This window comes from Streptomyces sp. NPDC097981 (assembly GCF_040302565.1).
Lineage (GTDB): Bacteria > Actinomycetota > Actinomycetes > Streptomycetales > Streptomycetaceae > Streptomyces.
Genome location: NZ_JBEORW010000011.1, coordinates 1 through 204,027 on the forward strand (window position 1 = coordinate 1; position 204,027 = coordinate 204,027).

Consider the following 204,027-nt stretch of genomic DNA (forward strand, 5'->3'; position numbering starts at 1 on the left):
GTGGGTGGCGGGGCGGGTCGACGAGGCGTTGCAGAAGTACCGTTCGGAACACGGCATCGGCGGGGTGTGGGAGACCCGGGAGCGTGTCGTCGTCGGCGGCGGGCCGGGTCTACGGCAACGGGATCGGCGGAGTCTTGCTCGGGCCCGGGCTCTTCGACGGGTCCGGGCTCTTGCTGGGGTCCGGACTCTTCGACGGGCTCTTGCTCGGGTCCGGGCTCTTCGACGGATCCGGGCTCTTGCTGGTGTCCGGGCTCTTCGACGCGCCCGGGCTGGAGGAGCTCGCCGAGGTCGACGGGGAGACGCTGCGGGTCGGGGCCTGCGTGGGGCCCATGTCCGCCTCGGAGAGGTCGAACTCGGCGGTGTTTACGCCCTGCATGACGGCCAGGGTGTACGCGTGCCAGATCTGCGCCGGGAAGCTGGAGCCGCCCGCACGGCCCTTGCCTGCGGTACCGGTCAGGGTGACCTGCTTGTGGCTGGCCGGATCCTCTCCGAACATCGCGACGACGGTGACCAGTTCCGGGGTGTACCCGGTGAACCAGGCCGCCACGTTGGACTCGGTGGTGCCGGTCTTGCCCGCCGCTTGGTAGGCATCGCTCTTCACGGCGTTGCCCGAGCCGTCCTCGACCACGCCGGTGAGCACCTTGGTGACAGTATCGGCGGTCTTCCGGCTGATGACCTGGCTGCCGATCGAGCTGCCGGGCTTGTACTCGGCGTCCTTGTGCTCCGCGTTCTTGACGATCGTCGGCGTTACCTTCTTGCCGTGGTTGTCGAAGGTGGCGTAGACGCCCGCCATCTCCACCGTGTTGGCGCTCATGGTGCCGAGGGACATGGCAGGCTTGTCCTCGGGCCAGCCGTCGCGGTCCTTCATCCCGAGGGCGATGGCCTGCTTCTTCACTCTGGCCGGCTTGGCATCGACGATCATCTGGGCGTAGACGGAGTTCACGGAGGAATTGGTGGCCGCCTGGACGGTGAGCATCGGGTCGCCGTAGCTGTGATCGTCCTGGTTCTGCGGGGCGAACGGAACCGAGCTGCCCACGACGGGGCGCCTGCTGGTGCCGTCGTAGAGCGTGTTCGGGGTGATCTTACGGCCGTCCTGGGTGGTTGAGCCGGTCTCCAGGGCGGTGGCCAGCACGATCGGCTTGAAGGTCGAGCCCGGCTGGAAGTCCTTGCGCAGCGCGTTGCTCTCGTACTTGTCGTTCAAGCCGGTGCCGCCGTACATCGCCACGATCGCGCCGGTCTTGGGGTCCACTGAGGTGGCGCCGGCCTGGACGCTCTGGTCCTGGGGCCTTTCCTGGACGTTCTTGCGGTCGAGCTGGGACTCCAGCTTGTCCTGGACCGCCTTCTCCAGGGCGACCTGCTTCTTCTTGTCGATGTTGAGCGTGAACGTCCAGCCGCCGGCCGCGATCTGGTCGTCCTTGATGCCGTGCGCGTTCAGTTCGGCATTGGCGGCCTCGATCAGGTAGCCCTTCTGCCCGTCCATGCCCGGGGCGGGCTTGGGCTTGATGGGCTCCTGGAACTGGATCGTTTTGCGCTTGGCGGGGTCCAGCTTGCCCATCTCGACCATGTTGTCGAGAACGGCATTGAAGCGGACCATCACCAGGTGCTTGCCGTTGGGGCCCGCGGTCGCCCAGTCGTACTGGCTCGGGGCCTGGATGACAGCGGCGAGGTAGGCGCCCTGCGCAAGCGTCAGCTTGTCGGCATCCACGCCGTAGAAGGCCTGGGCCGCGGCCTGTATGCCGTAGGCGTTGCGGCCGTAGAAGTTGGTGTTCAGATAACCGGCGAGGATCTCCGGCTTCTCCATGCGCTGGTCGACCTTGATGGCGATCACCAGCTCCCGGAGCTTGCGGGTCGCCGACTGGTCCTGGGTCAGGTAGTAGTTCTTGACGTACTGCTGGGTGATGGTGGAACCACCGGCCGTGCCCTTGCCGCGGATCGTGTTGAAGAGGCCGCGGGCCACGCCCATGACATCGACACCGCGGTCCTCGTAGAAGGACTTGTTCTCGATCGCGATGAATGCGGTCTGGACCTCCTCGGGGATCTTGTCGATCGCCACGATCTCGCGATTCTTCTTGCCCGTGCGGGCCATGATCGAACCGTCGGCGTACTCGTAGGTGTTGCTCTGGAGTACCGCGTCGTCACGGGGGTCCGGCGGGTCCACCAGGAAGTACAGGACGACCGCGCCGCCCATCATGAGCAGGATCAACCCGAAGAAGGCGCCGAGAATCTTCTTCCATGTGAAGAAGCGACGTATGCCGGTCCGCTTGCCGGTCTGCCCCTTCCCGGTGGCGCTCCCGCGCGGCGCACGCCGCGCACTGCGCTGCTGCGCCTTTCGCGCTTCTGCTCGGCCCATCGCTCCCGCTCCGCTCGGTTTCCCCCCCGACGTCAGCTCAGAAAGCTAACACCGCAGGTTGTGACAAAGGTTGGCCAACCAAGGCCAATACCGGTCAATTCGGACGTGAGAATCAGCACCCACATCAAGGGAACCGACGCGCGGCAAGCCCGTAGGGTTGCGGTGGCCTCAAAAAGTGATATCAGTTTGCTAGGCGGCCCGACCGGCCGCGACCAACCGAATCGGGGCAGACGATGACGAAGCCGGCAGCAATAGCCACAGACGTACGGGAGTTCACGGCGACCAGCGTGGGCGGCGGACTGGCCCTGCTGCTGGGGCTGTTGGGGGTGCTGGCCGGTGCGGGACTGATCGCCTTCGGCGCAGCCGCGAACGGCGGCGCGGCCCATGCGGCCCTGATCGTGCCCGGTATCCTGCTGATCCTCGCCTCGGTCGTCGCGATGAGCGGGCTGAACACGGTGGCTCCGGGCGAGGCTCGCGTCGTCCAGCTGTTCGGCCGGTACCGGGGGACGATCCGTACGGACGGCCTCCGCTGGGTCAACCCGCTGACTTCGCGGCAGAGCATCTCCACCCGGGTCCGCAACCACGAGACGGCCGTCCTGAAGGTGAACGACGCGTACGGCAACCCGATCGAGCTGGCGGCCGTCGTGGTGTGGCGGGTGGAGGACACCGCGCGGGCCACGTTCGAGGTGGAGGACTTCACCGAGTTCGTGGAGACGCAGACCGAGGCGGCGGTCCGGCACATCGCGATCGAGTACCCGTACGACTCGCACGAGGAGGGCGGGCTGTCGCTGCGCGGCAACGCCGAGGAGATCACGGAGAAGCTCGCGCTCGAACTGCACGCGCGGGTGGAGGCCGCCGGCGTCCACATCATCGAATCCCGGTTCACGCATCTCGCGTACGCTCCGGAGATCGCCTCCGCGATGCTCCAGCGCCAGCAGGCGGGGGCGGTCGTGGCGGCCCGAAAGCAGATCGTCGAAGGCGCAGTCGGCATGGTCGAACTGGCCCTGACCCGCCTGGCCGAGGAGGACATCGTGGACCTGGACCCGGAGCGCAAGGCCGCCATGGTCTCGAACCTGATGGTCGTCCTCTGCGGCGACCGGGCCGCCCAGCCGGTCGTCAACACGGGCACGCTCTACCAGTGAGCCCCGCCGTCGAGCCGCAGGACCCGCAACCGGGCCAGGGCCGGGAGCGGGCCGCGCGGGCGGGGCGCCAGGCCCGCAAGCAGGTGCTGCTGCGGCTCGACCCGCAGGTGTACGACGCCCTCGCGCGCTGGGCGGGCGAGGAACTGCGCAGCGCCAACGCGCAGATCGAGTTCCTGCTGCGGCGGGCCCTGTCCGAGGCGGGCCGCCTGCCGGGCGGCGCCGCCCCGATCCCACCACGTGGGCGCCCTCCAAAACCGTCCGGCTAACCGGAAATCCCCTCGAAAGCAAAACAATTATCAACGAGTCGCGAAGCCTCCGATGGCGGGACGCCCTCAACCAGCCATAAAGCGCAATACCAGCCAAACAAGTTGACACTCAGCTACATGGGGGCCACAGTTGATGACTATCGTAAATAAATACGAAAGTCATCACGGGGGAATCGCGTTGTCTGTCTCAAAAACGCTGGCTGGATTCATTGCCATCGCCACCACGACTACGGCCGCCATAGGGCTGGCCGCCCCGCAGGCTGTCGCAGCGGGGTCCACGATCTGTGGACCTGGGTACACCATGACGTACTCCGCACGACTTCCTGATGCGGCTAGCCGTTATGGAACCGTCTTCACGTACCAGAAGACCGATTCCGAGGGGCATGTGGACACCTGCGCCATCTTCGACAATAACCGCGACGGCGCAATGTACATGAAACTGAAGCTCTGCCCCGATCAGACTTCACGCCCTTGCTCCATAGATGAGGGTAAATTCACACAGTATGCAGGTCCCGTGCGCGTCATAAATGCAGGCGTCTGCCCTACACTTACGGCGATCATGAAGTTCGACTCAGGCGCGACGGCAATCGACCGGGTTTTCATGGTCCCTCCCTGCGACTGATCGTGCTCCGTGAATATGCCGGGCGCTTGGGGTGATCAAAGGTTCACCGCCTCCCCGGCTGCTCACACTGCAGGTATCACCCGGCGCAGCCCGGGACCGATTCTTCGGCGGCGACGACCCGGGCTTTTACCTGAGTCGCCGCCGGAATTTTCCAGAGGCCGAACGATGACGATCGGCGCATGCGCAAGAAACCTCGTCATCGGCTTCCAAGCTTCATTCCGCTCGGGATCTGACCAATCCCGCCTTCCTGTTAAGCCGCTCAAATCGCCAGACCCGAACGCGTCGGCACCCAATCGAAATCCGGGACGCCCTGTTGGGGATAACCGGCTGTGGCCGGAACAGGGCTGATCTGTCGCCGTCGGCGCAAGAGGCCCTGCGGCTGCGGGCGGCGGCCGCGTTGGTGGCGGGGCGGGACCGTGAGGACCTGGCGGCGGTCTTCGGGGTCGCTGAAGGCGGTCGACACGTGGTGGCCAAAGTGGCAGGCCGGCGGGCAGGAAGCGCTGGTCATGCGGCCTCGCGGCAAACCGGTCGGGGTGCATCAGCTGCTCGGGGAAGCGGAGCGGCCGCTGTGCGGCAGGCGGTCCTCGATCACCGGCCCTGCGACGTGGGGCTGAGCGGGCAGTTGTGGACGCGGCGGCTGGTGGGCGAGCTGATCGCGAGGCTGTACTGGCTGCGGCTGACCGAACCGGGGGTGGGCAAGTACCTGAAGCGGTGGGGGCTGTCCTTCCCAGCGTCCGGACAAGCGGGCCGTGGAGCAGGACCCGGAGGCTGTGCGCCGCCGACACGAGACCTGGCCGGCGATCTGGGCGAAGGCGAAGAAGGACGGCAGCGAGGTCCTGTTCGCCGACCAGGTCGGCATCCGCTCCGACCAGGTCAACGGCCGCACTGAGGAGAGAAGGGGAAGACTCCCGTCGTGCGGCGGACTGGCAATCGGTTCTCGGTGGACGCGATGTCGGCGATCAGTACCACGGGCCGGATGTACTTCACGGTCAACTTCGCCGAGAGCTTCACCGCCGAGGTGATGTGCCGCTTCCTGGACCGGCTCGCCGGCCACTTCGACCGCAAGGTCCATCTCGTGGTCGACGGGCACTCCGACCACCGCTCCAAGAAGTCCGCGACTGGCTCGCTGCCCACCCCGACGACGTCGAGCTGCACTTCCTGCCCCGGTACTCGCCCGAGCTGAACCCTGACGAGCTGGTCAAACTGACCTCAAGCACAGCCTGCCCAAGCAGCACCGGGCCCGTAACCAGGCCGAACTCGCCGCCGAGACCCGTCGCTTCTTCCGCAGACGCCAGCGTCAGCCGCACATCGTCCGCGGCTGCTTCGGCGACCGCATGTCCGCTACGTCCTGGACGAGAACCCCATGAGTTTCTGATCAATAGCTGTTCATGAAGTGACGAGATCCGCTTCACACATCGCGCTCCCTTCCTCGGAACGTAGCCGCCCAGTTGCGTGAGCTGACGCGCCGCAGCGCCCGCGAAGGTACGAGATCGCCGGCCCTGTCCGGTGCCACCGCAGGCTCCTTCGCAGGCGTGCCGAGCGGACCGCCGACGATCCCATCACCGGCGGGGTTCACCACCTACCGCGACGACCTGACCAGCGCCGCCACCGCTCCGGAGCGGGCGCACCCACCGGAGACAGCCGGAGCCGTCGTCCGCGCGCTTCTCCACGCCACCGGCTGACTCCTACCAAGATCCCGCCCGCCGTCGGGTTCTTCCGACCTGGGTGGGCGAGCCGTTCCTGTGCCCCAACAGGGCTCAGGAAACCCTCCAAGGAAAACTAGGGAAACTCTCTCTTGAGATTCAGAACACGAACACGCTCATTCCTGGTCGCCGTTGTGGCCTGCGCTGCCCTGACCGGCGGACTGCTCCAGGCCACACCCGCCTTCGCCGCGCCGAAACGGAACCCCGGCTCCACCGCACCACCGGCATCTCCTGGCCAGGTCGAGGATCCGGGCAGGAAGCTCGGCAACGATTGGAAGACCAGTCCCGACCGCGCGGTGACCGCCGCCGCCGACGTCGACGGCCTGCGTATCCTCGTCGCCGACAGCAGCGAGGCGTACGCGTGGAAGACCGTAGCCACCCTGGCCGAACCGGCCCTGCCCGCGGACTCGTGGATCGGCAACCAGTGCGTGATGGACCGCGAGCACGCCGCCGTCGTCTACGCGCCCCGAAGCTTCACGAACAAGCCGGACCTGATGCAGGGCGGTGCGTTCACCGCCATCGTCAACCTGGCGACGGGGCAGGTGACGAAGCTGCCGTTTACCGCGTCGCTGGCCTACTTCGACCCGTCCTGCAACACGACGACACACACGGCGGCGTTCACCGCCTTCCGGAACATGAACGACCCCGAGAGCACGCGGACGCGCGTGGTCACCGTGGACACCGCCGGGAAGACCACGAGCACGGCCGCGGCGAAGGGAGAAATCACCAGCGCGGTCCCGGTGAAGGACGGCACGGTCGCCGCACTCGGCAACCACCTGGTCCACCTCGACGGCTCCGGCACGGTGAAGAACCTCGCCGACGCGGACAGCGTCCCGTTCGACATCCGGCCCGCCGCCGACGGGAAAATCGCCTTCGTCGACCGCAAGGACGAATCCACGGTGAACGCCAAACTGTTCACTGGTCACGGCAAGCCGGGCGCCATCGCCTCGGGCAAGCTCGGCGACCTCGACCTCATGCAGGGCGAGGCGGGCAGGGTGTTCCTCACCGGCCACCCCACAAATACCCCCGCCACGGCGGCAACCGGGGTCACCCACGTCAACGCCCCGGCCGACACCGACGTGTCCTCCCACGGTCAGCTGGCCGTCGAGCCGGTCCTGACCGCCGGCATCCGTGCCGGCCTGGACCGCGTCAAGAACGCGGGCAAGGACTTCACCAAGACCGAAGAACCCGCTCCGCAGGCTGCTGCGACCGCCGCCGGTGACGAGCTGGTGACAGTCACCAGCACCGCTACCGTCACCGGGACGAAGCTCACGCAGAGCGTGCAGCAGGAAGCCGCCGACGGCTCGGGGACCAAGGCGTCTCCGTCCCTCGGTGCGGCCGCCGCGACGCAGACCCAGCTGATGCGCAGTGGCGAGGCCACAGCCGCGGTGTCGAACGATCCGACGGACGGCGACCGTTGGTGCTCCGTCTCCCGCAACGACGTCAAGGTACAGGCGTTGCAGCCGACGTCGAATCAGGTCGAATGGGCCGTCGACATGGCCGTGCGCGGCAACCTGCGCTCCAACTACATCCGGCAGGGCGGCTACCGCAACCAGGCCGGCCTGGCAGTCGTCGACCCGCAGGGCCTGTTCCCTCCGCCGGCGTTGAACGGCGGGGGCAAGATCCCCGCCAACGTGCTCCTTGGCATCATGGCCCAGGAGTCGAACCTGTGGCAGGCCGAGTCGGGTTCGATCCCCGGCCAGATGGGCAGCCCGCTGGCCGCCGTGGATGGCTACTACGGCCACAAGGCCGACCCCAACGACCCGGCTGCCTACTGGAAGATCAACTGGGACAAGTCCGACTGCGGCTACGGCGTCGGCCAGGTCACCGACGGCATGCGCCTGGCGGGGCACGAGAAGGTGGACAAGGACACCGGGGCCAGGGAGACCAGCCTGTCCCCGGCCCTGCAGAAGCTCGTCGCTGTCGACTACGCGTCGAACATCGCCGCCTCCATGAAGATCCTCGCCGACAAGTGGAACGAGGTCCATACGGACGGCCAGAAGGTCACCGTCAACAACGACGACCCGTCCATGGTGGAGAACTGGTTCACCGCCGTATGGAACTATAACCTCGGCTTCAACCCGCCGTCGGAGGCATCAAAGCACGGCGGACACTGGGGCCTTGGCTGGTACAACAACCCCGCCAACCCGCTCTACAAGAAGAGCTGGGGCCACCCGTTCATGAACGCTGACGTGGACGGTGCGGAGGCGAACAAGGACGCGGCGCATCCACAGGACTGGCCGTACGAGGCAAAGGTGATGGGCTGGGCCGCCTGGTCCGTCGACACCGGCTTCTCCTACGCCACCACGGGCCGTCAGGACTGGCCCGGCGAGTCCGGGTTCTCCTCAGCCGGATTCCGGCCCGCCTGGTGGAGCACCATCGCCGACCGCGCCGCCGTCTCGCCCCCGCTCGACACCTTCTGCAACAGCAAGAACAACTGCAGCCCGAACACCCCGCCCAACTGCCCGGACGCCGAGTGCTACGCGCAGTACTGGTGGAACCAGCCCAACACGACATGGAAGGCCAACTGCGCCTCCACCTGCGGCCACGAGGCCATCAAGTACCAAACACTGGTTGCGGAGCCGGGACGAGGCTACCGTCTCAAGACCGGTACCCCGGTCTGTGCCGGCGCGCCGTCCGGATCGAAAGTGGTCGCCTCCGTCCCCGACGGCACCGAAACGTGGGGCGACTGCGGCCAGGTCTCCTCGGCGGGCAGCTTCCAGTTCGCGTTCAACCCCGGCACGGAGGGCCGCTACCAAGCGAAAGCAGACCTGCACCAGGTAGGCGCCGGCTACGGCGGACACTACTGGTACGCCCACACCCGCGACGCAGCTCACTTCGGAGGCCCTGGCGGCTACATGACCATCGACGGTACATGGACCCTCGGCCAGAGCCTCGACTGGGCGCGAGTCCTGGTCCACCTGCCCGACACCGGCGCCCAGACCCGGCAGGCCACCTACACCGTTGAGGGCTCGGACAGCACCAGCAAGCAACGGGTAGTGCTCCAGCGGGCCGGCGGATGGGTAAGCCTCGGCGTGTTCCACTTCACCGGCACTCCGCAGGTCAACCTGTCGAACACGACTGCGGACGGCAGGGCGGACGAGGACATCGCCTGGGGCGCGGTCGCCTTCCAGCCCCTCGCGGGCAAGCCGGCCAACTCCGTCACCGCGATGGGCGACTCCTACTCCTCGGGTGAAGGAGCCACCAGACCGGGCGGCGCGGACCTGTACGCGGAGACCGACCGCTTCGACAAGCTGAACGACAAGGGCATTGACAAGTGCCACCGCTCCAAGCTGGCGTGGTCGAGGCAGGCAAAGCTTCCGGGCTACTCCGACTCGATCGGAGCCATGGCCGACGGCCTTGACTCGCAAATGGACTATCACTTCATAGCGTGTTCCGGAGCACGCACCTACGACATCCTCGCCAAGGGCAAGTCCAGCGAGGTGGCACAGATCGAAGCCGGATACCTGGACCAGAACACCAGCCTGGTGACACTCAGCATCGGCGGCAACGACGCCCGCTTCAGCGACATCATCGGGAAGTGCGTCGACATCCCGATCCCGTCTCTCACCACGTGCCCGTATGCGGAGCTGGACAATGTTGATCCCGATACCGGTGGCAAGACAGGCGGTACGACGGGTGCCCTGAAGGACTGGGCGCCGAAGTGGCTGCACGACTCGGTGCGGACGCAGATCGCCAAGACACTGAACGCCATTCACGCCAGGGCGCCGTACGCGAAGGTCGTCCTCATGGGCTACCCGCGGTTGGTGGAGAAGAACCACGGCTGTCTTCCCGGTGCCTATGAGGACGGCGAAAACGACTGGGTACGCACTCTGGCCGACACTCTCGCCACCGAGATGAAGGGAGCCACTCAGGATTCCGGATCGTGGGCGGTTTTCTCCGACCCGCGGAACAACTTCGACGGCAAGGCCATTTGCGGTAGTCCTGAGAGCATTCACGGCATCGTGATGACCGGGCGGGAGCAGGCGGACAACGACGCTCCGCAGCCGTCCATGCAGTCCTTCCATCCGAAGCCTGCAGGGGCTCGTCTCTACGCGGACGCCCTGGAACAGACGCTTCAGGGAAAGTGACAGACAACTGGTTCGGGGCCTGAGTCAATGTACTCAGGCCCCGGCCATCGATTAGGGAAGAGTGTAGGCATGAACACACCACATGCAGAGCCACGGCCGGTCATACCGAGAGCGTTCGGAGTGGCTGTCTCCGGTGCGGTTCTGGCCTACGGTGCTGTGCACTTCTTCTCCTGGGTCAAGCATCACAACGACCAGGCATGCGAGAAGACAGACGGCCTCTGTTGGACCTGGTGGGACTGGGCAGCCATCCCCCTCACCCTTACGACTGCCCTGATCATCCTGATGATCGTCTACAAGCAGCTGGACATCGAGCCTCGGCTCGCAGTCGTCCTGCCGACGATCCTGCTGGCGCCGTTCCCTCTCCTCGCCGCACAGACGACCGTCGGCTGGTGGGCTGCCACCATCACAGGTGGAGCGTGGTCATGCCTTCTCGCGCTGGCCGCGTGGGGCCGCTACCGGATCCTGGGGCTCTCAGCCTCGGCTGCGCTTCTCCTCGCCTCGCTCGTCGTGCTGTACCGCTGACCACCTGAGGGGTTGCGGGGAATCAAGGTGTTGCTTCCCCGCAACCCCTTACCGGTTCCCGGTTCTCCGTCCACTTCCGGTCGGTTCGGGCCGCCTCGACCTCAAACGGGCAGTGCTCAACGCTGCACCTGCTCGCCCTGGCCATGGCCCTCCGGTCGACGCGGACCGCCACCCAGTACGCGTCGATCCGGACCAGCCTGTTCGTCGGCGCCACCCTGGTGCTGGTGCTGATCGGCGCCAGCCTGCTGGTCTCCCAACTGGAGCAGTTGCGCGAGCGCAGGAAACTGCTGTCCGCCCTGGTCGCATCGCCATCGGTCTCTCGCTCGGCGCGGTGCTGATGGGGATGAGCAACGTCCTCGGTCGCGATAATGTCGGGCATCGGCGCCGGGGTGGCCCTGGCCGTCACCCTGCTCAGCCTGCCGGCGCTGCTGCGCTCGATGCGCCCGGACGGTCTGCGTACGGAGTGACTCCGTACGCCGGAAGGCCGTTGCGTACGCTCGCTCCCGACCCGGCCGGCCTACTCGGCGGGCCACACCGGGAGCGGGCGCACGGCTTCGCGCAGTGCGCCCGCGATGGCCCGGAACTCCTGCTGGCGGGCCGTCCCCGTCCGCATGGCGAGGGCGATGCGGCGCGAGGGCGCGGGCTCGGCGAAGTACCCGGTGGACAGGTACTCGTTGCGGGCGGTCTCCAGCCGCAGCGCGGTGCGCGGCAACAGCGTGACTCCCAGCCCACCGGCGACCAGTTGTACGAGGGTGGACAGCCCGGCGGCGGTCGTGGTGACGTCCGCCCCGTCGGTCCGGCCCGCCTCGCGGCAGATGTCCAGGGCCTGGTCGCGCAGGCAGTGCCCCTCGTCGAGCAACAGCAGCTGCAGTCCCCGCAGTTCCTCGCGCGGGATGTCCCTGCGTCCGGCGAGCGGGTGCTCCCGGGGCGCGAGGAGGACGAAGTCCTCGTCGAACACGGGCAGTTCGGTGACTCCGGGGACGCCGAGCGGGACCGCGAGCAGCAGCAGGTCGAGCCGTCCGCCGGCCAGCCCCTCCAGCAGCGAGGAGGTCTGCTCCTCGTGCACCTGGAGGTCCATCCGGGGGTAGCGGCGGTGGAACAGCCCGAGCACGGTCGGCAGCAGGTAGGGGGCCACCGTGGGGATCACTCCGAGGCGCAGGATCCCGGTGAAGGGCGCCCGTACCGCCTCGGCCTCCTCCAGCAGTCCGCCCATGGCGTCGAGGACCGCCCGGGCCCGGGCGGCGATCCGCTCGCCCGCCGGGGAGAGCAGCACTTTGCGGGTGGTGCGCTCCAGCAGCTGGACGCCGAGGGCCTCCTCCAGCGCGGAAACGGCGCCGGAGAGCGCCGGCTGGCTCATTCCGATGGCCGCGGCGGCGTCCCGGAAGTGCAGGTGTTCGGCGACGGCGGCGAATGCGCGCAGCTGCGCGAGCGTCGCCTGCTTCGCTCCCCTATTACCGACAGCCACTGATAGGCACCTCCGATCACTCATCACAAGACTAGCTATTTCCGCAATCAATGCAGCTGTGTCAGCATGTGAGATCCGTCCAACCCTCTCGGAAAACCCCCAAAAGGGCTCTTTTCCATTCCGCAAGGAGAGCACGTGCTCACTGTCGGTGACAAGTTCCCCACCTACGATCTGACCGCTTGTGTCTCGCTTGAGGCCGGCAGCGAGTTCGCCCAGATCGACCACAAGACTTACGAGGGCAAGTGGCGCGTGGTGTTCTTCTGGCCGAAGGACTTCACCTTCGTCTGCCCGACCGAGATCGCCGCCTTCGGCAAGCTGAACGAGGAGTTCGCCGACCGCGATGCCCAGATCCTCGGCGTCTCCGGCGACTCCGAGTTCGTCCACCACGCCTGGCGCAAGGACCACGCCGACCTGCGTGACCTGCCCTTCCCGATGCTGGCCGACTCCAAGCACGAGCTCATGCAGGCCTGTGGCGTGCAGGGCGAGGACGGCTTCGCGCAGCGCGCCGTGTTCATCGTCGACCAGAACAACGAGATCCAGTTCACGATGGTGACCGCCGGTTCCGTGGGCCGTAACCCCAAGGAGGTCCTGCGGGTCCTCGACGCCCTGCAGACCGACGAGCTGTGCCCCTGCAACTGGAACAAGGGCGAGGGCACCCTGGACGCCGGCGCCCTGCTGGCCGGTGAGTGACGGATGTCCCTCGACTCCCTCAAGTCCGCCATACCGGACTTCGCCAAGGACCTGAAGCTGAACCTCGGCTCGGTCATCGGCAACCAGGACAAGCTCTCGCAGCAGCAGCTGTGGGGCACGGTCCTGTCCTGCGCGATCGCCGCCCGCTCCCCGCGGGTCCTGCGTGAGCTGGAGCCGGAGGCGAAGGCGGCCCTGTCGCCGGAGGCGTACACCGCCGCCAAGTCCGCCGCCGCGGTCATGGCGATGAACAACGTCTTCTACCGCACCCGCCACCTGCTCTCCGACCCGGAGTACGGCACGCTGCGGGCCGGTCTGCGGATGAACGTCATCGGCAACCCGGGCGTGGAGAAGGTCGACTTCGAGCTGTGGTCGCTCGCCGTCTCCGCGGTCAACGGCTGCGGCCAGTGTCTGGACTCGCACGAGCAGGTCCTGCGCAAGGCCGGCGTCGACCGCGAGACGATCCAGGAGGCCTTCAAGATCGCCTCGGTGATCCAGGCCGTCGCGGTCACCCTCGACGCCGAGGCCGCCCTCGCCGCCGAGTAACACCCGGTACGCGTACCAGGGCCCCCGCAGCCGTTCCCGGCCGCGGGGGCCCTGGCGTTTCACACGTGCAGGGCCGCCATCAGGGCGCGCATGTCCTCGATCATCGCCGACTTGATCGCATCCCCGTCCGGCGCGAAGCCGGGGTCGGGCCCGAACCACTGGACGTCGAGCGTGAACACCGCGCCGCCGTCGAGCACCTGGAGCCGGGGCCCGCCGCCGCCCACCGCCTCGTGGAACTCCGCCCGCGCGCCGAGCCCGGGGACCTGCTCGACCTGACCGGCGGCGCCGTCGAACATGCCCCGGGCGACAGCGGGCGCCTCGCCGAACTCCGTTCCGGGATCGGCCTTCTTGTGCAGCTCGACCAGCGCCATCACCTCGTAGGTGACCTGCCCCTCGTTGTAGTCCCCGCTGTACGTGCAGTACGACCAGTCCAGCGCGGGGCGCTCGCCGTGCCGCGGCAGGCCGTGGCCCACCTTCACCTGGGCCTTGGCGAGCGCGGCCGTGCTCCCTGCCTCGCACAGGTCTTCGGTGTGCCGGTACGCGATGCGCGGCGCACTGTCGAAACGATCCTGCGCTACCAGGACACCCGCCCAGACGGCCGAGGCCAGCACCGCCCCGCCGAACGCCCACCACCAGGGCGTACGCGGCCCCCGTACGCGCCCGCCCGGGGCGTCCGGCCCGTCCGCCGGCCCGGACTGCGGACCGGCGTCCCACTCCCCGTCGAGCTCAGGCTCGCTGATCATGTGCGGACTGCTCCAGCACGGTCGAACCGTGCGGACCCGGGCCCATCGGCGTCGCGCCGTGCAGGAGCTGTTCCCGGGAGTAGGCCCTCAGGTAGACGACCACCGTGTTGGTGACGGCGACCAGCGGGACGGCGACCACCGCTCCGCCGATGCCCGCGATCATGCCGCCCGCGGCCACCGACAGCACCACCGCGAGCGGGTGCACCCGTACCGCCCGGCCCAGGATGAAGGGCTGGAGCACGTGCCCCTCGATCTGCTGCACGGCCAGCACCACGACCAGCACCATCAGCGCGGTCCACGGCCCCTGGGTCACCAGGGCGACGACCACCGCGAGGGCGCCCGAGACCACCGCTCCGACCAGCGGGATGAAGGCGAACAGGAAGATGAAGACGGCCAGCGGCACCGCCATCGGCACCTTGAGGAAGTAGATGCCGAGACCGATGAAGATGGCGTCGATGAGTGCGACGAGCACCGTGCCGCGCACGTACGCCGTCAGCGTGCGCCAGGCGCGCGGGCCGGCGCCCGCGACCCCGGGGCGGGCGGCGGCCGGCACCAGGCCCTGCACCCAGGTCCAGATGCGCTTGCCGTCGTAGAGCAGGAACAGCGTCGAGAACATCGCGAGCAGCATCCCCGTCAGCACCTCGACGAGGACGGTCACGCCCTGGAGGCCGGCGGAGGTGATCTGCTCGGTGTTGGTGCCGATGGTCTCGCTGAGGTTCTTCGCGATGTCGTTGATCTGCTTCTCGGTCACGTGGAACGGACTGTCCAGTGCCCAGAGCTTGAGCTCGTTGATGCCGTCGCGGACCCGGGCGGAGAGGTCGTCGAGGTTCTCCATGACCTGCCAGACCACGAACCAGCCGACCAGGCCGATGACCACGAACCCGAGGATCGCCGTGACGGCGGTGGCGAGCCCGCGCGGCAGGCCGAGGCGGCGCAGCCGGACCACGAAGGGCTGGAGCAGCGCGGTGACGAGCAGGGCGGCGGCGAAGGCGAGGACGACCAGGCGGACTTCGCTGATCACCTTCATCACCACCCAGAGCATCCCGGCGAGCAGCAGGAGCCGCCAGCTGACCTCGGCGGCGACCCGCATTCCCCACGGGACGACGCTCACCGGGTCGGGGCGCCCGCGCGGGTCGGGCGGGTGCGGGTGCTCGGCGGAGGTGCCGGCTGCGGGGGCGGGCGTGGTGGCTGCCGGGGTCCCCGCACCGGCAGCAGCGCCCGCGCCGGCGACCGGGGCCGGGACGGCGCCGATGCTCTCCGCCTCGACCTCGGCACGGCGCTCGTTGAGCCGCGCCTCCATGCGGCTCAGCTTGTGCCCGAGCCGGCCGAGCCAGCCTGCCCTCTTCGTCATGTCTTTCCCTTCCCCCGCCCGTGGACACACCTCGAAAGACCGTACACGCGAGGAGCCCCGCACCGTATGACGGTGCGGGGCTCCTGCAGGTTGAGCGGCGGCTAGTACCAGCCGTTGGCCTGGTGGAAGCTCCAGGCGGCGCACGGGCTGTGGTAGCGCTCGTTCATGTAGTTGAGGCCCCACTGGATCTGGGTGGCCGGGTTGGTGCGCCAGTCGTCGGCGACCGAGGACATCTTCGAGCCGGGGAGCGCCTGGACCAGACCGTACGCGCCCGAGGACGAGTTCACGGCCTTGTAGTTCCAGGTGGACTCCTCGTTGATGATGTTCGAGAAGCACTGGAACTGCCCGGCGGGGACGATCTGCCGGGCGATGTCCTTGACCTGGGCGACCGTGTAGGAGCTCTGGACGGCGAAGTCGGAGGCGTCACGGGCCGCGGAGCGGCTGGCGATCTGCTCCTTCTCCTCGCGGTCCTTCTTCGCCTTCTCGTCGGCAGCCTTCTGCGCCTCGGCCTTCTTGGACTTGGCGTCCTCGGCGGCCTGGATGCGGGCGGCTTCCTCGGCGACGCGCTTGGCGTCGGTGTCGGCGCCCTGGGCGATGGCGTCGGCCTGCTGCGTCAGGGACGCGTCCTGGACCTGCGCCTGCTCGCCGACCGGGATGTCGGCGAGGAGGGTCGCCCCGGAAGCGGTGGTCTCGAGATCGTTCGAGGCGGGGTCGCCTGCGGCAACACCCACGACTGCGCCGACGGTGGTGACTGCGGTGGCCGAAGCCACTGCGAACCCCCGGACCGAGATCCGGCTCACACGGTGTCCTTCCAGCAGCGTCCGCAGTGACCGGGCGGGCGCAATAGTGCCCCTCGACACTGGCCTCCGTGGTACTGCGATCACTGGAGGCTCGGGCCCGTGGGCAACTCCCTTGCGGGGGCTGCCGCGTGGTGCGCGGGCGGCATACGGCGAACGGCTGTGGAGTTGTGGTGCTGCGGTTGTACCTCACGGGAGATACAGATGTGCCGTATGCGGGGCCTGACGGAAAACAGACTCTGCCGGACCCCGACACCGCAAGGCAATTCTCCGCTACGTGGGAAAGGTCACACCTCGCATGTTGCCGTTGGTTTCGACAAAGACCTGTGCAGCACGACGCCGCCCGGCTAGGCTTTCGGACCTTTGCCGGGCGGCGCCAACTCACCTTGCCGCTATGGGGGTTTTACCCCCTTCGCCGCTACAGGGACTCAAGCATCTCGGTGACCAGTGCCGCGATCGGGGAGCGCTCGGAGCGGGTGAGCGTGACGTGGGCGAAGAGCGGATGCCCCTTCAGCTTCTCGACGACGGCGACCACTCCGTCGTACCGCCCGACCCGCAGATTGTCCCGCTGGGCGACATCGTGGGTCAGAACAACCCGCGAATTGGCTCCAATCCGGGACAGAACGGTCAGAAGGACGTTGCGCTCCAGCGACTGCGCCTCGTCCACGATCACGAAGGCGTCGTGCAGCGAGCGTCCGCGGATGTGCGTGAGCGGCAGGACCTCCAGCATCCCCCGGTTCAGCACCTCCTCGATGACCTCGCGCCCGGCCACCGCAGAGAGGGTGTCGAAGACCGCCTGCGCCCAGGGGCTCATCTTCTCGGACGCGTCCCCGGGCAGGTAGCCGAGGTCCTGGCCGCCCACCGCGTACAGCGGCCGGAAGACCATCACCTTCTGATGCTGCCTCCGCTCCAGCACCGCCTCCAGGCCCGCGCACAGCGCCAGCGCCGACTTTCCGGTGCCGGCCCGGCCGCCCATGGAGATGATCCCGATCTCCGGGTCGAGCAGCAGGTCCAGGGCGATGCGCTGCTCGGCGCTGCGGCCGTGCAGCCCGAAGGCCTCGCGGTCGCCCCGTACGAGCCTCACGTTGCCGTCCGGGGTGACCCGGCCCAGGGCCTTGCCGCGCTCGGACTGGAGGACCAGCCCGGTGTGCACGGGCAGTTCGGCCGCCTCCGGTACGTACAGCCGCTCCTCGGAGTAGAGCAGGTCGACCTGTTCCCCGGACAGCGCGAGATCGCTCATGCCGGTCCAGCCGGCATCGGTGATCGCGAGCTCCGCCCGGTACTCCTCGGCGAGCAGCCCCACGGAGGAGGCCTTGATGCGCAGCGGGAGATCCTTCGAGACGACCGTGACGTCATAGCCCTCGGCCTGGAGATTGCGCGCGACCGCGAGGATCCGCGAGTCGTTGTCCCCCAGTCGGAAGCCGGCCGGCAGGACACCGGGGTCGGAGTGGTTGAGCTCGACGCGCAGGGTGCCGCCCAGATCGCCCAGCGGGATGGGAGCGTCGAGGCGACCGTAGCGAACCCGGAAGTCGTCGAGCAGGCGCAGGGCCTGACGGGCGAAGTAGCCGAGTTCGGGATGGTGCCTCTTTGCCTCCAGCTCGGTGATCACCACGATCGGGAGCACGACCTCGTGCTCGTCGAAGCGGGAGATCGCGTTGGGGTCTGCCAGCAGGACGCTGGTGTCGAGGACGTAGGTCCGCCTGTCGGGCAGGCGGCGCTTTGTGCTGGTCACCACGGAAGGACGTACCCCCTCGGAAGAGGTCGGGCCATGAAGACCGGACCGGTCATCGGCTCCCATGCCGGGGCCGATTTCCGGCCCTCCCACTTCGTCCGTGCGAACCGCACGTGCGTCCTGGTGCAAAGGGCCTCCCGGGCGGACGACCCCATGCCGTCCGCTGAGACTCGACACCCGTGGATCGGGCATCGACCTGAAAGGGATATTCCCCGATCAGGCCCGGCCATGCCATGGCATATGACGGACGCTCGGTGAATCCCTGGTGAAGGCCTTGCAGGGAGGACGGGCGGGGCCGGAGGGGCTCCCGGGGTACGGCGACGGCGCGCCGCCGGAGGTCCGGGGCGCGCCGCGCGAGGTGCCGAAAAGTGCCGGTGCCGTCAGGTGCCGTAGCGCCGGTGGCGGGCGGCGTAGTCGCGCAGCGCCCGCAGGAAGTCGACCTTGCGGAAGGCCGGCCAGAACACCTCGCAGAAGTAGTACTCGGAATGCGCGCTCTGCCACAGCATGAATCCGGACAGCCGCTGCTCGCCGCTGGTGCGGATCACCAGGTCCGGGTCGGGCTGGCCGCGTGTGTAGAGGTGCTCGGCGATGTGGTCGATGTCGAGGATCTCGGCGAGCTCCTCGAAGGAGGTGCCCTTCTCGGCGTGTTCCAGCAGCAGCGAGCGGACCGCGTCGGCGATCTCCTGGCGGCCGCCGTAGCCCACGGCGACGTTGACGAGTATCCCGTCGACGTCGTGCGTGGCCTGCTCGGCCTCCTTGAGCACGGACTGGGTCTGTGCGGGCAGGATGTCGAGGTTGCCCACGTGGTGGACGCGCCAGCGGCCGTCCGCGGCGAGGCCCCGGACCGTGTTCTCGATGATGTTGAGCAGCGGGCGGAGCTCGACCTCCGGCCGATCCAGGTTGTCCGTGGACAGCATCCACAGGGTGACGACCTCGACGTCCGTCTCGGTGCACCAGCCCAGCATCTCGGAGATCTTGTCGGCCCCGGCCTGGTGGCCTTGCTCCGTCGTACCTCCGGACGCCTTCGCCCAGCGCCGGTTCCCGTCCAGGATCACGCCGATGTGCTTGGGCGACGCGTCGTGGTCGAGGCGGCCTTCCACCCGGCGTGCGTAGAGCCTGTACACCAGGTCGCGCAGCTTCACGATCTTCCAGCCCCTCCGTGCAATGCCCCCGTGCGAAATCCGGTCCCTCCCCCGAGTCCGCCACATTACTGCGCGGCGGGATCGGGTACCCAACTCGGTCTGTCACAAGTCCGTGATAGGGAGGACAACGTGACTGATAACAATCCCTATCGGGCAGAGCCCTCGCGCTACGACTCCATGCAGTACCGGCGCACCGGCCACAGCGGCCTCAAGCTCCCCGCGATCTCCCTCGGCCTGTGGCACAACTTCGGTGACGACAAGTCCCTCGAATCCCAGCGGGCGATCCTGCGCCGGGCCTTCGACCTCGGCGTCACCCACTTCGACCTGGCGAACAACTACGGCCCGCCCCCCGGCTCGGCCGAGCTCAACTTCGGCAAGATCTTCGCGGAGGACTTCGCGCCGTACCGCGACCAGCTGATCATCTCCACCAAGGCCGGCTACCTCATGCACGAGGGCCCGTACGGCGAGTGGGGCAGCCGCAAGTACCTGATGAGCTCGCTCGACGCCTCGCTGAAGCGGATGGGCGTGGACTACGTCGACATCTTCTACTCGCACCGCTTCGACCCGGAGACCCCGCTGGAGGAGACCATGGGCGCGCTCGCGTCCGCGGTCCGGCAGGGCAAGGCGCTGTACGTGGGCGTGTCCTCGTACACCGCCGAGCAGACGGCCGAGGCGGCGCGGATCCTGCGCGACATGGGCGTCCGCCCCCTCATCCACCAGCCCTCGTACTCGATGATCAACCGCTGGACGGAGGAGGACGGGCTGCTGGACACCTTGGAGGAGGCCGGCATGGGCTGCATCTCCTTCGCGCCGCTCGCGCAGGGTCTGCTGACCGGCAAGTACCTGAAGGGGATCCCGGAGGGCTCCCGGGCCGCGCAGGGCAAGTCCCTCAACCCGGACCTGCTGTCGGACGACGTGATGCGGCGCCTGACCGGGCTGAACGAGATCGCGGCACGGCGCGGGCAGTCGCTGGCGCAGCTGGCGCTGAACTGGGTGCTCCGGGACGAGCGGATGACCTCGGCGCTGATCGGCGCTTCGAGCGTGTCCCAGCTGGAGGAAAACGTGGCGGCTCTGGCCGGCGCGCCGCTCTCGGACCAGGAGCTGAAGGAGATCGACTCCTTCGCCGTGTCCACCCCCGGCGCGAACATCTGGGCCCAGCGGGGCTGACCTGGGGGTTTACCCCTAAGGTGGTGGAAACAAAAAACGGGCCGGTCCGTGGGGGGGATACGGACCGGCCCGAGGGGGGGGTTCCACCATAACCCTTCGTAAAGCGTTATGCGTGCATCGGCGCAAGATGATTACGCTCCGAAACCGCCCAGCAGCACTCCGGTGAGGGCTCCGGCGGCCATGAAGGGGCCGAACGCAAACGCCTTCCGGGCGCCCCCGCGGCCCTGCAGCACAAGGGCCAGCCCGTACAGGGCGCCGTAGAGGAAGCCGAGGAAGGCCCCGGCCGCCCATACCCCCCAGCCGTACCACCCAAGAGGGACCCCGAGCGCGAGCGCCAGCTTGACGTCGCCGAAGCCCATTCCGGCGGGGTTGATCAGGAAGAGCACCAGGTACGCCGTCCCGAGCGCGGCCCCGCCCAGCAGTGCGAGCAGCCAGGACCCGCCGGCGCCGGGTGCGAGGGCGGCCAGGCCGAGGCCGGCGCAGACACCGGCGGCCAGCGGCAGGGTCAGTACGTCGGGCAGCCGGTGCACGGCCAGGTCCACGAGCCCCAGCAGCAGGAGCACCGGTGCCGCCGCGACGAACACCACGGATTCGGGCCGCCCTCCGCCGGCCCCCGCGAGCGCCCCGCACACCGCGACGGCGGCCGCGGCGGTCCACCCCGGGCCGGCCCCGTACCGATGCCGCCGGCCCGCCAGGCCCACCATGCCCGCCCGGCCCGCGGGACCGCCGGGTTCCGGACCCGGCGGGGCCGGCGCCGCGGGACGGCAACGGGACAGGCCCAGCCAGCCGGGGATCGGGTGGCCCTCGGGGCAGCGGTCGCGCCAGGCGGCCCCCGGTTCGACCGCCAGGCGGTACGCGGCCCGCGGCAGCAGCAGCCCCGCGGCCGCCCCGTACACCGCTGCGGCAACGATGATCACGACCAGGCCCATCCGCCGAAGGTAGGCGCAGACGACCGCACTTGCATGGGCCCGGGGGCCCAACCGCCCCTACCCTGGCGGCCATGACCGACACACGGCGGCGCTGGAGGGACGGCGGGGCCCTGCTCCGCCTCGGCCCGGACCTGGCGCCGGTCCCCCTGGAGATCGCGGCCTCCTACCGGGCCCGGACCCGCGGGCTCCTCGGGCGGGACGGCATACCCGGCGCCGCCCTGCTCCTCACTCCGGCCGGGAGCGTGCACACGTTCCGGATGCGGTTCGCGATCGACGTGGCGTACCTCGACCGCCGGCTGCGCGTCATCGCCCTGACCACCATGCCCCCCGGCCGCCTCGGGCTGCCCCGGCTCCGCTCCCGGCACGTCCTGGAGGCCGAGGCGGGGGCCATGGCCGCCTGGGGGCTGCGGGCCGGGTCACAGCTGGACATCGACCTGCCTGAGCGTCTCGACTGCGGCTAGGCCCGGCGCTGCCCCGGCGGTAGGTTGGGGCGGTTGAGCTGGGGTCTCAGGGGAGCGGCATGACGGAGAACGCGCGGATCAAGGCGCTGGAGCAGATCATGCCGGCGACGCACGGAGCCGACGAGGACGTCGACTGGCCGGCCGCCGAGGCCGTCTGGCACACCCGGTTCCCGGCCGATTTCATCGCGTTCATGGGCCGTTTCGGCGCGGGCTCCATCAACGGCGAGGCCACCGTCCTCCTCCCCCTCCCCAAGCCCGGACTCCAGTGGGACCCGGCCGAGATGGCCGAGGAGACCGCCAACGCCCGCCAGCTCTGGGAGGCGGAGGGCGGCCGCGCCGCCTTCGGCGTCGACCCCGAGTCGATCATCGCGTGGGGTGTCACCGGCGGCTCCGACATCCTCTGCTGGCTGACGACCGACCCCGATCCGGACCGCTGGCCCGTCCTGGTGGTCGGCCGGCACACCGCCGACGCCTTCGCCGTCCATCCGTACGGCATGGCCGAGTTCCTGTACCGGCTCTGCTCCGACGAGTTCGACGTGAGCCCGGTCAGCATCACCTTCTGGGACGTCGGGCACCTCAGCTTCGTGCACTGGCGCAAGGCCCAGCGCCGCTGGCAGGAGGGCCGCAACCCCGAAACGGGCGAGCCCGACCCGTACGCGGGCGAGTTCGCCGACTGACCTGATCCCCACACCCCTCGACACACCCCTCGACCCGGTTCCGCGAGGCCAATTGGCCGGAACCGGGCTTTTCGGTATGTCTACGCGCGTCCAATTTGTCGATCGCATATCGGAAAACACCAGCCGGAAAAGCCGCACTTGGAGAAATGACCACAAGTTCCGACCCAATGGAATCAATCGCCCCGGCTCGGGAGAGAATTCCGGCCAACGGGCCACGGACGGACACCCCGGCCCGGAGCAACTCATAGGCAGTAACGGGACTCAAAGAAATTCAGGGGAATACACCCGTGCAACGAAGAATCTTCGGCACGGGCGCGACCGCGGTCGTGCTCGGTCTGCTGATCCCGCTGGCCGGATGCGGTGGTTCAGACAACAGTGCAGATGACAGCGGCACGCTGCGCCTGGTCGCCGCGGAATACGGCGACAATCAGGCCACCAGTTCCAAGGCCTACTGGGACAAGGTGACGGCGGATTTCACCACCGCCAACCCCGACATCAAGGTCCAGGTCCAGCTCCTGCCGTGGGCGGACATCGACCGTGAGGTCTCGCGTATGGTCAAGGCCGGAAACGCGCCGGACATGGCCCTCATGGGCTCGTACTCGGACTTCGCGGCGCAGGGCAAGCTCTATTCAGCGGACGAACTCCTCTCGGTCGCCGCCGAGGCGAACTTCCTACAGCCGCTCGCCGAGGCCGGCTCGGTCGGCAACACCCTCTACGGCCTGCCCTGGGTGGCGAGCAGCCGGCTCCTCTTCTACAACCAGGGCCTCTTCAAGCAGGCCGGCGTCAGTGAGCCGCCCAAGAACTGGTCCGATCTGAAGGCCGACGCCAAGGCCCTCAAGGACAAGGGCGTGAAGTACCCGTACGCGCTGCCCCTGGGCCCGGAGGAGGCACACGCCGAGGCGATGATCTGGGAGCTGAGCAACGGCGGCGGCTACGCCGACAGCAGCGGCAACTACAACCTGGCCTCGGACCAGAACATCCAGACCTTCCACTGGCTCAAGGACAACCTGGTCACCCCCGGCCTGACCGGGCCGGTCCCGCCGTCCAGGCTCAACCGCGCCGACGCCTTCGCCGCCTTCGTGCGCGGCGAGGTCGGCATGCTGAACGGCTACCCGCAGCTCCTGCACGAGGCGCGCGCCAAGGGCATCGACGTCCGTACCGCGGCCATGCCGGTCTCGGACACGATCGGCTCCGGGGACAACCCGCCGACCGTGGGCGTCGCCGACTGGATGATGGCGTTCAAGCAGAACGGCAAGCGCGCGGAGATCGGCAAGTTCCTGGACTTCGTCTACCAGGACCAGAACCTGTCGGAGTTCGCGAACCGCTACCACCTGCTGCCGTCGACCGTCTCCGCCTCCCGCAACCCCTCCGGCGGCGGCCTGGACAGCAACGACCAGTTCTTCCTGACCGCGCTGCGCGGTGCCCAGCTGTACCCGGTGAACGACCCGTCCTGGGTGACGGTCAGCGACACCATCAAGCGCAACATCGGCCGCGCCGTGGAACCGAACGGCGATGCCAAGGCCGTCCTCGAAGAGATCGCCGCCAAGGCGAACGAGGCGACCAGGAAGCACTGACCGCTCGGCTCCGCCTGTTGAGCACCGATCGCCGGACATCCCGTCCGACACGCGACTTCCGTGCCTGCCGCATTCCACCCCGTGCGGCAGAATGGCTGCTACGGCTCTTGATCCAAGGCCGCGGACCAGTCGCCCGCCGAGCGCCCACAAGGCGCACAGGGCGGCCGGCCCCTCCCTCTCGCCTCTGCTTCGCAGACGCCTCCGCCCCGGTGCACGCCCCCGCCCTCCGGGTCAGGACCTGCCCTTCTCCGTCGAGAACGCCGTCCGGTACTGCTCGCAGCTTGACTCCCGGCGCAGCGTGCCCGTGAGCGTCCCGTGGCCCGTGCCCGTGACCGGCCACTCCACCGTGTACCCACCGGTGTCGCAGGCGATCCGCTCGCCGCCCGGGCCCCTGGCGCGCCCGAAGGACCGGGGCGGGTCACCGTCTTGTACGCCAACGGGGGCCCGCCGCGGGCTGGAACGAGGCCGGGCGCGCGTTCACCCGCGCTTCGAGCGGCAGCACGCGGTGGGCCCGCGGCCTTCGGGCACAGCGGCGCGGCGGGCGGCCCGGGCTGGGCGGACCCGGAGACGGGGATCGCGTACGCCTGCACGCGCCGCCGGTTCGCCTGCCCGGGCGGGTCCGCCCCGGAGAACGACCGCCTGGGACCGGCGGTGCCGGAGGCTGCTGCTCAGGCCTGACCGGTCTCGAAGCGGCTGACGCGCCCGTCGTCGGCGACGGTGAACCGCCAGGCGGTGCGCATCTCGCCCCACGTGTCGTTGCGGTAGTTGACGACGAGGGCGCGGCCGCCGTCGGACTCGGCCTCGATGTCCATGTGACCGCCGGACGAGAAGATCTCCCGCTCGGCCCACTGGGCGACGTTGCGGTCCGAGCCGTCGTCGGACATGGTCACGTCCTCGGTGAGGGCTGCGCTGAAGGCGTTCCGGTCGCCGGCGTTCACGGCGCTGACGAAGGCGCGGACGGCGGGGTCGGAGAGCTGGTTCGGCGCGATCACGGGGACCTCCTGGAGGGTCGTACGGGCTGCGTACGGGCTGCGTACGGGGCTGCGTGCGCGACCAGCGAACACCGCCGACGGCGCTGTGGCGCAGACCCTCACCCGTTCGCCACCGGACGGCGTGTCAGGAGGCGTCCGGGGCCGTGCGGACGGGGAACCCGGTGGGGCGGCCCTGGTCCTTCAGCCAGGCCAGCACCTGGTCGAGGGCCTCGACGGTCTGGGCGCGGTTGCCGCCGCCGTCGTGGAAGAGGAGGGTCGGGCCGTTGCCGATCTCGCTCTTGACCGTCTTGACTATGACGGCGGTGCCGGGCTTCCCGAAGTCCTTGCTGTCGACGTTCCACCCGAGCGGGCGCATGCCGTTCGCGGCGGCGGTGCGGCGGCTCTCGGGGGTGAAGGCGCCGCCGGGGGCGCGGTAGTACTCCACCTTGGCGCCGCCGCCCGCCGCGTCCTCGATCATCTTCTTCGCGTCCAGGATCTGCTTCTGCTGGTAGTCGGCGGGCTTCTTGTCCATGGCCGTGTTGTGGTCCACGGTGTGGTCGCAGAGCCGGTGGCCGCCCGCGGACACGCGCTTGACCAGGTCGGGGTGGGCCTTGGCCTGCGGCCCGATCATGCAGAAGGTCGCCTTCACGTCGTACTTCTCCAGTACGGCGAGGACCTTGGGGGTCCACTGGGGGTCGGGGCCGTCGTCGATGGTGATGTTGACGGCGTTGCCTCCGCTCTCGGAGGCGTGCGCTATGCCGTCGGGTATGCGCGACTGCTGCGCACTGCCTGCGCCGCCCTTCGCTCCGTCGTCCGGACCTCCGCCCGTGCCGCCAGTGCCGGCCGGGCGTGACACGTTCTCCTGCTCCTGCCGTGCGTGCCCGGGTTCGACGAGGGCCGCCACCCCCCACGCCGTCCCGGCCACCGCGGCGGCCGCGGCCACGACGGCTGCCCCGGCCCGGATGCCCTGCCCGTTCACGCGCGCCATGAATCCCATGAGCGTCCCCTCCCCATCCGACTGCGTGAGCGCCCTGCTTTCCAGGACGGCTGCCGAAGCAGAGGAGTTCCCGCCGGTTCCCGCCCAAAGTTCGGCCAATGGGGACCTTGGTCCTTGATCGCCCCGATTTGGATCCCACTTGAACCAGGACGCAACGACACCAACCTCCCAGGCATCACACGTATTCGCAGGCCCCCTGAGCCACGGTTTCGGCGCGCGAAAAAGCCCGGCCGCGGCGGGAATCCGCCGGGGCCGGGCTGGTGGACCGGGTGGGCCGGGTGGGCCGGGTGGGCCGTGCGGGTCCGGGTGGGTCCGGGTGCCTGAGGGCGTCAGTGGGAGAAGGACTCCACCGGAGCCTGCTCCGGCTTGCCCTCGCCGCCGTCGGCGGCCTTGACCGGGCCCGCGCCCCGCAGCGGGACCTCCTTGACGAACCAGGCGGCCGCGAAGCCCAGTACGGCGATGAACGCGCCGAGCAGGAACGCCGAGTGCGTACCGGCGGCAACCGCGTGCTGGTAGGCGTCGCGCACCGCTTCCGGCAGCTTCGCCAGGCTCGCCGCGTCGAGCTGGGCGGAGCCGGCGGCGTTGGCGGCCTGCGGACCGAGGCGGTCGCTCATGGTGTCGGTGACCCGGCTGGTGAACAGCGAGCCCATCAGGGCCACGCCGAACGAGCCGCCGAGCGTACGGAAGAGGGTGGCCGAGGAGGACGCGACGCCCATGTCCTTCATGTCCACGCTGTTCTGCGCGACCAGCATGGTGATCTGCATCAGGAAGCCGAGGCCGGCACCGAGGATGGCCATGTAGACGCCGGAGACCAGGCGGCTGGTGCCGGTGTCCATCTGCGCGAGCAGGAAGAGCCCCACGACCATGAGCGCACCGCCCGCGATCGGGAAGACCTTGTACTTGCCGCTGCTGGTGGTGATCCGGCCCGCGATCAGCGAGACGACCATCATCGAGAGCAGCATCGGGAGCAGCAGCAGGCCGGAGTTGGTGGCGGAGGCGCCCTGGACCGCCTGCTGGAAGAGCGGGAGGTAGAGCACGCCGCCGAACATCGCGAAGCCGACGAGGAAGCCGATGACCGACATGAGCGTGAAGTTGCGGCTGCGGAAGATGTGCAGCGGCATGACGGGCTCGGCGGCCCTGGTCTCGGCAAAGAGGAACGCGGCGATCGACACGATGCCGACGACGATCAGGCCGATGATCTCCCCGGAGCCCCAGGCGTACTCGGTGCCGCCCCAGGTCGTGACCAGCACCGTCGAGGTGATGGCGATGGTCAGCAGCGCGGCGCCCAGGTAGTCGATCTTGCCCTGGGCCCTCTTCTTGGGCAGGTGCAGGACGGCGGTGACCATGGCGAGTGCGACGGCGCCGAGCGGCAGGTTGATGTAGAAGGACCAGCGCCAGCCCATGTGGTCGGTGATGGTGCCGCCGACCAGCGGGCCGCCGATCATGGCGAGGGCCATCACGCCGGCCATCATGCCCTGGTACTTGCCGCGCTCGCGGGGCGGGATCAGGTCGCCGATGATCGCCATGACGCCGACCATCAGACCGCCGGCGCCGAGGCCCTGGATCGCGCGGAAGCCGATGAGCTGGCCCATGTCCTGGGCCATGCCGCTGAGCGCGGAGCCGATCAGGAAGATCACGATGGAGGTGAGGAAGGAGCCCTTCCGCCCGTACATGTCGCCGATCTTGCCCCAGATGGGGGTGGAGGCCGCGGTGGCCAGCGTGTACGCGGTGACCACCCAGGAGAGGTGCTCCAGACCGCCGAGCTCACCGACGATCGTCGGCATCGCGGTACCGATGATCATGTTGTCGAGCATGGCCAGGAGCATCGCGATCATGAGGGCCATGAGGACGACACGGACACTGCGCGGCTTCACCTCCTTGGTGGTCTCCGCCGCGATTGTGTTTTCAGCCATGTCCACTCCCCGTTCACCCATACGCTCCGGGCCCTTACTTGCCGCCCGGCTAGTTCACTACACTGGGGAAGGTAGACCGGTCACTAGCCGGGCGTCAAGTAAGTAATTTGGGGAGAGCCATGTCCAGCAGCAGTCCGCAGGCGCGCCGCGGCAACACGCGCCAGCGCATCCAGGACGTCGCACTGGAGCTCTTCGCCGAGCAGGGCTACGAGAAGACCTCGCTGCGTGAGATCGCAGAGCGGCTGGAGGTCACGAAGGCGGCGCTCTACTACCACTTCAAGACCAAGGAAGACATCATCATCAGCGTCTTCGAGGACCTGACGAGGCCGATCGACGAGCTGATCGAATGGGCGGAGCACCAGCCCAAGTCGCTGGAGATGAAGCGCGAGGTGCTCCGGCGCTACAGCGAGGCGATGGCGGCGGGCGCACCGCTGTACCGCTTCATGCAGGAGAACCAGGCGACGATGCGGGAGCTGAGCATCGGCGAGACGGTGAAGCGCCGGCTGTTCACCCTGGTCGAGCTGCTCCGCACGGAGGACGGACCCCTGGCGGACCAGGTCCGCTGCGTGAGCGCCCTGTTCACCCTGCACGCCGGGATGATGTTCCTCCAGCACGTGGAGGGCGACCCGGAGGAAACCCGCCAGGCGGCCCTGGAGGTCGCCACGGACCTCATCACCCAGGCCCACCAGGCGCCCGGCCGGGCCGATTGACCCGGACGGCCGGACGGATTGACCCGGAAGGCCGGACGGGCCCGGCCGACGGAGCTGCGCCACAGGGGTGGTGACGGGCCGGTGCGGGCACCCCGGCCGCCGCGCCTGTCACGCAGAGCGACATGCACCGTGACACGGTGTGATCGCCGACATCGCGCGACCCCGGGAGCCCGCCATGGCCCTCATCACCATCAACGGCGTGTCCGTGGACCCGTTGGTCCAGTCCCAGGAGCTCGAAAGAGCGTCCCTCGTCTCCGAGGACGCCTCCGCGTCCGACTACCTGCTCGTCCAGACCACGCACGTCCCCACGGCCGAGGAGAAGGGCCGGCTGGCGGATCTGGGCGTGGTGATCCACGAGTACGTACCGGAGAGCACCTATCTGTGCGGCTACCGGAGCGCCGACCTGGAGGCCGTGCGCGAACTGCCCTTCGTGGCCTGGGCGGACGTGTACCTCAAGGGCTTCAAGGTGGCCCCCTCGCTGCGGTCGACCCGGCTGCGGCCGTCCGTCGCCGTCCTGGCCGAGCCGCTCGAAGCGGCGGTGGGCCCCCGGACCCGCCTGGTCGACGTCATCCTCCACCAGGACGTCGACGCGGGGTCGGACGGCCTGCTGGAGCGGATCGCCGGGGCCGCCGGGGTTCCGGCGGCCGACGTGCAGGCCGACCACCGCAAGGTGCGCATGACGGTCGAGGAGCGGAACCTGCCCGCCCTGGCTTCGATCGACGAGGTGCAACAGGTCGAGGAGGTCCCCGAGATGGGGCTGCACAACACCCTCTCCGGGACGCTGATGCACGCCCGGGTGGCCCTCAACGGCACGACGTTCCGGGGCGAGGGCCAGATCGTGGCCGTCGCCGACACCGGATTCGACCTCGGTTCCACGACGAACGTGCACCCCGCCTTCACCGGCCGGGTCAGGAGCCTGACGGCCATCGGCCGCACGCTCCCCGACAGGACGGACGACCCCGACGGCCACGGGACCCACGTGGCGGGCTCGGTCCTCGGCGACGGAACCTCCGCGTCGATGGGGCCAGTCACCGGCACGGCGCCGGGGGCGGAGCTGGTCCTGCAGTCCCTCCTGAACGATGTCGGCGGTCTGAGCACCCCCCTCGACCTGAGCGACCTGTTCGAGGCGGCGTTCCAGCAGGGGGCGCGGATCCACACCAACTCGTGGGGCCCGGTGAAGCCGGGCCTGCCGTACGGCACGAGCGGATTCGAGGCCGACAAGATGGTGTGGGACCACAAGGACTTCGTCATCTGCTTCGCGGCGGGCAACAGCGGTCACGACCGGGACCGGGACGGCCGGATCAACCAGGCGTCCGTCAGCGCGCAGGCGGGGGCCAAGAACGTGATCACTGTCGGCGCCAGTGAGGGCAACCGCCCCGACATCCCCCTCACCTACGGCCAGCTGAACGCCGCCACCTTCCCCGCCAACCCGATCCGCGACGACCGGCAGGCGAACAACCCGGCTGGCATGGCGGCCTTCAGCAGCCGCGGCCCCTCCCAGGAGGGCCGCATCAAGCCCGATGTCGTCGGTCCCGGGACCTCGATCCTGTCCACGCACTCGCGGGCGGCCGCCCCCGAGGACTTCTTCGGCGTCTCCTCGGACCCCGACTACTTCTTCGACAGCGGCACCAGCATGGCGACCCCGCTGGTGGCGGGCTGCGTGGCAGTGCTGCGCGAGACGCTGGTGAAGAACGGGACCCCCAAGCCGAGCGCGGCGCTCCTGAAATGCATGCTGATCAACGGCGCGCAGGACCTCCCCGGCCAGTACAACCCCACAGAGGCGGGCGCTTCTCCGAACAACAGCTCCGGATTCGGCCTCGTCAACCTCGAACGCTCCGTCGTACTCCCGGGCGGCGGCGACCAGGCGGGATTCGCCGACGAGGACGAGCTGGAGCAGGGCGACGAGCGCACGTTCCACATCCCGATCCCCGCAGGGGACCGCCGCACCTTGAAGATCACCCTGGTCTGGACGGATCCGCCGGGTGCGGCCCTGCAGAACGACCTCGACCTCATCGTCCGGGCGGGCGGCCAGGAGCGCCACGGCAACATGGGCACGGACTCCGGGTTCGACCGCGTCAACAACGTAGAGCAGGTCGCCTGGAAGGACATCCCCGCCGGGGACGCCGAGGTCGTCGTCCAGGCCCACCGGATCACCCGGTTCGCGCAGCCGTACGCCGTTGCCTGGCGGGTCTCCTGACGGATGCTCACGAGATGCGTGGTGTGCGGCGTGCGGCGTGCGGTGCGACACAGACGCGCCAAAGGCGCCCTTCCGTCACCCGATACGGGGGTTTATCCCACGGATCACTACTCTCCGTAATCAGATCGGCTACTTTTGGTGATGTGCGCCGGGTGGGACAGGCCCGGCGGCGCCTGAGCCGAAGGACCGGACCATGCCCGCACAACGCCTCGCCCTCGCCGCAGCCACCGCGCTCGCCGCACTCGCCACCACCCTGGCCCCGGCCTCCGCCGCGCCCGCTCCCCCGCCGCTCGACTACACCGCCCTCGGCGACTCCTACAGCGCCGGCGCGTTCGTCCGTCCCTGGGCCGCCGGTGACGGCTGCGGCCGGTCCGCCGTCAGCTACCCGCAGCAGACCGCCCGCCGGCTCGACGTGCGGCTCACCGACGTCACCTGTTCCGCCGCCGAGGTCAGAGCCGGCGTCCTGGAGCCGCAGACCGAGCTGACCGGCCCCCCGTCCGTCCCGCCGAAAACCGGCTGGGCCCCACGACCGGCCCAGATCAAGGCCGTTACGGCCACCACCGATCTCGTCACCCTCGGCATCGGCGGCAACTCCATCGGATTCGTCGACATCGTCAGGAAATGCATCGAGCAGGGCATCGCGGCTTTCGGGATCGGCCGGCCCTGTTCCACCCACTACACCCGCGGCCCCGGCACCGCCTGGCTCGACGGCAGGTTCACCGCCCTGGAAGCGGATCTCGCGACCGCCCTCAAGGACATCCGGACCCGCGCGCCCCACGCCAAGGTGGCGGTCGTCGGCTACCCAGCCGTCGTCGCCGACAGCACCGGCTGCTCCTTCGGCGAATGGCGCCGGCTCGGCACCGTCACCAAGGGGGACATGCCGTTCCTCGACACCCTGGAGCGGCGGGTCAACACCCTCCTGCGCACCCAGGCGCAGCGGGCCGGCGCGGTATACGTGGACACGTACACCTCCAGCACCGGCCACGGGGTGTGCGCCGGCGCGGACCAGCGCTGGATGTACGGGATCAAGGACGACCTCACCGGCTCCGGCACCCAGAGCGACCCGCCCTCCGGCCTGTGCCGTCTGGTTCCCGGCGACGGGGAGGCCTGCACCGTCCTGCACCCCAACCTCCGCGGCACCACACACCAGGCCGACCTGGTCACACAGGCCCTGGCCGGACTGGGGGCGAGAAGGACATGACGGGCGCCCCCTCGTCCCGGACGCGGCCGGAGCGCCCGCCGACCGGTTCGCCGTAGCCGAGAGCGCCGGCCCGGGGAAGGGTCGCCCAGGTCCGGGTCCCGCCGCCAGGCTCCCGTGACTCGCCGAAGCCCCAGGCCCCACCGCACTCCCGGACCACCACGGCCATCAGCCGCAACGCCGAACGCCGCCGGGCCTCGCAGTGGGCGGACAGCCGGGGGTGGGAGTGGGGGGCGTGGCCGTCGTACACGGTGAGCCGGAGAGCGTCGTCCCGGTACCGGACGGAGAGGTAAAGGCTCCGCCCGGGATCCAAGTTCCAGGAAGCAGCCAGAAGTTCACCGGTCACTTGCTCGGCGGCGACCCCGATCCCATCGAGCAGGTGCGCATGCAGGACGGACCGGACGGTGCGGCGCGCGATCTGCGCGCTGTACGCCTGCCCCGGCACGGTCAGGCTGCAGGCCAGCGCATCCGGCGAGGGCGGCTCCTCCCCGGCGGGCACGGCCGGCGCCACCGGACAGACGTCGAACCGGCCTTGGGCCGACTGCATGAAGGGATTGAGCATCGCGAACTCCCTGTGGTTGCGAGTGGCTCCGCCGTGGGCGTGGTGGCCTGTCGCCGAGGCATGCGCATGCTGCGGCGATGCACTTCAACTCCCGTTGCGTGAGCGGTGCGTTACCCAATGTAGCCAGCTAGGTGGGCTATTGACCACTCGATCAAGGTGATTGGCCCACCTCTGGCCGCGAAAGGCCGCGACACGGCAGACTGCCTCCATGCCTCCACGGACCTTGCCGACCGAACGACAGAAGCGACTGGGTGCCGAGCTGCGCAGGTTGAGGCTGGCTGCCGACGTGTCCGCCGAATCCGCAGCGGGACTTCTCGGCATCGACCGCTCCAAGATCTCTGCGATCGAGCAGGGCGTCCGCACCATCAGCGAGGAACGGCTCCGGACACTGGCCTGTCACTGTGACTGTGCGGATGAGCCGTACATCAACGCCCTCGTCTCCATGGCACAGCCGCAGAAGCGCGGGTGGTGGGAGCGCTACCGGGGCTCGTTGTCGGCCGCGATGCTCGACATCGCCGAGATGGAGGCCCACGCCACCCGCATGCGGTGCACACATTCGGTTCACGTCCCGGGGCTGCTCCAGACCGGCGATCACGCTCTCGCCGTGTTCCGGTTCGTCGTGCCCGCCCTCCCGGACCAAGAGGTCGCGTTGCGCCTGGCTCACAGGCTGGAGCGCCAACAGGTACTGGAGGGCGAGTCTGCGCCCGAGTACGTAGCGGTCGTTCATGAGGCGGCGCTACGGATGCGCTTCGGCGGGCGCAAGGTGGCACGGGCACAGCTGGAACACCTGCTCCACACATCCGAACGGGACAACGTCGTCCTGCGCGTCCTGACCTTCGAGGCCGAAGGCTTCCCTGGGGCCGGCCAGACGGTCAACTACCTGGAGGGGCCGGTGCCGCCACTCGATACGGTGCAGGTCGACAGCACTCACGGCGCCGACTTCCTGCACACGGGCGCACAACTGGCCAAATACCGTGCCCAGTTGGACTGGATGGAGCGGCTCAGCCTGCCGCCCGCCCCATCACGGGACTTCATCCACCAACTGGCACGCGAACTCTGAGAGGACACGATGGCCGACATCATCTGGGAGGACGCCTTCTGCGGCGAAGGTGCAAGCTGCTACCGGATCGGGGTGGACCGGGAGGGCGGGAGCTACATCGCCGTCGCCGGGCAGGAGGCGGCGTACCTCACCGACACCGCAGACGCGCTGCGGCAGCTGATCCGGGACATCAAGGCCGGCAAAGCCGACCACCTGCTGGCGGACTGACCGCTGCCCGCGCTCCGCTGGCCGGGGTCACCCCCTACGGGTGCGCGGGCGGCAGCTCCGAGGATCGAATGAAGGCGACGAGGTCGTCGGCGTAGCGCTCGGGGTGGGTCAGGTGGGGAACGTGGCCGTCCCCCACCAGCGTCCGCACCTGCGCCCGGCCCAGTGCGGTCGCGAGCTTTCCGACGATGACCGGCAACCACGGCGGGCTCTCGCTGCCGAAGGTCAGCATCACGGGGCCCGGGTAGTCGGAGAGGCCTGCCAGGTCGATGCGCGACCAGTCCGGGTCTGCCTGCTCGTCCGCGAACGTGGGGGCGTTCGCGGCGAAGGACTCCCGGAACCGCTCCGGCAGCTGCTCCCAGCCGCCCCGCCCGACGGCCACGTCATCCACGAACCGCTGCGCGCCGAGCCGGTGCTCGTCGGCGCGCACGGCCGCGAGGACGCCGTCGAGCCGCACCTGCATGGCCGCCATCAGCGGCCGCAGTTGCGGGTCCTCCTCGCCCACGACGCCCATGAGCGGGGGCTCGTGCGCGGTCAGGCTGCGCAGCAGCTCGGGGCGGCGGGCGGCGAGCCCGAGCGCGGTCGAGGCCCCGAAGGAGTTCGCGGCCACGTGGGCCGGGGCGCCGAAGGCCTCAATGAGCGACCCGAGGTCGTCCTCGTCCTGCCGCCGGCTGCCCTGGCCGGGCAGGCTCTCGCTCCGGCCGTGGCCGCGCCGGTCGTAGACCAGCACCCGGAACGACTGCGCCAGGCGGGGGACGACGCGCTGCCAGTTCTCGTGGTCCACCCACGAGCCGTGGACCAGGACCAGGGGTTCGCCCTCGCCCGCGACCTCGTAGAAGAGGTCCACACCGTTCACGCGAGCCCGCGCCATGCCGAGTCTCCTCACCGGGGGTTCCGAGCGCCCGCGCAGACACATACCGCGGACCCGCCGACGGCACACCTGCGGATCAGGTGAGACGACGGTCCTCGGCGGCGATCGGGACGTCGTTGATGCTGGCCTCGCGGCGGCGCATCAACCCGTTGCCGTCGAACTCCCACTGCTCGTTGCCGTGGCTGCGCCACCACTGGCCGGCGGTGTCGTGCCACTCGTACTCGAAGCGGACGGAGATGCGGTTTCCGGTGTACGCCCACAGCTCCTTGCGGAGGCGGTAGTCGAGCTCGCGCTCCCACTTCTCGGCGAGGAACTCCCGGATCGCGGCACGGCCGGTGAGGAAGCGGTCGCGGTTCCGCCAGACAGAGTCCTCGGTGTAGGCGAGGGCGACGCGCTCGGGATCGCGACTGTTCCAGGCGTCCTCGGCGGCCTGGACCTTGGCCCGGGCGGATTCCTCGGTGAACGGCGGCAGGGGCGGGCGTACGGCGGGTGCGGCAGACATGGCGGTCACCTCTCAGCACGGGAGAACGATCGTTCTCATCGATACGAGACGGTACGAGAACGAACGTTCTCGGCGCAAGGGGTCCTGGGTTACGCTGCCCGCATGGACGACGAAGAAGCCCGCACCCGGCTGCTGGACGCGGCGGAGGCGCTGTTCTACGCCGAGGGCATCCAGGCCGTCGGCATGGACCGCATCCGCACGGAGTCGGGAGTGCCGCTCAAGCGGCTCTACAAGGTCTTCCCGGCCAAGGAGGCGCTGGTCACGGCCTACCTGGAACGCCGCGACCGCCGCTGGACGGCGAGCCTGCGCGGCGCGGTCGCGGATGCCGCCGATCCGGTCGGGGCGGTCTTCGACTGGCTGGCGCGGTGGTTCTCGGAGCCGGACTTCCGGGGCTGTGCGTTCCTGAACGCGTACGGGGAACTCGGCGCGGGCCCCGCCGGGGTGCTGGACGTCGTGCGCCGGCACAAGGCGGAGCTGCGGGAGCTGCTGGCGGAGCTGGCCGGCCCCGGGCGCGAGGACCTCGCGGACCAGCTGCTGATCCTGGTCGAGGGCGCGACGGTGGTGGCGGCCCTTGACCCCGGCCCGGAGCCGGCGCACCGCGCCCGCGAGGCGGCAGCCGCCGTGCTCCGCGCACCCCGCGGGGCCGGTCGCTAGTGCCGCATCAGGCAGCGTTCGCCCTCTGTGGTGCATGAGGGTGGTGGCGGGTGATGCCGGGGAGGTCTTCGTGCCGAGGGCAACCTCCCGCCGGGCGGCTGACGTTGGACAATGTTCCCATGCGCATTCGAGCCGTGCACCTGAACGAGTTGCCCGCCCTCCAGGACATTGAGAGGGCAGCTGGGCAGTGCTTCCGCGACGTCGGTATGCCGGAGATCGCCGATGACGAGCCGCTCTCGCTGAGCGAGCTCACCCGATACCAGCAGAACGGGCTGGCCTGGGTCGCCGTCGACGACGCAGACGTGCCGGTCGCCTACCTGCTCGCCGATCGTGTCGACGGCAACCTTCATGTCGAACAGGTCTCGGTACATCCGGACAGCGCGCGCCGCGGTATCGGACGGCTCCTGCTGGATCACCTGGCGCACTACGCCACCGGCGAGGGGATGCCGGCCCTGACTCTCACCACGTTCACCGACGTTCCGTGGAACGCCGCCTACTACACACGCTGCGGTTTCCAGCCCATGGACGACGGCGACGTCACTCCGGGCCTGCGAAGGATCCGGGAGAACGAAGCGGCGCATGGCCTGGACCGGTGGCCGCGTACCTGCATGCGCCGGCCGCTGCAACCGGCACAAGGCTCCGGCGTGCGGTAGCCGTGCACACTGCTCCGGGGAGTTGATGCCCGCGTTTCACGACCAGCGAAGGACAAAGGCTGCTGCGGATCCTCCGCAGGGGCACCGGGTCGGTGGCGACCTGGCGGCGACCCTCCTGCGGAGCCCGCGCCGCCGATGGCGTCGTCCGCTACGGCACTAGTTGCCGCTGCCCGTGGTGCGGGGGAAGGTGATCTCGACGCGGCGGTTCTTCTTGCGGCCTTCCTCGGTGCTGTTGTCGGCGATCGGGTAGTCCTCGCTGTAACCCCGGACGTCGTAGATGACGCCGGGGTTGGTGACGGTCTTGGCGAGCTCGGCCTGAACGGCGTCGGCGCGCTGTTTGGAGAGCTCCTGGCCGTGCTCGTAGCTGCCCTGGTCGTCGGTGAACCCGAAGACGCGGATGCGGGTGGCCTTCTGGGTGTTGATCTCCTGCCCGATGGCCTGGATGCGGGCTGCGGCCTGGGCGTTGAAGACGGCGCTGTTCTCGGGGAAGAGCACCTCGGACTGCAGCGCCATCATGACGGACTGGTTGGTCTCCTGCCGCCGCTGCTCGCCGCCGAGGTCCTCGACGACCTCGGCGATGTCGAGCACCTTGATCGGAGCCAGGGTCCCGCCCTGGGGGATCTTCAGCCCGGGCGAGTTCGAGTCGATGGGCACGGGCGCGGAGGCCGACGGTTCGGTGCCGGGGGGCACGGACGGCTTGACTCCGTCGGCGTGGGCGCTCGTCGCGCCGATGAAGTGGGCCCCGGCGATGACGAGACCGACAACGGCTGTGGACGCGGAGACGCGGTGGCGTTTATTCATGGGGTCACCCGGAGATTTTGATGGTGGCCGTGGCGAAGGTGGGGAGGGTGAAATCGACCTCGGTGGTCTTGGCGGGCGGGGCGGGAAACTGGGCGAAGAAGGGGATGGTTGCGCCCGCCTTTACGCGAGAGATTCCGGTTGTACACAGGCACCTGCCATCCGTGTCGCGCAGCACGTAGTACCGCTTCTTCCCGGCTCGGTCCACCAAGGTGGCGCCGGCCGTGGACTCTGAGCTGGCGGTCAGCTCCGTACCGCCCCAATTCGCAGTGCCCGTAAAATCCTTGTCTCCTGAGTTCTTGATCTGACCGCTGACGGTAAGGAAGCCACCGGCATCACGAGTGGCGGAGTTGATCACCATGGTGATGCCGCTCTCACCGTTCACCGTCGCGAGCACCTGGGTGGGTTCGGAGGTCTGACCACCGCTCGGGGCTGTTGTGGAAGCCATACCACTGGATGAGGGCGCGGACGATTTCTGAGGCTCGTTCGGCTTGTTGTCGTCGCCACTTCCACATCCGGCCAAGGCGAAGGTCATGACCGCCGCAACTGCTACGGCCACTCCCCCGCGGACCTTCACCGTGTGCCGCATGCTCATCTATGCCGCTTCCTTGTCTGTCGTTCGCTGTCAGTCGACCAGTCGCACGCTGAAGAGCGCCCTCGCCAATTGGGACAATGAGCCTGGTTTTGCCGGATCCAGCTTGAATGGCTTCCCGTTGCACACGAAGGTGACGCCTCCCACTCCGGGAGACGGCGCTGGGCTCGGCGTGATCGTGGGTGTGGGAACAGGGGCCGGTGCAGAGCTCAGAGAGCAGCGCGGTTCGATCACGGCCTTGGCCCTGGCTTCGCCGTGGATTTTTTCAGTTCCCGGGACAACCGAATCCCCCACACTGCGCTTCGTGGTCACCTTGACGGTGAATGCCGGGATGGCCGGTTCGCACTCCACGGTGGCATCGTTCCGGTCAGCGAACTCGGCAGCCTTTCGGCAGGCACCCTTGGCACTGAAGAGATCACCGTTGGCGAGCTTGCCCCAATCACCGGGCTTGAGATTGATCAGGTCGAGGCCCAGAAACACGTTGTCCCTGGCTTCTCCAGCCGCTGCCAGCGCCGCCGCGTCGGCAGCACCTTGTGCGTTGCTGCGGGTGGCGCCAGCCATTCCGACGGCGAAGTAGGCAAGCGCCGCGAAGAGCAGACCCGCCACCACAACGACGTAGATAGGGAAGGCCTGCCCCCGGTCACCCGCGCGCCTGCGTTGGCTCACTTGCCAGCTGAGATGGAGCCGACCTGATCCTTGATCTTGGTGGTGATGTCTTTGCCGATGCCCGTGCCGACGATCGCGCCGATGATCACTACGACCACCAGGATGATGCCCAGGTACTCGAACGCCGTCTGGCCTCGGTCGCTCGCGCCCTTGCCCTCGTACCGGTTTCGCATCCTCGCCAGGGTGTTCTGCAACATGGGGGTTCCCTCCCGGGCCGGTGCCGCTGTTGGTTTGCGGACCGTACGGGGAGTCACCGGTGATAACCAAGGGTCCCGGGGCCCAATTACGGACCCACTGCGCACTCCGTCTACCCATGGCCGGTCACCCCTGGACGGGCCGTTCCCAGCCAGCGGGCTATCGCCTCGCTGCGGCTCGTGCTCTGGAGCTTCGCGAAGATGCGGTTGATGTGGTTCTTGACCGTCTTCTCGCTGATGAAGCAGGCGGCCGCGATCTGCTGGTTGCTCATCCCGGAAGCGATCAGATCCATGACCTCCACCTCCCTCGAACTCAAGCCGAAGAGAACCGAGTTGTGCAGCCGCTCTGGAGACTGTGCCACAGTTCGTTGCGGTTGCGAAGAGGCTCGGAGTTCCGACAGCAGGGTGCTCGCCGCCGACGGCGTGAAGTGGGGGCGGCCCTCGCGGGCGTCTCGGACCGCGCGGACCAGGTCCTCGGGCGTGAACTCGCCGTGGACCAGGTAGCCGCCCGCGCCCAGGAGGAGCGCTTCCCGGACGATTTCCGACTCCTGGCTGTACGTCAGCATCAGTACGGGCGCCAGCTGTACGAGGTGCGGCAGCGCCGAGATGCCGTCCACGCCCGGCATCCGGACGTCCAGCAGGATCACGTCCGGGGTGTGGTGGCGGGTCAGGCCGATGGCTTCGCGGCCGTCGGACGCCTGGGCGACGACCGCGATGTCGCCCGTGGTGGCCAGCAGCGCGGCCAGTCCGGCCCGTACGACCGGGTTGTCGTCGGCGATCAGGACGCGGAGCGGCATCACGGGCTCTCTTCCGGGGTCAGGGCCGCGCGCGGGAGGTCCAGGCGGACGAGGGTGCCGGGGCGGCCCGACGGCCGGGCGCCGATGTGGAGGCGGGCACCGATCGCCGCCGCGCGCTCCGTCATGCCGAGCAGCCCGAAGTGGCCCGTGCGGCGCAGGGCGTCCGGCGGCAGGCCGCAGCCGTCGTCCTCGATCCGGAGCGTGAGGTCGGCCGCGTCCACGGCCGCCGTGACCGTCACGCGCGAGGCTCCGGCGTGGCGGCGGGCGTTCTCCAGGGCCTCCGCGGCGACCGCCAGCAGGTGGTGTGCCACCGGGGCGGGGAGGAGGGGGAACGGAAGGGCCCCCGGCGTGCGCAGCTCCGCGTCCGCCACCGCCGCGGCGCGGCGGAGTTCGCCCAGCAGGCAGACCCCCGGCGCCTCCGCGTCGCGCCGCAGGTCGGTCAGCAGCGCGCGGGATTCCGCCGCCGCCCGGCGGGCCGCGCCGGAGAGGAGGTCGGCCTGGCGGCGCAGGGCTGCCGGGTCGGTGGTGCGGGCGAGGGCGTCCGCCGTCAGGGCCAGGCCGTGCAGGGTCTTCGACACCGAGTCGTGCATCTCGCGGGCCAGGTGGTCCCGTTCGGCGCGTACCGCCTCGGCCACCGCCAGCCGGGCCCGCGTCTCCGTCAGGGCCTGGCTGGCCGAGCCGAAGCGGAAGAGCAGGTCCCGGAGGGAGGCTCCGGCCGCACCCGCCAGGAGGCAGAGCGCCGGCAGGGTCATCCCGCCGGCCACTCCGGCCACGGCGGCCACCAGGACCGCCTCCAGTGCCGCGTAGACCGCCGAGCCGCGCCATCCATGGACCAGCCCGGCCAGCAGCGGTGTGCAGAGCACGGCGAAGCCGAGGGGCGAGTCCGGCGTCGCCGTCACCAGCAGGAGAGCGCAGAACGCCATGTCCGGGGCCAGCAGCCACCGGTGGCGCAGCAGCAGCGGGCCGAAGCGCTCCCAGTCGCGGAAGAGCACGTACGAGAGCATGAACGTGAGCAGGATCGCCCCGCCCACCAGGTACATCGGGCCTCCGCGCGCCGTACGGCCCAACGCGAGCGGCGCGCCCAGGGCAATCATCACCATCCGGAACGCGAAGACCTGTCGGCACAGGGCCTGGAGGGCGTTCGACTGCAGGGAGAGGGAGGGTTCCCCCGCACGTGCCGCAGTCCGTTCCCGCACCGCGGCGGCCAGGGGGATGTGGAGGACCGCCATGGCTCACCCGCCCCCGAGCATCGCGCCGAAGTCGACGTCCGCGCCGTACACGAAGCCGCAGACCAGCAGGATCAGCGTGCCCGGCAGCATGAACATCGTCACCGCGAACGTGGCCTTCGGGACGGCCCGGGCCGCCCGCCGGCGGGCGTTCTGGGCGTCGGTGCGGCGCATGTCCTCGGCGATGGCGATGAGGGTGTCGACGATCGGGGAGCCGAGCTCCTCGCCCTGCTGGAGCGCGGTCACGAACTGCGCCACCTGCTCGGAGTCGTTGCGCCTGCGCAGTTCGTCGAAGGCCTGGCGGCGGCTGACGCCCATGTCCATCTGCTGCAGGGTGATGCGGATCTCGTCCGACCAGGGGCCCTCGTACTTGCCGGCGACGCGGTCCAGTGCCTGCCGGAAGCCGAGTCCGGCGCTGACGACGACGGCCAGTACGTCGAGGAAGTCGGGCAGGGTCCGCTCGATGTTGTCGCGGCGGATCCGGATCGCCGACCACAGGCCGGCCTCGATCCAGAACAGGCCGAAGGCGACCATCAGCAGGGCGGGTACGAGCTGGCCGTTGATCAGCATCGCGAAGGCGCCGAGGGCGCCCAGGAACCCGTACACCGCACGGCGTGCCGCGTACCTGTCGATGGTCAGGCCGGCCGGGTTGCCCGCCATGTCGATCTGGCGGCGCTTGCGGGCGACCCGGTTCGGGCCCATCAGGCGCAGGACGAGCGGCGCCCAGCGGATGCCGAGCCGGTCGACGGCCGAGCCGACGGCCGTGGTGCGGGTGGCGCCGACCTCCAGGGCGAGGGCCAGGTCGGAGGGGAGCCTGGTCTCGGCGCGGTAGAGGCGGATGCCGTGGAAGACGCCGAAGACCGACGCTCCCAGGAGTACGGCCAGCAGCAGGGCCATCATGTCCGTCGTCCCCTCACACGTCGATCTTCGAGAGGCGGCGGATCAGGACGAAGCCGACGGTGAAGAGCCCGATCGCCACCAGCACCGCCGTCTGGCCGATGAGCGCGCCGGTCATCCGGTCCAGCGCGCCCGGCATCATCAGGTTCACCAGCAGCAGCGAGCCGAGTCCGATCGCGGGCACCAGGTAGGCCGTCACCGTCACCTGGGACAGCTGGGTGCGGATCTCGCGCCGCGTCTCCTTGCGCTGCTCCAGCGTCACCGTCAGGTTGCGCAGGCTGCCGACGATCGCGCCGCCCGCCCGCGCGGACAGGACGAGGGTGGAGACGAGCACGACCAGTTCCCGGGAGGGCAGCCGCTGCGCGATCTCGCCGAGCGACTCCTCGATGGAGTGCCCGACGGCGAGGCGGTCGGCGACGCGCGAGAGCTCCTCGCCCGCCGGGGCCTCCAGCTCCTCCGCGGCTATGGCGATGGCCGTACGCAGGGCCAGCCCGGCCTGGGTGGCATTGGCCAGGATGCGGGCGAGCTCGGGGAGCTGGTTGATGAACCGCTCGGTACGGCGCGCCCGCTGCCAGTTGAGGAACGCGTTCGCCGCCCACAGGCCGATCAGGCCGGCCACCGGGCCGAAGAACGGGGCCAGGAAGCTCGCCGCGACCAGCCATGTGCCGGCGACGGACATCAGCATGTAGACGAAGAACTCGCCGGGCGTGAGGTCCAGGCCGGTCACGGCCAGCTTCACCTCGATCCGCTTGCCGAGCGCGGTCTTGCGCAGGCGCCGGTCCACGCCGGTGAAGCGGCGTCTGCGGCCCGCCGGCTCCGGTGCGCCGTCCGTGGCGAGGCGTTCGATGAGGGCGGCGCGCTGGGCGCGGCCGGCGGCGTACGCGTGGACGCCCGCGACGACGAGGACGCAGGCCAGCAGCGTGGCGCCGAGGGTGAGGAGGATGAGTGGGTTCACAGGGCTGTCCGGGTGATGCGGGTGGCGAGCTGGTCGTCGGACACGGCGACCCCGAAGGCCTGCGGGATCGGCTGGTTGTTCATGTAGAGGCGGTCCGCGATCCGGCGCGGCAGCGGGTAGTACTCGAAGTAGCCGTGGACCCGGCCGTCGGGGCCCATCGGCTGGGCGGCGAAGCGGCAGACGGTGATGATGCGGAAGGGCTCGCGGCCGTGCGAGTCGAGGATGGAGATCTCCGTGACGCGGCGCGAGCCGTCGCCGAAGCGGGTCAGTTGGACGACCACGTTCACCGCGCTGTTGATCTGGTCCTGGAGGGCCTCGAAGGGGACTTCCACTTCGGACATCGAGGCGAGGGTCTGGAGGCGCATCAGGGCGTCCTCGGCGCTGTTCGCGTGGACGGTGGCCAGGGAGCCGTCGTGGCCGGTGGACATCGCCTGGAGCATGTCGAGGGTCTCGCCGCCGCGGACCTCGCCGACGATGATGCGGTCGGGCCGCATGCGCAGGGAGTTGCGTACGAGGTCGCGGATGGTGATCCGGCCCTTGCCCTCCACGTTCGCGGGACGGGATTCGAGGCGGATGACGTGCGCCTGCTGGAGCTGGAGCTCCGCCGAGTCCTCGATGGTGATGATCCGCTCGCCCTCCGGGATCAGGCCGGAGAGGGCGTTGAGCAGCGTGGTCTTCCCGGTGCCGGTGGCCCCCGACACGATGACGTTCATCTTCGCCCGGACCAGACCGGACAGCAGCAGGAGCATCTGCTCGTCGAGCGAACCGAGGCCGATCATCTCGTGCAGGGTGAACGCGCGCGGGAAGCGGCGGATCGTGAGGGTGGCCCCGGTCAGGGAGAGCGGCGGGATGATGACGTTGACGCGCTCACCGCTGGGCAGACGGGCGTCGACCATCGGATTGGCCTCGTCCACACGGCGGTTGACGGTGGAGACGATCCGCTCGATGGTCTGCATCAGCTGGTCGTGCGAGGCGAAGCGCAGGGGCAGCTGCTCCACCCGGCCGGCGCGCTCGACGAAGATCTGGTCCGGGCCGTTGACCATGATCTCGGAGATCGACGCGTCTTCGAGGAGCGGTTCGAGCACACCGAGGCCGAGCGCCTCGTCCACGACGCGGCGGATCAGCTGCGCCCGCTCGACGGTGGACAGGACCGGCCCCTCGCGGCTGATGATGTGGCCGAGTACGCGCTCCAGGCGGGCCCGGCGTTCGGCGGGCGCGAGCGCCGACATCTCGGCGAGGTCGATCTCCTCCAGCAGCTTCGCCCGGTACGAGGAGACCAGCCGGCCGTCCTCGCGGGGGCTGTGCCGGTCGTCGGGGGCGTTGACCCGGGAACGCAAACTCATGGTCCGGTCACCTTCGGGTCGTCGTTGGGCATGATCGCCGTGGCGCTGGCCGGTTCGATGGAGAGGCCGGGCACGATGGACTTGATCGGGATCGAGACCTTCGCGGTGACCGCGGCGGGGCCCCGGTCCACGTCGACCTTCGCGTCGAGGCCGGAGCTGATGGCCGCCGTCCCCGCCGCGGACCCGGCGCCCGGCGTGCGGGCCTCGACCCGGGCGGCGGTGCGGGCCGCGGTCTCGGCCTGCTGGTGGACGTAGCCGACCCAGCCGAGCTGGATCCCGCACAGCGCGACGAACAGCAGGATGGGGATGAATCCGATGTACTCCAGGGCGACCTGGCCCCGGTCCTTGTCCGTGGAGCGCCATTTCCGGTGCCGGTTCATGTCACTCCTTCTCCTTCTCGTTCGACGAGCCGCCCACACCCGTGATGGGGGTGTCGATGTCGAGGCCCGGGAAGAGGACCGGGAGCTTGAGCTTCACGGTCGCCTTGTAGACGTGGCCCGCCTCGCCGCAGTCCACGTCCATGTTCCAGGCGTCCCCGACGTGCCGGCGGGCGGCGGCGGTGCACGCATCGCCCCCGTGCACCGCGCCCACCCGTGCCGCCTCGTCCGCCGCGTTGCCCGCCAGGGAGAACGCGTACCCGATCAGCACGCACTCCCACACCGCCGCCACGAGCAGCAGGATCAGCGGCACCATGCCGACGAACTCGACCGCCACCTGGCCGCGGTCTCCCCGGGCGGCGCGGACGGCGCGGACGGGTCTCCGCGCGGGCATGCGTCAGCCCTCCCGGCCGCGGCGCAGCCAGGGGCCCGCCGCGCCGCGGTCGCCGCCGCGCAGGCGTGCCACCGGGCCGGGGGCCCGTACCGCGAGGGCCGCGCCCGGGGTACCCGGGGCGGCGGCTTCCGCCTCCGCCGTGGACGGGGGTGACAGCAGGCCCAGTTCGCCGGCCAGCGTCCACAGGGCCTGCTTCACGGTGGAGCGGTTGTCGAGGTCCTGCACCCGACCCGCGTCCACGACCGCCTGGAGCTCCTTGAAGGCCGCCGGCACCGGGGTCCGGGTGGCCCGGGTCTTCGTGATCCTCTCGATGAGCGAGGGCTGGATCTCCGTGTGCTTGCTCCAGCGGTTGACCACCATCGCGGTGTCCTCCGCCTTGCGGACCTGGAGCCGCTCCCACATCCGGACCAGCCGTTTCGCCGCGCGTACGGAGACGACGTCCGGGGTGGTGACGAGGACCGCCACGTCCGCGGTCTCCACGGCCGCCGCGTTCGCGCCCGTCACTTGGGTGCCGCAGTCGATGACGACCAGCTCGTACCGGCTGCGCAGGGCGGCGACGACGTGCCGGGCGGCGCGTTCGTCGACCTCCTCGCCCCGTTCGCCGTCCGCCGGGGCCAGCAGCAGCGCCAGCCCCGTGCGGTCGTCGTACACCGCGTCCTGGAGCACCCGGGGCGAGATGTCCTGGATCCCGGCGAGGTCGGCGATGGAGCGCCGGAACTGCACGTCGAGGTACGAGCCGACGTCGCCGGCCTGGAGGTCCATGTCGACCAGGGCCGTACGCCGTCCCGAGGCGGCCGCGGCCAGGGCGAACTGCACGGCGGTGAAGGTGGTGCCGACGCCGCCCTTGGCCCCGCTGACGGTGACCACCTTGCCGCCGGGGCCGGCGAACACGTCGGCTCCCCGGCCCAGGTGGCGGCGTACGCCCACGGACCACTGGGCGGCGGCCTGGACGCGGGCGGCGAGCTCCTCGTAGGCGAGCGGCAGCCCGATCAGCCCGCGCGCGCCCGAGTCCATGGCGGCCGAGAACAGCGCCGGGCCGGCGTCCGAGGACAGCAGCACCACGCCCACCGCCGGGAAGCGGAGTGCGACCTCGCGGATGAGGTCGAGCGCGGGCACCGGGCCGATCCGCTCGTGGACGAGGACCACCTCGGGCAGTTCGTCGACGGACTCGGCAGCCAGCCGCCCCAGGGTGTCCAGCAGCGTGGTGGAGTCGGCGACCGGGGCGCCCGGCTCGGCGGCCGGGAGCTGGCTGAGGAGGGTGGAGATGGCGCGGGCGGCGTCCGGGTCGCCGGCCGCGGGGAGGATACGGGTGGTCATCCGGGCCTCACTTGTCCCCGTCGAGGGTGTACGTGCGGTCGCCCGCGCCGGGCGCGGAGTCGGTGCCGGGGGCCACCAGAGCCAGGCGTACGTGCTCCGCGAAGGACTCGGCGTACGCAACGCGCTGGGTGTCCTTGGTGTTCAGGGCGAAGGTGATCGGGACCGCCTCGGCGGGGCCCTTCTTGTCGCTGTCCTTGTCGAGGGCGGTGAGCTTGCCGACGTTCAGGACGCGGGCGTTGGCCACGATGATCACCGAGCGCGAGGGCTCGGTGTCCTTGGCCCCCTTGAAGGTGGCGATGATGTTGACCTTGGCCCCCGAGTAGATCTTGCCGGCCACGCCGGTCGCCGCGTCGATCATGATGGCGATCTCCTGCTCGCCGGGCTGGAGCTGCGGCTTGTCGACGAACATGTCCGCCTGGAGCAGTGAGCCCTTGCGCAGGGTGGTGAGCGCGATCTTGTCCTTGAGCTGCCCGAGGTCGGTGACGGCGGTGGCGGAAAGCCAGCGCTTGGGGATGGAGACTTCCTCGAACTGGCCCGGCGACAGCGGACTGTACGGCGCGATGTCGCCCTTGGCGCGGTAGGCGGCGACCTCGGCCCCGACCTTGGAATTGACGTCGCCGATGACCACGAGGACGCCGCCGAACGCCGCGAGGGCGCACAGGACCGACAGGAGCAGCAGGATGACGCCGCGGCGCTGGCGTGAGTTCATGGACCGTACTACCTCGCCGTTCTTCGATCGTTCGGGGCGGTCAGCGGATCGGTCTGGGGGGACCGGCAGAGGTGGAGCCGGAGAACGCGGACACCGTTCGGACCGCTCTCTCCACCGGGGGCGGTGCGGCCAGCGGGGCGGAGCAGAATCCACAGCGGTCGCCGATGAGTTCGAGGCCGCACCAGTGGCACTCCTCGCTCCGGACGGAGGCGACCAGCTGGTAGAGCACGGCCGGGTCCGGGATGGCGGCGGCGAACTCCACGAGCTTGGCCGTGGCCCACCAGAGTGGCGAGTCGGCCGGGAGCGGGTTCTCCATCACGCCCTGGACCCGCCAGGCAGGGGCCAGTTCGGCCGCCACCCAGTCGGAGGCGAGCTGGCCGCGCGCGAAGGTGAGGTGGGTGGCGAACCCGGGGCCGGGCGGCAGCCCGGTGCCCGCGCCGTGCACGCCGCCCCTGCCGGAGCCGCCGAGCCTGACCAGGTGCGGGGTCGGATGGGCCAGTACCGCGAACTGCGCGTTCGGCGACCACGAGCGGGCGTGGGCCTTGAGGCTGACGGGGACCCGGTCCAGTTTGGCGACCGAGCCCAGCAGGGCCCCCGCGTGGATGTAGTGGGACAGCAGCCGGGCCGCGGAGGCGATGACGCCGGGACTGAAGTCGCAGACGCTGAGCTGGCGCAGCTGACGCACCAGCAGAGCGGTGGCCAGCGGGGGCAGATCGATGCCGAGGAGCGCGATCCGGTCGGTTTCCAGAATGGCCCGTACCGTGTGCAGCCTCCGGACGGTCGCCGCCGGGAGCCAGGGCGGTACGACGGCCACGAGATGGCCGTGGCGCTCCAGCAGGGCGCTCGTCTCGGCGAGCGCGCCCGCCAGGTCGAGCTGTCCCGGCGGGTGCAGTACAACGGCCGGCGGCGTGTGCCGGTCGGGGGCCGGCAGCACCAGATCGGCGCTGGTGACGGCAATGGCGGTCGGCACGCGAATCCCCCTGTTCACCCCGTACGCCCCTTGTGTCGGCACGGCCGTCACGTACGCGCACCCCTGCGCGACCGCAAACGATCGGTGCCCTTCCCCCTTGCCCCAGCACCATATCCGCGTCGCCCCTGGCAGGGCAGGGCCTTGGTAATTCCCGTGTTGCGGCCCCGAGTCACAGGTGGCGGGAAACCCGGACAACCGGGATCGGACACCCGATCAGTTCAAGCCACATTGCAAAGAGCCTTGACACGGGGATTGGTCTGGACCAACTTGGGGCCAGCGCGTCGCCACTCGTCGACGGGGGCTTCCCCCACCCATGCCCCCAGGCGCGCTCCCACCCGCCCCACCACCTCCTTCACATCCCCTTCTCCCCCCACGGAGACCACGTGAACCGCATACGCACGCTCGCCCTCCTGGGCGCCGCAACCCTTGCCGCAGGCGGTCTGACCGCCCTCGCCACCGGCACCGCGCAGGCCGCCGACGTCAACGTCGCCCGTAACGGAGGCTTCGAGTCCGGCCTCGCCGACTGGACGTGCACCTCCGGGAGCGGCGCCGTCGTCTCCTCACCCGTGCACGCCGGGGCCGGCGCCCTCAAGGGCACCCCGTCGGGCCAGGACAACGCGCAGTGCAGTCAGACCGTCACGGTCAGGCCGAACTCGACGTACACGCTCAGCGAGCAGGTGCAGGGCTCGTACGTGTACCTCGGCGTGACCGGGACCGGCACGCAGGACGCGTCCACCTGGACCCCCGGCTCGGGCGGCGGCTGGCAGCAGCTGTCCACCACCTTCGCCACGGGCCCGAACACCACCCGGGTCACGGTGTGGACGCACGGCTGGTACGGGCAGCCCGCGTACGTCGTCGACGACTTCAGCGTCTTCGGCCCGGACGGGGGCGGCGGCACCGACCCCGGCCCGTCCGTCCCCGGCGCCCCGGCCGGCACCGCCGTTTCCGGCCAGAGCGCGAACGGGCTCACCCTTTCGTGGAACGCGGTCAGCGGGGCCACCGGCTATCACGTGTACCAGGACGGCGTCCGCGTCCGGACCGTGTCCGGCTCCCCCGCCCAGATCACCGGGCTCGCCGCGGCCACCTCGTACTCCTTCCAGGTGAGCGCGTACAACGCGGCGGGCGAGGGCCCGAAGTCGGCGGCGGTGACCGGCACGACGACCGGCGGCGGCAACCCGGACCCGAACCCGTCGGTGCCCAGGCACGCACTGACCGGCTACTGGCAGAACTTCAACAACGGGGCGACCGTCCAGAAGATCTCCGACGTCCCGTCCCCGTACGACATCATCGCCGTCTCCTTCGCCGACGCCACGACCACGCCCGGCGCCATCGCCTTCAACCTCGACTCGGCCGGTCTCGGCGGCTACACGGTCGCGCAGTTCAAGGCGGACATCGCTGCGAAGAAGGCGGCCGGCAAGTCGGTGGTCCTCTCCATCGGCGGCGAGAAGGGCACCATCTCGGTGAACGACCCGGCCTCCGCGAACAACCTGGCGAACTCGGCGTACGCGCTGATGCAGGAGTACGGCTTCAGCGGCATCGACATCGACCTGGAGAACGGCCTCGACCCGACCTACATGACGCAGGCGCTGCGCTCGCTGTCCGCCAAGGCCGGCCCCTCGCTCGTCCTCACGATGGCCCCGCAGACCATCGACATGCAGTCGCCGGCGGGCGGCTACTTCAAGACGGCGCTGAACATCAAGGACATCCTCACCGTCGTCAACATGCAGTACTACAACAGCGGCTCGATGAACGGCTGTGACGGCAAGGTCTACTCGCAGGGCTCGGTGGACTTCCTCACCGCGCTGGCCTGCATCCAGCTGGAGGGCGGGCTCGACCCCTCACAGGTGGGCATCGGCGTCCCGGCCTCGCCGAGCGGCGCGGGCAGCGGGTACGTCTCCCCGACCATCGTGAACAACGCCCTGGACTGCCTGGCCAGGGGCACGAACTGCGGATCGTTCAAGCCGTCGCGGACCTACCCGGGGCTGCGCGGCGCGATGACCTGGTCGACCAACTGGGACGCCAAGGCGGGTGGTGCTTGGTCCAACGCGGTGGGTCCCAAGGTTCACAGCCTGCCCTAGGCGGTACGTGTGGGGGTGGCATCCCGGCAGATTTGGCCGGATTGCAGCTCTTGACCCGGACATGCCACAAGCGCACGCTGTGCGCGTCCGCGCGGCTACCCCCACACTCCCCACCCAGGAGATCGCATGCGGCTTCACACACGACGCAGGGCCGCCGTCACGGCGGCCCTGCTCGCTCTCGCGCTCGGCGCACCCGCCTACGGCATGAGCGCGACGGCGGCCCCGCCGCCCACTCCCTCGACCGCCACCCAGGACGAGGCGATCGTCCAGTACGAGATCAAGGGACCGGCCACGGCGGCCGAGCGAACGGCCCTGCTCCGTACGGGTGTCTCCATCGACGAGGTCGACGCCCGCTCGGTCGTCGTCAGCGCCGACACCATGCAGGCCAAGGCCCTGCGGGCGCTCGGGTACAAGCTGACCGCGCTGCCCGGACCGCCGGACCGCTCCGAACGGGGCGTCGCGGCGAGCCCGATGGACTTCCCGTCCAAGGACTCGATGTACCACAACTACGCCGAGGCGAACGCGGAGATCGACCAGCGCGTCGCGCAGTACCCCTCGATCATGAGCAAGAAGGTGATCGGGAAGTCGTACCAGGGCCGGGACATCGTCGCGATCAAGATCAGCGACAACGTCGCGACCGACGAGAACGAGCCCGAGGTGCTCTTCACGCACCACCAGCACGCCCGCGAGCACCTGACCGTCGAGATGGCGCTCTACCTGCTCAAGGAGTTCGGCTCCAAGTACGGCACGGACACGCGGATCACCAACATGGTCAACTCCCGCGAGATCTGGATCGTGCCGGACCTCAACCCGGACGGCGGCGAGTACGACATCGCGACCGGCTCGTACCGCTCCTGGCGCAAGAACCGGCAGCCGAACGCGGGCTCCTCGTACGTCGGCACCGACGAGAACCGGAACTGGAACTACAAGTGGGGCTGCTGTGGCGGCTCCAGCAGCAGCAAGAGCTCCGAGACCTACCGCGGCGCGGCCGGCGAGTCGGCCCCCGAGGTGAAGGTCGTCTCGGACTTCGTCCGCAGCCGCGTGGTCGGCGGCAAGCAGCAGATCACCGCCGCCATCGACTTCCACACGTACAGCGAGCTGGTGCTGTGGCCGTTCGGGTGGACGTACGACGACACGGCGCCCGGAATGACGGCCGACGACCTCGCCGTCTACAAGACCATCGGCACGAGCATGGCCAACAGCAACGGCTACACCCCGGAGCAGTCGAGCGACCTGTACATCACGGACGGGACGATCGACGACTGGCTGTGGGGCAACCAGAAGATCTTCGCCTACACCTTCGAGATGTACCCGTCCGACACCGGCGGCGGGGGCGGCTTCTACCCGCCGGACGAGGTGATCGACCGCGAGACGGCACGCAACCGCGACGCCGTCCTGCAACTGCTGGAGAACGCGGACTGCATGTACCGCTCGATCGGCAAGCAGTCGCAGTACTGCGTCTGACGGCCGGCCGGCCCGGGGCGCCCTGCCACCAGGGGGGCGCCCCTTCCGCCTGCCCGGCCCGGTGTTCCGGCTAGCCGAGGACGGCGAGGGCGCGGTCACGGGGTGTCCTCCTTCTGCGGGGAGCCGGAGTACTCCCGGCCGATGGTGTCGGCGGTACGCAGGACCAGGGGCAGCAGTTCGAGCAGCCCCTCGGCGGTGACGACCACGCTCGGCGCGGAGACGGACAGCGCCGCGACGGCCCGCCCGTCCGGCCCGCGCACCGGCGCGCCGAGGCAGTTGACGGACTCCTCGTGCCCGCCCAGGTCGGTGGCCCAGCCCTGTTCCCGTACGAGGGCCAGCTCGCGCAGGAACGCCTGCGCGTCGGGTGTGGAGCGGGCCGTGTAGCGGGGGTAGTCGATGCGCTCGGCGAGGCCGCGCCGCTCCTCCTCGGGGAGGTCGGCGAGCAGCAGCTTCGCGACGGCGGCGACGGTGAGCGGGACGGGCCTGCCGATGCGGGAGTACATCCGGACGGGATGGCGGCTCTCGACCTTGTCGATGTACACGACCTCGTCGTCCTGGTGGAGGGCGAGGTGCACGGTGTGCCCGGTGATCCTGTTGAGCTCCACGAGGTGGGGGTGGGCGATGGTGCGGACGTCCAGGTTCTCCACGGCCTCCGCGGCGAGCGCGAAGAGCTGCGCCCCCAGCCGGTAGCGGCCGTCCGGCTGCCGGTGGACGAAGCCGTGCTCGTGCAGGGTGCGCAGCAGCCGCAGCGCGGTGCTCTTGTGGACGCCGAGTTCCTCGGCCACCTCACCGAGGCCCGCCGGGCCCTTCGCGAGCAGCGGCATGATCCGGAGCGCCCGCTCCACCGACTGGCTCACGCATGTCCCTTCGTCCCGCCCCGCCCGCTGCAGCTGCGCGGGGCGGCGTTGACCCGTCGTCACGCAGGATGCTAGACAGCAAGTGCCACATACCGCAACGGCCGTTGCAGTGGATGCAACGCAAGGAGGATTCCGCATGGGCAGCGACGCAGTCCGACGGCTCGCCGACGAACCGGTCGACCACCGGTTCAAGGGGCTGCCCCCCGACGCCGAGCGGTCCGCCCTCACCGTCGGGCAGCTGGCCGCCGAGAAGCGGAACCTCCACACCGGCGGGTTCACCACCCCCGTCCTCACCCTCGACGCCGACGCGCTGGAGCACAACCTCACGGCCCTCGGCGCGTACGCCGCCCGCCACGGCCTGGCCTTCGCCCCGCACGGCAAGACCTGCATGGCGCCGCAGCTCTTCCAGCGCCAGCTCGAACACGGCGCCTGGGGCATCACCGCCGCCGTCCCCCACCAGGCCCGCGTCTACCGCGCCTTCGGCATCCGGCGGATCTTCCTCGCCAACGAGCTCGTCGACCCGGCGGCGCTGCGCTGGGTGGTCGCCGAGCTCGCCGCCGACCCCGGCTTCCGCTTCGTCTGCTACGTCGATTCCGTGCGCGGCGTCCGGCTCATGGACCGGGCGCTGCAGGGGCAGTCCCGGGTCGTCGACGTGGTCGTCGAGCTCGGTGCCGGCGAGGGCGCCCGTACCGGCGCGCGGACCGACGACGACTGCCGGGCCGTCGCCGACGCCGTGGCCGAGGCCGCCACCCTGCGCCTCGTCGGCGTCGCCGGGTACGAGGCAGAGGTCCCCGGCGCCGATCCGGACTCCGTCCACGCGTACCTGCGCCGGATGACCGCCCTCGCCGTCGAGTTCGACCGGGACGGGCGGTTCGCCCCCGACCTGGAGGAGATCGTCGTCAGCGCCGGCGGCTCCGCCTGGTTCGACGCCGTCGCCGACGTGTTCGGCGAGCTCCCGGAGCTGTCCCGCCCCACCCTGCGGCTGCTGCGCTCCGGCGCGTACGTCTCCCACGACCACGGCTGGTACACCCGCCTCACCCCTTTCAACCGCGTCCCGGAGGAGGGCGGACTGCGCCCCGCCTTCCGGCTCTGGACCCAGGTCGTCTCCCGCCCCTCCCCCACGCAGGCCTTCGTCAACGCCGGCAAGCGCGACATCGCCTACGACCTGGGGCTGCCCGAGGCCGAGCTGGTCCGCGACGCCCTCACCGGCGAGGAGCGCCCGGCCACCGGCATCAGCGTGGTCAAACTGTCCGACCAGCACGCCTGGCTGGAGACCGGCTCGGCCGACGACGTGAACGTCGGCGACTGGGTGGCGCTCGGCATGTCCCACCCCTGCACGATCTTCGAGAAGTGGCCGCTGATCCCGGTCGTCGAGGCCGACGGGACGGTCACCGACTACGTCCGCACCTTCTTCTAGCCGAAGCCGGTGGACCTGGTCATCCGCGGGGCCCGCGTCGTCGACGGCACGGGCGGGCCCTCGTACACCGCCGACGTGGGTGTCCACGGGGGCCGGATCGCCGACATCGGCCGGATCCGGTCCGGCGGCCGGCACACCGTCGACGCGCACGGCCTCGCGCTGGCCCCCGGCTTCGTCGACATGCACGCCCACAGCGACCTCGCCCTGATCCGCGACCCGGACCACAGTGCCAAGGCCGCCCAGGGCGTGACCCTCGAAGTCCTCGGCCAGGACGGGCTGTCGTACGCGCCCGTCGACGACCGCACCCTCGCCGGGGTGCGGGCGGCCGTCACCGGCTGGAACGGGCCGGGCGACGACGTCGAGTTCACCTGGCGGGACGTGGCCGGCTACCTGGACCGGCTCGACCGCACCGGCATCGCCGTCAACGCCGCGTACCTCGTCCCGCAGGGCACCGTCCGCGCGTACGCACTCGGCTGGGACGGCCGCCCCGCCGGCCCCGCCGAGCTCGACCGGATGCGCGCCCTCGTCGCCGAGGGCCTCGCGCAGGGCGCGGTCGGCATGTCCTCCGGGCTCACCTACACCCCCGGCATGTACGCGTCCGGCGCCGAACTGACCGAGCTGTGCCGGGTGGTGGCCGCATACGGCGGCTACTACTGCCCGCACCACCGCTCGTACGGGCGCGGCGCGCTCGACGCGTACGCCGAGGTGATCGGGCTGGCCCGGGAGGCCGGCTGCGCGCTGCACCTCGCGCACGCCACCATGAACTTCGGCGAGAACGCGGGCCGGGCACCCGAGCTGCTCGCGCTGCTCGACCGGGCGCTCGCCGACGGGGCCGACATCACCCTCGACAGCTACCCGTACACCCCGGGCTGCACCACCCTCGTGGCGCTGCTGCCCGGTTGGGCCGGCGAAGGCGGCCCCGAGGCGGTGCTCGCGCGTCTGCGCGACGACGCCGAGGCCGAGCGGATCCGGTACGCGCTGGAGGTGACCGGGTCGGACGGCTGCCACGGCGTGCCCGTCGACTGGCCGGCGATCGAGATCTCGGGGACGGCGGATCCCGCGCTCGGGGCGTACGTCGGCACCCGCCTGCGGGACTGGGACGCCGCCCGGCGGCTGTTGCTGGCGGACCGGCTGGGGCCGACGGTCCTCCAGCACGTCGGCCACGAGGAGAACGTCCGGACGATCATGCGCCACCGGGTCCACACCGGCGGCTCCGACGGCATCCTCCAGGGTGCGAAACCGCATCCGCGGGCCTACGGCACCTTCCCGCACTACCTCGGCCACTACGTGCGCGAGCTCGGCGTGCTCTCGCTGGAGGAGTGCGTGGCCCACCTGGCCGGCCGTCCGGCGGCCCGGCTGCGCCTGCCCGACCGGGGGTTGGTGCGCACCGGCCACCGCGCCGACCTCGTCCTCTTCGATCCGGACACGGTCGCGGCCGGGTCCACGTACGAGAACCCGCGCGTACTGCCGGCCGGTATCCCGCACGTGCTGATCGACGGCCGGTTCGTGATGCGCGACGGACGCAGGACGGACGCCCTGGCCGGCCGACCGGTCCGCAGGACCCCGTACCGGGGCCGCTGATCAGGGCCGCCGACGGGGGCAACTCCGCTGCGCCGGACGGCACTTCGAGGTGTGCGGGCAGCCGTGCACGCCAGCGTTCGGGCGCGTCCGCCTACGATGGGCGGCATGTTCGCCTTTGTCCCCGCCGCGCTGTTTTTCGTCCTCTTCTGCGTGAGTGTGCGGGAGGACCGCCGGCGCTTCCGGAACGCGGTCCTCCTGGGCCTCACCCTGATGTGCGGGTCGGTCGGCCTGCTGTTCCAGATACCCCGGCTGCCGGCGCCGCTCGACGCGATCGCGGTGCTGCTGGTCCTGACCGTGCCGACGGCCGGCACGCTCGTCCTCGGCGCCTACCTGATCCGCAACGGCCTGACGATGGTCCGCAAGGAGGGCCGCAGGCCGACCAATCTGCTGTCCATGGCGGCGGGCCTCGGGATCTTCGCGCTGATCGCGCTGGTCCTCGGGGTGGCGGGCCGGGGCTCGCGGGTCGTGGACACGATGGTGGCGGGCCTGGTCATGCTCGTCGGCTACGTTTCCTTCATCTTCCTCTGCTTCCTCGCCTATGCCTTCCTCTACGGGCGGATCACGGTGCGCGGCGACGTCGACTACGTGGTGATGCTGGGCTCCGGCCTCATCTGCGGCGAGCGGGTGTCCCCGCTGCTGGCCTCCCGGCTGGAGAAGGGCCGGCAGATCCACGCCGCCCAGGTGGCCCGCGGCGGCCGGGTGCCGCTGCTGCTGGTCTCGGGCGGGCAGGGGACGGACGAGAGGCTCTCGGAGGCGCGGGCGATGGCCGGCTGGCTGATCGCGCAGGGCGTCCCGGAGGCGCAGATACGGCTGGAGGACCGGTCCCGCACGACGAAGGAGAACCTCGCGTTCAGCCGCACGATCATGGCCGGGGCGGATCCCGGCTACCGCTGCGTGGTCGTCACGAACAACTTCCACGCCTGTCGGGCCGCGATGGCGGCCCGCAGGGCCGGGGTCAACGGGCAGGTGCTGGGTTCTCCGACGGCCACGTACTTCTGGCCGAGCGCCACCCTCCGCGAGTTCGTCGCCGTGTTCTGGGAGCACCGGACGGTCAACCTGGGCATCTGCGCCGGGATCGTCGCGCTGACGGCGCTGGCGGCCGCCTCCGCGTGAGCACGCGGGTGCCGAGGTGCGTTCATGGTGGTGCCGCCGGAGGATGAGGGGACCGGGGGGCATTCCGAGGAGGTAACCGATGGACAGTGAATCGGACCAGCAGCCCAAGCGGCCGGCCAAGCTCTTCAGCGGCGGGGAACGGCCGTACGACCCCGAGGACCTCGTGATGGTGCAGGGCATGGAGCCGACTCCGGAGCGGCTCGAAAAGGCGCGCCAGCTGATCGAGAAGGAGGGGCCGCAGGTCATCGAGCGCTTCCTCCCCTAGCCCGGGCGGTGGCGCGGCACGGAAGCTGCTGGTGGCCCCGGCCGGGGACAGCACCCCGGGCCGGGGCCGCACGCCGTCGGTTCCTAGGAACCGGTGGTGGGGGCGGTTGCGGCAGGGGTGGTGGCGGCGCGCAGGTGCTGCGCGCCGGCGAGGACGTCCCACCAGACCGAGCCGAGCAGCATGGCCCCCGGGACGACGCCCGCGACCGCCGCGACGGCCGCCTGGGGGAAACCGCAGACGGCCAGCACCAGGCCCGCGGCGCCGCACGCCGACATACCGGCGCCGAGCCAGTGCAGCGACGGCATGCGCCAGATGGCCGCGAGCCCGAAGAAGTGCAGCCCGACCACGAGCGCGATCCAGCCCACCATGGCATGCGGGGTGTGCAGCACGAGGTCGACGAACAGGATCCCGGCCAGTCCGACGACCGCCTCGGCGGCCACCACGAACCGGTAGCGCCGTCCGAAGCCCGCCCTCGCCGCGGCCTTGGCCGGCCGGGACGCCGAGGCGCGGCGCAGCGCGAGGAACAGGCCCACGAACGCGAGCGCCGCGAGCACCCTCACGGGGATGCCGACGGCCGGAGGCAAGGCGGCCGCATTCACCTGCACGAAGGCGAGCCCGAATGTCGCGCCGATGAACCGGCCCGTGTTTTCCCTGGTCATGGGCGCATTTTCACCGATGTCGATCATGATGCACAACGTGCGGGGCGCCGGCCCCGCGGGGCCGGCGGGCGACCGCATCCAGAATCGGTGAAGGATCGTTAAGTCTCGCGGGGGGCCTGACTCGGAGGCACCGCCATGCAGACGATCACCATCGACTGGAACCACCCCACCGACCCGAAGCCGGGCCGCGAACGGGACCACGTACGGGACTACGTGGCGACGGGCGGACTCGACGGCCACCTCTGGCACGGGGTCCCCACGCTCCTGCTCACCACGGTCGACCGCCCCACGGGCCGGACCGCCCGGACACCGCTGATCTACGCCGAGGACGCGGGCCGCCACATCGTGCTCGCGGCCGGCTGGGGCGCCCCGGAGCACCCGGCCTGGTACCGGAGACTGACCGCCCACCCGGAGGTCCGCCTCCAGGTCGGCCCGGCCGTGTTCCAGGCCAGGGCCCGCACGGCGTGCCCGGCGGAGCGGGACGTCTACTGGCCGGCGATGACGGCCCTCTGGCCCCTCTTCGACGACTACCGGACGTCGGCGTCCCCCCGCGAGATCCCGCTGGTCGTCATCACCCCCTGACGACCCCGTGACGCCGCCTCCGCGGGCCCGCCCGAGCGCCGCGCCCCGGCCCGGTGACCACCGGCCGGCGGCCGGGCCGGGCCGGGCGCTCAGGCGACGTCGTAGACGGTCACGGCCACGTCCCGCGCGCACAGGGCCTCGGTGACCAGCGGCTCGATGCGGGACCACTTGCCGCCGGCCAGGCCGCAGCCGATACGGGGCATGTGGACCGAGGCGCCCAGTTCGAGCGCGTGCCCGGCGAGCGCCGCCAGACAGCGCTCCACCGCGTCATAGCGGATCGGCGGGCCGCCGCTGCCCGTGCGTATGCCGCGCTGGCCGACCATGTTGGCCACCCAGACGTCCGGCTTCACCCGGACCAGCTGCACCGCACCCAGGCCGAAGTCGTTGCCGCTTCGGCCCCGGTGCCAGGACCGGTACGCCTTCTCGGGCTCGGGCCAGCGCTTCGAGAGCGCCACCACGAACCCCTTGCCCCAGCCGCCGATGTCATTGCAGACATGCGCGATGATCTTCGGCCCAGCGGCCTGCGGGCTGGTCGCGTCCCCCGCGATGATCTTCAGCTGCTTCACTCCCGCCCCCTTTTCCGCCCACCCCGACACTACGGACGGCCACTGACAACCGCTCCGCCCGAGGGCTCCCGGCCGTCAGAGGTACTCGCGGGCGAACTCCACCGCCCACTCCACCGCCGCGACCGGGACACTGCCCGACAGCGGGTCGATGGCCAGCCGGGCCGCCTCCCAGCCCCGGCCGTGCTCGCGGTAGATCGCGAAGTGCGCCTCCTCGGCGTCCTCCCCGCCCCGCGATGCAACCAGGAACTCGATCGCCCGGTCGTCCCCGTCCGTTCCCGCCGTGCTGATCACCATGTCACCGACCACGAATTCCACTGCCCCGCCTCTCCCTCCGGCCCCTCGGGCAAGCCTGCGCCGTACCGCCACCGCGGCGCATGAGTGCGCGTACTCAGGCGCCGTACTCAGGCCCGCGCACAGGCCCGCACTCAGGCCCGTCCGCGCCCCGGGCGTGACGAGCGCAACACCACCGCTTCCCCGCCGCCCGACCCCACCCATTCCGCAGGCCGGAACGCCGCGCGGCCGCCGTTTCCAAGGGCGGACCGCACCGACACCCTCCCATCGCACGAAACAGGACATATCCCTCCCCCGACTCCCGCCCCGAATACTCCGGCGGACCGGCCACCGGGCCCGTAAGCTCCCGTCATGCAGGTGATCCAGTCAACGAAACTCGCCAATGTCTGCTACGAGATCCGCGGCCCCGTGCTCGAAGAGGCCATGCGACTCGAAGCGGCAGGTCATCGCATCCTCAAGCTGAACACCGGCAACCCCGCGGCCTTCGGCTTCGAGTGCCCGCCGGAGATCCTTGAGGACATGCTCCGCAACCTGGGCAACGCCCACGGGTACGGGGACGCGAAGGGGCTGCTCTCCGCGCGCCGCGCGGTCATGCAGCACTACCAGACCAAGGGCATCGAACTGGACGTCGAGGACATCTACCTCGGCAACGGCGTCTCCGAGCTGATCCAGATGTCGATGCAGGCGCTGCTCGACGACGGCGACGAGGTCCTCGTCCCGGCGCCGGACTACCCGCTGTGGACCGCCTCCGTCTCGCTGGCCGGCGGCACCGCCGTGCACTACCGCTGCGACGAGCAGGCCGACTGGATGCCGGACCTCGCCGACATCGAGCGCAAGGTCACCGACCGCACCCGCGCGATCGTGATCATCAACCCGAACAACCCGACCGGCGCCGTCTACGACGACGAGATGCTGCGCGGGCTCACGGACATCGCCCGCCGCCACAACCTGGTCGTCTGCTCCGACGAGATCTACGACCGGATCCTCTACGACGGCGCCACGCACACCAACACCGCCGCCATCGCACCCGACCTGCTGACCCTCACCTTCAACGGGCTCTCCAAGAACTACCGCGTCGCCGGCTACCGGGCCGGCTGGATGGCGGTCTGCGGCCCCAAGAAGCACGCCTCGTCGTACATCGAGGGCCTCACGATCCTGGCCAACATGCGGCTGTGCGCGAACATGCCCTCGCAGCACGCCGTCGCCACCGCCCTCGGCGGCCGGCAGTCGATCAACGACCTGATCCTCCCGGGCGGGCGGCTGCTGGAGCAGCGCGACACGGCGTACGACCTGCTGACGCAGATCCCGGGCATCACCTGCGTGAAGCCGAAGGGTGCGCTGTACCTCTTCCCGAAGCTCGACCCGGCCGTCTACAAGATCAAGGACGACCGCCAGATGGTCCTCGACCTGCTGCGGGCCGAGAAGATCATGGTCGTCCACGGCACGGGCTTCAACTGGCCCGAGCCCGACCACTTCCGGATCGTGACGCTGCCGAACACCAAGGACCTGGCCGACGCGGTGACCCGGATCGGCAAGTTCCTCGACGGATACGGCCAGCCCTAGCAGGCACGACGGCAGCAACGGCACTCGATGCCGGATCGAGCACAACTTTAGAACGGATCCAATGTAGGATGGTCTCCTGACCACGCAGGAGGCCTCCTCATGTACGAGCCGATCCGCACGAAGTCGGTCGTCCACCGTGTGGGCGGCCACCACTCCGACAGCCACTCCGACAGCCACTCCGACAGCCACTCCGGCTACCCGCAGAGCAGCCGCGGCGAAGCGCTGGACATCCAGCTCGCCGCCCACCTGGCTGCGCTGCTCGCCGTCACCGACGAGCTCGGCCTCGACGGCGCCGCCGTCCGGATCGCCGCCCAGGTGACCCGGCTCCGCGGCTCCGAGCCCGCCCGTGCACCGCGCGCCGACATCACCGGCGCCGCCGGGCTCGCCGCCCTGCACCAGCGGGCCCACGACCTCGCCGGCCGCGCACTGGTCGTCGCCGCGTCCCGCGCCGACACCACCGTCGCGATCCTCGCCGCCGAGCGCATGGACGCCCACGCCGCTGCCCTGGCCTCCCAGAACCTGGCCGGCAGCCTCTGATCGGCCCCGGTCCGGAGCCGCGGAGGCTCCGGACCGGGCGCCATGACCCCGCCGGGCCGGATCGGGCCGGGTTACGGGGTCGGGGTGAAGTCCGCGGCCGCGACACCGCACCACGGCACGGTCGCGACCGGCCACACCGGCCCGACCGCCTCGCCGCGCTCCGTCGCTCCCGGGGCCACCCCCGGGATCTTCACCAGCGCCTGGGCCGCCCGCTCGCCCGGCTCCGGATCGGCCTTCTCGCGGAACTCCACCGTGACGAGGTACGCGCCGACGCCCCCGGGGCGCCCCGCCACCTCCACCGCCGCGACCACGCGCCGGCTCCCGGCGTCGACCCGGCATCCGGTGACCCGTACGTCCTGCGCCGCGGGCCGCGGCGGCGCCGCGCCCGGCTCGCCGCTGGCCCACACGTACAGACCCAGCGGGGCGAACACCAGCAGGCCGGCCAGGACCGTCAGGCCGACCACCCAGCCCTGCCACTTCAACGCGCTCACGCCCATGGCACGATCCTCCCGGCCTGCCGCCCCGCCTGCCAGCACCGGCCGATCCACACAGCATTTCGAAGTGGGACCGCCTGGACACCCGGCGTTCATGCAACCTCGCCCGGAATGTGGGCTTCCGCGAGCACGCTGCAGCCGTGAGACGCATCCTAGGAATCGCCCTGGCGGTTCTCCTCCTCGGCGGCGTGATTGCCGTCGCGGTCCTCGGAGGAGACCCGGCCCCGCGCACGGCAACGAAGACCGTGAAAGGCGTCATCGGATCCGAGAAGTCCGAATACTTCCGTGATCCTGACGTCGTCAAAGCCCTTGCCGACAAGGGCTACACCGTGAAGACCGAAACCTCCGGCTCCTGGTCGATGGACCAGCTCGCCCTCAAGGAGTTCGACTTCGCCTTCCCCGGCAGCAGTGAGCCCGCCCCGGAGATCGAGGCCGCCGCCGGCGTCAAGGGCGCCCAGACCACCAAACCCTTCTTCTCCCCGCTCGTGGTCATCGCCCGCTCCAACGCCGCCAAGGTGCTCGCCGACAACGGCCTCGCCAAGATGACCGGCAAGAGCTCGGGGACCCTCCTCATGACCCCCTACCTCAAGGCCGCCGACGAGAAGCGCAGCTGGCAGCAGCTGTCCGGCTCCGCCGCCTTCGCCGAGCTGACCGGCACCGTGTTCATCAAGACCACCGATCCCGCGACGTCCAACTCCGGGGCGCTCTTCCTGGCCGCCACCTCGAACGTCGCCAACGGCAACAACGTGGTCTCCGACCAGGCCGGCATCGACCGCACCGCGCCCCTGATGCAGAAGCTGATCTCCGTCCAGGGCGCCCTGGAGCCGAGCACCGACGACCCCTTCCGGGCCTTCATCTCCGGCAGCGGCGAACCGCTCATCCTCGCGTACGAGTCCCAGGTGGCCGCACTGCTCCAACAGAAGCAGGCACCCGGTGACATGGTCGTGCTCTACCCGGACACCACGGTCAACTCCCCGCACACCTTCGTGCCGATCAGCGAGAACGCCAAGGAGCTCGGCTCCCTCCTCGCCACCGACCCGAAGCTGCGCGAGCTGGCGATCCGGCACGGCTTCCGGCCGCAGAACGGCGTGCCCAACTTCACCGCGGCCACGTCGGCGCACGCCGCGTACCTCAACCCCGAGCTGACCGGCATCCGCCAGGTCAGCGCACCGACCGTCAAGATCCTCATGGCGCTGGCCGCGCGCGCCAAGGGCTAGGGGGACCACCGGACATGACTCTGACACCGCCCGAGGGCAGCAGCCCGCTCGTCCTCACCGCCCCCGAGCCCGTCGCCCCCGTCAGGCGGGAACAGGCCTCGGGCCTCGTCCCGCTCCAGGACGGGGTGCGCGACGAGATGGCCCGCCGGGCCGGGGAGTACATCGGCTCCCTCGCCGGCATCGACAGCCGCTCCCCCGAGTTCGCGAGCCGCATCGGCGAGATCTCCGCACTCGGCGCCGCCGACATCCGCAGCGCCTCCCAGCAGTCCAACCGGATGCTCGACCGGGCCGTACGGTCCCTCGGCTCGGACGGGGGCGGCGACGCCCAGGCCCGGGTCGCGGGCTCCCTGGTCGAGCTGCGCCGCACCGTCGAGGACCTCGACCCGCGGGACACGCCCGCCAAGGGGGTCAAGGCGCTCCTGGCCAAGCTGCCCGGCGGCAACAGGTTCCGCGACCACGTGGCCAAGTACGCCTCGTCGCAGGCCACCCTCAACAAGATCGTGGGGGCGCTGCGCGGCGGGCAGGACGAGCTGCGCCGCGACAACGCGGCCCTGCACACCGAGAGGGCGCGCCTGTGGGAGACCATGGGCAAGCTCCAGGAGTACGTCGTGCTCACCGAGGCCCTCGACGCGGCCGTCGAGCAGCGGATCTCCGAAACCGGGTCCGCCGACCCGCAGCAGGCCGACGTGATGCGCTCCGACCTGCTCTTCCCGGTCCGGCAGAAGCACCAGGACCTGCTGACCCAGCTGGCGGTGTGCGCGCAGGGCTATCTGGCGATGGACGTGGTCCGGCGCAACAACGACGAGCTGATCAAGGGCGTCGACCGGGCCGCCACCACCACCGTCTCCGCGCTGCGGATCGCCGTGATGCTGGCCTCGGCCCTCGACAGCCAGCGCAAGGTGATCGAGCAGGTCGACTCGTTGCGTTCGACGACGGAGGAGCTGGTCCGGGGCAACGCCGGGATGCTGGCCACGCAGAGCGGGGAGATCCAGCGGATCGCCGCCGACCCGGCGGTGGGTGCGGAGACGCTGCGAACGGCGTTCGCCCAGATCTACCGGACGCTGGACACGATCGACACGTTCAAGGTGCAGGCCACCGAGAGCATGGCCGCCACCGTCGAGTCCCTGACCGGGGAGCTGCGGGCCGCGTCGGCCCACCTGGCCCGCACGCGCACCGCAGGCGTCCTGGAAGGCGAGGCCCGATGAGCGTCCTCGGCATCCGTACCGCATCGGTGCGCAGACGGCTGGCCGCGGCGGTCGCGCTGACCGCGACCCTGCTCGGGGCGTCCGCCTGCACCTCCGACGGGCCCGCGAAGCCCGCCGGGTCGAAGTACCAGGACGGCAAGCTGCGGGTGCTCGCGTCCAGCGAACTCACCGACATGGAGCCGGTGCTGAAGGCGGCGAAGGCCGCCACCGGGGTCACCGTCGAGCTCACCTGGTCCGGCTCCCTGGACGCGGCCGACCAGGTCTCCTCCGGCAAGGCCGACGGCAAGTACGACGCCATCTGGCTGTCCTCCAACGACTATCTGCGACTGCGGCCCGAAGCCGCCGGGAAGCTCAGCAGCGAGACCCCGGTGATGTCCTCGCCGGTCGCGCTCGGGATACGGCCGCAGGCGCTGGCCCGGCTCGGCTGGAAGCCGGAGGAGGTCACCTGGTCGGCGGTGCACGAGGCCGTCGCCGCCGGGAAGCTGACGTACGGGATGACCGACCCGGTGCGTTCCAACTCCGGTTTCTCCGCGCTGATCTCGGTGGCCTCCGGGCTGTCGGGCGCGCAGGCGGCCCTGACCGACGCGGACGTGAAGTCGGCCCAGCCCAAGCTGAAGGAGTTCTTCGCCGGGCAGAAGCTGACCTCGGGCTCCTCGGGCTGGCTGGCCTCGGCGTACACCAAGCGCGGGGACGTGGACGCGCTGGTGAACTACGAGTCCGTGCTGCTCTCCATGAACCGTGACGCGAAGACGGACCTGACGGTGATCCGGCCGCGCGACGGGGTGGTCACCGCCCACTACCCGCTGACCCTGCTGGCCTCGGCGCCGGCCGGGGCCCGCGAGTCGGGGCGGGCCCTGACCGACTACCTGAGCGGCGCCGACGTGCAGAAGACGATCACCGAGAGGACGCTGCGCCGGCCGGTGACGGCCGGGGTTCCGCCTGCGGCCGGGCTGAGCGCGGAGAAGAGGCGCGAGCTGCCGTTCCCTGGCACCCGGCCGGTCGCCGACGGGCTGCTGTCCTCGTACGAGAACGAGCTGCGCCGGCCCTCGCGCACGGTGTACGTGCTGGACACCTCGGGGTCGATGGCCGAGGAGGACCGCATCGGGCGCCTGCGGTCGGCACTCACCGAGCTGACGGGGACGGGCGGTTCGGGGCCCGGGCAGCGGTTCCGGGACCGCGAGGAGGTGACACTGCTGCCGTTCGGCGACAAGGTGAAGAAGGTGCTGACGCACGTGGTCGAGCAGGGAAATGCGGAGCCCGCGCTGGAGGCGATCCGGGGTGATGTGAAATCGCTCCGGCCGGACGGGGGCACGGCGGTGTACGGCAGCCTGAAAGCGGCGTACGAGCACCTGGGGAAGGGCAACGCGGACGCGTTCACCTCGATCGTGCTGATGACGGACGGGCAGAGCGACGACAAGGCGAAGGACTTCGACTCCTTCTACGCCCGGCTGCCGGACGCGCAGAAGCACACGCCGGTCTTCGCGGTGCTGTTCGGGGACTCGGACCGCAAGGAGCTCAAACACATCACCGAACTGACCGGCGGGCGGCTCTTCGACGCCACCGGCGTGGGGGTCCCCCCAGCGGTAGCTGGGGGAGGTTCACTGAACGGGGCCTTCGAGGAGATCCGTGGCTACCAATAAGGTGCTCGGCACGGGTTTTCTCCACTACCTGGAGTCGAAGAAGAACCTGGCGGGCAGCGCCTGCGGGGTGCTCGGGCTGGGCCTGACCCTCACCGGGGCCGCGGGCGCATACTGGCCGGCGGTCGTGGCCGGGCTGTACGGCGTGGGCGCACTGGCCGCCCCGCCGGAGCGGCCGGAGCCGCCCGAGCCCGAGGGGCCCACCGAGCAGCTGAACGGCGTACGGGAGCAGTTCGGCCGGCTGCGGGAGTACGTGGCCGAGGTGGAGCTGCCGGCTCCGGCCGAGGGGCGGCTCGGGGATCTGATGGAGCTGTACGCGGCGCTGCTGGAGCCGGGGTGGGTGGCCGATGTCCTGGCCGGCGAGCCGGAGTCGGTGCACGCGCTGTCGCGGGCGATCGAGCTGGACGTGCCGGAGTGCGTGGACACGTACAACCGGACCCGCTGGTGGACCCGGCTCACCCCGGGCGGGGAGTCGCCGGAACGCCATCTGGAGCGGCAGCTGTCGCTGCTGTCCGAGGAGGCGGAACGCGTGACGGCGGACCTCCGCGAAGCAGAGGCCCGCCGTCAGCAGACGCACACGACCTACCTGGAGGAGCGCGGACAACACTCCTGACAGGTATGACTTCCGGCCGGTGCTGCGGTGGGAACCGCTTGGTCGGGGGCTCCCACAGCGGTGGGCGCCGCTTGGTCGGGGGCTCCCACGTTCATTGGCCCTTCTTCAGGGCGCGGCCTGGCTCAGCCCAGGCGCTCGACGAGCGCGTGGTACTGGTCCCACAGCTCCTTGGGAGTGTGGTCGCCGTAGGTGTTCAGGTGCTCGGGGACCAGGGCGGCCTCCTCGCGCCAGACCTCCTTGTCGACGGTGAGGAGGAAGCCCAGGTCCTCGGCCGGGATGTCCAGGCCGTCGGTGTCCAGGGAGGCCACGGTCGGCAGGATGCCGATGGGGGTCTCGACGCCCTCGGCGGTGCCGTCGAGGCGCTCGACGATCCACTTCAGGACGCGGCTGTTCTCGCCGAAGCCCGGCCACACGAACTTGCCCGCGTCGTTCTTGCGGAACCAGTTCACGTAGTAGATCTTGGGGAGCTTCGCGGCGTCCGCGGACGCGCCGACCTTGATCCAGTGGGCCATGTAGTCGCCCATGTTGTAGCCGCAGAACGGCAGCATGGCGAACGGGTCCCGGCGCAGCTCGCCGACCTTGCCCTCGGCGGCGGCGGTCTTCTCGGAGGCGATGTTCGAGCCGATGAAGACGCCGTGGTTCCAGTCGAAGGACTCGGTGACCAGCGGGACGGCGGAGGCGCGGCGGCCGCCGAAGAGGATCGCCGAGATCGGGACGCCCTTGGGGTCCTCCCACTCGGGAGCGATCGTCGGGCACTGGGAGGCCGGGACGGCGAAGCGGGCGTTGGGGTGGGCGGCCGGGGTCTCGGACTCCGGGGTCCAGGCGTTGCCCTTCCAGTCGATGAGGTGGGCGGGCGCCTCCTCGGTCATGCCCTCCCACCAGACGTCGCCGCCGTCGGGCGTGAGCGCGACGTTGGTGAAGACGGTGTTCGCGTACATCGTCTTCATGGCGTTGGCGTTGGTGTGCTCGCCGGTGCCGGGCGCGACGCCGAAGAAGCCGGCCTCGGGGTTGATCGCGTACAGGCGACCGTCCGCACCGAAGCGCATCCAGGCGATGTCGTCGCCGATGGTCTCGACCGTCCAGCCGGGGATCGTGGGCTCCAGCATGGCCAGGTTCGTCTTGCCGCAGGCGCTCGGGAACGCGGCGGCGACGTACTTCGCCTCACCCTGCGGCGGGGTGAGCTTGAGGATCAGCATGTGTTCGGCGAGCCAGCCCTCGTCGCGGGCCATGACGGAGGCGATGCGCAGGGCGTAGCACTTCTTGCCGAGCAGGGCGTTGCCGCCGTAGCCCGAGCCGTACGACCAGATCTCGCGGCTCTCCGGGAAGTGCGAGATGTACTTGGTGGTGTTGCACGGCCACGGCACGTCGTCCTGGCCCTCGGCGAGCGGAGCGCCGAGGGTGTGGACGGCCTTGACGAAGAACCCGTCGGTGCCCAGCTCGTCGAGGACGGGCTTGCCCATGCGGGTCATGGTGCGCATGGCGACGGCGACGTAGGCGGAGTCGGTGATCTCGACGCCGATCGCGGAGAGCTCGGAGCCGAGGGGACCCATGCAGAAGGGGACGACGTACATCGTCCGGCCCTTCATGGAGCCGCGGAAGATGCCCTTCTCTCCCGCGAAGATCTCCTTCATCTCCGCCGGGGCCTTCCAGTGGTTGGTCGGGCCCGCGTCCTCCTCCTTCTCGGAGCAGATGAAGGTCCGGTCCTCGACGCGCGCGACGTCGGACGGGTCGGAGGCGGCGTAGTACGAGTTGGGGCGCTTGCCCTCGTCGAGCTTCTTGAACGTGCCCTTGGCGACGAGCTCCTCGCACAGGCGCTCGTACTCGGCCTCGGAGCCGTCGCACCAGACGACCCGGTCAGGGCCGGTGATCGCTGCGATCTCGTCCACCCAGGCGATCAGCTCTGCGTGCTGGGTGGGGAGGGTCGAACCGGAAGTGGGAGCCGCGTTGTCGCGCGCCACGATTGCTCCTTGTTGAGGGGTGTGTTTGGTGTTTGCCCCGTGGGGGCTGCGACCCGGATGCTTCGCGCTCCGCTCATCCGGTGCCGACCGCACTCATCTGATCATCCGGTGCATGTGCGCATATGTCCAGAGGGCCTCTCACGTGAGCATCGCCACTCCCGTCAATCTTCCGTAAAGCACACTGACGGAAACCTACGGACCCGTAGGTAGCATGGCGGCCATGACTTCTGACGCCGCCGCCGCTCCGGCCGCACCGGAGGCCAAGCCGCTGATGCGCGGCTGGCTGCACACCGGGATGTTCCCCGCCGTGATCATCGCGGGGCTGGCGCTGATGGCCTTCACCGAGTCGACCCGGGCCCGGGTCGCGTGCGGGGTGTACATCCTCACGGCCTGCCTGCTGTTCGGCGTCAGCGCGGTCTACCACCGCGGCACCTGGGGCCCGCGAGGCGAGGCCATCCTGCGGCGGCTCGACCACGCCAACATTTTTCTGATCATCGCAGGGACGTATACCCCGCTGACCGTGCTCCTGCTCCCGCCCTCCACCGGACGGACGCTTCTGTGGGCGGTCTGGATCGCGGCCGCCGCCGGAATCGCCTTCCGCGTCTTCTGGGTCGGTGCCCCGCGCTGGCTCTACACCCCGTGCTACATAGCGATGGGCTGGGCGGCGGTCTTCTTCCTGCCCGACTTCCTGCGCACGGGCGGCATCGCCGTCCTGGTCCTGGTGATCGCCGGCGGACTGCTCTACAGCGTGGGCGGCGTGATCTACGGCATGAAGCGGCCGAACCCGTCCCCCCGCTTCTTCGGTTTCCACGAGGTCTTCCACTCGCTGACGCTGGCCGCCTTCGTGGCCCACTACGTCGGCATCTCGCTCGCCGCCTACCAGCACTAGGCCGGGAACCGCGGAGCGCAGCGGAGCCCCGTCGCCGTGGGCGGCGGGGCTCCGTCGTTGCGGGCGTCAGGTGCAGGCGTAGCCGTCGCCGTCCGGGTCCAGACGCAGGGGGTCGCTGCCGTTGACCTTCATGCGCTTCGGGTACTGGTGGGAGGCCAGCCAGTCGCAGCGGGCCTTCGTCGTCTCCTTCACCTCCGCCGGGAAGTTCGTCGGGACGCACTGGCTGACCGTGCCGTAGTGGCGGTCGCAGCCGGCCACGGTCGGGGCGACGGGCACCGATTCCCGCTTCCCGGGGTTCTGCTTCGGGGCCGCCTGCGGCGCGTCCGCGAAGTCGTGGACGTGCGGAGAGGGGGCCTCCGCCGTGGCCGCCAGCGCCGACGGGCCGCCCAGGTGCACCCAGGTCGCCACCGACGGGATGCCGTTCGCGTCGACCCCGAAGAGCATGTACCAGCCCGGCGGCGCCAGGTTCGGGTTGCTGGTGACGTTCAGGTCGACGGTGGTCCCGTTCACCACCGTCATCGGCAGGTCCACGAACCGCTGGTTGGGGTCCGAGGAGTGCGTGACCGCCGCCGGACGGATCAGCTCCGCCTTGGCGATCGGCCGGTCGACGGTGATCCGCTGCGTGTCCCCGTACACCCACTGCGTGTCGATCACCGAGGTGAGCCTCGGGCGTGCGCCCTTGAACAGGTACGGCGGGGTGTAGATCGACACGTTGTTGTTGTACGTGCCGTTGCCCGGGTTGTCGCCGACCGTCATGACCCGCCCGTCGGGCAGCAGGAACGCACCCGAGTGGTAGGTCCGCGGGATCGGGTCGGCCGGCAGCCCGGCCTTGTAGGTGTTGGTCACCGGGTCGAAGAACGAGGCCTCGTACACCGGGTCGGCCCGGTCGTGCAGGCCGCCGCCGGTCTCCAGCACCTTGCCGTCCGGCAGCAGCACCGCGGACACGTACATCTTGCCCTCGGCCCCGGTCTGCGCCCGCTTGACCCCGCCCACGTCGACCAGGCCCTGCGGCAGGTCCGGACCGGCGGTGTACGCGGGGTTCGCCGCCTTCAGGTCGATGAGGTCGGTCAGCCGGTTCGCCGCCGGGTTGGACTCGTTGTTGCCGCCGCCGACCGTCAGGACCCGCTGGTCCTGCGCGGGCGGCAGCAGCACGCTCGCCGACTCGTCACGCTCGTCCTTCTTGCGCAGCCCGGGCACGTCCGTGATCGTGTTGGCGTTGTAGTCGTAGACCGACGCGCCGCTGCCCTGCGTGCCGTTGCCGAAGGTGTGGCTGCCGGAGTAGAAGAGCCTGCCGTCCTGCATGAGGATCATCGACGGGTACAGGCCCCAGTAGGACCAGGTCTGGTTGACCTCGTTCATCGGCAGCCACTTGTTCTGCGCCGCCGAGAACCTCTCCGCGGTCACGTTGCCCGTCGAGTCCTCCTTCAGGCCGCCGAAGGAGATCACGTCGCCGTTGCCGAGGACGGTTGCCGACGGGTACCAGTGCCCGCCGTTCAGGTCGTTGGTCTTCGTGTACGCCTCGGTCGCCGGGTCGAAGACGTAGCTGTCCTTCAGGCCCTGGTAGCCGATCTTCCCGTCGGCCGACGGATAGCCCTTGTTGCCGCTCATCACGAGCACCCGGCCGTCCGACAGCTGCACGTGCCCCGAGCAGAACATGTCCACCGGCGTCGGGATCGTCTTGAAGGACCCGTTCGCCGGGTCGTACACGGCCGAGGTGAACGTACCGGCGTTGAACTGGGAGATGTCGTTGCCCGAGCCCGCGATCAGCAGCACCTTGCCGTTCTTCAGCACGACGGCGTGCATCGAGCGCACCGGGTTCTTGGCCGGGATCACCTCCCACCGGCCCTTGGCGCACTCCTCCGCCGTGCCCGTGCACCCGGGCTGCGGCGGGACCGCGCCCACCTCCTCCAGCGCGTAGTCGTCAGTGGTGAGCGTGCCCACCCCGTAGACCGAGAGCCCCCACGTGATCTTGTCGGTGCCGGGCGGGACGGCGGGCGTACGGACCTCCGTGCGCGCCCATCCGGCGCTGACCGGCGGATTCTGCAGGTCGGTCCAGTACTGCCAGCCCGCGGTGGTGTCGTGGCGGAACACCGTCACCGACACGTCCGGGGTGTTCGACTTGTACCAGGCGGACAGGTCGTACTGCTTTCCCGGCACGACGGTCGGGGCGCAGGCCGTGTTCTCGGCGACGAGCGCCTTGCGGTCGCCGCTGACGCGGCGGGTGAGAGAGACCTTCATGGCCTTGGTGCCGCTGTGCGCGTCGGCGACGGTGGCGAAGGTGAAGTCGTTGTCGCCCCAGCCGGACTTCTCCCAGCAGGACGGCATGTCGTCGCCGGGTGCTCCGGCGGTCTCGAAACCGGGGTTGGTGAGCAGATTGGGCGGTCCGGCCGTGGCCTGCTGCGGCGCGGTGAGCAGCAGGCCCGCGGTCATCGCCCCGACGGCGGCCAGGGCGGTGCGGCGCCCGGCCCTCCGCCGGAAGTTCGCTGGCATGGACAAGTTCCCTTCTGTGCGGCTCAGCTCCTGGTGGGACGTGCGGTACGGGCCTTGCGCGGCAGGTAGACGAGGGCCTCGGTGGCCGCGAACCGCAGGACGAAGGTGGTGACCAGGGCGAGGGCGGTGGCGGGCAGCACCTGCATGCCGAACCTGGCGACGAACAGGGCGATCAGCGGGATGCGCAGCAGCAGGTCGGCGTTGGCCAGCAACACGAAGCGGCCGACCCGGTCCGCCCAGTGGCGGTGCCGCCGGTCGCGGAAGAGGAGCGTCTCGATGAGGAGGAAGTTCCAGAGCACCCCGGCCTGGTTGGCGGCGATCTCGGCCGGCAGGTAGTGCATTCCGGCCTGCGTGAGCAGCCACAGCGCGGCCAGGTTCGGGACGAATCCGGAGAGCCCGATCAGCCCGAAGCCGAGCATCCGGGCCAGCGGGGTCGCGGAGCGCAGCGCGGCGAGATGGGCGAGGAAGCGCATCCCCTCGCGGGCACCGGACTTGGACTCGCCGGAGTGGCGGTCCTGGAAGACGAACGGGATCTCGGCGACCTTGGCGGGGCGGCAGCGCACCGCCAGCTCCAGCAGGATCTTGTAGCCGAGCGGTTTGAGGGCGTCCGCGGTGACGGCCGAGCGGCGCAGGGCGAAGAAGCCGCTCATCGGGTCGCTGATCCCGCGCAGGGCGCGCGGGAAGAGCCCCTTGGCGAGCCCGGTCGCGCCGCGCGAGACGGCGATGCGGTAGTTCCCGGCGAGTCCGGCCCGGCTGCCGCCGGGCAGGTAGCGGGAGGCGACGACGAGGTCGGCGCCGGTGCGCTCGCCCTCGCCGACGAGCTCGGGCACGAGGTGGGGCGGGTGCTGGAGGTCGGCGTCCATGACGACGATCCAGTCGGTGCCCGGCCGCCCTTCGCCCGTGGCCCGGATGCCGTCGACGACGGCGCCGCCGAGGCCGCCGACCGGGTTCTCGCGGTGCAGGACCGAGACCGGGAAGGGCAGGTCGAGGGCGGCCTTCTCGATGACGGCGGGGGTGTCGTCCGTGGAGTCGTCCACGAACAGGACCTCGCAGGCCAGGCCGGCGGGGAGCGAGCCGGCGAGCCGGCTCAGCAACTCGCCGATGTTCCCCGCCTCGTTGAAGGTCGGGATGATGAGGGTGACGCTGCCCGCCACCACCCCCTCCGGAACGGACAGCGCCGGAATGGAAAATTCCGGATTGCTCGGGGCGTGCGGGGTCCACAGGTCCTCGCTCATGGCGGATCAGCTCCCGTCGACTCGGTCGGTCCGGCGGATCTCGATGCGGTCCTCGCCGGAGCCGAAGACGGCCACCGCGGTCGAATGCTCCAGCGCGGCCTTCACGTTGGGCAGGTCCACCGCGTCCCGGCGGACGGTGGGCGAGGAGACCACGTAGTCGATGTCCCGCCAGCCGTGCGGCAGGGTCCTGGTGACGGCGGGGTCGAGGTCGGCCTTGTAGAACCAGATGGCGCCGAGCCCGGGCTCGAAGCCTTGGTGGACGGCGTCCAGCCACAGCGCGTCGTCGACCAGGACCCGGATGTGCTCCGGGTCGGGGACCTCCCGGCCGAGCCAGGCCGCGGCCTGCCGGTACGGGGCGTTCGCGTCGGCCGTGAGCGCCGTGCGGTTGCCCTCGTACCAGCGCGGCAGGACGTACACCGCGGCGACCGCGGCAAGCACCCCGATCAGCACCCGGCGCCCGTACGTGAGGGACCGGCGTTCCCCGGGCGAACGGCGGCGGCGCAGCACGGCGTGCGTGACGCTGGCCGCGCCCCCGGCGAGGACGAGCGCAAGGAACGGCAGCGCCTGGATCACGTACATCGCCGGCAGGTAGCCGGAGGGCCGCATCGCGACGGCCGCGAGGATGGCGGCGGCGAGCGCCGGGCCGGCGAGCGCGCGGGCGGTCACCGACCAGCGGATGGTGACGAGCAGCAGGAGTGCGCCGGCCAGCCCGCCGAGCGGCAGGACGGTGTCGTAGTACAGCCAGGACCGCAGCACGCCGTTCGAGCCGGAGCCGGGGGTGAGGATGAAGCCCGAGCCCGGGCGGCTCATCTGGTAGGTGATGCCGTCGATCAGCGAGACGTGCCCGGCGCCGGGCAGCAGCTCGCTGTTGAGCAGCGCGTACAGGGGGTACGAGAGGCCGATGAGCGCGCAGGCGGTGACGGCCCCGGTGACGGCGAACTTGCGGGTGTCCCGGTGGCTGTGGCGCCACATCGTCACCAGCAGCGCCGGGAGCACCACCAGCATCGTCTCCTTGGTCAGGACGGCGGTGGCGGCCGCGAGTCCCGACCCGAAGTGGTGCCACAGGTGGCGGCTGGGGGACGCGGCCAGGCAGAAGGCCAGCAGCATCCACATCACGGCGAGGTTGTCGAGGAAGATCTCCCGCTGGAGCACGACGGAGAGCGGGGACAGTCCGAAGAGGGCCATCGCGAGTCCGGCCGCCCAGCGCGGGAGCCAGAGCCGGCGCGCGAGGACGTAGATGAGCACGGAGGACGCGGCGCTGACGCCCAGCATCGAGAACCGCATCGGCGCGACGGTCATCCAGTCGGGCACGAAGAGGGAGGGCAGGTATGTCAGGCCGGCTATCTGTATCCAGCCGAGCGGCGGATGGTCGTACCAGTACGTGTAATGGGCGAGGCCGTCGCCCTGCTGGACGGCCCATGCCTGGGCGAGGTACGTGCCCTCGTCGTCGCTCAGGGTCGGGAAGTGCGTGATGTTCCAGCCCTGGACGAGGACGATCGCGAGCAGGACGGCCCCGCAGAGCAGCAGGTCGGGGCGGGAGGAACGGAAGCGGACGAGGGGGTGGGCCGGGGCCGGCGGCCGGACCCCGAGACCGCCGCGGCTCACGGGGCCGCCCGGACCGCGCCGGGCGGGGACGCGGGGCTCGGCGGTGGCCGTGCCGGTCGCGGCGGCCGCGGCGCCGGGCTGGGGATCAGTGGCCGTGGGTACGGTGGCGGTCACTGCCGGCCGTCCTCTCGGATCGCGGTGGAGGCGCCGGCGGTGGAGGCGCCGGCGGTGGCGCTGATCGGAGCGAGGTGGGCGCCGGTGTGGCGGGTCAGCTCCCACTCGTTGCGGCCGCGCTGCTCGCGCCAGACCGCGCGGATCGCGGCGCCCGCAAGCATGACCTGGTAGAACGGGCCGCCGACGACGAGCTTGAGGTAGTGCACGAAACGGACCCGCAGACCGTACTGGCGGCCGAAGTCGTGCAGGCCGACGATCTCGAAGACGAACGTCACCATCGCCGTGATCATCGGCAGGAAGGTGATGATCGCGACGCCGACGGGCACGTCGAGGAGGACCGCGACGGCGAAGTTGACGGGGATGATCACCCCGGAGGCGGCCTGCATGAACGGCGTCATCAGCGTGTAGCGGGCCAGCCAGCGCTGGCCGCGGCCGGGCAGCTGCCGCCAGTCCTTCTTCCGGTAGACCTGGAGGAAGCCCTGGTTCCAGCGGGTGCGCTGCTTGAGCAGGCTCATCAGCGAGCCGGGCGTCTCCTCGCGCGTGACCATGTCGGAGTCGTACGCGACGACCACCTTCTTGCCGACCGAGGACAGGCGCACGCCTAGGTCGCAGTCCTCGGCCAGGCAGTCGGGGTCCCAGCCGCCGGCCGCGCGGAGCACGTCGGTGCGGACGAAGACGGTGTTGCCGCCGAGCGGGATGAACCCCTTCTCGGCGTGCAGGTGCAGCCGGGAACGGAACCAGAAGAAGTACTCCAGGCAGTTGCGCAGGCTGTACCAGCTCGAATGGAAGTTGATGAGCTGGACCCCGCCCTGGACCACGTCGGCCGCGGTGGAGCGGAAGGCGTGGTCCACGTGGGCGAGCAGCTCGGGGTGGACCTGGTCCTCGGCGTCGAAGACCCCGACGATGTCGCCCCGGCAGTGCGGGAGGGCGGTGTTGAGGGCCTTCGGTTTGTTCTTGGCCTCGTGGTGGTCGACGACGACCCGTACGCGCTCGGGCGCCCGGGCGGCGGCTGCCTCGGCGACGGCGGCGGTCTCCGGGTCGTCGTGTCCGACGATGACGATGATCTCGTAGTCCGTGTGGCTCGATTCGAGCAGCCGCTCGATCGTGTGCCGGAGGACCGCCTGTTCGTGCCGGGCGGGCAGGAGGAGCGAGAAGGACAGCCGGCCCTCGCCGTCGGGGCGGTCGAACCGGGTGGAGGCGAGCGTCTCGGGCGTGCGCCACGCGTGCATCTGCCACCACAGCGTGAAGGCGGCCATCCAGAAGAGCGCAAACGAAATCATGGATATGACGACAGAGGTGTACAAAAGTCCCCCACAGACATGCCGAAACGCCCGGCGGCGATCGGCAGACCCCCCGGGGGCCAGGACGGGCCCCCCGGCCCGCCTGCCCCCCGCTTCCCCCCTCGGGCGCACCCCCCAGTGCGCCGGTTCGCTGACTCCCCGGTGACTCCCGAAGACACGAGACTAGACAGCGAAAATGAAACTCAGGAGCCCCCGAGGATAAAAACCGTGTTTCCGAACTGCCTCATGAGCAACCGGAATTGACGGTACTCCGACTGATTCAGGGATGAACCGCACTCAACTGATCGGCAAGCTCGACCGGATCCGTCGTAGGCCGCGCGCAGACGAAATGTCGACACACATACGCCGTCGGAAGGTCGCGTACGAGTGTGCGCTCGGCCAGGAGGGGGAACTCGCCCCCGCTGCCGTCCGCCGCCCGCGGCAGACCGACCGCCACCACGGCCCCGGGAGCCGTCCCCAGCAAGGCGGTCCGGTGCAGCGCGGCCAAGGCCGGGTCCTCCGGATGGCCCACCACGGCCACCTCGCGCGGACCGTCGATCAGCGCCTCGGCGACCGCGAGTCCGTGCCCGATGAAGCGCGGGACGCGCGGCCCCAGCGCGTGCACCACGCCGAGCGCCTTCTCCGCCGCCGTGCGGTGCGCCTCCGAGCCGGTGTGCGCGGCGTACGAGAGGAGCGCGCCGGCGGCGGCCGTCCAGCCGGAGGGGGCCGCCGTGTCGGTCGGGTCCTGGGGCCGGCGGATGAGCTGCTCGGCGTCGTGCGCGGTGTCGTAGAGGGAGCCGTCCTCGGCGGTGAACCGGTCCAGGACCAGGTCGGTGAGGAACCCGGCGAACTCCAGCCAGACCCCCTCGCCGGTCACGGACGCCAGCGCGAGGAAGCCCTCGGCGACGTCGCCGTAGTCCTCCAGCACCCCGGCGTTCGCCCCGACGCGCCCGTCCTTGCTGGTCCTGGCCAGCCGGGCCCGGCCGGCCGCCGCGTCGAAGTGGACCCGGACCAGCAGGTCGGCGGCCTCGGTGGCCCGCTCGACCAGGTCCGGCCGGTCGAAGTACGCCCCGCACTCGGCGAGCGCGGCGATCGCCAGGCCGTTCCAGGCGGCGACGACCTTGTCGTCCCGGCCGGGTGCGGGCCGCTCGGCGCGCGCCGCGAGCAGCCGCTGCCGGATGCCGGCGATCACCGCGGCGTCCACGACGGGCCCGTCCTGCGGCAGCTGGAGCACGGACGTGCCGTGCTCGAACGTGCCCTCGTCCGTCACCCCGAAGTACGCGGCGGCCAGCGCCCCGTCCTCCTCGCCGAGCACCTCGGCCAGCCGGGCCGGCGTCCAGGCGTAGTACGCCCCCTCCACGTGCTCGCCGGTCAGCGGATCCTCGCTGTCCGCATCGAGCGCGGAGGCGAAACCGCCCTCGGCGGTGCGCAGTTCGCGCACCATGAAGTCGGCGGTCTCCAACGCGACGCGCCGCGCGAGGTCCGAGCCGGTCGCCCGCCACAGATGGGCGTAGACCCGGCACAGCAGCGCGTTGTCATAGAGCATCTTCTCGAAATGGGGGACGACCCACTCCCGGTCCACGGAGTACCGCGCGAACCCGCCTCCGAGCTGGTCGTAGATCCCGCCGCGGGCCATGGCCTCGCAGGTGTCGGCGGCCATCTGCAGGGCCCCCTCGGCCCCGGTGCGCGCGTGGTGGCGCAGCAGGAACTCCAGCACCATGGACGGCGGGAACTTCGGCGCCCCGCCGAATCCGCCGCGGACGGCGTCGTACTCCCGGGTCAGCCCGAGCAGCGCCTGCGCGAGCTCCTCGGGGCCGGGGGCGCCGGCCTTGCCGTAGTCCAGCCGCCGTCCGGAGAGGTCCCGTACGATCCGCTGCGCGACCTCGGCCACCTCCTCGGGCCGCCCGGCCCAGGCGGTCCGCACGCCTTCGAGGACCTGCATGAAGGAGGGCATCCCGTGTCGGGGCTCGGGCGGGAAGTAGGTCCCGAAGTAGAAGGGCTCGGCACCGGGGGTGAGGAACACGGTCATGGGCCAGCCGCCCTGCCCGGTGGCGGCCTGCACGGCCTCCATGTAGACGGCGTCGATGTCCGGGCGCTCCTCGCGGTCCACCTTGATGTTGACGAAGTGCTCGTTCATGTAGGCGGCGGCCAGCTCGTCCTCGAAGGACTCATGCGCCATGACATGGCACCAGTGGCAGCTGCTGTACCCGACGCTGAGCATCACGGGCACCCCCCGCTCCCGCGCCTCCGCGAACGCCTCCGGCGACCAGGGCCACCAGTCGACGGGGTTGTCTGCGTGCTGGAGCAGGTACGGCGAGGTCTCGTTCGCGAGGCGGTTCGGCATGGAGCCATCCTCGCGCACGAGGGCAACGGGACCTGCCTGCGCCACAGCCCGGCCACCCCGGGGCGGACCCGGATCAGGCCGTCAGCTGGTCCTCTCCCGACCAGGCCGAACGTACATATATGCACGCGAGCGGCCGAGCTTGGACCAACTCCCTCTGATCTAGCTCAAGTTCCCTCGCGCTCGCGGCAGTCCCGGCGGACACTTGGGGCTCGTTGCCGGAGTTCTCTTGAGGGGGATGCCGATGCGGGACAGCCATCGTGGTGAGGCCGAGCGGCTGTTGGAGCGGGCCGTGGACGAGGAGGCCCAGCGGGCTGCCGGGACGGGTCAACCGGTCGACAAGGCGGCGCTGCTGGCGCGCGGCCTGGAGGCGCTGGACGCGCTCGCGGCGAGCGCCTCCGACGAGTACGAGGCGTATGTACGGGCCCTGGACGAGGCGGCGGCGGGGGACGAGTCCCTCGGTGAGGCCTTCCGGCGCGGGAACACCTCGACGGCACTGCTCGTGACGGCGGTCGCCGCGGCCGCGGCCGTCGGGGCCGACCTGACGCTCGGCGTGGAGGCGGGCACGGCGCTGACCGCCGGGGCCGTCACCGCCGTCGCCGGGGCGGCGGCCACGGTCGCCAAGGTGACCGCCCTGCACCTGCCCGCCGCGAACCGCCGGGCCGGCGTGCGCGGCCGGCCGGGCGGGCCGGAGCAGTTGAGGCTCCAGTGGCTGTCGGCCCTGGAGGTCCGCGGGATCCGCCCGTTCCTGGAGCAGCAGCGCGCGGTGGCCGCGGCGCGCGTACCCCGGCAGCCGTCCCGGCCCGCCGCCCCCCAGCTGCGCGGGACCGACCGCAGCGCGGAGGCCCGGCGGCGCAGCGTGCTGGAGCAGTCCTTCGGCCATCTCCCGCAGCCCGAGGCCTCGTTCGCGGGCCGCCGGGCGGAGCTGACCCGGATCGCGCAGTGGGTGCAGGCGGCCCGGGCCAGCACGGAGACCCGCCCGGTGGTCGTGGTGCTGCACGGCGAGACGGGGGTGGGCCGCACGGCCCTGGCCCTGCGGGCGGCGGACGGGCTGCGCGACCAGTTCCGCGGGGCCTGTGTGGTGGACCTGCGGGGCGGATCGCTCAGCGGGGAGGCACCGCTGCCGATCCGGGAGGCGCTGCTGCATCTGCTGAACCGCCTGGGCGCACCGCGCGAGCAGCTGCTGTTCCGCGAGGGGTCCTCGGCAGAGCAGCAGGTACGGCGCCTCGGCGAGCTGTACCACCAGCACCTCCAGGGACTGCCGGTGACGGTGCTGCTGGACGACGCGGTGGATGCGGCGCAGGTCCGGATGCTGGTGCCGGAGCGGTCGGAGAGCCTGGTGCTGGTGACGGCGCGGGAGCCGCTGGAGCTGCCGGACCTGGCGGCCTGGGTGCACCAACTGCCGGTGGAGCGGATGGCGGAGGCGGAGGGCGCGGAGCTGGTGCGCGCCGGGGCCGGGGCGGCCGGCGGGCCCCCGTACGAGGAGGAGGCCCTGCGGGGGCTGCTCGCGCTCGGCGGAGGGCTCCCGCTGGCCCTGCGCGTTCTGGCCCCGCTCGGCGCCGCCGCGCCGCAGGACCCCGGCGGTACCGGCGATTCCGCCGGTACCGAGGCGCTGGAGGGCGCCCTAGGCCTGGCCTACGACCGCCTGCCCGAGGAGCAGCGCCGGCTGCTGCGGCGGCTCACGCTGGCCGGCCGGGCCTCGCTCGGCCCGTCGGCCGCGGCGGCGCTGATCGACGCGGGCCAGGCGGAGGCCGGGCGGCTGCTGCGCGAGCTGGCGCGGGCGGGCCTGCTGGACCACGTGCGCGGGGAGCGGTTCCGGATGCACGACGCGGTGCGTTCGTACGCGGCGGCGCGCCTCGCGGCCGACGAGGACCGGGCCGAGTCCGCGGCGGCGCACGGCCGGCTGATCCGGAACTACGCGCAGCTCGCCGACTCGGTGATCCGGATGGTCGACGGGAAGATGTCGACCCGGGCGAACCACTTCGGCGGGCACGGCTTCGCCTCCCTGGACGCGGCGCTGCGCTGGCTGGACGACGAGTCGAGCTTCATCACGGCCGCGCTGCGGCACTCGCAGGACGTGGACCAGGAGGCGGTGCTGGATCTGCTGGGTGCGCTGTGCGACTTCTGTCTGCTGCGCGGGGACCTGTACCGGCTCGGCGAGATCAACGAGCTGACGCTGGCGGTGGAGGCCGCGCGCGGGGGGCGGCCCGGCCAGGGGCGCCTGGTGCGCTCCGTGCAGTGGCGCACGGGTATCGCGGCGCGCCAGCTCGGCGAGCTGGACAAGGCCCGGACCACGCTGACCTCGGTGGTCGACCAGTACATGGAGGCGCAGCAGGAAGCGGGCGCGGGCATGGCGCTGATCTCGCTCGGGATCACCCTGCACCACCAGGGGCAGCTGCCGGAGGCCGCGGCCCGCATCCGCGAGGCGCTGGTGCTGCAGGAGCCGGACAAGCTGGCCGGCGACCGGGCGTGGGCGCTGCACGCCCTGGCGGCGGTGGAGCGGGACCGGGCGCACCTGGCGGAGGCGATGCAGCTGCTGGAGCAGTCGCTGGCCCTGCACCGGGAGAGCGAGAGCGTGCACGGCGAGGCGTGGGCGCACTTCCAGCTGGGGCAGGTGTACCTGCGGCTCGGTGACGTGGCGCGGGCGGAGGCGGAGCTGAAGCTCGCCCTCGACCTGTACGGGCGCACGCGGGACGAGCGCGGCCAGGCCTGGGCGATGACGCAGCTGGGCCGGGCCCGGGTGGTGGACGGGGATCCGGGCCCGGCGGTGGAGGGGCTGCGCGAGGCGCTGGCCCGGCACCGGGAGCAGGAGGATGCGCGCGGGGAGGCGTGGACGCTGTACTACCTCGGGCAGGCGCTGGAGGAGGGCGGCGAGCGCGACCAGGCGGTACGGGAGCTGGAGCGGGCCCGCACGATGTTCTCGCGGATGCGGGACGTGTACGGGCTGGCGCACGCCCGGCACCACTCGGGCCGGGTGACGCGCGACCAGCGGGCGGCGCAGACGGGGAACCTGAAGAACTCCGGGTTCGCGCGGCAGCTGCTGGTGGACGCGCGGGCCGACTTCCGGCGGATCGGGCTGGCGCACGGGGAGGCGTGGACCTGCCTGGAACTGGCGGTGGTGGACGCGGGCAACGGCCGGGCGTCGCAGGCGCTGGGCCTGTGCGAGGAGGCGGCCCGGCTGTTCATCTCGTACGGGGACCGGCGCGGGGAGGACTGGGCCCGCTTCCTGCGCTGCACGCTGCTGCCGTACGCGCTCCCGGGCGCGGGCGTGGAGGAGGCCCGGGCGGAGCTGGCCCGGCTGGCCGCGTCACCGCATCCGATGCGGGACGGGCGTCTGGAGGACAGCCTGGACACCTACGCGGTGGTGCTGGGGCGCGGTGTGGACCCGGCGGAGGGCTGGCAGGCGTGGCGTCTCGCGCTGGTCCCGAACCTGCACTCGCGGGAGATCATGGGGGTCCCGATGCCACCGGCCTCGCCGGCCGTATGACCGCGTGACCGCCTGAGCCGTACGGCCCGATCGCGGGCACGCGCGGCCGCCGCCCCACCCGCGCAGCGGGAGGGGCGGCGGCGCATCGCCCGCAGGACGGCTCCCTACGGAGCCCGGTCCGCGGCGGGGGCAGCGGCTGCCGCGCCCGCCTCCGGGGCCTCCTGGAAGTCGACCTTGCCCATGTGGCGGCTCATCGACTTCATCAGGCCCCACACCGCCAGGGCGAGGGCTGCGAACACGATGAAGCCCAGGATTCCGGGGGTCACCTTGTTCTTGTCGAAGGTGTCACCCGCCAGCGGAAGGAGCTCGGTCAGTGCTGCCTGCGTAGCGCTCATAGCTACGCATTCTCCCGGATGCCCGCGAAGAGGTCGGACTCGGGGAGGGAAGTGTCGACGAGCGACTTCGCGAGCTCGTACTCCTCCGTGGGCCAGACTTCCTTCTGGATCTCCATCGGGACGCGGAACCAGCCGCCGTCCGGATCGATCTGCGTGGCGTGCGCGATGAGCGCCTTGTCACGGATCTCGAAGAACTCGGCGCACGGCACGTGCGTGGTCAGCGTCCGCTCGGTGCGCGCGAACTCCTTCCAGCGCTCCAGCCACTCCCCGTACGGGGACTCCATGCCGCGCGCGAGCAGCGCCTCGTGCAGGGCGATGGTGCGCGGCTTGTTGAAGCCCTGGTTGTAGTAGAGCTTCTGCGGCTGGTACGCCGGGCCGAACTCGGCCTCCGGGTACTTCTCGGTGTCGGCGGCGCCCTCGAAGGCCACCATCGAGATCTTGTGGGTCATGATGTGGTCGGGGTGCGGGTAGCCGCCGTTCTCGTCGTACGTGGTGATGACCTGCGGCCGGAAGGCGCGGATCTTCTTCACCAGGCGGCCGGCCGCCTCGTCCACGTCCTCCAGGGCGAAGCAGCCCTCGGGCAGCGGGGGCAGCGGGTCGCCCTCCGGGAGGCCGGAGTCCACGTATCCCAGCCACTCCTGGTCGATGCCGAGGATCTGGCGCGCCTCGTCCATCTCCTTGGCGCGGACCTCGTGGATGTTCTCCTCGATGTACTTGTCGCCCTGGAGCTTGGGGTTGAGGATCGAGCCGCGCTCTCCCCCCGTGCAGGTCACCACCAGCACGGGAACCCCCTCGGACACGTACTTGGCCATGGTGGCCGCGCCCTTGCTCGACTCGTCGTCGGGGTGGGCATGGACGGCCATCAGTCGAAGCTGCTCGGTCAAGACAGGATCCTCTTTGAGTCGTCAGGGCATACGCCTCCTATAGTGACCGAATCGGGGGGTGGAAAAATTCCGGGGCTGCCCCCGGGAATCTGGAGTCCGGCCCTCCGAAAGGAACGATCAATGAGCGCGGTGCGCGAGGGGCTGCCCGAGGGCCGCTACGGACGGTCAGCGGACGAGCGTGCCGACCGGAAGCTCAAGATCGCCGGGTCGGTGCTGGGTGTCGGGCTGCTGGCCCTGGTCGGCTGGATCGGCTGGGACTACGTCGCCGGCCAGAGCGTCAGCGCCGAGGTGATCAAGTTCCAGGTGGTCTCGGACACCGAGGTGAAGGTGCACCTGGAGGTGCGCAAGGACGCCTCGGTCACCGGGGTGTGCACCCTGAGTTCCCAGAACAAGGAACACGCCGAGGTGGGCCGCGCGGACTTCACCTTCGGGCAGAAGGCCGGGCGCGTGGACGAGGTCCTGTCTCTCAAGACCACCGGCCGGGCCACGATGATCGAACTGGTGGGCTGCCAGGAGGCCGGCACCACGCCCACGGCAGACTGATCTCTTTCCTGCTCACGGGCCCGATGACACACTTCATACACATGGTGTCCTCCCCCTTTTCTTCCCGAATTGTTAGGCTCGTGGTTTCGCCCGCCGCTGGCGGCTAAGTAGTCCCCTGTACCGACGAGGAGCACCCGTGACCCAGACGAGCGAGAGCGTCACCTGGCTGACCCAGGCGGCGTACGACCAGCTGAAGGCCGAGCTGGACTACCTCTCTGGTCCCGCACGCACGGAGATCGCCACCAAGATCGCAGCCGCCCGCGAGGAGGGCGACCTGCGTGAGAACGGCGGTTACCACGCGGCCAAGGAGGAGCAGGGCAAGCAGGAGCTCCGCGTCCGCCAGCTGACGCAGCTCCTGGAGAACGCCAAGGTCGGCACCGCACCCGCCTCCGACGGCGAGGTCGCGCCCGGCACGGTCGTCACCATCGCCTTCGACGGCGACGAGGACGACACGATGTCCTTCCTGCTCGCCTCGCGCGAGTACGCGTCCGCGGACTTCGAGACCTACTCCCCGCAGTCCCCGCTGGGCACCGGCGTGATGGGCAAGAAGATCGGCGAGGACGCCGAGTACGAGCTGCCGAACGGCAAGAAGGCCACGGTCAAGATCCTCGACGTCAAGCCGTTCACCGGCTGATCACCCGAGAACGCGCAGCAGCCCCCGCCGGATTGTCCGGCGGGGGCTTCCGTGTGTCCGCGTCCGTCCGGGCCTACGCCGTCGCCGAGCGGTACTTGCGGACCGACAGGCCGCGGAACACCGTGATGATCAGTACGGACCACAGGACCGACGCGATCACCGGGTGCTGCATCGGCCAGGCCGCGGGGGCCTCGTATCCCGGCGGGAGGTTGCCGAACAGCTCGCGGCACGCCTGGACGGTGGCGCTGAAGGGGTTCCACTCCGCGATGTGCCGCAAGAAGGCCGGCATGTTGTCGGAGGGGACGAAGGCGTTCGAGATGAACGTCAGCGGGAAGAGCCAGATCAGCCCGCCCGAGGTGGCCGCTTCCGGGGTGCGCACCGACAGGCCTATCAGTGCGCCGATCCAGGAGAACGCGTACCCGAGCAGGAGCAGCAGGGTGAAACCGCTCAGCACCTCCACGGCGCTCGTGTGGGTGCGCCAGCCGACGAGCAGGGCGACCAGGGCCAGGACGACCAGCGTGAGGGTGGTCTGGACGAGGTCGGCGAGGGTGCGGCCGGTCAGGACCGCGCCGCGGGCCATGGGCAGCGAGCGGAAGCGGTCGATCAGGCCCTTGTGCATGTCGTCCGCGATGCCCGCGCCCGCGCCGGCCGTGGCGAAGGTGACGGTCTGCGCGAAGATGCCGGCCATCAGGAACTCGCGGTAGGCGGCGGGCGAGGTGTTGCCGTCGACGCTGATCGAGCCGCCGAAGACGTAGCTGAAGAGCACGACGAACATGACCGGCTGGATGACCCCGAAAATGATCATTTCGGGGATCCGGGACATCCGGATCAGGTTCCGCTGGGCGATGACCAGGGAGTCGTTGACGCCCTGCACTATGCCGCCGCGCGGGCGGGGCGCCGCGAGCTCCGGGGTCGGGGAGGTGGTGGTCACTTCGCCGCCTCCTTCGGCGCCTTGTGGGCCCGGCGGCCCTTGGCCTCGGCAGGAGCGGCCTCGCCGCCCTCCTCCTCGGCCAGGGCGGCCGCGTGGCCGGTGAGGGAGATGAACACGTCGTCGAGGGTCGGCCGGCGCAGGCCGATGTCGTCGATCTCGATGCCGCGGGCGTCCAGGTCGCGGATGACCTCGGCGAGGAGCTTGGCGCCGCCGGTGACCGGGACGGTCAGCTTGCGGGTGTGCTCCTCCACGGCGGTCTCGCCCTTGCCGAAGCCGGCGAGCACCGTGCGGGCTTCGGGTATGCGGTTGCGCTCGTGGACGACGACCTCGACGCGTTCGCCGCCGGTCCGGGCCTTGAGCTGGTCGGAGGTGCCGCGGGCGATGACCTTGCCGTGGTCGACCACGCAGATGTCGTGCGCGAGGTGGTCGGCCTCCTCCAGGTACTGGGTGGTGAGCAGCAGGGTGGTGCCGCCGGCCACGAGCTCCTGGATGACGTCCCAGAGCTGCTGGCGGTTGCGCGGGTCGAGGCCGGTGGTCGGCTCGTCCATGAACATGACGGGCGGGCGGACGACGAGTGCGGCCGCGAGGTCCAGGCGCCTGCGCATGCCGCCGGAGTACGTCTTCGCGGTGCGGTCGGCGGCGTCGGCGAGGTTGAACCGCTCCAGCAGTTCGGCGGCGCGGGCCTTCGCCGCCCTGCCGCTCATCTGGTACAGCCGGCCGACCATCTGCAGGTTCTCGCGGCCGGTCAGGTATTCGTCGACGGCGGCGAACTGGCCGGAGAGGCCGATCGCCCGGCGGACTTCGTTGGGGTGTTCGAGTACGTCGATCCCGGCGACGACGGCCTTGCCGCTGTCGGGCTTGAGGAGGGTGGTCAGGACGCGCACGGTCGTGGTCTTGCCGGCGCCGTTGGGGCCGAGCAGGCCCAGCACGGTGCCTTCGGGGACATCGAGGTCCACGCCGTCCAGTGCCCGTACCTCGCCGAAGGTCTTGACCAGGCCTTCGGCGTATATGGCGCCTGGCATAGGGGTTCTCCCACTGTGAATCAGGCCAGCAGAATCGTTACATTCCTGCGCAAATCCTTAGGGGTGCGAGGCAAGGCCCGCGCGGCCGCACGGGGGATCGCGAGAGGAACGCGGGGATCCCCCGGGGCCGCGGGATCCCCGCGCCGCCGAAGTCCTCACGCTATCGCGTTATATCGCGTACCGCCATGGGGATGCGGAGGGCGGTACGGCCGGCGCCGGTCAGCCCATGACCGTGTAACCGGCCGCGTGCAGCGCACGCGCGACCTCGGTGCAGTGCTCGGGACCCTTCGTCTCCAGGTGCAGCTCCACCTCCACCTCGGTGAGCCCCAGCCGTGGGTCGGTCCGTACGTGGCTCACGTCCAACACGTTCGCATCCACCACTGACAACACCCCCAGGAGCCCGGCCAGCGCCCCCGGCCGGTCGGCCACGCGCAGCCGCAGCGAGAGGTAGCGGCCCGCCGCCGCCATGCCGTGCCGCAGGATCCGCTGGAGGAGCAGCGGATCGATGTTCCCGCCGGACAGGACCGCCACCACGGGGCTGCCTCCGCCGTACAGTTCGGGCCGGCTCAGCAGAGCGGCCACCGGGCTGCAGCCGGCCGGCTCGACGACCAGCTTGGCGCGCTCCAGGCAGAGCAGCAGGGCGCTGGAGAGGGCGTCCTCGGAGACCGTGCGGACGCCGTCGAGGAGGTCCCCGATGATGTGGAAGGGGATGTCGCCGGGGCGGCCCACCTTGATGCCGTCGGCCATCGTGACCGGGTTCTCGATCGAGACCGGGTGCCCGACCCTCAGCGAGGGCGGGTAGGCGGCCGCACCCTCCGCCTGGACCCCGATCACCTTGACGTCCGGCCGCAGCGCCTTCACCGCGACCGCGATGCCCGCCGCGAGGCCGCCGCCGCCGATGCCGACGAGGATCGTCCGCACCTCCGGGCACTGCTCCAGGATCTCCAGGCCGACCGTGCCCTGGCCCGCGATGACGTCGCGGTGGTCGAACGGGTGGATGAACACCGCCCCGGTGCGGTCCGCGTAGTCCTGGGCCGCCGCCAGGGTCTCGTCGACGACCTGCCCGTGCATCCGCACCTCGGCCCCGTACTCCTGGGTCGCGGCCACCTTCGGCAGCGGCGCCCCGACCGGCATGAACACCGTCGCGCGGACGCCGAGGAGGGAGGAGGCCAGGGCCACGCCCTGCGCGTGGTTGCCGGCGCTGGCCGCGACCACGCCGGCAGCCCGCTGCTCGGGACGCAGGCCCGCGATGCGCACGTACGCCCCGCGCAGCTTGAAGGAGCCGGTCCGCTGGAGGTTCTCGCACTTGAAGTGGACCGGGGAGCCGGTGAGGGCGGAGAGGTACCGGCTGCCTTCCATCGGCGTGACCCGGGCGACGCCCGAGAGCATCTTCTGGGCCCCCCGGACGTCGTCGAGGATCACCTGGGGGACGGGCACGGGCACGCGGTAGTTCATGCCGCCAGTCTCGCAGCCCTCGCGGATCACGGCTCCGGGCCGCGGAACAGCACAGTCCGCACCGGGCACACGCCAGAGGCCCGAGCCTGCCCGAGGTTCGGCGAACAGCGGCCGCCGGGGGCGAAATCCCGCCATCCGGGACGGGCCGGGGGGCTTGGGCGATACCGCCCGTACCAGTTCTCGTACGAGGCGTACGGGCCGCCCCACGGCCGCGTACTCTGTCCCCCATCCTTGTCGGACCCACGTGAAGAGAGCTCACGGCCATGCCCTCCACCCCGGCCAATTCCGACCTGCCCACGGCGGGCGAGGCGCCCGCCGAAGCCGGTCTCCTCGACGCGCTCCAGCACCAGGTGGCCGTCTTCGCCCGCCGCGCCGAGCAGACCCGCCTGGGCGGGGTCGGCCAGGCCCGCAACTCGATGGACCGCGCCGCGTACCTGCTGCTCAACCGGCTCGACCTGGAAGGCCCGATGGGAGTCAAGGCGCTCGCCGGCGGCATGGGCATCGACTCCTCCACCGTCACCCGCCAGGTCGCCCCGCTCGTCGACAGCGGCCTGGTCAAGCGCACCTCGCACCCCGAGGACGGGCGGGCCGTGGTCCTCGCGCTCTCCCCGCGCGGCCTCGCCCGGCTCGAAGAGGTCCGCTCCTCGCGTCGCGAGCTGATGGCCCGGGTGACCGAGGGCTGGAGCGAGGGCGAGCGCGAGTCCTTCACCGGGCTGCTGACCCGTTTCAACGGCTCGCTGTCGGAGCTGATGGGCGCCGTCTCGGAAGCGGGCCCCGCCTCCTGAGACCGGGCGTGAGCCGGGGCCGTCCGACCTCTTGACCGGGGCGGTCCCGCTGCCCGCACTATGTGGCCTGTGGACGACCACGGGCCGGGCGCCTATGCGGAGTTCGAAGCCTTCGTCGCGGGCGCGGCGGGGCGGCTCCTGCACGTCGCCGTCCTGCTGACGGCCGAACCGGAGACCGGACCCGCCGCCGCCCGCCGGCTGCTCACGGACGCGCTGGCCCGCACGTACGCGAGCTGGCACCGGGTACGCGGCGACGACCCGTACGACCACACCCGCCAGGAGCTGTGCGCCGCCTTCGCCCGCACCGGCCGGCACCACCACGGAGGTACGGGACCCCTCGCGCGGCTCGGCCCGCTGGAACGTCTCGTGCTGGTGCTGCGCGTGTACGAGGGCGTCGCGGAGGAGGTCACGGCCGCCCAGCTGGGGCTGCCGGTCGAGCGGGTGCGGGTGCTGTGCAACCGGGCCGTGGCCGAGGTGCGCTCCCAGGAGGCCGCATGAGCGTCCCCGACCGTAAGGAAGCCCAGGTCAGACGGCTGCTGGAGGGCCCGCACCCGGTGGTCCCGGCGGGGCTGGCCGCCAGTGCCGCGGCCCGCGGGGACCGGCTGCTGCGCCGTCGGCGGGCCCTGCGCCGGGCCGGCTGGACCCTGCTGTTCGCGGCGGCGGTCGCCTTCGCGGTGTGGGCCTCGCTGGCCCACCCGTGGGAGGTCCCGCCGAGCGATGTCTCCCCGCCCCTGGAGGGCTGGTAGCCACCGCCCGGCGGCCCCTCCCCGACGGACCTAGCCGAGGGCCTGGGTCAGGTCCGCCAGCAGGTCGTCGGCGTTCTCGATGCCGACGGACAGGCGCACCAGGTCCGCCGGGACCTCCAGGGCCGAGCCGGCCACCGAGGCGTGGGTCATGCGGCCCGGGTGCTCGATGAGGGACTCGACGCCGCCCAGGGACTCGGCCAGGGTGAAGATCTTGGTGCGGGCGCAGACCGCGACGGCCTCCTCCTCGCCACCGGTGACCTGGAAGGAGATCATTCCGCCGAAGTTGCGCATCTGCTTGGCGGCGACCTCGTGGCCCGGGTGCTCGGCCAGGCCCGGGTAGAGCACCTTGTGCACCTTGGGGTGGCGGGTCAGCATCTCGGCGACCTTCGCCGCGTTCTCCGCGTGCCGGTCCATGCGGACGGCCAGCGTCTTGATGCCGCGCAGCACGATCCAGGAGTCGAAGGGGCCGGCCACGGCGCCCATCGCGTTCTGGTGGTAGGCCAGTTCCTCGCCGAGCGCAGCGTCGGCGGTGACGAGCGCGCCGCCGACCACGTCGGAGTGGCCGCCCATGTACTTGGTCAGCGAGTGCACGACCACGTCGGCGCCGAGCGCGAGCGGCTGCTGGAGGTAGGGCGAGGCGAACGTGTTGTCCACGACCAGCTTGGCGCCCGCCGACCGCGCGATGTCGGCGACGACGGCGATGTCGGTGATGCCGAGCAGCGGGTTGGAGGGGGTCTCGACCCAGATGACCTTCGTCTTCGGGGTCAGGGCCGCCTGTACGGACGCCGGGTCGGAGGTGTCGGCCACCGACCACTCGACGCCCCAGCGGGAGACGACCTTCGCGAAGAGGCGGAACGTGCCGCCGTACGCGTCGTTCGGGATGACCACGTGGTCGCCCGGGGCGAGCAGCGTACGCAGCAGGCAGTCCTCGGCGGCGAGCCCGGACGCGAAGGCGAGGCCGCGCCGGCCGCCCTCCAGCGCCGCGAGGTTCTCCTCCAGCGCGGTCCGCGTCGGGTTCGCGCTGCGGCTGTACTCGTAGCCGCCGCGCAGTCCGCCGACGCCGTCCTGCTTGTACGTGGACACCTGGTAGATCGGGGGCACGACCGCGCCGGTCAGCGGGTCCGCCGTGTTGCCCGCGTGGATCGCGCGGGTTTCGAAGCTCTGGTGCTCGTGGCTGTCGTCGCTCATGGGCAGAGCCTAAGCCCCGGCCGCCGACGCGCCCACCGCACACCCACCGCTGCGGCATTGGCCTTTGCGCGGGTGCGTCTGGTTCGCTTGGGAGCATGGAGATTCTGTGGTTCCTGATCGCGATGGGCCTGGTCGTGGCCGCCTTGAGCCCGTACATACGGCGCAGGCGGGCCGGCATTCGTCTCGTCGCCCCGGGCAGCCCTGACGCGGCCGACCCCGAGAACTACGGCTTCGCCCGCCAGGAGCAGCTCGACATCCGCGTCCCGGGCCCCGACGAGGACCTGATGGACGCCCTCGAAACCGTGCAGCGCACGGGCCGGTGGCAGGCCGCGTCCCAACTGCTGGCCGGGACCCCGAAGGAGGGCGAGCTGCGGTGGCAGCGGATCCAGGCCTTCGGCGGGGCCGCGGCCCTGGAGCTGGTCGCGGAGCCCGGGGTCGGCGCGCGCTGGCTGAAGGCGTGGCGGCTGGAGGCGGAGGAGGACCCGGGCGGCGCGCAGGTGCACGCGGAACTGCTGGTGCAGCAGGCGTGGCGGCACTCGGACGGCGTGGGCTCCACGGACCACCGGATCATCCTGGAGGAGGCCCGGGAGGCGTGCCGCAAGGCGACGCTGCTGGCACCGGGCGATCCCGTCCCGTACATCACGGAGCTGGCGGTCGCACGGGCCCTGGGGTATTCGGAGGCGGAGTTCGACGCCCTCTGGGCGAAGGTCATCGACATCGCGCCGGCGCACATGGGCGCGCACCTGGCGGCGCTGCACTACTGGTGCGAGAAGTGGCACGGCTCGCGGGAGAAGGCGGACACCTTCGCGCACGCGGCGGCGGCCCGCGCCCCGCAGGGCTCACTGCTGGCGGCGCTGCCGCTGTTCGCCGTGTACGAGCACGTGCCCGAGGTGGTCCTGACGAACTTCCACCAGGGCGCGGTGGTGATCCGGGCGGTGGAAGGCGCGCTGTACGCGGTTCACACCGCCCGCCAGGACGACCCGGTGCTCGCGCACGTACGGCACATGCTGCTGTCGTTCCTGGTGCCGACGCAGCGCTGGGCGGAGGCGATGGAGCAGGTCCGCCACGTGGACGGCTACGTGGGCGCCCTGCCCTGGTCGGCCTCCCCGGACCCGGCGGCGCAGTACGCGGTGATCCGCGCCCTCGCGGTGGCGGGCTACGAGGCCAACGGCGGCTCCCCGGCGACGCTGCCGCACTGACACCCCGGCCCCGGACGACCACCGGGGCCGACGTCACCGCCGGGGCGGCACCGGGGCCCGCCCGGTCCCGCCCCGGCCTGGTTCCGCGACCGCCCGGAACGGCCCCCGCAGCCTCTGCGGCACTGCCCCGCGGCCGCCGCTGCACCGTCCCCGCAGGCCCGCCCGGCACCCGTTCGCGCTGGCCGGCGCCCGCTGCGGGCCCGACCGGGGGCGGACATAGCCGGACGCACCCCCGCACCCCGCCCCGGTCCGCGGCGGACCTGTGCCCCGGCCCTCGTCAGACCCGTCGCCCCCGCTTAAGGTGCGCGTAAACACCGCACCATCTCCCTGGGGGGATCCGTCCTACATGGGCGCTTCGCTTCGCGCTGTCCGCGCGCTCGTCCTTCTCGCAGGCTTCTACCTGCTCAGCTTCGTCCTGCTGGCCGTCCTCGCGGCCGCCGACTGGGCCACCGTCACCTGGCTGCAGGGCGGCCTGGCCGGCAAGATCCTCATCGGCTCGGTGGTCCTCGCCGTTCCGATCGTGCGCGGCATGTTCATGCTCCGCACCCCCAAGGGCGACCCGCAGCCCGGCGTCCCCGTCACCGAGCAGCAGGAACCCGTCCTTTGGCAGACGGTCCGCGACATCGCCGCGCAGGTCGGCACCCGCGCCCCGGACGAGATCCTGCTGATCGACGAGGTCAACGCCGCCGTCAGCGAGGACGCCCGGCTGCTGGGCCTGCTGCCCGGCACCCGCCGCCTGTACCTCGGCCTGCCCCTCATGGCGGGCCTGGACGAGATGCAGCTGCGCGCCGTACTCGCCCACGAGATGGGCCACTACGCCAACCTCGACACCCGCCTCACCCCGCTGATCGCCCGCGGACGGGCCCAGCTGATCCGCACCATCGGGCACTTCCACGACCGCGCCGACACCAAGGTCGCCAAGGAGCGTGCCCGGCAGGAGAAGGCCGCCGAGAAGCGGCTCGCCAAGGGCAAGAAGGCCAAGGCGGTCGACACCGACGGCCACGGCGCGATGTACCGGGCCATGGCGCAGGTCTACACGGCGTACGCGCACTTCTACATGCGCGCCACCCTCTCCGGCAGCCGCCGCCAGGAGCTCGCCGCCGACATGGCCTCGGTCCGCGTCGCCGGCCGCGACTCCGCAGCCTCCGCGCTGCGCGAGCTCAACGCCCTCGGCCCCGCGCACGACTTCTACATGGACTCGTACGCCACCCTCGGCGTCCGCGCCGGCCTGCTGCCGCACCCCGGCCAGGTCTTCGGCGGCCTGCGGCAGCTGCTCGACGCCCGCTCGGCCGAACTGGACGGCCTGCGCCGGGAGCTGTCCACCGAGCCCGCCTCCCCGTACGACTCCCACCCCGCGCTCGCCGAGCGCGTCGCCCGCATCGAGGCCCTGCCCGACGACGGCCGCGGCGGCGCGCCGGCCCGCCCCGCGCTTGAGCTGCTCGTCTCCCCGCCGGTCGCACTCGCCGCGCTGGAGCAGGCGGTCCTGAGCCCGCAGGCACTCGCGCTCACCCGGGTGGACTGGCCGGACCTCGTCCACGAGAGCATGACCCGGTACGTCGGCGAGGGCGCTCAGGAGATCCGCGAGGCCCTCGCCGCCGAGGGCGCGGGACCCGGCCTCGGCGGACTGCTGGACGCGATCGACGCGGACCCGGCCGTGCTCTGGCGGATCGCCGACCGCCTCCCGAAGTCCGAGGAGGCCGCCGCCGCCACGGGCCGCACCGCCCGCGAGTTCGCCCGCCCGGTGCTGCGCCGCGCCGTGAACCAGCTCGCCGGCATCGAGCTGACGGAGCAGGGCCGGGCCCGCTGGGAGCTGTCCTGGAGCGACTCGGCGTCGCTGCGCTACCCCCACGAGGCCTTCGCCGAGGAGCTGGCCCCCGCCCTCGACGCGGCCGTCGCCGACCGCCCCGACACCGAACCGCTGCGAAAGCTGGTGCTCGCCCCGTGACCGACAAACTGATCACCATCGTCCTGCTGCTGATCGTCGGCGGCGCGTACCAGTACTTCTCCGGCCGGACCAGGACGAAGAAGGCCCCGGCCACCCCGCAGGGCCAGGCGCCCGGCGCCCCGGACCAGGCGGCGGAGGCCGCCGCCGAGAAGAAGGCCCGCGAGGCGGCCGCGGTCGTCGCGCTCGGCTTCGTCGCCGAGGCGGACCTCGACACCGAGAACGCGCAGCCCGTACCCGCCGGACGGACCGCGGCCGGGGCCGCCGTCCGGTCCGGCGACTGGGAGGCGGGCGCCGCGTACATCGAGGAGGCCGGGAGCGACTGGGAGGAGCGCTGGCAGCGTGTGCGCGCGCTCTCGGAGCTCGCGGCGCAGGACGACGCCTGGCTGCTGGCCTGGCATGCGGCCCGCCCGGCGGATCCCACCGCGGCGCTGGTCGACGCGGACACCGCGGTGCAGGTGGCCTGGAACGTCCGCGGCAGCCAGGCGGGCAGCCGTACGACCCAGGAACAGTTCCGGCTCTTCCACGAGCTGCTGCTCAAGGCGCGCACGGCGGTGCTGGAGGCCCAGCGCCTCGCCGACCCGGCCGACCCGGTCCCGTACGTGGTGGAGCTGCCCATCGGCTACGGCCTCGGCTACCCGCACGAGCAGTACGAGAAGCTGTGGTCGGAGGTGGTCGCGCGCGATCCGAAGCACCTGTCGGCGCACACCTCGGCGCAGCAGTACTGGTCGGCCAAGTGGCGTGGTTCGCACGAGCTGGCCATGGACTTCGCCCGCCGGGCGGCGGCCGGTGGTGCACCGGGCGAGCTGCTGTCCCTGCTCCCCCTGATCGCGTTCGTGGAGCAGGAGTCCTGGGACGAGGACCTGCGGCCGGAGACCTTCTTCAAGGAGCCGGAGGTCGCCGCCGCGGTGGACGCCGCGCTCGTGGACCTGGCGGCGGCCGACCCGGCCGACCGGCGGGCGGTCCGCCTGCGGCACGTCCTGGCGTGGCTGCTGTTCTGGCTGGACCGGGACGCCGAGGCGGTGGAGCAGTTCCGCATGATCGACGGCCACATCGGCGCCCTGCCCTGGATCTACGCGGGCTCCCCGCAGGGCCGGTACCTGCACGCCCGCAACTGGGCGGTCCGGGTGACCGAGCTGGAGTCCTGAGCGGCTGAGCGGGCAGTGACGCAAATATGACGCTGCGGTGACGTCCCGGGTGGGGGCGGGCGGGCGGGGAATCCCGGCCCGCCCCCGTCCGTTGAGGGAGAACCACTAGGAGGGAATCCATGTTCTCGTACCGCCGCACGCCCGAGCTCCCCACCCGCGAGGAGGCCCTCCAGGGCCGCGCGACCCCGCAGTTCTCGCTCCCGGACCGGCACACGGTCCTCGGCAACCCGCTCGCCGGCCCGTACCCGGCCGGCCTGGAGGTGGCCGACTTCGGCCTGGGCTGCTTCTGGGGCGCGGAGCGCAAGTTCTGGCAGACCCCGGGGGTGTGGACCACGCTGGCCGGCTACCAGGGCGGCTTCACCGAGAACCCGACGTACGAGGAGGTGTGCTCGGGCCTGACCGGCCACACCGAGGTCGTCCGCGTGGTGTTCGACCCGGCGCAGGTCTCCTACGCCACCCTCCTGAAGCTGTTCTGGGAGTCCCACGACCCGACCCAGGGCTTCCGCCAGGGCAACGACGTCGGCACCCAGTACCGCTCGGCGGTCTACACCCACTCCGCGGCCCACCAGGCCGAGGCCGAGGCCTCCCGCTCCGCGTACCAGCAGGTCCTGACGTCCTCGGGCTACGGCGACATCACGACGGCGGTCCTCCCGGCCACGGAGCGCCCCTTCTGGCCCGCGGAGCCGTATCACCAGCAGTACCTGGACAAGAACCCGGACGGCTACTGCGGCATCGGCGGCACGGGGGTCTCCTGCCCGATCGGCGTGGCCAAGGCGCCCGCGGCGCCCGGGGAGTGAGCCCCCCGCCCCACTCGCCGTCCCGGCACCCCAACGGCTGACCCGGCTCCGGCAGGCCCACGGACCTGCCGGGCCGGCGCTGCCGCGGGATCTTCGCGGGCGGCGGCACATCGCCTGGACGAGTTGCCGCCCGGAATCAGGCCGGAGCCGGGTTCGGCATGACGTGCGACCGCCCGCCCTTCGGCGTACGGTCGGAGAAGAACCCGGCGTCGGATGCAGTGGCCTGCTCGTACTGCCTCTCTGTGTGGACACCGGACCCACAACGCTCATTGCCTTCCTGGCCGCTGCCGAGCGACTCTTCACGGCACGCGGAAGGAGATTTTGCGATGCGCAGACGACTGGCATGTCTGCTCGCGGCGGCCGCCCTCTCGGTTCCCACCATGACGAATGCGGTTCCTGCGACTGCGGCCCCCGCTGCGAGGACGCATGGGGCGTGCAGCCCGTACGAGCACGTCGATGCCCAGGACCCCACGACCCACCAGCCGCTCCGAGTGCGGATGCATCTGTGTCTGAAAACAAACAGCGCCGACCGGACCTGGGCCCTCGCGATATTCGCGAACGACGAACACATAGTTCCGAACGCGACGGCAGCCACTGGTCTCAGTTCTTACATCGGCATCAAGAACGCCGGCGGAGTCGACAGTGGTCTGGTCTACTGCGGCGGCCATCTCCTGCTTCCCGACGGCACCGTCCAGAGGATCTGTTACCACCAGGGACACTTCCCTGACCTGTCTCGTCGACGGCTGCAAGCCTATGCGGTCGTGACTGTGACGGGCGGCCCTGGCGAGGTGTCAATGAGGACTCCCTGGGTCTCCTACCCCTGATGCCCGTCCCGGAGGAGGCGGAAGCGCCGTGCGGGCGACCGCCCGGGGTGGCCGCCTCGCTCCGGCGGGCGGGTCAGATCGTCGACGCGTCGATCACGAAGCGGTAGCGGACGTCGCTCGCCAGTACCCGCTCGTACGCGTCGTTGATCTCGTCGGCGCGGATCAGCTCGATCTCCGAGCCCAGTCCGTGCTCGGCGCAGAAGTCCAGCATCTCCTGCGTCTCGGCTATCCCGCCGATCATCGAACCGGCGAGGGTCTTGCGGCCGCCGATGACGGAGAACAGGTTCAGCTCGACCGGCTCCTCCGGAGCGCCCACGTTCACGAGCGCGCCGTCGACCTTGAGCAGGCCGAGGTACGCGTCCAGGCCGAGCGGGGCCGAGACCGTCGAGATGACCAGGTCGAAGGCGCCGGCCAGCTTCTCGAAGGTGGTCTCGTCGCTCGTGGCGTAGTAGTGCGAGGCGCCCAGCCGCAGGCCGTCCTCATGCTTGCGCAGGGACTGCGAGAGGACGGTGACCTCCGCGCCGAGGGCGGCCGCGATCTTCACGCCCATGTGGCCGAGGCCGCCCAGACCGACGATCGCGACCTTCTTGCCGGGGCCGGCCTGCCAGTGCTTCAGCGGGGAGTAGAGGGTGATCCCCGCGCACAGCAGCGGCGCGGCGACGTCGAGGGACAGGCCGTCGGGGATGCGGACGGTGTAGTTCTCGTCGACGACGAGGTGTGTGGAGTAGCCGCCGTACGTCGGCTCGCCCTCCTTGTCGCGGTCGTTGTACGTCTGGGTCATGCCCCGGGAGCAGTACTGCTCCTGGCCGCGCAGACAGTACTCGCACTCGCGGCAGGAGTCGACGAAGCAGCCGACGCCAACGTGGTCGCCGACCGCGAACTTCGTGACGCCCGTGCCGACTTCGGCGACGACACCGGCGATCTCGTGGCCCGGGACCATGGGGTAGGCGCCCTCGCCCCAGCCGTCGCGGACCTGGTGGATGTCGGAGTGGCAGATGCCGGCGTACTTGATCTCGATGAGGACGTCGTGCTCGCCGACGGGGCGGCGCGGGACGGTGGTGCGTTCCAGCGGGGCCTTCGCGGCGGGAGCGGCGTAGGCGGCGACCTGGGTGACGGACATGGGGAGGACTCCTCGAACGCTGCTGAAAAGATCTGCGGTGCGACGAACGATGCCGGACCGGGCGCCCGGCACCCAGCCCCCTGTCCTGCCTAGGACTGGCGGTCCTACCCCTGGCGGGGTCAGGAACAGGACCCCCGTCGCGCGGGCCGCCCGGCGATACTGGCGGCATGGACCAGCTTGATCAGCGTGCCGAACTGGGTGAGTTCCTCCGCTCCCGCCGTGCGCGGCTGCGCCCCGGGGACGTGGGCCTGCCGGAATACGGGCGCCACCGCCGGGTCCCCGGGCTCCGCCGCGAGGAGCTGGCGCAGCTGGCGGGGGTCTCGGCGGCGTACTACACGCGGCTCGAACAGGGGCACGGGCAGAACGTGTCCGCGGAGGTGCTGGACGCGATCGCCCGGGCGCTGCGCCTGGACGGCACGGAGACGGCCCATCTGACCCACCTGGCCCGCCCCAGGCCCCGCAGGCAGCGCGCCAGGCAGCACCGGGCGGAGCACGTCCGGCCGGAGCTGCGGACCCTGATGGACGCGATGGACGGGGTGCCGGCGTACCTGGTGGGGCGGCGTCAGGACGTGATCGGCTGGAACCGGCTGGCGGCCGCGGTCTTCGGCGATTTCGGGGCGCTGCCGGCGAAGGAGCGGAACCTCGTACGGCTCGTGTTCCTGGACCCGGCGACGGTCGAGCTGTACAGGGACTGGGAGTGCCGGGCCTGCGAGGTGGTGAGCAACCTGCGCATGTACGCGGGCCAGCACCCGGAGGACGAGCAGCTGTCGGCGCTGGTCGGGGAGCTGTCGGTGAAGAACGAGGAGTTCCGCCGGCTGTGGGCGGCGCACACGGTGGCGGACAACAAGACGCGCGGCGTGAAGCGGCTGCGGCACCCGCTGGTGGGTGAGATGGACCTGGCCTTCGAGACGCTGGCCCTTCCGGACGACTCGGCGCAGTTCCTGGTGACCTTCCACGCCGCTCCGGGCTCGCCCTCGGCGGACGCCCTGCGCCTCCTGGCCTCGTGGTCGGCCCCGACGGCCACCGCCTCCGCCTCGTCCGCCTCCACTTCGGCCACCTCGGCCACCTCGGCCTCGGTGGAGGCGGACGGGGCTACAGCTTGATCTGGAAGATGCCCGCGGCGCGCTCGCGGCGGTATCCCAGGGCGGCGTTCACCGTGCGCATCGGGGTGTTCTCGTCGGCCACCGAGGTGGCGATCTCGCGGAGGGCGGGGAAGCGGGCGGTGGTCTCCGCGAGCATGCGGAGTTTGACGGTGCGGCCGAGCCCGCGGCCGCGGTGGGCGGGGACGACCACCGTGTCGTACTGGAGGGCGCGCGGGCCGGCCGGGTCCGGGAGCACCAGGGACGTGTACGAGGCCACCTCCCCGGCGGGGGTCACCGCCGCGACCATGAGCATCCGGCCGCCGCGGTCCAGGACCACCCGCTGCACCATGTGCAGGCGCTCCGCGGTCCAGGCCGGGGGCTGCTCGTCCATGTCCCCGGTCGGTGCGTCCTCCATCGCACCGTGGGCCACGGCGGCCGCGGCGGCCCAGGCGTCGGGGACCAGGCCATCCCAGCACAGCAGCGTGTAGCCGGCCGGAAGTCCGGGTTCTGCGGCCGGCGCCGCCGCCACGTCCTGGACGTACCAGGTGAACGGCAGCACGTTCTCGAAGCCCAGCGACTCTGCGAACACGTGTCCCGGGGTGCCCAGGTCGACCGGCGTGGAGACGGAGGTGCGGCCGCGGGCCAGCAGTTCTGCGCGGACCTGCCGCCACAGGGCCGTGCCGACGCCCCGCCGGCGCGCGTCCGGACGTACCGTCAGCAGGTCCAGCGAGGCGGTGTGCGCGTTGCCGGCGTCCGTGAACAGCAGCAGGCTCGCCACGCCTTCGTCCGCCGCCCAGTGCGTGAAGCGGCCGGCGCTCGGCGGCACCCGCAGCCGTCCCGCGATCTCCGCCCGGGTGGGGGCGGGCACGCCGGGCAGGTCGGCGGCGTGGGACGCGGTCACGACCGCGGCCCAGGCCTCCACCTCGGCGTCGGCCGGCGGCAGGGACAGCGGTGTGAGGACGAGATCCATGATCCGGACCCTAGCCCCGCTCCGGTCCTGGCGCTCGGAAGTTTCCGCCGGAACGGCGGATGGCGGGGAGCCTCCGTCAGGGGCTCCCCGCCATCCGCGGGAGTTCGGCCGGAACCGGGTTCGGCCGGAACCGGAGGTCAGGAGGCCGTGCCGGCCTTCCAGTCCGCCCAGCTCATGTTCCAGCCGTTGAGGCCGTTGTCCGGCTTGATGGTCTTGTCCGGCGAGTTGACCACCGTGACGACGTCGCCGATGAGCGAGTTGTCGAAGAACCAGGCCGCGGGCTGGTTCGGGTCGTTGGCACCCTGGGCGTCGTTCAGACCGACGCAGCCGTGGCTGGTGTTCTCACTGCCGAAGATCGAGTCCGATCCCCAGTAGTTGCCGTGGATGAAGGTGCCCGACTGGGACAGCCGCATGGCGTGCGGCACGTCCTTGATGTCGTACTCGCCCTTGCCCTCGCTGTTCTTGAAGCCCACGGTGGAACCGTCCATCCGGGTCTCCTTGAACTTCTCGGAGATCACCATCTGGCCGTTGTACGTCGGGTTCGCCGGGGAGCCCGCGGAGATCGGGATGGTCTTGAGGACCGCGCCGTCCCGGGTGACCGTCATCTTCTTCGTCTTCGTGTCGACCGTGGAGACCTGGCTGCGGCCGATCTTGAAGGTGGCGGTCTTGTTCTGCACGCCCTGAACGCCGGGGGCGCCCTGCACCCCCTCCAGCGTCAGCTTCAGCGTGACGGTGGAGTTCGCCTGCCAGTACTGCTCGGGGCGGAAGTCCAGGCGCTCCGCGCTGAACCAGTGCCCGACGACCTCCTGACCGCTGCTGGAGGTGACGGTGATGGCCGCCTGGACCGCCTTCTGGTCCTTGATCGGCTTGTTGAAGGTGATCGAGACCGGCATGCCCACGCCGACGGTCTGGCCGTCGTCCGGGATGAACGAGCCGACGAAGCTGTTCTCCGGGGAGACGGTGGTGAAGGAGGTGTTCTCGTGCGCCTCCTTGCCGTTCGCGTCCTTGGCGGTCGCCGACAGGGCGTACTTCGTGGAGCGCTTCAGCGCGGCGTCCGGCTTCCAGCTCTTGCCGTCGGCGGCTATCTTGCCGGCCACGGCCGCGCCCTCGGAGGTCTTCAGCTCGACCGCGGTGAGGGTGCCGTCACCGACGGCGACGTTGGTCGCGTCGTTCAGGCCGACGTTGGTCGCGCCGTCCTTCGGCGTGATCGTTATCTTGGCCTTGGAGGCGTCCTTGGCCGCGGCGGCATCGACGTCCGACTGGGCATTGCTGCTCGCACCCCCGCCCTTGGGCTTGTCGTCACCCCCGCCGTTGCACGCCGAGAGCACCAGTACGCCACCGAGCACGGCGGATATGGCCACCAGGGACCTTCTCCGCCGCTTGCTGTCCGTCCTCACACGCCACTCCATCGTTGCCTGAACCCCCGAGCTTCCCCCGGCATCCGCCGGGTGGTGCCCCGATCGGGCAGGGGGCCACGCCCCCTGCCTCGCACCAGTCAACGCGATGTGCACCCGTATCGGTTCCACATTCCGTTTGAATGTGGGCCACCACACGGTCAGGCGTTGTCGGTCGTCTCTTCGTCGAATTCCCCATCTTCCTCGCCCAGGTCCCACTCCATGGACTCGGGGTCGTATTCGACGGGCTCGCTGCTCCAGGAGGCCTGCGCCAGGTCCACCCCGGGGATGTCCGCGACCAGGTCGGTGGGGTCGACGAGGTACGCGAGCGCCTCCGATTCGTCCTCCCGCACGGCCGACTCGGCGTGGCCGCGCTCCTCGTCCGGCATGAACTCGTCGGCCTGGATGTGGGCGAGCGCGGCGTCGGTGAGCGCCTCGGGGTTGGGCACCTCCAGTACCAAATCCACCTGAAGCCGTACGTACCGTGATGTGTCAGAAGGGTTCATACGACGGAGCGTAAGCCCGCGGCAGCCCCGGCTTTCCCGCGACCCGCCCTTGTCCGTAGCATCACCGCACACGGCCAATTCGCTGCTTCCGCAAGGGGGATCGCACCGTGTCCGCACGCCGACCGCTGCTCACCGCTCTCGGAGCGACCACCCTCCTCGCCGTCCTCTGGTTCGTGCCTTCGGCCAACGCCACCGCACCCGGGTCCACGGCGCCGGAGTCCGCGACGTCCGGTTCCACGGGCTCCGGTTCCACGGGCTCCGGTTCCGAAGCGCCGGCCTCCGGGAACACCGCCGGGCCCGGAGCGGTGACCACGCTCGTGGACGCCCCCCAGGACGCCACCGCGCAGACCGCCGGCCAGGTCCCCCTGGGGCTCGCCGACACCGGCGGGGTCGACACCACCCCGTACCTGCTGGGCGGCACGCTCTGCCTGGGCCTCGGGGCCGGCTCCGTCACCTTCTCGGTCCGCCGCTCGCGCGCCTAGCGCCCGGCAGTACGGGCTCCCGTACACGCCGAAGGGCCGCCCCCGGGAGACGTTTCCCGGGGGCGGCCCTTCACCGTGCGGACGGATCCCGTCAGGCGAGCGGACCCGTCACCGGCTCCACCGCAGCGACGAGGCCGCCCGTACGGACGAACGCGTCAGCGGCTGCCAGGTCGGGGGCGAGGAAACGATCCGGCCCGGGACCCTCCACACCGGCCGCGCGGGCCGCCGCGATGGCCGCCCGGCTGGCCGGGGCCGGGGTGAGCCCGTGGCGCAGCTCGATGGCCCGGGTGGCCGCGTACAGCTCGATCGCGATGATCCGGGTCAGGTTGTCGACGGCGGTACGGAGCTTGCGCGCGGCCGACCAGCCCATCGAGACGTGGTCCTCCTGCATGGCGGAGGACGGGATCGAGTCGGCGGAGGCCGGTACGGCCAGCCGCTTCATCTCGCTGACCAGGGCGGCCTGCGTGTACTGGGCGATCATCAGCCCGGAGTCGACGCCGGCGTCGTCCGCCAGGAACGGCGGCAGGCCGTGGGAACGGTTCTTGTCGAGCAGCCGGTCGGTGCGGCGCTCGGCGATGGAGCCGAGGTCGGCCGCCGCGATGGCCAGGAAGTCCAGGACGTACGCGACCGGGGCGCCGTGGAAGTTGCCGTTGGACTCCACGCGCCCGTCGGGCAGCACCACCGGGTTGTCGACGGCGGAGGCCAGCTCGCGCGAGGCGACCAGGGCGGCGTGCGCCATGGTGTCGCGGCCGGCGCCGGCGACCTGCGGGGCGCAGCGCACCGAGTACGCGTCCTGCACGCGCGGGGCGGACTCCTCCTGGAAGTGCCCGGTGAGCCCGGACCCCTTCAGGACGGCGGCCATGTTCGCGGCGGAGGCGCCCTGGCCCGGGTGCGGACGGATGGCGTGCAGCTCGGGTGCGAGCACCTTCTCGGTGCCGAGCAGCGCCTCAAGGGTGAGCGCGGCGGTGATGTCGGCGGACTTGTAGAGCTTGTCGAGGTCGGCGAGGGCCATGACCAGCATGCCGAGCATGCCGTCGGTGCCGTTGAGGAGGGCGAGGCCCTCCTTCTCCCTGAGCTCGACCGGCTGGATCCCGGCTGCGGCGAGCAGCTCCCCGGCGGGGCGCACGACGCCGTCCGGACCCTCGGCGTCACCTTCGCCCATCAGGGTGAGCGCGCAGTGCGAGAGCGGCGCGAGGTCGCCGGAGCAGCCGAGCGAGCCGTACTCGTGGACGACGGGCGTGATGCCCGCGTTGAGTACGTCGGCCATCGTCTGCGCGACGGACGGCCGGACGCCGGTGTGCCCGGAGGCGACGGTCTTCAGGCGCAGGAACATCAGGGCGCGCACGACCTCCCGCTCGACGCGCGGGCCGATGCCGGCGGCGTGCGAGCGGACGATGTTGCGCTGGAGCTGGGCGCGCAGCTCGGGGCTGATGTGCCGGGAGGCGAGGGCGCCGAAGCCGGTGGACACCCCGTAGACGGGTTCGGGCTTGGCGGCGAGGGCGTCGACGATCTCACGGGCGCGGGCCAGGGCGTCGAGCGCCTCGCCGGACAGCTCGATGCGCGCGTTGCCGCGGGCGACGGCGATGACGTCCTCGGCGGTGGTCCCGGAGGTCCCCACCACGACAGTGTGCATATCCATATTCAGCAGCGTACGGACTGAATCGCTTCATGTCACTAGCGACTTTCACGAGGGACCCTTACGCCGCCACAAGGCCTACGCCCGGCCGCGGAAGCGGCGGCGTTCACCGGCCGCCTCCTGCTGGGCGGCATCGGCCATCCGGATGACGGCGGTGTCCCGCCCGGCGACGACGGGTTTCGGCGAGCGGGCGGCCTTGGCCTTGTACTGGGCGGCGTCGGCCAGCCGGAACAGCCGCCGGGAGGACTTCACGAGCCCGATCGGGTCCCCGGTGGACGCGACCCCGCACGCCACACCCTCCCCCAGGTCCAGCTCGGCAGCGCGCAGGCACAGCTCCTCGGTCACCCGCACCACCTCGTCGGCCGGGGGACCGACGCTCACCAGGCAGAACTCGTCGCCGCCGAGCCGGGCGACGAGCGCGCCGGGCAGCATGGCCCCGCAGAGGCTGAGCACGGACCCGAACCGCTCCAGCAGCCGGTCGCCCATGGCATGGCCGAAGGTGTCGTTGACTTTCTTGAGCCCGTTCAGGTCACACACGACGAGGCTGACGACGGCCGCGGTCCGCCGGTGCTCCTCCAGCGCCTCGTCGAGCCGCATGTCGACGGCGCGGCGGTTGGCCAGGCCGGTCAGGGGGTCGGTGAAGGCGAGGCGGCGGGCCTCTTCGAGCCGCTCGTTCTGGGCGAGCCCGGCCGCGACCACCGCCGCCAGGACGGCCGCGAACTCGGCGTCGTCCTCGTCGAAGTCGGGCAGACCCGCGTCGCGGGCGACGTACAGCTCGCCCCAGGCCCGGCCGCTGAGCACGACGGGCGCGACGACACAGCTCGCGCGGCCGCGGCGGCGCAGGGCCTCACCGCGTCGGCCCGGGCGGGTCCCGTCGGCGCTCTCCACCCAGGCGTGCGGGCCGCTGCCGCCGACCCACCGCTCGTGCAGGAACTCGGTGATCTCGGGAAAGTCGTGGACGGGGTACGACTCGTCCGCGGGGAACTCCTGCTCCCCGGGCCTCAGCTCCCCCTCGTTCACGAGCACGCGCAGCCGCCCCCGCTCCCGCTCCCACGCGGAGATCGCGGCGAACGAGCCGTCCATCGCGAGGCGCGCCCCACGGGCGGCCGCCCGGACGCTGTCCCGCGGTGCACATGCGGCGGCCATGGCCTGCGCCAGGCCCACGACGGCTCGCAGCCGTCCGTCGACTCCCATCACACCAGGTTAGGGAGTTTCACCCGAATTGGCCGAACCCGGCGGACGTCCTCCCGTACCGCTTGGCCGCCCGACGGCGTGACCGACCGGGCCGACGGCGAAAGCGCGGCCGACCCGGCTCAGCGACCTGCCCGGCTCGGCAGCCGGTTCGGCTCGGCCGCCGACGCGGCTCAGCGGCCGGCCCGGCTCAGCGACCTGCCCGGCTCGGCAGCCGGTTCGGCTCGGCCGCCGACGCGGCTCAGCGGCAGGTTCGGGTCAGCGGCCGGCCAGGCTCAGCGGCCCGGCCAGTTCGGGCGGCGCTTCTCGTTGAACGCCGCCACTCCCTCGGCGCGGTCCCCCGAGAAGGCCACCGTCCGCCAGGCCGCGTCCTCGATCTCCAGGCCGGCCGCCAGGTCCATCCCGTGCCCCAGGCGCAGTGCCCGCTTCGCCGCCCGCAGGCCCACCGGGGAGTTCGCCGCCATCCGCGCGGCCAGCGCCAGCGCCTCCTCGCGGTCCGAGCCCGCCGGGACCACCGAGTCCACCAGGCCCAGGGAGAGCGCCTCGGCCGCCTCGACCCGCCGCGCAGTGAAGATCAGTTCCGCCGCCCGCGCCGCCCCCACGCGCCGCGGCAGCAGCTGCGTGCCGCCGCCGCCCGGGATCACGCCCACGGAGACCTCCGGCAGACCGACCACCGCCGTCTCGTCGGCCACGATCACATCGCAGGCCAGCGCCAGCTCGAATCCGCCGCCCAGCGCGAAGCCGTGCACCGCCGCGATCGTCGGCATCGGGAGCTCCAGCACGCCCCCGTACGCGCCCCGCGTGGTCGGCCGCTGCCGCACCAGCTCGGCGTCCGAGAGGGAGTTGCGCTCCTTGAGGTCCGCCCCCACGCAGAACGCGCGCTCCGCGGCCGAGGAGAGCACGACCACCCGTACCGAGGCGTCCGCAGCCAGCTGCGCGCACGTCTCGCCGATGGCCCGCGCCATCTCCGTCGAGACGGCGTTCATCGCCTTCGGCCGGTCCAGGACCAGCTCCGCGACCCCGTCCTCATGCCGGCGCACAGTCACGAACTCAGACACAGAGACCCTCCCGGTTAACGAACGTTACCCGGGGATCTTAGGCTCACGAGTTTTCTTTGGCATCAGCGATGCGGCGGAATCTCTGCGGGGGAGGCCGCGCCTCGTGCATGAATTCCCGGAGCTGATCAGCGACGCTTCCGCCGCGTCAGCGACCAGGGCTCCACGACGCCCAGGCCGCGCACCGGGCGCTGCCACATCGGCTGGAGCGCGAAGCGGTACGCCCCGCCGCCCTCCTCGGCCTCGGCCTCCTTCTCCGAGACCGGCGCCGCGCCCGTGCGACCCAGCTCCTCCGCCATCGCCCCGTCCACCAGCACCGCGTCCTTCGGGGCTATCGAGGTCAGCCGCGAGGCCAGGTTCACGGTGGTCCCGAAGACGTCGCCCATCCGGGTCGTCACCGTCCCGAACGCTATGCCGACGCGCAGCTCCGGCATCTGGGCATCGGCTTCCATCGTCTCGATCAGCCGCAGCGCGATCTCCGCCGCCGTCGCCGCGTCGTCGGCGCAGTACAGCACCTCGTCGCCCAGCGTCTTGATCAGCCGGCCGCCGTGCGCGGCCACCAGGTCCGCGGCCGTCGTCTCGAAGGCTTCGACCAGCTCGCCGAGCTCCTCCTCCTCCAGCCGCCGCGTCAGCCGGGTGAAGCCGACCAGGTCCGCGAAGCCCACCGCGAGCCGCCGGTCGACCATCTCCTCGTCGTCCGCGACCTGCACCACGCGCCCGGTGGCCGCCGCCAGCTGGCGGCGCCACACGTAGACGAGGAACTCCTCCAGCTCCGGCAGCAGCAGCTCCACCAGGGGGTACGTGACCTCCGTACGGGTCATTCCCGGCTCCGGCGGCTCCGTCAGACCCTCCAGGAAGGAATCGATCTGCCATTCCGCCAGCCGGGCGGTGGTCTGCCCGGTGGACCGCGCCACCTGCACGGCCATCGGCTCACTCAGCAGCCCGGCCTCGACCAGGCCGGCGAGCCGGCGCAGCGCCAGTACGTCCGCCTCCGTCAGGGCCTTGGCCTGCCCGATGTCCGCGAAGCCCATGGCCCGCCAGAAGCGGGAGGCGAGCTCCATCGAGACCCCGGCGCTGCGGGCCGCCTGGAAGGGGGTGTACCGGCGCTCCGCGCCCAGGATCAGCTGCTCCAGCCGGATGGCGAGCGGGTCCGCCGTCGGCTGTGCGGTGTGGTCGACCTCGTGGTGGGGAGTGTGCTGGTCACGCCCGATCGGCGTCCCGGGGCCGGAGTGCCCCGAGCCGGAAGGCCCCTGGCCGCCGGGTCCGGGGGCGGACGCGCCGGACGTAGAGTCGTCGACGGTCAAGGGCCGCCTCCTGTCCATTCCGTGCGCACTGCCCTGCCGAACCGGGTGATCACCGGGAGGACCGGGATCGCCTAAACCATACGGCAGGTGTGCCGTAGCTCACTCCCCACTCCCCGCAGCCGCGGCCGTGCTACCGCACCGACCGCAGGTGCACCACGTCCCCGGCCCCCACGGCCTCGTGCCGGTCCTCCTCGGTGCGCACGACGAGCCGTCCGTCCGCGTCGACCGCTTCGGCCGTCCCGGTGAGCGTGCGCCCGCCGGGCAGGTCCGCGCGCACGTGCCGGCCGAGGGTGACGCAGTCCGCCGCGTACGCCTCCTGGAGGCCGCTGGCGGCCGGATCCCCGCCCGCCTCCCGCCAGTCCCCGTACCAGCGCTCCAGGGAGCGCAGCACGGCCTTCAGCAGGGGTTCCCGGTCCGTCACGGCGGCCTTGGCCAGGACGAGCGACCCGGCTTCCGCCACCGGCAGCTCGTCCTCGGCCAGGGTGACGTTGAGGCCGATCCCGATCACGACCCCGTCGCTGACCCGCTCGGCGAGGATGCCGCCGGTCTTGCGTTCCTCCCCTTCCACGGTGACCAGCAGGTCGTTGGGCCACTTGAGGGCCGCGTCCACGCCGGCGGCCCGGGACAGCCCGGTCGCGGTGGCCACCCCGGCCAGCAGGGTCAGCCACCCCCAGCGCTCCTGCGGTACGCCGTCGCCCGGTTTGAGCAGGACGGAGAAGAACAGCCCGGACCGGGCCGGCGCGACCCAGCTCCGGTCGAGCCGCCCGCGCCCGGCGGTCTGCTCCTCGGCGACGAGCACGGCCCCCTCGGGCAGCTGCCCGGCCCGGGCCGCGAGATCGGTGTTGGTGGACCCGGTGGAGGCGACCACCTCGACCGAGGACCACAGCCCTCCGCCGGTGACGAGGGCCCGCTCCAGTGCGGCGGCGTTCAGCGGCGGCCGGTCGAGGCTCGACCAGCGGCCGGCGGAGGCTCCGGACGGAGCTCCTCCTGATGCATCTGATGGCGTCATGCAACCCACAGTAGGTGTGTCAAACGCCGCACTGCCGAGCGCCATGCCCGCCGATACGCTACGCACCAGTAGCCAGCAGTAGTCAATCAATTGACCAGGCAGTTGACACCACACAGGGAGCCGCGACCCCGATGTCACAACCCTCAGAGCCGATCGACATGCACACGACCGCGGGCAAGATCGCGGACCTGCAGCGCCGAATCGACGAAGCCACTCACGCCGGGTCCGCGCGGGCGGTGGAGAAGCAGCACGCCAAGGGGAAGCTGACGGCGCGTGAGCGGGTCGCCCTGCTCTTGGACGAGGGGTCTTTCGTCGAGCTCGACGAGTTCGCCCGGCACCGGTCGACCAACTTCGGGCTGGAGAAGACCCGCCCCTACGGCGACGGCGTCGTCACCGGCTACGGCACGGTGGACGGCCGCCCGGTGGCCGTGTTCTCCCAGGACTTCACCGTCTTCGGCGGGGCCCTCGGCGAGGTCTACGGCCAGAAGATCATGAAGGTCATGGACTTCGCCCTGAAGACCGGCTGCCCCCTCGTCGGCATCAACGACTCCGGCGGCGCCCGCATCCAGGAGGGCGTCAGCGCGCTGGGCATGTACGGCGAGATCTTCCGCCGGAACGTCCACGCGTCGGGCGTGATCCCGCAGATCAGCCTGATCGTCGGCCCCTGCGCCGGCGGCGCCGTGTACTCCCCCGCCATCACCGACTTCACCGTGATGGTCGACCAGACCTCGCACATGTTCATCACCGGCCCGGACGTCATCAAGACGGTCACCGGCGAGGACGTGGGCTTCGAGGAGCTGGGCGGCGCCCGCACCCACAACTCCACCTCGGGCGTGGCCCACCACATGGCCGGGGACGAGAAGGACGCCATCGAGTACGTCAAGTCCCTGCTGGCCTACCTGCCGTCGAACAACCTCTCCGAGCCGCCCGCCTTCCCGGAGGAGGCGGACACCGAGGTCTCGGACGAGGACCGCGAGCTCGACGTCCTGATCCCGGACAGCGCGAACCAGCCGTACGACATGCACACCGTGATCGAGCACGTGCTCGACGACGGCGAGTTCCTGGAGACGCAGTCCCTCTTCGCGCCGAACATCCTCACCGGCTTCGGCCGGGTCGAGGGGCACCCGGTCGGCATCGTCGCCAACCAGCCGATGCAGTTCGCCGGCTGCCTGGACATCAACGCCTCGGAGAAGGCCGCCCGTTTCGTGCGGACCTGCGACGCGTTCAACATCCCGGTGCTGACGTTCGTGGACGTGCCGGGCTTCCTTCCGGGCACGGACCAGGAGTACAACGGAATCATCCGGCGCGGCGCGAAGCTGATCTACGCGTACGCCGAGGCCACCGTCCCCCTGATCACCGTCATCACCCGCAAGGCCTTCGGCGGCGCGTACGACGTCATGGGCTCCAAGCACCTGGGCGCGGACCTGAACCTGGCCTGGCCGACCGCGCAGATCGCCGTCATGGGCGCGCAGGGCGCGGTCAACATCCTGCACCGGCGCGCCATTGCCGAGGCGGAGGAGGCAGGCAACGCCGAGGAGACCCGGGCCCGGCTCATCGCCGAGTACGAGGACGCGCTGCTGAACCCGTACACCGCCGCCGAGCGCGGTTACATCGATGCGGTGGCCATGCCGTCCGAGACCCGGGCGCACATCGTCAAGGGGCTGCGCCAGCTCCGTACGAAGCGGGAGTCCCTGCCCCCGAAGAAGCACGGCAACATCCCCCTGTAGGAGAGGTCAGTCCTGTGGTGATCAAGGTCGTCAAGGGGAACCCGACCCCGGAGGAGCTGGCCGCCGCACTGGCGGTGGTCCAAGCGCGCGCGGCGGCGCTGGCCTCGGCGCCGTCGGGCGCGCAGCGGGTGGCGGACGCGTGGTCGGCGCCGGCCCGGGTGGCGCGGCGGACGCTGCCGCAGCCGGGGCCGAGCGCGTGGGCCCGTACGTACTGGCCCGGCTAGCACTCCGGCCGGACGGGTCCGGACGGGCCCGGACCGGAGGTTCCGGTCGTGGAAATGGTGTGAACGGACTGTGGCGCCTGAGTACCCGTACTCAGGCGCCGCACCGGTCTCCGGGGCCAGGATCGGTGCATGCTCTGGTCAGACCCGAAGAACGAGCCGCCCAAGGACATGCGGGACGCGCAGGCGATGGTCCGGCGGATGACCGTCGTGGTCGTCCTCGCGATGCTGGTGGTCGTGTACGTGCTGGGCGTGGGCTTCTAGGGCGTGTCCCGCGCGGGACGCCCGCCCCTACGATGGCGGGCATGACTGCTGCTCACGCCCTCGTCCTCGCCTCCGCCTCACCCGCCCGGCTCAACCTGCTGCGACAGGCCGGGCTGGCCCCGCACGTGATCGTCAGCCACTTCGACGAGGACGCGCTCGGCGCGGAGACCCCGGCCGAGCTGGCGCTGGCGCTGGCCGAGGCCAAGGCGGGCGTCGTGGCGGCCCTGGACGAGGCCGCCGGCGCCCTGGTGATCGGCTGTGACTCGGTGCTGGAGCTGGACGGTGAGGCGCTCGGGAAGCCGGCGGACGCCGAGGAGGCCACCGCCCGCTGGAAGTCGATGCGCGGGCGGGCCGGCGTACTGCGCACGGGGCACTGCGTGATCGACACGGCGACCGGGCGTCAGGTCTCGGCGACGGCGTCCACGACGGTCCGGTTCGGCGAGCCGACGGACGCGGAGGTGGCGGCGTACGTGGCGAGCGGCGAGCCGCTGCACGTGGCCGGGGCCTTCACCCTGGACGGGCTGTCGGCGCCGTTCATCGAGGGCATCGACGGCGACCACGGCAACGTCATCGGGCTGTCGATGCCGCTGCTGCGCTCCCTGCTGGCCGAACTGGGCGTGTCCATCACGGATTTGTGGGCTTGAGCTCCCCGAGCGGCGCGGGCGGGGTGTCCTGGACGTCCGGGGCGCCCCCTGCGGCCGCCTCGCCCTCGTCCCGGGCCGCGTAGAGCATCAGGGTCAGGACGAGCAGACAGAGGATCAGCATCATCACCGCGAAGGCGCCCCAGCCGACCAGGCCGACGGCGAGCGCGCCGAGCAGTCCGTGGGTGACGGCGGCGGTGACGAGGACGATGCGGGCGAACCCGCCCGGGGCCCGGTCGCGTACGGCCGCCACGGCGAGGAGCACCGCGCACAGGAGCAGGAACGCGCCGATGCCCGCCCCCATCGCGTAGGTAGCCATGGACATGACATTGGGATCCATGCCCGCGATGGACATCGACTGGTTGTGGGTGGTCCGGCCCAGCACGAAGTGGACGAGAACGAGCACCGCCGCTTCGGCGACGAGCACGATCGCAGCCAGCCCGGCCACGATCCTGCGCAGCACGAAGCCCACGACGGCCCACCCCTCCCACACGTCTTCGGCCACAAGCCTGTTCGACGCCCTGGAGGCTACTAACGGGTAAACGTACGGACAAGGGGTACGGGCCGCTTCGTTACGCGAGGGCCTCCGCCGGCGATCACGCAAAGAATCCGTGGGCCGTTCGTAGGGACTCGACAAAGAATCACAGGGGCCCGCTGACCCGCCGGACAGAGACCTTGGATGCGTGACGGGGTTACTGTGCAGTCGGGGATCCCCCTGACCTGGGGCGCCACAAGGGCTTTCCTCGCTGGAGACGAACTCGCATCACACTCCGTGTGGGCAAGGTCACCTCCGGGAAAGGGTCGAAACGCCGTGTGGGCTGTCCCTAAACTCAGCTTGTTTCAAGGAGGGAGCCATCGTGCGCAAGGTGCTCATCGCCAACCGTGGCGAAATCGCTGTCCGCGTTGCTCGGGCCTGCCGGGATGCCGGGATCGCGAGCGTAGCCGTCTACGCCGATCCGGACCGGGACGCTCTGCACGTCCGCGCGGCCGACGAAGCTTTCGCGTTGGGCGGTGACACCCCGGCCGCCAGCTACCTGGACATCTCCAAGGTCCTTCAGGCCGCAGCCGATTCCGGTGCGGACGCCATCCATCCCGGATACGGCTTCCTCTCCGAGAACGCCGACTTCGCGCAGGCCGTCCTCGACGCCGGCCTGACCTGGATCGGCCCGCCCCCGCAGGCCATCCGCGACCTCGGTGACAAGGTCGCCGCCCGCCACATCGCGCAGCGTGCCGGCGCCCCGCTGGTCGCGGGCACCCCGGACCCGGTCTCGGGTGCCGACGAGGTCGTGGCGTTCGCCAAGGAGCACGGCCTGCCCATCGCCATCAAGGCCGCCTTCGGCGGCGGCGGCCGCGGCCTGAAGGTCGCCCGCACCCTCGAAGAGGTCCCCGAGCTCTACGAGTCCGCCGTCCGCGAGGCCGTCGCCGCGTTCGGCCGCGGCGAATGCTTCGTCGAGCGCTACCTCGACAAGCCCCGCCACGTCGAGACCCAGTGCCTGGCCGACTCCCACGGCAACGTCGTCGTCGTCTCCACCCGCGACTGCTCGCTGCAGCGCCGCCACCAGAAGCTGGTGGAGGAGGCTCCCGCGCCGTTCCTCTCCGAGGCCCAGAACGCCGAGCTCTACGCCGCCTCCAAGGCCATCCTGAAGGAAGCCGGCTACGTCGGCGCCGGCACCGTCGAGTTCCTCGTCTCCGCCGACGGCCTGATCTCCTTCCTGGAGGTCAACACCCGCCTCCAGGTCGAGCACCCGGTCACCGAAGAGGTCGCCGGCATCGACCTGGTCCGCGAGATGTTCCGCATCGCCGACGGCGAGGAGCTCGGCTACGGCGACCCGGTCCTGCGCGGTCACTCCATCGAGTTCCGCATCAACGGTGAGGACCCGGGCCGCGGCTTCCTCCCGGCCCCCGGCACGGTCACCAAGTTCAACGCCCCCACCGGCCCCGGTGTCCGCCTCGACGCGGGCGTCGAGTCCGGCTCCGTGATCGGCCCGGCCTGGGACTCGCTCCTGGCCAAGCTGATCGTCACCGGCGCCACCCGCGAGCAGGCCCTCCAGCGCGCGGCCCGCGCGCTCGCCGAGTTCGAGGTCGAGGGCATGGCCACCGCCATCCCCTTCCACCGGGCGGTCGTCACCGACCCGGCATTCGCCCCCACGGACGGCAGCCCCTTCACCGTCTACACCCGGTGGATCGAGACCGAGTTCGTCAACGAGATCCCGGCGTTCGCGGCCCCCGCCGCGGACGACACCGAGGACGAGCCCGGCCGCGAGACCGTCGTCGTCGAGGTCGGCGGCAAGCGCCTGGAAGTCTCCCTGCCGTCCTCGCTGGGCATGACCCTGGCCCGCACCGCCGCCGCCGGCGGCGCCAAGCCCAAGCGCCGTGCCGCGAAGAAGTCCGGCCCGGCCGCCTCCGGCGATACCCTCGCCTCCCCCATGCAGGGCACGATCGTCAAGGTCGCGGTCGAGGAAGGCCAGCAGGTCAACGAGGGCGACCTCGTCGTCGTCCTCGAAGCCATGAAGATGGAGCAGCCGCTCAACGCGCACCGCTCCGGCACGATCGTCGGCCTCACCGCCGAGGTCGGCGCCAGCCTCACCTCCGGCGCCACCATCTGTGAGATCAAGGACTGACGTCCTCGACTTCCGTGACGCGTGAGCAGTGAGGCCCGGCACCCCTGAGGGGTGCCGGGCCTCACTGCTGTGCAGACCACCGCTCCGGGGCACCACCCCGCGCCTCACACGCCGGAGGGGGTGGGATGACACTCCGTCATTTCAGCCGGCCCGGGGCGGCCGCCGCCTGCGGCGTGCAGAGCCGCAGCGGTGCAGGCCGGGCGGCCTGTCCGCGCCGCATGCCGACGACGCGGGCCCGCTCGCCCGCCTGCAGCTCCAGCACCGGGGAGGGCGCGCTCCGCAGCGCCGCCGTACCGACAGCAGGGACTCCGGCGCGGGCTCAGACCCGACCACCACCCGCCGCCGCCAGAGGCCATCTGCAGCAGGCTCCGCCCGGCCAGCCTCCCGCCACCGCCGGAGGCAACCGCCAGCAGGGACTCCCGGCGCGGGCCCGGGCCCGACCACCCCTCGCCATCGCCGGAGGCCATCGGCTCCGCCCGGCCTGCCTCCCGCCACCGCCGGAGGCTACCGGCGGCGCATGTCGGCCACGCGGGCCCGTTCGCCCGCCTGCTGTTCCAGCATCGAGGAGGGCGCGCTCCGCAGCGCGGCCGCCGGCCCGCCGCGCCGCTGTACCGGCAGCGGGGATTCCCGGCGCGGGCGGCGCCCGACCATCCCCTCGCCGCTGCCGGAGGCGATCGCCCCGGCCACGGTGATCTGCACGCCCTGGTCGGCGAGCGCCTGGAGTTCGGTGGCGGCGCGGTCGTCGTGCGGCGGCGGCTCGTCCGTGACCAGCCGCGTCATCACGTCCGTCGGCACGGTCTGGAACATGGTGTCGGTCCCGAGCTTCGTGTGGTCGGCCAGCACCACCACTTCCGCGGCGGCCTGCACCAGCGCCCGGTCCACGCTCGCGCTGAGCATGTTGGACGTGGACAGCCCGCGCTCGGCGGTCAGACCGCTGCCGGAGAGGAAGGCCCGCGACACCCGCAGCCCCTGGAGGGACTGCTCGGCACCACTGCCGACCAGCGCGTAGTTGGAGCCCCGCAGGGTCCCGCCGGTCATGACCACTTCCACCCGGTTCGCATGGGCCAGGGCCTGCGCGACGAGCAGCGAGTTGGTGACGACGGTCAGTCCGGGCACCCGGGCGAGCCGGCGGGCCAGCTCCTGGGTCGTGGTGCCCGCGCCGACGACGACGGCCTCGCCCTCTTCGACGAGTCCGGCCGCTACGTCGGCAATGGCGGTTTTCTCCGCCGTCGCGAGATGGGACTTTTGCGGAAATCCGGACTCCCGCGTGAAACCGCCCGGCAAAACCGCACCGCCGTGCCGGCGGTCGAGGAGTCCTTCTGCCTCCAGCGCCCGCACGTCCCGCCGTACGGTCACTTCGGAGGTCTGGACGACGCGGGCGAGCTCCCGGAGCGATACCGCTCCGTTGGCCCGCACCATTTCGAGAATCAATTGGCGACGTTCTGCAGCGAACACGAAACTGACAGTAACCCCAACGACCGTCTTGTTTCAGCTCCTTGTGCCGGAATACCGAAGTTGTCCATAAAGCCGGGCGACTAGTGGTATACGCGGCGGGACGGCTGAGTGAACGTCTCTCCACTCCTCCGGGGGCCCGCCCCAAGTCCCCTTGCGACCTGGGGCGGTTGCCTCCGTCAGGCCTCGCCGGCGGCCTTCCGCGTGTGCAGCTGGCGCGCAACCTCGGCGATCGAACCCGACAGCGAGGGGTACACCGTGAACGCGTTTGCGATCTGCTCGACGGTCAGGTTGTTGTCGACGGCGATCGAGATCGGGTGAATCAGCTCGCTGGCGCGCGGCGACACGACCACGCCGCCCACGACGATCCCGGTTCCGGGGCGGCAGAACAGCTTCACGAAGCCGTCCCGGATGCCCTGCATCTTGGCGCGCGGGTTGCGCAGCAGCGGCAGTTTCACGACACGGGCGTCGATCTTCCCGGCGTCCACGTCGGCCTGCGTGTAACCGACAGTGGCGATCTCCGGGTCGGTGAAGACGTTCGAGGAGACCGTCTTGAGGTTCAGCGGGGCCACCGCGTCGCCGAGGAAGTGGTACATCGCGATGCGGCCCTGCATGGCGGCGACGGAGGCCAGCGCGAAGATGCCGGTCACGTCACCGGCCGCGTACACGCCGGGCGCGGACGTACGGGAGACCTTGTCGGTCCAGATGTGCCCGGAGTCCTTGAGCCGGACCCCGGACTCCTCCAGGTTCATGTCCTTGGTGTTCGGGATCGCGCCGACCGCCATCAGGCAGTGCGTGCCGGTGATGACCCGGCCGTCGGAGAGGGTGACCTCGACCCGGTCGCCGACGCGCTTGGCGGACTCGGCGCGGGAGCGGCCGATGACGTTCATGCCGCGGCGGCGGAAGACGTCCTCCAGGACGGCGGCCGCGTCCGGGTCCTCGCCGGGCAGCACGCGGTCGCGGGAGGAGACCAGCGTCACCCGGGAGCCGAGGGCCTGGTACGCGCCGGCGAACTCGGCGCCGGTGACACCGGAGCCGACCACGATGAGCTCCTCGGGGAGCTCGTCCAGGTCGTAGACCTGGGTCCAGTTCAGGATCCGCTCGCCGTCGGGCATCGCGTCCGGGATCTCGCGCGGGTGGCCGCCGGTCGCGATCAGCACGGCGTCGGCCGTCAGGATCGTCTCCGTGCCGTCGGCGGCGGTGACGATGACGTCGCGCGTGCCGTCGATGCCCTGCGGGCCCCCGAGCTTGCCGCGGCCCCGTACGACGCGGGCGCCGGCCCGGGTCACGGAGGCGGTGATGTCGTGCGACTGGGCGAGCGCGAGGCGCTTGACGCGCCGGTTCACCTTGCCGAGGTCGACGCCGACGACGCGCGCGGCCTGCTCCAGCGGTGGGGTGTCGTCCGCGACGACGATGCCGAGCTCCTCGTACGACGAGTCGAAGGTCGTCATGACCTCGGCGGTCGCGATGAGGGTCTTGGAGGGTACGCAGTCGGTCAGCACCGACGCGCCGCCCAGGCCGTCGCAGTCGACGACGGTCACCTCCGCGCCGAGCTGGGCCCCCACGAGGGCCGCCTCATACCCGCCGGGTCCGCCGCCGATGATCACGATCCGGGTCACGAAAACTCCGCCTCACGTCTACCCGGCCGGCTGCCGCCCCGGCCGGGGCTTCCGGGGGGTCTCCCCGGGGGATGCATTCCGTGCCCCATTGTCCCGCACGCTTCAAGGTGCTTCTCCCCCGGTCCGGCCATCTGGGCGCCGTCCGGCCGCCATCCGGGCACGCCGCCCGCCCCGCCCCTCCCGTACCCTCGACCTCATGTCGCTCTACGCCGCGTACGCCGGCAACCTCGACCCGCGGCTGATGACGCGCCGCGCCCCCCATTCGCCGCTGCGCGGCACGGGCTGGATCAACGACTGGCGGCTGACCTTCGGCGGTGAGCAGATGGGGTGGGAGGGCGCCCTCGCCACGATCGTCGAGGCCCCGCGCCACCAGGTGTTCGTCGCCCTGTACGACATCGCCCCGCTGGACGAGGACTCCATGGACCGGTGGGAGGGCGTCGGTCTCGACATCTACCGCCGGATGCGGATCCGCGTCCACACGCTGGACGGCGAGGAGGCGGCCTGGGTGTACGTCCTGAACGGCTACGAGGGCGGCCTGCCCTCGGCGCGCTACCTCGGCGAGATCGCCGATGCGGCCGAGTCCGCGGGCGCGCCGCACGACTACGTGATGGAGCTCCGCAAGCGCCCCTGCTGAGGGGCTGCCGGGCTCCCGGGCATCGCCCTCGGGGGTTTCCCGGGCCCTTCGGGGCGTTCCCGGCCCGTCCGGGACCATTCAGCGGAAACGACAAAGCAACGATCCGAATACCGTGATGTGCGTCATCTACGCGCGTAGGCAATGCTCGGCTACGCTCGTCTGCGTGAACGCATCTGTTACCGACCCCTTCGCCGACGCCACCGCCGCAGCCGCCCGCCTGCGTGAGCTGACCGGCGCCGAAACCCACGATGTCGCCCTCGTCATGGGCTCCGGCTGGGCCCCCGCCGCAGAGGCGCTGGGCGCACCCGAGGCCGAATTCCCCGTGACCGAGCTGCCCGGCTTCCCGCCGCCCGCGGTCGAGGGCCACGGCGGCAAGATCCGCTCGTACAAGATCGGCGACAAGCGTGCGCTGCTCTTCCTCGGCCGGACCCACTACTACGAGGGCCGCGGCGTCGCCGCCGTCGCCCACGGCGTGCGCACGGCCGTCGCCGCCGGCTGCAAGACCATCGTCCTGACCAACGGCTGCGGCGGCCTGCGCGAGGGCATGAAGCCCGGCCAGCCCGTCCTGATCAGCGACCACCTCAACCTGACGGCCACCTCGCCGATCGTCGGCGCGAACTTCGTCGACCTGACCGACCTGTACTCGCCGCGCCTGCGCGCGCTGTGCAAGGAGATCGACGAGACTCTCGAAGAGGGCGTCTACGTCCAGTTCCCCGGCCCGCACTACGAGACCCCGGCCGAGATCAACATGATCCGCGTCATGGGCGCCGACCTGGTCGGCATGTCCACGGTGCTCGAAGCCATCGCCGCCCGCGAGGCCGGCGCCGAGGTGCTCGGCATCTCCCTCGTCACCAACCTGGCGGCGGGCATCTCCGGCGAGCCGCTGAACCACGAAGAGGTGCTCCAGGCCGGCCGTGACTCGGCCGCGCGCATGGGCAAGCTGCTGACCCAGGTCCTCGCCCGCATCTGAGGCACCGGGCGTCCGTACGAGAGCCACGAGAGACAAGGCGGAAGTAGTGCAGGAACAGGACGACCTGATCACCCGGGCCCAGGCCTGGCTGGCGGAGGACCCGGACCCGGAGACGGCGGCCGAGCTCGCGAAGCTCATCGAGGCCGGCGACACCGGCGAGCTGGCTGACCGGTTCTCCGGCACCCTCCAGTTCGGCACCGCCGGGCTGCGCGGCGAGATCGGCGCCGGCCCGATGCGGATGAACCGCTCGGTGGTCATCCGGGCCGCGGCGGGCCTCGCCGCGTACCTGAAGGCCCAGGGCCACACCGGCGGCCTGGTCGTGATCGGCTACGACGCGCGCTACAAGTCGGCGGACTTCGCCCTCGACACCGCCGCCGTGATGACCGGCGCGGGCCTGCGCGCGGCCGTCCTGCCCCGCCCGCTGCCGACGCCCGTCCTCGCGTACGCCATACGGCACCTGGGTGCCGTCGCCGGCGTCGAGGTGACCGCGAGCCACAACCCGCCCCGGGACAACGGCTACAAGGTCTACCTCGGCGACGGCTCGCAGATCGTGTCCCCCGCGGACACGGAGATCGCGGCCGAGATCGCCCGCGTGACGACGCTCGCGTCCGTCCCGCGTCCGGAGTCCGGCTGGGAGAATCTCGGTGACGAGGTCCTGGAGGCCTACCTGGCCCGTACGGACGCCGTCCTGACCCCCGGCTCCCCCCGGGGCGTGCGGACCGTCTACACGGCCATGCACGGCGTCGGCAAGGACGTCGTCATGGCGGCCTTCGCCCGGCACGGCTTCCCGACGCCGGTGCTCGTCGCCGAGCAGGCGGAGCCCGACCCGGCCTTCCCGACGGTGGCGTTCCCCAACCCGGAGGAGCCGGGCGCGATGGACCTCTCCTTCGCGAAGGCCGCCGAGGTCCAGCCCGACATCGTGATCGCGAACGACCCCGACGCGGACCGCTGCGCCGTGGCCGTCCCCACCGGGGACGGCTGGCGGATGCTGCGCGGCGACGAGGTCGGCGCACTGCTCGCCGCCCACCTGGTCCGCAAGGGCGCGACCGGCGTCTTCGCCGAGTCGATCGTGTCCTCGTCCCTGCTGGGCCGGATCGCGGAGGCGGCGGGCGTCGGCTACGAGGAGACCCTCACCGGCTTCAAGTGGATCGCCCGCGTGGAGGGCCTGCGCTACGGCTACGAGGAGGCGCTCGGCTACTGCGTGGACCCCGAGGGCGTCCGCGACAAGGACGGCGTCACGGCCGCCCTGCTGGTCGCGGAGCTGGCCTCGGAGCTCAAGGAGCAGGGCCGCACGCTGACCGACCTGCTGGACGACCTGGCGATGGAGCACGGCCTGCACGCCACCGACCAGCTGTCGGTCCGCGTCTCGGACCTGTCGGTCATCGCGGACGCCATGGCCGCGCTGCGCGCGCAGCCCCCGGTCTCCCTGGCCGGCCTGCGGGTGGCCTCGGCGGAGGACCTTTCGCAGGGCACGGAGAAGCTCCCCCCGACGGACGGCCTGCGCTACCACCTGGAGGGCGACTACAAGGCCCGGGTGATCTGCCGCCCGTCGGGCACGGAGCCCAAGCTCAAGTGCTATCTGGAGGTCGTGGTCCCGGTGGCCGAGGCCTCCGGCCTGGCGGCGGCCCGCACCCGCGGCCAGGAAGTCCTGGACGCGGTCAAGAAGGACCTGTCGGCGGCCATGGGCCTCTGACCCACCCCGCGCCACGCGCGCGGTCCGGCCCCAGGGGCCAACGCCTCCGCATCCGCCGGGGCGGGAACCCCGGGGCCCCGGCTCCACACCGCTGCACCGCACTCCGTCCGTCCGGTGCGGCGCCCGACGCCCTGACCCCCGTCCCGTCCGACGGGGGCCGGGCCGCATCGGCCCCCCGGGACCCGTCCCGGGGGGCCGTCGTCGTCCCACACGGGACCGTCCCCCCCCCACCCCGCCGTCCCCGAGCTCCGCCCGGGCCCACGCCTGACGACGACCGGATCAACCCGGCGGCCGCCGCGGGGTGTTCAGCCGAGGTCGAGCAGCAGCACGTCGTGCAGGGGCGCCCCGGCCCACGGGCGTGCATCACCCACCTTGCGGTAGCCCCATGCGCGATACGCGGCCACGGCCGCTTCGCTGTCCGGGTGAACGTTGAGCAGGACCCGTTCGCAGTCGACGGCGGCGAGCAGGGTTTCGTGCAGACGGCGGGCGACGCCCTGCCGACGCCAGGCGGCGCGCACGGCGAGTTCCATCAAGCCGAAGGTTCGGCGGCCGTCCTCGCGGCACATATCCTCGGGCACCGGCTCCGTGAGTTGGTCCCACCACCCCGTCTGCGGACCCAGGGGGTATCCGTACGCCATGCCGACCGGCTCGCCGTCGTCAGCCGTCGCCAGGACGCCGAGGAACGTGCTCTTGCGGGTCTGGGCCCGGAAGCGACGGAAGGTGGCCGACATCGCCGCCTCGGTCTCGTCATAGGGCGGTTCGGCGAACACCTCGGCGTAGACCAGGCGGAACGCGTCCTGAGCCCTGGCCGCAGCCGAGCCGTCGAGCTGCTTGATGACGATTGGTACCGACTGGCTCATGTAGGCCTCTCAAGGGAGACGCGAGGAACAGAGCTACGGCGTAGCTTTGCGGTATGGCTTCTGAGCACTTGGGTGACCGGCTGAGCCGTCTTCGTCGTTTCGCCAATCTCACGCAGGAGGGGTTGGCAGAGCGGTCTGGCGTATCCGTGGACGTCGTACGCAAACTGGAACAGAAGCGGAAGCACAGCGCGCGACTGCCCACGCTGCACGCCTTGTCGAAGGGGCTGGGCGTCGAACTGACGAGCCTGCTGGGCGATCCGCCCGGGGTGCCGTCGAACGGTGAGGCGGATTCCCCGGCGCTCGTGGCCGTCCGGCGCGCGATCATGCCGCCGCTGTTCGCTCCTCCGGCAGAACCCGCAGGTGTCGAGCGCCTGTCGCTCCCCCTTCTGCGGGCCGAACTGGCAGCCGGATGGACCCTCTACCACTCGGCGGACTTCGGCCGTCTCATGAACTTACTGCCTGGCATCATCGCCGACGCCCGCCTCCTGGCCGCCGTCGGCAACGCAGACCAGCGGGCGGCCGGTCAAGCCGCACTCGGCAAGGCTCTGCAACTGGGTGGGCACCTGGCTATCCGTCTGGGAAAGACCGACCTCGCGCTCTCGGCTCTGGAGCGCGCCTACGCTGCCGCCGGGGACTCGTCGGACCCGTTGCTGGGCCCGATGCTGTCGAACTCCGTGGCGTGGGCCTATCAGCGCCAAGCCCGCCTGGACGACGCACGGAACCTGGCTGTCCATGCCGCGGACGCTGTGGAGCGGGAACACAGCGGTACGTCAGAGGGTGTCCGCGTATGGGGCGGGCTGCTGATGTCCGCAGCGACCTCGTACGCGCGGAGCGACGACTACGCAACCGCCAACGACATGATGGTCACCGCAGAGAAGGCGGCAGGCCGTCTGGCCACATTGCCTCCGCCGCCTGACGGCAAGCTGGTCTCGGTCTTCAGCCGGTCGTCCGTACGCATTGAACGAGTGCGCCTCGCCGTTCAGCACGAGCGGCCGGAGGAAGCCGTGACGCTGGCCAGAGGGATAAGGCTCAGCAAGGACACCCCTCCCTCGTGGCGTACGTGGCTGCTCTTGGATCTAGCCCGCGCCCACACGGACATGGGAGATGCCGCTGGGGCCGTGAACGCGCTCGAAAGACTGCGGAAGGTGGCCCCGGCGTGGCTGCGCCATCACACCTTGGCTGTGGCCATCGTGTCGGACCTATGGGCGGGACCGCACCACACCCCAGGTGTCCGGCAGTTGGCGGAGTTCCTGGGCATCACTGACTAAGAGCGCAAAAGTGGGACGTTGCGTCCCTGTAGTCCCTCGTCGGCCGACGAGAGCATCGCACCGTCCGGCAGACAACGCGAAGGATGCGGCATGGCTACAACGCGACAAGAGACGGCATCGACACGTCCGCTCGTTCCCGACACCTCCCAGGCTAGGGCGAAGGCCCTCAGCCACCCCACTCAGCAGCTTCTCGACCGCGCGCGGGTCGGCTGGGAGCGGTTCCTCGACTCCTTCGAGGGGGCGTCCGATGAGTGAGCCCGTCCCCCACCGCCTCCTGCACCGCCATGTCCGCGACATCGCGTCCGGTACCGAAGGCGAGCTGATGGCCGTGGTGAACGAGAACGTCTCCGGCAACGGAGCCGAGCAGTGGAGGCGGATGGCCTACATCCGCGGCCCGTCCGGTCTCGAATTCACCACCGCAGTAGGCAACATCGTGTCCGCCGACTACATCGACGCCTTGGAGGCCGGCTTGAACCGGCGGTGTCCACCGAACTGACCACGATCAGCCCCGGACGACCGCCGGACGCCGAACCGTGCGAAGCACGTGGCGATCTGACGCGCGCGGGCACGTCGCTGGGCACTCTGGTCGCCGGTTCGTGCAGGTAAGCCGCCCCGGCCCTGGATCAGAGGGAAGGGCTTGGTCGTCGGCGCACCTGGCCACAGAGGGCCCGCCGCTTCCCTGATACAGCCACTGCTGCTGCCCGCCCCCTGACCGTCCTTCTGAGGCTTCCCGATGCCGACCAGCCAGGACCCGGCTCCCCACCCGCGGACGGGGGCGGGTGGGCAGGCGCCGGGGCGGGCCGGGCCGGGGCCGAGGGGGAAAGCGGGCGCGCGCCACGGGCCCGGACGCTCAGGCCCCGGACGGCGAGGGGGGCCGTCGCCCCGCCCCGGACCCCGCGTCAGGAAGAGCCGGGCGGAGCCGGCGGGCCGGGGGACGGAGTCCACCGCAGCGCCCCGAAGCCGGAAAGGCCCGCCAGGGCCGAGCCGTGCGAGGGACGCGTCAGGAGTGGGACGGCGAGGCCGAGGGGCGGACCAGCTCACCGAGGGTGGGGACGGATTCCGGGCGGCTGCGGACCGACTCCGTGCACTCCCACGCCCTCGGCGGATCCGCGTCCGGCCCGCCCAGGACCACCGGCCCCGGCCCCGCCGACACGGCTTCGCTGCCCGACAGCGTGCACACCACCTGCGACAGCGCCACCGGCTGCAGGTCCTCCGGCTTGCGGCTGATGCGTATCGTGCCCGCCGGGTCGCCGGTCCGCGTCGGCACGACCGTCAGCCCCACCGGGACCACGCTCGTGAAGCCCGCGTCCCGCTCCTCCGCCGACGGCTCCCGCTCCAGCGCCTCCAGCAGCGCCTCGGCGACCAGCACCACGGGGTCGCCCACCGGTTTCTTCTCCGGTACCGGCACCACCCGCTCCACGCCGACCAACTGCGATCCGCACACCAGCTCCACCGTGGCCCGGAAGCCCTGCACCCCGGTCTGCGGCCCCGGGTTGTCGCACGACACCCGCGACGGGGCCGCGCCGACGTCCACCGGCACCGTCGTCGCCCTGATCCCGCACCCGGACACCAGGCACGACAGGGCCCACAGCACCGCCGCCGCCCGGGCGGCCCTACGCGTCCCCGTCACCGGCGATCACCTTCCCCACATCCACCGGCAGCCGCAGCGTGAACAGCGCACCGCCCTTCGGCCCGTTGGCGGCGGTGATCTCACCACCGTGGATGTGCGCGTTCTCCACGGCGATCGACAGGCCCAGCCCGCTCCCGTCCGACTTCGGCCGCGAGGCGCTCGCCTTGTAGAACCGGTCGAAGACGTGCGGCAGCACCTCTTCCGGGATGCCCGGCCCGTTGTCCTGGACGGCGATCACCAGCCACTCGCCCTCGACGACCACCGACACCCGCACCGGCGAGCCGCCGTGCTTGAGCGCGTTGCCGATCAGGTTGGCGAGGATGACGTCGAGCCGGCGGGGGTCGAGGCGCGCCACGATGCCCCGCTCGGCGTCCAGTTCGACCGCGTCGAGCCATGCCCGCGCGTCGATGCACGCCGTCACCTGGTCGGCGACGTCCACGTCGTCCAGCACCAGCCGCGCCGTCCCCGCGTCGAAGCGGGTGACCTCCATCAGGTTCTCCACCAGGATGTTCAGCCGGCGCGTCTCGCTGACCACCAGCCCGACCGCCGGTGCGATCATCGGATCGAGGTCCTCGACCTCCTCCTCCAGCACCTCGGCGACCGCCGTCAGCGCAGTCAGCGGAGTGCGCAGCTCGTGCGACATGTCCGCGACGAAGCGCCGGCTGGCCTCCTCCCGGGCGCTCATGTCGGCGACCTTCTTCTCCAGCGCCTCCGCCGTCTTGTTGAACGTGTGCGACAGATCGGCGAGTTCGTCGGTGCCCGACACGTCGAGCCGGTGGTCCAGCTCGCCCTCGCCCAGGCGCCGCGCCGCGTCTCCCAGCCGCTGTACGGGCTTGAGGACGGTCCGTGCCGCGGCCTGCGCCAGCAGCGCGGACCCGAGCAGGGCGAGGCCCGTGGCGATGGTCAGCGACCAGCCCAGCGCGTTCAGGTCGTCCCGCTCCTGCGCCAGGGACTTGTACATGTAGCCGGTCGGCCCGCCGCCCACGATCCGCGTCCCGCCGACCAGGTACGGATTGCCGTTCGGCTTCGTGCGCTGCCAGTACATGTGGTACTCGGCGTCGTTCGCGGCCGTCGCCTTCTGCCGGTCGTTCACCGCACGCTGCAGCGAGCCCGGTACTTTGTCCAGCCCGAAGGCGTCGGGGCCGGACGCACCGAACACCTTGCGGCCGTCCTTGCGTTCGTCGACCAGCAGCACGCTGTAGCCGGGGCTGCTGCCCGCCATCAGCTCGGCGGTGCGCTGCATCTCCTCGGGCGTCGGGTCGGCGGGCAGCGCCGCTGCCCGGAGCTGCATCTCCTGGCGGAAGTCGCCGAGGGCCGCGTCCTGGGTACGGGTGAGCACCGCCTCGCGGTTGAGCCAGTACGCGATCCCGGACGCGGACACCGCGGCCACCAGCGCGACCAGGGAGAACACCATCAGGAGCCGCAGCCGCAGGCTGGTCCAGCGCCGGCCCGCGAACAGAGCTTTGATCACTGCGGCGAGTCCAGGCGGTAGCCGACACCACGGACGGTCCGGATGAGGGTGGGCGAGGACGGTACTTCCTCGACCTTGGCGCGCAGCCGTTGCACACAGGCGTCCACGAGCCGGGAGTCGCCGAGGTAGTCGTGCTCCCAGACCAGCCGCAGCAGCTGCTGGCGGGAGAGCGCCTGCCCGGGCCGGCGGCTGAGCTCCAGCAGCAGCCTCAGCTCGGTCGGCGTCAGCTGGAGGTCCTCGCCGTTCTTCGTCACCGTCATCGCGGCCCGGTCGATGACCAGGGACCCGAACATCGCCGAGTCGCTGGCCTCCCGCTCCCCGCGGCGCAGGACGGCCCGGATCCGGGCGTCGAGCACCCGGCCCTGGACGGGCTTGACGACATAGTCGTCGGCACCCGACTCCAGGCCCACGACGACATCGATGTCGTCGCTGCGGGCGGTGAGCAGGATGATCGGCAGCTGGTCGGTGCGGCGGATCCGCCGGCACACCTCGAAGCCGTCGATCCCGGGCAGCATGACGTCCAGCACGATCAGGTCCGGCCGCTGCTCGCGCAGCAGTTTCAGGCCGTCCTCGCCCGTCGCCGCAGTGGCCACACGGTGGCCCTGGCGAGACAGGGAGAGTTCGAGGGCCGTGCGGATGGCGTCGTCGTCCTCGATCAGCAACAGGAAAGGCACGGGCTCATTCTGTCCCATCGACCGTCGGGAGTTCGACCGTCGGGTCGAAGGGATCGCACGGGGGCCGCTGTGACAGGCCTGTGACAGTCGGCGGACACCCCGGTTAAGTCGGCCGGGCAGTCTTCTGTCAACGAAACCGAGCAGGATCCGAAGCAGACTCCACGACGGGGGGCGCGAGATGAACACGCTGCACAGCACCAGCACCAGCGCGGTTGTCACGCGGCTGCACGATGTGAACCGCCGGGCAGGTGCCCGTTCGGTGACGGTCGCCCGTCCGCGGCCGGCGCACACGGTGGCCATCGACGCGAACACGTACGGGCCTTCCGTCCCGGTGCAGCGCACGCCCGAGCTCTCCGCCACCTCGGAGGCCGAGTTCACGGCGTACGTGCAGGAGCGGCGGGCCGCCCTCTACGCGACGGCCTTCCACCTGACCGGTGACCGCTACGAGGCCGAGGACCTGCTCCAGAGCGCGCTGTTCTCCACGTACCGCGCCTGGGACCGGATCAGCGACAAGGCGGCCGTCGGCGGGTACCTGCGGCGGACGATGACGAACCTGCACATCAGCGCGTGGCGTCGGCGCAAGCTCAACGAGTACCCGACGGAGGAGCTGCCGGAGACGGCCTCCGACACGGACGCGATGCGGGGTACGGAGCTGCGCGCGGTGCTGTGGCAGGCGCTGGCCCGCATCCCGGAGCCGCAGCGCACGATGCTGGTGCTGCGCTACTACGAGGGCCGTACGGACCCGGAGATCGCGGAGATCCTGGGGATCAGCGTCGGCACCGTGAAGTCGAGCATCTGGCGGTCGCTGCGCCGGCTGCGGGACGACGAGGTGCTGAGCTTCGGCCGCGACGAGGCGGAGTCCTTCGAGGAGCTCGTCGCGTAACGCGGCACACCACAGACCATGGGCCAGGGGGCCCGTCCTACGGGGGTGGGGCGGGGGTCCGCGGGGGGAGAGGGCGGGATCAGGCGGCCGGGGGTCCGCGTGGTCCCGCCTTCTCGTATATACGGGTATACGGGCTGAACGGGTCGCAGCCCGCAGCGGGGCGCTGACGCAGGCCGGTCTGGGGGCTCCGGCCGGGCCACTGGGGCTCCGGCCCGAACCCGCGCCTCAAACGCCGGCGGGCCGGGTTCGCTACGCCGGGGCGGCGGTGCGGTGGCGGCCCGCCGCGCAGGCGGCCAGCCGGCCGAGGGCCTCGTCCCGGCCGCAGGCGTGGGCGCCGAGGGCGGTGTGCCGGGCCACGATGCCCCGCTCCGCCCGCATCAGCCGCCAGCCCCTGCGCAGCAGGAACGGCAGCGACTTGCGGCCCTCGCGCAGGTCCCGCGCCAGCCGCCGCCGGAACGTCGTCGACGGCCGGCCGCGCAGGCAGATGGCATCGGCCAGCAGCCCCAGCTCCTGGCAGCGGGCCACGATGTCGGCCGCGAAGATCCCCTCCGCGATGAAGAGCGGGGTGCGCGAGATGTCCAGCGTCTCCGTACCGGTACGGGAGGACGTGGCGATGGAGTACACCGGCACCGCCGTACGGCCCGACGCGCAGAGTTCCACGACGGCCGCGACGGCCGCTTCGGCGTCCCACGACAGCGGGGAGTCCCAGTCGATGTCGGAGCTGCCCTCGACCAGCGGGAGGGTCGGGTCGTCGCCCTCCTTGTAGAAGTCGTCCAGGCGCAGCACCGGCAACCCGGACCGGGCGGCCAGCGAGGACTTGCCGGAACCCGAAGGCCCGGTCAACAGGACGACACGCGTAGGCGAAGGAGAGGAGGAGCTCACGGAACACAAGTGTGAACCATTCCCCCGCGCAGGGGATGCCTCCGGCGGCAGGTTGGTATCCAGGATCACACCTCAACTACGCTGCGTGCGCACGCGACTACGACCTCAGGCGGGATTCCCATGGCACGTCACGCAGCCCCCGGCAGCTCAGCGCTGCGCTCCGCAGGCCTCACGCTCTCCATGGCCGGCGCGGCCCTGGCCATGGCCGCCGGCGGCGCCCAGGCCGGTGAGCTCTCGGTCCCGGCGGCCCTCGCCGGGGTCACCGGCCCCCTCGCGGACCTCAAGGTGAATCCGCTGGCCCACACCGGCGTGGACCCGCTCGACAACGGCGTGGCCACCAAGGTCGCCGATTTCCCGGCCGTGGGCACCGGCATGGTCACCGGGACGCTGACGCAGGGCCCCTCGGTCGGCGAACTGCCGGCCGCCGCCACGTCCTCGATGCTGGGGCCGCTGCTGCCGGGCACGAAGTAGGCGAGGGCACGACGCACGCCGGCCCCGGCAGCGCGCGGGACGCGCTGCCGGGGCCGGTTCGTGTCGGCTTCCGCCTGCGGGGCTGGGCCCCCTAGTACGAGGAGCCGGACGCGCCCAGGGAACCCGTCGGGTGCCAGACCGTCTTCGTCTCCAGGAACGCCGTCATGCGCGACGTGCCCGGGTCGGCGCTCCAGTCGTCCACAGGCTGTGGACGCAGGACGCGCTTGAGGTTGTCGGCCGCCGCGATCTCCAGTTCCTTGGCCAGCGCCGCATCGGCACCCGCCAGGTCGATCGCGTTGACGTCCTGGTGGGACGCCAGGTGCGGGCCCATCTCGGCGGCCTTGCCGGAGAGGATGTTGACCACGCCGCCCGGCAGGTCGGAGGTGGCCAGCACCTCGCCCAGGGAGAGGGCCGGGAGCGGCGCGTTCTCGCTCGCGATGACGACGGCGGTGTTGCCCGTCGCGATCACCGGGGCGATCACCGAGACCAGGCCCAGGAAGGACGAGTCCTGGGGGGCGACGACCGTGACGACACCGGTCGGCTCCGGGGTGGAGAGGTTGAAGAACGGGCCCGCGACCGGGTTGGCCCCGCCCACGATCTGGCCGATCTTGTCGGTCCAGCCCGCGTACCAGACCCAGCGGTCGATGGCCGCGTCGACGACCGCGGCGGCCTTCGACTTGGACAGGCCCTCGGCTTCGCCGACTTCGCGGACGAACTGCTCGCGACGGCCCTCCAGCATCTCGGCGATGCGGTAGAGGATCTGCCCGCGGTTGTAGGCGGTCGCGCCCGACCAGCCGCCGAAGGCCTTGCGGGCCGCGACGACCGCGTCCCGCGCGTCCTTGCGGGAGGACAGGGGGGCGTTGGCCAGCCACTTGCCCTTGGAGTCCGTCACTTCGTACACCCGGCCGCTCTCGGAGCGGGGGAACTTGCCCCCGACGTACAGCTTGTAGGTCTTGAAGACGTTCAGACGGGTCGACTCAGACATCGAGGTAGCCCTCCAGGCCGTGGCGGCCGCCCTCGCGGCCGAAGCCCGACTCCTTGTAGCCGCCGAAGGGCGAGGTCGGGTCGAACTTGTTGAACGTGTTGGCCCAGACGACGCCCGCACGGAGCTTGTTCGCGACCGCGAGGATGCGCGAGCCCTTCTCCGTCCAGATGCCGGCGGACAGGCCGTACTGGCTGTTGTTGGCCTTGGCGACGGCCTCGTCGGGCGTGCGGAAGGTCAGCACCGACAGCACCGGGCCGAAGATCTCGTCGCGGGCGACGGTGTGCGCCTGGGTGACGTTCGTGAAGAGCGTCGGGGCGAACCAGTAGCCGGAGGAGGGCAGCTCGCACGCCGGGGACCAGCGCTCGGCGCCCTCGGCCTCGCCGGTCTCCGCGAGCGCGGTGATCCGGGCCAGCTGCTCGGCGGAGTTGATCGCGCCGATGTCGGTGTTCTTGTCGAGCGGGTCGCCCAGGCGCAGGGTGCTCAGGCGGCGCTTGAGGGAGTCCAGCAGCTCGTCGTGGATCGACTCCTGGACCAGCAGGCGCGAGCCCGCGCAGCAGACCTGGCCCTGGTTGAAGAAGATGCCGTTGACGATGCCCTCGACGGCCTGGTCGATGGGGGCGTCGTCGAAGACGATGTTGGCGCCCTTGCCGCCCAGTTCCAGGGTGACCTTCTTGTCCGTACCGGCGACCTGGCGGGCGATGGCCTTGCCGACCGCGGTGGAGCCGGTGAAGGCGACCTTGTTGACGTCCGGGTGCTCGACGAGGGCCGCGCCCGCGTCGCCGTAACCCGTGAGGATGTTGACGACGCCCTTGGGCAGGCCCGCCTGACGGCAGATGTCCGCGAAGAACAGCGCGGAGAGCGGGGTGGTCTCGGCGGGCTTGAGGACGACCGTGTTGCCGGTCGCGAGCGCCGGGGCGATCTTCCACGCGAGCATCAGCAGCGGGAAGTTCCACGGGATGACCTGGCCGGCCACGCCGAGCGGGCGCGGGTTCGGGCCGTAGCCGGCGTGGTCGAGCTTGTCGGCCCAGCCCGCGTAGTAGAAGAAGTGCGCGGCGACGAGCGGGAGGTCCGCGTCGCGCGTCTCCTTGATCGGCTTGCCGTTGTCGAGGGTCTCCAGGACGGCCAGCTCGCGGCTGCGCTCCTGGATGATCCGGGCGATGCGGAAGAGGTACTTGGCGCGCTCGGAGCCGGGCAGCGCGGACCAGGTCGCGAAGGCCTTGCGGGCGGCCTTGACGGCGCGGTCGACGTCGGCGGCGCCGGCCTGGGCGACCTCGGAGAGGACTTCCTCGGACGACGGCGAGACCGTCTTGAAGACCTTGCCGTCGGCGGCTTCGGTGAACTCGCCGTCGATGAAGAGCCCGTAGGAGGGGGCGATGTCGACGACGGAACGCGACTCGGGGGCCGGTGCGTACTCGAAAAGGGATGCCATGGTGATCAGTCCACCGTCACGTAGTCGGGACCGGAGTAACGCCCGGTGCTCAGCTTCTGGCGCTGCATGAGCAGGTCGTTCAGCAGGCTGGAGGCGCCGAAGCGGAACCACTCGTTGGTCAGCCAGTCCTCGCCCGCGGTCTCGTTGACCAGGACCAGGAACTTGATGGCGTCCTTGGTGGTGCGGATGCCGCCGGCCGGCTTCACGCCGATCTGGATTCCAGTCTGCGCCTTGAAGTCGCGGACGGCTTCGAGCATCAGCAGGGTGTTGGCGGGGGTGGCGTTGACGCCGACCTTGCCGGTGGAGGTCTTGATGAAGTCGGCGCCCGCGAGCATGCCGATCCAGGAGGCCCGGCGGATGTTGTCGTACGTCGACAGCTCGCCGGTCTCGAAGATGACCTTGAGGCGGGCGGCGGTGCCGTCGGGGCGCACGCACGCCTCCTTCACGGCCTTGATCAGCTCGTACGTCTCCAGGTAGCGGCCCGCGAGGAAGGCGCCACGGTCGATGACCATGTCGATCTCGTCGGCGCCGGCGGCGACGGCGTCATGGGTGTCCGCGAGCTTGACGGGCAGCGCGGCGCGGCCGGCCGGGAAGGCGGTCGCGACGGAGGCCACCTTGACGTCGGCGCCGTTCAGGGCGGCCTTGGCGGTGGCCACCATGTCGGGGTAGACGCAGACCGCGGCGGTCATGGGAGTCGTACGGTCGGTCGGGTCGGGGTTGACGGCCTTGGCGGAGAGCGCTCGGACCTTGCCCGGGGTGTCCGCACCCTCAAGCGTGGTCAGGTCGATCATCGAAATGGCCAGGTCAATGGCGTACGCCTTGGCCGTGGTCTTGATCGAACGGGTACCGAGCGCGGCCGCGCGGGCCTCCAGGCCGACGGCGTCTACGCCGGGCAGCCCGTGCAGGAAGCGGCGCAGCGCGCTGTCGGACGTCGTCACGTCAGCGAATGCGGTGAGGGTGGTGGGCATGGTCACCAGATGAGCATATCTACGCGCGTAGCGGCCTGTCACCCCCCACGGGTGCACATCTGTGCGGGGTCGGCCACATCCGGGCGCGGCCGGGGGTGGATCGGGGCCGGGCCACGGACCGCTGACCTCCGCTTTTCCTGTTACATGGCAAGGACAGGAACCCCATACTCCAGTCGAACAAAATCCGTAAATTTCTCTTCAGCAGCCCGCCAGACCTCACCGGATGAAAGCCCCGACAGAGAAAACGCGGCATGCGACTCTCCCACCTATCCGCGACACAGTTTCCAGGAGTCGTTATGCGTTCCGTCCTCCGCACCTCGATCGTCACCGCCGCCCTCGCCGGGGCGCTGCTGGCTCCCGCCGCGACCGCGCTCGCCGCGACCGCCCCGCAGAGCGCAACGGCGGTGACTGCGGCCGTGTCGGCCAACGACCGCTACGCGGGCGAGCCGGTCTACGTCGGCAACGGGATGGTCGCGGTGCTGCGCAACGAGACCGAGGGCCCGGAGGCCTGGATCCGCTACGTGGGTGACCAGTGGAAGCCTGGCGACGACTACATGGTCCATGTCGTGGCCCTGGTCAGCCGCCAGCAGACCACCGCCGAGGCCCACGGGGCGTCCTTCGAGCTCACCAAGGCGCAGACGGCCTCCCCGGTGCTCGTCGTCACCACGAAGGGCGTCGCCAAGTCCTACCCGCTGCCCAAGGGCAAGACCGGCCAGGTCTGCTCGGCCGAGAAGACGCAGATCATCGGCGGCGGCATGAACGCCAAGCTGTCGATGTCCCCCGACGGCCCGCGGGCCGAGATCTGGGCCGCCGGCGAGGACACCGCCTTCCGGATCCTGGACCGCGGCTTCCCGGCGCTGCCCGAGTCGGCCGGCATCATCGCCCGCATCGTGAACCCGAGCGGCGCGGCGCCCGGCTTCGAGTGGAAGACCCAGGGCGGTGACACCCCGCTCGGCCGGACCTCCTTCCCTGCGCTGCCCAAGGGCTGCAAGCCGAACTACAAGGTCACGGAGGAGAAGGCCACCGACAAGCCCGCGCCGAAGCCCCAGCCGACCGCCGCGGCCTCCGCCAAGCCGGCCTCCGCCACGACGGCCGCCGACGTGAAGCCGCAGACGGGCGCGCAGACCGTGGTCGTCCCCCAGGGCGGGGTCGCCGCCGGCGCGGAGATCGCCGCCGAGGACACCGACAACACCGTCACCCTGGCGGCGGGCGGCGGCCTGATCGCGATCCTCGCCGGGCTCGGCGCGGCCTGGACCGCCCGCAACCGCACCGCCCGCAACCGCGGCTGACCCGCACCACCCGGACCGCCTCAGAACGCCCGGCCCTCCTCAGGCCACCGCACCACCCACACCCCATCCGGCGGGCCGCCCCAGTGGCGGCCCGCCGGGCCCGTTTCCCGGAGCACCCCATGGCCCACCGCGTCCGCCCCCTGCTCGCCACCGCCCTGCTCGGTCCGCTCGCCCTCGCCGCCCTGACCGGCTGCGGCGGCGCGCCGGCCGCGCCCACGCCTGCGCCGCACATCGCCACGGCAGCCGCCGCGCCGGCACCCACGGCGGCCTCGTCCGCCCCGGCGACGGCGGCGCCCGCCGCCCCGCTGCCCGCCTCCGAGCCGGTACGGGTGCGGATCCCCTCGGCCGGGGTGGACACGGGCCCGCTGCTGAAGCTGGGCCTGGCGGCCGACGGCACCGTCGAGGTGCCCTCGGTGGCGGACGGGGACCGGATCGGCTGGTACACCAAGGGCGTCACTCCGGGCGAGACCGGCCCGGCCGTACTGATCGGGCACTTCGACACCGCGCGCGGCCCGGCCGTCCTGCGCAACGTCTCGAAGATCCACACCGGTGACGAGATCACCGTCTCCCGCGCGGACGGCGGCGCCGCGGTCTTCCGGGTGCGCGAGCTGGAACAGGTCGACAAGAAGCACTTCCCGACCGCCAAGGTCTACGGGAACACCGCGGCCCCCGAGCTGCGGGTGATCACCTGCGGCGGCGAGATCACCGCCGGCCACCGCCCCGACAACATCATCGTGTACGCCGATCTCGTGGGCTGAGACGGCTTGAGGCAGAATCGGGCGCATGAGCAGCCAGCAGCCCACTGACGAGCCGGTGTACGACGACCGGGTCTACCGCTCCCCCATGGCCGTCGTCACCGGGGTCCTGCTGCTCGCGCTCATCGCGTGGCTGTGCGGGGACGCCCTCGTGCGGGGCAAGGGGGACGCCCCGTGGTTCGCCGCGGCCGTCGCCCTGCTGACCGTACCGCTGACCGTGGCGTTCACCATCCGCCCGGCCGTCTTCGCCAACGACGACCGGATGCGCGTGCGGAACCCCTTCCGGGTCATCGAGCTGCCCTGGGCCTCCGTGGACGCCGTGCGCGCCGGGTACTCGGCGGAGGTGCTGGCAGAGGGGTCGAAGTACCAGCTCTGGTCCGTCCCGGTCTCGCTGCGCGAGCGCAAGAAGGCGAACCGGCAGCAGGTCAGCCGGCGCGGCGGGCTCACCGGCAAGGGCCTGAGCTCCCAGGAACAGGCCGACGCGGCCGCCGCCGCCGATCCCCAGCGGGCCCATGCGGACCAGGTGGTGGACGAGCTGCGGGAGCTGGCCGAGCGCGGCGTCTCACGGGCCGGCGCCCAGGGCCGCGTACGCGTGCGGTGGTCGTACGAGGTCATCGCACCCGCGGTCGCGGGCGCGGTGTTCCTGATCGTGCTGCTCGCCATCGGCTGACACCGCCGCCGCCACTGGCACCGGCTCCGACAAGGACATTCGGCCCGCATCGGCTTCGTCCGGCCGGAACCGCAGCGGCCGGGCGCTGCGTCCTCGCAGGTGTGCAGCGCAACGAGGTCGGCCGCAGTGCCGCCACCGCCATTCACGTCCGGCTCCGGCTCCTGGGCGGGGGGCTGCTGGTCGCTCATCTCCTCCTCGTCGGCTGGCTCACCCTGCGGCCCCTGGACGTGCCCTGGACTGCTGCCGCCAATCTGACCCCGCTGGAGGGGATCCGGGCGGACCTCTCGTACGGACCGCTGGAGGCGGCCCGCCGGATCGGCGAGGGGCTGGCGCTGCTCGCCCCGCTCGGGGTGCTGCTGCCGCTCGTCAACGGGAGCCTGGCGCCGTCGCCGCTGGCCGCGTGGTCCTCGCTGGCCCGGACCACCGCCGCGGGCGTGCTCGTCTCGCTCAGCATCGAGATGCTCCAGAGTGCCGTCCCCGGGCAGGTGGTCGACGTGGACTCGGTCCTGCTGAACAGCCTGGGCGTGGTGCTCGCGCACGTGGCCGTCGTACCGGCGCTGCGTGCCCGGCTGCGGCGCTCGCGGCGCTCTCCTCAGGGATCCACCCCGAGAATTCCCAGGGTCGGGCTCGGCCCCTGGACCGAGGTTTTGTCCGTGGTGCCGCGGGAGTATTGAGGCATCGGGGGAAAACCCCCGCCGGATGCCACAGAGGAGAACCCATGAGCGCCCTTGCCCGCCCCCGTGACGGCCGCTGGATCGGCGGCGTCTGCGCCGGACTGGCGCGCCGCTTCGGAATTTCCGCGAACACGATGCGCGCGATATTCGTCGTCTCGTGCCTGCTGCCCGGCCCGCAGTTCCTGATCTACCTGGCGCTGTGGGTGCTCCTGCCGAACGAGGAGTCCGCCTCCACCGCCTGGTGAGGACCGTCAGCCCGCGCTGCGGACCTTCTCCAGCTGCTTGTCCGCGACCTCGTGCGGCACCTGGGCCTTCTGCTGGGAACCGGCCACGTTGAGGGCCATCAGCCGCACGACGGTGGCGCCCTGGCGTACGACGACCATGTGGACCTGTGCCGAGACGCCCTGGGCGGCCGCGGTCGTGGTCCAGCTGACGCTCTCGTCGCCGGTCGTCCTGTACTCGGCGGCCCGCACGTCGCGGTAGTTGCCGCTCTGCTTCCCGACGGTGGCGCTGAAGCCCGTACCGCAGGCGGCGACCGCATCCCGGAGCCGTGCGATCAGCGCCTTGGCGTCGCTCTCGGTGTAGGAGCTGACAGACGCGGAGACGGCGAGGCCGATCTGCTTCTGGGAGCCGATGCCGCGGTTGACGGTCTCGCGCGCGGCCGGGTCCGGCTCGTCGCCCATGACGTCGGCCAGGGGCTGGCAGGCCTTGCGGTCGGCCTGCGGCTGGCCGGCGGGGGCGTTCGGGTTCTTGCCCTGCGCGGAGACCTGGTAGCCGGGCAGATCGCCCTGTTCCAGTGCGGACCGCGCCAGTTTGCCGGCCGCGGCCTTCGGCGCGGCCGAGCCGCTCGGGGCACCGCTCGGGGACACGGCGGGAGAGCCCGCGGGGGCGGAGCCCTTGGGGTCGGGCGCCTTGCCGGCCGTGGGGGCGTCCTTGCTGCTGCATCCCACGGCTCCGAGGAGGAGGGTGGGAAGCAGGGCGGCGGTGGCCGCTCCGACCGTGACTCGTGCCTTCAAGCGCATGACCGAACCTCATACCCATTGCATAGGCGGGCAGTTGGTGGTGATCGTGGCACACGGCACGACGCGGCACACACCCGATCGAACCGGCGTGTGCCACGCGCGCTCGTGTACGGATCCGCGGACGGATCCGGCGTGGATCAGGCGCCGCCGAGCGCGCCGCCGATGGGCAGGCCGCCGAGGGTGGGGCCGACCGCGTTGGTGAGGTCGTTGAGCGGGGCGGTCGGGTCGCTGGACTGCTGGCCGCCCTCGGAGGTGACCTTCTGCTGGCTCGTGAGCCCCTGCGTGGCTCCGGTGACGGTGCTCAGGGCGTCGGAGAGACCGACTGCGGGCACGGCGGCCGAGGCGGTACCGGCGGCGACGGCGGCGAAGGCGGCGCCGAGCGCGGCGACACCGAGGGTCTTGGCAGCTGACTTCTTCATGAAATATTAGTCCTTGCGACGGGGAATCGAGCGGCTCCGCAAACTAGTCACTTCAAACCCCCGGCCGCAAACATACGTAAATATGAGAAAGCGCCCGGGAATTGCTCCTCCCGGGCGCTTTCCGTACGTCACGCCATGACCTAGACCGAGACAGAACCGCTGGTGGAAGAGGTCTGCCGGAACAGCCACTCCGACTTCAGCTCCGCATAGCCGGGCTTGATGACCTCATTGATCATGGCCAGCCGTTCATCGAAAGGAATGAAGGCGGACTTCATCGCATTGACGGTGAACCACTGCATGTCGTCGAGCGTGTAGCCGAAGGTGTCGACCAGGTGCTCGAACTCGCGGCTCATGCTGGTGCCGCTCATCAGGCGGTTGTCGGTGTTGACCGTCAGCCTGAAGTGCAGCTTCCGCAGCAGCCCGATCGGGTGCTCGGCGTACGAGGCGGCCGCCGCGGTCTGCAGGTTCGAGGTGGGGCACATCTCCAGGGGGATGCGCTTGTCCCGCACGTACGAGGCCAGCCGGCCCAGCGTCACCGAGCCGTCGGCGGCGACCTCGATGTCGTCGATGATCTTCACGCCGTGACCCAGGCGGTCGGCGCCGCACCACTGGAGCGCCTGCCAGATCGACGGCAGGCCGAAGGCCTCGCCCGCGTGGATGGTGAAGTGGTTGTTCTCGCGCTTGAGGTACTCGAAGGCGTCCAGGTGGCGGGTGGGAGGGAACCCGGCCTCGGCGCCGGCGATGTCGAAGCCGACCACGCCGTTGTCGCGGTAGCGGTTGGCCAGCTCGGCGATCTCCAGCGCGCGGGCGGCGTGGCGCATCGCGGTGAGCAGGGCGCCGACGCGGATGCGGTGGCCGTTGGCCTTCGCGCGGCGCTCGCCCTCGCGGAAGCCGTCGTTCACTGCCTCGACGACCTCTTCGAGGGTCAGGCCCGCTTCCAGGTGCTGCTCGGGGGCGTAGCGGATCTCGGCGTACACGACGCCGTCCTCGGCCAGGTCCTCGGCGCACTCGGCGGCGACGCGGTACAGCGCGGCCTTCGTCTGCATGACGGCGCACGTGTGTGCGAACGTCTCCAGGTAGCGCGGCAGGGAGCCGGAGTCGGCGGCTTCCCGGAACCAGATGCCGAGCTTGTCGGCGTCGGTCTCGGGAAGGCTCTCGTAGCCGGCCTCGCGAGCCAGCTCGATGATGGTCCCGGGGCGCAGGCCACCGTCGAGGTGGTCGTGGAGCAGCACCTTCGGGGAGCGGCGGATCTGGTCCGGGGTCGGCAGGTTGGGGGTCTCGCTCGTCATCCGGGCACTCTACTCCTACGCGCGTAGAGCAACGCGTTGCCAACCGGGTCGATACGTAACAGAGACCGTACGGACGGGTTGCGTACACCTGCCGGTCTGAGACTGTTCCGCCATGGCACAGCATGCGCCGCCGGCGCGCGGGGCCCGCCTGGGGCGGGCGGCCGGCGCGAACGGCTCGGTATCGACGGTGAGTGGTGTGGTCCTCCTGCTTCCCGGTGCGTCCAGATGGTCCCCCGGTCCGGTGCGTCCGCTCGTGCGGGCACTGGTCCGGGCGGGCGCGGCGGACGGGCTGGTCGTGCACACCGTGCTGCACGGCAGGGGGGCCTGCCGGGAGGACGACGCCCGGTGGGCGGCCGACGAGGCGGTGCGCAGGTACGGGGACGTGCCGGTGTGCCTCGCCGGGTACGACGCGGGCGGCCGGGCGGCGCTGCGGGCGGCGGGCCACGAAGCCGTCGACTCGGTGCTGGCGCTCGCTCCTTGCTTAGGAGAGGTGGTCTCGGCGGACTCTCCGGAACCGGTGAAACAGCTGTCGGGGCGCCAGGTGCTGATCGTGCACGGGACGAACGACGCGCGCAGCGACCCTGAGGCATCGTTTCGGCTGGCGGCGCGGGCGAAGAAGGCGAACCGGACGACGTGCCGGTTCGAGGTGCACTCGGACGGGCACCGGCTGCGGGAGCACCGGGCGGAAGTCGTGGCGCTGTCCGTGGATTTCGTGCTCGGGGCGATGTTCTCGGGCCGGTACTCGCGCCCGGTGACGGACGCGCTGGCGGCGCCGCCGCCGCTGGGGCTGCGGATGCCCCTCGCCTCCGGATTCGGGCGTTCGCTGCGCGGATGAGGGCCGGTGCGCCCGGGCGTAAAGTGACAATTGGACTCGGGGCGCTTCTTCTCTGCGGGAGGCGATACGGCATGGCCGGAATCGTGCGCAGGAGTTTCGACGAGGCGGACGAGACCCGTTCGTTCGAAGACGGCAAGGGCAGGCTCGACCTGATCCAGACGGACGGCGGAGCCGTGGGCCGCGCGGTGTTCGAGCCGGGCTGGCGATGGTCGGAGCACATCAAGCCGCTGGCGGGCACGGAAAGCTGCCAGTCCGCCCACACGGGTTACCTGGTCAGCGGCCGGATGACGGTCGTCATGGACGACGGGGAGAGCGTGGACTACGGCCCCGGCGACTTCATGCAGATCGCGCCGGGCCACGACGCCTGGGTCGTCGGCGACGAGCAGTGCGTCGCCATCGACTGGACCGGCTTCGGCCAGTACGCGAAGCCGGCCTCCTGACCTCCCCGCATTCCCCGGCAGGCCTCAGTCGACGGGCAGCCACACCGGGTTCGTGAAGGCCGCCAGGGCGCCCGGGGGGGGCGGGACCGTGGCGGACCGGCGGACCTCAGCCCGGACACAGGCCCCCGGGGGTCGCGTCGTCGGCGCGCAGGAAGGACTCGCTGCGGGATCCGGGCCGGCACCTCGCCAGTGAGCGCCTTGCGCCGGTGTCTGCGCGCAGACCATGCGGGCGATCGGCGCCACGTCCCGTTCCCAGGCAGGCTACTTGCCCTCCTCGGCGGCGCCTCCCGCCGCGGCCCCCGGGCCCGATGCCGCTCCCGCTCCCGCTCCCGGGGGCTGTGCCGGCTCCTGGGCGGGGCCGCCGTGCAGCTCCGGGATCAGCCGGCCGCGCCGGGACAGCAGGAACCGCTTGAACTCGGCGACCGGCATGGTGTCGGGGTGGCCGTCGAGCCAGGCGACACCGATCTCGCGGACCGCGCGCGGGGCCGTCACCGTCAGCTCGACCACGCCGGGGCGGGGCACGGCCGGCGGCGGCAGCAGGGCCACGCCGAGGCCCGCCGCGACCAGGCCGCGCAGGGTCTCGGCCTCCTCGCCCTCGAAGGCCACCCGGGGGGTGAACCCGGCCTCCGCGCACAGGTCGTCGGTGATGCGGCGCAGACCGTAGCCGGCTTCCAGGGTGACGAAGGTTTCCTCGGCGGCCTCGGCGAGGCGGATGCGCTTGCGGGTGGCCAGGCGGTGGTCGTCGGGGACGACGAGCCGCAGCCGCTGCTCGTCCAGGCGGCGGGCGACCAGGTCGGGTGCGACGGGGAGCGGCGAGGTCAGGCAGAGGTCGAGCTCGCCGGCCCGCAGCTTCTCCAGCATGGCCTCGCCGTAGTTCTGGACCAGGGAGAAGCGCACGCGCGGGTGGTCGGCGCGGAAGGCGCGGATCAGGCCGGGTACGGTCTCGGGGCCGAGGGTGTGCAGGAAGCCGAACGCCACTTTGCCGAAGGCCGGGTCGGCGTCCTGCTGCACCGACTCGGCGGCGCGGGCGATCTCGGCGAGGGCCCGCTCGGCCGAGGCCAGGAAGGTCCGGCCGGCCGTGGTGAGCGCGACAGTACGGCCCTTGCGGGCGAACAGCGTGACGCCCAGGTCCTGTTCGAGCCGGACCATGGCCCGGGACAGGGTGGACTGCGGGACGCCCAGTTCGTGCGCGGCGCGGGTGACGTGCTCGTGGCGGGCCACGGCGGCGAAGTACGTCAGCCTCGGGGCCAGCAAACCTGTCACAGCCATGTCTTCTTCGTAACGGTTCGTTGACATGCGCCCTCCTGAGCTGTGCTGATGCGCCAGTGGAACGATTATCGCGATTTTGCGCATTGGACGCATGAAACGGGACGGGTCTACGGTCGTTGCATGCCTCCCGTTCATACCGGGGCACCCGTCATCACGGGTGCCTCCACCCCGCCGTCCCCTGCCGCACCGGAACCCCGCTCCCCCGGCCGCCCCGGCTACCGCCGGATGAGCCTCGCGCTCTTCGCCGCCGGACTCGCGACGTTCGCCCTCCTCTACTCCACCCAGGCGCTGCTGCCCGCGATCTCCGAGGGGTTCGGGGTGACGGCGGGTCAGGCCAGCTGGACGGTGTCCGCGGCCACCGGCGCCCTCGCCCTGTTCGTCCTGCCGCTCAGCGCGCTCTCCGAGCGCTTCGGACGGACCCGGATGATGACGGTCTCCATGATCGTCGCCGTCGGCGTCGGCCTCCTCGTGCCGTTCGCGCCGAACCTGGAGTGGCTGGTGGTGCTGCGCGCCGTCCAGGGCGCGGCGATCGCCGGCATCCCGGCCTCCGCGATGGCGTACCTGGCGGAAGAGGTCCGGCCGAAGGCGCTGGTGGGCGCGATCGGCCTGTTCGTGGCGGGCAATTCCATCGGCGGCATGAGCGGCCGCCTCGTCACCGGCTGGGCGGCCCAGGTATGGGGCTGGCGCGGCGGGCTGCTGGCCGTCGGCCTCATGGCGCTGGCCTGCGCCGCGGCGTTCCTCGTCCTGCTCCCCCGGGCCCGGTTCTTCCGCCCGGCCTCGCTGAACCCGCGCGCGGTCGGCCGCAGCGTCGCCGGCCACCTGCGCGATCCGCTGCTGATGCGGCTGTACGGGATCGGCGCGCTGTTCATGACCGTCTTCGGCGCCGTCTACACCGTCATCGGCTACCGGCTGGTCAACGAGCCGTTCTCCCTCGGGCAGGGCGTGATCGGGTCGATCTTCCTGATCTACCTGGTCGGCACGGTCTCCTCGGCCGCCGCCGGGCAGCTGGTGGCCCGTACGGGGCGGCGCGGCGCGCTGTACCTGGCGGTGACCACGACCGCGCTGGGCCTGCTGCTGTCGCTGGCGGACTCGCTGGCGGCGATCCTGGCCGGGCTGGTCCTGATCACCGCCGGCTTCTTCGCGGGCCACGCGGTGGCGTCCGCGGCGGTGAGCCGGACGGCGAAGTCGGGCCGGGCACAGGCCTCGGCGCTGTACCAGTCGGCGTACTACCTGGGCTCCAGCGCGGGCGGCACGCTCGGTGCGCTCGCCTACCACTCGGCGGGCTGGGCGGCGACGGTGGGCATTGCGCTGCTGGCCGTGCTCGGCGTCGTGTCGATCACCCTGTACGGCTCGCACGCGGCGCGCGCGGAGCGCCGCCTCACCTCGCTGGCGGCGGCCCGCTGATACGACGGCGCGCGCATCCGCCCGTACGGCATCGGTACGAGGCGATTTACGGAGCCCGGAGCCCAACCCGCTCCGGGCTCCGGCGCGTTGCGCCTCCGGGCCGGGAAGGAGTGGGGGGTGGGAGGGAGTACGACGTGAAATCCATGCGGATGCGGATGCGTACGGGGCGGCGGGCGGCGGCGGTGGCCTGCGGGGCGGTGGCGCTCGCGGCCCCGGTGCTGGTCGGCGGCGCCGGGACGGCGCAGGCGGCCGCCTCGTGCAACGTGACCACGGGGCCGTACCAGCGGCAGGTGGAGCAGTTCCTGGGGCGGCCGGTCGACGGATGGCAGTCCGCGGCCGACTGCCAGGCGATCAAGGCGTTCCAGACGAAGCACGGCATCACTCCGACCGCGGGGTACGCCGGTCCGCTCACCTGGCAGACGATGAGCGTCATGCTGGCGCAGCAGGCGGCGGGCACCACGCCGAACAAGGACGGGAAGTGCCCGGTGAACCTGGGCCGGATCGCCTGCGTCGACCTGACCCGCCAGCTCAGCTGGGTCCAGGACGGCGCCACGCTGAAGTACGGCCCGGTCCCGGTCCGCACCGGGAAGGCGGGAACGGAGACCCGGACCGGGCTGAAGCAGATCTACTACCGCAGCATCGACCACTGGTCGACGATCTACGACGTGGAGATGCCGTACGCACAGTTCTTCGACGGCGGGATCGCCTTCCACTCCGTCGACAAGAGCATGTGGAACCCGCCGGGCTCCGGCGGCTGCGTGAACATGCGCCTCGCCGACGCCAAGGCGTACTGGAACCTGCTGGGCAAGGGCGACGACGTGTACGTGTACGGCCGCAAGCCCGGCACCTGAGACGCCGTCCGGCTGCCGTTGTCGTACCCCTCCGGTAGCTTCGGGGTATCGGATCTACTGGGGGACGACAGCCATGGGTGACCTCGCGACCGGAACCGCCGCCGAGTCCGACCTGGATGCGGCGATGGACCGCTACCGGGTCGAGCTGACGGGCTACTGCTACCGCATGCTCGGGTCCTCCTTCGACGCCGAGGACGCGGTGCAGGACACGTACGTCCGCGCCTGGCGCAGCCACGCCAAGTTCGAGGGACGCTCCTCGCTGCGGTCGTGGCTGTACCGGATCGCCACCAACGTCTGTCTGGACCTGCTGAGCGCGGGGAACAGGCGGGCCCGCCCGATGGACCTCAGCGCCCCCCAGCACCAGGCCTCCGCGGTGCTGAGCCAGAGCCCCGAGTCGACGTGGCTGGAGCCGGTCCCGGACGGGCGGGTGCTGCCGCAGACCGCCGATCCGGCGGAGGCGGCGCTGGCGAAGGAGTCCGTACGGCTGGCTTTCGTGGCGGCGCTGCAGCACCTGCCGGCGAAGCAGCGGGCGGTGCTGATCCTGCGCGAGGTACTGGCGTGGAAGGCGGACGAGGTCGCGACGCTGCTGGACACGACGGTGGCATCGGTGAACAGCGCCCTCCAGCGGGCCCGGGCGACGATGGCCGCCACCCGCATGCGCGAGAGCGAGGCTGCGGACCCGCTGGACGCGGAGCAGGTGAAGCTGCTGGAGCAGTACCTGTCCGCCTTCGAGGCGTACGACATCTCGCGGCTGACCACCCTGCTGCACGAGGACGCGGTGCTGTCGATGCCGCCGTTCGACCTGTGGCTCCAGGGGGCTGCGGACATCGCGGCCTGGCACCTGAACCAGGGCATCGGCTGCAAGGGCTCCCGACTGGTCCCGACCACGGCGAACGGCCTGCCGGCCTTCGGCCAGTACCGGCCCCGGGAGGGCGGGAAGCCGGGCCGCGTTCCGTGGGCGCTCCAGGTCCTGGAGATCTCAGACGGCAGGATCGTCGGGCTCAACGCCTTCCTGGACACCGACCGCTGGTTCCCCCTCTTCGGGCTCCCCGAGCAACTCGACGAGTCCGACGAGGTGCAGCAGGGCGCGTAGGGCGGGACCGGCGCCGGTGACCCGGAACGGCCGGCCCCGGGCGGCGAGCCGCAGCCGGGCCAGCACCTCGACGGTGGCCAGACCCGGCGCGGTGACGGCTGCGGCGTCGCACACCACCGCCGCGGCCCCGGCGTCGTACAGCCGGGCCAGGCGGGTGCACAGCCGCGCCGCGTCCTGCGAGGTCGGGCCGGGTCCGGGCAGCACAAGTCGGGTGATCTCCACGAAGGGGTGACTGCCGGGGCCGCAGGAACTCATCGGCGCCGGCGGCCTGCCTGCTTCGAAGCGTGGGGAAGAGGGACGTGTCCAGCTTGAGGCCGAACGGTGCTGGGAGGTGGAAGGTCTCCCCGAACCTGCCCGCCTGCAGCACCCGGTGGAGCCCGTTCTCCGGCTCGCCGTACCCGGTCCCAGCATGCCGAACGGGACCGGCGCAGGTCCGCCGGTCCCGTTCACCCGTAAGGGAATCCGCAGGTCAGGCGATGCGGTCCAGCACGATCGGCGTGGCGGAGAACGCCGTGCCCGCCGGGGCGATGTCGTACGCGCCCTCCAGGGAGGCCAGGGCGTACTCGAACTTCTCCGGGGTGTCCGTGTGCAGGGTCATCAGGGGCTGGCCCGCGGTGACCGTGTCGCCGGGCTTCGCGTGCAGTTCGATGCCCGCGCCCGCCTGCACCGGGTCCTCCTTGCGCGCACGGCCGGCGCCCAGGCGCCAGGCGCCGGCGCCCACGCCGTACGCGTCGAGGCGGGTCAGGACGCCCGACTCGGGGGCGGTGACGACGTGCTGCTCGCGGGCGACCGGCAGGGCCGCGTCCGGGTCGCCGCCCTGGGCCGCGATCATCCGGCGCCACACGTCCATCGCGGAGCCGTCCGCCAGGGCCTTGGCCGGGTCGGCGTCCTTGATGCCCGCCGCGTCCAGCATCTCGCGCGCCAGCGCCAGGGTCAGGTCGACGACGTCGGAGGGGCCGCCGCCGGCCAGGACCTCGACCGACTCGCGGATCTCCAGCGCGTTGCCGGCCGTCAGGCCGAGCGGCGTGGACATGTCGGTGAGCAGGGCGATCGTCTTGACGCCGCTGTCGGTGCCGAGGGCGACCATCGTCGAGGCGAGCTCGCGCGCGTCCTCGATGTTCTTCATGAACGCGCCGGTGCCGACCTTCACGTCGAGGACGAGCGAGCCCGTGCCCTCGGCGATCTTCTTCGACATGATCGAGGAGGCGATCAGCGGGATGGCCTCGACGGTGCCCGTCACGTCGCGCAGCGCGTACAGCTTCTTGTCGGCCGGGGCCAGGCCGTCGCCCGCCGCGCAGATGACCGCGCCGGTGGTGTCCAGGACGTGCAGCATCTCCTCGTTGGAGAGCAGTGCGCGCCAGCCGGGGATGGACTCCAGCTTGTCCAGGGTGCCGCCGGTGTGGCCGAGGCCCCGGCCCGACAGCTGCGGCACTGCCGCGCCGCAGGCGGCGACGAGCGGGGCCAGCGGGAGGGTGATCTTGTCGCCGACGCCGCCCGTGGAGTGCTTGTCCGCGGTCGGGCGGGACAGGGAGTCGAAGTTCATCCGCTCGCCCGACGCGATCATCGCGGCGGTCCAGCGCTTGATCTCGGCCCGGTTCATGCCGTTGAGCAGGATGGCCATCGCCAGCGCCGACATCTGCTCGTCGGCGACGACACCGCGGGTGTAGGCGTCGATGACCCAGTCGATCTGCTCGGGGCTCAGCTCGCCGCGGTCCCGCTTCGTACGGATGACGGAGATGACGTCCATGTGGTGCTTCCTTCTACGCGCATAGAGAGGGGGTGAGGAGAGGGATTCCGGAGAAGACGACGGCCCTTCGCCCGGCAGGGGGCGAAGGGCCGTCGGCACGGCTATCTCAGGTGGTCCGGCCCGAAGGCCTGCGGCAGCATCTCGGCCAGCGGGAGGATCCCGTTCGGGGTGTCCACCAGCAGGTCCGGTCCGCCGAATTCGAAGAGCAGCTGGCGGCAGCGGCCGCACGGGACGAGCTTCTCGCCCTTGCCGTCGACGCAGGTGAAGTGCGTCAGGCGGCCGCCGCCGGTGGCCTGCAGGGAGGAGACCAGCCCGCACTCGGCGCACAGGCCGAGCCCGTAGCTGGCGTTCTCCACGTTGCAGCCGACGACCGTGCGGCCGTCGTCCACGAGGGCGGCGACGCCGACCGGGAAGCCCGAGTACGGGGCGTACGCCCGGGACATGGCGTCCCGGGCGGCCTCCCGCAGGGCCTCCCAGTCCACGTGCGGAGCGGGCGTCACTTGCCCTGGCCCTTGCGGTACGGCAGGCCGTCCGCCTTCGGCATCCGCAGCCGCTGCGCCGACAGGGCCAGCACCAGCAGCGTCGTCAGGTACGGGGCCGCGTCGACGAACTGGCTCGGGACCGCGTCGGTGAGCGCGTACCAGAGGAACAGCCCGCCGGCGCAGACGCCCGAGAGGGCTCCCTGGAAGTGCTTCTTCTTGTACAGCTGCCAGGCGCAGACCAGCACCAGCAGGATCGCGATGAGCAGCAGCATCGCGTGGACGTTCTCGGCGCCACCGCGCAGCTTGAGGCTGTCGGTGAAGCCGAAGAGGCCGGCGCCCAGCGCCATGCCGCCCGGCATCCAGTTACCGAAGATCATCGCGGCGAGACCGATGTAGCCGCGGCCGCCGGTCTGGCCCTCCTGATAGATGGGGCTGGCGACGATCGACAGGAACACGCCGCCGAGGCCCGCCAGGCCGCCGGAGACGATCACGGCGATGTACTTGTACTTGTAGACGTTGACGCCGAGGGACTCGGCGGCGACGGGGTTCTCACCGCACGAGCGCAGGCGCAGGCCGAAGGCGGTGCGCCACAACACCCACCAGGTGCCCGGGATCAGCAGCAGGGCGACGACGGTCAGCAGCGAGAGCTCGGTGACCAGGCCGCCGACGACGCCGGCGAGGTCCGAGACGAAGAACCAGTGCTTGGCCTGGAGCGTGGCCATCCAGTCGGACAGCCCCGGCACTGTGATCTTGTAGATCTCCTCGACGCGCGGCGACTGCTTGGAGGAGCCGCCGGGCGCGTTGGCGAAGGTGAAGTTCGACAGGTACTGCGTGAAGCCCAGCGCGAGGATGTTGACGGCCACACCGGAGACGATGTGGTTGACGTTGAACGTGACCGTGATGATCGCGTGCAGCAGGCCGCCGATGGCGCCGCCCAGGATGCCGAGCACGACGCCGGTCCAGGGGCCCCACTGGTAGCCGGCCCAGGCACCGAACCAGGTGCCGAGGATCATCATGCCCTCAAGGCCGATGTTGACGACGCCCGCGCGCTCGGCCCACAGGCCGCCGAGGCCGGCGAGGCCGATCGGCACCGCGAGCTGGAGGGCTCCGGAGACCTGGCCGATGGAGGTCAGGTCGTTGGCTCCGCTGATCACGCGGACCAGCGAGACGAGCGCGAGCCCGCCCGCGATGATCAGCATGATCCACGGCAGGGTGAGCTTCTTGCGGCCGCCCGCCTTCTTGGGGGCGGCGCTCGTCGCGGAGACGGTGCTGGTGCTCACGCCGCGACCTCCTTATCGGTCTTGATGGCGTGGCCTGCGGCCAGCTCCTCGCCGACCTTCTGCTGCTGGCGGCGGATGCCGTAGCGGCGGACGAGCTCGTACGAGACGACAACCGCGATCACGATCAGGCCCTTCATGATCGTGCCGATCTCCTTCGCGTACCCGGCCGTGTCGAGCGAGGCCGAGGCCTTGTCGATGAAGGCCATCAGGAAGGCGGCGAAGAAGATGCCGATCGGGCTGTTGCGCCCGAGCAGCGCGATGGTGATGCCGGTGAAGCCGACACCGACCGGGAAGGCCAGGCTGTACGTGTGGCTCTCGCCGAGCAGCACCGGCATGCCGGCGAGGCCGGCGACGGCGCCGGAGATGAGCATCGAGGTGATGATCATCTTCTTGGCGTCCACACCGGAGGCCTGGGCGGCGGACTCGCTGGCGCCGGTGGCGCGCAGGTCGAAGCCGAAGCGGGTCCGGTTGAGCACGAACCAGTAGACGATGCCCAGCGCGAACGCGATGAAGGTGAAGCCGTAGATCTCCAGGCCCTCGCCGAGGTCGACGGCCGGGAACCAGCCGGCGTCCGGGATGTCACCGGTGGTGAGGTCGTTGGAGCCGGCCGGCTGGACGCCGAGGTTCTTCGGCAGGATCAGCCAGGCGATCAGGCTGGTCGCGATGGCGTTCAGCATGATCGTGGACACGACCTCGCTGACGCCGCGCTTGGCCTTGAGGATGCCGGCGATGCCGGCCCAGAACGCACCGACGCACATGGCGACGACGACGATCATCAGGATCTGCAGCGGGCCGGGCAGCGTGACGGCCGCGCCGACCACCGCGGACAGCATCGCCGCGAGGCGGTACTGGCCGTCGACGCCGATGTTGAAGAGGTTCATCCGGAAGCCGATGGCCACGGCCAGGGCCGCCAGGTAGTACGTGCCGGCCTGGTTCACGATGAGGACCTGGACGTCCTCGTAGCCGGCGTTCTCCACCATCAGGCGCAGCGGCTCGATCGGGTCCACACCCGTCGCGGCCAGTACGACCATGGTCAGCAGGAACGCGGTGACCAGTGCGAGAGCGGGCCCGGCGAAGCCGAGGAGCAGCCGGTCCTTGTCGAATTTCTTCATCGGGCCTCGTCCTCCGGGGAGTCGGTACCAGCGTCGGTACCGGCGGCGGAGTGGTTGTCGGTGGCTTCCAGGGTCCCGGAGGCGGCGCCCGTCATGGCGGTGCCGAGCTCTTCGGGGGTGACGGTCGCGGGGTCGGCGTCCGCCACCAGGCGGCCGCGGTAGATCACGCGCAGGGTGTCGGACAGGCCGATCAGCTCGTCCAGGTCCGCGGAGATCAGCAGGACCGCCAGGCCTTCGCGGCGGGCGTCGCGGATCGCGTCCCAGATCTGTGCCTGCGCGCCGACGTCCACACCGCGGGTGGGGTGGGCGGCGATGAGGAACTTCGGGTTGTGGCTCATCTCGCGGCCGACGATCAGCTTCTGCTGGTTGCCTCCCGAGAGGGAGGCCGCGGTGACCTCGATGCCGGGCGTGCGGACGTCGTACTCGCGCACGATCCGCTCGGTGTCCTTGCGGGCGGCCTTCGGGTCGATGATGCCGCGCTTGGAGTTGGGCGCCTCGGTGACGTGGCCGAGGATGCGGTTCTCCCACAGCGGGGATTCCAGCAGCAGGCCATGGCGGTGGCGGTCCTCGGGGATGTACCCGATGCCGCCCTCGCGGCGCTTGCGCACCGGCGCCTTCGTGATGTCCGTGCCGTCCAGGGTGATGACACCCGAGTCCGGGCTGAGCATGCCCATGAGGGCTTCGATCAGCTCGGTCTGGCCGTTGCCCTCGACACCGGCGATGCCGAGGACCTCGCCCTTGTGGATCGTGAAGGTGATCCCGTCGAGGAGGAGGCGGCCGACCTCGACGTGCTCGTGCACGTCGGCGTCCGGCAGGCCCGGCGTGCGGGCGGTGTCCTCGGTGGCGACCGGCATGCCGTGCTCGACGACGGTCAGCTTCTCGACCTGGAGCATCGGGGTGGTGGTCACCGTGGACTCGCGGGTCTCCGGCGAGGGGAGCTCCGCGCCGACCATCAGCTCCGCGAGGTGCTTGGTCGTCGCGGTCTTCGGGTCGGCGGTGCCGACCGTGGTGCCGCGGCGGATGACGGTGATGTCGTCGGCGACCTTCAGCACCTCGCCGAGCTTGTGCGAGATGAAGATGACGGTGAGGCCCTCGGCCTTGAGCTCGCGCAGGTTGTCGAAGAGCGCGTCCACTTCCTGCGGCACGAGCACCGCGGTGGGCTCGTCGAGGATGAGGGTGCGGGCGCCGCGGTAGAGGACCTTGAGGATCTCCACGCGCTGGCGGTCGGCGACGCCGAGGTCCTCGATCAGGGCGTCCGGACGCACGCCGAGGCCGTACGCGTCCGAGATCTCCAGGATCTTCTTGCGGGCCTTGGAACCGATGCCGTGGAGCTTCTCGCCGCCGAGGACGACGTTCTCCAGGACGGTGAGGTTGTCGGCGAGCATGAAGTGCTGGTGCACCATGCCGATGCCGCGGGCGATGGCGTCGCCGGGGTTGGCGAAGGTGACCTGCTCCCCGTCGATGGCGATGGTGCCCTCGTCCGGCTTCTGCATGCCGTAAAGGATCTTCATCAGGGTCGACTTGCCGGCACCGTTCTCACCGATGAGGGCGTGGACCGTGCCCTTGCGGACGGTGATCGCGATGTCCTTGTTGGCGACGACGCCGGGGAAGCGCTTGGTGATGCCGTGAAGTTCTACGGCGGGGGGCGGGCTGGACGCGTTGATGACGCACTCTCCTTGGCGCGGAAGGAGCTGGAAAGCCGAGTTGACGGGGGGCAGGGCGAAGATCGGCCGGGCGGGTGGGCGGGAGGAGGACGGTATCGCGTCCACGATGCCTCTACGCGCGTAGCACTGTCGAAAGTGAAAACTTGCGGCCAAGTGGCCACAAGCGACACGGAACAGGGGCGGGGTCCGGGAGCGGTAGAGACCGCTTCCCGGACCCCGGAGACCACTTACTGCACGTCAGACGATGCCTTACGGCGCGGTCTTGACGGTGATCTTCTTCGCGATGATGTCGGCCTTCGCCTTCTCCACGGCGGCGGTGAGGTCGGTCATCTTCTTGTACTCGGGGTTGGAGTCGGCCAGGCCGACGCCGTCCTTGTCCAGGCCGTAGCGGATCTCACCGATGCCCGGCTTGCCGTCCTGGACCGACTTGATCTCGTTGAAGACCGCGTCGGAGACGTCCTTGGTGACCGAGGTCAGGATGTGGTCCTTGTACTTCGACAGACCGGCCTGGTTGTACTGGTCGGAGTCGACACCGATGGCCCACTTGCCCTTGCCGGCGGTGGCCTCGATGGCACCCGAGCCCGCGAGACCGGCAGCGGCGTAGATCACGTCGGCGCCGGCGTCGAGCTGGCCCTGGGCGGCGGCCTTGCCGAGGTCGGGCTTGGAGAAGCCGTCGAAGTTCGGGGGCTGCGTCAGGTACTGGCTCAGCACCTTGGCGTTGGGGTTGGTGTCCTTGACGCCCTGAGTGAAGCCCGCCTCGAACTTCTTGATCAGCGGAACCTCGACACCGCCGATGAAGCCGACAGTGCCGGTCTTGGAGGCCTTGGCGGCGGCGACGCCGGCCAGGTAGGAGCCCTGCTCCTCGCTGAACACCAGGTTGGCGATGTTCGGGCCGGTGACGGAGGTGTCATCGATGATGCCGAACGTGGTGTTCGGGAACTTCGGCGCGACCTTCTTGATGGCCGGGGCGTAGGAGAAACCGACGCCGATGACCGGGTTGTTGCCCTTGCGGGCCAGCTCGGTGAGGCGCTGGACCTTGTCGGCCTCGCCCTCGCCTTCGGTGGGCTCGGCCTCGCTGCCCTTGACGCCCAGCTCCTTCACGGCCTTCTGCAGGCCGGCGTAGGCGGCGTCGTTGAACGACTGGTCGCCGCGGCCGCCGATGTCGTACGCGAGGGCGATCGCCTTCGCGGAAGAGGAGGAGGAGGACGGGGAGGACGAGGTGTCCGACGACTTCTTTCCGCCACAGGCGGTGGCCGAGAGGGCCAGCGCCGCGGACGCGATGCCCACGGTGGCGATCCTGGTGATCCGGCGCAAGGGGAGGCTCCTTCAAAACCTGACCGAAGCGCCACGACCGGCGCTGGTGTAGCGGCGATCGTAACGCGCGTAGATGTCAGTTAAAGGGCTGTTCATGAGTCGTTATCGGATCGTCGCGAATCGGACAGTGACCGATTGGTGACTGCCTACGCGCCCAGCCCTTGTGTACCAAGGGCTGGACAGGTGTGACGGCAGGCGCTCAAATGTTGTACGAACTTTTACCCGATCGCCCTCGAACGGCGTCCGTCGAGCAGTGCGGCGGCCGTGAAGAACTCCACTCCGACCCCGATCGCGGACTCGTCCACATCGAAGTCGCCCCGGTGCAGATCGCGCTTCGCGCTCACGCCCGGGGTGTGCACACCCAGCCGGGCCATGGCGCCGGGGACGTGTTCGAGGTACCAGGAGAAGTCTTCCCCGCCGAGGCTCTGCTCGGTGTCCTCGATCGACTCGTTGCCGAGCCGGGCCGCCATCGACTCGCGCAGCAGCTCGGTGACCACCGGGTCGTTGACGACCGGCGGCACCCCGCGCACGTGGGTGATCTCCGACTTGGCCCGGTGCATCGAAGCGATCTCGTCGATCGCGGCGTGGATCTGGTCGGGCGCCTCGTGCCAGGCGTTGATGTCCAGGCAGCGGAGCGTCCCGGACAGCTCGGCGTGCATGGGGATCACGTTGCAGGCGTGCCCGGCCTCGATCCGGCCCCAGGTGATCGACATGCCCGAGCGGGCGTCCATCCGGCGGGACAGCACGGCCGGCAGGTCGACGGCGACCCGGGCGGCGGCCGTGACCAGGTCGGTGGTCAGGTGCGGTCGGGCGGTGTGCCCGCCGGGGCCGGCCAGCGTGATCTCCAGCCGGTCGCAGGCGGAGGTGATGGGCCCGGTCCGCAGCCCGATCTTCCCGGCGTCGACCCGCGGGTCGCAGTGCACCGCGATGATCCTGCCCACGCCGTCGAGGACGCCGGCTTCGATGGCGTCGGTGGCTCCGCCGGGGAGCACCTCCTCGGCGGGCTGGAACAGCAGCCGTACGGGGCGGGGCAGCAGGCCCTGCCGGTCGAGGTCGGCGAGGACCAGGCCGGCGCCGAGGACGACGGCGGTGTGCACGTCGTGGCCGCAGGCGTGGGCGCGGTCGGGGAACGTCGAGCGGTAGGCGACGTGGGTCTTCGTGTCCGGAATGGGCAGGCCGTCGATGTCCGCGCGGAGGGCCAGCATCGGCCGGCCCCCGTCCCAGGTGCCCACGTCACAGATCAGGCCGGTCCCGGACTTCAGAACGCGTGGGCGCAGGCCGGCTTTCTCCAGCCGGGCCTTGATCGCCGCCGTGGTGCGGAACTCCTGGTGTCCTAGCTCGGGGTGCATGTGCAAGTCCCGGCGGAAGGCGATCAGTTCGGCACGCAGGTGGTCCGGAAGCTTGCCGGGCAGCTCGGGCCGGTCGGGCGTGCCGGGCAGGGCGGTCTGGGACTCGCGGGACATCAACTGGTTCACCCGTTGAAGGGTAGGCGCACGAATGGCTCAACTGGTCGGAGATCACCAAAAGTTCATGCCGTTAGGGGAAAAAAACCAGACCTCTGGACGCATGACCGGATGCAGGCGGGGGTAAACTCGCGCGCTCATCCAGCCGCAGGGGCCGTCTGGGCAGGCAGTCTGTGCACATCACGGGCGGTCTCGGTGACCCCGGTGAGGAAGCTGCGGGCCCGCGGCGAGGCGGAGCCGGTGAGCCAGGCCGGGTCGACATCGCATACAGCGACGGTCACACCGGTACCGGTCAGCGCGTACGGCAGGGTGTGGACGACCGTGGACGGAAAGCTGACGATCGTCCGGCCGACCGGTCCGCGCCGGGCGATCAGCTCCAGCGGCAGGTCCGGGCGGACGATCTCCAGCCCGGTCGTCTCGCTGAGCGCGCGCAGCTTCTCCGGGGACTCGCGGCGGTGCGCGAAGTAGCGGGTGGCGCCGTGCTCCAGGGTCAGGGCGCGTACGGCGTCCAGGTAGCGGTCCGGGTCGACCACGCCGGTCTCCACGAGGGAGGTGCCGACGAGGTCGGTGCCCTTGGTCAGGCGCGGCGGGCCGAACCGGGAGCGGGTCCAGGCGAAATCGTTGACCCGCAGCGCCATGGCGCCGTGCACGGTGACGGGCATCGAGCTGAACACCTCGACGCGGCGTCCGGTGCCCGCGGCCGGGGTGAAGCGGCGCCGGGCGGTGGCCGAGACCGGTGCGTACGCGAGCTCGCGGATGCGGCCGGGCAGGCCTCCGCCGCCGACCCGGTGCCAGCGCACGAGGCGCTCGCCGCGGGCCGTCTGGGCGACGAACTCCATGGTGGCGGTGCCGTCGTCGACCACCACGAGTTCCTCGGCCCGTACGAGGGTGAGCAGGAGCTGCACGTACCGGGAGAAGGGGTCGCCGACGACGACCCGGCGGGCCGCGCGCACGTCGCGGGCGAGCGCGGCGAGCGCCTTGAGGGGGGCCAGCCGGCCGCCGCGGGCCTCCTGCCAGCCGACTTCGTGCCCTTCGTCCCGCGCCAGCCCCGCCATCCGGCGCAGCTGGCCGCGGGACATGGGGTCGGTGGGGGGCAGCACGACGATCCGCAGCCAGGACGCCGCGCGCGCCGCGCCCGCCGCACCGCGGCCGGCGGGTTCCGGGCGCGGTGCGGCGGGCGCCGTGGCGGGGCCGCGGGTGGCGAGCGGGCCCGGCTGGCGGGGGACGGCGCCGAGCAGCGGGGCGCTGCCGGGTGCGCAGGCGGCTTCGGCGTGCGCCCACTCCAGTACGTTCAGGAGCTGGACCGGGCTCTCGACGAAAGCCAGGGTGGAGGCTGAGGGGGTCACCGCGTACTCCTCGTCAGGGGCGGGGCGGGGCGCCGTACCGGTCGGACACCGGACGGACCGCGGGTCAGACCGAGGCGAGTTCGCCCTGGACCCGGCGGAGCTTCTTCATTGGGCCGAGCTCGGAGTCGTAGACGCGCTTGATGCCGTCGCCGAGCGCGGTCTCGATGGTGCGGATGTCGCGGACCAGGCGGGCCAGGCCGCCCGGCTCCACGGAGGCGGCCTGGTCGGAGCCCCACATGGCGCGGTCGAGGGTGATGTGCCGTTCGACGAACGCGGCTCCGAGGGCGACGGCCGCGAGGGTGGTCTGCAGGCCCGTCTCGTGGCCGGAGTAGCCGATGGGGACGTTGGGGTACTCCTCCTGAAGGCTGTTGATCACCCGCAGGTTGAGCTCTTCCGCCTTGGCCGGGTACGTCGACGTGGCGTGGCAGAGCAGGATGTTGTCGCTGCCGAGCACCTCCACGGCGTGCCGGATCTGCTTCGGGGTGGACATGCCGGTGGAGAGGACGACGGTGCGGCCGGTGGCGCGCAGGGCGCGCAGCAGCTCGTCGTCGGTGAGGGAGGCGGAGGCCGCCTTGTGGGCGGGGAGGTCGAACTTCTCCAGGAAGGCGACGGCCTCGGTGTCCCACGGGGAGGCGAACCAGTCGATGCCGCGCTTGGCGCAGTGCCCGTCGATGGCGCGGTACTCGGCCTCGCCGAACTCCACGCGGTGCCGGTAGTCGATGTACGCCATCCGGCCCCAGGGGGTGTCGCGCTCGATGTCCCACTGGTCGCGCGGGGTGCAGATCTCCGGGGTGCGCTTCTGGAACTTCACGGCGTCGCAGCCCGCGTCGGCGGCGGCGTCGATGAGGGCGAAGGCGTTGCCGAGGTCGCCGTTGTGGTTGATGCCGATCTCGCCGACGACGTAGACGGGGCGGCCGGGGCCGGCGGTGCGCGAGCCGAAGGTGCGCAGACGGGCGTTGGGGGTGGCGACGGTCATGGCAGGTGAGGTCCTTCGTTCGGTGCGTGGGGGTGCACAGGGGGTGTGAACAGGGGGGCGAGGAGGCGGGCGCGGGCCAGGTCGTGCGGGTCGTCGATCTCCAGCACCCGTGCGGGGTCGGTGGCGACGGGGAGGGTGCGCCCGAAGAAGCGGTGCCGGGCGGCGCGGAAGCCGGCGGCGTCCATGGCGTAGGCGGCGCCGGTCTCCAGCAGGTCCCGGGGCCGGTCCTGCCGGCGGGGGCGTACGGCCTTGTCGTGGTTGACGCCGTTGCCGGCGCCGTCGGGCGCCTCCCGCCAGAGGAAGCCGTGGAACGGGGCGACGGTCAGGGCCGAGTCGGCCGCGCCGGACGCGACGGCGGCGGCGACCGCCTCGACGTCGGATGGGGTGAGGAAGGGGCTGGTGCACTGGACGAGGAGGACGACGTCCACGGTGAGGGAGTGCAGTTCCTCGAAGGTGTCGAGGGCGTGCAGCACGGCGGCTTCGCTGCTCGCGGTGTCCCCGGAGATCCCCGCGGGCCGGCGGATCGCGGCGGCCCCGGCGGTGCGGGCTGCGTCGGCGATGGGTCCGGCGTCCGTGGAGACCGCGACGTCGGTGACGGTGGCGGCGCCCCGGCAGGCCTGTACGGCCCGTACGACGAGCGGGACTCCGGCCACCTCGGCGAGGTTCTTGCCGGGGACCCCCTTGGAGCCGCCCCGGGCGGGGATCACGGCCAGCACGCGGGGGCGCGCGGCGGGGCGCTCCGCCGGGCCCGCGGCGGGGCTCACAGCTCCCCCATCCGGCGGATCACCGGGGCCACGCGCTGCACCCCGTGGCGGTACGCCCCGCGGGCGGCCTCGCGCAGGTACGAGCGGAGCCGGCGGCGCAGCCGGGACTCCCCGCCGCTCTCTCGGACGGCGCCGGGCAGCGGGGTCCCGTCGGGGGCGAGGTGGTGCCGGGCCAGGATCCCGGGCAGGTACCCGGGCGCGGTGGTCCGTGTGTAATAGGGGGCGACGGCGGGGAGCACCCCGCGCCCCAGCAGCTCGTCGAGCCGGGCGCGGGCGGCGGCGAAGGAGTCCTCGGCGCCGCTCACGCCCTGGCCGGCCAGCCAGTCCGGGTCGCCCTGCGGCAGCAGGCCGGCGTCCAGCTGGTCCCAGGACGCCAGGCAGCCCGAGCCGAGGAAGTGGTGGTTGCCGAGCACCTCGCGGATGCCGAGGTCGGTGAGGACCGCCGTCGGGATCCCGCGGTGCAGGGATTCCAGGGCTGCGGTGGAGGAGACGGTGACCAGCAGGTCGGTGCCGTCCAGGACCTCGCCCATGTTGCCGTAGACGAGGCGGCAGTTGGCGGGCAGTCCGCCGGGGATCCGCTCGGCGAGCCGCTGGTAGGGCTGCTCCTCAAGGTGTGTGGTGTGCTCCCCGGGCCGGCTGCGCAGCTTGATCAGCACCTCGCGCTCCGGGTGCAGCCGCGCGTGCCGGGCCGTCCGCTCCAGCAGGTACGCGCGGTCGGCGCGGCTCTCGGGGACGGACGGCTGGACGGCGAAGACCACGGTGTGGGCGCGGCTGCCGGCCTGCTCGTACGCGGCTCCGTCCAGGAACGGCAGGGCCGTCTCGGTGACGGCGTCGGCGTCCGCGCCGACGCCTTCGTAGACCGCGCGGAAGCGGCCGGCGTCGTGGCGGGAGTTGGCGAGGACGAGGTCGGCGCCGTGCCGCAGCAGCAGCCCGTCGGCGAGCTTCTCGTATACGACGCCCACGTACCCGGTGACGAGCACCGGGCGGGCGGCCGGTTCCGGCCACAGCGCGCGGACCCCGTGCAGGACGGCCTGGACGGCCCCGCCGACGAGGGCGAGGACGACGACGTCGTAGCGTTCCCGCTCGATCTCCGCGAGGAACTGTGCGCAGGTCACCTCGGAGAGCCGGTCGGCGCTGACTCCCACCTCGCCGAGCTGGCGCGCGGTCGGGGTGGCCCGGCCGCGGAGCAGGTATCCGGTGAGGTGCGGCTGCGTCACGAGCCGGCGGGCGGTGAGTGCGCCCCATTTCCATCGCGTATCGGAATCGGCGAGTACGGCGACGCGAAGGGCAGTGCGAGTATGGGTACGAGAGGCTGCTCGATTGCTGACTGGCACCCGGCAGAAGCTATTCCGCGATTTCGGTGATCGGCCCAACGAGCGCACAACAGCGGGTTAACAACCCGTCGACTTAATGCGAAACCGCACTGGTTAACGCGGTCGCCCCGCGTCGTTCACATGGAATCCGCATACGGGCCATGGTGAATGCCGGACGGCGCCTTAATGTCTGACAGGTGCTCAAGCTCTCTGTTGTCGTGCCGTTCTACAACGTGCAGACATACGCACCGGATGCCCTGAAAAGCCTCGCACTCAATGCCCGGGACGATTTCGAGTTCCTGCTCGTCGACGACTGTTCGACGGACGGGACGCCCGAACTCCTGGAGCGGGCGGCGCGCGAGCTGCCCGGGGCGGTGCACCTCAGACACGACCGGAACGGCGGCCTGGCCACCGCCCGGAACACCGGCCTGGACGCGGCCCGCGGCGAGTACGTGGCCTTCCTGGACGGCGACGACTGGCTGGCGCCCGGCCACCTGGCCCGCACACTGGCCGTGATCGAGGCCCTGAGCTGCGATTTCGTCCGCAACGACCACGTCCAGGTGAGCGGCCGCACGCGCTCCGTGCGGCGTGTCCCGTACGGTCCCCAGCTGGTCGTCGGCGATCCGCGCGCCGGAATCCTGCCCGCCTCGCGGGCCACGTCGGTCGACTATCCGTACGCCTGGGCCGGCATGTACCACCGGCGGCTGCTCGACCGCGGGCTGCTGCACTTCACCGACGGGCTGCGGACGGCCGAGGACCGGCCGTGGATCTGGCGGCTGCACCGGGAGGCCGGCTCGTTCGCGGCGGTCGGACTCCCGGGGATCTTCTACCGGCGCGGCGTCTCGACCTCATTGACGCAGATCAAGGACGAGCGCCAGCTCGATTTCATCCGGGCATTCGACCAGGTCCTGGCGGATACGGCCGAGGATCCTCATCGCGATCTTCTGCTGCCAAAAGCCGTACGAACATATTGTGCAATTATCGCGCACCATATCGGGTCCATCGAAAGGTTCGAACCGGCCGTGGCCAAAAAACTCCGTTCCATGAGCACGGCCGCCCTCGGACGCATGCCCCGAAACGTTCTGAACCAGGCCCTCGACGAGATGGACGCCCAGCGCTCCGGCCTGCTGCGCCGGCTGCGCCGCCGCCCCGCCCGAGCGGGAGCCGCTGCCTGATGCCCGCTCGGAACACCCGGTGCACCCAGATCTTCCTCGCCTCCACGCTCTACGGGACGGCCACGCTCGCCGCCGGAATCGACGCGGGCAGCTTCCCGCCGGCCGGCCGCCGCATCCTGCTCACCAGCAACCACGCCCTCGCCGCCGAGGTCTCCCCCGGCCTCGCCGGCATGCCGGGCTTCGACGCGCTGCGCACCCGCTTCGACGAGGTGCTCGACTGGAACGCCGCCATCGCCCCGCAGCATCCCAGTGCCTGGGCCCCGCGCCCCGAGGACGTCCCCCTGTGGGAACGCCAGCTCCGGGCGATCTGGGGACTGGGCGAGGACCGCGTAGAGCTCATCGTGGAGTCGATCCAGGTCCCGCCCGCCCGGACCCTGTGCACCCTTTTCCCCGGCGCCGCCGTGGACGTCTACGCCGACGGGCTGATGAGCTACGGCCCCACCCGCTTCCGCCTCGATCCGCAGCTCGGCATGCGCGTGCGCCGCGTCCTGCACCTGGACCTGGTGCCGGGTCTGGAACCGCTGCTGCTCACCGAGTTCGGCGTGCCGCCGGAGCTGGTCCCGACCCCGGAGTTCCTGAAAGTGCTGGCCGGACTCCCCTCGTACGGACCCGGGCCGGACGGGATCGGCGAGGCACCGGCACTGCTGCTGGGCCAGTACCTGTCCGCCCTCGAACTGCTCTCCCCGCAGGAGGAGGAGGACCTCCACGTGGCGATGGTCCGGGGCGCGCACGCCCTCGGCCACCGGGAGCTCGTCTTCAAACCCCACCCGAGCGCCCCTGCCGAGTACTCCCGGCGCGCCGAGGCCGAGGCCGAACGGCTCGGCGCCCGGCTCACCGTGGTGACCGCCCCCGTGCTGGCCGAGACCCTCTACCAGCAGCTGCGCCCCGCCCTGGTCGTCGGCTGCTTCTCCACCGGACTGCTGACCGCGGCCACCCTGTACGGGCTGCCGGTCGCACGCACCGGGACCGAGGCCGTACTGGCCCGCCTCGCCCCGTACCAGAACAGCAACCGGATCCCGCTGACGGTGGTGGACGCGCTGCTCCCCGCCCTCGCGGACGCCGAGGCCGTCGCCGGCTGGACCGCGCCCGGGCCCGAGGAGGCCCGGGAGGCACTGACCGGGCTGCTCACCGCGGTCGGGTTCACCATGCAGCCGCAGATCCTGGCGGCGCGCCGCGCGGAGGCCGAACGATATCTGGCCGCACATCTGGACGACCGGACCTGGCGCTACTTCAAGCGCCGCCGGCTGACCACCCTCGGGCTGCCCGGCGGCATCCCGGCCCAGCTGTCCTTCCTGCCGCACAGCCCGGCCGTCCGCCGCGTGGTCCGCCGGCTGCGGCGGCTGCGCCCGGCCCGCCCGCGCTGACCGCGACCGGCCGCCGGCTCAGCTGACGGCGAGCTTGGCCGCGAAGCCGAGGAAGAGCACGCCCGCCGCCGAGGTGGCCCCGGCCGAGAGCCGCTTGCGGCGGCGGAAGGCCGCGGACAGCCGGGTGCCGCCGAAGATCAGCAGGGTCAGGTACAGGAAGCTGCCGAGCTGGAGCAGCGCACCCAGGACCAGGAAGGAGAGCGCCGGGTAGGCGTACGACGGGTTCACGAACTGCACGAAGAAGGAGACGAGGAACAGGATGGCCTTCGGGTTGAAGAGGCTGATCAGCAGCGCCCGCCGGTACGGCCGCTCCGCCTCGCCGCCCTCCGCCTCGGCCGGGGCCTGGGCCCGGTCCGGGGCCTGCGCCTGCTCGGCCCGCCCGCGCCACATCGCCCACGCACCGCGCATCATCCCGACGGCGAGCCAGGTCAGGTACCCGGCGCCGAACAGTTTGACGATGCCGAAGGCCACCGGACTGGCCTGGAGCAGCGCCCCCGCCCCGGCGGCGGCGAGCGCCATCAGCACGGCGTCCCCGGTGAACACCCCGGCGGCGGCCTTGTACCCGGTCCGCACCCCGCGGCGCGCCGCGACGGACAGCACGTACAGCGAGTTCGGCCCCGGCAGCAAAATGATCAGTATGAGCCCGACGAGATAGGTCGGCAGATCGATGACACCCAGCATGGGCAGGAGTGTCGCATAGGGTTGCACCTGTCACCGAGGGAGTTCACGATGTGGAATCCGTCGGCTCGTACGTCCCCCACACCTCCCGGAGGGCGTTGCAGACCTCGCCCACCGTGGCGCGGGCGCGCAGGGCCTCCTTCATCGGGTAGAGGACGTTCGCCGCGCCCGATGCCGCTTCGCGGAGGGCGGCCAGGGCGGCCGACACCGCCTCGGCGTCCCGGTTCGCGCGCAGGGCTGCGAGTGCCTCGCGCTGGCGGTTCTCGATCGCCGGGTCGACGCGCAGCGGCTCGTACCGCTCCTCCTGGTCCAGCGTGAAGCGGTTGACCCCGACGACCACGCGCTCGCCGCCGTCCGTCTCCAGCGCGATGCGGTAGGCGTTCCGCTCGATCTCCCCCTTCTGGAAGCCGGCCTCGATCGCGGCCACCGCCCCGCCCAGGTCCTCGACCCGCTGCATCAGCGCGAGCGCCGCCGCCTCGACCTCGTCCGTCATCCGCTCCACCGCGTACGAGCCGGCGAAGGGGTCGACGGTGTGCGGCACGTCCGTCTCGTACGCCAGCACCTGCTGCGTCCGCAGCGCCAGCCGCGCCGATTTCTCCGTCGGCAGTGCGATCGCCTCGTCGAAGGAGTTGGTGTGCAGCGACTGCGTGCCGCCCAGCACCGCCCCGAGTGCCTGCACGGCCACCCGTACGAGATTGAGCTCCGGCTGCTGCGCCGTCAGCTGGACCCCGGCCGTCTGGGTGTGGAAGCGCAGCATCAGCGACTTCGGGTCCCGGGCCCCGAACTCCTCGCGCATGACCCGGGCCCAGATCCGCCGTGCGGCCCGGAACTTCGCGACCTCCTCCAGCAGCGTGGTGCGGGCGACGAAGAAGAAGGAGAGCCGCGGGGCGAACCCGTCGACCTCCATCCCGGCGGCCAGCGCCGTCCGTACGTACGCGATCGCGTCCGCCAGCGTGAAGGCGATCTCCTGCGCGGGCGAGGCCCCGGCCTCGGCCATGTGGTAGCCGGAGATGGAGATGGTGTTCCAGCGGGGGATCTCGGCCTTGCAGTAGCGGAAGGTGTCGGCCGTCAGACGGAGCGAGGGCCCGGGCGGGAAGATGTAGGTGCCGCGCGCGATGTACTCCTTGAGCACGTCGTTCTGAACGGTCCCGGTCAGCTGCCCGCCCGCGATGCCGTGCTCCTCGGCGACCAGCTGGTACATCAGCAGCAGCAGCGCCGCCGGGGCGTTGATCGTCATGGACGTGGACACCCGGTCGAGCGGGATCCCGTCGAACAGCACGCGCATGTCCTCGACGGAGTCGATCGCGACGCCGACCTTTCCGACCTCGCCGTGCGCGAGCGGCGCGTCGGAGTCGTGGCCCATCTGCGTCGGCAGGTCGAAGGCGACCGACAGCCCGGTGCCGCCGCCCGCGATGAGCTGCCGGTAGCGGGCGTTCGATTCGGCCGCCGTCCCGAACCCGGCGTACTGCCGCATCGTCCACGGCTTGCCGGTGTACATCGTCGGGTAGACCCCCCGCGTGTACGGGTACGCCCCTGGTTCACCCAGTTTGGCCTGCGGGTCCCATCCCGTCAGGTCGCCCGGCCCGTAGACGGGTTCGATCGGAAATCCGCTCTCGGTACTCGCCATGCGACCCATCCCTCCGTGGAGCGAACGGCCCCGGGGCTGATGCAGCCTCCCCGCGACGGCTCCGGCCGTCCCCTGACGGCCGCTGGTCACAATGGCGCAACATCCCCGGATCGTCCGCAACTCTCCACGCCCGCCAAGCATCACCTAGATACACGAACCAGAAGAAGAAATCGGGGGAACGCGATGCACCGCCAGAGAGTCATAATCCGCACGCTCGGGGTGGCCACCGCCGTCGCGCTCGCCGCGACCGCGTGCGGGCCCCAGAAGACGGCGCCGGCCAGCTCCGCTTCTTCGCTTCCGTCCGCGTCCGCGGCGGGTTCCACCCCCGAGAGCTCCGCGTCGGCGGACGCCAAGCCCGCCGACGCCTCCCCGTCGGCATCCGCTTCGCCGTCCGCCTCGGAGTCGGCCTCGCCGTCCGCCTCCGCGTCCCCGACGGTCAAGGCCGTCATGGCGAACGGCGACGAGAGCGAGCAGGTGCGCGAGCTCCAGGCCCGCCTGAGGCAGCTCAAGTACATGTCGATCGCCCCGACCGGCTTCTACGGCTCGAAGACGACCGCCGCGGTCAGGTCCTTCCAGGCGAAGAACGGCCTGACGGCGTCCGGCGCGGTCGACGAGGCCACCTGGGCGAAGATCCAGGGCCTCAGCAAGAAGCCCACTGCCGACGAGCTGCGCCCGCCGACCGTCAACGAGGTCGCCGCGCCGGACCCGCGCTGTATGACGGGCCGCGTGATGTGCATCAGCAAGGAGAGCCGCACGCTCGCCTGGATGATCGACGGCAAGGTCGTCTCCACCTTGGACGTCCGCTTCGGCTCCGAGAACACCCCGACCCGCGAGGGCCAGTTCAAGGTGGAGTGGAAGGCCAAGGACTGGACGTCGACGATCTACCACACGCCGATGCCGTACGCGATGTTCTTCAGCCAGGGCCAGGCGGTGCACTACTCCGCCGACTTCGCGGCCCGCGGCTACGCCGGCGCCTCGCACGGCTGCGTGAACGTCCGGGACAAGGGCAAGCTCGCGGAGCTGTTCAACCAGGTGCAGGTCGGCGACAAGGTCGTCGTCTACTGGTGATCCGCACGGTCCGGGTGATCCGGGTGGCGTGAGTCGTCCCGGTGATCCCGGGTCGTCCCGGTGATCCGGTCTGAAGTAGGGGGCGCGGGCAGGGCCGGGGGAACGAACCCCGCCCGCGCCGGGTGCGCAGAGCCCAGGGGTACGGGGGGAACCCCGGCTCATGCGCGGCCGATGACCAGTCGGCTCGTTATGTACTGCGCCGCAGGTTCGAAAAGTGTTACAGGCCGTTCCTGCCGCCGCCCGGGACCCGCTCGGGAGTGCTCGCGGACCACCCGCCGGAAGGCCCGACGGGCGGCCTTCGGGAGCCGGAGCGGCGGGGCGGCGGGCCGTCAGTGCGGCAGGCGGACGGGCGCGGAGGTGCCCGGGCTCGCCGGGGCGAACGTCGGGGCCCTGAGTACGTCGCTCCCGTCGTCCGCGGTGCGCGGAACGGTCGGGGAGGCGGTCTTGGCGGGCTCGTCGAGCAGCGCCTCGCAGAAGTGCGGGATGCGCGAGAGCCCCTGGGCCAGCTTCGAGAGCCGGTCGCGGCTGTCGGAGGTCATGTGCCCCGACCGGTAGGCCTCGCACAGGTCCACCGCCTTGAGGCGGGCCTGCTTGTCCGCCTCCTTCAGCGAGGTGGTTCCGCCCGCGAAGTCGTCCTGGGCGTCCTTGACGCCCTTTCCGCCCTTGCCGGCGGCGCCGCCGGACGAGGTACCGGGACCGGTTGCCGTTCCGGTTCCGAATCCCTGCTCCGTCCCCGTCGCCGAGTCCGCGCCCGGCGTCAGCGTGGTGCCCGGGCCGGGCGACGCGCCGTCGGCACCCCGGAACGGGGTCGGCCGCAGCTGCGGTCCGGAGGTCGGGCCCGCGGTGTCGCCGGCCGTCGTCGGGTTCTCGTCGGCGCTGAGGGACACGGCCGGCGCCGGCCCCGCCGTGTCGTGCGTGCCCCGGTCCAGCAGGCCGGCCCCGGCGGCGACCGCCAGGCCTCCGACGGCGACGCCTGCCAGCGCGGCGACCAGACCGAACCGCACCGGGCGGCCGCGCCGGGGCGCGGAGAGGGGAGCCGCGGCGGAGGCGGCGAGGGGAATGACCCTGCCGAGTTCCAGGAGGGGGGCGGTGTCACCGCCGACGGGTGCGGATGTCCCGGGCATTTCGGATGCCCCGGGCGCCCCGGGTGCTGCGGCCCCGCCGCGCGCCGCGCGGAAGGCGGCCACCGCGGCGGCCTCGCCGGGCAGTTCCACCCCGGCGACCGGCTGCGGCGCGGCCAGCATGTCGAGGGCGGCACGGAGCCGGGCTTCCGCTTCGCGGGCGCGCCGGTCGGCGCCAGGTGCGGCCTGGCCGCCGCGCAGCACTCGTTCCGCCGCGGCCTCGTCCAGCCACCTGTTGCGCTCGTCGGCCATCACATGTCCTTCTGCGTCCGCCAACGTGAATGCGTCACACCGGTTTGCTCCACGAGGCCGCCACTGCGGCCTCGCTGAGCGGGCACGGCGTCGAGATCCCTCTCGCCCCCGCCATCCCGCGCCTGGTCATCGGCATTATGGCCGACCGGACCCGCGGGGTCCGCGCCCGGATCCGTGTCCGGCGCGAAGCCGCCCTCCGCGCCGATCAGCTCGGCCAGTTTCTTCAGGCCCCGATGGGCTGCGGTGCGCACCGCGCCGGGCCGCTTGCCCAGGGTCTCGGCCGCGCTCTTGGCGTCCAGGCCGACCACCACCCGGAGCACCACGGCCTCGGCCTGGTCCTGCGGAAGCTGGGCGATCAGCGCCATGGTCCGGCCGGTCGACAGGGCCTCCATCGCCTCGACCGCGGTGTCGCTGTCGGCGGCCCGGCCCGTCAGTTCGGTCTCGTCGCCGCCGATGGCGGGGCGGCGCCCACGCATGCGGATGTGGTCGAGGGCCCGGTTGCGGCCGATCCGGGCGGCCCAGCCGCGGAAGCGGTCGGCGTCGCCGGTGAAGGAATCGAGGTCGCGGGCTATCTGCAGCCAGGCCTCCGAAGTCACGTCCTCCGCGTCGCCGTCCCCGACCAGCGTGCGTACGTACCCGAGCAGGCGCGGGTGCACGGCGCGGTACACAGCACGGAACGCGCTCTCGTCGCCGCCCTGTGCCGCGAGCACCGCGGCGGTCAGCTCCGCGTCGTCCCCCAGCAAAATCCCCAACCCGTTCACTGTCCTGTACCTGTGGCGCAAATCAGCACGTTACGGCTTTCAAGTACCTTCGTCCACGAGTTGTACGGGGAGCAACCGATCGTGCGCGAAGCGGGGTGTGACACAAAACGCACTCGCGGCGCTGACAGGGGTACGGGCTTGTCGCACGAGCCCGTACGGACGACGACCGGGGCCTCTCCTGTGGGGGGTGGCGGCCTCGGTCGTCTTCCTCCTCCTCTTCCTCCGCCGTCGCCCTTCCCGGCGCACCGCACGTCATCACGTCATCCTTTCGGCTCACTTCCGGGTGAAAACCTCGGATGGGTACGACACGCCGTGCCCGGCGTCGCTAGCGTGGCGGCACACCCGCGCCGCGTCCCGAGGAGCCCCCCGCTGTCCAGCCACCTTCCGGCACAGGCCCATGAGGGCACCTCCCGGACGGAGTCTGGGGGATCCTCCGGCCCTTCCCACGGCTCCGGGCTGGCGCGGTTCAACGCCCTCTCCCCCGAGGCGGCACAGGCCGTCCTGCTGAACTGCTGCGGCAGTCGGCGCTGGGCCCAGCGGGTGGCCGCCCACCGCCCCTATCCGGACCCCGGCGTGCTGCTGGCCGCCGCCGACGAGGCCTCGTACGACCTCTCCCAGGCGGACCTGAGCGAGGCGCTGGCCTCGGAGTTCCCGGCCGAGCTGGGCCACGGGTCCCCGTACGCCGCGCTCCTGGCGCTCGACGCCGCCCATGCGGAGTACGAGCGCAAGTTCGGCCACGCCTTCGTGATCTGCCTGGACGGGCACCCGCCGGAGGAGCAGGCGGACCAGCTGCTCGGCGCCATCCGGCGCCGGATGGAGCTGGAGGCGGACGAGGAGCGGTCGATCTCGGCGGACGAGCTGCGCCGCCTCGCCCAGGCTCGGCTCGCCGACCTGACGCATTGGCTGACCTCTGCGGACGGGGTATCCGCAGCGGATTCAGGGCTATTCGCACCTGTGGGATAGTCCGTCCGTGCCTGTTTGATCACACCGCTGGACCCGGCGCGAGGGAACCGACAAAGCGTCGCTACGATGTCCGGGGCCGGAGGACCGTACCCGGCCGGGCCCGACCGACAAAGAAGCCGGCTGGCCCCCGCCCCGCTTCCGGAGGGTTTTCCGTGCCGGCTGGAACGTTGTACCGCGGCCGGGAAGGAATGTGGTCCTGGGTGGCTCATCGAGTCACCGGCGTCCTCATTTTCTTCTTCCTGTTCGTACACGTCCTCGACACCGCTCTCGTCCGCGTCTCCCCCGAGGCGTACGACGATGTCGTGGCTACCTACAAGACTCCGATCGTCGCGCTGATGGAGTACGGCCTCGTGGCCGCAATCCTGTTCCACGCGCTCAACGGTCTCCGTGTCATCGCAGTGGACTTCTGGTCCAAGGGCCCCCGTCTCCAGAAGCAGATGCTCTGGACCGTGGTGTCCGTCTGGATCATCCTGATGATCGGGGCCCTCTACCCCGTCCTCGGCCACGCAGCTGCTGAACTGTTCGGGAAGTGACACGCATGTCTTCTGACACTTCTTCCGCCCAGGCGATCGGCGACGTGGAGGGCGTGAGCCTCTACGACGTCGACAACCCGGCGCCGTACATCGAGGCCCCGCGCAAGCGCACGGGCAAGACGCCGCGCTCGACCCGCGGCAACTTCGAGATGGCCGCGTGGCTCTTCATGCGCCTCTCGGGCATCGTCCTCGTCGTCCTGGTCATCGGCCACCTCGTCATCCAGCTGGTGCTCGACGGCGGCGTCTCCAAGGTCGGCTTCGCCTTCGTGGCCGGCCGCTGGGCGTCCCCGTTCTGGCAGGTCTGGGACCTGCTGATGCTGTGGCTCGCCATGCTGCACGGCGCCAACGGTCTGCGTACCGTCATCAACGACTACGCGGAGCGCGCCAACACGCGGCTGTGGCTGAAGGGCCTGCTTTACACCGCCACGGTGTTCACCATCCTTCTGGGCACGCTGGTGATCTTCACCTTCGACCCGAACATCCGCTAGGCACGGGCTGAGGCGAAACCACTGATGAAGATCCACAAGTACGACACCGTCATCGTCGGCGCCGGCGGCGCGGGCATGCGCGCCGCCATCGAGTCGACGAAGCGCAGCCGCACCGCAGTCCTGACGAAGCTGTACCCGACCCGCTCCCACACGGGCGCCGCGCAGGGCGGCATGGCCGCCGCGCTCGCCAACGTGGAAGAGGACAACTGGGAGTGGCACACCTTCGACACGGTCAAGGGCGGTGACTACCTGGTCGACCAGGACGCCGCCGAGATCCTGGCGAAGGAGGCCATCGACGCCGTCCTCGACCTGGAGAAGATGGGCCTGCCGTTCAACCGCACCCCGGACGGCACCATCGACCAGCGCCGCTTCGGCGGCCACTCGCGCAACCACGGCGAGGCCCCGGTCCGCCGGTCCTGCTACGCCGCGGACCGCACCGGCCACATGATCCTCCAGACGCTGTACCAGAACTGCGTCAAGGAGGGCGTGGAGTTCTTCAACGAGTTCTACGTCCTGGACCAGCTCCTGGTCGAGGAGGACGGCGTCAAGAAGTCGGCCGGTGTGGTCGCGTACGAGCTCGCCACCGGCGAGATCCACGTGTTCCAGGCCAAGGCCGTCATCTACGCCTCCGGCGGCACCGGCAAGTTCTTCAAGGTGACCTCCAACGCGCACACCCTCACGGGTGACGGCCAGGCGGCCTGCTACCGCCGCGGCCTGCCGCTGGAGGACATGGAGTTCTTCCAGTTCCACCCGACGGGCATCTGGCGCATGGGCATCCTGCTGACGGAGGGCGCCCGCGGTGAGGGCGGCATCCTCCGCAACAAGGACGGCGAGCGCTTCATGGAGAAGTACGCGCCGGTCATGAAGGACCTCGCGTCCCGTGACGTCGTCTCGCGCTCCATCTACACCGAGATCCGTGAGGGCCGCGGATGCGGTCCGGCCGGTGACCACGTGTACCTGGACCTGACGCACCTGCCGCCGGAGCAGCTCGACGCGAAGCTCCCGGACATCACCGAGTTCGCGCGTACGTACCTGGGCATCGAGCCGTACACGGACCCGATCCCGATCCAGCCCACCGCGCACTACGCCATGGGCGGCATCCCGACGAACGTCGAGGGTGAGGTCCTGGCGGACAACACCACCGTCGTCCCGGGCCTGTACGCGGCCGGCGAGGTCGCCTGCGTCTCCGTGCACGGCGCCAACCGCCTCGGCACCAACTCGCTGCTGGACATCAACGTCTTCGGCAAGCGCTCCGGTATCGCCGCGGCGAAGTACTCGCAGGAGAACGACTACGTCGAGCTCCCCGAGAACCCGGCGCAGCAGGTCGTCGACCTGGTCGAGCACCTGCGCAACTCCACGGGCAAGGAGCGGGTCGCCGACCTGCGCCTGGAGCTCCAGGAGACGATGGACGCCTGCGTGATGGTGTTCCGTACGGAGCAGACCATCAAGACCGCGGTCGAGAAGATCGCGGAGCTGCGCGAGCGCTACAAGAACGTGTCCGTCCAGGACAAGGGCAAGCGCTTCAACACGGACCTGCTGGAGGCCATCGAGCTGGGCAACCTGCTCGACCTGGCCGAGGTCATGGCCGTGTCCGCACTGGCGCGCAAGGAGTCCCGCGGCGGTCACTACCGCGAGGACTACCCGAACCGCGACGACGTCAACTTCATGCGCCACACCATGGCGTACCGCGAGGTCGGAGCCGACGGCTCGGACTCGGTCCGGCTCGACTACAAGCCGGTCGTGACGACCCGCTACCAGCCGATGGAGCGTAAGTACTGATGGCTACCCCCACCCTGGACAAGATGGAAGAGGCGGCTGCGGCCTCCCCCTACATCACGGTCACGTTCCGGATCCGCCGCTACAACCCGGAGATCTCGGACGAGGCGCAGTGGCAGGACTTCCAGATCGAGATCGACCCGAAGGAGCGCGTGCTCGACGGTCTCCACAAGATCAAGTGGGACCTCGACGGCACGCTGACCTTCCGCCGGTCGTGCGCGCACGGCATCTGCGGCTCCGACGCGATGCGGATCAACGGCAAGAACAGGCTCGCCTGCAAGACGCTGATCAAGGACATCAACCCGGAGAAGCCGATCACCGTCGAGGCCATCAAGGGCCTCACGGTGATGAAGGACCTCGTCGTCGACATGGAGCCCTTCTTCCAGGCGTACCGCGACGTCATGCCGTTCCTCGTCACCAAGGGCAACGAGCCGACGCGTGAGCGCCTGCAGTCCGCCGAGGACCGCGAGCGCTTCGACGACACCACCAAGTGCATCCTGTGCGCCGCGTGCACGTCCTCGTGCCCGGTGTTCTGGAACGACGGCCAGTACTTCGGCCCGGCGGCGATCGTCAACGCCCACCGCTTCATCTTCGACTCGCGTGACGAGGCCGGCGAGCAGCGGCTGGAGATCCTGAACGACAAGGACGGCGTGTGGCGCTGCCGCACGACCTTCAACTGCACCGACGCCTGCCCCCGTGGCATCGAGGTCACGAAGGCGATCCAGGAAGTCAAGCGCGCCCTGATCACGCGCCGCTTCTGATTCTCGACGCGTCCCTCGCACGGGTCGGCCCTGGCGGGCCTCCCCGGCTTCGAGACGCTGCGCCGGACTCCGTCCGCCGTTCACGGCTGACGCAGCGGCCGGCTGGGCCCCGCACCCCGGTTCCGCACCGGGGGCGGGGCCCTCGCCCGTTCGGGTGATCGCGCGGCTTCCGTCCGCGTGCCCCGGTCCCGTCCTACGATGATGCTCTCGACAGCAGCCCACGGGAGGCACGTGATGTCCGCAGCACCCGCTGAGCGTCCCCACACTGAATGGCCACTGATCGACCTGGCCAACCAGATCATGGATCAGCGCCCGGGGTACCGAGTCGAGATCATCGGAGGACAGATCCTCGTGTCCCCACCAGCAGACGGCGCCCATGCACGGGGCCTGACCTCGCTCATGCGCCCGTTCATCACGGCAGGGCTCGCCGGCGAGACGACGGAAGTCCTCCAAGCAATCGGCATCTGGCTCCCGGACGGACGCGAGGACTACGCCACCCCGGACCTCTCCCTGGTCGACGCCGATTTCGAAGACCACCTCATCGAGAACAACTGCTACGACCCCGTCGTCTTCCGCCTGGTCCTGGAAGTCACCTCCAGCAACCACCAGACCGACCTGCGGACCAAGGTCACCGCCTACGCCAACGCCAAGGTCCCCGTCTACGTGATCGTCGACCGCAAGCACAACCGCCTGCACGTCCTCACCGATCCGGCCGCGGACGAGTACGCCACCCACCGCGTCCACGCTCCCGGCGAGCTCGTCACCCTGCCGGAGTCGATCGGCGCCAAGGTGACCCTGGACGTCGAAGCCGTGCTCACGGCGGCGCGGCGCAAGCCCGAGGGCGAAGAGAACGTCCTCGCCTGATCGGGGTACGGGCCCGGGCGGGCCTGTGGAAAGATCGAGCACATGAGCGAGCAGCAGCCCAATCCGTACGCGCACGGCAACGGGTCTCCGGGAGGCCCGGGTTACGGATATCCGCAGGGATATCCGGCGGCTCCGGGGACGCCCGGGTACGGGTACCCGGCCACTCCGCCGGCCCCCGGTTACCAGCCGACCGTCGGCGGCGCCGGCATTCCGGCCCCCGGGCAGCCCCCGATGATGCCGCCCGTGCAGCCCCAGGCATACGGCGGCTCCGGCCTGTCGCTCGGCGACATCACCATCGCCGGGGACCAGATCATCACCCCTTCGGGGCCGATGCCGCTCAAGGGCGCCATGTGGAACGCCACCGACTTCTCCCGCACGGAGACGAAGATGCCGACGCACGCGGTCGTGCTCGCGATCATCTTCTTCGTGTTCTGCCTGCTCGGCCTGCTCTTCCTCCTGATGAAGGAGAAGACCACCACCGGCTACATCCAGGTCACGGTCACCAGCGGCGGCCGCCACCACTCCACGATGATCCCGGCGGTCGACGCGAGCACCTTCCCCTGGGTGATGAACCAGCTCAACTACGCCCGTTCCCTGAGCGTCTGACGGGAGATCACCGGGTCGGTGATACCGGTGTCGTCTGCCGGCATCATCGCCTTGCCGAGGATCAGCGCGAGCGTCCGGTCCCCCTCGAAGGGCAGGTGGCCGGTCTCCGCCCCCGCGGCCCGGCCGCCACGATGCACAGGTACTGGCCGCCCGGGTCCATGAGGACGTTGCCCGACCCAAGATGGATCCGGTACGTGGGCAACTCGCCCCGCACGTGCTGACGTTCACCCACCAGTCGACGGCGACCTTCGGGCCGCCGGCCCGTCATCCGGGGCCCGGGGCCTGCAGGCCGCGCACGACACGGCCCGGCGGCACGGCCCGGCGCATCGACACGCGCCCCGTGGCGCGGGAGTATGCGGGGATGTGACGAGGCTCGCCAAGACCACGTATCCGGACCGGAGTTCCCACCACCTCGGGCGACGGACGTTCCTCACCGCCATGGGAACCGCCGCAGCCACCTTCGCCACCGGAATCCCCGCCCACGCAACCGACCACGCGCGCGACGCCGCCTCTGCCGTCGAGTACGTGGACGTCCAGCTCCTCAACATCGCCGACCTGCACGGCTACCTCCAGGCCGCCCCCGCCGGCAATGCCGTCATCACCGGCAACGGCGGCCAGACCTACACCGTCGGCGGCGTCGCCTACATGGCCGCCCACCTCACCCGCCTCCGGGCCGGCCGGCTCAACTCGCTCTTCTTCACCCCCGGGGACGCCTTCTCCGGCTGGGAGTTCGACGCCGCCGCCTTCGCCGACGAGCCCACCATCGAGGCCCTCAACCGGATGGGCCTGGACTTCGCGACCGCCGGGAACCACGAGTTCGACAAGTCCCCCGCCCTGCTGCAGCGGCACATGGAGCAGGGCGTCCCGTTCCCCGTCGAGGGCCGCGACGCCTCCTTCACCGACTCCTCCGGCGCCCGTTTCCACGGCGCCGACTTCCGCTATTACAGCGCCAACGTCGTCTGGGCCGCAGACCAGCGCACCGTCCTGCCCGCGTACAGCATCGAGAAGGTCCGCACCGCCGCCGGCCAGGAGCTGCAGATCGGGTTCATCCACCTCACCGCCCTCGGCACCGAGCTCTTCCCCGGCTCCTACCAGCCGGGCCTGGCCACCCTCGACGAGGTCGCCACCGCCGACCGGTACGCGGCCCTGCTCAAGGCCCAGGGCGTCAACGCGATCGTCCTCAGCATGCATGACGGAGCGGTGGCGGGCGCCGACTTCAACAGCGGCGCCGACCCCTCCGGCCCGGCCCTCGACCTGGCGCTCCGGGTCTCCCCCGACATCGACGCCATCGTCGCCGGCCACTGGCACACCCGGTTCAACATGATGGTCCCGGACCCCGACGGCGTCCCCCGCCCCTTCGTCGAGGCCGGCTGCCACGGCCAGCTCATCAACGAGATCAGCCTCCGCCTCGACCCGGTCACCGGAAAGGTGGTCCGCGAGCTGACCGTCTCCACCAACCACCCCAACACCCGTGACGTCACCCCGGACCCGGCCCTGAAGGAGGTCGTCGACTACTGGGCCGGGCAGGCCGCCGCCCGCGACGCCACCCCGATCGGGAAGCAGACCGGCTCGTTCCTGCGGACGCGCAACACCGCGGGCGAGAGCACCATGGGCGACCTGGTCGCCGACTGGGCCCTGTGGGCGGGCCGCAGGCCCACCGACCCCGAGAACGACGGCAACGTCCACCCCAACGTCCCGGCCCAGCTCGCCCTGGTCGCCGCGGCCCCGCGGGTCGGCCAGGCCGTCATCGCGGGCGACCTGGTCCGCGACACGGCCTCGGGCGGCGCCGTCACCTTCGGCCGCGCCTGGAGGGCCGTCGGCTTCGGCGACCCGATCGTCAGCGCGACGGTGACCGGGCAGCAGATCCACGACGCGCTGGAGCAGCAGTGGACGATCGCGGCCAGTGGTGAACTGCTCTTCGCGCCCCTGGCCGTCTCCAAGAACGTCCGCTACACCTTCAACACCCTGGGCAGGGCCGGTGACCGCGTGAACCCGGCGGACGTGTTCATCGACGACGCCCCGCTCAGCCTCACCGGCACCTACCGCCTCGCGTCCCCCTCGTACACCTTCCTGGCGAACGACGGCTACAGCGCTCTGAGCGGTTTCCGAACCCCCTACCGCCACCAGCGCGACTTCGAGAGCTTCGTCGCGTACATCCGCGAAACGCAGACCCTGACCCCGGCCCCCCTGAACCGCGTCACCGCCGCGAACACGACCCGCCGCGGCGCCGACGTCGGCATCGTCCTCGACCCCGGCCCCCTCCTCCTCCCCGACGGCACACCGATGCCCCGCTCCGAGGCCGCGATCGTCTCGGCGGACCGCCCCCACACCGATACCGGCGGCTTCCGGCCACCCTGCTGACGCGCCCGCCGTCCCACGACGCGCGAGGCGCCGTACGTGGACCGGATCTGCCGGAAAACATGACCGTGGTGTGAGGTGCCCGCCGGTAGTTTCGGCCGGATGCACCGAGAGCGACTCACGGCGTACTCCGCCGTCTCCACCCGCCTGTCCCTGCTGAGCGACCAACGGCTGCGCGCGCTGACGGCCGCCGCGACACCCCTCGGGTCCGGAACCGGCGGCCGGACCGCCGAGTTGGACGTCGACGGGACCCGGGTCTTCGTCAAGCGCGTGCCGCTGACCGACATCGAGCTGCTGCCGCGCAACGTGCGGTCCACCGCGAACCTCTTCGGACTGCCGCTGCACTACCAGTACGGGGTCGGCTCGGCCGGGTTCGGGGCCTGGCGGGAGCTGGCCGTGCACACCATGACCACCGGCTGGGTGGTCGAGGGCGCGTACGAGGGGTTCCCGCTGATGTACCACTGGCGGGTGCTGCCCGACTCCCCGCCCGGGGGCGAAGGCATCGAGGCGGCCGTCGCCCGGTGGGAGGGGTCCGACGCCGTGCGCCGGCGGCTGGAGGCCATCGGGCGGGCCTCGTACAGCCTGGTGCTGTTCCTGGAGCACGTGCCGCACCGGCTCGGAACCTGGCTGGCCGAGCACCCCCGTTACGCATGGGCGGAGGACGCCCTGCTGCGCGGGGCGGAGTTCATGGGCTCCCGCGGGCTGGTTCACTTCGACGCCCACTTCCACAACGTGCTGACCGACGGCGGGCTCGTCCACTTCGCCGACTTCGGGCTCGCGCTCAGCACCCGCTTCGAGCTGGCGCCCGACGAGGCCCGGTTCCTGTCGGAGCACCTGGGCTACGACCGCGCGTACACCGCGAGCCATCTCCTGCGGTACCACCTGCCCGGCGCCGACGAGCGCGACGACCTGGAGCACGAGGCCTTCCTGCGGGAGTGGCTCGCGGGGCGCGGGCGGGGCGGGGTGCCGCCCGAGGCCGCCGCGCTGCTCGACCGGCACGCCGCGACGGGGCTCGTGATGGCCGGCTTCCACCGTCGGCTGGTCGCGGAGAGCAAGCGGACGCCGTTCCCGGCCGGGGCGGTCGCCGAGGCCTCGCAGTAGCCCTCCCCAGAAGGCTTGAACCTGTTCAAAAAGAGGTCTACAGTCAGCCCTGCCAACAAGTTGAACACGTTCAAGAGGGGGGCGAGGGCATGGACCTCACCGTCGTCACATACGTCATCTACCTGCTCGTCAGCATCGGGCTCACCGTCTGGGTGGCCCGTACGCTCAGCCGCAACGGGCGCATCTTCATCGCCGACGTACTGCACGGGAACGAGAAGCTCGCGGATGCCGTCAACCACCTCCTGGTGGTCGGCTTCTACCTCGTGAACATCGGATTCGTGACCCTCTACCTGCGCTCGGACGTCGCGGTCGAGACGGCGCGCGAGCTCTTCGAAGCCCTGTCGGTCAAGATCGGTGTCGTCCTGCTGGTCCTCGGCGTCATGCACCTCGGGAACGTGTGGGTGCTGAACAAGATGCGCCGCCGCGGAATCATGGAGCGCCAGCAGACGCCGCCGGTCGCCCCGCAGGGGTGGACCACTCCGGCCGGGGCCTGACCTATGGCCCCCACGGCACCGACCGCGCCGACCGCCACGACCGCCACCCGGCACCTGACCGTTCTCTACGACGCCGACTGCCCGCTCTGCGTCCACATCCGGCACTGGCTCCTCGGGCAGCGCTGGCTGGTGCCGCTCCGGCTGATCCCGGCCGGGTCCTTCGAGGCGCAGCGGCGCTACCCCCGGCTCGACCATGCGGCGACGCTCCGCGAGATCACCGTCATCGGGGACGCGGGGCAGGTGTGGAGCGGCACCGATGCCTTCATCGTGTGCCTGTGGGCGCTGGCGGAGCACCGGCCGAAGGCGAACTGGCTCGCCACCCCGGCGGGCCGGCCCTTCGCCCGGGCCGCCATGTACACGGCCTCGGCGTGGCGCCAGGCGGTACGGTCCGAAGGGACGGGCGCGGAGGGTGAAGCGGAGGCGGAGTCACCGGCCTGTGGCGACCACTGCTCCGCACCCGGATAGGCTCGTACACCGTGACTGATCAGAAGGCTCCCAAGAGCGAGCAGACCCGCACGCTCATCCTCGAAACCGCGCTCCGTCTCTTCCAGGAGCGCGGCTTCGACAAGACGACCATGCGGGCCATCGCCAAGGAGGCAGGGGTCTCGGTCGGCAACGCCTACTACTACTTCGAGTCGAAGGAACACCTCGTCCAGGGGTTCTACGACCGGATCGGCGCCGCGCACCAGGCGGCGGTCCGGCCCATCCTGGACAGCGAGACCGATCTGCAGAAGCGGCTCGCGGGCGTGCTGACGAGCTGGCTCGACATCGCGGCGCCGTACCACGAGTTCGCCTCGCAGTTCTTCAAGAACGCGGCGGACCCGGAGAGCCCGCTCAGCCCCTTCTCCCCCGAATCGGAACCCGCGCGCAAGACGGCGATCGACATGCACCGCGAGGTGCTGGCGGGGGCGAAGACGAAGGTCCCGGCCGAACTGGCCGGCCTACTGCCGGAGCTGATGTGGCTCTCGCAGATGGGGCTCGTCCTGTACTGGGTCTTCGACCGGTCCCCGGACAGCGAGAAGACGCGGCGACTGGCGGAGCGCGGCGCACAGCTGACGACGCGGGGCATCGTCCTGGCCCGGTTCCGGGTGCTGCGGCCACTGGTGCGCGAGCTCCACGAGCTGTTCGCTGACTTCCTGCCGGGGATGGCGCAGACGGTGGCGTCGAAGAAGAAGCGGGCCTCCGCCGCGGACCCCGACCCGGACTCCGACCCGGCATAGCGCACGCCTAGAGCCAGTCGAGCTCCCACAGGCGCCAGACCCCGGTGCCGTCGGAGAGGTACTGGGCTCCGGAGACGGCATCGCGGGACATCACGTAGTCCTTCTTCTGCCAGACGGGCAGCATCGGGATGCGCTGGGATACCAGCTTCTGGAGCTCGCGGAACTCGCCGGACGCCTGGGTGCGGTCCGAGAAGGACTGGGTGCGGGCGATCAGGTCGTCGACGGCCTTGTCGGAGAAGCCGTTGTTCATGCTGGAGTCCGCGCCGACGAGCGGGGCGAGGAAGTTGTCGGCGTCCGGGAAGTCGGCGATCCAGCCGATGGTGTAGGCATCGAACTCGCCCGCGGCGTAGGACTTCTGGAAGTCGGCCCACTTGTCGACGGCCTTGACCTTGACCTGGAAGAGCCCGGTGGCCCGCAGTTGCTGGGCGATCTCCTCCGCCTCCGGGACGTTCGCGCCGCGTGTGTTCACGCCGAGGGTGAGGGAGACCGGGGTGGCGATCCCGGCATCCCCCAGCACCTTCTTCGCCGCGAGGCCGTTGGGCGCCGGGTAGGCGTCGAAGAACGGCGTGCTGTGCGCGGCGATGCCCGCCGGGACGAGCGAGTAGAGCGGGGTCACCGTGCCCTTGTGGATCTCGCCGGCCACCTTCGAGCGGTCGATCACGGCGGCGACGGCCTGGCGCACCGCGGGCGGGGCGGCGGTGGAGCCGGGGCGGACGTTGAAGACCACGCTGCGGGTCTCGGTGCCGCCGGAGGCCTGGTACCGGGTGTCCTTCAGGCCGGGGTTGAGTCCGGCGAGGACGTCCGGCGGCATGTCGCGGTGGGCGACCTCGATCTCGTGGTCCTGCCAGGCCTGGTTGAGCTGGGCGGAGTCCTTGAAGTACCGCACCGTGACGGCCGTCTTGGCGGGCTTGGACTGGCCCAGGTAGCCCGGGTTCGGCTTGAGCTCGGCGCTGGCGCCGGCCTGGTACGCGCCGAGGGTGAAGGGGCCCGAGCCGTCGGCCTTGCCGTCCTCCCGGAGGGCCTTCGCCGGGTACTTCTCCTTGTCGACGATCGAGGCGGCGCCCGTCGCGATCTTGAAGGGGAACGTGGCGTCGGGCGCGGAGAGGTTGAAGGTGACGGTGCGGCCCTCGGCCTTGACCGACTCCAGGGTGTTGAAGAGGGGGGCCGGGCCCTGGTCGGAGTTGATCGTCTTGATGCGGTCGAAGGAGTGCTTGACGTCCTCGGCGGTGACGGGCCGGCCGCTCGCGAACCTCAGGTCGGGGCGGAGCTCGCACTGGTACGTGGTGAGCTTCTGGCCGAGGAACCTGCAGGCGGAGGCCGCATCCGGGACGGGGGTGTCGGAGCCGGACTTGATGGTCAGCAGGGACTGGTAGACGTTGCTGAACAGGGCCCAGGAGCCGGCGTCGTACGCCCCGGCGGGGTCGAGGGAGGAGACCACGTCGCTCGTCCCGACCCGGAGGGCGGTCCCGCTGCCGCGGCCCTCCTCGGGCAGCAGCTGCCAGGCGCCGACACCGGCCACGCCGATCACGAGCCCGACCGCGATGACCTTCGAGCGGACAGACTTCATCCTTGACCCCACCCCCCGCACGCCATGGATCAACCGCCAACCGGATCCCCATGTCCGATTAACGGTCACATCCCATCATGGAAATTCAGCCGCGGGAAGGCCGGTTCACGGCGGGTCGCTGCCGCTTGCGCCCGGTCAGGCCTGGTATGAGGCGAGTTCGACGACCGTGATGTCGGACGGCGCCCCGACCCGGACCGGGGGTCCCCAGGCGCCGGCGCCGCGCGAGACGTAGAGCTGGGTGTCGCCGTAGCGCTCCAGGCCGGCGACGGTGGGGTTGGCGAGCTCGGCGAGGTAGTTGCCCGGCCAGAGCTGGCCGCCGTGGGTGTGGCCGGAGAGCTGGAGGCCGACGCCGTGGCGGACCGCGTCGTGGATGACGACGGGCTGGTGGGCCATGAGCACGGCGGCGCGCGACCGGTCGCGGTCGCCGAGGGCGGCGTCGAAGTCGGGGCCCTCGCCCTGCGTCTCGCCCCGTACGTCGTTGACCCCGGCGAGGTCGAAGTGCGGCAGCGCCCGGCGGGCGTTCTCCAGGGGGGTGAGGCCGAGCTCGCGGACGTGGTCGATCCACTGCCGGGCGCCGGAGAAGTACTCGTGGTTGCCGGTGACGAAGTACGAGCCGTGCCGCGCCCGGAGCCGGCTCAGGGGCTCGGCGGCGTTGCCCAGGTCGTGCACGTTGCCGTCCACGAGGTCGCCGACGACGGCGATCAGGTCGGGCTGGGTGCGGTTGACGGTGTCGACGATGCGGGTGGTGTGCGCGCGGCCGAGGACCGGGCCGAGGTGGATGTCGCTGACGACGGCGATCCGGAAGCCGTGCGCGGCGCGGGGCAGTTTGGCCAGGGGTACCTGGACCCGCTTCACGCGCGGCCCGCGCAGGACCCCGTACGTCCCGTACCCGACGGTCCCGACGGCCGCGGCGGCGGCCGCTCCGCCGACGGTGCGCGCCACGAACTGCCGGCGGCTGACGCCCTGGGTCCCGGTGCCGGTCCCGGCCCCGGTCGTGGCCCCCGGCCCGGCCTCGATCCCGTTCCCGGACTCGGTCTCGGCCCCGGTCGCGCCCTGCGGGGCCGGGGGCGGCGACACGGGCGCGGGGTCCGGGGCGGAGCCGCGGGAGCGGAGCAGCAGGGCCCGGACGGGTTCGGCCACGAGCATGGCCAGCGTCAGGTACAGGAGCACCGCGAGCCACATGTAACCGGGCCAGGCCACGGACTGTTGGAGCAGGAACGGGGCGCCGGCACGGCCCGCGGTGAGGGCGGCCAGCGAGAGGAGCGGCAGGGTGAAGGCGAGAACGGTACCGGTCCGGCGGGCCGTGCCGCGCGGGAGCGTCGTGTCGCGGACCAGACGGATCCAGAGCCAGCGGTGGAGCAGGACCAGCAGGGCCAGGACCAGGAGCACGATCCCGGCGAAGAGCACGATCTTCATTCCGGCGAACCCGGGCCCCGGCCGCCGCGTGATTCGCGCCGCAGCGCGAGAACGCCGCGCAGCCCGATCACACCAACGGCCGTCCCCAGGAGAAAGGACGTCACGGCCAGGAGAAGGTGGACCCAGAAGTAGGCCGTCGGCTCGCCCGCCGCGTCGAATGCCAGACCACTGGCGTCCTTCCACAGGTTCCGGACGAAAGACACCCAGATGAACCAGCTCCACACTCCGAAGGCGAGCAGGAACCAGGAGGCGGCGCGGCTGAGTTTCATGCCCCCAGTATCGGTTCGGTCCCCAGGACGGACGCGTGGGGGTGGGCTGTACCGGCGGTGGTTCGGACAAGTTGGCCGGTCCCGGACGGCAGACAGCACATCGGGATGTACTTTCACCTGCGTGTCTGATAAGAAGACCGCGCTGACGGTCCTTTCCGCCGCGCTGCTGGTCCCCGCGATGCTCGCGGTGCCCGCGCACGCCGCGCCCGCTCCGCCTGCGGACGGCAAGGGGCAGCCGCCCAAGGCCCCGGCCGCACCCGCCCCGCCGGCGTCGATGTCCACCGTCGGCGGGGCCCTGCTCGGCAAGCCGGGGGTCCAGGTCAACCCGCTGGCGGGCGCCCCGGCCCTGCCGACGAACCTGACGGGGCGTTCGTGGATCGTGGCCGACGCCAAGACCGGCGAGGTCCTGGCCGCCAACAATGCGCACTGGCGGCTGCCCCCGGCCTCCACCCTGAAGATGCTCTTCGCCGACACGGTGCTGCCCAGCCTCCCGAAGGACCAGGTCCACAAGGTCACCGAGCAGGAGATGGAGGGCATCGGCGCGGGCTCCAGCCTGGTCGGGGTCAAGGAGGACCACGAGTACTCCGTGCACGACCTGTGGCTCGGGGTGTTCCTGCGGTCCGGGAACGACGCGGTGCACGTGCTCTCGGCGATGAACGGCGGCATCGACAAGACCGTCAAGGACATGCAGGCGCACGCCGAGGAGCTGCAGGCCCTCGACACCCACGTGGTGTCCCCGGACGGGTACGACGCCCCGGAGCAGGTGTCGAGCGCGTACGACCTCACCCTCATCGCCCGCTCCGGCCTGCAGAAGCAGGACTTCCGCGAGTACTGCGGCACGGCGAGTGCGAAGTTCCCCGGCAGCCAGGAGCCCGGGAAGCCGCGCGAGTACTTCGAGATCCAGAACACCAACCGGCTGATGACGGGCGCGAACGGCCTCTCCCCGTACAAGGGCATCGCCGGGGTGAAGAACGGCAACACCACCATGGCGGGCGCCACCTTCACCGGCGCGGCACAGCAGGGCGACAAGAAGCTGCTGGTCACGGTCATGGACCCGAGCGCGGGCGGCCTGAACTCCGTCTACGAGGAGACCGCCGACCTCTTCGACTGGGGCTTCGCGGCGATCGGCAAGGTCAAGCCGGTGGGCGAGCTGGTCCCGCCGAAGAGCGCGGACACCTCCTCGATCGGCTCCCCCGCCCGGTCGCACGAGCACAACCCCTCGGCGGCCGGCGAGGGCGACGGCGTCGGCACGGCGCTCGGGGTCGCGGGCGGGGCACTGGCCGTGATCGCGGCCGGGGCGTACGTCGTCAACCGCCGCTGGCCGCGGGGCCCGCGCGGCCGCCGCGACGGCGACCAGGCGGCCGACTAGCCACGGGGCCCGGTACCGGGGCTGCCCTGCGGCTGCGCCGGGGTCGGCGGGCCGGCGCCGTCCTCGTCGGCGCGGGCCGCCGTCCAGGCCGAGCAGAACAGCAGCAGCTTCGCCATCAGGTTGATCCAGATCAGCAGGGCGACCGGCACCCCGAAGGCGCCGTACATGCTCTTCGCGGCGACCCCGCGCATATAGCCGCTGAGCAGCAGTTTCAGCAGTTCGAAGCCGGCCGCGCCGATGAGGGCGGCCCCGATGAGGCGGCGGCGCGGCGGTTCGACCCCCGGGAGCAGGGTCAGGACGTAGAGCAGGAGCAGGAAGGCCGCCAGGACGCCGACGAGGAAGGCGCCGGCCCGCAGGAGCGCACCGCCCGCGCCCTGCTGCGGCACGCCCAGCCAGCCGCCGAACCTGCCGACCGCGCTGGAGCCGAGGATCGAGGCCGCGGCCGAGGCCAGGCCCACGCCGCCGAGGCCGATGAGCACGAGCACGTCCTTGCCCTTGCGGACGACGGGGTTCCCCTGGTCCTCGTCGTCCTTCTCCCACACCGCGCGCAGGCAGTCCCGCATCGAGCCGACCCACCCGACGCCGGTCACGAGCAGGAGGGCGCCGGCCACGAGCCCGATGGTGCCCGCGTTGGCGACGAGACCGGCGATGTCGAGCTGGTCGGAGATGCCGGGCACCTGCTCGGCGAGGTTCTTCTGGAGCCGGTCCAGCTGCTCCGGGCTGAGCAGCGCCGCGCCGATGGCTGCGGCCACCGTGATCAGGGGGAAGAGCGCGATGAAGCTGATGAAGGTGATTGCGGCGGCGAGCCGGCTCCAGTGGACCCGGTCGAGGCGTTGCCAGGAACGCCATGCGTGCGTCCGCATCAGCCGGACTACCAGCGGCCCGATCACCGGGAGTTTCGTCAGCCAGTCCATGGGGTCACCTTGACACGCCCCACCGGCCGCAGCCGTGGATTCCGCGCCGGGACCCTGACCCCGGCCTTCTCCGCGCAACGAGGGAGTAGCCCGCCGAAATGGCCGGGATTGTCGCCTTTGGGCGCTACGGTCGTCGATTGTGACTTTTCGCGAAGCGCGTCCGACGGGCCGGCCGTTCCACACGCTGGTCCTGCGCACGCTCCGGTTCCACGCCCGCCAGACCCTCAGGCCGCTCCGTCAGGAGCGCCGTACGGCGTCCTCGCCCGCGGCGCCCGTCGCCTCGTCGACCGGTGAGCCGAGCTGTGCCGGGACGCCGGCGACCGGGCCGCTGCCGAAGGGGTACTCGTGCAGCTTGCGCCAGACCCCGTCCGAGCCCTGCTCGTAGAGCGCGAAACCCGCGCAGGTCCACTGCGCCGCGTACTCGGCGAGGGTGCTGAACGCCAGGTCCATCGCCTCCTCGGAGATCCCGTGGGCGATGGTGACGTGCGGGTGGTACGGGAACGCCAGCTCCCGGTCGAGCGGCCCGTCCGGGTCGCGGACCAGGCCCTGGAGCCGGGTGCAGCCCGGACCGCCCTCGGCGACCCGGACGAACACGACCGGCGAGAGCGGGCGGAACGTTCCGGTGCCCGCGAGCCGCATGCCGAAGGGGCCGAACGCGGCCGCGACCTCGGACAGGTGGGCTCTGATCCCCGGCAGCCGCTCGGCCTCCACCTCGGTCGGCGGGAGGAGGGTGACATGCGTGGGGATGCCGTGCGCGGCAGCGTCCCCGAAGCCTGCGCGCAGCTCCTGGAGCTGGCTGCCGTACGGCTCCGGGACCGCGATCGAAACGCCGAGCGTTACGGTCCCCACGTATGTCTCCTCCGTCGTCTGCTGCGTACACGTCCTGCCGACCCAGTGTGGGGCCAGCACCCCCCGGATTGCCAGGGCCCTCTTTCCCCGGCCGTCCGGTCAGTGCTTGGCGGGGACCAGGCCGAGGCGGTCGTAGGCCTGCGCCAGGGTCTCGGCGGCGACCGCGCGGGCCTTCTCCGCGCCCTTGGCCAGGACGGAATCCAGCGTCTCCGGGTCGTCCAGGTATTCCTGGGTGCGCTGCTTGAACGGTGTGACGAAATCGACCATCACGCCGGCCAGGTCCGTCTTCAGCGCGCCGTAGCCCTTGCCCTCGTACTTGGCTTCGAGAGCGGGGATGGTCTCCCCCGTGAGGGTGGAGTAGATCGTGAGCAGGTTGCTGACGCCGGGCTTGTTCTCGGTGTCGAAGAGGATCTCGGAACCGGTGTCGGTGACCGCGCTCTTGATCTTCTTCTCGGTGGCCTTGGGCTCGTCGAGGAGGTTGATCAGGCCCTTGGGGGACGACGCGGACTTCGACATCTTGATCGACGGGTCCTGGAGGTCGTAGATCTTCGCGACCTCCTTGACGATGTGCGCGGCGGGGAGGGTGAAGGTCTGGCCGAAGCGCTGGTTGAAGCGCTCGGCCAGGTCCCGGGTCAGCTCGATGTGCTGGCGCTGGTCCTCGCCCACGGGGACGGCGTCCGCCTGGTAGAGCAGGATGTCGGCAACCTGGAGGATCGGGTACGTGAACAGGCCGACGCTGGCGCTGTTGACGCCGCCCTTGGCGGACTTGTCCTTGAACTGGGTCATCCGGCTGGCCTCACCGAAGCCGGTGATGCAGTTCATGACCCAGGCGAGCTGCGCGTGCTCGGGGACGTGGCTCTGGATGAAGAGCGTGCAGCGCTCGGGGTCCAGGCCGGCGGCGAGGAGCTGCGCGGCGGAGAGCCGGGTGTTCGCGCGCAGGTCCTTGGGATCCTGCGGCATGGTGATCGCGTGCAGGTCGACGACCATGTAGAAGGCGTCGTGCGTCTCCTGCAGGGCGACGTACTGGCGGATGGCTCCGAGGTAGTTCCCGAGGTGGAACGAACCGGAGGTGGGCTGGATGCCGGAGAGCGCGCGAGGACGATCAGAAGCCATGTCCTCATTCTCTCAGGTGCGGGGGCCGAGTCCGGCCGCGCAGTGGCCGGAAGCCGCCGGGTCCCCCGCCGCGGCCCGGCGGGGGACCTGCCCCTGCTCCCCGGCGGCAGGGGGCCGCGGCGCCCCTACCGCCGCGTAGCCCCCCGGCCGGATATCACCCGAAGCAAGCGACCGCTTTCCACGGACGTGCCCGGGCCCGGCCGGGGGCGGGCCCGGTTCCGGATCAGGACAGCGGGAGGCCCGGCGCCGGGAAGGCCGCCATCAGGTCCGCGACCTCGGCGCGGATCGCGGCCAGGGCCGGCTCGTCCTCCTTCGCGGCGGCGTCCACCGCCCGGGAGATCCAGTCCGCCACCAGCGGCATGTGGTCGACGCCCAGGCCCCGCGAGGTCAGCGACGGCGTGCCGATGCGGATGCCCGACGGGTCGAACGGCTTGCGCGGGTCGAACGGGACCGTGTTGTAGTTCACGACGATCCCCGCGCGGTCCAGCGCCTTCGCCGCCACCTTGCCCGGGACCCCCCGCGAGGTCAGGTCCATCAGGATCAGGTGGTTGTCCGTACCGCCCGACACGAGGTCGAAGCCGCGGCCCAGCAGCGCCTGCGCCAGGGCCTTCGCGTTGGCGACGACCGCGTGGGCGTACGCCGTGAACGAAGGCTGCGCCGCCTCGTGCAGCGCGACCGCGATGCCGGCCGTCGTCTGGTTGTGCGGCCCGCCCTGGAGGCCCGGGAACACCGCCTTGTCGATGGCCTTCGCGTACTCCTCCCGGCACATCAGCATCGCGCCGCGCGGCCCCCGCAGGGTCTTGTGCGTGGTCGTCGAGACGACGTCCACGTGCCCGACCGGCGACGGGTGCGCCCCGCCCGCGATCAGGCCCGCGATGTGGGCCACGTCCGCGACGAGGACCGAGCCGGCCTCCTGTGCGATCGATGCGAACGCCGCGAAGTCGATCGTGCGGGGAAGGGCCGTTCCGCCACAGAAGATGATCTTGGGGCGCTCGGCGAGGGCCAGGTCGCGCACCGCGTCGTAGTCGATCAGGCCCGTCTCCGCGGAGACCCCGTACTGCACGCCCCGGAACCAGGAGCCCGTCGCCGAGACCCCCCAGCCGTGCGTCAGGTGCCCGCCCATCGGCAGGGCCATGCCCATCACCGTGTCGCCGGGCTTCGCGAAGGCCAGGTAGACCGCGAGGTTCGCGGGCGAGCCGGAGTACGGCTGGACGTTGGCGTGGTCCACCCCGAACAGGCCCTTCGCCCGCTCCACGGCCAGCGCCTCGACGCGGTCGATGTTCTGCTGGCCCTCGTAGTAGCGGCGGCCCGGGTAGCCCTCGCTGTACTTGTTCTGGAGCACCGTGCCGGAGGCTTCGAGCACCGCCGCGGACACGTAGTTCTCGCTCGGGATCAGGCGCAGGGTCTGCGCCTGCAGGGTCTCCTCGGCGGCGACGAAGGACGCCAGCTCCGGATCGACGGCGGACAGGGCGGGATGGCGGCGCGCGGTCATGGCGGCTCCTCCGGGGTCGATGTCAGATCTCGTCCCCGCGAGGCCCAGGCGAGCGGCCCTGTATGCGGTCGTGCGCGCACGACTCCCCCGGAGTCGGTTCTCCGTACGCCAGTCGCCGTGCGTGCCGCCCACCTTAGCGGGCGGTCCACAAGAAAGGTTTCCCCGTCCGGTATACGAGCGACGTATAGCCGTATACAAGGTGACGGTGACGCAGGTGACGCCACCCCCGTCGCCACCCCCGTCGCCCTGCCCGTCCGACCGACGATCGGAGACCCCGTGTCGACAACTGCTGATGCCATGCGTTCCGCCGAGGCGCACAGTGCGCACAACTACCACCCGCTGCCCGTCGTCGTGGCGTCCGCGGAAGGCGCGTGGATGACCGACATCGAGGGCCGCCGCTTCCTGGACATGCTCGCGGGCTACTCGGCCCTCAACTTCGGCCACGGCAACCGGCGGCTGATCGATGCCGCCAAGGCGCAGCTGGAGCGGGTCACGCTCACCTCGCGGGCCTTCCAGCACGACCGGTTCGCCGACTTCTGCACCGAGCTCGCCGCGCTGTGCGGCAAGGAGATGGTGCTGCCGATGAACACGGGCGCGGAGGCCGTGGAGACGGCGGTGAAGACCGCCCGCAAGTGGGGCTACGAGGTCAAGGGCGTCCCGGACGGGCACGCCAAGATCGTCGTCGCGGCCGACAACTTCCACGGCCGGACGACGACGATCGTGAGCTTCTCCACGGACCACGAGGCCCGCGACCATTTCGGGCCCTACACACCCGGGTTCGAGATCGTCCCGTACGGGGACCTCACCGCGCTGGCCGCGGCCGTCACGACGAACACCGTGGCCGTGCTGCTGGAGCCGATCCAGGGCGAGGCGGGCGTGCTGGTGCCGCCCGCCGGCTACCTGCAGGGCGTACGGAAGCTCACGCGCGAGCGGAACGTCCTCTTCATGGCGGACGAGATCCAGTCGGGGCTGGGCCGGACCGGGAAGACCTTCGCGTGCGAGCACGAGGACGTCGTGCCGGACGTGTACGTCCTCGGCAAGGCACTGGGCGGCGGCGTGGTCCCGGTCTCGGCCGTCGTCGCCGACCGGGACGTGCTCGGGGTGTTCCGGCCCGGCGAGCACGGCTCCACCTTCGGCGGCAACCCGCTGGCCTGCGCGGTCGCCCTGGAGGTGATCGCGATGCTGCGCGGCGGTGAGTACCAGCAGCGCGCCGCCGAGCTCGGCGACCACCTGCACCGGGAGCTGAGCGTGCTGGTCGGCGGGGGCGCGGTGACCGCCGTACGCGGGCGGGGGCTGTGGGCGGGCGTCGACATCGCCCCCGGGCACGGCACGGGCCGGGAGGTGTCCGAGAGGCTGATGGAACGGGGCGTGCTGGTCAAGGACACCCACGGGGCGACGATCCGGATCGCGCCCCCGCTGGTGATCAGCAAGGAGGATCTGGACTGGGGCCTGGACCAGCTGCGCGCCGTACTGGCCGGCTGACGGGTCCGCCGAAGGCGCGGCCGGGCGGCCCGGACGCGCCTTCGCCTACAGGATGACGTGGGGCAGGAAGCGGGCGTACTCGTCCGTGACCGGACCCGCCGATTCCCGGATGCCCAGGCCGGCGGCCTCCTCCTCGACGACCCACGCGCCGAGCACGACGCGGTTGCCGTCGAAGTCGGGCAGCGGGGCCAGGCCCTGGAAGACGTACGTCTCCTCCTCGGCCGGCACGAACGGCTCTCCGCCGACCGGGTGCAGGGTGACCCCGGCGCCCTCCCGGCCGAGCAGCGGCTTCGCGGCGTAACCGGTCGTCGTGGCGAGTTCGCGCGGGCCGTCCAGGTAGGCGGGCAGCAGGTTGGGGTGCTCCGGGAAGAGCTCCCACAGGATCGCCAGCAGCGCCTTGTTGGACAGCAGCATCTTCCACAGCGGCTCGATCCAGGCGGTGGTCCCGGAGCCGCCGCCGTGGTCGTACGTGCCGAGGACCTGCGGGCCGAACGCGTCGGTGGCCAGCCATTCCCACGGGTAGAGCTTGAAGCAGCTGCGGATGAACCCGAGTTTCTGGTCCACGAACCGGCCCGACAGGCTGTCCCAGCCGATCTGCTCGACGGACAGCTGCTCGGTCGCCAGGCCCGCCTGCTCGGCGGTCTCCTGGAGGTAGGCGACCGTCATCAGGTCCTCGCCGAGCTCGTCGGTCTCGGAGTGCGCGAAGTGCAGCGGGCCGGGCGGCAGCAGCTCCGCCTGGCGGCGCCAGGCCTCGACGAGCCGCTCGTGGAGGGAGTTCCACTGGTCGGCGCCGGGGAAGCGCTCCTCCATCCAGAACCACTGCGGACTGGCCGCCTCCACGAGGGAGGTGGGGGTGTCCGCGTTGTACTCCAGCATCTTGGCCGGGCTGCCACGGCCGTCGTAGCGCAGGTCGAACCGGCCGTAGAGGGACGGCTGCTCGGCACGCCGGCGCCAGGACTCGGCGATCAGCTCCGCGAGACGCGGGTCGGTGATGCCGAGGTCCGCGAAACGGTCGTGCTCGACGATGTGCGCGGCCGCGGCCAGACACATGGCGTGCAGTTCCTCGACCACGTTCTCCAGCGCCTCGATCTCGGGGAGCGAGAAGGAGTAGTACGCGCTCTCGTCCCAGTAGGGGCGCAGGGAGTCGTCGGGGTAGCGGGTGAGGGGGTAGACGAGCCCCTGCTCCTCGACCGTCCTCTGCCAGTCGGGGCGCGGTTCGATGGTGTGGCGGCGCACGCGGGTTCAGCCGCCGCTGGAGCTGGAGTGGCCGCCGATGCCGCCGCGGGTGACGGCGGACTTGTCGAAGCTGCCGCCCTTGACCCGGTTGTTGGAGACGCTGCCGCCGTAGTAGTACGCACCGCGGCCGCCGCTCTTGCACTCCTTGGTGTTCAGCTTCTCCAGGGTGGCGCGGTCCGCGCAGCGCTTGTCGGGCTCGCTGCTGCTGCCGCAGGCCACGAGCGCTGCAGCGAGCAGGCCCATGCCGCCGAGGGCGACGCCGCCGGATCGCATGCGGCGTCGGGTCGTACTGCTGCCTGTGCTGCTGTCGTCCATGGCGGACAGACTAGAACGGGGCGGCGGAGCGATGGAATCCGGCCGTCGAAACCCTCCCATCACCTCCATGACCTAGAGTCCGTTCGTGCTCCTTGGGATGTTTTGCGCACTCGGTGCGGCGGTCTGCTTCGGCACGGCGTCGGTCCTCCAGGCGATGGCCGCGCGGGCGGCGGAGCCCGGGACGGGGTCGGGGCTGGACACGGCGCTGCTGCTGCGGGCGGCCCGGCAGTGGCGGTACGCGCTGGGCCTGGCTCTGGACGCGGCCGGCTTCGTCCTCCAGATCGTGGCGCTGAAGCACATCCCGATCTACGCGGTGGGGGCGGCGCTGGCGGCGAGCCTCGCGGTGACGGCGGTGGTCTCGGCGCGGCTGTTGCACGTACGGCTGCGCGGGGCGGAGTGGGGCGCCGTGGGGATGGTGTGCGCGGGGCTGGCGATGCTGGGGCTGGCCTCGGGCGAGGAGGGCTCGGGGACGGGATCGTTCGCGCTGAAGCTGGGGCTGCTGGCGGTGGCGGGACTGGTGCTGCTGATCGGGGCGGTGGCCGGCGGGCTCCCGGACCCCTCGCGGGCACTGGTCCTCGGCCTGGCGGCGGGGACGGGCTTCGGGGTGGTGGAGGTGGCGGTCCGCTTGATCGACGGCATCTCGTTCACAAACCCGGCGCTGTACGCCCTGCTGCTGGGCGGGGGCGCGGCGTTCCTGCTGCTCACCTCGGCGCTCCAGCGGGGCTCGGTGACGGTGGCCACGGCGGGGATGGTCATCGGCGAGACGATCGGCCCGGCGGTGGTGGGCGTGGTGTGGCTCGGCGACCGCACACGCGAGGGCCTGGCCTGGCTGGCGGTGCTGGGCTTCGCGGTGGCGGTGGCCGGGGCCCTCGCCCTGGCCCGCTTCGGCGAACCCCCGCAACCGAGCCCCGCGCCGGCACAATCCGGCCCCGCCGGCGTTTGAGGCACGCGGGTCCCGGAGCCGCAGCAAAACCAGCCCCGCCGGCGATTGAGGCGTGGGGGTCCGGGGGCAGCGCCCCCCGCAACGGCGCCGCGCCCGCCGCGCACGCGTCACGGCAGCGCGGCGACCAGCGCCGCGAGCGTCGGCGACCACGCGCTCGTCGGCGGGGTCCCGTAACCGACCACCAGCGCCTCGCGCTCCGGGAGGCCCGCCTCCGGGTGGGCGTAGCGGGACAGGGTGTCCAGGGCCAGGTCCTGCCAGGCCGCGGCCCGCAGGACCGACGCCTGCGTCCCCGCCGGGAGGTCCAGCACCGCGTGCAGGCCCGCCGCGAGGCCCGACACCGCGACCCGGCCGGAGACGGCGGCGACCAGCTCGTCCCGGCGCCGCCGGTAGTGCAGCCGCATGCCGCGCACGTGCCGGTCGTACGCCCCGGACCGGATGAACTCCGCGAGCGTCAGCTGTTCCAGTGCGCTCGACGTCCAGTCGGTTGGCCCCTTCATCGCGACGACCTCGTCCAGCATCCCCGGCGGCACCACCATCCACCCCATCCGCAGCCCCGGCGCGAGCGACTTGCTCGCCGTGCCGAGGTAGACCACCCGGTCCGGGTCCAGTCCCTGCAGCGCCCCCACGGACTGGCGGTCGTAGCGGAACTCCCCGTCGTAGTCGTCCTCCAGGATCAGCCCGCCCGTGGTCCGGGCCCAGTCGACCGCCGCCGCCCGCCGGGACGGGGTCAGCGCGACCCCGGTGGGGAACTGGTGGGCGGGGGTCAGCAGGACCGCTCCCGACTCCCCGGACAGGTCCGGCGTCCGCGCCCCCGAGGCGTCCACCGCCAGCGGCCGGGTCCGCAGCCCCGCCCTCGTCAGCAGGTCCCGGTGCACGTCGAGGCCGTACCCCTCCACCGCGGCCTCCCGTACCCGCCGCGCCCGCAGCACCCCCGCGAGCAGCGTCAGCGCGTGCGCGAATCCCGCGCACAGCACGATCCGCTCCGGGTCCGCGCAGACCCCGCGCGCCCGTGCCAGGTACCCGGCGAGGGCCTCCCGCAGCTCCACCCGGCCGCGCGCGTCGGCCGCGTAGCCGAAGGCCTCGTTCGGCGCGTCCGTCAGCGCCCGCCGGGCCGCCGTCAGCCAGGCGGCGCGCGGGAAACCGCCCAGGTCCGGGGTGCCTGCCTGGAGGCTGTACGAGGGCCGGCGCCGCGCGGGGTGCCGGACCCGGGCGGCCGCTGCCGGCCGCCGCGGCCTCGCTCGTTCCGCGACCCGGGTGCCCGAGCCCTGGCGGGCCGTCAGCCAGCCCTCGGCGACGAGCTCGGCGTACGCCTCCGCGACCGTGTTCCGCGCGATCCCGAGATCGGCGGCGAACGACCGCGAGGACGGCAACCGGGTCCCGGGCGCCAGCCGGCCGCTGCGCGCGGCCTCGCGCAGCGCCTCGACGAGACCGGCCCGCAGGCCACGCCCGGCGGAGAGGTCCAGATGCAGGTCGGCGCCGAAAGTGGCCCAGGATTCCGTCACGGATATGGACCATATCGGCGGGCCGCCTGCTTCATAGGATCGGGGACATGACCACCACTCACGAACAGAGCGCCGCATACGCCCCCGAGCACGCCCCGCGCATGACCTGGGCCCAGCACGTCCCCGAGGTCTACAAGGCGATCGTGGGCCTGGAGATCGCCTCGAAGAAGGGCCTGGACCCGGTTCTGGTCGAGCTGGTCAAGATCCGCGCCTCGCAGCTCAACCACTGCGCCTTCTGCCTGGACATGCACACGAAGGACGCGCTCGCCGCGGGCGAGACCGTCGAGCGGATCGTGCAGCTCAGCGCCTGGGACGAGTCGCGCCACTTCTACACCGGGAAGGAGGCCGCCGCGCTTGAGCTGACCGAGGCCGTGACCGTCCTGACCGACGGTTTCGTTCCCGACGAGGTGTACGAGAAGGCCGCGAAGCACTTCGAGGAGAAGGAGCTCGCCCAGCTGATCGCCGTGATCGCGACGATCAACGTCTGGAACCGCTTCGCGGTGACCACCCGCATGGTCCCCGGCCACTACACGCCGGGCATGTACAAGTAGGACCGGCTTTCCCGTACGGATCAGTCGGGCCGGAACGACTCCAGGGCCGCCGTCAGGTTCGCGCGTACGGCGGAGGTGTCGGCGGCCGGGCCGGCCGCCAGCAGCGCCCAGCGCTTGCCGTCCGGGGTGGTGGTGATCCGCTCCACGCCCCGGCGGCGGCCGTGCGACTCCGCGCTGTCGTACTCGTAGACCAGCTCGCAGGCGCTTGCGGCCACCGGTTCGAGGGAGACCTGCCGGTAGGCGGGGGTCCCGTCGTTCAGCCGCTGCGAAGACATCCGCAGCAGCTCGCAGGAGGCCGTGCTGCTGTCCTCCGTGATCCGGAAGATCTGGAGCAGGGCGCTGCGGTCCCCGGGCAGGCGGTAGAAGGCCCCGCTGCCCTGCTCGTTGTGGCTGGGCTCCCAGCCGGTGGGGACGGCCACCGAGAAGCCGGCCTCGTTGTGCACCACGGTGTAGCCGGGGCCGCCGGTACTCGCCGAGGGGCTGGGTGAGGCCGGTCCGCCCGGGCCCGGCGACGGGCTCGCGGACGTGGACGGCGTGTCCGCCGCCGCCGACGGGGACGCCGACAGCAGCGGGTGCGTGTTCGCGGCGGGTGCGTCCTTGCCGCCCAGCAGCATCCACGCCGCCACCGACACCCCGCCGACGACCGCCGCCACGACTCCCACCAGCAGCGGCATCCGCCACTGCTGCTGCGGCCGCCCGTCCGGGCCCGCGCCGCCCGGACCGTACGGCCCCGACGGCGCGGGAGGCTGCGGCGCCCCGGGCTCGTACCACCCGGGGGCCGGCGGGGGCGGAGGCAGGCGGCCCGGCTGCGCGGGCTGCGTCGGCTGCGCGTGCTGCGGAGTGACAGCCGGAGCCGGGGTCGGAGCCGGAGCCGGGGCCGGAGCCGGGGTCGGGGTCGGCCCCGGCTGCGCGGGCTGCTCCCCCCACTCCCACCGCTGCGACCGCGGGTTCCAGCGGGCACCGTCGGGCGAGGACACCGGTCAGCCTCCCAGCGAGGCGAGCAGCTCGCCCAGGGCGGTGGCCGCGCTCACCGACTCGACCAGCGGAGCCCACCGCTCCAGAGCCCCGCGCAGCCGCGCGGGCAGCCCCGGCCGGATCTCCTCGGCCGCCTCCAGCTGCTCCGCCGCCTCGTCCAGTTCCGCGTCCAGTTCCGCGCGCCCGGTGCTGCGGGGCAGCCGCACCAGGGCGGCACGCAGTTCGCGTACCGCCTCCAGCAGCTCCTCGGCGCCGGGCGCCCGGTCTCCCGTACCGCCGCCCTGCCCGACGGAGTTGGTGATGTTGCTGCCGCCGATGCTGAAGGCGCTGCCGGTGACGTTGCCGATCCGGACCGCGCGCTCCTCGCCGTTACTTCCCACCGCTGCTCCCCTTGCTGCCCGTACCGCCCCCGGCGGTGCTGTTGTGGTGGCCGGTGCCGCCGACGCTGAAGGCGCTGTTGCTCACCGACTGGATGAAAGTGCCGCCCTCGGCGATGTGGACCGCGCGCTGGGCGAATTCCTCTGTGTGCCAGCCCGCTTCGTGCAAGGCGACGGTAACCCCGCCGACCACCCGGTCCTGAATGGTTTTGAGATACCGGTCGAGGTCCATGAGGTGGAACAGGGAGCCGTCCTCCTGCGCGGCGAGCTCCCGCACCGACAGCTGCGGCCCCTCCGGACGGGCGCCGCCGTGCCCGCCGGTGACGATCCGCCACCAGCTGGCGATCCCCCGGCCCAGGGTGGCGAGGGAGCCCCCGAGCGAGCCGGGGGTGGCGGCGAGCGCCGCGACGGCCTTGCCGAACCAGGTGTTGTTCAGGAAGCGCTGGGCGTCCGCGTCGGCGTTCTGGAAAACGGTGCGTACGGGCAGCAGCACGTGCGGGGCCACCTCCAGCATCAGCATGCCGCCCTGGGTGTGGACCCGTACGAAGACCGTGACGACGAGGTTCTCGTCCCAGCCGCCGACCCGGATGCGCAGGAAGTGCCTGCGCCGCTCCCCGCCCTCCTCCACGGCTCCGAGCCGGTGTTCGGCGAACTGCTGCGCCGACACCGGCGCCATGTCCCGGTGCGGAAGCCCGCTGGCCGGCAGGAAGACGCACTCGTCGACGACCAGTTCGCGCAGCCGGTCCAGTACGTCCGCACGGGCCTGCGCGGAGCCGTGCGGCGACGGGACGCGCAGGGCGAGCAGGCGCGGCACGATGCGCTCCATGATGTGGGCGTTGGTGACGGACTGCGGCTTGCGGTCGGGGCCGAGGTCCTCGCGCGGGCGCAGTTCGACGGACAGCTGCCAGGGCCGGTACGCGTCCCCCGCCCCGGTGAACGGTCCGTTGATGTCGTACATGACCACAGGCGCGTGCTGTTCGCCCCGGATCCGGCCGCGGACCCGGGCGAAGCGGGCGTTCTGCGTGTCGGGATCGGCGGACTGGTCCGCGTACCTGCGCGGGTTGAGCTCGGCGGAGACGATGCGGGCGCCGTGTCCCCGCTGGAGCGCGACCAGGGTGACGATGGCCGCGAACACGAGGGGGGTCAGCCACAGGAAGAAGGACGAGGAGTCGCCGGAGCCGGCGGAGCTGTCGAATCCACTCGAACCGCCGAAGCCGTCGAATCCACTCGAACTGCCGGAACCGCCGGATCGGCCTGTGGGCAGCAGGCCGCCGAGGAAGAACCGGGAGATGTCGCCCATGTCCCCGGAGTCGTCGGCCACGGCCAGCCAGAAAGCGAAGAGGGTCAAGACCACCGTCAGCCAGGCGTAGAGCCGGAGCAGCACGGACAGGAAGCGCACCAGGGGGTTGCGTCGGCCGCGGAGCCAGTTGGCGAAGCTCAGCATCAGGAAGGGGAAGACCAGCAGGCCGAGCGCCCCGCTGGTCAGCAGGGACCCCACGAACCAGGCGCCGATGATCCCGGCGGCCCAGGCGAGCTCGACGCGGCGGGCTCGGAGCGCATGGGCCAGTACCCGGACGGCGTCGAAGCCGTAGGAGGGGGCGGCGATCCGCTCCTCGTGCACGAACAGCTCGTTGATCACCCGATCGCGGTACGTCGCGTCGAGGTAGGTTCCCGCGCACAGGAGGCGGCCGGCCTCGCTGAGGGAGGGGTGCACCGGCGGACGGCCGTTGCCTGGGTCTGCGGGGAGGTCGCCGCCGGGCTGAGGGGGAATCAGGTGGTCGGTCACCGGGCGACCTTATTTTCCGCCTACATCAACCGACAGGCCAATTCACGCCAAAGCGCCCCGGCCAGGTTTGACCGGGGCGCAAGGGTGTTCGTACCGATCAGGCGGTCAGGTGAACGCCTGATCGGTACGGGCAGATCAGATCAGGCCGAGCTCGCGGACCGCGTCGCGCTCCTCGACGAGCTCCGCCACGGACGCGTCGATGCGCGCACGGGAGAAGTCATTGATGTCCAGGCCCTGGACGATCTCGTACTTGCCGTCCTTGCAGGTGACGGGGAAGGAGGAGATGAGGCCCTCCGGGACGCCGTAGGAGCCGTCCGACGGGATGCCCATGGAGGTCCAGTCGCCCGCGGCGGTGCCGTTGACCCACGTGTGGACGTGGTCGATGGCGGCGTTCGCGGCCGAGGCGGCCGAGGACGCGCCACGGGCCTCGATGATCGCGGCGCCGCGCTTGGCGACGGTCGGGATGAAGGTGTCGGCGAGCCACTGCTCGTCGTTGACGACCTCGGCGGCGTTCTTGCCCGCGATGTCCGCGTGGAAGATGTCCGGGTACTGGGTGGCCGAGTGGTTGCCCCAGATGGTCAGGCGCTTGATCTCGGTGAGGTCGGCGCCGGTCTTCTTGGCGAGCTGCGAGATCGCGCGGTTGTGGTCCAGGCGGGTCATCGCGGTGAAGCGCTCGGCCGGTACGTCTGGGGCGGCGGCCTGCGCGATGAGCGCGTTGGTGTTGGCCGGGTTGCCCACGACCAGGACCTTGATGTCGTCCGCGGCGTGCGCGTTGATCGCGGCGCCCTGCGGCTTGAAGATGCCGCCGTTGGCGGAGAGCAGGTCGCCGCGCTCCATGCCCTTGGTGCGCGGGCGGGCGCCCACGAGCAGGGCGACGTTCGCACCCTCGAAGCCCGCGTTCGGGTCGTCGAAGATGTCGATGCCCTTGAGCAGCGGGAAGGCGCAGTCGTCGAGCTCCATGGCGGTGCCCTCAGCGGCCTTCATGCCCTGGGGGATCTCCAGAAGACGGAGCTTGACCGGCACGTCCGCGCCGAGCAGGTGACCGGAGGCGATGCGGAAGAGCAGCGCGTAGCCGATCTGGCCGGCGGCGCCGGTGACGGTGACATTCACAGGAGTGCGGGTCATGGCCTTCTCCGTTAGACAGCTGGCGGTGGGGCGTCCCTGCCCCATGTGCTGGCGGACGCCGCTCCCCTGCGAATCTTGACGTGAAGAGACATCCGGCGTCAGGCTATCCGACCTTGGAGCGGCCCAACCCCCCGGTCTGTGTGGTGCGTGGCACACGGACCGGGAGTTCGAAGGCGTGGAGGGGGATTTCCCCCCGCTTTCGGGCCGTCCGGCTCCGCCGGACGGGTGTACGCAACGTCCGCGGCGGGTAGCGCGTACGAATGTACGGGCGCGCGGGGCGCCTGCCGGACCGGGCCCGGGGCCTCGCCGTCAGCGGACCGTGAAGCGGACCGCGCTCTCCAGGAACGGGATCTCCAGCCACGGTTTGGGCTCCATCACCAGCGCCAGCAGCGTGATCGCCACACCCAGCAGCCCGTACGTGACCATGTCCGTGAAGCGGGAGCGCACCGCGAGCATCCCCACCGACGGCAGCAGGCGCCGCAGCACGGAGGCCGAGATCAGGGCCACGCCGATCACCAGGCAGCCGACCCGGGGGTGCCCCAGCGCGGTCAGGAGCAGCCCGACGGCGGTCGCGGCGAGCACGCTGAGCATCGGCCACTGGCGCGCCGCTAGTGCGTCTCCGGGCGCGGCGCGGCCGTGGCCCTCGGGGCGGGCCGTGTCCCGGGTGATGGAGGGGAAGCGGCGCGACTTCGAGGCCTCCGGGCCCGCGGCCGCGACCCCCGTGCCCGTGGCGGCCGCGGCCCCCGTGCCGGTGGCGGGGCCGGTGCCGGTGGCGGGGCCGGTGCCGGGGCCGGCCTCCGCGCCGGTCCCGGCTTCCGTTTCGTGCTCAGCCTGCACTGGTCGTCTTCCGTTCCGCGGCCTCGACCACGTTCACGAGCAGCTGCGCCCGGGTCATCGGGCCGACCCCGCCCGGGTTCGGGGAGATCCAGCCGGCCACCTCGGCGACGCCCGGGTGCACATCGCCGACGATCTTGCCCTTCTCGTCGCGGCTGACGCCCACGTCCAGGACGGCCGCGCCGGGCTTCACGTCCTCCGGCTTGACCAGGTGCGGGACGCCGGCGGCCGCGACGATGATGTCCGCCTGGCGCAGCTGGGCGGCCAGGTCGCGGGTGCCGGTGTGGCACAGCGTCACGGTGGCGTTCTCCGACTTGCGGGTCAGCAGCAGGCCCATGGAGCGGCCGACGGTGATGCCGCGGCCGAGGAGCACCACGTGCGCGCCGTTGATCTCGATGCCGTGGTGGCGCAGCAGCCGGACGATCCCGTACGGGGTGCAGGGCAGCGGGCCCGGCTCGTTCAGCACCAGTCGGCCGAGCGACATCGGGTGCAGGCCGTCGGCGTCCTTCGCCGGGTCCATCAGCTCCAGGACCCGGTTGGTGTCGATGCCCTTGGGAAGCGGGAGTTGGACGATGTAGCCGGTGCACTCCGGGTTCTCGTTGAGTTCCCGCACGACCGCCTCGATGTCCTCCTGGGAGGCAGTCCCGGGCAGTTCGCGCTGGATGGAGGCGATGCCGACCTCGGCGCAGTCCTTGTGCTTGCCGTTGACGTACCAGCGGCTGCCGGGGTCGTCGCCGACCAGCAGGGTGCCGAGCCCGGGGGTGATGCCCCGGGCCTTGAGCGCCTCCACGCGGGCGGTCAGTTCGGACTTGATCGCGGCGGCGGTGGCCTTGCCATCGAGAATCTGGGCGGTCATGGCCCCATCCTCCCGGATGGAGCGGTCCCGGTTCCAGTCGCGGGGTGGCCGTGGCGTCGGCGGGACTCCGTCACGGGCCTCCCCGAGGCTTCCCGGCACTTCGTCACAGGCTTGAACCATTCATTGCACTTGCACAACAAGTGACGGGCCCGTCGCAGCCCCGCTGGACAACTCCGGCCCGATCGGACCACGATGACGGACAAAGAGTGCCGCGGGCAGTGCCGGGGGGCGGACCGCAAACTGCAGTATCTCCTCCGTGCGTGCCGTGCGTCCCCGCACTTCCACGGAGGAACACCTCAAGATGAGCTTCGGCGATCCGAACAACCCGTACGGGCAGCAGCCGCAGGGCCAGCCCGGTTACGGCTACCCGCAGCAGGCCCCGCAGGGCATTCCCCCGCAGGGCGGCTACGCCTACCCGCAGCAGGCCCCGATGGGCTACCCGAACCAGTCGTACCCGGCCGGCCCGGGCGGCTACGCGGGCATGCCCATGCAGATGCCGGGTCTCCTGAAGACCGCGCGCGTGCTCCTCTTCATCATCGCGGGCCTGCAGCTGATCGTCGGCGCGTTCGCCCTGCTGGGTGCGGCCTTCCTCTCCAGCACCAGCAAGGACGACGGCTACGGGAGCAGCAGCTCCTCGGGCCAGATGGCGGCCGGCCTGATCGCCGCGATCGCCCTCATCGCCATCGCGTTCGCCGTGTGGGCGATCGTCCTCGGCGTGAAGTTCGGCAAGGGCGGCAACGCCACGCGGATCACGACGATCGTGTACTCCGTGCTGTTCCTGCTGAGCAGCGTCGGCAACTTCGCCAACCTGGGCAACAGCGGCGCCACCCCGGCCGCGATGCTGGGCGGCGTGATCGGCCTCGCCATCGGCGTGGTCATCCTGATCGCGGCGGTCAACAAGGACTCGGTGGCCTGGTTCAACCGCCCGCGCTACTGATCCTCGTACGACCTGCGCATACGGCGAAGGCCGCGCCCCGCACTGCTGCGGGACGCGGCCTTCGCCGTATGCGCGGTCAAACCGCCGGGGCTCAGTGGAAGAAGTGCCGGGTCCCGGTGAAGTACATGGTCACGCCGGCCGCCTGCGCCGCCTCGATCACCTGCTCGTCACGGACCGAACCACCCGGCTGGACCACGGCCTTGATGCCCGCGGCGGTCAGGATCTCCAGCCCGTCCGGGAAGGGGAAGAAGGCGTCGGAAGCCGCGTACGAGCCCTGCGCGCGCTCGGCGCCCGCCCGCTCGACGGCGAGCTTCGCCGAGTCGACGCGGTTGACCTGGCCCATGCCGACGCCGACCGAAGCGCCGTCCTTGGCGAGCAGGATCGCGTTGGACTTGACGGCCCGGCAGGCCTTCCACGCGAAGGCGAGCTCGGCGAGCTCCTCCGCGGAGAGGGCGTTGCCGGTGGCGAGGGTCCAGTTCTTCGGGTCGTCGCCCTCGGCCTGGAAGAGGTCGCTCTGCTGGAGCAGCGCGCCGCCGGAGATCGGCTTCAGGTCACCCGGCTGGTGCGGGGTGCCGTCGACCTTCAGGACGCGGATGTTCTTCTTCCTGGCCAGGATCTCGACCGCGCCGTCCTCGTACGCCGGAGCGGCGATGACCTCGGTGAAGATCTCCGCGACCTGCTCGGCGAGCTCGACGGTCACCGGGCGGTTGACGGCGATGACGCCGCCGAAGGCCGACAGCGGGTCGCAGGCGTGCGCCTTGCGGTGTGCAGCGGCGACGTCCGCACCGACGGCGATGCCGCACGGGTTGGCGTGCTTGATGATCGCGACGCAGGGCTCGTCGTGGTCGTACGCGGCACGGCGGGCGGCCTCGGTGTCCACGTAGTTGTTGAAGGACATTTCCTTGCCGTGCAGCTGCTCGGCGTTGGCGAGCCCGCCCGGCTGCCCGTCCGTGTAGAGCGCGGCGGCCTGGTGGGGGTTCTCGCCGTAGCGGAGGGTGGACTTGCGGTCCCACGCGCCGGCCAGGAACTCGGGCAGCACGGCCTCCGGCTCCGGGGCGTACGCATTCGTGAACCAGGAGGCCACGGCGACGTCGTACGCGGCGGTGTGCTGGAAGGCCTCGGCCGCCAGCCGCTTGCGCGCGGTGAGGTCGAAGCCGCCGCCCTGGGCCGCGGCGAGGACGTCGGCGTACCGGGCGGGGCTGGTGACGACGGCGACCGAGGGGTGGTTCTTGGCGGCGGCGCGGACCATCGACGGGCCGCCGATGTCGATCTGCTCGACGCACTCGTCGGGGGTGGCGCCCGAGGCGACGGTCTCCCGGAACGGGTACAGGTTGACGATCACCAGGTCGAAGGGCTCGATGCCGAGCTCGGCGAGCTGGCTCCGGTGGTCCTCCAGGCGCAGGTCGGCGAGGATGCCGGCGTGCACGCGCGGGTGCAGGGTCTTGACGCGGCCGTCCAGGCACTCGGGGAAGCCGGTGAGCTCCTCGACCTTGGTGACGGGCACGCCGGCCGCGGCGATCTTGGAAGCGGTGGAGCCGGTGGAGACGAGCGCGACGCCCGCCTCGTGCAGGCCGCGGGCCAGATCCTCCAGTCCCGTCTTGTCGTAGACACTGACGAGCGCGCGCCGGATCGGTCGCTTCGACGAGGTGGTGCTGCTCTCTACGGCGGTCACTGGATTGTTACCTTTCGTCCCTCAATGCGGTAGCCGTGCCGGGCCAGGCGCCCCACGACGTCGACGAGCAGCTGGCGCTCGACTTCCTTGATGCGCTCGTGCAGAGCGGCTTCGTCGTCCTCGTCCCGGACCTCGACCACACCCTGGGCGATGATCGGACCGGTGTCCACGCCGGCATCCACGAAGTGGACCGTGCAGCCGGTGACCTTCGCGCCGTAGGCGAGGGCGTCCCGTACACCGTGGGCGCCGGGGAAGGCCGGGAGGAGGGCGGGGTGCGTGTTGATGAAGCGGCCGCCGAAGCGGCCGATGAACGACGCGCCCACGATCTTCATGAACCCCGCGGACACGACGAAGTCCGGTGCGTGGGCCGCGGTCGCCTCGGTGAGGGCGGTGTCCCACTCCTCACGGGTCGCGTACGCCTTGACCGGACACACGAAGGTGGGGATCCCGGCCTTCTCGGCCCGCTCCAGACCGACGATGTTCTCGCGGTCGGCCCCCACGGCGACGACTTCGGCACCGAAGCCCTCGGATCCGCCGGGGTGGGCGTCGATGGCGTCGAGCAGGGCCTGGAGGTTGGTGCCGGAACCGGAGACCAGCACGACCAGGCGGGAGGCGGCCATGGGAGGCCCTTTCTGCGGGAATGCTTCCATACATCTTGTGTGATCAGACGAAACTCCGGTGCCCTGAAATACGGGGGACCCTACGAAGCCGCCGACCGCCTGCAACGATACCGGCACACCGGACAGCCCCCGAGGGACGGGGGGACGGGCGAGGGGTAGCGTCTGGCGTACAAGCCGCACACGGCGCGGTGCGCAGTACTGCGCAGCACGTCGACAGCCCTTCAACGCACCACGCCGACGACGTACTTCGACGTCCACGACACGTCCACGACACAGGGGAAGTAACGCACTCGATGCCGGACCGCCGCCAGCCCGACTCCTCCACCGACGACAACCCCTTCGCGGCTCCCCCGGAAGGCCGGCCCGACCAGCCGTGGCAGCCGCGCAGCGGTGGCGACGGCGGCGGCCGCCCGGGCGGGGACCCCGGTTCCGGCCCCGGCGGTCCGGCGCGCTGGGACCCGGCGGACCCGGTCCAGCGGCGCGCCCGGTACGCACTGCTGGCCGGCATGTGGGGCTTCTTCTTCGGGATCTTCGGGATCCCGTCGGTGGGGCTGCTGCTGGGTGCGCTCGCCCTGTACTGGGGGATCAGCGGGCTGCGCGGGAGGCCGGCGGCGGCCGGACCCGCGTCGGACGGGGCAGCAGGCACCGCGGCGGACCCTGCCGCCCGGGGAGGCCTGGCGGCCCTCGGGCCGGCCGCCCGCCCCCAGAAGACGGCGGCGATCGGCGGACTGGTCACGGCCTCGCTGGCGATCCTGCTGGCCCTGAGCTCGTACGGCTTGCAGCTGGCCTACAAGGACTTCTACATCTGCCGCGAGGACGCCCTCACGAAGTCGGCGGAGATGCAGTGCAACACCCTGCTGCCGGACAACGTGCTCGGCAAGATCCTGAAGGTGCAGCAGTAGCGGTACCGCCGCGCCGGCTCAGGCCGGGGGCCTGCGGCGGGCCAGCACACGGGCGCCGGTCACGGACGGGACGGGCGGCCGGGACGGCTCGGGCGGGGCGACGGGCGCAGCGACGGGCGCAGCGGCTTGCGGAGCGGACGGCGCAGATGCGGGCGCCGTGGCCGGCGCGGTGGCCGGCGCAGTGGCCGGCGCAGTGGGCGGCGCAGTGGGCGGCGCAGTGGGCGGCGCAGTGGGCGGCGCAGTGGGCGGCGCAGTGGCCTGCGCAGATGCAGGCGCGGTGGCCGGCTCCGTGGGCGGCGCCGTGGCCGGCGCAGATGCAGGCACGGTGGCCGGCTCCGTGGGCGGCTCCGCCGGGACCGGAACCGGCGTCAGGTCCAGCTGGAGTCCCGTCACGACGGTGACCTTTCGGGACGGTTTGGCCGGCGCGGTGGGAGCGGGGACCGGCGCCGGGGCCTTGGCCGGTGCCGGGGCGTGCTCCGCCGGCACCCGGTCCGGCGGGGCGTCCTCGGTCAGGTCGGGGATCAGGGTGCCCTCGGTACGCTGCACGGCCTCCCGGCGCAGCTCCCGTACGCCGCTGTCGTGCCACTCGCCCTCCATGGCGCTCGCGACCGCCTGCCTGGCGGGCCGGGTCCGCCAGGAGTGCACCGCCACCGCCACCGCCACCGCGGGGAGCAGGGTCCACGCGAGGGCCGCCACTCCGGTGGCCCACCACACCGGGCCGAAGCTCGCCAGTTCGCGCGAGCCGAGCGGCCCCGCCGAGGCCGCCGCGAGCCCGGTCAGCGCCAGCGCGCCGACCAGCGCGCCCAGAGCCGCCGTCAGAGCGGTTTCCCCGTACGAGACTTCACGCGCACGGCGTACCGCGAACCACCCGACTGCCAGCCCGGCCACCACCGGCACCCCGCAGGTCGCATACGTCAGCAGGGTCCCGGGCCCCACCGGCGGCAGCGCCTCCATCAGCGGGAACCTCGGCAGCGCGGGCGTACCGGCGAAGCCGAGCGGGGTCGCGGTCGCACCGGTGCCGATGGCGAAGCCGGGGCCGAGGGCGTACGCCGCGCCCCACACCACGGCGTTCGGAAGCAGCGCGAGGGCGAGGAGCAGCACCGCGAAGCGGCCCGACCAGACCCCGGTCAGCGCCAGGAAGGACACCTGCACCTCCGCGGCGTGCCAGGCGAGCGAGGCCCCGACGAGCAGCGCGCCGCCGCCCAGGAGGACGAGGGCCCCGACGGCTCCGGCGCGCAGCGCGAGGGCGTAGCGGGGGCGCGCGACGGCCCTCCGCAGTGCCCCCGGCACCCACCCGGGCAGCGGCCCGAGCGGACGCCCCTTCGCCGCCCACACCCCGCCGGCGGCGGCGAGTACGGCGACCAGCGGGACGTGCCAGGCGGCGCTGAGCGGGTCGGCGGGCACGGGGCCACCGGCGGCGTAGACGGTGGCCAGCGACCCGACGCAGAGGTATCCGCAGGTCACGGCGGAGAAGACGGCACTGGCGGGCAGCACTTCGTCACCGTCGCTGCCGTCGCCCGAGGCACTGCCGAGGCGGGCGGCGCGGCGCATGAGCAGGGCGGGAAGCGCGACGAGCATCAGCGGGGTCACACCGACGGGGGCCGGGACCCCCGACAGGGTGTCGTAGCGGACGAGTTCGGTCCCGTGGGCGAGCAGCCAGAGCCCGGCGGCCAGGTGCAGGGCGCCGCCCGGGCCGCTGTCGGGGTAGGGGGAGCTGATCCACAGCACGATGACGAGCACGGCGAGGAAGCCGAGTCCCAGCCCGGCGGCCACGGCCCCGCCCAGCACACAGGCTGCGGCGGCCGGCGAACGGCGCCGGCCGGCGGTAGCCCGCGGAGCCGTCTGCAACGGGGTCTCGCGTTCGGTCACTTGGGTCACCCCGCCATGGTGCCAACGACACGCGCTATGGGCGGGTAACAGGCAAATGTCCGTGGTGTCGCTCAATATAAGTTTTATGTATTTTCTTTACCCAGGTCTGTCGGCGGGTCACGGGGAGTGTGGCATGACGGAGAGCGTCGAGGAGCCGAGGCTCCCCTCGCCCGGAGAACGCCGCAGACTGCGCGAGGCGGCCGACCTGGCGTTCGAGGACGTCGCTGCGGCGGTGGGCGTCACGGTCAGCACGGTCCGCTCCTGGGAAACGGGGCACACGGACCCCCGGGGCCGCCTGCGCGCGGCGTACGCCGACTTCCTGACGTCCCTCCGCGCCGCGCAGGACACCCCTCCCGAGGCGGCGGGCCCGGCCGCGGGTGACGCGGCGTCACCGGCCGCAGCCGGCCATACGGCGGCCGCGTTGCGGATGGCCGCGGGCATCCGGGCCTTCGGCACCGGCGGGCACGGGCCGCAGACCCGCCCGCAGGCCCCCGGCCCGGCCCCTGACGGGACCACAGGGCACGCACCCCACCCGCAGGCGTCCGGACACCCGGACGGGGACCGACAGCCCCCGCCGGCCGACCCGGAGGAGGGGCGCACCGCCACCCGGGCAAGAGCGGCAGGCCGGGCCCGGACCGAGGGAGCGGCGGCCGGTGTTCTGGAAGGGCCCGGTGCGCTGTTCGATGCGCTGTACCAGTACGCCGCCCCCGCCCTCGCACGGCAGGCGTACCTGCTCACCGGCCGCCGCCGCCTCGCCGAAGAGGCGGTCGAGCGGGCGTTCCGGCAGGCCTGGGCACGGTGGCCCGAGGTGGCCGCGGATCCCGACCCCGTCGGCTGGGTGCGCGCAGCCGTGCACGCGTACGTCCTCTCCCCCTGGCACCGGTTCCGCCCCCTCCACAAGCGCCCCGACAAGGCCCCGGCCGCCCCCGCCGACCGGATCCTGATGGACGCCATGCTGGCGCTCCCCCCGGCCCACCGCCGTACCGTCCTGCTCTACGACGGCGTCGGCCTCGACATCCCCGACACCGCCGCCGAGACCGAGGCCAGCACCCCCACCGCCGGCAACCGCCTCCTGTACGCGCACGCCTTCCTCGCGGACCGGATCCCGGAACTGGCCGCCGCGCCCCCGGAGAAGCAGTCCGTGGTCCTGCGCGAGCGGCTCGGCGCGGTCAGGCCGGCCACCCCGCCGCAACCCCGTCACGTGGCCGCCGTACGCGCCGCCGCCGAGCTCGGTGCCAGGCGGTGGACCCGCGCGGTCCTCGGCCTGACCGCCGTGATCGCCGTCGCGACCGCGTACACCACCGTGACCGCGCCCCGGCAGTACGAGCCTCCCGTCGCGCCCGGCATGAGCGTCTCCGGGGTCCCCCCGCTCAGCGGCCCCCAGCGGATCACCAACGAGACCAGACAGCTCCACGACAAGCTGCGCGGCCACCCGGCCCACGGGCCCGCCCGGCTCGCCCCCGGGCTCGAATAGCCCCGCAGCGAGCGTGAGAACGGGCGTGGCCCGCATCCCCCGGGCGGTGGGTCGCGGCCAGCGCCACCCGGCCCCAGCGCAGCCGGGTCCCCTCGGGCAGCCAGTCCCCCTGCACCGGCCCACT

The 204,027-nt window shown here is 71.4% G+C and carries 194 protein-coding genes, 5 pseudogenes and 1 riboswitch; of the genes and pseudogenes, 93 read left to right on the forward strand and 106 right to left on the reverse strand.

Annotated elements, in window-relative coordinates:
* Window positions 1-109: 109 nt before the first annotated feature.
* Window positions 110-2,350: a transglycosylase domain-containing protein gene (locus ABTY04_RS13020; RefSeq protein ID WP_352213429.1), complete on the reverse strand. Its 2,241-nt coding sequence runs from the start codon at window positions 2,348-2,350 to the stop codon at window positions 110-112.
* A gap of 233 nt (window positions 2,351-2,583) precedes the next feature.
* On the opposite strand from ABTY04_RS13020, the gene ABTY04_RS13025 reads away from it, so the two are divergent.
* The 8 genes and pseudogenes from ABTY04_RS13025 to ABTY04_RS13055 all read left to right on the forward strand — a co-directional run.
* The gene (locus ABTY04_RS13025) at window positions 2,584-3,492 is read left to right on the forward strand and encodes an SPFH domain-containing protein (RefSeq protein ID WP_352213430.1); all 909 of its coding nucleotides are present in this window, start codon (window positions 2,584-2,586) and stop codon (window positions 3,490-3,492) included.
* Window positions 3,489-3,758, forward strand: a complete 270-nt coding sequence (locus ABTY04_RS13030; protein WP_352213431.1) for a type II toxin-antitoxin system antitoxin — start codon at window positions 3,489-3,491, stop codon at window positions 3,756-3,758. Before ABTY04_RS13025 ends, ABTY04_RS13030 begins: the two co-directional genes overlap by 4 nt.
* Window positions 3,759-3,891: 133 nt before the next feature.
* A complete protein-coding gene (locus tag ABTY04_RS13035; RefSeq protein ID WP_352213432.1) occupies window positions 3,892-4,380 on the forward strand; it encodes a hypothetical protein in 489 nt (162 codons plus the stop codon).
* Between the two features lie 604 nt (window positions 4,381-4,984).
* Window positions 4,985-5,269, forward strand: a complete 285-nt coding sequence (locus ABTY04_RS41140) for a helix-turn-helix domain-containing protein (protein ID WP_502996630.1) — start codon at window positions 4,985-4,987, stop codon at window positions 5,267-5,269.
* Between the two features lie 60 nt (window positions 5,270-5,329).
* Window positions 5,330-5,772: pseudogene (locus tag ABTY04_RS41145) on the forward strand (transposase).
* A gap of 445 nt (window positions 5,773-6,217) precedes the next feature.
* Entirely contained in the window at window positions 6,218-10,174 is a 3,957-nt protein-coding gene (locus ABTY04_RS13045) for an SGNH/GDSL hydrolase family protein (protein WP_352213433.1), read from the forward strand.
* 69 nt (window positions 10,175-10,243) lie between these two features.
* Window positions 10,244-10,696, forward strand: coding sequence for a hypothetical protein (locus ABTY04_RS13050; RefSeq protein WP_352213434.1), 453 nt, complete (start codon window positions 10,244-10,246; stop codon window positions 10,694-10,696).
* 155 nt (window positions 10,697-10,851) lie between these two features.
* A pseudogene (locus ABTY04_RS13055) lies at window positions 10,852-11,163 on the forward strand (ABC transporter permease); the annotation flags it as partial.
* 50 nt (window positions 11,164-11,213) lie between these two features.
* Here the strand turns inward: ABTY04_RS13055 and ABTY04_RS13060 are convergent.
* Entirely contained in the window at window positions 11,214-12,161 is a 948-nt protein-coding gene (locus tag ABTY04_RS13060) for a hydrogen peroxide-inducible genes activator (protein WP_352213435.1), read from the reverse strand.
* Between the two features lie 135 nt (window positions 12,162-12,296).
* On the opposite strand from ABTY04_RS13060, the gene ABTY04_RS13065 reads away from it, so the two are divergent.
* Both ABTY04_RS13065 and ABTY04_RS13070 read left to right on the forward strand, forming a co-directional pair.
* A complete protein-coding gene (locus ABTY04_RS13065) occupies window positions 12,297-12,851 on the forward strand; it encodes a peroxiredoxin (RefSeq protein ID WP_352213436.1) in 555 nt (184 codons plus the stop codon).
* Between the two features lie 3 nt (window positions 12,852-12,854).
* Complete coding sequence (locus ABTY04_RS13070) at window positions 12,855-13,394, forward strand: alkyl hydroperoxide reductase (protein ID WP_352213437.1); 540 nt, start codon at window positions 12,855-12,857, stop codon at window positions 13,392-13,394.
* Window positions 13,395-13,453: 59 nt separating this feature from the next.
* Here the strand turns inward: ABTY04_RS13070 and ABTY04_RS13075 are convergent, their stop codons facing one another.
* The 5 genes from ABTY04_RS13075 to ABTY04_RS13095 all read right to left on the reverse strand — a co-directional run bounded on the left by ABTY04_RS13075 (window position 13,454) and on the right by ABTY04_RS13095 (window position 19,159).
* Entirely contained in the window at window positions 13,454-14,137 is a 684-nt protein-coding gene (locus ABTY04_RS13075; protein WP_352213438.1) for a hypothetical protein, read from the reverse strand.
* Entirely contained in the window at window positions 14,121-15,488 is a 1,368-nt protein-coding gene (locus ABTY04_RS13080; RefSeq protein ID WP_352213439.1) for an AI-2E family transporter, read from the reverse strand. The genes ABTY04_RS13075 and ABTY04_RS13080 overlap by 17 nt, the downstream gene beginning before the upstream one ends.
* Before the next feature lie 101 nt (window positions 15,489-15,589).
* Entirely contained in the window at window positions 15,590-16,288 is a 699-nt protein-coding gene (locus tag ABTY04_RS13085; RefSeq protein WP_502996625.1) for an aggregation-promoting factor C-terminal-like domain-containing protein, read from the reverse strand.
* A gap of 415 nt (window positions 16,289-16,703) precedes the next feature.
* Window positions 16,704-18,020, reverse strand: a complete 1,317-nt coding sequence (phoH2, locus tag ABTY04_RS13090; RefSeq protein ID WP_352213440.1) for an RNA 5'-3' helicase PhoH2 — start codon at window positions 18,018-18,020, stop codon at window positions 16,704-16,706.
* 377 nt (window positions 18,021-18,397) lie between these two features.
* Complete coding sequence (locus ABTY04_RS13095) at window positions 18,398-19,159, reverse strand: isoprenyl transferase (protein WP_053786242.1); 762 nt, start codon at window positions 19,157-19,159, stop codon at window positions 18,398-18,400.
* Between the two features lie 129 nt (window positions 19,160-19,288).
* Here ABTY04_RS13095 and mgrA point away from each other — a divergent pair, with 129 nt between their 5' ends.
* Window positions 19,289-20,326 (forward strand): L-glyceraldehyde 3-phosphate reductase, encoded by a 1,038-nt coding sequence (gene mgrA, locus ABTY04_RS13100; RefSeq protein ID WP_352213441.1) that lies wholly within the window; start codon window positions 19,289-19,291, stop codon window positions 20,324-20,326.
* Window positions 20,327-20,457: 131 nt separating this feature from the next.
* Here mgrA and ABTY04_RS13105 read toward each other — a convergent pair whose 3' ends face one another.
* Complete coding sequence (locus ABTY04_RS13105) at window positions 20,458-21,255, reverse strand: prepilin peptidase (protein ID WP_352213442.1); 798 nt, start codon at window positions 21,253-21,255, stop codon at window positions 20,458-20,460.
* Between the two features lie 71 nt (window positions 21,256-21,326).
* On the opposite strand from ABTY04_RS13105, the gene ABTY04_RS13110 reads away from it, so the two are divergent.
* From ABTY04_RS13110 to ABTY04_RS13120, 3 genes are all read left to right on the forward strand, one after another.
* The gene (locus tag ABTY04_RS13110; protein ID WP_352213443.1) at window positions 21,327-21,716 is read left to right on the forward strand and encodes a DUF192 domain-containing protein; all 390 of its coding nucleotides are present in this window, start codon (window positions 21,327-21,329) and stop codon (window positions 21,714-21,716) included.
* Window positions 21,717-21,775: 59 nt separating this feature from the next.
* A complete protein-coding gene (locus tag ABTY04_RS13115; RefSeq protein WP_352213444.1) occupies window positions 21,776-22,393 on the forward strand; it encodes an SMI1/KNR4 family protein in 618 nt (205 codons plus the stop codon).
* Window positions 22,394-22,680: 287 nt separating this feature from the next.
* Window positions 22,681-23,967, forward strand: coding sequence for an extracellular solute-binding protein (locus tag ABTY04_RS13120; protein WP_352213445.1), 1,287 nt, complete (start codon window positions 22,681-22,683; stop codon window positions 23,965-23,967).
* 668 nt (window positions 23,968-24,635) lie between these two features.
* On the opposite strand, the gene ABTY04_RS13130 is transcribed toward ABTY04_RS13120, so the two are convergent.
* The 3 genes from ABTY04_RS13130 to ABTY04_RS13140 all read right to left on the reverse strand — a co-directional run bounded on the left by ABTY04_RS13130 (window position 24,636) and on the right by ABTY04_RS13140 (window position 27,848).
* Window positions 24,636-24,959, reverse strand: coding sequence for a nuclear transport factor 2-like protein (locus ABTY04_RS13130; RefSeq protein WP_352213446.1), 324 nt, complete (start codon window positions 24,957-24,959; stop codon window positions 24,636-24,638).
* Window positions 24,960-25,083: 124 nt separating this feature from the next.
* A complete protein-coding gene (locus ABTY04_RS13135) occupies window positions 25,084-25,926 on the reverse strand; it encodes a polysaccharide deacetylase family protein (RefSeq protein WP_352213605.1) in 843 nt (280 codons plus the stop codon).
* 338 nt (window positions 25,927-26,264) lie between these two features.
* Window positions 26,265-27,848 (reverse strand): MDR family MFS transporter, encoded by a 1,584-nt coding sequence (locus ABTY04_RS13140; RefSeq protein WP_352213447.1) that lies wholly within the window; start codon window positions 27,846-27,848, stop codon window positions 26,265-26,267.
* A 119-nt stretch (window positions 27,849-27,967) separates the two neighbouring features.
* On the opposite strand from ABTY04_RS13140, the gene ABTY04_RS13145 reads away from it, so the two are divergent.
* The 3 genes from ABTY04_RS13145 (at window position 27,968) to ABTY04_RS13155 (ending at window position 31,956) form a co-directional block, all read left to right on the forward strand.
* A complete protein-coding gene (locus tag ABTY04_RS13145; protein ID WP_352213448.1) occupies window positions 27,968-28,558 on the forward strand; it encodes a TetR/AcrR family transcriptional regulator in 591 nt (196 codons plus the stop codon).
* A 175-nt stretch (window positions 28,559-28,733) separates the two neighbouring features.
* Window positions 28,734-30,755, forward strand: a complete 2,022-nt coding sequence (locus tag ABTY04_RS13150) for a S8 family serine peptidase (RefSeq protein ID WP_352213449.1) — start codon at window positions 28,734-28,736, stop codon at window positions 30,753-30,755.
* A 193-nt stretch (window positions 30,756-30,948) separates the two neighbouring features.
* Window positions 30,949-31,956 (forward strand): SGNH/GDSL hydrolase family protein, encoded by a 1,008-nt coding sequence (locus ABTY04_RS13155; RefSeq protein ID WP_352213450.1) that lies wholly within the window; start codon window positions 30,949-30,951, stop codon window positions 31,954-31,956.
* Here ABTY04_RS13155 and ABTY04_RS13160 read toward each other — a convergent pair.
* Window positions 31,916-32,515 (reverse strand): ATP-binding protein, encoded by a 600-nt coding sequence (locus ABTY04_RS13160; RefSeq protein ID WP_352213451.1) that lies wholly within the window; start codon window positions 32,513-32,515, stop codon window positions 31,916-31,918. The two genes, ABTY04_RS13155 and ABTY04_RS13160, sit on opposite strands and share 41 nt — an antisense overlap.
* A 208-nt stretch (window positions 32,516-32,723) precedes the next feature.
* Between ABTY04_RS13160 and ABTY04_RS13165 the strand changes: the two genes are divergently transcribed.
* Window positions 32,724-33,575, forward strand: a complete 852-nt coding sequence (locus ABTY04_RS13165; RefSeq protein ID WP_352213452.1) for a helix-turn-helix domain-containing protein — start codon at window positions 32,724-32,726, stop codon at window positions 33,573-33,575.
* A 9-nt stretch (window positions 33,576-33,584) separates the two neighbouring features.
* Window positions 33,585-33,782, forward strand: coding sequence for a hypothetical protein (locus ABTY04_RS13170; protein ID WP_352213453.1), 198 nt, complete (start codon window positions 33,585-33,587; stop codon window positions 33,780-33,782).
* A gap of 34 nt (window positions 33,783-33,816) precedes the next feature.
* Here ABTY04_RS13170 and ABTY04_RS13175 read toward each other — a convergent pair whose 3' ends face one another.
* Window positions 33,817-34,650 carry an alpha/beta fold hydrolase gene (locus ABTY04_RS13175; protein ID WP_352213454.1) on the reverse strand — a complete coding sequence of 278 codons (834 nt, stop codon included), beginning with the start codon at window positions 34,648-34,650 and terminating at the stop codon, window positions 33,817-33,819.
* Window positions 34,651-34,726: 76 nt separating this feature from the next.
* Window positions 34,727-35,152 (reverse strand): nuclear transport factor 2 family protein, encoded by a 426-nt coding sequence (locus ABTY04_RS13180; protein WP_352213455.1) that lies wholly within the window; start codon window positions 35,150-35,152, stop codon window positions 34,727-34,729.
* Between the two features lie 102 nt (window positions 35,153-35,254).
* On the opposite strand from ABTY04_RS13180, the gene ABTY04_RS13185 reads away from it, so the two are divergent.
* Together ABTY04_RS13185 and ABTY04_RS13190 are read left to right on the forward strand one after the other, a co-directional pair.
* Window positions 35,255-35,806, forward strand: coding sequence for a TetR/AcrR family transcriptional regulator (locus ABTY04_RS13185; protein ID WP_352213456.1), 552 nt, complete (start codon window positions 35,255-35,257; stop codon window positions 35,804-35,806).
* A 119-nt stretch (window positions 35,807-35,925) separates the two neighbouring features.
* Entirely contained in the window at window positions 35,926-36,459 is a 534-nt protein-coding gene (locus ABTY04_RS13190; RefSeq protein ID WP_352213457.1) for a GNAT family N-acetyltransferase, read from the forward strand.
* 156 nt (window positions 36,460-36,615) lie between these two features.
* Here ABTY04_RS13190 and ABTY04_RS13195 read toward each other — a convergent pair whose 3' ends face one another.
* The 14 genes from ABTY04_RS13195 to ABTY04_RS13260 form a co-directional block, all read right to left on the reverse strand.
* On the reverse strand, window positions 36,616-37,260 hold the full coding sequence (locus ABTY04_RS13195) for an OmpA family protein (RefSeq protein ID WP_352213458.1): 645 nt from the start codon (window positions 37,258-37,260) through the stop codon (window positions 36,616-36,618).
* 4 nt (window positions 37,261-37,264) lie between these two features.
* Window positions 37,265-37,852, reverse strand: a complete 588-nt coding sequence (locus ABTY04_RS13200; RefSeq protein WP_352213459.1) for a hypothetical protein — start codon at window positions 37,850-37,852, stop codon at window positions 37,265-37,267.
* A gap of 30 nt (window positions 37,853-37,882) precedes the next feature.
* Window positions 37,883-38,515: a pilus assembly protein TadG-related protein gene (locus tag ABTY04_RS13205; protein ID WP_352213460.1), complete on the reverse strand. Its 633-nt coding sequence runs from the start codon at window positions 38,513-38,515 to the stop codon at window positions 37,883-37,885.
* Window positions 38,512-38,712, reverse strand: a complete 201-nt coding sequence (locus ABTY04_RS13210) for a hypothetical protein (protein ID WP_352213461.1) — start codon at window positions 38,710-38,712, stop codon at window positions 38,512-38,514. Before ABTY04_RS13210 ends, ABTY04_RS13205 begins: the two co-directional genes overlap by 4 nt.
* Before the next feature lie 110 nt (window positions 38,713-38,822).
* Entirely contained in the window at window positions 38,823-39,506 is a 684-nt protein-coding gene (locus tag ABTY04_RS13215) for a response regulator (RefSeq protein WP_352213462.1), read from the reverse strand.
* A complete protein-coding gene (locus ABTY04_RS13220) occupies window positions 39,506-40,735 on the reverse strand; it encodes a sensor histidine kinase (RefSeq protein WP_352213463.1) in 1,230 nt (409 codons plus the stop codon). Before ABTY04_RS13220 ends, ABTY04_RS13215 begins: the two co-directional genes overlap by 1 nt.
* Window positions 40,736-40,738: 3 nt before the next feature.
* The gene (locus tag ABTY04_RS13225) at window positions 40,739-41,629 is read right to left on the reverse strand and encodes a DUF5936 domain-containing protein (protein ID WP_352213606.1); all 891 of its coding nucleotides are present in this window, start codon (window positions 41,627-41,629) and stop codon (window positions 40,739-40,741) included.
* A gap of 16 nt (window positions 41,630-41,645) precedes the next feature.
* Window positions 41,646-42,584, reverse strand: coding sequence for a type II secretion system F family protein (locus tag ABTY04_RS13230; protein ID WP_352213464.1), 939 nt, complete (start codon window positions 42,582-42,584; stop codon window positions 41,646-41,648).
* Complete coding sequence (locus ABTY04_RS13235; protein ID WP_352213465.1) at window positions 42,581-43,927, reverse strand: TadA family conjugal transfer-associated ATPase; 1,347 nt, start codon at window positions 43,925-43,927, stop codon at window positions 42,581-42,583. The genes ABTY04_RS13230 and ABTY04_RS13235 overlap by 4 nt, the downstream gene beginning before the upstream one ends.
* On the reverse strand, window positions 43,924-44,307 hold the full coding sequence (locus ABTY04_RS13240; RefSeq protein ID WP_352213466.1) for a TadE/TadG family type IV pilus assembly protein: 384 nt from the start codon (window positions 44,305-44,307) through the stop codon (window positions 43,924-43,926). The genes ABTY04_RS13235 and ABTY04_RS13240 overlap by 4 nt, the downstream gene beginning before the upstream one ends.
* Window position 44,308: 1 nt before the next feature.
* Window positions 44,309-44,698 (reverse strand): TadE/TadG family type IV pilus assembly protein, encoded by a 390-nt coding sequence (locus tag ABTY04_RS13245; protein ID WP_352213467.1) that lies wholly within the window; start codon window positions 44,696-44,698, stop codon window positions 44,309-44,311.
* A gap of 3 nt (window positions 44,699-44,701) precedes the next feature.
* Complete coding sequence (locus tag ABTY04_RS13250; protein ID WP_352213468.1) at window positions 44,702-46,015, reverse strand: CpaE/TadZ family protein; 1,314 nt, start codon at window positions 46,013-46,015, stop codon at window positions 44,702-44,704.
* Window positions 46,016-46,022: 7 nt separating this feature from the next.
* On the reverse strand, window positions 46,023-46,724 hold the full coding sequence (gene cpaB / locus ABTY04_RS13255) for a Flp pilus assembly protein CpaB (RefSeq protein WP_352213469.1): 702 nt from the start codon (window positions 46,722-46,724) through the stop codon (window positions 46,023-46,025).
* Between the two features lie 40 nt (window positions 46,725-46,764).
* Window positions 46,765-47,694: a hypothetical protein gene (locus ABTY04_RS13260; RefSeq protein ID WP_352213470.1), complete on the reverse strand. Its 930-nt coding sequence runs from the start codon at window positions 47,692-47,694 to the stop codon at window positions 46,765-46,767.
* Between the two features lie 383 nt (window positions 47,695-48,077).
* On the opposite strand from ABTY04_RS13260, the gene ABTY04_RS13265 reads away from it, so the two are divergent.
* Together ABTY04_RS13265 and ABTY04_RS13270 are read left to right on the forward strand one after the other, a co-directional pair.
* Entirely contained in the window at window positions 48,078-49,772 is a 1,695-nt protein-coding gene (locus ABTY04_RS13265) for a chitinase (protein ID WP_502996626.1), read from the forward strand.
* A gap of 126 nt (window positions 49,773-49,898) precedes the next feature.
* Window positions 49,899-51,236, forward strand: a complete 1,338-nt coding sequence (locus tag ABTY04_RS13270; protein ID WP_352213471.1) for a M14 family metallopeptidase — start codon at window positions 49,899-49,901, stop codon at window positions 51,234-51,236.
* Window positions 51,237-51,331: 95 nt separating this feature from the next.
* On the opposite strand, the gene ABTY04_RS13275 is transcribed toward ABTY04_RS13270, so the two are convergent.
* Window positions 51,332-52,093: an IclR family transcriptional regulator gene (locus ABTY04_RS13275; protein WP_352213472.1), complete on the reverse strand. Its 762-nt coding sequence runs from the start codon at window positions 52,091-52,093 to the stop codon at window positions 51,332-51,334.
* A 136-nt stretch (window positions 52,094-52,229) separates the two neighbouring features.
* Between ABTY04_RS13275 and ABTY04_RS13280 the strand changes: the two genes are divergently transcribed.
* The 4 genes from ABTY04_RS13280 to ABTY04_RS13295 all read left to right on the forward strand — a co-directional run bounded on the left by ABTY04_RS13280 (window position 52,230) and on the right by ABTY04_RS13295 (window position 56,469).
* Window positions 52,230-53,510, forward strand: a complete 1,281-nt coding sequence (locus ABTY04_RS13280) for an amino acid deaminase (protein ID WP_352213473.1) — start codon at window positions 52,230-52,232, stop codon at window positions 53,508-53,510.
* 9 nt (window positions 53,511-53,519) lie between these two features.
* Window positions 53,520-55,091: an N-acyl-D-amino-acid deacylase family protein gene (locus tag ABTY04_RS13285; RefSeq protein ID WP_352213474.1), complete on the forward strand. Its 1,572-nt coding sequence runs from the start codon at window positions 53,520-53,522 to the stop codon at window positions 55,089-55,091.
* 105 nt (window positions 55,092-55,196) lie between these two features.
* On the forward strand, window positions 55,197-56,204 hold the full coding sequence (locus tag ABTY04_RS13290) for a YdcF family protein (protein ID WP_352213475.1): 1,008 nt from the start codon (window positions 55,197-55,199) through the stop codon (window positions 56,202-56,204).
* Between the two features lie 79 nt (window positions 56,205-56,283).
* A complete protein-coding gene (locus ABTY04_RS13295) occupies window positions 56,284-56,469 on the forward strand; it encodes a hypothetical protein (protein WP_352213476.1) in 186 nt (61 codons plus the stop codon).
* An 83-nt stretch (window positions 56,470-56,552) separates the two neighbouring features.
* On the opposite strand, the gene ABTY04_RS13300 is transcribed toward ABTY04_RS13295, so the two are convergent.
* The gene (locus ABTY04_RS13300; RefSeq protein ID WP_352213477.1) at window positions 56,553-57,128 is read right to left on the reverse strand and encodes a hypothetical protein; all 576 of its coding nucleotides are present in this window, start codon (window positions 57,126-57,128) and stop codon (window positions 56,553-56,555) included.
* Window positions 57,129-57,263: 135 nt separating this feature from the next.
* Between ABTY04_RS13300 and ABTY04_RS13305 the strand changes: the two genes are divergently transcribed.
* On the forward strand, window positions 57,264-57,710 hold the full coding sequence (locus tag ABTY04_RS13305; protein ID WP_352213478.1) for a nitroreductase/quinone reductase family protein: 447 nt from the start codon (window positions 57,264-57,266) through the stop codon (window positions 57,708-57,710).
* 89 nt (window positions 57,711-57,799) lie between these two features.
* Here ABTY04_RS13305 and ABTY04_RS13310 read toward each other — a convergent pair whose 3' ends face one another.
* Both ABTY04_RS13310 and ABTY04_RS13315 read right to left on the reverse strand, forming a co-directional pair.
* Window positions 57,800-58,276: a macro domain-containing protein gene (locus ABTY04_RS13310; RefSeq protein ID WP_352213479.1), complete on the reverse strand. Its 477-nt coding sequence runs from the start codon at window positions 58,274-58,276 to the stop codon at window positions 57,800-57,802.
* A 75-nt stretch (window positions 58,277-58,351) separates the two neighbouring features.
* Complete coding sequence (locus tag ABTY04_RS13315) at window positions 58,352-58,591, reverse strand: hypothetical protein (RefSeq protein WP_352213480.1); 240 nt, start codon at window positions 58,589-58,591, stop codon at window positions 58,352-58,354.
* 327 nt (window positions 58,592-58,918) lie between these two features.
* On the opposite strand from ABTY04_RS13315, the gene ABTY04_RS13320 reads away from it, so the two are divergent.
* Together ABTY04_RS13320 and ABTY04_RS13325 are read left to right on the forward strand one after the other, a co-directional pair.
* Window positions 58,919-60,130: a pyridoxal phosphate-dependent aminotransferase gene (locus ABTY04_RS13320; protein WP_352213481.1), complete on the forward strand. Its 1,212-nt coding sequence runs from the start codon at window positions 58,919-58,921 to the stop codon at window positions 60,128-60,130.
* Between the two features lie 99 nt (window positions 60,131-60,229).
* Complete coding sequence (locus ABTY04_RS13325; protein WP_352213482.1) at window positions 60,230-60,667, forward strand: SCO4983 family protein; 438 nt, start codon at window positions 60,230-60,232, stop codon at window positions 60,665-60,667.
* Window positions 60,668-60,738: 71 nt separating this feature from the next.
* On the opposite strand, the gene ABTY04_RS13330 is transcribed toward ABTY04_RS13325, so the two are convergent.
* Complete coding sequence (locus ABTY04_RS13330; RefSeq protein WP_352213483.1) at window positions 60,739-61,158, reverse strand: hypothetical protein; 420 nt, start codon at window positions 61,156-61,158, stop codon at window positions 60,739-60,741.
* A gap of 143 nt (window positions 61,159-61,301) precedes the next feature.
* On the opposite strand from ABTY04_RS13330, the gene ABTY04_RS13335 reads away from it, so the two are divergent.
* Genes ABTY04_RS13335 through ABTY04_RS13350 form a run of 4 tightly spaced genes read left to right on the forward strand, consistent with a single transcriptional unit; the run spans window position 61,302 to window position 65,833 of the window.
* Window positions 61,302-62,378, forward strand: a complete 1,077-nt coding sequence (locus tag ABTY04_RS13335; RefSeq protein WP_352213484.1) for a hypothetical protein — start codon at window positions 61,302-61,304, stop codon at window positions 62,376-62,378.
* Window positions 62,379-62,392: 14 nt separating this feature from the next.
* A complete protein-coding gene (locus tag ABTY04_RS13340; protein WP_352213485.1) occupies window positions 62,393-63,583 on the forward strand; it encodes a toxic anion resistance protein in 1,191 nt (396 codons plus the stop codon).
* Window positions 63,580-65,223: a substrate-binding domain-containing protein gene (locus tag ABTY04_RS13345; RefSeq protein WP_352213486.1), complete on the forward strand. Its 1,644-nt coding sequence runs from the start codon at window positions 63,580-63,582 to the stop codon at window positions 65,221-65,223. Before ABTY04_RS13340 ends, ABTY04_RS13345 begins: the two co-directional genes overlap by 4 nt.
* Window positions 65,210-65,833 carry a hypothetical protein gene (locus tag ABTY04_RS13350; RefSeq protein ID WP_352213487.1) on the forward strand — a complete coding sequence of 208 codons (624 nt, stop codon included), beginning with the start codon at window positions 65,210-65,212 and terminating at the stop codon, window positions 65,831-65,833. Before ABTY04_RS13345 ends, ABTY04_RS13350 begins: the two co-directional genes overlap by 14 nt.
* 122 nt (window positions 65,834-65,955) lie before the next feature.
* Here the strand turns inward: ABTY04_RS13350 and ABTY04_RS13355 are convergent, their stop codons facing one another.
* Window positions 65,956-67,791, reverse strand: a complete 1,836-nt coding sequence (locus ABTY04_RS13355) for a phosphoenolpyruvate carboxykinase (GTP) (protein ID WP_352213488.1) — start codon at window positions 67,789-67,791, stop codon at window positions 65,956-65,958.
* Window positions 67,792-68,002: 211 nt separating this feature from the next.
* Here ABTY04_RS13355 and trhA point away from each other — a divergent pair, with 211 nt between their 5' ends.
* The gene (gene trhA, locus ABTY04_RS13360) at window positions 68,003-68,680 is read left to right on the forward strand and encodes a PAQR family membrane homeostasis protein TrhA (protein WP_352213489.1); all 678 of its coding nucleotides are present in this window, start codon (window positions 68,003-68,005) and stop codon (window positions 68,678-68,680) included.
* Between the two features lie 66 nt (window positions 68,681-68,746).
* Here trhA and ABTY04_RS13365 read toward each other — a convergent pair whose 3' ends face one another.
* The 5 genes from ABTY04_RS13365 to ABTY04_RS13385 form a co-directional block, all read right to left on the reverse strand.
* Entirely contained in the window at window positions 68,747-71,170 is a 2,424-nt protein-coding gene (locus ABTY04_RS13365) for a galactose oxidase early set domain-containing protein (protein ID WP_352213490.1), read from the reverse strand.
* Window positions 71,171-71,193: 23 nt separating this feature from the next.
* Window positions 71,194-72,405 carry a glycosyltransferase gene (locus ABTY04_RS13370; protein ID WP_352213491.1) on the reverse strand — a complete coding sequence of 404 codons (1,212 nt, stop codon included), beginning with the start codon at window positions 72,403-72,405 and terminating at the stop codon, window positions 71,194-71,196.
* Between the two features lie 6 nt (window positions 72,406-72,411).
* On the reverse strand, window positions 72,412-74,124 hold the full coding sequence (locus ABTY04_RS13375) for an ArnT family glycosyltransferase (protein WP_502996627.1): 1,713 nt from the start codon (window positions 74,122-74,124) through the stop codon (window positions 72,412-72,414).
* A complete protein-coding gene (locus ABTY04_RS13380; RefSeq protein ID WP_502996628.1) occupies window positions 74,121-75,404 on the reverse strand; it encodes a glycosyltransferase in 1,284 nt (427 codons plus the stop codon). Before ABTY04_RS13380 ends, ABTY04_RS13375 begins: the two co-directional genes overlap by 4 nt.
* Before the next feature lie 280 nt (window positions 75,405-75,684).
* Window positions 75,685-77,748 (reverse strand): thioredoxin domain-containing protein, encoded by a 2,064-nt coding sequence (locus ABTY04_RS13385; RefSeq protein WP_352213493.1) that lies wholly within the window; start codon window positions 77,746-77,748, stop codon window positions 75,685-75,687.
* 241 nt (window positions 77,749-77,989) lie between these two features.
* Between ABTY04_RS13385 and ABTY04_RS13390 the strand changes: the two genes are divergently transcribed.
* Window positions 77,990-81,232 (forward strand): tetratricopeptide repeat protein, encoded by a 3,243-nt coding sequence (locus ABTY04_RS13390; protein WP_352213494.1) that lies wholly within the window; start codon window positions 77,990-77,992, stop codon window positions 81,230-81,232.
* A 104-nt stretch (window positions 81,233-81,336) separates the two neighbouring features.
* Here ABTY04_RS13390 and ABTY04_RS13395 read toward each other — a convergent pair whose 3' ends face one another.
* Both ABTY04_RS13395 and mca read right to left on the reverse strand, forming a co-directional pair.
* Entirely contained in the window at window positions 81,337-81,567 is a 231-nt protein-coding gene (locus tag ABTY04_RS13395) for a hypothetical protein (RefSeq protein ID WP_352213495.1), read from the reverse strand.
* 2 nt (window positions 81,568-81,569) lie between these two features.
* Window positions 81,570-82,451: a mycothiol conjugate amidase Mca gene (mca, locus tag ABTY04_RS13400; RefSeq protein ID WP_352213496.1), complete on the reverse strand. Its 882-nt coding sequence runs from the start codon at window positions 82,449-82,451 to the stop codon at window positions 81,570-81,572.
* 120 nt (window positions 82,452-82,571) lie between these two features.
* Between mca and ABTY04_RS13405 the strand changes: the two genes are divergently transcribed.
* Entirely contained in the window at window positions 82,572-82,994 is a 423-nt protein-coding gene (locus ABTY04_RS13405; RefSeq protein ID WP_352213497.1) for a DUF4307 domain-containing protein, read from the forward strand.
* Window positions 82,995-83,130: 136 nt separating this feature from the next.
* On the forward strand, window positions 83,131-83,628 hold the full coding sequence (greA, locus tag ABTY04_RS13410; protein WP_352213498.1) for a transcription elongation factor GreA: 498 nt from the start codon (window positions 83,131-83,133) through the stop codon (window positions 83,626-83,628).
* Between the two features lie 73 nt (window positions 83,629-83,701).
* Here greA and ABTY04_RS13415 read toward each other — a convergent pair whose 3' ends face one another.
* The 3 genes from ABTY04_RS13415 to ilvA form a co-directional block, all read right to left on the reverse strand.
* Entirely contained in the window at window positions 83,702-84,559 is an 858-nt protein-coding gene (locus ABTY04_RS13415; RefSeq protein ID WP_352213499.1) for an ABC transporter permease, read from the reverse strand.
* Window positions 84,556-85,581, reverse strand: coding sequence for an ATP-binding cassette domain-containing protein (locus tag ABTY04_RS13420; RefSeq protein WP_352213500.1), 1,026 nt, complete (start codon window positions 85,579-85,581; stop codon window positions 84,556-84,558). The genes ABTY04_RS13415 and ABTY04_RS13420 overlap by 4 nt, the downstream gene beginning before the upstream one ends.
* 219 nt (window positions 85,582-85,800) lie before the next feature.
* Window positions 85,801-87,036 carry a threonine ammonia-lyase gene (gene ilvA, locus ABTY04_RS13425; RefSeq protein ID WP_352213501.1) on the reverse strand — a complete coding sequence of 412 codons (1,236 nt, stop codon included), beginning with the start codon at window positions 87,034-87,036 and terminating at the stop codon, window positions 85,801-85,803.
* A 263-nt stretch (window positions 87,037-87,299) separates the two neighbouring features.
* Here ilvA and ABTY04_RS13430 point away from each other — a divergent pair, with 263 nt between their 5' ends.
* The 3 genes from ABTY04_RS13430 to ABTY04_RS13440 all read left to right on the forward strand — a co-directional run bounded on the left by ABTY04_RS13430 (window position 87,300) and on the right by ABTY04_RS13440 (window position 88,567).
* Entirely contained in the window at window positions 87,300-87,821 is a 522-nt protein-coding gene (locus ABTY04_RS13430; RefSeq protein ID WP_352213502.1) for a MarR family winged helix-turn-helix transcriptional regulator, read from the forward strand.
* 69 nt (window positions 87,822-87,890) lie between these two features.
* Window positions 87,891-88,319 (forward strand): sigma factor-like helix-turn-helix DNA-binding protein, encoded by a 429-nt coding sequence (locus ABTY04_RS13435; protein ID WP_352213503.1) that lies wholly within the window; start codon window positions 87,891-87,893, stop codon window positions 88,317-88,319.
* On the forward strand, window positions 88,316-88,567 hold the full coding sequence (locus ABTY04_RS13440) for a hypothetical protein (protein WP_352213504.1): 252 nt from the start codon (window positions 88,316-88,318) through the stop codon (window positions 88,565-88,567). The genes ABTY04_RS13435 and ABTY04_RS13440 overlap by 4 nt, the downstream gene beginning before the upstream one ends.
* Window positions 88,568-88,597: 30 nt before the next feature.
* Here the strand turns inward: ABTY04_RS13440 and ABTY04_RS13445 are convergent, their stop codons facing one another.
* Window positions 88,598-89,755, reverse strand: a complete 1,158-nt coding sequence (locus ABTY04_RS13445) for a cystathionine gamma-synthase (RefSeq protein ID WP_352213505.1) — start codon at window positions 89,753-89,755, stop codon at window positions 88,598-88,600.
* Window positions 89,756-89,850: 95 nt separating this feature from the next.
* On the opposite strand from ABTY04_RS13445, the gene ABTY04_RS13450 reads away from it, so the two are divergent.
* The 5 genes from ABTY04_RS13450 (at window position 89,851) to ABTY04_RS13470 (ending at window position 95,665) form a co-directional block, all read left to right on the forward strand.
* Complete coding sequence (locus ABTY04_RS13450; protein ID WP_352213506.1) at window positions 89,851-90,954, forward strand: hypothetical protein; 1,104 nt, start codon at window positions 89,851-89,853, stop codon at window positions 90,952-90,954.
* Between the two features lie 346 nt (window positions 90,955-91,300).
* Complete coding sequence (locus tag ABTY04_RS13455; RefSeq protein WP_352213507.1) at window positions 91,301-92,899, forward strand: M48 family metallopeptidase; 1,599 nt, start codon at window positions 91,301-91,303, stop codon at window positions 92,897-92,899.
* A complete protein-coding gene (locus ABTY04_RS13460; protein ID WP_352213508.1) occupies window positions 92,896-94,044 on the forward strand; it encodes a hypothetical protein in 1,149 nt (382 codons plus the stop codon). The genes ABTY04_RS13455 and ABTY04_RS13460 overlap by 4 nt, the downstream gene beginning before the upstream one ends.
* A 119-nt stretch (window positions 94,045-94,163) precedes the next feature.
* Entirely contained in the window at window positions 94,164-94,841 is a 678-nt protein-coding gene (msrA, locus tag ABTY04_RS13465) for a peptide-methionine (S)-S-oxide reductase MsrA (protein WP_352213509.1), read from the forward strand.
* Window positions 94,842-95,167: 326 nt separating this feature from the next.
* Complete coding sequence (locus ABTY04_RS13470; RefSeq protein ID WP_352213510.1) at window positions 95,168-95,665, forward strand: hypothetical protein; 498 nt, start codon at window positions 95,168-95,170, stop codon at window positions 95,663-95,665.
* 73 nt (window positions 95,666-95,738) lie between these two features.
* On the opposite strand, the gene ABTY04_RS13475 is transcribed toward ABTY04_RS13470, so the two are convergent.
* Window positions 95,739-96,785: an NAD(P)-dependent alcohol dehydrogenase gene (locus tag ABTY04_RS13475; RefSeq protein ID WP_352213511.1), complete on the reverse strand. Its 1,047-nt coding sequence runs from the start codon at window positions 96,783-96,785 to the stop codon at window positions 95,739-95,741.
* A gap of 167 nt (window positions 96,786-96,952) precedes the next feature.
* Here ABTY04_RS13475 and ABTY04_RS13480 point away from each other — a divergent pair, with 167 nt between their 5' ends.
* Window positions 96,953-97,888: a helix-turn-helix transcriptional regulator gene (locus ABTY04_RS13480; RefSeq protein WP_352213512.1), complete on the forward strand. Its 936-nt coding sequence runs from the start codon at window positions 96,953-96,955 to the stop codon at window positions 97,886-97,888.
* Here the strand turns inward: ABTY04_RS13480 and ABTY04_RS13485 are convergent.
* The 3 genes from ABTY04_RS13485 to ABTY04_RS13495 all read right to left on the reverse strand — a co-directional run bounded on the left by ABTY04_RS13485 (window position 97,878) and on the right by ABTY04_RS13495 (window position 100,737).
* Window positions 97,878-98,837: a GNAT family N-acetyltransferase gene (locus ABTY04_RS13485; RefSeq protein ID WP_352213513.1), complete on the reverse strand. Its 960-nt coding sequence runs from the start codon at window positions 98,835-98,837 to the stop codon at window positions 97,878-97,880. The two genes, ABTY04_RS13480 and ABTY04_RS13485, sit on opposite strands and share 11 nt — an antisense overlap.
* 137 nt (window positions 98,838-98,974) lie before the next feature.
* A complete protein-coding gene (locus ABTY04_RS13490; protein WP_352213514.1) occupies window positions 98,975-100,246 on the reverse strand; it encodes a L,D-transpeptidase in 1,272 nt (423 codons plus the stop codon).
* Between the two features lie 146 nt (window positions 100,247-100,392).
* Window positions 100,393-100,737 carry a hypothetical protein gene (locus ABTY04_RS13495; RefSeq protein WP_352213515.1) on the reverse strand — a complete coding sequence of 115 codons (345 nt, stop codon included), beginning with the start codon at window positions 100,735-100,737 and terminating at the stop codon, window positions 100,393-100,395.
* A 107-nt stretch (window positions 100,738-100,844) separates the two neighbouring features.
* Here ABTY04_RS13495 and ABTY04_RS13500 point away from each other — a divergent pair, with 107 nt between their 5' ends.
* The gene (locus ABTY04_RS13500; RefSeq protein WP_352213516.1) at window positions 100,845-101,219 is read left to right on the forward strand and encodes a hypothetical protein; all 375 of its coding nucleotides are present in this window, start codon (window positions 100,845-100,847) and stop codon (window positions 101,217-101,219) included.
* Window positions 101,220-101,310: 91 nt separating this feature from the next.
* Here ABTY04_RS13500 and hutH read toward each other — a convergent pair whose 3' ends face one another.
* The 5 genes from hutH to ABTY04_RS13525 form a co-directional block, all read right to left on the reverse strand.
* Window positions 101,311-102,852 carry a histidine ammonia-lyase gene (gene hutH, locus ABTY04_RS13505; protein ID WP_352213609.1) on the reverse strand — a complete coding sequence of 514 codons (1,542 nt, stop codon included), beginning with the start codon at window positions 102,850-102,852 and terminating at the stop codon, window positions 101,311-101,313.
* An 81-nt stretch (window positions 102,853-102,933) separates the two neighbouring features.
* The gene (locus tag ABTY04_RS13510; RefSeq protein WP_352213517.1) at window positions 102,934-104,049 is read right to left on the reverse strand and encodes a GGDEF domain-containing protein; all 1,116 of its coding nucleotides are present in this window, start codon (window positions 104,047-104,049) and stop codon (window positions 102,934-102,936) included.
* 272 nt (window positions 104,050-104,321) lie between these two features.
* Window positions 104,322-105,104 carry an enoyl-CoA hydratase/isomerase family protein gene (locus ABTY04_RS13515; protein ID WP_352213518.1) on the reverse strand — a complete coding sequence of 261 codons (783 nt, stop codon included), beginning with the start codon at window positions 105,102-105,104 and terminating at the stop codon, window positions 104,322-104,324.
* Between the two features lie 125 nt (window positions 105,105-105,229).
* Complete coding sequence (locus ABTY04_RS13520; protein ID WP_352213519.1) at window positions 105,230-106,405, reverse strand: adenylate/guanylate cyclase domain-containing protein; 1,176 nt, start codon at window positions 106,403-106,405, stop codon at window positions 105,230-105,232.
* 130 nt (window positions 106,406-106,535) lie between these two features.
* On the reverse strand, window positions 106,536-107,414 hold the full coding sequence (locus ABTY04_RS13525) for a biotin--[acetyl-CoA-carboxylase] ligase (protein WP_352213520.1): 879 nt from the start codon (window positions 107,412-107,414) through the stop codon (window positions 106,536-106,538).
* A 131-nt stretch (window positions 107,415-107,545) separates the two neighbouring features.
* Between ABTY04_RS13525 and ABTY04_RS13530 the strand changes: the two genes are divergently transcribed.
* From ABTY04_RS13530 to ABTY04_RS13545, 4 genes are all read left to right on the forward strand, one after another.
* The gene (locus ABTY04_RS13530; protein WP_352213521.1) at window positions 107,546-109,141 is read left to right on the forward strand and encodes an acyl-CoA carboxylase subunit beta; all 1,596 of its coding nucleotides are present in this window, start codon (window positions 107,546-107,548) and stop codon (window positions 109,139-109,141) included.
* A gap of 14 nt (window positions 109,142-109,155) precedes the next feature.
* Window positions 109,156-109,365, forward strand: coding sequence for an acyl-CoA carboxylase epsilon subunit (locus ABTY04_RS13535; RefSeq protein WP_352213522.1), 210 nt, complete (start codon window positions 109,156-109,158; stop codon window positions 109,363-109,365).
* A gap of 129 nt (window positions 109,366-109,494) precedes the next feature.
* A complete protein-coding gene (gene mmpB, locus ABTY04_RS13540) occupies window positions 109,495-109,626 on the forward strand; it encodes a morphogenic membrane protein MmpB (protein WP_099889787.1) in 132 nt (43 codons plus the stop codon).
* Between the two features lie 41 nt (window positions 109,627-109,667).
* Window positions 109,668-110,270 (forward strand): Maf family protein, encoded by a 603-nt coding sequence (locus ABTY04_RS13545; protein WP_352213523.1) that lies wholly within the window; start codon window positions 109,668-109,670, stop codon window positions 110,268-110,270.
* On the opposite strand, the gene ABTY04_RS13550 is transcribed toward ABTY04_RS13545, so the two are convergent.
* On the reverse strand, window positions 110,251-110,772 hold the full coding sequence (locus tag ABTY04_RS13550) for a hypothetical protein (protein WP_352213524.1): 522 nt from the start codon (window positions 110,770-110,772) through the stop codon (window positions 110,251-110,253). The two genes, ABTY04_RS13545 and ABTY04_RS13550, sit on opposite strands and share 20 nt — an antisense overlap.
* A gap of 352 nt (window positions 110,773-111,124) precedes the next feature.
* On the opposite strand from ABTY04_RS13550, the gene ABTY04_RS13555 reads away from it, so the two are divergent.
* Window positions 111,125-112,888: an acetyl/propionyl/methylcrotonyl-CoA carboxylase subunit alpha gene (locus ABTY04_RS13555; protein ID WP_352213525.1), complete on the forward strand. Its 1,764-nt coding sequence runs from the start codon at window positions 111,125-111,127 to the stop codon at window positions 112,886-112,888.
* Window positions 112,889-113,024: 136 nt separating this feature from the next.
* Here the strand turns inward: ABTY04_RS13555 and ABTY04_RS13560 are convergent, their stop codons facing one another.
* The 3 genes from ABTY04_RS13560 to ABTY04_RS13570 form a co-directional block, all read right to left on the reverse strand.
* Complete coding sequence (locus ABTY04_RS13560; protein ID WP_352213526.1) at window positions 113,025-113,150, reverse strand: hypothetical protein; 126 nt, start codon at window positions 113,148-113,150, stop codon at window positions 113,025-113,027.
* 242 nt (window positions 113,151-113,392) lie between these two features.
* Complete coding sequence (locus ABTY04_RS13565; RefSeq protein ID WP_502996631.1) at window positions 113,393-114,307, reverse strand: DeoR/GlpR family DNA-binding transcription regulator; 915 nt, start codon at window positions 114,305-114,307, stop codon at window positions 113,393-113,395.
* Between the two features lie 212 nt (window positions 114,308-114,519).
* On the reverse strand, window positions 114,520-115,959 hold the full coding sequence (locus ABTY04_RS13570) for an NAD(P)H-quinone dehydrogenase (RefSeq protein ID WP_352213528.1): 1,440 nt from the start codon (window positions 115,957-115,959) through the stop codon (window positions 114,520-114,522).
* A 196-nt stretch (window positions 115,960-116,155) separates the two neighbouring features.
* On the opposite strand from ABTY04_RS13570, the gene ABTY04_RS13575 reads away from it, so the two are divergent.
* The 3 genes from ABTY04_RS13575 (at window position 116,156) to ABTY04_RS13585 (ending at window position 119,256) form a co-directional block, all read left to right on the forward strand.
* Window positions 116,156-116,593, forward strand: a complete 438-nt coding sequence (locus tag ABTY04_RS13575) for a gamma-glutamylcyclotransferase family protein (RefSeq protein ID WP_030231145.1) — start codon at window positions 116,156-116,158, stop codon at window positions 116,591-116,593.
* A gap of 163 nt (window positions 116,594-116,756) precedes the next feature.
* Entirely contained in the window at window positions 116,757-117,563 is an 807-nt protein-coding gene (locus ABTY04_RS13580) for a purine-nucleoside phosphorylase (RefSeq protein ID WP_352213529.1), read from the forward strand.
* A gap of 46 nt (window positions 117,564-117,609) precedes the next feature.
* Complete coding sequence (locus ABTY04_RS13585; protein ID WP_352213530.1) at window positions 117,610-119,256, forward strand: phospho-sugar mutase; 1,647 nt, start codon at window positions 117,610-117,612, stop codon at window positions 119,254-119,256.
* Window positions 119,257-119,561: 305 nt separating this feature from the next.
* On the opposite strand, the gene ABTY04_RS13590 is transcribed toward ABTY04_RS13585, so the two are convergent.
* Window positions 119,562-120,116: a GNAT family N-acetyltransferase gene (locus ABTY04_RS13590; protein WP_352213531.1), complete on the reverse strand. Its 555-nt coding sequence runs from the start codon at window positions 120,114-120,116 to the stop codon at window positions 119,562-119,564.
* A 53-nt stretch (window positions 120,117-120,169) separates the two neighbouring features.
* Here ABTY04_RS13590 and ABTY04_RS13595 point away from each other — a divergent pair, with 53 nt between their 5' ends.
* The 3 genes from ABTY04_RS13595 to ABTY04_RS13605 all read left to right on the forward strand — a co-directional run bounded on the left by ABTY04_RS13595 (window position 120,170) and on the right by ABTY04_RS13605 (window position 121,880).
* Window positions 120,170-121,384, forward strand: coding sequence for a helix-turn-helix domain-containing protein (locus tag ABTY04_RS13595; protein WP_352213532.1), 1,215 nt, complete (start codon window positions 120,170-120,172; stop codon window positions 121,382-121,384).
* Between the two features lie 90 nt (window positions 121,385-121,474).
* Window positions 121,475-121,639, forward strand: coding sequence for a hypothetical protein (locus ABTY04_RS13600; RefSeq protein WP_352213533.1), 165 nt, complete (start codon window positions 121,475-121,477; stop codon window positions 121,637-121,639).
* A complete protein-coding gene (locus tag ABTY04_RS13605; protein ID WP_352213534.1) occupies window positions 121,632-121,880 on the forward strand; it encodes a hypothetical protein in 249 nt (82 codons plus the stop codon). Before ABTY04_RS13600 ends, ABTY04_RS13605 begins: the two co-directional genes overlap by 8 nt.
* A 504-nt stretch (window positions 121,881-122,384) precedes the next feature.
* On the opposite strand, the gene ABTY04_RS13610 is transcribed toward ABTY04_RS13605, so the two are convergent.
* The 3 genes from ABTY04_RS13610 to afsQ1 are packed head-to-tail and all read right to left on the reverse strand — an operon-like array spanning window position 122,385 to window position 125,159.
* Window positions 122,385-123,014 (reverse strand): P-loop NTPase family protein, encoded by a 630-nt coding sequence (locus ABTY04_RS13610; protein ID WP_352213535.1) that lies wholly within the window; start codon window positions 123,012-123,014, stop codon window positions 122,385-122,387.
* On the reverse strand, window positions 122,998-124,428 hold the full coding sequence (locus tag ABTY04_RS13615) for a sensor histidine kinase (protein ID WP_352213610.1): 1,431 nt from the start codon (window positions 124,426-124,428) through the stop codon (window positions 122,998-123,000). The genes ABTY04_RS13610 and ABTY04_RS13615 overlap by 17 nt, the downstream gene beginning before the upstream one ends.
* Before the next feature lie 53 nt (window positions 124,429-124,481).
* Complete coding sequence (gene afsQ1 / locus ABTY04_RS13620; RefSeq protein ID WP_199813692.1) at window positions 124,482-125,159, reverse strand: two-component system response regulator AfsQ1; 678 nt, start codon at window positions 125,157-125,159, stop codon at window positions 124,482-124,484.
* 178 nt (window positions 125,160-125,337) lie between these two features.
* On the opposite strand from afsQ1, the gene ABTY04_RS13625 reads away from it, so the two are divergent.
* Window positions 125,338-126,042, forward strand: a complete 705-nt coding sequence (locus tag ABTY04_RS13625; RefSeq protein ID WP_352213536.1) for a SigE family RNA polymerase sigma factor — start codon at window positions 125,338-125,340, stop codon at window positions 126,040-126,042.
* A gap of 249 nt (window positions 126,043-126,291) precedes the next feature.
* Here the strand turns inward: ABTY04_RS13625 and ABTY04_RS13630 are convergent, their stop codons facing one another.
* A complete protein-coding gene (locus ABTY04_RS13630; protein ID WP_502996632.1) occupies window positions 126,292-126,990 on the reverse strand; it encodes a uridine kinase family protein in 699 nt (232 codons plus the stop codon).
* Window positions 126,991-127,044: 54 nt separating this feature from the next.
* On the opposite strand from ABTY04_RS13630, the gene ABTY04_RS13635 reads away from it, so the two are divergent.
* Entirely contained in the window at window positions 127,045-127,395 is a 351-nt protein-coding gene (locus ABTY04_RS13635; protein WP_352213538.1) for a hypothetical protein, read from the forward strand.
* Between the two features lie 91 nt (window positions 127,396-127,486).
* Here ABTY04_RS13635 and ABTY04_RS13640 read toward each other — a convergent pair whose 3' ends face one another.
* Genes ABTY04_RS13640 through deoC form a run of 3 tightly spaced genes read right to left on the reverse strand, consistent with a single transcriptional unit; the run spans window position 127,487 to window position 130,777 of the window.
* A complete protein-coding gene (locus ABTY04_RS13640) occupies window positions 127,487-128,380 on the reverse strand; it encodes an aldehyde dehydrogenase family protein (protein ID WP_352213539.1) in 894 nt (297 codons plus the stop codon).
* On the reverse strand, window positions 128,373-129,809 hold the full coding sequence (locus ABTY04_RS13645) for an aldehyde dehydrogenase family protein (protein ID WP_352213540.1): 1,437 nt from the start codon (window positions 129,807-129,809) through the stop codon (window positions 128,373-128,375). The genes ABTY04_RS13640 and ABTY04_RS13645 overlap by 8 nt, the downstream gene beginning before the upstream one ends.
* Before the next feature lie 5 nt (window positions 129,810-129,814).
* Window positions 129,815-130,777 carry a deoxyribose-phosphate aldolase gene (gene deoC, locus ABTY04_RS13650; protein ID WP_352213611.1) on the reverse strand — a complete coding sequence of 321 codons (963 nt, stop codon included), beginning with the start codon at window positions 130,775-130,777 and terminating at the stop codon, window positions 129,815-129,817.
* Window positions 130,778-131,073: 296 nt separating this feature from the next.
* Here deoC and ABTY04_RS13655 point away from each other — a divergent pair, with 296 nt between their 5' ends.
* The 5 genes from ABTY04_RS13655 to ABTY04_RS13675 all read left to right on the forward strand — a co-directional run bounded on the left by ABTY04_RS13655 (window position 131,074) and on the right by ABTY04_RS13675 (window position 134,410).
* On the forward strand, window positions 131,074-132,066 hold the full coding sequence (locus ABTY04_RS13655; protein ID WP_352213541.1) for a hypothetical protein: 993 nt from the start codon (window positions 131,074-131,076) through the stop codon (window positions 132,064-132,066).
* Between the two features lie 119 nt (window positions 132,067-132,185).
* Window positions 132,186-132,824: a class F sortase gene (locus ABTY04_RS13660; protein ID WP_352213542.1), complete on the forward strand. Its 639-nt coding sequence runs from the start codon at window positions 132,186-132,188 to the stop codon at window positions 132,822-132,824.
* Between the two features lie 25 nt (window positions 132,825-132,849).
* A complete protein-coding gene (locus tag ABTY04_RS13665; protein WP_352213543.1) occupies window positions 132,850-133,491 on the forward strand; it encodes a PH domain-containing protein in 642 nt (213 codons plus the stop codon).
* Window positions 133,492-133,592: 101 nt separating this feature from the next.
* A complete protein-coding gene (locus ABTY04_RS13670) occupies window positions 133,593-134,165 on the forward strand; it encodes a VanZ family protein (protein ID WP_352213544.1) in 573 nt (190 codons plus the stop codon).
* Window positions 134,166-134,209: 44 nt separating this feature from the next.
* On the forward strand, window positions 134,210-134,410 hold the full coding sequence (locus tag ABTY04_RS13675; RefSeq protein WP_352213545.1) for a PspC domain-containing protein: 201 nt from the start codon (window positions 134,210-134,212) through the stop codon (window positions 134,408-134,410).
* 6 nt (window positions 134,411-134,416) lie between these two features.
* Here the strand turns inward: ABTY04_RS13675 and ABTY04_RS13680 are convergent, their stop codons facing one another.
* The 3 genes from ABTY04_RS13680 to ABTY04_RS13690 all read right to left on the reverse strand — a co-directional run bounded on the left by ABTY04_RS13680 (window position 134,417) and on the right by ABTY04_RS13690 (window position 136,895).
* Complete coding sequence (locus ABTY04_RS13680) at window positions 134,417-135,187, reverse strand: hypothetical protein (RefSeq protein ID WP_352213546.1); 771 nt, start codon at window positions 135,185-135,187, stop codon at window positions 134,417-134,419.
* 137 nt (window positions 135,188-135,324) lie between these two features.
* Window positions 135,325-135,606 (reverse strand): hypothetical protein, encoded by a 282-nt coding sequence (locus tag ABTY04_RS13685; protein ID WP_352213547.1) that lies wholly within the window; start codon window positions 135,604-135,606, stop codon window positions 135,325-135,327.
* Window positions 135,607-135,746: 140 nt separating this feature from the next.
* A complete protein-coding gene (locus ABTY04_RS13690; protein WP_352213548.1) occupies window positions 135,747-136,895 on the reverse strand; it encodes an adenosine deaminase in 1,149 nt (382 codons plus the stop codon).
* Window positions 136,896-137,007: 112 nt separating this feature from the next.
* Between ABTY04_RS13690 and ABTY04_RS13695 the strand changes: the two genes are divergently transcribed.
* On the forward strand, window positions 137,008-137,730 hold the full coding sequence (locus tag ABTY04_RS13695) for an alpha/beta hydrolase (protein WP_352213549.1): 723 nt from the start codon (window positions 137,008-137,010) through the stop codon (window positions 137,728-137,730).
* 71 nt (window positions 137,731-137,801) lie between these two features.
* Window positions 137,802-138,170, forward strand: coding sequence for a cupin domain-containing protein (locus ABTY04_RS13700; RefSeq protein WP_352213550.1), 369 nt, complete (start codon window positions 137,802-137,804; stop codon window positions 138,168-138,170).
* A gap of 369 nt (window positions 138,171-138,539) precedes the next feature.
* Here the strand turns inward: ABTY04_RS13700 and ABTY04_RS13705 are convergent.
* Window positions 138,540-139,496 (reverse strand): annotated as a pseudogene (locus tag ABTY04_RS13705) (LysR family transcriptional regulator); the annotation flags it as partial.
* A 63-nt stretch (window positions 139,497-139,559) separates the two neighbouring features.
* On the opposite strand from ABTY04_RS13705, the gene ABTY04_RS13710 reads away from it, so the two are divergent.
* The 3 genes from ABTY04_RS13710 (at window position 139,560) to ABTY04_RS13720 (ending at window position 142,787) form a co-directional block, all read left to right on the forward strand.
* Entirely contained in the window at window positions 139,560-140,843 is a 1,284-nt protein-coding gene (locus tag ABTY04_RS13710; RefSeq protein ID WP_352213551.1) for an MFS transporter, read from the forward strand.
* Between the two features lie 143 nt (window positions 140,844-140,986).
* Window positions 140,987-141,694 (forward strand): L,D-transpeptidase family protein, encoded by a 708-nt coding sequence (locus tag ABTY04_RS13715; RefSeq protein ID WP_352213612.1) that lies wholly within the window; start codon window positions 140,987-140,989, stop codon window positions 141,692-141,694.
* Window positions 141,695-141,767: 73 nt separating this feature from the next.
* Complete coding sequence (locus ABTY04_RS13720; RefSeq protein ID WP_352213552.1) at window positions 141,768-142,787, forward strand: sigma-70 family RNA polymerase sigma factor; 1,020 nt, start codon at window positions 141,768-141,770, stop codon at window positions 142,785-142,787.
* Here the strand turns inward: ABTY04_RS13720 and ABTY04_RS13725 are convergent.
* The 12 genes and pseudogenes from ABTY04_RS13725 to ABTY04_RS13780 form a co-directional block, all read right to left on the reverse strand.
* Window positions 142,674-143,009 carry an STAS domain-containing protein gene (locus ABTY04_RS13725; protein ID WP_352213553.1) on the reverse strand — a complete coding sequence of 112 codons (336 nt, stop codon included), beginning with the start codon at window positions 143,007-143,009 and terminating at the stop codon, window positions 142,674-142,676. The two genes, ABTY04_RS13720 and ABTY04_RS13725, sit on opposite strands and share 114 nt — an antisense overlap.
* Before the next feature lie 247 nt (window positions 143,010-143,256).
* On the reverse strand, window positions 143,257-144,534 hold the full coding sequence (locus ABTY04_RS13730) for a thymidine phosphorylase (RefSeq protein WP_352213554.1): 1,278 nt from the start codon (window positions 144,532-144,534) through the stop codon (window positions 143,257-143,259).
* Between the two features lie 101 nt (window positions 144,535-144,635).
* Window positions 144,636-145,034: a cytidine deaminase gene (locus tag ABTY04_RS13735; protein ID WP_352213555.1), complete on the reverse strand. Its 399-nt coding sequence runs from the start codon at window positions 145,032-145,034 to the stop codon at window positions 144,636-144,638.
* Window positions 145,031-146,296 (reverse strand): ABC transporter permease, encoded by a 1,266-nt coding sequence (locus tag ABTY04_RS13740; RefSeq protein ID WP_352213556.1) that lies wholly within the window; start codon window positions 146,294-146,296, stop codon window positions 145,031-145,033. Before ABTY04_RS13740 ends, ABTY04_RS13735 begins: the two co-directional genes overlap by 4 nt.
* Complete coding sequence (locus ABTY04_RS13745; RefSeq protein ID WP_352213557.1) at window positions 146,293-147,408, reverse strand: ABC transporter permease; 1,116 nt, start codon at window positions 147,406-147,408, stop codon at window positions 146,293-146,295. The genes ABTY04_RS13740 and ABTY04_RS13745 overlap by 4 nt, the downstream gene beginning before the upstream one ends.
* Window positions 147,405-149,072, reverse strand: a complete 1,668-nt coding sequence (locus tag ABTY04_RS13750) for an ABC transporter ATP-binding protein (RefSeq protein ID WP_352213613.1) — start codon at window positions 149,070-149,072, stop codon at window positions 147,405-147,407. The genes ABTY04_RS13745 and ABTY04_RS13750 overlap by 4 nt, the downstream gene beginning before the upstream one ends.
* A 249-nt stretch (window positions 149,073-149,321) precedes the next feature.
* Window positions 149,322-150,386: a BMP family lipoprotein gene (locus tag ABTY04_RS13755; RefSeq protein WP_352213558.1), complete on the reverse strand. Its 1,065-nt coding sequence runs from the start codon at window positions 150,384-150,386 to the stop codon at window positions 149,322-149,324.
* A gap of 218 nt (window positions 150,387-150,604) precedes the next feature.
* A complete protein-coding gene (locus ABTY04_RS13760) occupies window positions 150,605-151,849 on the reverse strand; it encodes an amidohydrolase (RefSeq protein ID WP_352213614.1) in 1,245 nt (414 codons plus the stop codon).
* A gap of 137 nt (window positions 151,850-151,986) precedes the next feature.
* Complete coding sequence (locus tag ABTY04_RS13765; protein ID WP_352213559.1) at window positions 151,987-153,195, reverse strand: hypothetical protein; 1,209 nt, start codon at window positions 153,193-153,195, stop codon at window positions 151,987-151,989.
* A 64-nt stretch (window positions 153,196-153,259) separates the two neighbouring features.
* Window positions 153,260-154,171: an N-acetylneuraminate synthase family protein gene (locus ABTY04_RS13770; protein WP_352213560.1), complete on the reverse strand. Its 912-nt coding sequence runs from the start codon at window positions 154,169-154,171 to the stop codon at window positions 153,260-153,262.
* Between the two features lie 47 nt (window positions 154,172-154,218).
* Window positions 154,219-154,935: pseudogene (locus ABTY04_RS13775) on the reverse strand (acylneuraminate cytidylyltransferase family protein); the annotation flags it as partial.
* Complete coding sequence (locus ABTY04_RS13780) at window positions 154,932-156,269, reverse strand: DUF6716 putative glycosyltransferase (protein ID WP_352213561.1); 1,338 nt, start codon at window positions 156,267-156,269, stop codon at window positions 154,932-154,934. The pseudogene ABTY04_RS13775 and the gene ABTY04_RS13780, both read right to left, overlap by 4 nt.
* A 176-nt stretch (window positions 156,270-156,445) precedes the next feature.
* On the opposite strand from ABTY04_RS13780, the gene ABTY04_RS13785 reads away from it, so the two are divergent.
* Together ABTY04_RS13785 and ABTY04_RS13790 are read left to right on the forward strand one after the other, a co-directional pair.
* A complete protein-coding gene (locus tag ABTY04_RS13785) occupies window positions 156,446-157,423 on the forward strand; it encodes a glycosyltransferase family 2 protein (protein WP_352213562.1) in 978 nt (325 codons plus the stop codon).
* Window positions 157,423-158,787, forward strand: coding sequence for a polysialyltransferase family glycosyltransferase (locus tag ABTY04_RS13790; RefSeq protein ID WP_352213563.1), 1,365 nt, complete (start codon window positions 157,423-157,425; stop codon window positions 158,785-158,787). The genes ABTY04_RS13785 and ABTY04_RS13790 overlap by 1 nt, the downstream gene beginning before the upstream one ends.
* A gap of 18 nt (window positions 158,788-158,805) precedes the next feature.
* Here the strand turns inward: ABTY04_RS13790 and leuE are convergent, their stop codons facing one another.
* Window positions 158,806-159,468: a leucine efflux protein LeuE gene (gene leuE, locus ABTY04_RS13795; protein WP_352213564.1), complete on the reverse strand. Its 663-nt coding sequence runs from the start codon at window positions 159,466-159,468 to the stop codon at window positions 158,806-158,808.
* A 43-nt stretch (window positions 159,469-159,511) separates the two neighbouring features.
* Window positions 159,512-161,092 (reverse strand): acyl-CoA mutase large subunit family protein, encoded by a 1,581-nt coding sequence (locus tag ABTY04_RS13800; protein ID WP_352213565.1) that lies wholly within the window; start codon window positions 161,090-161,092, stop codon window positions 159,512-159,514.
* Between the two features lie 183 nt (window positions 161,093-161,275).
* Between ABTY04_RS13800 and ABTY04_RS13805 the strand changes: the two genes are divergently transcribed.
* Entirely contained in the window at window positions 161,276-162,160 is an 885-nt protein-coding gene (locus ABTY04_RS13805; protein ID WP_502996629.1) for a L,D-transpeptidase family protein, read from the forward strand.
* Window positions 162,161-162,489: 329 nt separating this feature from the next.
* On the opposite strand, the gene ABTY04_RS13810 is transcribed toward ABTY04_RS13805, so the two are convergent.
* Both ABTY04_RS13810 and ABTY04_RS13815 read right to left on the reverse strand, forming a co-directional pair.
* Window positions 162,490-163,533 (reverse strand): hypothetical protein, encoded by a 1,044-nt coding sequence (locus ABTY04_RS13810; RefSeq protein ID WP_352213567.1) that lies wholly within the window; start codon window positions 163,531-163,533, stop codon window positions 162,490-162,492.
* The gene (locus ABTY04_RS13815) at window positions 163,533-164,276 is read right to left on the reverse strand and encodes an RNA polymerase sigma factor (protein ID WP_352213615.1); all 744 of its coding nucleotides are present in this window, start codon (window positions 164,274-164,276) and stop codon (window positions 163,533-163,535) included. Before ABTY04_RS13815 ends, ABTY04_RS13810 begins: the two co-directional genes overlap by 1 nt.
* Window positions 164,277-164,624: 348 nt before the next feature.
* On the opposite strand from ABTY04_RS13815, the gene ABTY04_RS13820 reads away from it, so the two are divergent.
* From ABTY04_RS13820 to ABTY04_RS13850, 7 genes are all read left to right on the forward strand, one after another.
* On the forward strand, window positions 164,625-165,257 hold the full coding sequence (locus ABTY04_RS13820; RefSeq protein ID WP_352213568.1) for a 2-oxo-4-hydroxy-4-carboxy-5-ureidoimidazoline decarboxylase: 633 nt from the start codon (window positions 164,625-164,627) through the stop codon (window positions 165,255-165,257).
* Between the two features lie 152 nt (window positions 165,258-165,409).
* Window positions 165,410-165,790, forward strand: a complete 381-nt coding sequence (sdhC, locus tag ABTY04_RS13825) for a succinate dehydrogenase, cytochrome b556 subunit (protein WP_352213569.1) — start codon at window positions 165,410-165,412, stop codon at window positions 165,788-165,790.
* Between the two features lie 5 nt (window positions 165,791-165,795).
* Complete coding sequence (locus tag ABTY04_RS13830; RefSeq protein WP_266626231.1) at window positions 165,796-166,278, forward strand: succinate dehydrogenase hydrophobic membrane anchor subunit; 483 nt, start codon at window positions 165,796-165,798, stop codon at window positions 166,276-166,278.
* Between the two features lie 24 nt (window positions 166,279-166,302).
* The gene (sdhA, locus tag ABTY04_RS13835) at window positions 166,303-168,057 is read left to right on the forward strand and encodes a succinate dehydrogenase flavoprotein subunit (protein ID WP_352213570.1); all 1,755 of its coding nucleotides are present in this window, start codon (window positions 166,303-166,305) and stop codon (window positions 168,055-168,057) included.
* The gene (locus tag ABTY04_RS13840; protein ID WP_352213571.1) at window positions 168,057-168,815 is read left to right on the forward strand and encodes a succinate dehydrogenase iron-sulfur subunit; all 759 of its coding nucleotides are present in this window, start codon (window positions 168,057-168,059) and stop codon (window positions 168,813-168,815) included. The genes sdhA and ABTY04_RS13840 overlap by 1 nt, the downstream gene beginning before the upstream one ends.
* 234 nt (window positions 168,816-169,049) lie before the next feature.
* A complete protein-coding gene (locus tag ABTY04_RS13845) occupies window positions 169,050-169,679 on the forward strand; it encodes a Uma2 family endonuclease (RefSeq protein WP_352213572.1) in 630 nt (209 codons plus the stop codon).
* Window positions 169,680-169,721: 42 nt separating this feature from the next.
* Entirely contained in the window at window positions 169,722-170,285 is a 564-nt protein-coding gene (locus tag ABTY04_RS13850) for a hypothetical protein (RefSeq protein WP_352213573.1), read from the forward strand.
* Here ABTY04_RS13850 and ABTY04_RS41150 read toward each other — a convergent pair.
* Window positions 170,261-170,553, reverse strand: a pseudogene (locus ABTY04_RS41150) (DUF7737 domain-containing protein). The gene ABTY04_RS13850 and the pseudogene ABTY04_RS41150 sit on opposite strands and share 25 nt — an antisense overlap.
* 170 nt (window positions 170,554-170,723) lie before the next feature.
* On the opposite strand from ABTY04_RS41150, the gene ABTY04_RS13860 reads away from it, so the two are divergent.
* From ABTY04_RS13860 to ABTY04_RS13880, 5 genes are all read left to right on the forward strand, one after another.
* Window positions 170,724-172,646, forward strand: a complete 1,923-nt coding sequence (locus ABTY04_RS13860; RefSeq protein WP_352213616.1) for a bifunctional metallophosphatase/5'-nucleotidase — start codon at window positions 170,724-170,726, stop codon at window positions 172,644-172,646.
* 99 nt (window positions 172,647-172,745) lie between these two features.
* A complete protein-coding gene (locus ABTY04_RS13865) occupies window positions 172,746-173,744 on the forward strand; it encodes a protein kinase family protein (RefSeq protein WP_352213575.1) in 999 nt (332 codons plus the stop codon).
* Window positions 173,745-173,833: 89 nt separating this feature from the next.
* A complete protein-coding gene (locus ABTY04_RS13870) occupies window positions 173,834-174,238 on the forward strand; it encodes a hypothetical protein (protein WP_352213576.1) in 405 nt (134 codons plus the stop codon).
* A 3-nt stretch (window positions 174,239-174,241) separates the two neighbouring features.
* A complete protein-coding gene (locus ABTY04_RS13875; RefSeq protein ID WP_352213577.1) occupies window positions 174,242-174,703 on the forward strand; it encodes a thiol-disulfide oxidoreductase DCC family protein in 462 nt (153 codons plus the stop codon).
* 11 nt (window positions 174,704-174,714) lie between these two features.
* Window positions 174,715-175,458: a TetR/AcrR family transcriptional regulator gene (locus ABTY04_RS13880; RefSeq protein ID WP_352213578.1), complete on the forward strand. Its 744-nt coding sequence runs from the start codon at window positions 174,715-174,717 to the stop codon at window positions 175,456-175,458.
* A gap of 7 nt (window positions 175,459-175,465) precedes the next feature.
* On the opposite strand, the gene ABTY04_RS13885 is transcribed toward ABTY04_RS13880, so the two are convergent.
* The 3 genes from ABTY04_RS13885 to ABTY04_RS13895 form a co-directional block, all read right to left on the reverse strand.
* A complete protein-coding gene (locus tag ABTY04_RS13885) occupies window positions 175,466-177,025 on the reverse strand; it encodes an ABC transporter substrate-binding protein (RefSeq protein ID WP_352213579.1) in 1,560 nt (519 codons plus the stop codon).
* A gap of 135 nt (window positions 177,026-177,160) precedes the next feature.
* Window positions 177,161-178,441, reverse strand: coding sequence for a metallophosphoesterase (locus ABTY04_RS13890; RefSeq protein ID WP_352213580.1), 1,281 nt, complete (start codon window positions 178,439-178,441; stop codon window positions 177,161-177,163).
* A complete protein-coding gene (locus ABTY04_RS13895; RefSeq protein ID WP_352213581.1) occupies window positions 178,438-178,710 on the reverse strand; it encodes an SCO4848 family membrane protein in 273 nt (90 codons plus the stop codon). Before ABTY04_RS13895 ends, ABTY04_RS13890 begins: the two co-directional genes overlap by 4 nt.
* Window positions 178,711-178,831: 121 nt before the next feature.
* Between ABTY04_RS13895 and ABTY04_RS13900 the strand changes: the two genes are divergently transcribed.
* Window positions 178,832-180,079, forward strand: coding sequence for a D-alanyl-D-alanine carboxypeptidase family protein (locus ABTY04_RS13900; protein WP_352213582.1), 1,248 nt, complete (start codon window positions 178,832-178,834; stop codon window positions 180,077-180,079).
* Here ABTY04_RS13900 and ABTY04_RS13905 read toward each other — a convergent pair.
* The 4 genes from ABTY04_RS13905 to glyA form a co-directional block, all read right to left on the reverse strand.
* Complete coding sequence (locus tag ABTY04_RS13905) at window positions 180,076-180,993, reverse strand: YihY/virulence factor BrkB family protein (protein ID WP_352213583.1); 918 nt, start codon at window positions 180,991-180,993, stop codon at window positions 180,076-180,078. The two genes, ABTY04_RS13900 and ABTY04_RS13905, sit on opposite strands and share 4 nt — an antisense overlap.
* A gap of 237 nt (window positions 180,994-181,230) precedes the next feature.
* Complete coding sequence (locus ABTY04_RS13910) at window positions 181,231-181,842, reverse strand: 2'-5' RNA ligase family protein (protein ID WP_352213584.1); 612 nt, start codon at window positions 181,840-181,842, stop codon at window positions 181,231-181,233.
* Between the two features lie 99 nt (window positions 181,843-181,941).
* The gene (gene trpS, locus ABTY04_RS13915; RefSeq protein WP_352213585.1) at window positions 181,942-182,955 is read right to left on the reverse strand and encodes a tryptophan--tRNA ligase; all 1,014 of its coding nucleotides are present in this window, start codon (window positions 182,953-182,955) and stop codon (window positions 181,942-181,944) included.
* A gap of 223 nt (window positions 182,956-183,178) precedes the next feature.
* Entirely contained in the window at window positions 183,179-184,447 is a 1,269-nt protein-coding gene (glyA, locus tag ABTY04_RS13920) for a serine hydroxymethyltransferase (protein WP_352213586.1), read from the reverse strand.
* A gap of 35 nt (window positions 184,448-184,482) precedes the next feature.
* Window positions 184,483-184,573, reverse strand: a riboswitch (ZMP/ZTP riboswitch).
* Between the two features lie 150 nt (window positions 184,574-184,723).
* Here glyA and rocD point away from each other — a divergent pair.
* Window positions 184,724-185,929 carry an ornithine--oxo-acid transaminase gene (rocD, locus tag ABTY04_RS13925; protein WP_352213587.1) on the forward strand — a complete coding sequence of 402 codons (1,206 nt, stop codon included), beginning with the start codon at window positions 184,724-184,726 and terminating at the stop codon, window positions 185,927-185,929.
* A gap of 45 nt (window positions 185,930-185,974) precedes the next feature.
* Here rocD and ABTY04_RS13930 read toward each other — a convergent pair whose 3' ends face one another.
* Both ABTY04_RS13930 and ABTY04_RS13935 read right to left on the reverse strand, forming a co-directional pair.
* Window positions 185,975-187,165, reverse strand: coding sequence for a glutathionylspermidine synthase family protein (locus ABTY04_RS13930; RefSeq protein WP_352213588.1), 1,191 nt, complete (start codon window positions 187,163-187,165; stop codon window positions 185,975-185,977).
* A gap of 6 nt (window positions 187,166-187,171) precedes the next feature.
* Window positions 187,172-187,480 carry a hypothetical protein gene (locus ABTY04_RS13935; protein WP_352213589.1) on the reverse strand — a complete coding sequence of 103 codons (309 nt, stop codon included), beginning with the start codon at window positions 187,478-187,480 and terminating at the stop codon, window positions 187,172-187,174.
* A 97-nt stretch (window positions 187,481-187,577) separates the two neighbouring features.
* Here ABTY04_RS13935 and ABTY04_RS13940 point away from each other — a divergent pair, with 97 nt between their 5' ends.
* Window positions 187,578-188,423 (forward strand): DMT family protein, encoded by an 846-nt coding sequence (locus ABTY04_RS13940; protein ID WP_352213617.1) that lies wholly within the window; start codon window positions 187,578-187,580, stop codon window positions 188,421-188,423.
* Window positions 188,424-188,530: 107 nt separating this feature from the next.
* Here the strand turns inward: ABTY04_RS13940 and pdxR are convergent, their stop codons facing one another.
* Entirely contained in the window at window positions 188,531-189,925 is a 1,395-nt protein-coding gene (gene pdxR, locus ABTY04_RS13945) for a MocR-like pyridoxine biosynthesis transcription factor PdxR (protein ID WP_352213590.1), read from the reverse strand.
* A gap of 47 nt (window positions 189,926-189,972) precedes the next feature.
* On the opposite strand from pdxR, the gene ABTY04_RS13950 reads away from it, so the two are divergent.
* A complete protein-coding gene (locus ABTY04_RS13950; protein WP_352213591.1) occupies window positions 189,973-190,476 on the forward strand; it encodes a carboxymuconolactone decarboxylase family protein in 504 nt (167 codons plus the stop codon).
* Between the two features lie 20 nt (window positions 190,477-190,496).
* Here the strand turns inward: ABTY04_RS13950 and ABTY04_RS13955 are convergent, their stop codons facing one another.
* The 6 genes from ABTY04_RS13955 to ABTY04_RS13980 all read right to left on the reverse strand — a co-directional run bounded on the left by ABTY04_RS13955 (window position 190,497) and on the right by ABTY04_RS13980 (window position 196,429).
* Window positions 190,497-191,453, reverse strand: coding sequence for a serine/threonine kinase C-terminal domain-containing protein (locus tag ABTY04_RS13955; protein ID WP_352213592.1), 957 nt, complete (start codon window positions 191,451-191,453; stop codon window positions 190,497-190,499).
* Window positions 191,454-191,456: 3 nt separating this feature from the next.
* On the reverse strand, window positions 191,457-191,831 hold the full coding sequence (locus ABTY04_RS13960; RefSeq protein ID WP_352213593.1) for a hypothetical protein: 375 nt from the start codon (window positions 191,829-191,831) through the stop codon (window positions 191,457-191,459).
* Complete coding sequence (locus ABTY04_RS13965; RefSeq protein WP_352213594.1) at window positions 191,821-193,614, reverse strand: AbeC-like domain-containing protein; 1,794 nt, start codon at window positions 193,612-193,614, stop codon at window positions 191,821-191,823. The genes ABTY04_RS13960 and ABTY04_RS13965 overlap by 11 nt, the downstream gene beginning before the upstream one ends.
* Before the next feature lie 135 nt (window positions 193,615-193,749).
* Window positions 193,750-194,739 (reverse strand): malate dehydrogenase, encoded by a 990-nt coding sequence (locus ABTY04_RS13970; protein ID WP_352213595.1) that lies wholly within the window; start codon window positions 194,737-194,739, stop codon window positions 193,750-193,752.
* A gap of 309 nt (window positions 194,740-195,048) precedes the next feature.
* Complete coding sequence (locus tag ABTY04_RS13975; RefSeq protein ID WP_352213596.1) at window positions 195,049-195,576, reverse strand: DUF3017 domain-containing protein; 528 nt, start codon at window positions 195,574-195,576, stop codon at window positions 195,049-195,051.
* Window positions 195,566-196,429, reverse strand: coding sequence for a bifunctional methylenetetrahydrofolate dehydrogenase/methenyltetrahydrofolate cyclohydrolase (locus ABTY04_RS13980; RefSeq protein ID WP_352213597.1), 864 nt, complete (start codon window positions 196,427-196,429; stop codon window positions 195,566-195,568). The genes ABTY04_RS13975 and ABTY04_RS13980 overlap by 11 nt, the downstream gene beginning before the upstream one ends.
* A 301-nt stretch (window positions 196,430-196,730) precedes the next feature.
* Between ABTY04_RS13980 and ABTY04_RS13985 the strand changes: the two genes are divergently transcribed.
* Entirely contained in the window at window positions 196,731-197,366 is a 636-nt protein-coding gene (locus ABTY04_RS13985; protein WP_352213598.1) for a hypothetical protein, read from the forward strand.
* A 91-nt stretch (window positions 197,367-197,457) separates the two neighbouring features.
* Here ABTY04_RS13985 and purH read toward each other — a convergent pair whose 3' ends face one another.
* Both purH and purN read right to left on the reverse strand, forming a co-directional pair.
* Window positions 197,458-199,038 (reverse strand): bifunctional phosphoribosylaminoimidazolecarboxamide formyltransferase/IMP cyclohydrolase, encoded by a 1,581-nt coding sequence (purH, locus tag ABTY04_RS13990; RefSeq protein WP_352213599.1) that lies wholly within the window; start codon window positions 199,036-199,038, stop codon window positions 197,458-197,460.
* Window positions 199,035-199,658 carry a phosphoribosylglycinamide formyltransferase gene (gene purN, locus ABTY04_RS13995; RefSeq protein WP_352213600.1) on the reverse strand — a complete coding sequence of 208 codons (624 nt, stop codon included), beginning with the start codon at window positions 199,656-199,658 and terminating at the stop codon, window positions 199,035-199,037. The genes purH and purN overlap by 4 nt, the downstream gene beginning before the upstream one ends.
* Before the next feature lie 293 nt (window positions 199,659-199,951).
* On the opposite strand from purN, the gene ABTY04_RS14000 reads away from it, so the two are divergent.
* Window positions 199,952-200,560 carry a hypothetical protein gene (locus tag ABTY04_RS14000; protein WP_352213601.1) on the forward strand — a complete coding sequence of 203 codons (609 nt, stop codon included), beginning with the start codon at window positions 199,952-199,954 and terminating at the stop codon, window positions 200,558-200,560.
* Window positions 200,561-200,578: 18 nt separating this feature from the next.
* On the opposite strand, the gene ABTY04_RS14005 is transcribed toward ABTY04_RS14000, so the two are convergent.
* On the reverse strand, window positions 200,579-202,438 hold the full coding sequence (locus ABTY04_RS14005; RefSeq protein ID WP_352213602.1) for a cell division protein PerM: 1,860 nt from the start codon (window positions 202,436-202,438) through the stop codon (window positions 200,579-200,581).
* A 124-nt stretch (window positions 202,439-202,562) separates the two neighbouring features.
* On the opposite strand from ABTY04_RS14005, the gene ABTY04_RS14010 reads away from it, so the two are divergent.
* On the forward strand, window positions 202,563-203,903 hold the full coding sequence (locus tag ABTY04_RS14010) for a helix-turn-helix domain-containing protein (protein WP_352213603.1): 1,341 nt from the start codon (window positions 202,563-202,565) through the stop codon (window positions 203,901-203,903).
* The last annotated feature ends 124 nt before the right edge of the window (window positions 203,904-204,027 follow it).

Excerpts from the sequence above, each read along its gene's own strand:
- ABTY04_RS13685 (WP_352213547.1), bottom strand. The coding sequence starts at position 135,606 with ATGAAGAAGTCAGCTGCCAAGACCCTCGGTGTCGCCGCGCTCGGCGCC.
- ABTY04_RS13980 (WP_352213597.1), bottom strand. The coding sequence starts at position 196,429 with ATGACCGCCCAGATTCTCGATGGCAAGGCCACCGCCGCCGCGATCAAG.
- ABTY04_RS13480 (WP_352213512.1), top strand. The coding sequence starts at position 96,953 with ATGGACCAGCTTGATCAGCGTGCCGAACTGGGTGAGTTCCTCCGCTCC.
- ABTY04_RS13150 (WP_352213449.1), top strand. The coding sequence starts at position 28,734 with ATGGCCCTCATCACCATCAACGGCGTGTCCGTGGACCCGTTGGTCCAG.
- ABTY04_RS13250 (WP_352213468.1), bottom strand. The coding sequence starts at position 46,015 with ATGACCACCCGTATCCTCCCCGCGGCCGGCGACCCGGACGCCGCCCGC.
- ABTY04_RS13935 (WP_352213589.1), bottom strand. The coding sequence starts at position 187,480 with ATGGACGACAGCAGCACAGGCAGCAGTACGACCCGACGCCGCATGCGA.
- ABTY04_RS13890 (WP_352213580.1), bottom strand. The coding sequence starts at position 178,441 with ATGAAGATCGTGCTCTTCGCCGGGATCGTGCTCCTGGTCCTGGCCCTG.
- ABTY04_RS13195 (WP_352213458.1), bottom strand. The coding sequence starts at position 37,260 with ATGAATAAACGCCACCGCGTCTCCGCGTCCACAGCCGTTGTCGGTCTC.
- ABTY04_RS13440 (WP_352213504.1), top strand. The coding sequence starts at position 88,316 with ATGAGCGTCCCCGACCGTAAGGAAGCCCAGGTCAGACGGCTGCTGGAG.
- ABTY04_RS13655 (WP_352213541.1), top strand. The coding sequence starts at position 131,074 with ATGCGTTCCGTCCTCCGCACCTCGATCGTCACCGCCGCCCTCGCCGGG.
- ABTY04_RS14010 (WP_352213603.1), top strand. The coding sequence starts at position 202,563 with ATGACGGAGAGCGTCGAGGAGCCGAGGCTCCCCTCGCCCGGAGAACGC.
- ABTY04_RS13760 (WP_352213614.1), bottom strand. The coding sequence starts at position 151,849 with ATGTCCCGCGAGTCCCAGACCGCCCTGCCCGGCACGCCCGACCGGCCC.
- hutH (WP_352213609.1), bottom strand. The coding sequence starts at position 102,852 with ATGCACACTGTCGTGGTGGGGACCTCCGGGACCACCGCCGAGGACGTC.
- ABTY04_RS13145 (WP_352213448.1), top strand. The coding sequence starts at position 27,968 with ATGTCCAGCAGCAGTCCGCAGGCGCGCCGCGGCAACACGCGCCAGCGC.
- mmpB (WP_099889787.1), top strand. The coding sequence starts at position 109,495 with ATGCTCTGGTCAGACCCGAAGAACGAGCCGCCCAAGGACATGCGGGAC.
- ABTY04_RS13455 (WP_352213507.1), top strand. The coding sequence starts at position 91,301 with ATGGGCGCTTCGCTTCGCGCTGTCCGCGCGCTCGTCCTTCTCGCAGGC.
- ABTY04_RS13695 (WP_352213549.1), top strand. The coding sequence starts at position 137,008 with ATGGCACAGCATGCGCCGCCGGCGCGCGGGGCCCGCCTGGGGCGGGCG.
- ABTY04_RS13700 (WP_352213550.1), top strand. The coding sequence starts at position 137,802 with ATGGCCGGAATCGTGCGCAGGAGTTTCGACGAGGCGGACGAGACCCGT.
- ABTY04_RS13290 (WP_352213475.1), top strand. The coding sequence starts at position 55,197 with ATGTTCGCCTTTGTCCCCGCCGCGCTGTTTTTCGTCCTCTTCTGCGTG.
- ABTY04_RS13885 (WP_352213579.1), bottom strand. The coding sequence starts at position 177,025 with ATGAAGTCTGTCCGCTCGAAGGTCATCGCGGTCGGGCTCGTGATCGGC.
- ABTY04_RS13035 (WP_352213432.1), top strand. The coding sequence starts at position 3,892 with ATGACTATCGTAAATAAATACGAAAGTCATCACGGGGGAATCGCGTTG.
- purN (WP_352213600.1), bottom strand. The coding sequence starts at position 199,658 with ATGGCCGCCTCCCGCCTGGTCGTGCTGGTCTCCGGTTCCGGCACCAAC.
- ABTY04_RS13865 (WP_352213575.1), top strand. The coding sequence starts at position 172,746 with ATGCACCGAGAGCGACTCACGGCGTACTCCGCCGTCTCCACCCGCCTG.
- ABTY04_RS13470 (WP_352213510.1), top strand. The coding sequence starts at position 95,168 with ATGCGCAGACGACTGGCATGTCTGCTCGCGGCGGCCGCCCTCTCGGTT.
- ABTY04_RS14000 (WP_352213601.1), top strand. The coding sequence starts at position 199,952 with ATGCCGGACCGCCGCCAGCCCGACTCCTCCACCGACGACAACCCCTTC.
- ABTY04_RS13160 (WP_352213451.1), bottom strand. The coding sequence starts at position 32,515 with ATGCTCAATCCCTTCATGCAGTCGGCCCAAGGCCGGTTCGACGTCTGT.
- ABTY04_RS13220 (WP_352213463.1), bottom strand. The coding sequence starts at position 40,735 with ATGGCGGTCCTCCACATCCCCCTGGCCGCCGCGGTGCGGGAACGGACT.
- ABTY04_RS13240 (WP_352213466.1), bottom strand. The coding sequence starts at position 44,307 with ATGAACCGGCACCGGAAATGGCGCTCCACGGACAAGGACCGGGGCCAG.
- ABTY04_RS13395 (WP_352213495.1), bottom strand. The coding sequence starts at position 81,567 with ATGAGCGCTACGCAGGCAGCACTGACCGAGCTCCTTCCGCTGGCGGGT.
- ABTY04_RS13295 (WP_352213476.1), top strand. The coding sequence starts at position 56,284 with ATGGACAGTGAATCGGACCAGCAGCCCAAGCGGCCGGCCAAGCTCTTC.
- ABTY04_RS13850 (WP_352213573.1), top strand. The coding sequence starts at position 169,722 with ATGAGCGAGCAGCAGCCCAATCCGTACGCGCACGGCAACGGGTCTCCG.
- ABTY04_RS13340 (WP_352213485.1), top strand. The coding sequence starts at position 62,393 with ATGACTCTGACACCGCCCGAGGGCAGCAGCCCGCTCGTCCTCACCGCC.
- ABTY04_RS13370 (WP_352213491.1), bottom strand. The coding sequence starts at position 72,405 with ATGAGCGAGGACCTGTGGACCCCGCACGCCCCGAGCAATCCGGAATTT.
- ilvA (WP_352213501.1), bottom strand. The coding sequence starts at position 87,036 with ATGAACTACCGCGTGCCCGTGCCCGTCCCCCAGGTGATCCTCGACGAC.
- ABTY04_RS13270 (WP_352213471.1), top strand. The coding sequence starts at position 49,899 with ATGCGGCTTCACACACGACGCAGGGCCGCCGTCACGGCGGCCCTGCTC.
- deoC (WP_352213611.1), bottom strand. The coding sequence starts at position 130,777 with ATGCCCACCACCCTCACCGCATTCGCTGACGTGACGACGTCCGACAGC.
- ABTY04_RS13075 (WP_352213438.1), bottom strand. The coding sequence starts at position 14,137 with ATGATCAGCGAGCCTGAGCTCGACGGGGAGTGGGACGCCGGTCCGCAG.
- ABTY04_RS13020 (WP_352213429.1), bottom strand. The coding sequence starts at position 2,350 with ATGGGCCGAGCAGAAGCGCGAAAGGCGCAGCAGCGCAGTGCGCGGCGT.
- msrA (WP_352213509.1), top strand. The coding sequence starts at position 94,164 with ATGTTCTCGTACCGCCGCACGCCCGAGCTCCCCACCCGCGAGGAGGCC.
- ABTY04_RS13390 (WP_352213494.1), top strand. The coding sequence starts at position 77,990 with ATGCGGGACAGCCATCGTGGTGAGGCCGAGCGGCTGTTGGAGCGGGCC.
- ABTY04_RS13640 (WP_352213539.1), bottom strand. The coding sequence starts at position 128,380 with ATGTCTGAGTCGACCCGTCTGAACGTCTTCAAGACCTACAAGCTGTAC.
- ABTY04_RS13420 (WP_352213500.1), bottom strand. The coding sequence starts at position 85,581 with ATGCCAGGCGCCATATACGCCGAAGGCCTGGTCAAGACCTTCGGCGAG.
- ABTY04_RS13715 (WP_352213612.1), top strand. The coding sequence starts at position 140,987 with ATGCGGATGCGGATGCGTACGGGGCGGCGGGCGGCGGCGGTGGCCTGC.
- ABTY04_RS13385 (WP_352213493.1), bottom strand. The coding sequence starts at position 77,748 with ATGCCGAACCGCCTCGCGAACGAGACCTCGCCGTACCTGCTCCAGCAC.
- trpS (WP_352213585.1), bottom strand. The coding sequence starts at position 182,955 with ATGGCTTCTGATCGTCCTCGCGCGCTCTCCGGCATCCAGCCCACCTCC.
- ABTY04_RS13430 (WP_352213502.1), top strand. The coding sequence starts at position 87,300 with ATGCCCTCCACCCCGGCCAATTCCGACCTGCCCACGGCGGGCGAGGCG.
- ABTY04_RS13215 (WP_352213462.1), bottom strand. The coding sequence starts at position 39,506 with ATGCCGCTCCGCGTCCTGATCGCCGACGACAACCCGGTCGTACGGGCC.
- ABTY04_RS13495 (WP_352213515.1), bottom strand. The coding sequence starts at position 100,737 with ATGAACCCTTCTGACACATCACGGTACGTACGGCTTCAGGTGGATTTG.
- ABTY04_RS13365 (WP_352213490.1), bottom strand. The coding sequence starts at position 71,170 with ATGCCAGCGAACTTCCGGCGGAGGGCCGGGCGCCGCACCGCCCTGGCC.
- ABTY04_RS13300 (WP_352213477.1), bottom strand. The coding sequence starts at position 57,128 with ATGACCAGGGAAAACACGGGCCGGTTCATCGGCGCGACATTCGGGCTC.
- ABTY04_RS13800 (WP_352213565.1), bottom strand. The coding sequence starts at position 161,092 with ATGGCGAGTACCGAGAGCGGATTTCCGATCGAACCCGTCTACGGGCCG.
- ABTY04_RS13665 (WP_352213543.1), top strand. The coding sequence starts at position 132,850 with ATGAGCAGCCAGCAGCCCACTGACGAGCCGGTGTACGACGACCGGGTC.
- ABTY04_RS13305 (WP_352213478.1), top strand. The coding sequence starts at position 57,264 with ATGCAGACGATCACCATCGACTGGAACCACCCCACCGACCCGAAGCCG.
- ABTY04_RS13380 (WP_502996628.1), bottom strand. The coding sequence starts at position 75,404 with ATGATTTCGTTTGCGCTCTTCTGGATGGCCGCCTTCACGCTGTGGTGG.
- ABTY04_RS13645 (WP_352213540.1), bottom strand. The coding sequence starts at position 129,809 with ATGGCATCCCTTTTCGAGTACGCACCGGCCCCCGAGTCGCGTTCCGTC.
- ABTY04_RS13615 (WP_352213610.1), bottom strand. The coding sequence starts at position 124,428 with ATGGTGTTCTCCCTGGTCGCGCTGGTGGCCGCGGTGTCCGCGTCCGGG.
- ABTY04_RS13245 (WP_352213467.1), bottom strand. The coding sequence starts at position 44,698 with ATGCCCGCGCGGAGACCCGTCCGCGCCGTCCGCGCCGCCCGGGGAGAC.
- ABTY04_RS13860 (WP_352213616.1), top strand. The coding sequence starts at position 170,724 with ATGGGAACCGCCGCAGCCACCTTCGCCACCGGAATCCCCGCCCACGCA.
- ABTY04_RS13025 (WP_352213430.1), top strand. The coding sequence starts at position 2,584 with ATGACGAAGCCGGCAGCAATAGCCACAGACGTACGGGAGTTCACGGCG.
- ABTY04_RS13180 (WP_352213455.1), bottom strand. The coding sequence starts at position 35,152 with ATGTCTGCCGCACCCGCCGTACGCCCGCCCCTGCCGCCGTTCACCGAG.
- ABTY04_RS13545 (WP_352213523.1), top strand. The coding sequence starts at position 109,668 with ATGACTGCTGCTCACGCCCTCGTCCTCGCCTCCGCCTCACCCGCCCGG.
- ABTY04_RS13405 (WP_352213497.1), top strand. The coding sequence starts at position 82,572 with ATGAGCGCGGTGCGCGAGGGGCTGCCCGAGGGCCGCTACGGACGGTCA.
- ABTY04_RS13345 (WP_352213486.1), top strand. The coding sequence starts at position 63,580 with ATGAGCGTCCTCGGCATCCGTACCGCATCGGTGCGCAGACGGCTGGCC.
- ABTY04_RS13710 (WP_352213551.1), top strand. The coding sequence starts at position 139,560 with ATGCCTCCCGTTCATACCGGGGCACCCGTCATCACGGGTGCCTCCACC.
- ABTY04_RS13510 (WP_352213517.1), bottom strand. The coding sequence starts at position 104,049 with ATGGGAGTCGACGGACGGCTGCGAGCCGTCGTGGGCCTGGCGCAGGCC.
- ABTY04_RS13730 (WP_352213554.1), bottom strand. The coding sequence starts at position 144,534 with ATGGACGTCATCTCCGTCATCCGTACGAAGCGGGACCGCGGCGAGCTG.
- ABTY04_RS13135 (WP_352213605.1), bottom strand. The coding sequence starts at position 25,926 with ATGGCGCGCGTGAACGGGCAGGGCATCCGGGCCGGGGCAGCCGTCGTG.
- ABTY04_RS13680 (WP_352213546.1), bottom strand. The coding sequence starts at position 135,187 with ATGCGCTTGAAGGCACGAGTCACGGTCGGAGCGGCCACCGCCGCCCTG.
- ABTY04_RS13575 (WP_030231145.1), top strand. The coding sequence starts at position 116,156 with ATGTCGCTCTACGCCGCGTACGCCGGCAACCTCGACCCGCGGCTGATG.
- ABTY04_RS13140 (WP_352213447.1), bottom strand. The coding sequence starts at position 27,848 with ATGGCTGAAAACACAATCGCGGCGGAGACCACCAAGGAGGTGAAGCCG.
- ABTY04_RS13185 (WP_352213456.1), top strand. The coding sequence starts at position 35,255 with ATGGACGACGAAGAAGCCCGCACCCGGCTGCTGGACGCGGCGGAGGCG.
- ABTY04_RS13325 (WP_352213482.1), top strand. The coding sequence starts at position 60,230 with ATGTACGAGCCGATCCGCACGAAGTCGGTCGTCCACCGTGTGGGCGGC.
- ABTY04_RS13970 (WP_352213595.1), bottom strand. The coding sequence starts at position 194,739 with ATGACCCGCACTCCTGTGAATGTCACCGTCACCGGCGCCGCCGGCCAG.
- sdhA (WP_352213570.1), top strand. The coding sequence starts at position 166,303 with ATGAAGATCCACAAGTACGACACCGTCATCGTCGGCGCCGGCGGCGCG.
- ABTY04_RS13950 (WP_352213591.1), top strand. The coding sequence starts at position 189,973 with ATGACCACCACTCACGAACAGAGCGCCGCATACGCCCCCGAGCACGCC.
- ABTY04_RS13895 (WP_352213581.1), bottom strand. The coding sequence starts at position 178,710 with ATGAAACTCAGCCGCGCCGCCTCCTGGTTCCTGCTCGCCTTCGGAGTG.
- ABTY04_RS13175 (WP_352213454.1), bottom strand. The coding sequence starts at position 34,650 with ATGGCGCGGGCTCGCGTGAACGGTGTGGACCTCTTCTACGAGGTCGCG.
- ABTY04_RS13675 (WP_352213545.1), top strand. The coding sequence starts at position 134,210 with ATGAGCGCCCTTGCCCGCCCCCGTGACGGCCGCTGGATCGGCGGCGTC.
- ABTY04_RS13235 (WP_352213465.1), bottom strand. The coding sequence starts at position 43,927 with ATGAGTTTGCGTTCCCGGGTCAACGCCCCCGACGACCGGCACAGCCCC.
- ABTY04_RS13810 (WP_352213567.1), bottom strand. The coding sequence starts at position 163,533 with ATGGCCGACGAGCGCAACAGGTGGCTGGACGAGGCCGCGGCGGAACGA.
- ABTY04_RS13445 (WP_352213505.1), bottom strand. The coding sequence starts at position 89,755 with ATGAGCGACGACAGCCACGAGCACCAGAGCTTCGAAACCCGCGCGATC.
- ABTY04_RS13115 (WP_352213444.1), top strand. The coding sequence starts at position 21,776 with ATGACGGAGAACGCGCGGATCAAGGCGCTGGAGCAGATCATGCCGGCG.
- ABTY04_RS13070 (WP_352213437.1), top strand. The coding sequence starts at position 12,855 with ATGTCCCTCGACTCCCTCAAGTCCGCCATACCGGACTTCGCCAAGGAC.
- ABTY04_RS13565 (WP_502996631.1), bottom strand. The coding sequence starts at position 114,307 with ATGGTGCGGGCCAACGGAGCGGTATCGCTCCGGGAGCTCGCCCGCGTC.
- ABTY04_RS13200 (WP_352213459.1), bottom strand. The coding sequence starts at position 37,852 with ATGAGCATGCGGCACACGGTGAAGGTCCGCGGGGGAGTGGCCGTAGCA.
- ABTY04_RS13210 (WP_352213461.1), bottom strand. The coding sequence starts at position 38,712 with ATGTTGCAGAACACCCTGGCGAGGATGCGAAACCGGTACGAGGGCAAG.
- ABTY04_RS13595 (WP_352213532.1), top strand. The coding sequence starts at position 120,170 with ATGGCTTCTGAGCACTTGGGTGACCGGCTGAGCCGTCTTCGTCGTTTC.
- ABTY04_RS13635 (WP_352213538.1), top strand. The coding sequence starts at position 127,045 with ATGGCACGTCACGCAGCCCCCGGCAGCTCAGCGCTGCGCTCCGCAGGC.
- ABTY04_RS13320 (WP_352213481.1), top strand. The coding sequence starts at position 58,919 with ATGCAGGTGATCCAGTCAACGAAACTCGCCAATGTCTGCTACGAGATC.
- ABTY04_RS13985 (WP_352213598.1), top strand. The coding sequence starts at position 196,731 with ATGAGCTTCGGCGATCCGAACAACCCGTACGGGCAGCAGCCGCAGGGC.
- ABTY04_RS13225 (WP_352213606.1), bottom strand. The coding sequence starts at position 41,629 with ATGGCCCTGCTGCTGGCCGTACTCCTGGGAGCGTCGGTCTTCGGCGTC.
- ABTY04_RS13165 (WP_352213452.1), top strand. The coding sequence starts at position 32,724 with ATGCCTCCACGGACCTTGCCGACCGAACGACAGAAGCGACTGGGTGCC.
- ABTY04_RS13875 (WP_352213577.1), top strand. The coding sequence starts at position 174,242 with ATGGCCCCCACGGCACCGACCGCGCCGACCGCCACGACCGCCACCCGG.
- ABTY04_RS13105 (WP_352213442.1), bottom strand. The coding sequence starts at position 21,255 with ATGGGCCTGGTCGTGATCATCGTTGCCGCAGCGGTGTACGGGGCGGCC.
- ABTY04_RS13830 (WP_266626231.1), top strand. The coding sequence starts at position 165,796 with ATGTCTTCTGACACTTCTTCCGCCCAGGCGATCGGCGACGTGGAGGGC.
- leuE (WP_352213564.1), bottom strand. The coding sequence starts at position 159,468 with ATGCTGGGTGTCATCGATCTGCCGACCTATCTCGTCGGGCTCATACTG.
- trhA (WP_352213489.1), top strand. The coding sequence starts at position 68,003 with ATGGCGGCCATGACTTCTGACGCCGCCGCCGCTCCGGCCGCACCGGAG.
- ABTY04_RS13170 (WP_352213453.1), top strand. The coding sequence starts at position 33,585 with ATGGCCGACATCATCTGGGAGGACGCCTTCTGCGGCGAAGGTGCAAGC.
- ABTY04_RS13050 (WP_352213434.1), top strand. The coding sequence starts at position 10,244 with ATGAACACACCACATGCAGAGCCACGGCCGGTCATACCGAGAGCGTTC.
- ABTY04_RS13525 (WP_352213520.1), bottom strand. The coding sequence starts at position 107,414 with ATGACGCCATCAGATGCATCAGGAGGAGCTCCGTCCGGAGCCTCCGCC.
- ABTY04_RS13600 (WP_352213533.1), top strand. The coding sequence starts at position 121,475 with ATGGCTACAACGCGACAAGAGACGGCATCGACACGTCCGCTCGTTCCC.
- ABTY04_RS13450 (WP_352213506.1), top strand. The coding sequence starts at position 89,851 with ATGGAGATTCTGTGGTTCCTGATCGCGATGGGCCTGGTCGTGGCCGCC.
- ABTY04_RS13805 (WP_502996629.1), top strand. The coding sequence starts at position 161,276 with ATGCACCGCCAGAGAGTCATAATCCGCACGCTCGGGGTGGCCACCGCC.
- ABTY04_RS13770 (WP_352213560.1), bottom strand. The coding sequence starts at position 154,171 with ATGACCGTCGCCACCCCCAACGCCCGTCTGCGCACCTTCGGCTCGCGC.
- ABTY04_RS13110 (WP_352213443.1), top strand. The coding sequence starts at position 21,327 with ATGACCGACACACGGCGGCGCTGGAGGGACGGCGGGGCCCTGCTCCGC.
- ABTY04_RS13280 (WP_352213473.1), top strand. The coding sequence starts at position 52,230 with ATGGGCAGCGACGCAGTCCGACGGCTCGCCGACGAACCGGTCGACCAC.
- ABTY04_RS13845 (WP_352213572.1), top strand. The coding sequence starts at position 169,050 with ATGTCCGCAGCACCCGCTGAGCGTCCCCACACTGAATGGCCACTGATC.
- ABTY04_RS13905 (WP_352213583.1), bottom strand. The coding sequence starts at position 180,993 with ATGGACTGGCTGACGAAACTCCCGGTGATCGGGCCGCTGGTAGTCCGG.
- ABTY04_RS13590 (WP_352213531.1), bottom strand. The coding sequence starts at position 120,116 with ATGAGCCAGTCGGTACCAATCGTCATCAAGCAGCTCGACGGCTCGGCT.
- ABTY04_RS13605 (WP_352213534.1), top strand. The coding sequence starts at position 121,632 with ATGAGTGAGCCCGTCCCCCACCGCCTCCTGCACCGCCATGTCCGCGAC.
- ABTY04_RS13155 (WP_352213450.1), top strand. The coding sequence starts at position 30,949 with ATGCCCGCACAACGCCTCGCCCTCGCCGCAGCCACCGCGCTCGCCGCA.
- ABTY04_RS13190 (WP_352213457.1), top strand. The coding sequence starts at position 35,926 with ATGCGCATTCGAGCCGTGCACCTGAACGAGTTGCCCGCCCTCCAGGAC.
- ABTY04_RS13080 (WP_352213439.1), bottom strand. The coding sequence starts at position 15,488 with ATGACGAAGAGGGCAGGCTGGCTCGGCCGGCTCGGGCACAAGCTGAGC.
- ABTY04_RS13475 (WP_352213511.1), bottom strand. The coding sequence starts at position 96,785 with ATGTCCGTCACCCAGGTCGCCGCCTACGCCGCTCCCGCCGCGAAGGCC.
- ABTY04_RS13690 (WP_352213548.1), bottom strand. The coding sequence starts at position 136,895 with ATGACGAGCGAGACCCCCAACCTGCCGACCCCGGACCAGATCCGCCGC.
- ABTY04_RS13625 (WP_352213536.1), top strand. The coding sequence starts at position 125,338 with ATGAACACGCTGCACAGCACCAGCACCAGCGCGGTTGTCACGCGGCTG.
- ABTY04_RS13490 (WP_352213514.1), bottom strand. The coding sequence starts at position 100,246 with ATGGAGTGGCGTGTGAGGACGGACAGCAAGCGGCGGAGAAGGTCCCTG.
- ABTY04_RS13870 (WP_352213576.1), top strand. The coding sequence starts at position 173,834 with ATGGACCTCACCGTCGTCACATACGTCATCTACCTGCTCGTCAGCATC.
- ABTY04_RS13790 (WP_352213563.1), top strand. The coding sequence starts at position 157,423 with ATGCCCGCTCGGAACACCCGGTGCACCCAGATCTTCCTCGCCTCCACG.
- ABTY04_RS13840 (WP_352213571.1), top strand. The coding sequence starts at position 168,057 with ATGGCTACCCCCACCCTGGACAAGATGGAAGAGGCGGCTGCGGCCTCC.
- ABTY04_RS13660 (WP_352213542.1), top strand. The coding sequence starts at position 132,186 with ATGGCCCACCGCGTCCGCCCCCTGCTCGCCACCGCCCTGCTCGGTCCG.
- glyA (WP_352213586.1), bottom strand. The coding sequence starts at position 184,447 with ATGACCGCGCGCCGCCATCCCGCCCTGTCCGCCGTCGATCCGGAGCTG.
- ABTY04_RS13530 (WP_352213521.1), top strand. The coding sequence starts at position 107,546 with ATGTCACAACCCTCAGAGCCGATCGACATGCACACGACCGCGGGCAAG.
- ABTY04_RS13745 (WP_352213557.1), bottom strand. The coding sequence starts at position 147,408 with ATGAAGAAATTCGACAAGGACCGGCTGCTCCTCGGCTTCGCCGGGCCC.
- ABTY04_RS13485 (WP_352213513.1), bottom strand. The coding sequence starts at position 98,837 with ATGGATCTCGTCCTCACACCGCTGTCCCTGCCGCCGGCCGACGCCGAG.
- ABTY04_RS13940 (WP_352213617.1), top strand. The coding sequence starts at position 187,578 with ATGTTTTGCGCACTCGGTGCGGCGGTCTGCTTCGGCACGGCGTCGGTC.
- ABTY04_RS13720 (WP_352213552.1), top strand. The coding sequence starts at position 141,768 with ATGGGTGACCTCGCGACCGGAACCGCCGCCGAGTCCGACCTGGATGCG.
- cpaB (WP_352213469.1), bottom strand. The coding sequence starts at position 46,724 with ATGAACTCACGCCAGCGCCGCGGCGTCATCCTGCTGCTCCTGTCGGTC.